General features: G+C 54.4%; 217 protein-coding genes, 4 tRNA genes and 1 pseudogene (1 of these 222 cut by a window edge). 127 read left to right on the top strand and 95 right to left on the bottom strand.

What is annotated here, in order from left to right; genetic code table 11:
* The 4 genes in view from O2N63_RS12835 to O2N63_RS12820 are tightly spaced (at most 16 nt apart) and all read right to left on the bottom strand, a layout consistent with a single transcriptional unit that may run on beyond the window.
* Nucleotides 1-468, bottom strand: the beginning of a protein-coding gene (locus O2N63_RS12835) for a DNA polymerase III subunit delta' (protein ID WP_271054673.1). The gene continues 660 nt to the left of window position 1, outside the view; only the first 468 of its 1,128 coding nucleotides appear in the window; its start codon is at nt 466-468; its stop codon lies beyond the left edge, outside the window.
* Complete coding sequence (gene tmk, locus O2N63_RS12830; protein WP_271054672.1) at nt 465-1,100, bottom strand: dTMP kinase; 636 nt, start codon at nt 1,098-1,100, stop codon at nt 465-467. Before tmk ends, O2N63_RS12835 begins: the two co-directional genes overlap by 4 nt.
* 12 nt (nt 1,101-1,112) lie before the next feature.
* Nucleotides 1,113-2,288, bottom strand: a complete 1,176-nt coding sequence (locus O2N63_RS12825; RefSeq protein WP_271054671.1) for a D-alanyl-D-alanine carboxypeptidase family protein — start codon at nt 2,286-2,288, stop codon at nt 1,113-1,115.
* 16 nt (nt 2,289-2,304) lie between these two features.
* Entirely contained in the window at nt 2,305-3,186 is an 882-nt protein-coding gene (locus O2N63_RS12820; protein ID WP_271054670.1) for an SPOR domain-containing protein, read from the bottom strand.
* Between the two features lie 184 nt (nt 3,187-3,370).
* Here O2N63_RS12820 and O2N63_RS12815 point away from each other — a divergent pair.
* A tRNA-Ser gene (locus tag O2N63_RS12815) sits at nt 3,371-3,460 on the top strand.
* 265 nt (nt 3,461-3,725) lie between these two features.
* Here the strand turns inward: O2N63_RS12815 and O2N63_RS12810 are convergent.
* The 6 genes from O2N63_RS12810 to O2N63_RS12785 form a co-directional block, all read right to left on the bottom strand.
* The gene (locus O2N63_RS12810; RefSeq protein ID WP_271054669.1) at nt 3,726-4,787 is read right to left on the bottom strand and encodes a quaternary amine ABC transporter ATP-binding protein; all 1,062 of its coding nucleotides are present in this window, start codon (nt 4,785-4,787) and stop codon (nt 3,726-3,728) included.
* Between the two features lie 14 nt (nt 4,788-4,801).
* A complete protein-coding gene (locus tag O2N63_RS12805; protein WP_271054668.1) occupies nt 4,802-5,833 on the bottom strand; it encodes an ABC transporter permease in 1,032 nt (343 codons plus the stop codon).
* Between the two features lie 136 nt (nt 5,834-5,969).
* A complete protein-coding gene (locus O2N63_RS12800) occupies nt 5,970-6,944 on the bottom strand; it encodes an ABC transporter substrate-binding protein (protein ID WP_271054667.1) in 975 nt (324 codons plus the stop codon).
* A gap of 385 nt (nt 6,945-7,329) precedes the next feature.
* Nucleotides 7,330-8,961, bottom strand: a complete 1,632-nt coding sequence (locus tag O2N63_RS12795; RefSeq protein ID WP_271054666.1) for an alpha-D-glucose phosphate-specific phosphoglucomutase — start codon at nt 8,959-8,961, stop codon at nt 7,330-7,332.
* A gap of 330 nt (nt 8,962-9,291) precedes the next feature.
* Nucleotides 9,292-9,366: transfer RNA gene (locus tag O2N63_RS12790), tRNA-Asn, on the bottom strand.
* 60 nt (nt 9,367-9,426) lie between these two features.
* On the bottom strand, nt 9,427-10,362 hold the full coding sequence (locus O2N63_RS12785; protein ID WP_271054665.1) for an MBL fold metallo-hydrolase: 936 nt from the start codon (nt 10,360-10,362) through the stop codon (nt 9,427-9,429).
* Between the two features lie 145 nt (nt 10,363-10,507).
* Here O2N63_RS12785 and O2N63_RS12780 point away from each other — a divergent pair, with 145 nt between their 5' ends.
* Nucleotides 10,508-11,821, top strand: a complete 1,314-nt coding sequence (locus O2N63_RS12780) for an ATP-binding protein (RefSeq protein ID WP_271054664.1) — start codon at nt 10,508-10,510, stop codon at nt 11,819-11,821.
* 107 nt (nt 11,822-11,928) lie between these two features.
* Nucleotides 11,929-12,690, top strand: coding sequence for a class II aldolase and adducin N-terminal domain-containing protein (locus O2N63_RS12775; RefSeq protein ID WP_271054663.1), 762 nt, complete (start codon nt 11,929-11,931; stop codon nt 12,688-12,690).
* Nucleotides 12,691-12,749: 59 nt separating this feature from the next.
* Here O2N63_RS12775 and O2N63_RS12770 read toward each other — a convergent pair.
* Nucleotides 12,750-12,825, bottom strand: a tRNA-Ile gene (locus tag O2N63_RS12770).
* 114 nt (nt 12,826-12,939) lie between these two features.
* On the opposite strand from O2N63_RS12770, the gene purM reads away from it, so the two are divergent.
* The 3 genes from purM to rnd all read left to right on the top strand — a co-directional run bounded on the left by purM (nt 12,940) and on the right by rnd (nt 15,855).
* Nucleotides 12,940-14,001 carry a phosphoribosylformylglycinamidine cyclo-ligase gene (purM, locus tag O2N63_RS12765; RefSeq protein ID WP_271054662.1) on the top strand — a complete coding sequence of 354 codons (1,062 nt, stop codon included), beginning with the start codon at nt 12,940-12,942 and terminating at the stop codon, nt 13,999-14,001.
* Complete coding sequence (gene purN / locus O2N63_RS12760) at nt 13,998-14,603, top strand: phosphoribosylglycinamide formyltransferase (RefSeq protein WP_271054661.1); 606 nt, start codon at nt 13,998-14,000, stop codon at nt 14,601-14,603. Before purM ends, purN begins: the two co-directional genes overlap by 4 nt.
* Nucleotides 14,604-14,694: 91 nt before the next feature.
* Nucleotides 14,695-15,855, top strand: coding sequence for a ribonuclease D (rnd, locus tag O2N63_RS12755; protein WP_271054660.1), 1,161 nt, complete (start codon nt 14,695-14,697; stop codon nt 15,853-15,855).
* Between the two features lie 39 nt (nt 15,856-15,894).
* On the opposite strand, the gene O2N63_RS12750 is transcribed toward rnd, so the two are convergent.
* The gene (locus O2N63_RS12750; RefSeq protein ID WP_271054659.1) at nt 15,895-16,371 is read right to left on the bottom strand and encodes a hypothetical protein; all 477 of its coding nucleotides are present in this window, start codon (nt 16,369-16,371) and stop codon (nt 15,895-15,897) included.
* A gap of 142 nt (nt 16,372-16,513) precedes the next feature.
* Between O2N63_RS12750 and O2N63_RS12745 the strand changes: the two genes are divergently transcribed.
* Nucleotides 16,514-16,924 carry a SufE family protein gene (locus O2N63_RS12745; protein ID WP_271054658.1) on the top strand — a complete coding sequence of 137 codons (411 nt, stop codon included), beginning with the start codon at nt 16,514-16,516 and terminating at the stop codon, nt 16,922-16,924.
* A 106-nt stretch (nt 16,925-17,030) separates the two neighbouring features.
* Here the strand turns inward: O2N63_RS12745 and O2N63_RS12740 are convergent, their stop codons facing one another.
* The 3 genes from O2N63_RS12740 to O2N63_RS12730 all read right to left on the bottom strand — a co-directional run bounded on the left by O2N63_RS12740 (nt 17,031) and on the right by O2N63_RS12730 (nt 18,791).
* A complete protein-coding gene (locus O2N63_RS12740) occupies nt 17,031-17,678 on the bottom strand; it encodes a DUF1638 domain-containing protein (protein ID WP_271054657.1) in 648 nt (215 codons plus the stop codon).
* 131 nt (nt 17,679-17,809) lie between these two features.
* Entirely contained in the window at nt 17,810-18,073 is a 264-nt protein-coding gene (locus O2N63_RS12735; protein ID WP_271054656.1) for a hypothetical protein, read from the bottom strand.
* A 16-nt stretch (nt 18,074-18,089) separates the two neighbouring features.
* Nucleotides 18,090-18,791 (bottom strand): corrinoid protein, encoded by a 702-nt coding sequence (locus O2N63_RS12730; protein WP_271054655.1) that lies wholly within the window; start codon nt 18,789-18,791, stop codon nt 18,090-18,092.
* Between the two features lie 189 nt (nt 18,792-18,980).
* On the opposite strand from O2N63_RS12730, the gene O2N63_RS12725 reads away from it, so the two are divergent.
* Nucleotides 18,981-20,066: a PA0069 family radical SAM protein gene (locus O2N63_RS12725; RefSeq protein ID WP_271054654.1), complete on the top strand. Its 1,086-nt coding sequence runs from the start codon at nt 18,981-18,983 to the stop codon at nt 20,064-20,066.
* A 56-nt stretch (nt 20,067-20,122) separates the two neighbouring features.
* Here the strand turns inward: O2N63_RS12725 and bmt are convergent, their stop codons facing one another.
* Nucleotides 20,123-21,136: a betaine--homocysteine S-methyltransferase gene (gene bmt / locus O2N63_RS12720; RefSeq protein ID WP_271054653.1), complete on the bottom strand. Its 1,014-nt coding sequence runs from the start codon at nt 21,134-21,136 to the stop codon at nt 20,123-20,125.
* A gap of 259 nt (nt 21,137-21,395) precedes the next feature.
* Entirely contained in the window at nt 21,396-21,707 is a 312-nt protein-coding gene (locus O2N63_RS12715; RefSeq protein ID WP_271054652.1) for a DUF1476 domain-containing protein, read from the bottom strand.
* Between the two features lie 251 nt (nt 21,708-21,958).
* Between O2N63_RS12715 and purC the strand changes: the two genes are divergently transcribed.
* The 5 genes from purC (at nt 21,959) to O2N63_RS12690 (ending at nt 26,869) form a co-directional block, all read left to right on the top strand.
* Nucleotides 21,959-22,723, top strand: coding sequence for a phosphoribosylaminoimidazolesuccinocarboxamide synthase (gene purC, locus O2N63_RS12710; RefSeq protein ID WP_271054651.1), 765 nt, complete (start codon nt 21,959-21,961; stop codon nt 22,721-22,723).
* Nucleotides 22,724-22,735: 12 nt separating this feature from the next.
* On the top strand, nt 22,736-22,966 hold the full coding sequence (purS, locus tag O2N63_RS12705) for a phosphoribosylformylglycinamidine synthase subunit PurS (RefSeq protein ID WP_271054650.1): 231 nt from the start codon (nt 22,736-22,738) through the stop codon (nt 22,964-22,966).
* Complete coding sequence (gene purQ, locus O2N63_RS12700) at nt 22,966-23,634, top strand: phosphoribosylformylglycinamidine synthase subunit PurQ (RefSeq protein ID WP_271054649.1); 669 nt, start codon at nt 22,966-22,968, stop codon at nt 23,632-23,634. The genes purS and purQ overlap by 1 nt, the downstream gene beginning before the upstream one ends.
* A 36-nt stretch (nt 23,635-23,670) precedes the next feature.
* A complete protein-coding gene (locus O2N63_RS12695) occupies nt 23,671-25,470 on the top strand; it encodes a sensor histidine kinase (protein ID WP_408629817.1) in 1,800 nt (599 codons plus the stop codon).
* 64 nt (nt 25,471-25,534) lie between these two features.
* A complete protein-coding gene (locus O2N63_RS12690; RefSeq protein WP_271054648.1) occupies nt 25,535-26,869 on the top strand; it encodes a sigma-54-dependent transcriptional regulator in 1,335 nt (444 codons plus the stop codon).
* Nucleotides 26,870-26,962: 93 nt separating this feature from the next.
* On the opposite strand, the gene O2N63_RS12685 is transcribed toward O2N63_RS12690, so the two are convergent.
* Entirely contained in the window at nt 26,963-29,116 is a 2,154-nt protein-coding gene (locus O2N63_RS12685) for a tetratricopeptide repeat-containing sulfotransferase family protein (protein ID WP_271054647.1), read from the bottom strand.
* Between the two features lie 294 nt (nt 29,117-29,410).
* Between O2N63_RS12685 and O2N63_RS12680 the strand changes: the two genes are divergently transcribed.
* The 8 genes from O2N63_RS12680 to O2N63_RS12645 all read left to right on the top strand — a co-directional run bounded on the left by O2N63_RS12680 (nt 29,411) and on the right by O2N63_RS12645 (nt 35,615).
* The gene (locus O2N63_RS12680; protein ID WP_271054695.1) at nt 29,411-30,004 is read left to right on the top strand and encodes a 50S ribosomal protein L21; all 594 of its coding nucleotides are present in this window, start codon (nt 29,411-29,413) and stop codon (nt 30,002-30,004) included.
* 21 nt (nt 30,005-30,025) lie between these two features.
* Nucleotides 30,026-30,295: a 50S ribosomal protein L27 gene (rpmA, locus tag O2N63_RS12675; protein WP_055191863.1), complete on the top strand. Its 270-nt coding sequence runs from the start codon at nt 30,026-30,028 to the stop codon at nt 30,293-30,295.
* Nucleotides 30,296-30,525: 230 nt separating this feature from the next.
* Nucleotides 30,526-31,065: a GNAT family N-acetyltransferase gene (locus O2N63_RS12670; RefSeq protein ID WP_271054646.1), complete on the top strand. Its 540-nt coding sequence runs from the start codon at nt 30,526-30,528 to the stop codon at nt 31,063-31,065.
* Between the two features lie 12 nt (nt 31,066-31,077).
* Entirely contained in the window at nt 31,078-31,584 is a 507-nt protein-coding gene (locus O2N63_RS12665) for a GNAT family N-acetyltransferase (protein ID WP_271054645.1), read from the top strand.
* Entirely contained in the window at nt 31,581-32,084 is a 504-nt protein-coding gene (locus O2N63_RS12660) for a GNAT family N-acetyltransferase (RefSeq protein ID WP_271054644.1), read from the top strand. Before O2N63_RS12665 ends, O2N63_RS12660 begins: the two co-directional genes overlap by 4 nt.
* Before the next feature lie 118 nt (nt 32,085-32,202).
* On the top strand, nt 32,203-33,234 hold the full coding sequence (gene obgE, locus O2N63_RS12655) for a GTPase ObgE (RefSeq protein ID WP_271054643.1): 1,032 nt from the start codon (nt 32,203-32,205) through the stop codon (nt 33,232-33,234).
* The gene (gene proB / locus O2N63_RS12650; RefSeq protein WP_271054642.1) at nt 33,222-34,328 is read left to right on the top strand and encodes a glutamate 5-kinase; all 1,107 of its coding nucleotides are present in this window, start codon (nt 33,222-33,224) and stop codon (nt 34,326-34,328) included. Before obgE ends, proB begins: the two co-directional genes overlap by 13 nt.
* Nucleotides 34,329-34,367: 39 nt before the next feature.
* A complete protein-coding gene (locus O2N63_RS12645; protein WP_271054641.1) occupies nt 34,368-35,615 on the top strand; it encodes a glutamate-5-semialdehyde dehydrogenase in 1,248 nt (415 codons plus the stop codon).
* 88 nt (nt 35,616-35,703) lie between these two features.
* Here O2N63_RS12645 and O2N63_RS12640 read toward each other — a convergent pair whose 3' ends face one another.
* Complete coding sequence (locus tag O2N63_RS12640; RefSeq protein ID WP_271054640.1) at nt 35,704-36,300, bottom strand: histidine phosphotransferase family protein; 597 nt, start codon at nt 36,298-36,300, stop codon at nt 35,704-35,706.
* 29 nt (nt 36,301-36,329) lie between these two features.
* Here O2N63_RS12640 and O2N63_RS12635 point away from each other — a divergent pair, with 29 nt between their 5' ends.
* From O2N63_RS12635 to O2N63_RS12620, 4 genes are all read left to right on the top strand, one after another.
* Nucleotides 36,330-36,518: a DUF3553 domain-containing protein gene (locus O2N63_RS12635; RefSeq protein ID WP_271054639.1), complete on the top strand. Its 189-nt coding sequence runs from the start codon at nt 36,330-36,332 to the stop codon at nt 36,516-36,518.
* A 101-nt stretch (nt 36,519-36,619) separates the two neighbouring features.
* Complete coding sequence (locus O2N63_RS12630) at nt 36,620-37,411, top strand: GNAT family N-acetyltransferase (protein WP_271054638.1); 792 nt, start codon at nt 36,620-36,622, stop codon at nt 37,409-37,411.
* On the top strand, nt 37,408-38,286 hold the full coding sequence (locus tag O2N63_RS12625; protein WP_271054637.1) for a lysophospholipid acyltransferase family protein: 879 nt from the start codon (nt 37,408-37,410) through the stop codon (nt 38,284-38,286). The genes O2N63_RS12630 and O2N63_RS12625 overlap by 4 nt, the downstream gene beginning before the upstream one ends.
* A 110-nt stretch (nt 38,287-38,396) precedes the next feature.
* Nucleotides 38,397-38,522: a hypothetical protein gene (locus tag O2N63_RS12620; RefSeq protein ID WP_271054636.1), complete on the top strand. Its 126-nt coding sequence runs from the start codon at nt 38,397-38,399 to the stop codon at nt 38,520-38,522.
* A gap of 110 nt (nt 38,523-38,632) precedes the next feature.
* On the opposite strand, the gene O2N63_RS12615 is transcribed toward O2N63_RS12620, so the two are convergent.
* Together O2N63_RS12615 and O2N63_RS12610 are read right to left on the bottom strand one after the other, a co-directional pair.
* Nucleotides 38,633-39,265: a thiamine phosphate synthase gene (locus O2N63_RS12615; protein WP_271054635.1), complete on the bottom strand. Its 633-nt coding sequence runs from the start codon at nt 39,263-39,265 to the stop codon at nt 38,633-38,635.
* A gap of 80 nt (nt 39,266-39,345) precedes the next feature.
* Nucleotides 39,346-39,675, bottom strand: coding sequence for a TfoX/Sxy family protein (locus O2N63_RS12610; protein ID WP_271054634.1), 330 nt, complete (start codon nt 39,673-39,675; stop codon nt 39,346-39,348).
* Nucleotides 39,676-39,753: 78 nt separating this feature from the next.
* Here O2N63_RS12610 and O2N63_RS12605 point away from each other — a divergent pair, with 78 nt between their 5' ends.
* Nucleotides 39,754-40,488 (top strand): RNA methyltransferase, encoded by a 735-nt coding sequence (locus tag O2N63_RS12605; RefSeq protein WP_408629818.1) that lies wholly within the window; start codon nt 39,754-39,756, stop codon nt 40,486-40,488.
* Nucleotides 40,489-40,551: 63 nt separating this feature from the next.
* Here the strand turns inward: O2N63_RS12605 and O2N63_RS12600 are convergent, their stop codons facing one another.
* A complete protein-coding gene (locus tag O2N63_RS12600) occupies nt 40,552-41,055 on the bottom strand; it encodes a disulfide bond formation protein B (protein WP_271054632.1) in 504 nt (167 codons plus the stop codon).
* Nucleotides 41,052-41,630, bottom strand: a complete 579-nt coding sequence (locus O2N63_RS12595; protein ID WP_271054631.1) for a YqaA family protein — start codon at nt 41,628-41,630, stop codon at nt 41,052-41,054. The genes O2N63_RS12600 and O2N63_RS12595 overlap by 4 nt, the downstream gene beginning before the upstream one ends.
* A gap of 126 nt (nt 41,631-41,756) precedes the next feature.
* On the opposite strand from O2N63_RS12595, the gene ypfJ reads away from it, so the two are divergent.
* The 8 genes from ypfJ to O2N63_RS12555 all read left to right on the top strand — a co-directional run bounded on the left by ypfJ (nt 41,757) and on the right by O2N63_RS12555 (nt 51,608).
* On the top strand, nt 41,757-42,605 hold the full coding sequence (gene ypfJ, locus O2N63_RS12590) for a KPN_02809 family neutral zinc metallopeptidase (RefSeq protein WP_271054630.1): 849 nt from the start codon (nt 41,757-41,759) through the stop codon (nt 42,603-42,605).
* A 296-nt stretch (nt 42,606-42,901) separates the two neighbouring features.
* Nucleotides 42,902-43,939 (top strand): TRAP transporter substrate-binding protein, encoded by a 1,038-nt coding sequence (locus tag O2N63_RS12585; protein WP_271054629.1) that lies wholly within the window; start codon nt 42,902-42,904, stop codon nt 43,937-43,939.
* A 143-nt stretch (nt 43,940-44,082) separates the two neighbouring features.
* The gene (locus tag O2N63_RS12580; protein WP_271054628.1) at nt 44,083-44,625 is read left to right on the top strand and encodes a TRAP transporter small permease; all 543 of its coding nucleotides are present in this window, start codon (nt 44,083-44,085) and stop codon (nt 44,623-44,625) included.
* Nucleotides 44,622-45,974 (top strand): TRAP transporter large permease, encoded by a 1,353-nt coding sequence (locus O2N63_RS12575; protein WP_271054627.1) that lies wholly within the window; start codon nt 44,622-44,624, stop codon nt 45,972-45,974. Before O2N63_RS12580 ends, O2N63_RS12575 begins: the two co-directional genes overlap by 4 nt.
* Before the next feature lie 122 nt (nt 45,975-46,096).
* Nucleotides 46,097-46,182 (top strand) — tRNA-Leu (locus tag O2N63_RS12570).
* Between the two features lie 63 nt (nt 46,183-46,245).
* On the top strand, nt 46,246-47,349 hold the full coding sequence (locus O2N63_RS12565; protein ID WP_271054626.1) for a cystathionine gamma-lyase: 1,104 nt from the start codon (nt 46,246-46,248) through the stop codon (nt 47,347-47,349).
* 1,159 nt (nt 47,350-48,508) lie between these two features.
* The gene (locus O2N63_RS12560; protein WP_271054625.1) at nt 48,509-50,608 is read left to right on the top strand and encodes a Hint domain-containing protein; all 2,100 of its coding nucleotides are present in this window, start codon (nt 48,509-48,511) and stop codon (nt 50,606-50,608) included.
* A gap of 316 nt (nt 50,609-50,924) precedes the next feature.
* Nucleotides 50,925-51,608 (top strand): Hint domain-containing protein, encoded by a 684-nt coding sequence (locus O2N63_RS12555; protein ID WP_271054624.1) that lies wholly within the window; start codon nt 50,925-50,927, stop codon nt 51,606-51,608.
* Here the strand turns inward: O2N63_RS12555 and O2N63_RS12550 are convergent.
* The 7 genes from O2N63_RS12550 to O2N63_RS12520 all read right to left on the bottom strand — a co-directional run bounded on the left by O2N63_RS12550 (nt 51,601) and on the right by O2N63_RS12520 (nt 58,552).
* Nucleotides 51,601-52,200: a nucleotidyltransferase family protein gene (locus tag O2N63_RS12550; RefSeq protein ID WP_271054623.1), complete on the bottom strand. Its 600-nt coding sequence runs from the start codon at nt 52,198-52,200 to the stop codon at nt 51,601-51,603. The two genes, O2N63_RS12555 and O2N63_RS12550, sit on opposite strands and share 8 nt — an antisense overlap.
* A complete protein-coding gene (locus tag O2N63_RS12545; RefSeq protein ID WP_271054622.1) occupies nt 52,201-53,556 on the bottom strand; it encodes a branched-chain amino acid ABC transporter permease in 1,356 nt (451 codons plus the stop codon).
* On the bottom strand, nt 53,553-54,563 hold the full coding sequence (locus O2N63_RS12540; protein WP_271054621.1) for a branched-chain amino acid ABC transporter permease: 1,011 nt from the start codon (nt 54,561-54,563) through the stop codon (nt 53,553-53,555). Before O2N63_RS12540 ends, O2N63_RS12545 begins: the two co-directional genes overlap by 4 nt.
* A gap of 2 nt (nt 54,564-54,565) precedes the next feature.
* Nucleotides 54,566-55,282, bottom strand: a complete 717-nt coding sequence (locus O2N63_RS12535; RefSeq protein ID WP_271054620.1) for an ABC transporter ATP-binding protein — start codon at nt 55,280-55,282, stop codon at nt 54,566-54,568.
* The gene (locus tag O2N63_RS12530; RefSeq protein WP_271054619.1) at nt 55,283-56,062 is read right to left on the bottom strand and encodes an ABC transporter ATP-binding protein; all 780 of its coding nucleotides are present in this window, start codon (nt 56,060-56,062) and stop codon (nt 55,283-55,285) included.
* Between the two features lie 93 nt (nt 56,063-56,155).
* A complete protein-coding gene (locus tag O2N63_RS12525) occupies nt 56,156-57,343 on the bottom strand; it encodes an ABC transporter substrate-binding protein (RefSeq protein WP_271054618.1) in 1,188 nt (395 codons plus the stop codon).
* 222 nt (nt 57,344-57,565) lie between these two features.
* Nucleotides 57,566-58,552 carry a GlxA family transcriptional regulator gene (locus O2N63_RS12520; protein WP_271054617.1) on the bottom strand — a complete coding sequence of 329 codons (987 nt, stop codon included), beginning with the start codon at nt 58,550-58,552 and terminating at the stop codon, nt 57,566-57,568.
* Nucleotides 58,553-58,869: 317 nt separating this feature from the next.
* Between O2N63_RS12520 and O2N63_RS12515 the strand changes: the two genes are divergently transcribed.
* Nucleotides 58,870-60,240 carry a class II 3-deoxy-7-phosphoheptulonate synthase gene (locus tag O2N63_RS12515; protein ID WP_271054616.1) on the top strand — a complete coding sequence of 457 codons (1,371 nt, stop codon included), beginning with the start codon at nt 58,870-58,872 and terminating at the stop codon, nt 60,238-60,240.
* A 122-nt stretch (nt 60,241-60,362) separates the two neighbouring features.
* Here the strand turns inward: O2N63_RS12515 and O2N63_RS12510 are convergent, their stop codons facing one another.
* Nucleotides 60,363-61,013: a PAS domain-containing protein gene (locus O2N63_RS12510; protein WP_271054615.1), complete on the bottom strand. Its 651-nt coding sequence runs from the start codon at nt 61,011-61,013 to the stop codon at nt 60,363-60,365.
* 240 nt (nt 61,014-61,253) lie between these two features.
* Here O2N63_RS12510 and O2N63_RS12505 point away from each other — a divergent pair, with 240 nt between their 5' ends.
* Genes O2N63_RS12505 through O2N63_RS12495 form a run of 3 tightly spaced genes read left to right on the top strand, consistent with a single transcriptional unit; the run spans nt 61,254 to nt 63,321 of the window.
* Nucleotides 61,254-62,147: a YicC/YloC family endoribonuclease gene (locus O2N63_RS12505; RefSeq protein ID WP_271054614.1), complete on the top strand. Its 894-nt coding sequence runs from the start codon at nt 61,254-61,256 to the stop codon at nt 62,145-62,147.
* Nucleotides 62,148-62,152: 5 nt separating this feature from the next.
* Nucleotides 62,153-62,806, top strand: coding sequence for a guanylate kinase (gene gmk, locus O2N63_RS12500; RefSeq protein ID WP_271054613.1), 654 nt, complete (start codon nt 62,153-62,155; stop codon nt 62,804-62,806).
* On the top strand, nt 62,803-63,321 hold the full coding sequence (locus O2N63_RS12495; protein ID WP_271054612.1) for a gamma carbonic anhydrase family protein: 519 nt from the start codon (nt 62,803-62,805) through the stop codon (nt 63,319-63,321). Before gmk ends, O2N63_RS12495 begins: the two co-directional genes overlap by 4 nt.
* A 149-nt stretch (nt 63,322-63,470) precedes the next feature.
* Here the strand turns inward: O2N63_RS12495 and O2N63_RS12490 are convergent, their stop codons facing one another.
* Both O2N63_RS12490 and O2N63_RS12485 read right to left on the bottom strand, forming a co-directional pair.
* Nucleotides 63,471-64,238: a methyltransferase domain-containing protein gene (locus O2N63_RS12490; protein WP_271054611.1), complete on the bottom strand. Its 768-nt coding sequence runs from the start codon at nt 64,236-64,238 to the stop codon at nt 63,471-63,473.
* 143 nt (nt 64,239-64,381) lie between these two features.
* Nucleotides 64,382-65,080, bottom strand: coding sequence for a winged helix-turn-helix transcriptional regulator (locus tag O2N63_RS12485; RefSeq protein ID WP_271054610.1), 699 nt, complete (start codon nt 65,078-65,080; stop codon nt 64,382-64,384).
* Between the two features lie 145 nt (nt 65,081-65,225).
* Here O2N63_RS12485 and O2N63_RS12480 point away from each other — a divergent pair, with 145 nt between their 5' ends.
* Complete coding sequence (locus O2N63_RS12480; RefSeq protein WP_271054609.1) at nt 65,226-65,468, top strand: hypothetical protein; 243 nt, start codon at nt 65,226-65,228, stop codon at nt 65,466-65,468.
* 348 nt (nt 65,469-65,816) lie between these two features.
* Here the strand turns inward: O2N63_RS12480 and O2N63_RS12475 are convergent, their stop codons facing one another.
* Nucleotides 65,817-66,362, bottom strand: coding sequence for a peroxiredoxin (locus O2N63_RS12475; protein WP_271054608.1), 546 nt, complete (start codon nt 66,360-66,362; stop codon nt 65,817-65,819).
* A gap of 261 nt (nt 66,363-66,623) precedes the next feature.
* Here O2N63_RS12475 and lipA point away from each other — a divergent pair, with 261 nt between their 5' ends.
* Complete coding sequence (lipA, locus tag O2N63_RS12470; RefSeq protein ID WP_271054607.1) at nt 66,624-67,577, top strand: lipoyl synthase; 954 nt, start codon at nt 66,624-66,626, stop codon at nt 67,575-67,577.
* Nucleotides 67,578-67,695: 118 nt separating this feature from the next.
* Here lipA and O2N63_RS12465 read toward each other — a convergent pair whose 3' ends face one another.
* Together O2N63_RS12465 and hpt are read right to left on the bottom strand one after the other, a co-directional pair.
* Complete coding sequence (locus tag O2N63_RS12465; protein WP_271054606.1) at nt 67,696-67,875, bottom strand: hypothetical protein; 180 nt, start codon at nt 67,873-67,875, stop codon at nt 67,696-67,698.
* A gap of 12 nt (nt 67,876-67,887) precedes the next feature.
* Entirely contained in the window at nt 67,888-68,433 is a 546-nt protein-coding gene (gene hpt, locus O2N63_RS12460; protein WP_271054605.1) for a hypoxanthine phosphoribosyltransferase, read from the bottom strand.
* Nucleotides 68,434-68,554: 121 nt separating this feature from the next.
* Here hpt and O2N63_RS12455 point away from each other — a divergent pair, with 121 nt between their 5' ends.
* Nucleotides 68,555-69,013, top strand: a complete 459-nt coding sequence (locus O2N63_RS12455) for a type II toxin-antitoxin system RatA family toxin (RefSeq protein WP_271054604.1) — start codon at nt 68,555-68,557, stop codon at nt 69,011-69,013.
* Nucleotides 69,014-69,086: 73 nt separating this feature from the next.
* On the opposite strand, the gene O2N63_RS12450 is transcribed toward O2N63_RS12455, so the two are convergent.
* Nucleotides 69,087-70,031 (bottom strand): site-specific tyrosine recombinase XerD, encoded by a 945-nt coding sequence (locus tag O2N63_RS12450; protein WP_271054603.1) that lies wholly within the window; start codon nt 70,029-70,031, stop codon nt 69,087-69,089.
* A gap of 3 nt (nt 70,032-70,034) precedes the next feature.
* Nucleotides 70,035-71,657, bottom strand: a complete 1,623-nt coding sequence (locus O2N63_RS12445; protein WP_271054602.1) for a hypothetical protein — start codon at nt 71,655-71,657, stop codon at nt 70,035-70,037.
* A gap of 264 nt (nt 71,658-71,921) precedes the next feature.
* Between O2N63_RS12445 and O2N63_RS12440 the strand changes: the two genes are divergently transcribed.
* Both O2N63_RS12440 and aroB read left to right on the top strand, forming a co-directional pair.
* Nucleotides 71,922-72,467, top strand: a complete 546-nt coding sequence (locus tag O2N63_RS12440; protein WP_271054601.1) for a shikimate kinase — start codon at nt 71,922-71,924, stop codon at nt 72,465-72,467.
* 1 nt (nt 72,468) lies between these two features.
* Complete coding sequence (aroB, locus tag O2N63_RS12435) at nt 72,469-73,581, top strand: 3-dehydroquinate synthase (RefSeq protein WP_271054600.1); 1,113 nt, start codon at nt 72,469-72,471, stop codon at nt 73,579-73,581.
* A gap of 86 nt (nt 73,582-73,667) precedes the next feature.
* Here aroB and O2N63_RS12430 read toward each other — a convergent pair whose 3' ends face one another.
* Nucleotides 73,668-74,750, bottom strand: a complete 1,083-nt coding sequence (locus tag O2N63_RS12430; protein ID WP_271054599.1) for a site-2 protease family protein — start codon at nt 74,748-74,750, stop codon at nt 73,668-73,670.
* 27 nt (nt 74,751-74,777) lie between these two features.
* Complete coding sequence (ssb, locus tag O2N63_RS12425; protein ID WP_271054598.1) at nt 74,778-75,266, bottom strand: single-stranded DNA-binding protein; 489 nt, start codon at nt 75,264-75,266, stop codon at nt 74,778-74,780.
* Nucleotides 75,267-75,561: 295 nt separating this feature from the next.
* Between ssb and O2N63_RS12420 the strand changes: the two genes are divergently transcribed.
* A complete protein-coding gene (locus tag O2N63_RS12420) occupies nt 75,562-76,107 on the top strand; it encodes a lytic transglycosylase domain-containing protein (protein WP_271054597.1) in 546 nt (181 codons plus the stop codon).
* 27 nt (nt 76,108-76,134) lie between these two features.
* Here the strand turns inward: O2N63_RS12420 and O2N63_RS12415 are convergent, their stop codons facing one another.
* The 3 genes from O2N63_RS12415 to miaA form a co-directional block, all read right to left on the bottom strand.
* A complete protein-coding gene (locus tag O2N63_RS12415; protein ID WP_271054596.1) occupies nt 76,135-76,479 on the bottom strand; it encodes an antibiotic biosynthesis monooxygenase family protein in 345 nt (114 codons plus the stop codon).
* 48 nt (nt 76,480-76,527) lie between these two features.
* The gene (locus tag O2N63_RS12410; protein ID WP_271054595.1) at nt 76,528-77,259 is read right to left on the bottom strand and encodes an AraC family transcriptional regulator; all 732 of its coding nucleotides are present in this window, start codon (nt 77,257-77,259) and stop codon (nt 76,528-76,530) included.
* Between the two features lie 312 nt (nt 77,260-77,571).
* Nucleotides 77,572-78,465, bottom strand: a complete 894-nt coding sequence (miaA, locus tag O2N63_RS12405; protein WP_271054594.1) for a tRNA (adenosine(37)-N6)-dimethylallyltransferase MiaA — start codon at nt 78,463-78,465, stop codon at nt 77,572-77,574.
* 116 nt (nt 78,466-78,581) lie between these two features.
* On the opposite strand from miaA, the gene pyrH reads away from it, so the two are divergent.
* The 13 genes from pyrH (at nt 78,582) to lpxB (ending at nt 91,120) form a co-directional block, all read left to right on the top strand.
* Nucleotides 78,582-79,322, top strand: a complete 741-nt coding sequence (gene pyrH, locus O2N63_RS12400) for a UMP kinase (protein ID WP_271054593.1) — start codon at nt 78,582-78,584, stop codon at nt 79,320-79,322.
* Between the two features lie 146 nt (nt 79,323-79,468).
* Nucleotides 79,469-80,032, top strand: coding sequence for a ribosome recycling factor (frr, locus tag O2N63_RS12395; RefSeq protein ID WP_271054592.1), 564 nt, complete (start codon nt 79,469-79,471; stop codon nt 80,030-80,032).
* A gap of 33 nt (nt 80,033-80,065) precedes the next feature.
* Nucleotides 80,066-80,791 carry an isoprenyl transferase gene (locus tag O2N63_RS12390; protein WP_271054591.1) on the top strand — a complete coding sequence of 242 codons (726 nt, stop codon included), beginning with the start codon at nt 80,066-80,068 and terminating at the stop codon, nt 80,789-80,791.
* Between the two features lie 55 nt (nt 80,792-80,846).
* The gene (locus O2N63_RS12385) at nt 80,847-81,668 is read left to right on the top strand and encodes a phosphatidate cytidylyltransferase (protein WP_271054590.1); all 822 of its coding nucleotides are present in this window, start codon (nt 80,847-80,849) and stop codon (nt 81,666-81,668) included.
* Nucleotides 81,669-81,671: 3 nt separating this feature from the next.
* Nucleotides 81,672-82,862, top strand: a complete 1,191-nt coding sequence (dxr, locus tag O2N63_RS12380) for a 1-deoxy-D-xylulose-5-phosphate reductoisomerase (protein ID WP_271054589.1) — start codon at nt 81,672-81,674, stop codon at nt 82,860-82,862.
* Between the two features lie 11 nt (nt 82,863-82,873).
* Nucleotides 82,874-84,211, top strand: a complete 1,338-nt coding sequence (rseP, locus tag O2N63_RS12375) for an RIP metalloprotease RseP (RefSeq protein ID WP_271054588.1) — start codon at nt 82,874-82,876, stop codon at nt 84,209-84,211.
* A gap of 152 nt (nt 84,212-84,363) precedes the next feature.
* Complete coding sequence (locus tag O2N63_RS12370) at nt 84,364-84,495, top strand: hypothetical protein (protein ID WP_271054587.1); 132 nt, start codon at nt 84,364-84,366, stop codon at nt 84,493-84,495.
* A gap of 242 nt (nt 84,496-84,737) precedes the next feature.
* Nucleotides 84,738-87,047 carry an outer membrane protein assembly factor BamA gene (bamA, locus tag O2N63_RS12365; protein ID WP_271054586.1) on the top strand — a complete coding sequence of 770 codons (2,310 nt, stop codon included), beginning with the start codon at nt 84,738-84,740 and terminating at the stop codon, nt 87,045-87,047.
* Nucleotide 87,048: 1 nt separating this feature from the next.
* A complete protein-coding gene (locus O2N63_RS12360) occupies nt 87,049-87,684 on the top strand; it encodes an OmpH family outer membrane protein (RefSeq protein ID WP_271054585.1) in 636 nt (211 codons plus the stop codon).
* 156 nt (nt 87,685-87,840) lie between these two features.
* A complete protein-coding gene (fabZ, locus tag O2N63_RS12355; protein WP_271054584.1) occupies nt 87,841-88,305 on the top strand; it encodes a 3-hydroxyacyl-ACP dehydratase FabZ in 465 nt (154 codons plus the stop codon).
* Between the two features lie 3 nt (nt 88,306-88,308).
* A complete protein-coding gene (lpxA, locus tag O2N63_RS12350; RefSeq protein ID WP_271054583.1) occupies nt 88,309-89,106 on the top strand; it encodes an acyl-ACP--UDP-N-acetylglucosamine O-acyltransferase in 798 nt (265 codons plus the stop codon).
* A complete protein-coding gene (locus O2N63_RS12345; protein ID WP_271054582.1) occupies nt 89,103-89,936 on the top strand; it encodes an LpxI family protein in 834 nt (277 codons plus the stop codon). The genes lpxA and O2N63_RS12345 overlap by 4 nt, the downstream gene beginning before the upstream one ends.
* A complete protein-coding gene (lpxB, locus tag O2N63_RS12340) occupies nt 89,933-91,120 on the top strand; it encodes a lipid-A-disaccharide synthase (RefSeq protein WP_271054581.1) in 1,188 nt (395 codons plus the stop codon). Before O2N63_RS12345 ends, lpxB begins: the two co-directional genes overlap by 4 nt.
* Nucleotides 91,121-91,140: 20 nt before the next feature.
* On the opposite strand, the gene O2N63_RS12335 is transcribed toward lpxB, so the two are convergent.
* On the bottom strand, nt 91,141-91,647 hold the full coding sequence (locus O2N63_RS12335) for a DUF2059 domain-containing protein (RefSeq protein WP_271054580.1): 507 nt from the start codon (nt 91,645-91,647) through the stop codon (nt 91,141-91,143).
* A 95-nt stretch (nt 91,648-91,742) separates the two neighbouring features.
* A complete protein-coding gene (gene mnmA, locus O2N63_RS12330; RefSeq protein ID WP_271054579.1) occupies nt 91,743-92,894 on the bottom strand; it encodes a tRNA 2-thiouridine(34) synthase MnmA in 1,152 nt (383 codons plus the stop codon).
* Between the two features lie 135 nt (nt 92,895-93,029).
* Here mnmA and sciP point away from each other — a divergent pair, with 135 nt between their 5' ends.
* From sciP to recG, 4 genes are all read left to right on the top strand, one after another.
* Complete coding sequence (gene sciP, locus O2N63_RS12325) at nt 93,030-93,308, top strand: CtrA inhibitor SciP (RefSeq protein ID WP_271054578.1); 279 nt, start codon at nt 93,030-93,032, stop codon at nt 93,306-93,308.
* 98 nt (nt 93,309-93,406) lie between these two features.
* Complete coding sequence (gene ctrA, locus O2N63_RS12320) at nt 93,407-94,120, top strand: response regulator transcription factor CtrA (protein ID WP_271054577.1); 714 nt, start codon at nt 93,407-93,409, stop codon at nt 94,118-94,120.
* 164 nt (nt 94,121-94,284) lie between these two features.
* Entirely contained in the window at nt 94,285-96,417 is a 2,133-nt protein-coding gene (ligA, locus tag O2N63_RS12315; protein ID WP_271054576.1) for an NAD-dependent DNA ligase LigA, read from the top strand.
* On the top strand, nt 96,418-98,508 hold the full coding sequence (gene recG / locus O2N63_RS12310) for an ATP-dependent DNA helicase RecG (RefSeq protein ID WP_271054575.1): 2,091 nt from the start codon (nt 96,418-96,420) through the stop codon (nt 98,506-98,508).
* A 452-nt stretch (nt 98,509-98,960) separates the two neighbouring features.
* Here recG and O2N63_RS12305 read toward each other — a convergent pair whose 3' ends face one another.
* On the bottom strand, nt 98,961-99,401 hold the full coding sequence (locus O2N63_RS12305; RefSeq protein WP_271054574.1) for an iron-sulfur cluster assembly scaffold protein: 441 nt from the start codon (nt 99,399-99,401) through the stop codon (nt 98,961-98,963).
* A 101-nt stretch (nt 99,402-99,502) separates the two neighbouring features.
* Between O2N63_RS12305 and hisI the strand changes: the two genes are divergently transcribed.
* Nucleotides 99,503-99,862 carry a phosphoribosyl-AMP cyclohydrolase gene (hisI, locus tag O2N63_RS12300; RefSeq protein ID WP_271054694.1) on the top strand — a complete coding sequence of 120 codons (360 nt, stop codon included), beginning with the start codon at nt 99,503-99,505 and terminating at the stop codon, nt 99,860-99,862.
* A 108-nt stretch (nt 99,863-99,970) separates the two neighbouring features.
* Here hisI and gluQRS read toward each other — a convergent pair whose 3' ends face one another.
* The 3 genes from gluQRS to gyrA all read right to left on the bottom strand — a co-directional run bounded on the left by gluQRS (nt 99,971) and on the right by gyrA (nt 105,042).
* A complete protein-coding gene (gene gluQRS, locus O2N63_RS12295) occupies nt 99,971-100,813 on the bottom strand; it encodes a tRNA glutamyl-Q(34) synthetase GluQRS (protein WP_271054573.1) in 843 nt (280 codons plus the stop codon).
* A gap of 14 nt (nt 100,814-100,827) precedes the next feature.
* Nucleotides 100,828-102,174, bottom strand: a complete 1,347-nt coding sequence (trmFO, locus tag O2N63_RS12290; RefSeq protein WP_271054572.1) for a methylenetetrahydrofolate--tRNA-(uracil(54)-C(5))-methyltransferase (FADH(2)-oxidizing) TrmFO — start codon at nt 102,172-102,174, stop codon at nt 100,828-100,830.
* A gap of 99 nt (nt 102,175-102,273) precedes the next feature.
* Entirely contained in the window at nt 102,274-105,042 is a 2,769-nt protein-coding gene (gyrA, locus tag O2N63_RS12285) for a DNA gyrase subunit A (RefSeq protein WP_271054571.1), read from the bottom strand.
* A 234-nt stretch (nt 105,043-105,276) separates the two neighbouring features.
* Here gyrA and ctaA point away from each other — a divergent pair, with 234 nt between their 5' ends.
* The 3 genes from ctaA to O2N63_RS12270 all read left to right on the top strand — a co-directional run bounded on the left by ctaA (nt 105,277) and on the right by O2N63_RS12270 (nt 108,734).
* Nucleotides 105,277-106,419, top strand: a complete 1,143-nt coding sequence (ctaA, locus tag O2N63_RS12280; protein WP_271054570.1) for a heme A synthase — start codon at nt 105,277-105,279, stop codon at nt 106,417-106,419.
* A 1-nt stretch (nt 106,420) separates the two neighbouring features.
* Nucleotides 106,421-107,899, top strand: a complete 1,479-nt coding sequence (locus O2N63_RS12275) for a carboxypeptidase M32 (protein ID WP_271054569.1) — start codon at nt 106,421-106,423, stop codon at nt 107,897-107,899.
* 223 nt (nt 107,900-108,122) lie between these two features.
* The gene (locus O2N63_RS12270; RefSeq protein WP_271054568.1) at nt 108,123-108,734 is read left to right on the top strand and encodes a transglutaminase-like cysteine peptidase; all 612 of its coding nucleotides are present in this window, start codon (nt 108,123-108,125) and stop codon (nt 108,732-108,734) included.
* Here the strand turns inward: O2N63_RS12270 and O2N63_RS12265 are convergent.
* The 3 genes from O2N63_RS12265 to O2N63_RS12255 all read right to left on the bottom strand — a co-directional run bounded on the left by O2N63_RS12265 (nt 108,723) and on the right by O2N63_RS12255 (nt 110,950).
* Nucleotides 108,723-109,259: a hypothetical protein gene (locus O2N63_RS12265; RefSeq protein ID WP_271054567.1), complete on the bottom strand. Its 537-nt coding sequence runs from the start codon at nt 109,257-109,259 to the stop codon at nt 108,723-108,725. The two genes, O2N63_RS12270 and O2N63_RS12265, sit on opposite strands and share 12 nt — an antisense overlap.
* Nucleotides 109,260-110,041: 782 nt before the next feature.
* On the bottom strand, nt 110,042-110,275 hold the full coding sequence (locus O2N63_RS12260) for a hypothetical protein (RefSeq protein ID WP_271054566.1): 234 nt from the start codon (nt 110,273-110,275) through the stop codon (nt 110,042-110,044).
* 21 nt (nt 110,276-110,296) lie between these two features.
* Nucleotides 110,297-110,950 (bottom strand): alpha/beta hydrolase, encoded by a 654-nt coding sequence (locus tag O2N63_RS12255; RefSeq protein WP_271054565.1) that lies wholly within the window; start codon nt 110,948-110,950, stop codon nt 110,297-110,299.
* Between the two features lie 175 nt (nt 110,951-111,125).
* Here O2N63_RS12255 and iscR point away from each other — a divergent pair, with 175 nt between their 5' ends.
* The 10 genes and pseudogenes from iscR to O2N63_RS12205 all read left to right on the top strand — a co-directional run bounded on the left by iscR (nt 111,126) and on the right by O2N63_RS12205 (nt 118,941).
* A complete protein-coding gene (gene iscR / locus O2N63_RS12250) occupies nt 111,126-111,587 on the top strand; it encodes a Fe-S cluster assembly transcriptional regulator IscR (RefSeq protein WP_271054564.1) in 462 nt (153 codons plus the stop codon).
* Nucleotides 111,588-111,647: 60 nt separating this feature from the next.
* Nucleotides 111,648-112,691 (top strand): cysteine desulfurase family protein, encoded by a 1,044-nt coding sequence (locus O2N63_RS12245; RefSeq protein WP_271054563.1) that lies wholly within the window; start codon nt 111,648-111,650, stop codon nt 112,689-112,691.
* An 18-nt stretch (nt 112,692-112,709) separates the two neighbouring features.
* Nucleotides 112,710-114,233 carry a Fe-S cluster assembly protein SufB gene (gene sufB / locus O2N63_RS12240; RefSeq protein ID WP_271054562.1) on the top strand — a complete coding sequence of 508 codons (1,524 nt, stop codon included), beginning with the start codon at nt 112,710-112,712 and terminating at the stop codon, nt 114,231-114,233.
* Nucleotides 114,234-114,257: 24 nt separating this feature from the next.
* Nucleotides 114,258-114,452 (top strand): hypothetical protein, encoded by a 195-nt coding sequence (locus O2N63_RS12235; RefSeq protein ID WP_271054561.1) that lies wholly within the window; start codon nt 114,258-114,260, stop codon nt 114,450-114,452.
* A gap of 14 nt (nt 114,453-114,466) precedes the next feature.
* Nucleotides 114,467-114,556 (top strand): annotated as a pseudogene (locus tag O2N63_RS12230) (heavy metal-binding domain-containing protein); the annotation flags it as partial.
* A 10-nt stretch (nt 114,557-114,566) separates the two neighbouring features.
* Nucleotides 114,567-115,325 (top strand): Fe-S cluster assembly ATPase SufC, encoded by a 759-nt coding sequence (gene sufC / locus O2N63_RS12225; RefSeq protein ID WP_271054560.1) that lies wholly within the window; start codon nt 114,567-114,569, stop codon nt 115,323-115,325.
* Complete coding sequence (locus O2N63_RS12220; protein ID WP_271054559.1) at nt 115,322-116,611, top strand: SufB/SufD family protein; 1,290 nt, start codon at nt 115,322-115,324, stop codon at nt 116,609-116,611. The genes sufC and O2N63_RS12220 overlap by 4 nt, the downstream gene beginning before the upstream one ends.
* Nucleotides 116,612-116,642: 31 nt before the next feature.
* Nucleotides 116,643-117,128 carry a YIP1 family protein gene (locus O2N63_RS12215; RefSeq protein WP_271054558.1) on the top strand — a complete coding sequence of 162 codons (486 nt, stop codon included), beginning with the start codon at nt 116,643-116,645 and terminating at the stop codon, nt 117,126-117,128.
* Nucleotides 117,125-117,718 carry a Yip1 family protein gene (locus O2N63_RS12210; RefSeq protein WP_271054557.1) on the top strand — a complete coding sequence of 198 codons (594 nt, stop codon included), beginning with the start codon at nt 117,125-117,127 and terminating at the stop codon, nt 117,716-117,718. The genes O2N63_RS12215 and O2N63_RS12210 overlap by 4 nt, the downstream gene beginning before the upstream one ends.
* A gap of 2 nt (nt 117,719-117,720) precedes the next feature.
* A complete protein-coding gene (locus tag O2N63_RS12205) occupies nt 117,721-118,941 on the top strand; it encodes a cysteine desulfurase (RefSeq protein WP_271054556.1) in 1,221 nt (406 codons plus the stop codon).
* Nucleotides 118,942-119,029: 88 nt separating this feature from the next.
* On the opposite strand, the gene O2N63_RS12200 is transcribed toward O2N63_RS12205, so the two are convergent.
* From O2N63_RS12200 to guaA, 8 genes are all read right to left on the bottom strand, one after another.
* A complete protein-coding gene (locus O2N63_RS12200; RefSeq protein ID WP_271054555.1) occupies nt 119,030-119,647 on the bottom strand; it encodes a TetR/AcrR family transcriptional regulator in 618 nt (205 codons plus the stop codon).
* The gene (gene ppk2 / locus O2N63_RS12195) at nt 119,640-120,536 is read right to left on the bottom strand and encodes a polyphosphate kinase 2 (protein WP_271054554.1); all 897 of its coding nucleotides are present in this window, start codon (nt 120,534-120,536) and stop codon (nt 119,640-119,642) included. The genes O2N63_RS12200 and ppk2 overlap by 8 nt, the downstream gene beginning before the upstream one ends.
* A gap of 70 nt (nt 120,537-120,606) precedes the next feature.
* Nucleotides 120,607-121,545: a homoserine O-acetyltransferase MetA gene (metA, locus tag O2N63_RS12190; RefSeq protein WP_271054553.1), complete on the bottom strand. Its 939-nt coding sequence runs from the start codon at nt 121,543-121,545 to the stop codon at nt 120,607-120,609.
* An 87-nt stretch (nt 121,546-121,632) separates the two neighbouring features.
* Nucleotides 121,633-122,493: an ATPase gene (locus tag O2N63_RS12185; protein WP_271054552.1), complete on the bottom strand. Its 861-nt coding sequence runs from the start codon at nt 122,491-122,493 to the stop codon at nt 121,633-121,635.
* A gap of 151 nt (nt 122,494-122,644) precedes the next feature.
* Nucleotides 122,645-123,724 carry an outer membrane protein transport protein gene (locus O2N63_RS12180; RefSeq protein ID WP_271054551.1) on the bottom strand — a complete coding sequence of 360 codons (1,080 nt, stop codon included), beginning with the start codon at nt 123,722-123,724 and terminating at the stop codon, nt 122,645-122,647.
* 205 nt (nt 123,725-123,929) lie between these two features.
* Entirely contained in the window at nt 123,930-124,748 is an 819-nt protein-coding gene (locus O2N63_RS12175; protein ID WP_408629816.1) for a DMT family transporter, read from the bottom strand.
* Between the two features lie 26 nt (nt 124,749-124,774).
* Nucleotides 124,775-125,068 carry a putative quinol monooxygenase gene (locus O2N63_RS12170; RefSeq protein ID WP_271054549.1) on the bottom strand — a complete coding sequence of 98 codons (294 nt, stop codon included), beginning with the start codon at nt 125,066-125,068 and terminating at the stop codon, nt 124,775-124,777.
* A 103-nt stretch (nt 125,069-125,171) separates the two neighbouring features.
* Complete coding sequence (gene guaA, locus O2N63_RS12165; protein ID WP_271054548.1) at nt 125,172-126,731, bottom strand: glutamine-hydrolyzing GMP synthase; 1,560 nt, start codon at nt 126,729-126,731, stop codon at nt 125,172-125,174.
* 87 nt (nt 126,732-126,818) lie between these two features.
* On the opposite strand from guaA, the gene O2N63_RS12160 reads away from it, so the two are divergent.
* Complete coding sequence (locus O2N63_RS12160) at nt 126,819-126,944, top strand: hypothetical protein (RefSeq protein ID WP_271054547.1); 126 nt, start codon at nt 126,819-126,821, stop codon at nt 126,942-126,944.
* On the top strand, nt 126,941-128,485 hold the full coding sequence (locus tag O2N63_RS12155; protein WP_271054546.1) for a trimethylamine methyltransferase family protein: 1,545 nt from the start codon (nt 126,941-126,943) through the stop codon (nt 128,483-128,485). The genes O2N63_RS12160 and O2N63_RS12155 overlap by 4 nt, the downstream gene beginning before the upstream one ends.
* Nucleotides 128,486-128,558: 73 nt before the next feature.
* Here the strand turns inward: O2N63_RS12155 and O2N63_RS12150 are convergent, their stop codons facing one another.
* Nucleotides 128,559-128,852 carry a DUF6477 family protein gene (locus O2N63_RS12150; RefSeq protein WP_271054545.1) on the bottom strand — a complete coding sequence of 98 codons (294 nt, stop codon included), beginning with the start codon at nt 128,850-128,852 and terminating at the stop codon, nt 128,559-128,561.
* 250 nt (nt 128,853-129,102) lie between these two features.
* On the opposite strand from O2N63_RS12150, the gene O2N63_RS12145 reads away from it, so the two are divergent.
* Complete coding sequence (locus tag O2N63_RS12145; RefSeq protein ID WP_271054544.1) at nt 129,103-130,206, top strand: DUF6456 domain-containing protein; 1,104 nt, start codon at nt 129,103-129,105, stop codon at nt 130,204-130,206.
* Nucleotides 130,207-130,290: 84 nt separating this feature from the next.
* Here the strand turns inward: O2N63_RS12145 and O2N63_RS12140 are convergent, their stop codons facing one another.
* A complete protein-coding gene (locus tag O2N63_RS12140) occupies nt 130,291-130,614 on the bottom strand; it encodes a hypothetical protein (protein WP_271054543.1) in 324 nt (107 codons plus the stop codon).
* A gap of 247 nt (nt 130,615-130,861) precedes the next feature.
* Here O2N63_RS12140 and O2N63_RS12135 point away from each other — a divergent pair, with 247 nt between their 5' ends.
* The 7 genes from O2N63_RS12135 (at nt 130,862) to phoB (ending at nt 138,362) form a co-directional block, all read left to right on the top strand.
* The gene (locus O2N63_RS12135; protein WP_271054542.1) at nt 130,862-131,890 is read left to right on the top strand and encodes an ATP-binding protein; all 1,029 of its coding nucleotides are present in this window, start codon (nt 130,862-130,864) and stop codon (nt 131,888-131,890) included.
* A 269-nt stretch (nt 131,891-132,159) separates the two neighbouring features.
* Nucleotides 132,160-133,197 (top strand): substrate-binding domain-containing protein, encoded by a 1,038-nt coding sequence (locus O2N63_RS12130; RefSeq protein ID WP_271054541.1) that lies wholly within the window; start codon nt 132,160-132,162, stop codon nt 133,195-133,197.
* 97 nt (nt 133,198-133,294) lie between these two features.
* Nucleotides 133,295-134,761, top strand: coding sequence for a phosphate ABC transporter permease subunit PstC (gene pstC, locus O2N63_RS12125; RefSeq protein ID WP_271054540.1), 1,467 nt, complete (start codon nt 133,295-133,297; stop codon nt 134,759-134,761).
* Nucleotides 134,758-136,119, top strand: a complete 1,362-nt coding sequence (gene pstA / locus O2N63_RS12120; RefSeq protein WP_271054539.1) for a phosphate ABC transporter permease PstA — start codon at nt 134,758-134,760, stop codon at nt 136,117-136,119. The genes pstC and pstA overlap by 4 nt, the downstream gene beginning before the upstream one ends.
* A gap of 17 nt (nt 136,120-136,136) precedes the next feature.
* Nucleotides 136,137-136,934, top strand: a complete 798-nt coding sequence (gene pstB, locus O2N63_RS12115) for a phosphate ABC transporter ATP-binding protein PstB (protein WP_271054538.1) — start codon at nt 136,137-136,139, stop codon at nt 136,932-136,934.
* 17 nt (nt 136,935-136,951) lie between these two features.
* Nucleotides 136,952-137,668, top strand: a complete 717-nt coding sequence (phoU, locus tag O2N63_RS12110) for a phosphate signaling complex protein PhoU (RefSeq protein ID WP_271054537.1) — start codon at nt 136,952-136,954, stop codon at nt 137,666-137,668.
* 4 nt (nt 137,669-137,672) lie between these two features.
* Complete coding sequence (phoB, locus tag O2N63_RS12105) at nt 137,673-138,362, top strand: phosphate regulon transcriptional regulator PhoB (RefSeq protein ID WP_271054536.1); 690 nt, start codon at nt 137,673-137,675, stop codon at nt 138,360-138,362.
* Between the two features lie 348 nt (nt 138,363-138,710).
* On the opposite strand, the gene O2N63_RS12100 is transcribed toward phoB, so the two are convergent.
* Complete coding sequence (locus O2N63_RS12100; RefSeq protein WP_271054535.1) at nt 138,711-139,154, bottom strand: PACE efflux transporter; 444 nt, start codon at nt 139,152-139,154, stop codon at nt 138,711-138,713.
* A 147-nt stretch (nt 139,155-139,301) separates the two neighbouring features.
* On the bottom strand, nt 139,302-142,481 hold the full coding sequence (locus tag O2N63_RS12095) for an adenylate/guanylate cyclase domain-containing protein (RefSeq protein ID WP_271054534.1): 3,180 nt from the start codon (nt 142,479-142,481) through the stop codon (nt 139,302-139,304).
* Between the two features lie 222 nt (nt 142,482-142,703).
* Between O2N63_RS12095 and O2N63_RS12090 the strand changes: the two genes are divergently transcribed.
* The 5 genes from O2N63_RS12090 to O2N63_RS12070 all read left to right on the top strand — a co-directional run bounded on the left by O2N63_RS12090 (nt 142,704) and on the right by O2N63_RS12070 (nt 151,948).
* A complete protein-coding gene (locus tag O2N63_RS12090) occupies nt 142,704-144,242 on the top strand; it encodes a hypothetical protein (protein WP_271054533.1) in 1,539 nt (512 codons plus the stop codon).
* Nucleotides 144,239-148,615: an alpha/beta fold hydrolase gene (locus O2N63_RS12085; protein ID WP_271054532.1), complete on the top strand. Its 4,377-nt coding sequence runs from the start codon at nt 144,239-144,241 to the stop codon at nt 148,613-148,615. The genes O2N63_RS12090 and O2N63_RS12085 overlap by 4 nt, the downstream gene beginning before the upstream one ends.
* A gap of 31 nt (nt 148,616-148,646) precedes the next feature.
* Complete coding sequence (locus O2N63_RS12080) at nt 148,647-149,342, top strand: Crp/Fnr family transcriptional regulator (RefSeq protein WP_271054531.1); 696 nt, start codon at nt 148,647-148,649, stop codon at nt 149,340-149,342.
* A gap of 49 nt (nt 149,343-149,391) precedes the next feature.
* On the top strand, nt 149,392-150,069 hold the full coding sequence (locus O2N63_RS12075) for a Crp/Fnr family transcriptional regulator (protein WP_271054530.1): 678 nt from the start codon (nt 149,392-149,394) through the stop codon (nt 150,067-150,069).
* Nucleotides 150,070-150,238: 169 nt separating this feature from the next.
* The gene (locus O2N63_RS12070; RefSeq protein WP_271054529.1) at nt 150,239-151,948 is read left to right on the top strand and encodes a BCCT family transporter; all 1,710 of its coding nucleotides are present in this window, start codon (nt 150,239-150,241) and stop codon (nt 151,946-151,948) included.
* A gap of 275 nt (nt 151,949-152,223) precedes the next feature.
* Here O2N63_RS12070 and O2N63_RS12065 read toward each other — a convergent pair whose 3' ends face one another.
* Entirely contained in the window at nt 152,224-152,493 is a 270-nt protein-coding gene (locus tag O2N63_RS12065) for a hypothetical protein (RefSeq protein ID WP_271054528.1), read from the bottom strand.
* A 452-nt stretch (nt 152,494-152,945) separates the two neighbouring features.
* On the opposite strand from O2N63_RS12065, the gene aroQ reads away from it, so the two are divergent.
* Together aroQ and O2N63_RS12055 are read left to right on the top strand one after the other, a co-directional pair.
* The gene (gene aroQ, locus O2N63_RS12060; protein ID WP_271054527.1) at nt 152,946-153,386 is read left to right on the top strand and encodes a type II 3-dehydroquinate dehydratase; all 441 of its coding nucleotides are present in this window, start codon (nt 152,946-152,948) and stop codon (nt 153,384-153,386) included.
* Between the two features lie 3 nt (nt 153,387-153,389).
* Entirely contained in the window at nt 153,390-154,157 is a 768-nt protein-coding gene (locus O2N63_RS12055) for a helix-turn-helix transcriptional regulator (protein WP_271054526.1), read from the top strand.
* Nucleotides 154,158-154,552: 395 nt separating this feature from the next.
* On the opposite strand, the gene tsf is transcribed toward O2N63_RS12055, so the two are convergent.
* Nucleotides 154,553-155,428, bottom strand: a complete 876-nt coding sequence (gene tsf, locus O2N63_RS12050; RefSeq protein WP_271054525.1) for a translation elongation factor Ts — start codon at nt 155,426-155,428, stop codon at nt 154,553-154,555.
* Between the two features lie 128 nt (nt 155,429-155,556).
* On the bottom strand, nt 155,557-156,339 hold the full coding sequence (gene rpsB / locus O2N63_RS12045; RefSeq protein WP_271054524.1) for a 30S ribosomal protein S2: 783 nt from the start codon (nt 156,337-156,339) through the stop codon (nt 155,557-155,559).
* A gap of 332 nt (nt 156,340-156,671) precedes the next feature.
* Here rpsB and O2N63_RS12040 point away from each other — a divergent pair, with 332 nt between their 5' ends.
* The 4 genes from O2N63_RS12040 to O2N63_RS12025 all read left to right on the top strand — a co-directional run bounded on the left by O2N63_RS12040 (nt 156,672) and on the right by O2N63_RS12025 (nt 159,904).
* On the top strand, nt 156,672-157,559 hold the full coding sequence (locus O2N63_RS12040) for a PfkB family carbohydrate kinase (protein ID WP_271054523.1): 888 nt from the start codon (nt 156,672-156,674) through the stop codon (nt 157,557-157,559).
* The gene (locus O2N63_RS12035; protein WP_271054522.1) at nt 157,559-158,473 is read left to right on the top strand and encodes a pseudouridine-5'-phosphate glycosidase; all 915 of its coding nucleotides are present in this window, start codon (nt 157,559-157,561) and stop codon (nt 158,471-158,473) included. The genes O2N63_RS12040 and O2N63_RS12035 overlap by 1 nt, the downstream gene beginning before the upstream one ends.
* A 69-nt stretch (nt 158,474-158,542) precedes the next feature.
* Complete coding sequence (locus O2N63_RS12030; RefSeq protein ID WP_271054521.1) at nt 158,543-159,280, top strand: DUF502 domain-containing protein; 738 nt, start codon at nt 158,543-158,545, stop codon at nt 159,278-159,280.
* The gene (locus O2N63_RS12025) at nt 159,281-159,904 is read left to right on the top strand and encodes a LysE/ArgO family amino acid transporter (RefSeq protein ID WP_271054520.1); all 624 of its coding nucleotides are present in this window, start codon (nt 159,281-159,283) and stop codon (nt 159,902-159,904) included.
* Between the two features lie 52 nt (nt 159,905-159,956).
* Here O2N63_RS12025 and O2N63_RS12020 read toward each other — a convergent pair whose 3' ends face one another.
* Nucleotides 159,957-160,742 (bottom strand): 3-hydroxybutyrate dehydrogenase, encoded by a 786-nt coding sequence (locus tag O2N63_RS12020; protein WP_271054519.1) that lies wholly within the window; start codon nt 160,740-160,742, stop codon nt 159,957-159,959.
* A 381-nt stretch (nt 160,743-161,123) separates the two neighbouring features.
* Between O2N63_RS12020 and O2N63_RS12015 the strand changes: the two genes are divergently transcribed.
* Both O2N63_RS12015 and O2N63_RS12010 read left to right on the top strand, forming a co-directional pair.
* Complete coding sequence (locus tag O2N63_RS12015) at nt 161,124-162,941, top strand: extracellular solute-binding protein (RefSeq protein ID WP_271054518.1); 1,818 nt, start codon at nt 161,124-161,126, stop codon at nt 162,939-162,941.
* Between the two features lie 88 nt (nt 162,942-163,029).
* The gene (locus O2N63_RS12010; RefSeq protein ID WP_271054517.1) at nt 163,030-163,653 is read left to right on the top strand and encodes a methyltransferase family protein; all 624 of its coding nucleotides are present in this window, start codon (nt 163,030-163,032) and stop codon (nt 163,651-163,653) included.
* 152 nt (nt 163,654-163,805) lie between these two features.
* Here the strand turns inward: O2N63_RS12010 and O2N63_RS12005 are convergent, their stop codons facing one another.
* Nucleotides 163,806-164,432: a helix-turn-helix domain-containing protein gene (locus O2N63_RS12005; protein ID WP_271054516.1), complete on the bottom strand. Its 627-nt coding sequence runs from the start codon at nt 164,430-164,432 to the stop codon at nt 163,806-163,808.
* A gap of 64 nt (nt 164,433-164,496) precedes the next feature.
* On the opposite strand from O2N63_RS12005, the gene O2N63_RS12000 reads away from it, so the two are divergent.
* From O2N63_RS12000 to O2N63_RS11990, 3 genes are all read left to right on the top strand, one after another.
* Nucleotides 164,497-166,026: a class I adenylate-forming enzyme family protein gene (locus O2N63_RS12000; protein ID WP_271054515.1), complete on the top strand. Its 1,530-nt coding sequence runs from the start codon at nt 164,497-164,499 to the stop codon at nt 166,024-166,026.
* 111 nt (nt 166,027-166,137) lie between these two features.
* A complete protein-coding gene (locus tag O2N63_RS11995) occupies nt 166,138-166,794 on the top strand; it encodes a DsbA family oxidoreductase (RefSeq protein ID WP_271054514.1) in 657 nt (218 codons plus the stop codon).
* Nucleotides 166,795-166,826: 32 nt separating this feature from the next.
* On the top strand, nt 166,827-168,008 hold the full coding sequence (locus O2N63_RS11990; RefSeq protein WP_271054513.1) for a multidrug effflux MFS transporter: 1,182 nt from the start codon (nt 166,827-166,829) through the stop codon (nt 168,006-168,008).
* A gap of 31 nt (nt 168,009-168,039) precedes the next feature.
* Here O2N63_RS11990 and mfd read toward each other — a convergent pair whose 3' ends face one another.
* Both mfd and O2N63_RS11980 read right to left on the bottom strand, forming a co-directional pair.
* On the bottom strand, nt 168,040-171,489 hold the full coding sequence (gene mfd / locus O2N63_RS11985; RefSeq protein WP_271054512.1) for a transcription-repair coupling factor: 3,450 nt from the start codon (nt 171,487-171,489) through the stop codon (nt 168,040-168,042).
* 65 nt (nt 171,490-171,554) lie between these two features.
* Nucleotides 171,555-172,079: a component of SufBCD complex gene (locus O2N63_RS11980; protein ID WP_271054511.1), complete on the bottom strand. Its 525-nt coding sequence runs from the start codon at nt 172,077-172,079 to the stop codon at nt 171,555-171,557.
* A 249-nt stretch (nt 172,080-172,328) separates the two neighbouring features.
* On the opposite strand from O2N63_RS11980, the gene hemB reads away from it, so the two are divergent.
* Together hemB and O2N63_RS11970 are read left to right on the top strand one after the other, a co-directional pair.
* The gene (gene hemB, locus O2N63_RS11975; protein WP_271054510.1) at nt 172,329-173,345 is read left to right on the top strand and encodes a porphobilinogen synthase; all 1,017 of its coding nucleotides are present in this window, start codon (nt 172,329-172,331) and stop codon (nt 173,343-173,345) included.
* Nucleotides 173,346-173,561: 216 nt separating this feature from the next.
* On the top strand, nt 173,562-174,140 hold the full coding sequence (locus O2N63_RS11970) for a lipid-binding SYLF domain-containing protein (RefSeq protein ID WP_271054509.1): 579 nt from the start codon (nt 173,562-173,564) through the stop codon (nt 174,138-174,140).
* 69 nt (nt 174,141-174,209) lie between these two features.
* Here the strand turns inward: O2N63_RS11970 and O2N63_RS11965 are convergent, their stop codons facing one another.
* Nucleotides 174,210-175,082, bottom strand: a complete 873-nt coding sequence (locus tag O2N63_RS11965) for an NAD(P)-dependent oxidoreductase (RefSeq protein WP_271054508.1) — start codon at nt 175,080-175,082, stop codon at nt 174,210-174,212.
* A gap of 78 nt (nt 175,083-175,160) precedes the next feature.
* Between O2N63_RS11965 and O2N63_RS11960 the strand changes: the two genes are divergently transcribed.
* Complete coding sequence (locus O2N63_RS11960) at nt 175,161-177,632, top strand: penicillin acylase family protein (RefSeq protein ID WP_271054507.1); 2,472 nt, start codon at nt 175,161-175,163, stop codon at nt 177,630-177,632.
* 98 nt (nt 177,633-177,730) lie between these two features.
* Here the strand turns inward: O2N63_RS11960 and hflX are convergent, their stop codons facing one another.
* From hflX to dusB, 9 genes are all read right to left on the bottom strand, one after another.
* Nucleotides 177,731-179,017, bottom strand: a complete 1,287-nt coding sequence (hflX, locus tag O2N63_RS11955) for a GTPase HflX (protein ID WP_271054693.1) — start codon at nt 179,015-179,017, stop codon at nt 177,731-177,733.
* Nucleotides 179,014-179,250, bottom strand: a complete 237-nt coding sequence (gene hfq / locus O2N63_RS11950; RefSeq protein ID WP_055192264.1) for an RNA chaperone Hfq — start codon at nt 179,248-179,250, stop codon at nt 179,014-179,016. The genes hflX and hfq overlap by 4 nt, the downstream gene beginning before the upstream one ends.
* Nucleotides 179,251-179,391: 141 nt before the next feature.
* Nucleotides 179,392-180,939 (bottom strand): TrkH family potassium uptake protein, encoded by a 1,548-nt coding sequence (locus tag O2N63_RS11945; RefSeq protein WP_271054506.1) that lies wholly within the window; start codon nt 180,937-180,939, stop codon nt 179,392-179,394.
* A complete protein-coding gene (gene trkA, locus O2N63_RS11940) occupies nt 180,939-182,315 on the bottom strand; it encodes a Trk system potassium transporter TrkA (RefSeq protein ID WP_271054505.1) in 1,377 nt (458 codons plus the stop codon). Before trkA ends, O2N63_RS11945 begins: the two co-directional genes overlap by 1 nt.
* A gap of 151 nt (nt 182,316-182,466) precedes the next feature.
* Nucleotides 182,467-183,906 (bottom strand): nitrogen assimilation response regulator NtrX, encoded by a 1,440-nt coding sequence (ntrX, locus tag O2N63_RS11935; RefSeq protein WP_271054504.1) that lies wholly within the window; start codon nt 183,904-183,906, stop codon nt 182,467-182,469.
* A 17-nt stretch (nt 183,907-183,923) separates the two neighbouring features.
* Nucleotides 183,924-186,149, bottom strand: coding sequence for a sensor histidine kinase NtrY-like (locus O2N63_RS11930; protein WP_271054503.1), 2,226 nt, complete (start codon nt 186,147-186,149; stop codon nt 183,924-183,926).
* Nucleotides 186,150-186,351: 202 nt separating this feature from the next.
* On the bottom strand, nt 186,352-187,719 hold the full coding sequence (locus O2N63_RS11925) for a response regulator (RefSeq protein ID WP_271054502.1): 1,368 nt from the start codon (nt 187,717-187,719) through the stop codon (nt 186,352-186,354).
* Between the two features lie 12 nt (nt 187,720-187,731).
* Nucleotides 187,732-188,784 (bottom strand): two-component system sensor histidine kinase NtrB, encoded by a 1,053-nt coding sequence (locus tag O2N63_RS11920; protein WP_271054501.1) that lies wholly within the window; start codon nt 188,782-188,784, stop codon nt 187,732-187,734.
* Nucleotides 188,781-189,758 (bottom strand): tRNA dihydrouridine synthase DusB, encoded by a 978-nt coding sequence (gene dusB, locus O2N63_RS11915; RefSeq protein WP_271054500.1) that lies wholly within the window; start codon nt 189,756-189,758, stop codon nt 188,781-188,783. Before dusB ends, O2N63_RS11920 begins: the two co-directional genes overlap by 4 nt.
* A 165-nt stretch (nt 189,759-189,923) precedes the next feature.
* Between dusB and ispD the strand changes: the two genes are divergently transcribed.
* The 5 genes from ispD (at nt 189,924) to O2N63_RS11890 (ending at nt 193,426) form a co-directional block, all read left to right on the top strand.
* The gene (gene ispD / locus O2N63_RS11910) at nt 189,924-190,601 is read left to right on the top strand and encodes a 2-C-methyl-D-erythritol 4-phosphate cytidylyltransferase (protein WP_271054499.1); all 678 of its coding nucleotides are present in this window, start codon (nt 189,924-189,926) and stop codon (nt 190,599-190,601) included.
* A gap of 3 nt (nt 190,602-190,604) precedes the next feature.
* On the top strand, nt 190,605-191,084 hold the full coding sequence (gene ispF / locus O2N63_RS11905) for a 2-C-methyl-D-erythritol 2,4-cyclodiphosphate synthase (RefSeq protein WP_271054498.1): 480 nt from the start codon (nt 190,605-190,607) through the stop codon (nt 191,082-191,084).
* Between the two features lie 3 nt (nt 191,085-191,087).
* The gene (locus O2N63_RS11900; RefSeq protein WP_271054497.1) at nt 191,088-191,591 is read left to right on the top strand and encodes a phosphatidylglycerophosphatase A family protein; all 504 of its coding nucleotides are present in this window, start codon (nt 191,088-191,090) and stop codon (nt 191,589-191,591) included.
* A gap of 3 nt (nt 191,592-191,594) precedes the next feature.
* The gene (locus O2N63_RS11895; RefSeq protein ID WP_271054496.1) at nt 191,595-192,080 is read left to right on the top strand and encodes a CinA family protein; all 486 of its coding nucleotides are present in this window, start codon (nt 191,595-191,597) and stop codon (nt 192,078-192,080) included.
* Between the two features lie 164 nt (nt 192,081-192,244).
* Complete coding sequence (locus O2N63_RS11890) at nt 192,245-193,426, top strand: ammonium transporter (RefSeq protein ID WP_271054495.1); 1,182 nt, start codon at nt 192,245-192,247, stop codon at nt 193,424-193,426.
* A gap of 132 nt (nt 193,427-193,558) precedes the next feature.
* Here O2N63_RS11890 and O2N63_RS11885 read toward each other — a convergent pair whose 3' ends face one another.
* Nucleotides 193,559-194,929: an MmgE/PrpD family protein gene (locus O2N63_RS11885; protein WP_271054494.1), complete on the bottom strand. Its 1,371-nt coding sequence runs from the start codon at nt 194,927-194,929 to the stop codon at nt 193,559-193,561.
* 115 nt (nt 194,930-195,044) lie between these two features.
* Between O2N63_RS11885 and O2N63_RS11880 the strand changes: the two genes are divergently transcribed.
* Nucleotides 195,045-196,322, top strand: coding sequence for an HlyC/CorC family transporter (locus tag O2N63_RS11880; protein WP_271054493.1), 1,278 nt, complete (start codon nt 195,045-195,047; stop codon nt 196,320-196,322).
* Nucleotides 196,323-196,423: 101 nt separating this feature from the next.
* Nucleotides 196,424-196,555 (top strand): lipoprotein, encoded by a 132-nt coding sequence (locus tag O2N63_RS11875; protein ID WP_271054492.1) that lies wholly within the window; start codon nt 196,424-196,426, stop codon nt 196,553-196,555.
* Nucleotides 196,556-196,700: 145 nt separating this feature from the next.
* On the opposite strand, the gene O2N63_RS11870 is transcribed toward O2N63_RS11875, so the two are convergent.
* Nucleotides 196,701-198,251 (bottom strand): helicase HerA-like domain-containing protein, encoded by a 1,551-nt coding sequence (locus O2N63_RS11870; RefSeq protein WP_271054491.1) that lies wholly within the window; start codon nt 198,249-198,251, stop codon nt 196,701-196,703.
* A gap of 451 nt (nt 198,252-198,702) precedes the next feature.
* Here O2N63_RS11870 and O2N63_RS11865 point away from each other — a divergent pair, with 451 nt between their 5' ends.
* A complete protein-coding gene (locus tag O2N63_RS11865) occupies nt 198,703-199,335 on the top strand; it encodes an invasion associated locus B family protein (protein ID WP_408629815.1) in 633 nt (210 codons plus the stop codon).
* Nucleotides 199,336-199,409: 74 nt separating this feature from the next.
* Here O2N63_RS11865 and O2N63_RS11860 read toward each other — a convergent pair whose 3' ends face one another.
* The 4 genes from O2N63_RS11860 to O2N63_RS11845 form a co-directional block, all read right to left on the bottom strand.
* Nucleotides 199,410-200,621, bottom strand: a complete 1,212-nt coding sequence (locus O2N63_RS11860; protein WP_271054490.1) for a beta-ketoacyl-[acyl-carrier-protein] synthase family protein — start codon at nt 200,619-200,621, stop codon at nt 199,410-199,412.
* Nucleotides 200,622-200,623: 2 nt separating this feature from the next.
* The gene (locus O2N63_RS11855; RefSeq protein WP_271054489.1) at nt 200,624-200,890 is read right to left on the bottom strand and encodes an acyl carrier protein; all 267 of its coding nucleotides are present in this window, start codon (nt 200,888-200,890) and stop codon (nt 200,624-200,626) included.
* Nucleotides 200,891-200,971: 81 nt separating this feature from the next.
* The gene (locus O2N63_RS11850) at nt 200,972-202,078 is read right to left on the bottom strand and encodes a UDP-3-O-(3-hydroxymyristoyl)glucosamine N-acyltransferase (protein ID WP_271054488.1); all 1,107 of its coding nucleotides are present in this window, start codon (nt 202,076-202,078) and stop codon (nt 200,972-200,974) included.
* A 101-nt stretch (nt 202,079-202,179) separates the two neighbouring features.
* A complete protein-coding gene (locus O2N63_RS11845) occupies nt 202,180-203,802 on the bottom strand; it encodes a L,D-transpeptidase family protein (protein WP_271054487.1) in 1,623 nt (540 codons plus the stop codon).
* 405 nt (nt 203,803-204,207) lie between these two features.
* Here O2N63_RS11845 and O2N63_RS11840 point away from each other — a divergent pair, with 405 nt between their 5' ends.
* From O2N63_RS11840 to O2N63_RS11830, 3 genes are all read left to right on the top strand, one after another.
* A complete protein-coding gene (locus tag O2N63_RS11840; protein WP_271054486.1) occupies nt 204,208-204,753 on the top strand; it encodes a YcbK family protein in 546 nt (181 codons plus the stop codon).
* A 170-nt stretch (nt 204,754-204,923) separates the two neighbouring features.
* Nucleotides 204,924-205,664, top strand: coding sequence for a glutamine amidotransferase (locus O2N63_RS11835; protein ID WP_271054485.1), 741 nt, complete (start codon nt 204,924-204,926; stop codon nt 205,662-205,664).
* A gap of 144 nt (nt 205,665-205,808) precedes the next feature.
* Nucleotides 205,809-206,642, top strand: coding sequence for a bifunctional allantoicase/(S)-ureidoglycine aminohydrolase (locus O2N63_RS11830; RefSeq protein ID WP_271054484.1), 834 nt, complete (start codon nt 205,809-205,811; stop codon nt 206,640-206,642).
* Nucleotides 206,643-206,645: 3 nt separating this feature from the next.
* On the opposite strand, the gene bhcR is transcribed toward O2N63_RS11830, so the two are convergent.
* A complete protein-coding gene (gene bhcR / locus O2N63_RS11825; protein WP_271054483.1) occupies nt 206,646-207,491 on the bottom strand; it encodes an HTH-type transcriptional regulator BhcR in 846 nt (281 codons plus the stop codon).
* Between the two features lie 167 nt (nt 207,492-207,658).
* On the opposite strand from bhcR, the gene bhcA reads away from it, so the two are divergent.
* The 4 genes from bhcA to bhcD all read left to right on the top strand — a co-directional run bounded on the left by bhcA (nt 207,659) and on the right by bhcD (nt 212,047).
* Nucleotides 207,659-208,849 (top strand): L-aspartate--glyoxylate aminotransferase BhcA, encoded by a 1,191-nt coding sequence (gene bhcA, locus O2N63_RS11820; RefSeq protein ID WP_271054482.1) that lies wholly within the window; start codon nt 207,659-207,661, stop codon nt 208,847-208,849.
* Nucleotides 208,849-209,814 (top strand): beta-hydroxyaspartate dehydratase BhcB, encoded by a 966-nt coding sequence (gene bhcB / locus O2N63_RS11815; protein ID WP_271054481.1) that lies wholly within the window; start codon nt 208,849-208,851, stop codon nt 209,812-209,814. Before bhcA ends, bhcB begins: the two co-directional genes overlap by 1 nt.
* A 12-nt stretch (nt 209,815-209,826) precedes the next feature.
* Nucleotides 209,827-210,990, top strand: a complete 1,164-nt coding sequence (gene bhcC, locus O2N63_RS11810) for a 3-hydroxy-D-aspartate aldolase BhcC (RefSeq protein ID WP_271054480.1) — start codon at nt 209,827-209,829, stop codon at nt 210,988-210,990.
* A gap of 91 nt (nt 210,991-211,081) precedes the next feature.
* The gene (bhcD, locus tag O2N63_RS11805; RefSeq protein ID WP_271054479.1) at nt 211,082-212,047 is read left to right on the top strand and encodes an iminosuccinate reductase BhcD; all 966 of its coding nucleotides are present in this window, start codon (nt 211,082-211,084) and stop codon (nt 212,045-212,047) included.
* A 49-nt stretch (nt 212,048-212,096) separates the two neighbouring features.
* On the opposite strand, the gene O2N63_RS11800 is transcribed toward bhcD, so the two are convergent.
* On the bottom strand, nt 212,097-213,017 hold the full coding sequence (locus tag O2N63_RS11800; RefSeq protein WP_271054478.1) for a LysR family transcriptional regulator: 921 nt from the start codon (nt 213,015-213,017) through the stop codon (nt 212,097-212,099).
* 168 nt (nt 213,018-213,185) lie between these two features.
* Between O2N63_RS11800 and xdhA the strand changes: the two genes are divergently transcribed.
* The 5 genes from xdhA to guaD all read left to right on the top strand — a co-directional run bounded on the left by xdhA (nt 213,186) and on the right by guaD (nt 220,949).
* Entirely contained in the window at nt 213,186-214,649 is a 1,464-nt protein-coding gene (gene xdhA, locus O2N63_RS11795) for a xanthine dehydrogenase small subunit (protein ID WP_271054477.1), read from the top strand.
* 12 nt (nt 214,650-214,661) lie between these two features.
* On the top strand, nt 214,662-216,986 hold the full coding sequence (xdhB, locus tag O2N63_RS11790; RefSeq protein ID WP_271054476.1) for a xanthine dehydrogenase molybdopterin binding subunit: 2,325 nt from the start codon (nt 214,662-214,664) through the stop codon (nt 216,984-216,986).
* 4 nt (nt 216,987-216,990) lie between these two features.
* The gene (gene xdhC / locus O2N63_RS11785; RefSeq protein WP_271054475.1) at nt 216,991-217,842 is read left to right on the top strand and encodes a xanthine dehydrogenase accessory protein XdhC; all 852 of its coding nucleotides are present in this window, start codon (nt 216,991-216,993) and stop codon (nt 217,840-217,842) included.
* A gap of 63 nt (nt 217,843-217,905) precedes the next feature.
* On the top strand, nt 217,906-219,489 hold the full coding sequence (locus O2N63_RS11780) for a xanthine/uracil/vitamin C permease (RefSeq protein ID WP_271054474.1): 1,584 nt from the start codon (nt 217,906-217,908) through the stop codon (nt 219,487-219,489).
* Between the two features lie 101 nt (nt 219,490-219,590).
* On the top strand, nt 219,591-220,949 hold the full coding sequence (gene guaD, locus O2N63_RS11775; RefSeq protein WP_271054473.1) for a guanine deaminase: 1,359 nt from the start codon (nt 219,591-219,593) through the stop codon (nt 220,947-220,949).
* A gap of 105 nt (nt 220,950-221,054) precedes the next feature.
* On the opposite strand, the gene O2N63_RS11770 is transcribed toward guaD, so the two are convergent.
* The 3 genes from O2N63_RS11770 to puuE are packed head-to-tail and all read right to left on the bottom strand — an operon-like array spanning nt 221,055 to nt 224,471.
* Nucleotides 221,055-222,527, bottom strand: coding sequence for a uracil-xanthine permease family protein (locus tag O2N63_RS11770; RefSeq protein WP_271054472.1), 1,473 nt, complete (start codon nt 222,525-222,527; stop codon nt 221,055-221,057).
* Nucleotides 222,528-222,573: 46 nt separating this feature from the next.
* On the bottom strand, nt 222,574-223,062 hold the full coding sequence (locus O2N63_RS11765; protein WP_271054471.1) for an ureidoglycolate lyase: 489 nt from the start codon (nt 223,060-223,062) through the stop codon (nt 222,574-222,576).
* A complete protein-coding gene (puuE, locus tag O2N63_RS11760) occupies nt 223,059-224,471 on the bottom strand; it encodes an allantoinase PuuE (protein WP_271054470.1) in 1,413 nt (470 codons plus the stop codon). Before puuE ends, O2N63_RS11765 begins: the two co-directional genes overlap by 4 nt.
* Nucleotides 224,472-224,634: 163 nt before the next feature.
* Between puuE and uraH the strand changes: the two genes are divergently transcribed.
* Nucleotides 224,635-224,988 (top strand): hydroxyisourate hydrolase, encoded by a 354-nt coding sequence (uraH, locus tag O2N63_RS11755; RefSeq protein WP_271054469.1) that lies wholly within the window; start codon nt 224,635-224,637, stop codon nt 224,986-224,988.
* A gap of 28 nt (nt 224,989-225,016) precedes the next feature.
* Here uraH and O2N63_RS11750 read toward each other — a convergent pair whose 3' ends face one another.
* Entirely contained in the window at nt 225,017-225,934 is a 918-nt protein-coding gene (locus O2N63_RS11750; protein ID WP_271054468.1) for a LysR family transcriptional regulator, read from the bottom strand.
* A 100-nt stretch (nt 225,935-226,034) separates the two neighbouring features.
* Here O2N63_RS11750 and O2N63_RS11745 point away from each other — a divergent pair, with 100 nt between their 5' ends.
* The gene (locus O2N63_RS11745; protein WP_271054467.1) at nt 226,035-227,267 is read left to right on the top strand and encodes a urate hydroxylase PuuD; all 1,233 of its coding nucleotides are present in this window, start codon (nt 226,035-226,037) and stop codon (nt 227,265-227,267) included.
* A 121-nt stretch (nt 227,268-227,388) separates the two neighbouring features.
* Here the strand turns inward: O2N63_RS11745 and O2N63_RS11740 are convergent, their stop codons facing one another.
* Together O2N63_RS11740 and O2N63_RS11735 are read right to left on the bottom strand one after the other, a co-directional pair.
* Nucleotides 227,389-228,153, bottom strand: a complete 765-nt coding sequence (locus O2N63_RS11740; RefSeq protein WP_271054466.1) for an RlmE family RNA methyltransferase — start codon at nt 228,151-228,153, stop codon at nt 227,389-227,391.
* Nucleotides 228,153-229,265, bottom strand: a complete 1,113-nt coding sequence (locus tag O2N63_RS11735; RefSeq protein WP_271054465.1) for a Ppx/GppA phosphatase family protein — start codon at nt 229,263-229,265, stop codon at nt 228,153-228,155. The genes O2N63_RS11740 and O2N63_RS11735 overlap by 1 nt, the downstream gene beginning before the upstream one ends.
* 281 nt (nt 229,266-229,546) lie before the next feature.
* Between O2N63_RS11735 and O2N63_RS11730 the strand changes: the two genes are divergently transcribed.
* The gene (locus O2N63_RS11730) at nt 229,547-229,843 is read left to right on the top strand and encodes a virulence factor (RefSeq protein WP_271054464.1); all 297 of its coding nucleotides are present in this window, start codon (nt 229,547-229,549) and stop codon (nt 229,841-229,843) included.
* The last annotated feature ends 84 nt before the right edge of the window (nt 229,844-229,927 follow it).

Raw genomic sequence — 229,927 nt, 5'->3', positions numbered from 1 at the left:
ATCCGCCGCATCCACGATCACGACACGACGCCCACCCCCGGCGGAGCTGAGTGCAAAGAAGCTCTTGAGCTTGCGCACCTCGTCGACTGTGATGTCTTGTTTAAGACGCTTGAGTTTTTCGTCCCACGGGCGGCGCAGCAGAAAGAGGCCGGGTTCCGACAGAGCATTTACCCGGCGCGCGATCGGATTGTCCGGGGAAATATCCATGTTTTCCGGGGCAGGGGCCGCGAACATGCCACCGTCATCGGGTGGCGTGGCCAACAGGAACCGCGCGATGCGCCAGGCCAGAGTGGCTTTTCCCACGCCGCGTGGTCCGGTGATCAACCAACCATGATGCAGACGATCCGAGTTGAACGCGTCGAGAAACCGGCTTTCGGCTTCGTTTTGCCCAATCAGTCGCGCTGCATCACGAGGGTGGGGCACGCCCTCAATGCGATCGGGTTCCGGGATCTCTTCGATGTTGCTCATGTCAGGGCGTCTTCTGCCAGTTTGGCCACTTCGGATGCAACCGTTACCATGTCCCGCCCGCCGTCGATCACGCGGAAACGATCCGGAGCGCGTTCTGCGAGTGCCAAAAACCCTTTACGCATCAGCTTTTGCAGATCTGCCCCAAAATCTTCGAACCGTTCCTCGTCTCCTCCGCGGCCTTTTGCGCGGGCCAGACCGGTTTCGGGATCCATGTCGATAAGGAAGGTCAGATCGGGTTCTTGCCCGATCATCAGTTCGTGCAGCTTGTCGACAGTGTCACGAAGATCACCTGATCGCGTACCCTGATAGATCCGAGAGCTGTCGGCAAACCGGTCGGTGATCACAATCTTGCCTTCGGCCAATGCCGGACGGATCAAACGCTCGAGATGGTCGCGACGTGCTGCTGTGAATAACAAGAGTTCAGTTTCCGCCGACCATCGGTCAGGATCACCCTGTAAAACCAGTGCCCGGATTTCCTCTGCACCTGGGCTTCCACCAGGTTCGCGCGTGAGAACAACGTCGTGCCCCATTGCACGGAGATGATCTGCCAACAACCGAGCCTGAGTGGACTTACCCGAACCGTCTATGCCTTCAAAACTGATGAACAGCCCAACCCCATTGGATTCAGTCATGATCCTGGTCCGTCAATTTAAAAAAGTTGCCAGAGCACTGTCTTGTCCCAAGACTTTGCCCAGCATCTTTTGAGCCGCCACTCCCATACGTTTGCCAATCCCACCTGAAGCCACGTCTTCGGCGGCAACAAGGGGGATGATCTGATCGGGAAGATCAGGGCGTTTGACAACCATTTCGGCAAGTTGTTGACCAGCTGTGATAGGGGCTTCAACGGGGCCGATCCATTTTACTTCGGCATTCAGCGCCCCGCGTCCGAGAGCAGATACCAAAAGTGCAACATCCTTTTCTACAGTCAATCCAACCGAGTCGTTCTCCCCAAGCCAGACCGGGATTTCCGTCACACGCTCTCCGGCTTTGACCGGCGTCTTCATGGAAAATTGGCGAAAGGCCCAGTTTACGATTGCTTCCGCTTCTTCCGCGCGTTCCTTTTCAGAGTTCATGCCAGAGACAACAAATATGACACGTCGATTTCCCTGTCGGGCCGAACCAACAAGACCATATCCAGCCTCTTGCGTATGGCCGGTTTTCAGTCCATCCGCTCCAATCCCGAGGTTCAGCAGGGGGTTGCGATTGAACCGATTGTCTGGCGCGCGTCCCTTATAGTGATATTCGGTCTGACTGAAATAAGGGTAATATTGCGGAAAATCAGTGATGATGTGGTTGGTGAGAATGGCCAAATCTTTCATCGACATGCGTTGACGAGGGTCGGGCCAACCTGACGAGTTTCCAAAGCTGGAATTTTCCATGCCGAGGTCTTTTGCACGTTCTGTCATCATGCGGGCAAACGCTTCTTCGGTGCCACCAAGCCCTTCGGCCACCACGACACAGGCATCGTTGCCTGATTGTACGATGATGCCTTGCAAAAGGTCTTCGACGGTCGGGCGGTCCTGCGTGTTGAGGAACATTGTCGAGCCTCCCATATTCTTGGCTCTTTCAGAGACCGCAAAAGGGGTCGACATTGTCACCCGCCCGTCGGCCAATGCTTCAAACAGCAAGTTCACTGTCATCAGTTTGGACATGGAGGCGGGGGGCAGGGCCACATCTGCATTTTTTTCCATCAACACAGTGCCGGTGGTTACGTCGAGCACGTAGGCAGAGGCTGCGCGCGTATCGAAAGCGCGTGCGGGAAGGGCGCCAAGCGCCAGCACGACAATCAGGATCAGCGGGGAGAGGAGGCGAAGAAACATCTTGCAATCCATCATATCAGTTGGTCACGAAATAGGCGTCGGTAAACCCAAGATCACGGATCTTTTTCAGGATCGCGGAACGTTCGGATTTGTTTGTGGTTGGCCCGACGATGACGCGCCAGAATTTCTTTTCGCTTGAGGTGCCGGGTTTAATGGTCGGCAACATGCCTGCACGTTTCAACGCTTCGGCGGTATTCCCGGCATTGGTTTCAACGTTGAATATTCCGATCTGGATATAGGGTTTGGCAAGTCCGCTGGCAACAGGTTTGGGCGCAGCTGCAACTGGCTTGGGAGCAGGCGGAGGGGGGGCTGCGGCCACTGTCGCGTCCGCGACGCCTTCAGCGCGATCCAGTGCTGCAGAGGCCGCAGCGATAGGATCATCCAGCTCGGTTTCGCTAATCTCGTCAGGGGCAGGTACTGGCGTCTCGACCTCTTCGACGATAGGTTCCGGTGTAACGATTTCCTTCCGCAAGGCAGTCACCGACAGATCAACGGGGCTGCCAGCTAGCATTCCAAGCGCTTCAGCTGCATCGGATGAAACCTGGAAGCGCGGACCAGGGACGTCTCGTTCACGTCGGAACAAGGCGCCAATGACAAACTTGCCATTGCTTTCATTGCGAATGATCACACGCTCAGGATCTTCTGCATCGGCATGAGCCACCCAGACGCCGCCAAGGCTTGGACGGCCATCCCACAGACCTGTTTCCGACATCTGAAAGACCTCAGGTGCCTCAACATCGCGTTCAACAGAGTGGGTGGTGGTCTCTCCTGCGACCGGTTCCGAAGGTGTTCCATCGTTTTTCTTAAGAAAACCCGGAAGGTCGGTGCCATTACATCCTGCAAGCGCAACCGCACCTGTCAGGATCAGCGCCACTTTCATAGTGGTCTTTTTCACCATGTCTTGCCCCTAAACTCTTTTGCCTGTCGGCAGTTTCTGCCCAATTGCGGTTATACTAGCGGCTTGTCGGGGATGTGAAAAGTCTTGTGGTGCCCCGCTGTGTTGCATGAGCAAGAACTGGCAAGCTTTTGGCAAGAAACAGGGGTTTCAGAATCAAATCGACATCGTTATGTCTCCTCTCGTCGGAGGAGTGGCAGAGTGGTTGAATGCACCGGTCTTGAAAACCGACGTAGGTGAAAGTCTACCGTGGGTTCGAATCCCACCTCCTCCGCCACCCATATGGGGTGTAACTCAATTTCCGAGCTCATGCTGCATCTTGTCGCTGGTGCGAAAGAAAGCACCTGACGCTCTAAATGAGACACGCCGTATTAGAAAACCCCTACATATTTTCTGTCACTTAGTGCCTCATTAACGCGAGGTTTTCTCGTCTATGATTGGGTTCCAAGGCTGTGAGCCTTGGAATTTGTTGCCTAATTTTTGATTTTGAGGATGGGCGCAGAAGCGACTTATCCGTCGAAGCAACCTATCCGTCTCAGTTGCTAGTACTGCCGGGCCCCGGCCTCTGACGCAACACGGGGAACCAGAGCTCTGACAAGACTTGTCATCTCCAACGTACCGACAGCATTTCCATCGCGCATGACGATATAGGAATGCGATGTATCCCCACCGGATTTCGCGATCATGCTTTCCAACGTATCATCATAGTCAACTTCGCCATGCGCATCGGCCGGCAAGTCTTGTCCGTTCAATGGGGTCATGATTGAGCGTACACGCAAGACGCGGGCCCGGTTGATGTCACTGACGAAATCTTCAATGTATGGATCGTTCGGATTCAGAAGGATGTGCTGTGGTTCTCCCTGTTGCACCACATATCCATCTTTCAGAATGACCAGGTGGTCGGCCAGTTTCAGTGCTTCATCAAGGTCATGGGTGATGAAAACGATGGTCTTGTGCAATTCGGTCTGCAATTCCAAAAGCAAATCCTGCATGTCGGTTCGGATCAGCGGATCAAGAGCCGAAAATGCTTCGTCCATCAACATGATTGGTGAATTGGACGTCAGTGCACGCGCGATCCCCACACGTTGCTGCATTCCGCCAGACAGCTGGTGGGGGTAATGATCACCGAAGCCATGCAATCCCACCCGATCTAGCCATTTCAGCGCTTCGGGAAGGTATTCCTTTTTCGGCACACCACGTACACTCAGTGTCGTACCCGCGTTTTCCGCCACAGTTCGATGGGGCAGGAGAGCGAAGTTCTGAAACACCATCGACATGGATTGCCGACGGAGACTGCGAAGCTCTTCTTCTCCATAGACCACAACGTCTTCGCCATCGACTTCAACCTTACCCGATGTGGGTTCGATCAAGCGATTTAGATGACGGATCAGGGTCGATTTGCCTGATCCGGAAAGCCCCATGATAACGGTGATTTCACCCTCTCGCATATCAATATTGATATCCTTCAGGCCAAGCACATGGCCGTGTTCCTTGAGAAGGTCGGCTTTGCTGGTGCCTGCAAGCACATGCTGCAAAGCCATTTCCGGCTTGGCGCCGAAAATCTTGTAGAGGTTGCGGATCGAGATTTTGATTTTATTGGACATCTATCTGCTCTCACTCAGTGTTTCTGCGCGGCGTTGACGCGGTGTAGGGCGGCCTTTGTTACGCGATCAAGGATGATCGCGAGAAGGACGATGCCCAGCCCCGAGACCAGGCCGACACCAAGTTCGAGATTACGAATGCCACGCAAGACAAGCACGCCCAGACCCGGTGCAGAGACGAGGGATGCAATCACCACCATTGCGAGGCTCATCATGATGGTCTGGTTCACGCCCGCCATGATGTTGGGAAGAGCAAGAGGGATCTGGACATTAAAGAGCTTCTGTTTGTCGGTCATCCCGAAACTGTCCGCAGCTTCGATCACATCCTTGTCCACCAGCCGGATCCCCAGATCGGTCAGACGGATCACCGGGACAATCGCATAGAGGATGATCGCGATGCCGTAGAGCTTGGGTTCGGTTACTGAGAACAGGAAGATCAGAGGGATCAAATATACAAACGGGGGCAGGGTTTGCAGCATGTCCAGAATTGGAATCATCAACCGCTGCAGCCTGTCACTGCGAGACATGGCAATGCCGATTGGCACCCCAAAGAGCACACATAGAACCGCACAGACAAAGATAATTCCCAGCGTTTGTACGGCATGCTGATAAAGATCGACAAAGGCCAGAAACGACAGGCATGCGGTGACAAAAGCCACCAGCCGCATTGACTTGGACGACAGGTAAACAACCAGCATCAGGATCGGGAACATAATCCACCAGGGTGTGGCTTCAAACAGCGACAATGTTCCATCCAACAACCAGCTTAGCGGTTGGGTCAGCGGATCCAGAACCACACGAAGCGCGTCTTTTACCGCCAAGAACAGGTTTTCGACTCCTTTGGTCAAATCACGCGATTGCGCGACCTGGGCACAGGAGTCGTTTAGCGCATCCAGTGAGGGGAATGGCAACGCCCATGCTGAAACCTCTTCTCCACCGCCGGCTTGGGCCAACAGGTCTGCCATTGAGAGCGGAGCCTCGCCGGCTTTTTCCGAGTCACACCATTCGCGAAGGCCTAGCCCGTCGAATAGAAAGTCATAAGTCGCCATATTTAGTTACCTCTCGTCAAAGCGCAGGGCAGGACTTTGCGTCTTGCCAGGCTTTGAAGTGATCCCACTGAAACGGGCCGCGCGTTATAGAACCGCGCGGCACCAGGGATTGTTTTGATTGAATCAACTGACCGGATTACTTGATGAATGCCGACAATTTGCCTTTGGCGTCATCGTTGATCCATGTCGACCAGACGTCGGAATGGTTGGTCAGGAAATACACGGCAGCTTCTTCAGCCGAGGCGCTGTTTTCGTCTTGCCATGCCAGAACACTGTTCAGGATGTTGATGTCAAAGCTGACATTGCGCATCAATGAGGCCGCATCTGCTTCACGCTCTGTCAAAGAGGTGGTGGCGATTGTCAGAACAGGAGCTGGCGGGAAATCGGATACGCGAGGATTCGAGATATCCTGGTTCGAGTTTTCGAGATGAATATCTGCGTCGATTTCACCAATTTTAACCTTTGTCATCGGGTACTTGCCCAAGACAGCCGTCGGTGCCCAGTAATAGCCGAACCAAGGTTCCTTGTTCTCATACGCCGAAGCAATCGAGGTGCCCAGCGTCTCACCCGAACCATGGTCAAAGACTTCCAAACTGTCGCGCAATCCCAGTGCTGTGATGATATTGTCATTCACAATCCGGCAGCCCCAACCGTCGGGACAGTTGTTGAACCGTCCACCGACCAATTCGGGGTTGGCCATGACGCCTTCGATGGTTGCCAGTTCAGGATGCGCTTCAATCAGATAATTGGGGATCCACCAGCCTTCTACACCGCCGGGATCCAGCACATCGGCCATCCGTTCGATTTTGCCATCTGCTTCGAGCTTCGCGAAAACATCACCAGATGAGTTAAGCCAAAGTTCGGTCACAATGTCGGGTTCGCCGTTCTCGGCTAGCGACGCTATTGAAGTGGTGGTTGCGGATGGTACTTTTTCAACTGTGCAGCCATACCCTTGTTCCAGTAGGAATTTGGAAACTTCGGTGATGATCTGTGACGATGCCCAGTTCATTTCGGTAATCGACACTTCACCACAATCTGCATAGGCAGTAGTAGCGGTAGACATTACGACGATCGCCGCCATGCCTTTCACACTTTTCATAAATTTGGTCATATTTTCTCCCGGGAGTGGAATTATTGGAGCATCCTCTTAGGTTTGGGACGCTTTTGAAGTGTCATCAAGGCTAGTTGGGGTGCCATAGCGAAGCAATTAAATTTCTTTGAAGTGAATTTCAGAGTGGTTTGGGTGAAGAGGGGCGCGCGCGTTCAACTTGGATTTTTCGGCGACAAGCCTATGCGTGATTTTCACACACCGAACGAATGGATTGTCGAATTTTGGGTAATGGGTGGCAAAGCTGGTGCTGATGTTTGTCGAGCCGGACAGTTGCGCATTCTCTGGTTGTGATAGAGCCTGGATTACAAGTGGATTGGACGCGCGACCTTGACGACGAAATGGGTCGCTATAGCCTTGCCTCTACATCTGACAAGTCATGTGGCGTTCAGGTCACCACATCAGGCTCGCTTCTTCCGACGAAACTTTCCAATTGGCTTATGTCCGCAATCGCTCTCTTTACGGCTCCCAAAGCATCTTGTGTGTTCATCGTTAAATCTGTGTCCGGAGGTGCGTATTGTTCCAGATAAATTCGCAACGTGGCACCTTCTGTCCCAGTTCCGGACAGACGAAGAACAGCGCGTGCACCCCCTTTAAATATGATGCGCAGACCTTGGTTTTTGCTGATCGACCCATCAATCGGATCGCTGTAAGAGAACTCGTCCGCATTGGATACGTTCATCCCCTGAAACGAGTGACCGGGAAGGTTAGGCAGTCGGTCGCGAAGCGCGCTGATCAGGTCAGCCGCGGCATCGGAGGGGACAGCTTCATAATCATGTCGTGAGTAATAGTCGCGCCCATAAGTTTGCCAGTGCTCAAGCATGATTTCTTCGACGGACTGACCGCGTTCGGCTAGAATGTTCAACCACAACAATACCGCCCATAAACCATCTTTTTCACGGACATGATTTGATCCGGTGCCCGCGCTTTCTTCGCCGCAGATTGTGGCTCTGTCGGCGTCCAGAAGATTGCCAAAGAATTTCCATCCGGTTGGTGTTTCAAAGCACTCGATACCCAGCTTGGCGGCGACCCGATCACTTGCGGTGCTGGTGGGCATTGATCGCGCCACTCCGGTCAGCCCGGCCTTATAACCTGGTGCCAAATGTGCGTTGGCGGCCAAGACTGCGAGGCTGTCAGACGGGGTAACATAGATACCTTTCCCGACCACCATATTCCGATCACCATCCCCGTCAGAGGCAGCGCCAAAATCTGGCGCTTTGTCTGACATCATCAGATCCATCAACGTCCTGGCCCAGGTTGGGTTCGGGTCCGGATGGCCACCGCCAAAATCTTCGAGCGGTATTGGGTTCAGAACGCTTCCTGCAGGCGCGCCCAGCGTTTCCTCAAGGACCGCTTTGGCGTAGGGTCCAGTCACTGCATGCATCGCGTCGAAACGTATGGTGAAACCTGATGCAAACAATGCGCGGATTTTGTCGAAATCAAATAATGTTTCCATCAGAGCGAGGTAATCGACCACCGGGTCTATAACCTCGATTTTCATGTCGCCCATGAGTTTTTGACCCGTTTGCGAAAGGTCAACATCGCCTGCGGGCAGGATAAAATAGCGGCTAAGTTCACGGGTCTGTTCATAGATCGCATCGGTAACCTGTTCGGCTGCGGGACCGCCATTGGAGGTGTTGAATTTCACCCCAAAATCTTCGTCGGGTCCGCCGGGATTGTGGCTTGCTGACAGGATCAACCCGCCATCGGTCTTGTTCAGGCGGATCAAATGGGATGCAGAAGGTGTTGAGAGCAGACCGTTTTGCCCAACAATGATCTTTGCTGCGCCATTGGCAGCTGCCATTTTTAGAATGGTCTGAATTGCCTGTGCATTGAAGAAACGGCCATCCCCCCCAACCACAAATGTCTTTCCTTCGGCACCACCAATGGCATTGAAAACCGACTGGACAAAATTCTCGAGATAGCCGGGCTGCATAAAAACACGGGTTTTCTTGCGAAGTCCGGAGGTGCCCGGTTTCTGATCATCAATTGGACAGCAGGAAATCATTACGGGTTTCATCGGATTTCTCCCTTGAGATAGCGAACAGCGTGACCGGTCTAATTTTGTTCGTCAGATATGTTTTGGCCAACTTGGGCCAGACTTACTACAGAGTAATTTCTAACAGTGAATTGGTTGCCAAACGGCAAGTGCCAAAACATCTCGGGCGATGCAATTTTGCACCCAAAAAAACGATTTGCATATTTCGCGTATGTGAAAAATGACAAATGCTTCGCTGTTAAGTGGCATAGTAATCTGCAATATCAATTGCGCGTGCAGTGATACTGCCAGAACGGTCATCAGTCTAGCAGACTTAATGCCCGATTCAAGTGACTGAAATCATTATGAATTTGGCTCCGGCGGTAGGGATCGAACCTACGACCAATTGATTAACAGTCAACTGCTCTACCGCTGAGCTACGCCGGAACTGAGGCGCTGTATAGCTTTGTCGAAATTGCGCTGCAAGAGGAGAATTCGGGAAAATTCTCAGATTAGTAAAAATTCTGCCTCTATCGAGATATACGGGCGCACCAAGACGCGATTGCGGTCGGTAAGATCGATGAGATGCGCAAAAACATTGCGTTCTGCGGCTGGTAGCAGGGCCTCAGGGGTATCGGTGTAGATCTGTCGAGTCAGCGAAGCCACGGATTTGGGATTATTGTCAGACAGCGCTTTGATGATATCTGCCTCGCGGGATTTACGGTGCGATATCAACCAATTGATTCTAGTGGCGGGATCCTCAATTGCCGCCCCGTGACCGGGATAGTAGATCCGATCATCGCGACGGCGAAGTGTTTCGCAAGATGACATGAAGGCCGTCAGATCACCATCGGGTGGAGAGACAAGAGAACTCGCCCAGCCCATCACGTGATCTCCGGTCAGGACTGCATCATTGGTTGCGAAACAGACATGATTGGCAAAATGACCCGGGGTCCAGATGGTTTTGATCTCCATACCGCCGATATGCAATTCTTCACCATCGTTCAAATTCTCGTCCGGCTGAAATCCGGCATCCACGCCTTCGCCACCACTGCTCATTCCAGCGGCGACCAAGTCTTTCATAACGTTGCTGCGCCCGGCAAGCGCGTCGCCAAAAGCCAGAACCGGTGCGCCTGTTTCATCCGACAACGGTCGAGCGAGAGGAGAATGATCAACATGAGCGTGGGTGACAAGGATGTGAGATATGCGTTCCCCAACCTCCAGCCCTTCAAGAATGGCCATCATATGGGTTCGATTCAGCGGTCCGGGATCAACGATGGCGACATCCCCTTCACCAAGAATGTAGGTATTGGTGCCCCAATAGGTCATTGGTGATGGGTTAGGGGCCAGGACACGACGAACACCCGGCTCCATGGTCATAGCAACCCCGACCTCGGGACGCACATCGAGAGGCTGAGAAGCCTTGGGGGGAGCATTTCGCATGGATATCCCTTTCCTTTGACCAGCATAAAATCGCTGGATATCGGGCTTTGCAAGTTGGACGCGGCGTCTTAGCCAACCAAATGTCTTTTGCGAACCGTGCAATCTTGGGTTTTCAGGTCAGTTGGAAACCCTATAGGGTCAGCCCATGTTTAAATGGCTCAAAAACTACATGCCACGAGGTCTTTACGGTCGTGCGGCGCTTATCCTGATCGTTCCCATCGTGACAATACAACTGGTGGTCTCAGTGGTGTTCATCCAACGCCACTTCAACAGAATCACGGTCCAGATGACCAGCGCGGTGGTGGTCGAGATGGCGTATCTTTTGCAACAGGTGAACGATGCGCCCAACCCGGTGGCCGCTCGGGCCGCAATTTCTCCTCTTGGTGTTCCGTTGGCGTTGCAGATTGCTCTGCCGTCAGATCCGGTAAAGAGCGACAGGGCCATTACCGATTTTACCGCACGTGTTGTTGAACGTGTGTTGCGCGAAGGGTTGGTAAACCTGAGTGCTGTGGATTTTGAAACTGTTCAGGCGAAAGTGGTGCTGGGGTTCGATACCCGGCACGGTCACATGCGGATCAGTTTTGATCGAGCGCGCGTGTCTGCCACAAATCCTCATCAACTGCTTGTGCTGATGGCCGCGACCGGGTTCTTGATGACCGTGATCGCCTATTTGTTTCTGCGCAATCAACTTCGTCCAATTCGCCGTCTGGCCCGGGCGGCCGAGGCTTTCGGGAAAGGGCAGGTGGTGCCGTATCGATTGTCGGGGGCCACAGAAGTCAGGGCCGCTGGCAAGGCGTTTCTGGATATGCGAGCGAGGATTGAGCGACAGATTGAACAGCGTACAATGATGCTGTCAGGGGTCAGTCACGATTTGCGCACACCTCTGACCCGCATGAAGCTCTCGCTGTCCATGCTGGAGGAAAAAGACCGGACAGAACTTGAACGTGATGTCGAAGATATGTCTCAGCTTGTGGATAGTTTCCTGTCATTTGCGCGTTCAGATGCTGAATCGGATCAGACGGAAACTGAAGATCCAAATGCGGTCGCTCGTCGGGTGATCGCCAAGTTCAACCGCACGGAAAGTCGAGTGAAGACCGGTGAACTGGAGGCGGAGGGAACGATGCGAATGCGCCCTGCTTCAATTGAGAGGGCTTTGGACAATCTGGTGGGCAATGCGCTGCGATATGGTGATCAGGTGCGTTTGTCTGTTTTGACAGGGCGTGGAGATTTGCGATTTGTCGTTGAGGATGATGGCCCCGGTATTCCGGCCAAAATGCGCGGCGAAGCCCTGAAGCCATTTGCCCGCCTGGATGCCGCTCGTAACCAGAATAAAGGGTCCGGTGTCGGGCTGGGGCTTGCCATCGCCAGTGATATTGCGCGCAGCCATGGTGGTCATATTCGGCTTGGGGAAAGCGAAGATTTTGGTGGGCTAAAAATTGAACTTGTGTTGCCAAGATAGGTCACGCCGGATCCCTGTTAATCCTGTCGCATTTGCATCCCCAATGGTGATTTTGAACAAGTTTACCCGGGAATTTTCCTTTTATCGTGAGAAAAACGGAGGATTGAATGAACCAACAGGCAGTTTCCACGCAAGCTAATATGGAGCACTGGCAGGAACGCGTCGACATGGCCGCAGCCTTTCGCTGGACTGAAAGGTTGAACCTACATGAAGCAGTCGCGAACCACTTCTCTCTAGCAGTGAACGAAGATGGCTCGCAATTTCTGATGAACCCAAATCAACGTCATTTCGCCCGGATCAAAGCATCTGACCTGCTTTTACTGGATGCGAATGACCCAGCCACGATGGCGCGCCCAGATGCGCCCGATCCCACCGCATGGGGGCTGCATGGGTCGATCCACCGGCTGTGCCCGCACGCGCGGTGCGTGATGCATGTGCATTCCATCCACGCGACGGTTCTTGCCTCGCTTGCAGACAGCACGCTTCCTCCGATCGATCAAAACACCGCGACCTTCTATAACCGATATGTGATCGATGATGGTTTTGGTGGATTGGCATTTGAAGAAGAGGGAACGCGCTTTGCCAGGATGCTCTCCGATCCGAAGATAAAGACAATGATCATGGGCAATCATGGGGTTCTGGTCATCGGCGATAGTGTGGCGGACACATTCAACCGGCTTTATTATTTCGAACGTGCGGTTGAAACCTACATCAAAGCGCTGCAAACTGGTCAACCCTTACGAGTTTTGTCGGAAGCCATTGCGGAAAAAACTGCGCAAGAGTTAGAGGACTACCCGGATCAAGCCACCCGGCATCTGGAGGAACTCAAGGCCATTCTGGATGACGAAGGCTCTAATTACGCCAGCTGAAAACTTTTCTTGCTCCAAACGTGCTGACTTCGCTTGGTACGATTTGGGGCAGGGGAAATTGGTAGGCCCGGAGGGATTTGAACCCCCAACCAAAGCGTTATGAGCGCTCTGCTCTAACCGTTGAGCTACAGGCCCACCTTGGCCCCTGAGTATCAAACTTTCAGCCCGCGTCAAGCTGGCCGTAGACTCTTTCTCTCATGTAAGATATCGCGTCCCTGAAAAACATGGCTTCTCACACTGGGGGACGAGATGAGCGATCAGACGACAGGCAACTCCAAAGGTATCACCTACGCGGATGCGGGTGTGGATATTGACGCAGGTAATGCACTGGTCGAACGGATCAAACCGGCAGCGAAACGAACCAACCGTCCCGGCGTGATGGCCGGTCTGGGTGGGTTCGGCGCGCTTTTTGATCTCAAGGGTGCCGGGTTTAAAGATCCGGTTCTGGTTTCGGCCACGGATGGTGTGGGTACCAAACTGCGGATCGCGATTGATACCGGAAATGTCGACACAATCGGTATCGACCTTGTGGCCATGTGTGTGAATGACCTTGTGTGTCAGGGTGCAGAACCTCTGTTTTTCCTGGATTATTTTGCGACCGGTCGTTTGGAAACCGACAAGGCGGCGCGGATCATCGAAGGGATCGCCAAAGGGTGTGAGCTGTCACGTTGCGCGCTGATTGGTGGTGAAACCGCTGAAATGCCAGGCATGTATGACGATGGTGATTTTGATCTGGCGGGCTTCTCGGTTGGTGCGCTGGAGCGTGGAGAAGTTCTTCCGCGTGGCGTGCGCGACGGTGACGTTCTTCTGGGGCTTGCATCGGATGGTGTGCATTCCAACGGTTACTCTCTGGTGCGTAAACTGGTCGAAGTCTCTGGCCTTGGCTGGGATGCAGACTGCCCATGGGATGCGGATATCACACTGGGAGAGGCTCTGTTGGCCCCGACCCGACTTTATGTCACGCAGGTTCTGGAAGCGATCAAATCTGGCGGCGTACACGCGCTGGCCCATATCACCGGTGGCGGCTTGACCGAAAACCTGCCGCGCGTTCTGCCAGAAGGGCTTGGCGCGCTGGTTGACCTGGATGCCTGGGATCTGCCGCCAGTGTTTAAATGGCTTGCCGAAACCGGCAACATGGACGAGGCGGAATTGCTCAAGACCTTCAACTCCGGTCAGGGCATGGTGTTGGTGGTCGATGGCAAAGAGGCCCAGAAGATCACGGACCTTCTGACCGCTGCGGGCGAAAATGTCAGCCAACTTGGCCGTATTCAGGCTGGTGACGGCGTTAAATACCTGGGTTCGCTTCTGTGAACGCAGGCGCGAAGAAACGGGTCGCCATCCTGATTTCAGGGGGCGGCTCAAACATGGTGACGCTGGTAAACTCCATGACCGGGGATCACCCGGCGCGCCCATGCCTTGTGCTGTCGAACGTGCCCGCTGCGGGTGGGCTGGCCAAAGCCGAAGCATTGGGCATATCCACTGCAATCGTGGACCATCGAAACTTCACAGGTGATCGGGCTGGGTTTGAAGCGGCCCTCAACGAAGTGCTTGAAGCGCATTCGCCCGACATCATATGCCTCGCCGGGTTCATGCGGATCCTGACCGAAGGATTTACTGGCCATTGGGCTGGGCGTTGCCTAAATATCCACCCGTCGCTTTTACCGAAATACAAAGGGCTCCACACCCACCAGCGCGCAATCGAAGCGGGGGATGCTGAAGCGGGCTGTTCGGTGCATGAGGTGACGGCGGAACTCGATGGTGGACCCGTTCTGGGGCAGGTACGGGTGCCCGTTTTGCCGGGAGACGATGCAGCTAGCCTTGCCGCGCGAGTTCTGGCGGAAGAACACAAGCTCTATCCCGCCGTTTTGAGACGATATGCGGAAGGGAATAGAACTCCGCTTTACCTTCCGTGAATAAAGGGGCCACCTGCGTTGGCCTTCCCTTTTGGGAAAATTCCCCGTAAACACGGCCAAACAGGCAAGATCCATTGATCAGGATATTCACATGAAGACCATCACCACCACCGAAGCGTTGGCTGAATTCTGCGCGCGTGCCGCCCAGCATCCCTACGTAACTGTGGACACCGAATTCCTGCGCGAACGCACCTATTACTCCAAGCTCTGCCTTGTACAGATGGCGGTGCCAGGTGATACGGATGAGGACGCGGTGCTGGTTGATCCATTGGTCGATGGTCTGTCGCTTGAGCCTATGTATGACCTTTTCCGCAACGAGAATGTGGTCAAGGTTTTTCACGCCGCTCGTCAGGATCTCGAAATATTCTTTGTCGAAGCGGGCGTGTTTCCCAAGCCGCTGTTTGACACTCAGGTTGCCGCGATGGTTTGCGGATTTGGGGATCAGGTTGGCTATGAAACGCTGGTGCGCAAGATCGCCCGTGCACAGCTTGATAAGTCCAGCCGCTTTACGGATTGGTCGCGCCGCCCACTGACACCAGCGCAGAAAAGCTATGCGATCGGGGACGTCACCCATCTGCGTGTTATCTATGAATGGTTGTCAACTGAACTCGACAAGTCGGGCCGGGCCCCGTGGGTGCAGGAAGAACTGTCAGTTCTGCTAGCCCCGGATACATATACAATCCTACCAGAAAACGCGTGGTTGCGCGTGAAAACCCGGACCAATTCGGGACGCTTTCTGGGAATCGTGCGAGAGCTTGCGCGGTTCCGTGAAACCTATGCTCAATCACGCAATGTGCCGCGCAATCGGGTGATGAAAGATGACGCCCTTCTGGAGCTGGCATCAACCAAACCCAAGGATATTCAAGAGCTTGGCCGCTCTCGCCTTTTGCTTCGCGAGGCCCGCAAAGGCGTTATCGCAGAGGGTATCCTGAACGCCATTGCCGAAGGTTTGGCCTGTCCTCAGGAAAGCCTTCCCAAAGTGACGAGCAAGAACAAAGAAAAACTCCAAGTAAACCCCGCATTGGCCGATTTGCTGCGCGTTCTTTTGAAAGCGCGTTGTGAACAAGAGAAAGTTGCTCAGAAACTGATTGCATCAGCGGCGGATCTGGATGCTTTGGCTGCAGGTAAGCGAAATGTCCAGGCCTTGCACGGGTGGCGCTCCGAAGTGTTCGGGGCGGATGCCGTCCGTCTTTGCGACGGCAAACTCGCGCTTGCAGCACGCGGTCAGCGCGTTGAAGTTTTCGAAGTCTGACAAGGTCCGGTTAACCGGTAATAAAACGCGTTCGGTCCCCTAACGGCGTGCGCTCATCGTGTTGCCAGCCCCTTTGACCTGAATGCTACGCACATCACGCAGGGCGTGGTCTGATATGAACTGCCCCACATAAACTTCTCGTTGTTGTGGTATGCCAGTATTGGTGTGTTGAGCCGGCTCAGAGATGCGAAAATCATAGATCAGAACGCCATTCACCGGTTTGCCATCATTTTGCGCGACCAAATCTGCATCCCAATAGCCAAGCCGCGGGGGCAAGCCCTTGGTGCTTAAAATTACCCCGCCGCTGGTTTCCAAAACCTTGAGCTCGGTGACCTGATTGACCAAAAAGCGCCCATCAAGATCCTGCGAAAAACCACCCTCAGGCACCACTGCTACCCCTTTGGGGCCAGGCGAAGAGAACCAAGTGGTTGGATTTAAGCTGGCACTGCCACCACCGCATCCCGACAGGGCAATGAACAGGGCCGGAAAGGCAAGAAAGCGGGCGGATAATCGCATTTGGTCCAGTCTCCTATAACACTGTCATAGGGTTATCCCAGAAGAAGGCTTTTGAAAAGAGAGCCCGTTTGAAAAGCACGCAATGCAGGGCTGGACCTTTTAGGCCATTGCGCTTACCTAATCCCAACAATCGGAGAGCATCATGGCCAGTGCAGCATTTGAAGAAATCGTCGAAGACTTTGAGTTTCTGGATGATTGGGAAGATCGTTACGCAACGGTCATCGATATGGGGAAATCCATGCCGCCAATGGAAGAGGCGTTGAAGGTGCCCGCCACCAAGGTGGAAGGCTGTGCCAGTCAGGTTTGGCTGCAACCGGTGATCGACGGGGGTGAATTCCGCTTCATCGGCGACAGTGACGCAATGATCGTGCGTGGTCTGATCGCGGTTCTGGCAGCGCTTTATAACGGTCTGCCGGTCGCTGAGGTCGCCACTGTGGATGCACATGCAGAACTGGCCCGTCTTGGCCTGAACGAGCACCTGTCGTCACAACGCTCCAACGGAGTGCGCGCCATGGTCGAACGCATCCGCCACCACGCGAGTGAAGCGGCGTAGAATATATCCGCAAGCGCTGAGATAGGGCGCGACGCGCGCGCCTTTTTTCTTGCCAGAAATATCTCGAGGTGAGGCGAAAGCCGAGGGGCAGAGCCCCTAGAGCAGCTTACTTCGCCCCAGTCATTGCCGTTTCCAGATCACCATACCCGGTGAATTGGCGACTATACTCCAACCCGATCTTTTCTGCGGCGGCTCGCGCCATGGCGTCCAGTTCCGGATTGTCGGTCTGTGCCATATAGATCAGCCGGTTGTAATGGCCAAAATACATATCGCGTAACTCTGGATGACGATCGAGGCCCAGCGGTTTGATCACAAAGTTCTCAAAGCCCCGTGCGAGGAAATCGGTCAGGTAAAACGTGTCAATCTCATCTTCTGCCCGAGCTTCGAACGCCGCATTTCCTTCGAAGAAGGAATAGCAATGTGGCCCCTGGATCATTTCAATCCCATATCTGGAGCAGATCTCGGCCAGCTTGCCCCCAGTGCCACAATCGGCATAAGCCAAAAAGACACTATCAAACTGGTCTTTATGCTTCTCCAACGCCTCTTCTACAGCGGCTGGTATCTTATCCGGTGTGTTGTGCAGGATTGCTGGCAAGCAGGTGAGGGTCAGGTGATCCAACTGGTTGGTTCGAATAATTGCAAGGATCTCATTGGCCAACGCACCACAAGCAAGGATCAACACCTTCCCCCTGTCAATGTCAGGTGCCATGCCGGCCCTGGTCAGACTGTCATCATTCAGCAATGAAAATGGCATTGGTCCCCTCCGTGCATTCAAAGGTAGGCCCTACCTTTGAAAACTACATTCGCATGTTAAGTTTACTATCTTCGCGCCAGGTGTTTCGTTCAAGATCAAATGTATCAAGTTACCTAAGTGCGGCAGTTATCTCAGTCTTTGTTATCTGGTCTGAGTGCGCGTAGTGCGATGCTTGCGAGCATAACCAAAGGCAATAAAACCATAGCTGTCCGCCCATTCAGTTTGCCATTTGCAGCGGCAAGCCCAGCGACCAGCACGGTCAGTCCGCCCGCTGAAATCACAAGCCCGAGAAGAAGAATGTAACGTATTTTGTCCATGACACCTATGTGGGGACGCGTGACGACAATGGAAAGGGGAAACGAAAAAGGCCCCACAAAATGCAGGGCCTTGTCCAAAACATAATGCGCGCGATTAGCTGGCAACACCTTGGTTGTGCTTGCGCGACATGAAGTCTTTTGCCATTTCCACAGCAACAGCCGCATCGCGGCAATAGCCGTCAGCACCAATGGCTTTACCAAACTCTTCGTTCAGAGGAGCGCCACCCACCAGTACGGTGTAGTCATCGCGGATGCCTTTTTCGACCATCGCGTCGATCACGACTTTCATGTAGGGCATGGTGGTGGTCAGAAGAGCCGACATGCCGAGGATGTCGGGCTGCTCGGATTCCAAGGCTTCCAGATAGTTTTCAACCGGGTTGTTGATGCCCATGTCATGCACTTCAAAACCAGCGCCTTCCATCATCATCGACACGAGGTTCTTGCCAATGTCGTGGATGTCGCCTTTCACGGTGCCGATCACCATCTTGCCCATGCGCGGAGCACCTGTGGCAGCCAGAAGCGGCTTCAGGATGGCCATGCCGGCTTTCATTGCGTTTGCTGCCAGAAGAACTTCTGGCACAAACAGGATGCCGTCACGGAAGTCAGCACCAACGATGGTCATACCGCCCACGAGGGCTTCGGTCAGAACCGTGTAAGGCTGCCAACCGCGTTCGAGCAGGATGTTAACGCCTTCTTCGATCTCTTCCTTGAGACCGTCGTAAAGGTCATCGTGCATCTGCTGAACAAGTTCTTCGTCGTTCAACTCGCTCAGGATGATATCTTCTTCGTCCGACATGGCTGCCTTTTCCCTTGGCTGAAACTCTGCGTTCTTTAACAAATGCGACGATTTGGCCGCTTAGGTCTGAAACGATTGCGACACTGAGTGCGCTTTGAACGACGCAAAAGCAAATGAATATTTTGCACTGTTTTGGTGAAAACGCTTCATATGTTCTTGTAATGTTCTATTATGGTCACCGGAGGGCACATGGAAAGATCAAAAATCCGACAGGTAGGGGCTGAACGCCGACCCGGACGGGGGGCAACCAGTAATTTTGCCGGTCGGTTCGAGGCTTATGTCACGGAAGACTGCGACGACGGTTGGGAAAAACAGGAAGAAAAACCTCTGCGTACGCATGTCAGTATCGAATCGCCGCGCAGTATCATCACCCGAAACACCTCGCCGGATCTGCCCTTTGACCGATCCATCAATCCCTATCGTGGTTGCGAACATGGCTGCATATATTGTTTTGCGCGTCCCACCCATGCCTACCTCGGGTATTCTCCGGGGCTGGATTTTGAAACCCGGTTGATCTCCCGTCCAAATGCCCCCGAAAGACTGGCATCGGAACTTGCCCGAAAAGCCTATTCCCCAGCACCAATTGCAATCGGCACCAACACAGATCCCTATCAACCGATTGAAAGGCAATATCGTGTGATGCGTGGGATCCTGACAGTATTGCTGGCCCATCGACACCCAGTGACCATCGTAACCAAAGGCACTTTGATCGAGCGGGATCTGGATCTGTTGTCAGAAATGGCGGCGCGGAACCTTGTGCATGTCGGCGTGTCGCTAACCACACTGGACGCAAAGATATCGCGCCGGATGGAACCACGCGTACCTGCTCCGGCGCGGCGTTTGAAATCAATTGAAGCGCTGGCCAGAGCAGGGATTCCAACGCGCGTGATGGTGGCTCCGATTGTTCCCGCGCTGACAGATCACGAGCTAGAATCAATCCTGAGCGAAAGCCAATCAGCAGGCGCGAAGGCGGCAAACTATATCTTGCTGCGATTGCCCGGAGAAGTTGGTCCGCTATTTCAGGATTGGTTGGAAGAAGCGTTTCCAGATCGGGCAAACAGGGTGATGTCGCGCATGCGTGAGATGCGAGGTGGTGAAAACTATCGCGCTGATTTTGGGCGGCGCATGATCGGACAAGGTGAATTTTCCCGGCTACTGGCACATAGGTTCAAGGTTGCCATTCGCCGTCTTGGCTTGCTTCAGGATCTTCCACCGTTGGAGTGCACGCAATTTCGGGTGCCGCCAAAGGCGGGGGATCAACTTTCATTGTTCTGAGTAAATAAAAAAAGGCCCGCATGAATCGCGGACCTTTTTAATTGCTGAGGATCAGATCAGCCGCGTCGGCGGCGCGTGCGACGGGCAGGGGCTTCGTCATCGCCGGTGCCATCAGAGGCAGAAGAAAATCCGCCAAGAGCGTCTGCAATCTCGTCCAGTGTCGGACGTGTGTCGCTTTTCGGTCGGGTTTCCAACGCCTCACGCATGGACCGCAAATGCTCTGCCGTGGTGCCACAGCAGCCACCAATGATCCGGGCACCGCAATCACGAGCAATAACAGCGTAGTCGCCCATAAGGTCGGGCGTGCCGTCATAATGGATGTGCCCATCAACATATTTCGGAATACCCGCGTTGCCCTTGGCAATAATCGGACGTTCCGTACCCTGGGCTGCGAAACCCAGAACGGTCCGCAGAAGGTCTGCCGCTCCGACACCGCAATTGGCACCAAAGGCAATTGGCGGATTGGGCAGGCCTTCAACCATCTGAGCCAAATCCGCAGAGGTCACGCCCATCATGGTGCGTCCGGCTGTGTCAAAGCTCATCGTGCCACACCAGGCCATTCCGGCCAGTTCGGCGGCCTTCGCGGCTGCTTTGTATTCATCAAAAGCCGAGATGGTTTCGACCCAAAGAACATCTGCGCCACCAGCCTTAAGTCCTTCGGCTTGTTCGTGGAACATTTCAACCGCACCGTCGAAGGTCAGGCTGCCCATCGGCTCCATGATCTCACCGGTAGGTCCAACTGAGCCAGCTACAATAACCTTACGACCCGAGGCGTCCGCGACCTCACGTCCCAACTCGGCGGCGGCCTTGTTGAGTTCAAATACGCGATCTTCCGCGCCATGCAACTTCAGACGCGAGGCATTGCCGCCGAAAGAGTTGGTGAGAAAGATATCAGAGCCCGCATCCACAGCACCGCTGTATAGTGCGCGAATCTTATCCTGTTCCTCTACGTTCCAAAGCTCGGGTGCGTCACCCGAAGTCAGGCCCATATTGAACAACGTGGTGCCAGTGGCGCCATCCGCCATCAGCCAGTCGCGTTCACCAAGCAGTTGTGTCAGAGCATCTGTCATGTCTGTCTCCGAAGAATTGCGGGGCATTTCCCGCAGAGGATTGTGATCTGGGCGCTAACTGCCATGGATTTCAAAGCAGCGCAAATTCATTCCGTTCATGGAGATGATGAGTGAGGTGAGTATAGCAATCAATGCGTGACCTATTCGCACGGACAAACAGTGCTGATTGTCCGTTGGTGATGTCGGAAACAAAATCCAAGAACGCAAGAAAAAAGACGCACCTATTGGGTGCGCCTTTACGTGTCATAGACCAAACTGATCAGGCTTCTCCAGCCAGTTCTTCTTTGGCTTCAATCATAAGAGCAGCACGTTTGGCGCGTACTTCTTCAGCAGTGACGGTGTTCAGATCGCCGACGACCTTGCGTACCACATCCTCGTGACCGGCTTCTTCGAAATCTGATGCAATAACTTCTTTGGCATAAGCATCAGCTTCGTCACCGGTTTTGCCCAGTTTTTCCGCCGCCCACAGGCCCAGTTTCTTGTTGGTGCGGGCTTCGGCCTTGAATTGCATTTCTTCGTCATGCGCAAATTTTGCTTCAAAAGCGGTTTCGCGATCGTCAAAAGTGGTCATACGGGTTTCCCTATCCTTAGGTGAACATTCCTTTGTTTCAGATATGCCAATCTGACGGGCCTGTCGCAACCCCGCTAACGCTCACAAGCAAAGGAAAATGCGTTGGTGATGATCACAATAGCAGGAAATTTGCGATAATGTGCGACATTCCCACCCCCATTCTTGCTCCACGCACCGGAAATGCGTATAGGGCGTGCAACAGGCGGGAGTCGCAGGACACCCGCGGGCTGCAACCAAATGGCGGGGATCCGATGGCACGGCGCAAAAAACTCTACGAAGGCAAGGCAAAAGTTCTCTATGAAGGGCCTGAGCCGGGGACAATTGTCCAGTATTTTAAAGATGATGCCACCGCCTTTAACGCCGAAAAAAAAGACGTGATCGATGGCAAGGGTGTCCTTAACAACCGCCTGAGCGAGTTTTTCATGACTGGTCTGGGTAATATCGGTATCCCCACCCATTTCATCAAACGCCTGAACATGCGTGAGCAGTTGATCAAAGCCGCAGAAATCGTTCCGCTGGAAGTGATCGTGCGCAATTATGCAGCTGGTTCCATGGCGAAACGTTTGGGTATGGAAGAGGGCACGCGTCTGCCGCGTCCGATTGTTGAATTCTCCTACAAAGATGACAGCCTGGGCGATCCTTTGGTGCCGGAAGAATATATTCTTGCGTTTGGTTGGGCCAACCAGCAGGAGCTCGGCGAAATCGTCGACATGGCCCTGCGCGTGAATGACTATATGTCCGGTGTGATGTTCGGCGTTGGCATTAAGCTGATCGATTTCAAAATTGAGTTTGGCCGTGTCTATGATGGCGAATTCCCACGCCTGATCCTGGCGGATGAAATCAGCCCGGACAGCTGCCGCCTCTGGGACATTGAAACCGGCGAGAAACTCGACAAGGATGTGTTCCGTCGTGATCTCGGAAACCTGACCGATGCCTATACCGAAGTGGCGCGTCGTCTGGGGGTACTGCCCTCGAACGTGACCCATCCCAATACCAATCCCACCCTGATCAACTGAGGAAGCACTCCTATGAAAGTTCGTGTAGACGTGATGCTTAAAACCGGCGTTCTTGACCCGCAGGGCGAGGCCGTACGCCATGCGCTTGGCAATCTGGGCTTTGATGGCGTGGAAAAAGTGCGTCAGGGCAAAGTGATTGAACTGGACGTGGCTGAAGGCACCACCGAAGACCAGATCAAGGATATGTGCGAAAAACTGCTCGCCAACACCGTGATCGAAAACTACGCTATTCAGGTGCTGTGATGAAGGCCGGAGTTATTGTATTTCCGGGTTCGAACTGCGACCGCGATCTTGCGGTGGCGTTTGAGCGGGCTGGCGCCGATGTGACCATGATCTGGCACAAGGAAACCGAACTGCCGGGCGATCTGGACATCGTGGGCGTTCCTGGCGGATTTTCGTTTGGAGATTACCTGCGCTGCGGGGCGATTGCCGCCCAGTCACCGATCACCAAATCGCTCATTCGCCACACCGAACGTGGCGGCTATGCAATCGGCATCTGCAACGGGTTTCAGGTGCTCACCGAAACCGGCATCCTGCCCGGCGCTCTGATGCGCAATTCAAACCTGAAGTTCATCTGCAAACCTATTGGTTTGAAGGTGGAAACCACTGAAAATGACTTCACGGCTGGCTATGAGCTTGGGCAAGAGATCACGGTTCCGGTTGCGCACCATGATGGCAATTACAATGTGACCAACGAAAAGCTCGCACAGTTGCGGGACGAGGGTCGCATTGCGTTCACCTACACAGATAATCCGAACGGTTCGACTGGTGACATCGCTGGTGTGATTTCCAAGAACCGTCGTGTTCTTGGCATGATGCCGCACCCGGAGCGCTGCGTGGATGAGCTGCATGGTGGAACCGATGGGGTGGCAATGTTCCGCTCGTTGGTGGACGCTGTGGTTGCTGCCTGACTTGTGGCCTTTCGCCATGGCGCGTAGAATTGCGCCATGGCCGACCGTGCGCATAATTCACATAGCTCCACAGCAAAAACCGTGAAGCCGGTGCCCACACCGCGCACGGGTGTGTCAATGCGCGCGCGACTAGCGTTGTTGCTGCTTGTTTCATTTGCCGCCGCGGTGATTTTCTTTTCAAACCGTTGGCTGACAGAACGCTACACAGAGACAACCCGAAACCGGGCGGAGCTTCGCGTCGCACTATATTCGGGTAATCTTATCAGCGAATTGCAGCGCAATTCAGTGGTGCCGTTGCTTCTGTCTCGCGACCCGGCGCTAATCAACGCGCTGAATTCCTCTGACTTTACACAAAGCTCCTCTCGTCTCATTTCCTATCGCGAAGAAATTGAGGCGAAATCTCTGGTGCTCCTCGATGGTGACGGGCGCATTGTCGCCGCGACCAACCGCGAAACTCTGGGAGAGGTGCACCGTTCCGATCCACATTTTGTCGATGCATTGCGGAGTTCGGAAACCGTGTTTTCAGCAGTCCAGACCGAAGCGGGCGCTTACGAATTTACCTATTCACGCAAGATTGAAGCCGGAAACAAGGTGATCGGTGTGATTGTCGTCGAAGTTGACCTGAACAAGTTCGAAGCAAGTTGGGCAGGTATTTCTGATGCGATTTTAGTTACCAATTCAGAAGGCCAGGTTATTCTTGCCACCGAGCCAAGATGGCGTGGCAAACACGCAGATGAAGCGCTTGAAACCGTGCCCGCAATGGCTGCAATTCGTCGCAGTTTTCGAAGCACAGCAGATTGGTCTGCGCTTCCCTCTGAAATGCTGTTTTTAGGTGAAGCGGTCATGCGGCACGAAGGGCGCGTTCCTTTTCAGGGTTGGCGCATCACCTCTTTCACCTCATATGCTTCGGTTCGGGAAAAGGTGAATGCGTTCCTGTCTCTTGAAATCATGGCCTTTGCCATGCTGTTGTCGCTCACCTTCTATCTGATCAGTCGCAGGGCACAGTTCAGATCCTTGGTTTTTGCCCAGGAGTCAGCTGAACTTCGACAGCTAAATGACCAGCTACAAAGGGAAATATCGGAACGTCAACGGGCGGAGAAGAACCTTCAGGTTGCCGAACAAACGTTGGCGCAAAGCTCAAAACTTGCCGCATTGGGTGAGATGTCTGCCGCCGTCAGTCACGAATTGAACCAACCGCTTGCTGCCATGAAAACCTATCTCGCAGGGGCCAAGCTTTTGCTTCAACGCAAGCGACCCGACGAAGCCTTGTCGAGTTTCCAGCGCATTGATGATCTGATCGAACGGATGGGGGCAATCACCAAGCAGCTGAAATCCTATGCTCGAAAAGGTGGTGACGCATTTGAGCCGATGGATATCCGCGATTGCGTATCTTCAGCGCTTTCCATGATGGAACCGCAGCTGAAACGTCGCGAAGTTCTTATTACGCGTAACATTCCCCGTGATCCAGTCATGGTGATGGGGGACCGGCTGCGTCTTGAGCAGGTTCTGATCAACCTGATGCGAAATGCCATTGATGCCACCAAAACAGTGGATGCCCCGCAGGTCGATATCATTGTCAGCCGAGGTGATTACGCTTTGATATCGGTGCGTGACAACGGGACAGGGGTAAGTGATCTGGATAACCTCTTTGAACCTTTCTATACTACCAAGGCCCCAGGAGATGGTGTTGGGTTGGGCCTCGCCATCTCATCAGGCATTGTCAATGACTTCGGTGGGCGGTTAATCGCTCGTAATGGCCAGGACGGAGGTGCTGTGTTTGAAGTCGAGCTTCCGATCCTGAAAGAAGATGACAGAGATATTGAAGCTGCCGAATAAGGTGGCCATCTAAGAATGGTGAGCGTGAGGGCCGCGATGGTCCAAGCGACAAAGAGGAGTAGCCATGGCTCAGGCAATGAAAATCGCGATCGTCGATGACGAACAGGATATGCGACAGTCCATTTCGCAATGGCTTGCGCTGTCCGGGTTTCAGACGGAAACCTTTCCTTCTGCAGCAGATGCTTTGAAAGGGATTGGTGCGGAATATCCTGGCGTTGTGATTTCCGACATCCGGATGCCGGGCATGGACGGTATGGATTTTCTCAAGAAACTCATGTCACTCGACAGCAGCTTACCGGTGATCATGATTACGGGACATGGCGACGTTCCGATGGCGGTTGAAGCGATGCGCGTCGGGGCGTTTGATTTTCTCGAAAAACCCTTCAATCCGGACAATATGACAAATCTGGTGAAAAAAGCCACGCATCGTCGGCGGCTCGCGCTGGATGCCCGTGCGCTGCGCAAAGAGCTTGGGGATGGGTCGACCATCATGAAGAAGCTGATTGGCGCTTCTCCGGTCATGTCCAGACTTCGCGAAGATATTCTGGATCTTGGTCAATCCGATGGTCATGTGTTGATCGAAGGTGAAACCGGCACTGGTAAAACGCTGGTGGCCCACGCGCTTCACGCAGTTGGCGCAAAAACCGGAAAGAAATTTGTTGTGGTCCCCTGCCTGGGTCAGGATGAAGAAGTGTTGGGCCGCCGCCTGTTTGGCCCGATGGAGGAGGGTGGTCAGCAACCCTATGTCGAAGAGGCGCGCGGTGGCACTCTGGTGCTCGAGGATATCGAAGCTCTGCCAATGACCCTTCAGGCGCGGTTGCTCACATGGATCAATGATCAGGGGTCACCAGCCGAAACCCGCGTGGTGGCGATCTGCAACCTGCAAGAACAGGGGAAGACCTGCGAAGACTGCTTACGCCCGGACCTTTTCTATCGCCTTGCCGCGATGAAGATTACCTTGCCGCCGCTGCGTCAGAGGGGCGAAGATATCCTGATGCTCTTCACCCGGTTTGCCGATCAATTCGCAGAAGAATACGGCTGCGCTGCCCCAACCGTCAGTGTCCAGGAAGCAGCCCAGCTGATGCAGGCCCCCTGGCCCGGCAACATTCGACAGCTGATCAATATCGCGGAACGCGCGGTGCTTCAGGCGCGTCGGGGAACCGGAACCATTTCTTCGTTGTTGATGACCGATCATGAAGAGGTGCAGCCGGTCATGACCACCGAGGGCAAACCGCTCAAGGAATATGTAGAGGCGTTTGAACGCATGTTGATTGACAACACGATGCGCCGCCACAAGGGCTCGATTGTGGGTGTGATGGAAGAGCTCTGCCTGCCGCGACGCACGCTGAATGAGAAGATGGCCAAATACGGACTTCAACGCGCCGATTACTTACAATAAATCAAGGGGGCAGAAACCGCCCCCTTTTTTCTTGCCAAAAATACCTTGGGGTGAGCCTCGAAGAGGCGAGGGGCAACACCCCTCTCTTTGGCGTCAATCTTCCGGAACCCCGTCCAGACCCTTCAACCCGTCCAGCATCACTCCCAGTTTGTCCTCATATTGGCGCCAACGACCAATAGATGAGTTGTAAAGCGGTTGTCGTGCCTGATGGATTGACAAGGTCTTCACTTTGCGCGTGTTTTTGTGGAAAGACATACAGGCATCTTCCCACTCAAGCTCACAGAATTCCAACAGCTTGCGTACTTGTGTTTCCGGATCAGCCACAAGGTCTTCATATTGGATCTCATAAATCCGATCCGCCGCGATCTTGCGCCATTCCGCCAGATATTCGGTAAACAGACGATAGACCTCCACCAGATCGGCCTGATCATAGGTATAGGTGTGGGCGCCCGCGACGAAGCGGTTTTTCAGCATCGAAAATAGGTTGTCGCGGGGGTCACGACGCAACGCGACGATCTTTGCCTTGGGTAGGGCCAACCATACCAAAGGCGCCACCTTGTAGGTCGAAATTGACTTGTCGGTCACGATATCCGCCTCCGGGAAGCGTTTCAGAACGGCCTCACGATATTCCTTGCCGATTTCATCAAGCATCTGGGCGTTTACATCATTGATTGATCCGCCTTCCGCCAAAACTTTATTGGCGTGGTCAAAGCCAATCGTGTGGAAAAGCGCCATCTCGTCGCCGCCCGTAACACGAGAGTGACTGGCGAGAATCTGCTCAACCAATGTCGTGCCCGATCTTGGCATGCCGGTGATGAAAATCGGGCTGTCATCCTGATATCCTACCGATCCGATCCGCGACATATCCATTCCACCAACAAATCGAACCATTTTGTCGAACTCGTTTTGGTCTCTTCCTTTGGTGTTTGGAAAATCCCTTAAAGCCGACGCATTTGCCGCTTCAAGATACGGCCAAACTTTATCAAATTGTTTGTTGTCTTCCATTAATTTGACCAGCGCGTAACCAAGATCAGCGCGACCTGGGAACTCGGGCTCGTTCTCCCACAGAGAGATCATGTCCAACGCCACAGGATCATCAAGTTGGATTTTTCGACCACTTGAAATCTGACGATAAACGGTTCCGGACTTCAAACCTTTCCCGATTGCGTTCCTCAGCAGAGTTTCGGCTTCCTCGAATTTTCCATGTTGCTGCAGCAGATTGGCCGTCATGGTCGCCACTCGGGTTACAGTTGGAGCTTTTTCAAACGCCTTGCGAGCCAATGCCAGACCTTCCTCTGACCGGCCGGCCTGATCCAAAGCTACTGAACGCATCGCCATTTGTTCAGATTGATTACGCAGTTCCTCAGGCATCGCTTCAAAGTCGTCCAATGCCTCTTCGTGGCGCTCCAGTGTGATCAGGCAGTCCACGCGCAGAAGGCGCGCCAGACGATTTGATGGGTCGACCTTTAGAACAGCGTCAAAGTGAGGAACTGCTTCGTGCGGGCGGCTGAGTTCCTTCAGCACATGTCCCAGATTTCCGCGTACATTGGAATTTGAAGGGATTTGGCGATAGGCCTCACGCAGCAGGTCATAAGCTTCGTTGAAGCGACGTTGCTTGATCAGAAGTTCGGCATAGTTGGTCATGACTTCCGCATAGTCAGGTGCGAGTGCCAGAGCTTCCTGATATGCCTGTTCGGCCCTGTCCACCTGACCCAGAGATGCCAAAGAGGCACCAAGTATCAAGCGGATGACTTCATTTTTAGGGTTATCTTTTGCAAGTGCATCAGATTCCTTGGAAACGGCCTCGGCTTCGCCGGAATTGAACCTTGCGAGCAGTTGGTTGATGGTCGAAGAGGGGATCCCGATGCTTTGCCGTGACGTCTGCGTATTGCTTCGGGTCATCTGTGCAAGAAGTTTCTTTTGCGTAGGTGCAGGAATGCCAAGCTTTTTCATCAGCTTCTGTGCTCGTTTGACTGCGGCTTTGTCCCCAAGCATCGACAGAGACTTGGCATAAACGGTCCAAATCTGAGGATCTCTTGGCATCAATCGCGCGGCTTCATGAAATGCGTTCGCCGCATCTTTGAAACGACCATGACCCATCGCAGCCTGACCGGTATTTACCGCCTTCTGGGCCTGTGCCAATCCGGGCTTGGAGGAACCCAGAGGAGCAGGGCGTGCGGTCTGGCTGGCAAGCGGAAACATCGGGGACGCTTTTGAGCTTGGAGGTCTGGAATTGTTTTTCGACATGCGTTAAGTCTCCGCTGCTCGCGTATCATTGCACACTTGGATGTCCCATTGGCTATCCCGGCTGTCATTGCTTCGCAAGCGCAAGCAGGAAGAATGGTGGAGTTTTGCCGTTATTATTCTTGACTTATACCCGAATACCCCCGATAAGCCGCCAGTCTGGTAAGGGGATCTCTTTACCGGATTGTTTAATCTCTGCCCAGATGGGCGCGCCGTTCGGGGCAAAGGCGGGCTGATCCCGCCGTTCGAACACCGGGTATCCGGGGCCGTAGGACGCGGAAAATGAAGGAAGAACATATGTTTGCGGTTCTGAAAACCGGCGGCAAGCAATACAAGGTTCAGGCTGGTGACATCCTGCGCGTTGAAAAACTGGCTGCTGAAGCTGGCGAAACCGTCCAGTTCAACGAGATTCTCATGGTTGGCGCAACTGTTGGCACCCCCGTCGTATCCGGCGCTGGTGTACAGGCAGAAGTGATCGACCAGATCAAAGGCGAAAAGGTCATTCACTTTGTGAAGCGTCGCCGTAAGCACAGCTCGAAGCGCACCAAGGGTCACCGTCAGCAACTGACGCTGGTGAAGATCACCGAAGTGCTGGAAAACGGTGCTGACAAATCGGGCGTGAAAGCTGCTATCGGTGCGGGTTCCGTATCAGGTGTTGCCGTGGCTGCTGCCAAACCGGCCGCCAAGAAAGCTGCTCCGAAAGCTGAAGCAAAAGCCGAAGCTGCTGCTGACGATCTGACCAAAATCAACGGTGTCGGCCCTGCCGCTGCCAAAAAGCTGGCTGATGCTGGCATCACCACCTTCGCCCAACTGGCGGCCGTGGACGTTGACAGCTTTGACGCTGTTAAAGTCAAAGCCGACTGGGTTGAGCAGGCCAAAGAACTGGCCTAATCTGAGCTAAGGAGAGATAGCATGGCACATAAAAAAGCAGGCGGCTCATCACGTAACGGCCGCGACTCAGCCGGTCGTCGCCTTGGTGTAAAGAAATATGGTGGCGAAGCCGTCATTCCGGGCAACATCATCGTGCGTCAGCGCGGTACAAAGATGTGGCCGGGCGCCAATGTGGGCATGGGCAAAGACCACACCATCTTCGCAACCAGCGAAGGCAAGGTGCAGTTCCACAAAGGCCTGAAAGGCCGCACCTTTATTTCGGTTCTCCCGGTGGCGGAGGCCGCTGAGTAAGCCGAAACCTGCAAGGTTTAAAATTCAGGGGTCGGCTGAGAAGCCGGCCCTTTTTGTTTGTTTGTGCCGACCCCATATAGGTCTTGAGGATTTATTAACCAGTTTGTCGAATGCTCTTCGCGGGAGGGGTGAAGGGCATTCAGATTATCGACAGGCAAGAGTAGATCGGGCGCTGATATAAGGCGACCCTGAACGCATTGAAAATCAGCGCTTTTCGAGGAGGGAAAGCCATGATGCATGATACAATAACAAACCAACCCGTGATTGAGGCGGACCGGTTCGTGCTACGCCCCGTGCGCAAATCAGATGCGGGAACAATGGAACTTTACGCAGGTGATGAGCGTGTCGCCAACGGCACACGTTCAATTCCACACCCTTTGCCACCTGGTGCAACTGATGGATTTATCAGCCGCGCCCTTGAAGCTGAACGCAAGCAGGATGTGTGGGTCATGGATGGCGCTCGCGAAGGGCAACGCGAAGTGCTCGGCGTTATCACGCTCTCCCGGCTCGATCGCAACCAATCCGAGCTTTCCTACTGGGTTGCGCCCGCGTTCTGGAATGGTGGGCTGGCATCAGAAGCTGTTCGCGCATTGATCCACGCTAACCCGTTGGGCAATGACACGATTTTCGCCTCTGTCTTTCAGGACAATCCGGCATCTGCCCGTGTGCTGACAAATGCGGGGTTCGAATATATTGGGGATGCGGAAAGCCATTCGATTTCACGCGGCGCCAATGTGCCAACCTGGACTTACCTGCGAAAACTGGGCTGAACGGGGCAAAAGATGCTGATCACGACCCCCCGGTTCACCCTGCGTCCCTTGGGCGTTCAGGACCGTGACCAGGTGGTTGCGGGCCTGAATGACTATGAGGTCACGCGCTGGCTCACCGTGGTTCCGTTTCCGTATGGGCCTGCGGATTTTGATGGATTTCTCAAATTTATTACAGGCAAACCCGCCTATGAGGCCTTGGCGATCTGCGAGGGTGATACAGTTCTTGGTGTGACCGGCATTGGTAACAGTCTTGGGTATTGGCTGGCCCGTGCCCATCACGGGCGGGGTGTGATGTCTGAGGCGGCTGGCGCACTGGTAAACTGGTTTTTCACAAATACCAACGCCGAAGCACTGTCTTCCGGTTACTTCGAGGGCAATGAGGCTTCACTTGGTGTATTGACCAAACTTGGTTTTACCCCGACCGGCCAGATCGAACCTGCATTCTGCGTGTCGCAGGATCGAGAAATCGGGTTGATCATTCTCAAGCTTTCGCGCAAGGCATGGGAGGTTCGGAAATGACACGGCTCATCACAGACCGTTTGACAATGCGTTGTGCCCAGCCATCGGATCTTGATGCGTTGCACATGCTTGTTTCCAATTTCGAAGTGGTCAAGATGACATCTAGCTGGCCTTGGCCTGCTGACCGCGCGTTCACGGCAACGCGCGCTGTTCCGTTTGACAAAACGCTGGGCGTTGTTGGGCTTGTTTTCCATCACGACGAACTGGTGGGGTCCATGGGGATGACATCCACAACAGGGGAAACTCCTGAAATGGGCTACATGTTTGGCTCTGCTCATTGGGGCAAGGGCTATGCCACGGAAATGGGCCGTGCCATGATTGTCTACTGCTGGGAAGCCTTTGACTGGGACGAAATCTCGGCTTGTGTTTTTGATGACAATGAAGCCTCGGATCGGGTGCTCGTGAAACTCGGTTTTGAATTTGTAGGCCCTTGCAGAGGGTATAGTCGTGCGCGGGGTAAAGAGCTCCCAACCCGGACCTACCGGCTGCCACGACCATAAGTTACCGTCGCTTTTCGCAGCAATTCCCGCTCAGTTTCTTGCAAAGGCTTGAGCCTGCGGCCATTTCCCTCTATCGCCATATACCACACGCAAACGCCCTATCCGAAAGGCAGAAGACATGAAATTTCTCGATCTCGCCAAGGTCTATATCCGCTCCGGTGGCGGGGGTGGCGGCTGCGTGTCGTTCCGCCGTGAGAAATATATCGAATATGGTGGCCCCGATGGCGGGGACGGTGGCAAGGGCGGATCGGTCATTGCTGAGGTGGTTGAAGGGCTGAACACTCTGATCGACTTCCGCTATCAGCAGCATTTCTTTGCAGACAATGGTCGCCCTGGCATGGGCAACCAGCGAACGGGTGCCGATGGCAAGGACATCGTCCTGCGTGTACCCGTGGGCACAGAGATCCTTGATGAAGATCAGGAAACCGTTCTTGCAGACCTGACCGAAGTCGGGCAGCGTGTGGTGCTGGCCAAAGGTGGCAATGGGGGATTTGGCAACCTTCATTTCAAATCTGCAACCAATCAGGCGCCGCGCCGAGCCAACCCTGGGCAACCCGGTGTTGACCGCACTATCTGGCTTCGTCTGAAACTGATTGCAGATGTGGGCCTTCTGGGGCTGCCCAACGCAGGTAAGTCGACGTTCCTTTCTGCCACCTCTAACGCACGGCCCAAAATTGCAGACTATCCCTTTACGACGCTACATCCGAACCTTGGTGTGGTCGGCGTGGACGGTGCCGAATTTGTCGTGGCCGACATTCCGGGACTTATCGAAGGCGCTTCAGAAGGGCGGGGTCTGGGCGATCTGTTTCTCGGTCACGTCGAGCGTTGCTCGGTGCTTTTGCATCTGGTTGACGGCACATCTGACGACGTGGCTGGAGATTGGCAGACCATCATTACCGAGGTCGAATCCTATGGTGAAGTCCTTGGTGACAAACCCCGGGTGACGGTGTTGAACAAAACCGATGCGTTAAGCGACGAAGAACTCGCTGAAAAGAAAGCGGAACTTGAGGCAGTGGCAGGACCTGTCATGCTCATGTCAGGGGTTGCCAAACAGGGCACAACCGAGGTTTTGCGGGCGCTTCGCAAGGAAATCTCAGACGACCGTATTCGCCAGAAACCCGCAGAGGATCCTGAGAAATGGCAGCCCTGAGCGCGGCAAAACGTATCGTCATCAAGATCGGATCGGCGCTATTGGTTGATGCAACGACCGGCGCGCTGAAATCCGATTGGCTGGCGTCGTTGGCAGAAGATGTCGCCGCCTTCAAGGCGCGCGGCGCAGACGTGGTGCTGGTTTCCTCCGGCTCCATCGCGCTTGGCCGCGGTGTGCTGGGTTTGACGCCCGGCACACTGTCGCTGGAACAGGCGCAGGCGGCGGCGGCTGTTGGACAGATTCGCTTGGCCCGTGCATATGAAGAGGCGCTGGCCCATCATGGTGCGACCACTGCCCAGGTACTTGTCACGCTTGAAGACAGTGCAAACCGAAGACGTTACCTCAATTCCCGCGCCACTCTGGAAACGCTGCTGTCTTTGGGGACTGTGCCGATCGTGAACGAAAATGACACGGTGGCGACGGATGAGATTCGGTTTGGAGACAACGACCGGCTGGCCGCGCAGGTGGCCGTGACAATCGGGGCAGACCATCTTGTGCTCTTGTCCGATGTCGATGGGCTGTACACCGGGAATCCGCGCGAAGATGCCACCGCGACAAGATTTGATGTGGTTGAGGAGATCACGCCCGAGATCGAAGCGATGGCCGGGGATGCTGGCACTGGCCTGTCAAAAGGGGGCATGAAAACCAAGGTAATGGCGGCAAAAACGGCCACCGGTGCGGGTTGCGCCATGACCATCACTGAAGGTTCGCGCCTCAATCCCTTAAAAACATTGGAAGATGGCGCCACAGCGACGCTATTTACCGCATCCCTCAGCCCAAAAGCGGCACGCAAACATTGGATCGCCTCGATGAAACCCCATGGCGACATCGTGGTGGACGCAGGCGCGGCGCGCGCGCTTACACAAGGAAAATCGCTTCTGCCCGCAGGAGTAACCGCCGTTTACGGTGCGTTCGGACGCGGTGATAGCGTGACGATCCATGGGCCAGACGGGGTGCATATCGGATCGGGCCTTGCTCGATATACAGCGGATGAAGCGCGTGCCATTGCCGGTAAACGCTCGGATCAGATTGAAGAGGTGCTTGGTTATCCTGGCCGGGCTGCGCTAATACACCGGGATGATATGTCCCTATAAATCAATTCTATAAACAGCAAACTTCACACGGAGAGTAAGATGAGCGAAGACATCAAACAGATGATGACCCAGATCGGAGAGCGTGCACGCGCTGCATCCAAAAAGCTGGGTTTCGCTCCATCAGATGCGAAAGAGAAGGCTTTGTTGGCGGCGGCTGATGCTTGCTGGGCGCGTAGGAACGAGATCATCGCAGCCAATGAAAAAGATATGGAATTTGGTCGTGACAAAGGTCTCAGCCCCGCGATGATGGATCGCCTGATGCTGGATGAAGACCGCGTCAAGGGGATGTGTGACGGATTGCGTGCGGTTGCGGTACAAGAAGATCCGGTGGGGCAAGTGACCGAAGAGTGGGACCGTCCTTCGGGCCTTCATATCAAACGCGTACGAACCCCGCTTGGCGTGATCGGAGTGATCTATGAAAGCCGCCCCAATGTGACCGCAGATGCGGGCGCTCTGTGCCTGAAAGCCGGTAACGCCGTTATTTTGCGTGGTGGCTCGGAAAGTTTCCACTCAACGGGGGTGATCCATTCCTGCCTGCAAGATGGTTTGCGTGCGGCGGGCCTACCCGAAGACGCCATTCAACGTATTCCTACACGGGACCGAGCGGCTGTCAGCGAAATGCTGACCATGACGGACCATGTTGATGTGATTGTTCCTCGTGGCGGCAAGGGGTTGGTTGGGTTGGTGCAGCGCGAAGCACGTGTGCCGGTTTTTGCCCATCTGGAAGGCATCGTACATATCTATATCGACAAGGACGCGGACGCTGAGAAAACCGCGCGGGTGGTGATGAATGCCAAAACCCGCCGGACCGGGATCTGTGGTGCCGCTGAATGTCTATTGATCCATGAAGGGGCAAAAGAGCTTGGTCAGAAGATTATCGATGACCTGATTGCGGCTGGGGTTGAGGTACGAGCAGGTGAGGGGCTAGAGGGTAGTGTTTCAGCCACGGATGACGACTGGGGCAAGGAATATCTGGACAGCATCATCGCCGCGAAACTGGTTGCAGATGTCGATGGTGCAATTGAGCATATCAATCGCTACTCATCATCACATACAGATGCCATCATGACCGAGAATGATGACACTGCCGCGAGGTTTTTCACCCGTCTCGATAGTGCCATCCTGATGCGCAACGCCTCGACGCAGTTTGCCGATGGAGCGGAATTTGGCATGGGCGCGGAGATTGGCATTGCCACCGGCAAGATGCATGCCCGCGGCCCGGTAGGTGCCATGCAGTTGACCAGTTTCAAGTATCTGGTGGAAGGGGATGGCACCACGCGGGCCTGAATCTCTGACGACACAAAATGAAAGAGGCGCTCTGAACAGCGCCTCTTTGTTTTTTGGCCCACATGAGTGCCTAGCCGGTAATGAATTTTCAATACATGACGTTAATTCTTTGATTTAACACTACAACTTCGGCTCTACACCCTTGAGCGGTAAGCTCTGGAGCCACTAAGGCGTAATGAACCTGCGCTGGCGAAACCTCCGTATCTGAATTTGGGGACGTCAGAAGGTCCCACAAAGCAGGATCCGCGTTCAATCGCTCTGCCTCCGCCCAGATGCTCCAATGGCCGTCCTGTTCATTTACGACGATCTGACCGCCCCATGGCATTGCGGTTTCCATACATTGAATGACGAGAAACGCCAGTTTGACCTGCGCACGGGGCTGGTCACCGGAAGGTTGCCATTTGATGTCGATTTTACGATCAGAGCTGTCAGTAAGGGCAGAATGCACGTCCCGTTCAGAAATGCTCTGATTAGATTTAGCTGTCCCAAATGCAATGCGGAAAAAGCGAATTCGAGCGTTAGCATTTTGAACGCTTTCAGAAATTAGCGCCATTTCGGGAATATCTCCCAAGCCGGACAATTCGAGAAGTTCAATCCCATTGCCGATCGCCCCTAAAGGGCTGATAAGGTCATGGCAGATGCGCGAACCGATCAAGGCGGTCAGGTCTCGGGTGTCAGTGGTCATTTGGACGCTCCTGCGTGGAAAGGAATATCATGATATCTCTTCTGGAACCGGGTATGTTTGTGCGCCATCCTTCACAGCCGGATTGGGGGCTGGGACAGGTGCAATCGAATATTGGTGGCAAGGTCACTGCCAATTTCGAGCACGCAGGTAAAAGAGTGATTGATACGCAAGTAATTGAGCTTATTCCGGTTTTCGATATTGATGATGCAGAAGCCTAGACAATCGGAAAGCGTAATGCAACCTTAGCGAGTGTAATGATGGCTTGCATCACCCTAAGGCAGCATCTAAATCCCAAACAAACCCAAAAGAGGTTTAAAACATGACCGCAGCAGTGCCCGATTTTGAACTGCGCCTGGCGCAAAACGACGATGACCTTCGTGCGGCACAGGCTTTGCGGTATGAGGTGTTTGTGCGCGAACTGGGCAGCGACGGGCCGCTGGTAGATCATGAAAAAGGTCTGGAGTGCGATGAGTATGACCCGTTTTATGATCACCTGATCCTTTTTGATCGAGCGCGTGGAAGAGAACAGGCGGTCGGTGTTTATCGCCTGATACGAGACGACCAGATGGCCTTGGAACATGGTGGTCCCGGGCGGTTCTATTCCGAAGATGAATACGACCTCGCCGCGTTAAAATCTTCTGGTCGTAAGTTGTTGGAATTAGGACGATCCTGCCTGCACCCGGATTATCGAGGGGGCGCGGCAATGTTGCATTTGTGGACCGGGCTTGCGCAATATGTCGTTGAACATGAAGTGGAAATTCTGTTTGGAGTGGCCTCATTCCACGGTACGGATATCGATGAACTAAAAGCACCGCTTTCTTTGTTGTACCATCGACATCTCGCGCCCTCTGCGTTGCGGGTGCGCGCTCAGCCTGAAGTCTATCAACCCATGGACCTGATTGACGAAAACAAGATTAACCGTCCTGAAGCGATGGCCGCGGTCCCTGCGTTGATCAAAGCCTATCTGCGACTTGGTGGTTATGTCGGTGACGGCGCATTTGTGGATCACGCCTTTAACACAACCGATATTTGTTTGATCATGGATACAAAGCAAATGAGCGCAAAACACAAAGCAATCTACACGTCTGAAAAAACGGGTCCAAAAGCATGACCGCATTATGGCATGGTGAAAAAGAACCTCACGTGTTTCGCCCCGGTATAAAAGGGACGTTGCGGGCGATTATGCGCGGCGTTCCGCTGGCGGTATTGGTTTTTGGCGGGCTCTTGATCCTGATCCTAGTCCGTCTGATCGAACGCCCCATTTGCGGTCATGACAGACCCGTTACGCCATATCTCACCCAATTTGTCTGCCGATCCGCGTTTGCGATCCTTGGCATTCCTTTTAAAGCCCGCGGGCAACAAATGCGTGAAAAAGGGGCGGTGGTGGCCAATCACGGAAGCTGGCTTGATATTTTTTCCCTGAATGCCAAAAAGCGGGTGTATTTCGTGTCTAAGGCAGAGGTTGCGAATTGGCCGGGAATTGGTTGGCTTGCAAAGGCGACGGGCACCGTTTTCATTAAGCGTGATCGAAAAGAAGCCGCCAGTCAGATCGAGATTTTTCGAGAGCGGCTGTCGCTTGGGCACAAGCTTTTGTTTTTCCCGGAAGGAACTTCGTCGGACGCACGCAGGGTTCTGCCATTTAAATCAACTCTTTTTGCGGCGTTCTTTGCGCCTGAATTGCGTGAATTCATGTGGGTCCAGCCAGTGACCGTGCGCTATTTCGCCCCAGAAGGGGAAGATCCGCGGTTTTATGGCTGGTGGGGGGATATGGAATTTGCCCCGCATCTTTTACAAACTCTGGCGGCCAGGCGACAGGGGCGGGTCGAAGTTGTGTACCATGACCCGGTCAAGGTCACCGATTTCGCCAGTCGAAAGGCGTTGGCCGCGCATTGCGAAACCGAGATACGCGCCGGCTTGGGAGAGCTTGATATCGAAAAGCAAACAGATGGAACCGATGAGGAATTGGGCACCGTCCACCAGTTTTAACCAAGAGTGTGTAGACGTGATGAGCTAAATTATTTTACGTCGGAGATAATTGCGCTAAAACCGGTGCAAACCGAAACACTCAATCTCACTCACAGACGGGGTTTGAATAGATGACACAAAGATTTGCACTGGTTTCCTGCATCCTCGCGATGGTTGCTCTGGCAGGATGCGAAACGGTAAAAGGCGCGTCACGCGATGTGCACACGGGCGCGGAAGCAGTTCAGAACATGTTCTGATGGTTTGGTAATCCACTCACCAAAGGCGGCAAAGCGCCCGGTGTGCGAATGATACAATTTCAAAGGGGCGTGTGGATCATCCGCGCGCCCCTCTTTCTTGATGTACAGTTTTAGACTTTCATCGCTTCTGTCAGATTAGACAGCGCTGAAACAGGGTCGTCACTGCGCCAGATTTCCTCACCGATCGCAAAGAAATCGGTGACAGGTGAGAGCTGACGAATTATTTCCTCATCCAGCGCGCCTTCCGCCACAACAGGAACTTCGATCATCTCGCTCCACCAGGCGAACAGATCGTGTTCAGCGCGCGATCCATCCCCCAGAACTGAATTTCCGACCGGACCAAAGCTGATGTAATCGGCACCGTTTTCACCCGCATTCATGCCCTCATGGCGGCTGTCTGAACAGAAAGCGCCAATGATGGCGTCCTGACCAAGTTCGGTGCGGGTTTTACGCATGCGGCGGGCGCCGTCGCCAAGATGTACCCCATCCAATCCCAGACGTTCCACCATCAGCGCATGTTCTGCGATTACAATCGGTACGTCACGGGCATGGGCCACTTCCCGGCAGGCGTCGGCGGCGCGCATGATCCGGTCTTCGTCCGTAGTGGCCAAGGTCAGCCGCAGGCAGGCGACCTCTGCGGAGTCCAGCACGCGCGCCAGCTCGGTCGGGAATGTCGACAGCTCAAATTCCGGAGGGGTAAGAAGGTAAAGCTGCGGATGTTCCATCTCTTGTGCATCAGCCATGTCGTTGGTCCTTTCCAGACTGCCCGTCCAATTTCTTCTCGCGCTTATTGAGCCAATTGACGGTTTTTGCAAGAGGGGCGTTATTTAGCGGGTAGGGTGGCAACATATGAAGTGGCAAGTTGCAACAGCTGGGCGCGAATTGCGTCATCATTCAGTGCCTCCCGGCTTGCATCGATAAAACCACCCATTCGCCGCCCGGTAAATGCCATTGGTTCCACCCCATCAAGCGCCAGTGCCTCAGCTTCGTTCTCCTTTCCGACGCGGTACATTGCTCCGTCCCTGTGAACACCGCACAACATATTGCCCGCCAACATAAATGCGATGCCGCCAAACATCTTCTTTTCCACAATATCCGGGGTCGCGATCAGGTCATGGGCGAGGATTTCATACACTTCCGGGTCAAACGCCATTCGTGCCTCCTTGCAAATGGGGGTAGGGCCAGCGTATCACGGCGCGGTGATTTGGAAAGGTCTGACAAGATGAGCGAATTGGGTCCTGATCCCGCAATTGTGCTGGTGCGTCCGCAAATGGGGCAGAATATCGGTTCCGCCGCGCGTGCGATGCTGAACTTCGGGCTCGAGCGGATGCGAATTGTGGCCCCGCGGGATGGATGGCCCAATCCGGATGCTGTCGCGATGGCCTCGGGTGCCGGGCGTGTTCTGGACGCCTCAACCATTCATGACAGCGTGGCAGATGCAGTTGGGGATTGTGATTTTGTCTTTGCCACCACGGCGCGGTCGAGAGAGATGACCAAACCGGTGGTCAGCCCTGAACGCGCCATGGCCATGAGCCGCGAGATGCAGCGAGACGGGCGAAAGGTTGCCATTCTTTTTGGGCCTGAACGCACGGGGCTTGAGAATGATGATGTGGCCGTCGCCAACGCCATCATCACAGTGCCGGTCAACCCCGAGTTTGCATCTTTAAATCTTGCTCAATGCGTTTTGCTGACCGCCTATGAGTTCCGCCGCCAGACCGCTGACGTGGAACATGAAGTGCTGTCGATGCCCACTACCGAAACCGCAAGCGTGATCGAGGTCGAAAAACTCGCGGAACATTATGAGGCACGCCTTGATGAGCAAGGGTTCTTCTTCCCCGAGACCAAAGCCGAGGTGATGAAGGTTAACCTGCGCAACATGTGGAGCCGGATGCCGCTGACACGTCAGGATGTGCAGATGTTCCACGGAATGTTGCGCCAGCTGTTGCGCAAGATCGACAATAAATAAGACGATACTTGATCAAAAACACCCGCCCGATTTGAGCGGGTGCTTCATGTCGGCGTGCCGAGATTAGTCCGCTTTGCGCACAGCCATGATCCAGAGGATTGCAAATACCGCAGATCCCAGTGCATTCAGATTGGCCATCGTGATGTCGAGGATCTCAAGAGGGATCATGTCCGACACCCTCCACGGGATTTCGTCGCACCGCACCAAAGGCGCGGTCATGATGCTGTTGAGAAGGTCATCGGCGCTCATGCTACCGATATTGCTGGACCCGGAGCAGGTTGTCGGACCTTCCCACAAAGCGCGTTCAACACCTGAATGGTATACGCCGGTCGCTGATGTGGTTGCGGCAGACGCTGCACCAAGCCACGCCAGAATACGTTTTTGTGAGGCAAGCGCTGCCCCTCCAAACACGATGGCCGCCGCATGGGGCCAGCGCTGCCACAGGCAGAGTTTGCAGGGGGCATAGCCAAGGGCCTGAAATATAAAGGCCCCGCCCAGTACAAAGATGGAACCGGCGGTCGCGAGGATCACAAGTTTAGTAAAGGTCAGGTTTCGGATCATGTTCATAGGTATTTCACCAGATAGAAGCCACCAAGAAGGATCACCACGAAGAGAGTGAATACAAGCCCCAATCGACGCTCAATGAAGTCTCGGATCGGAGCACCGAATTTCCACAAGAGTGCGGCCACAATAAAGAAACGCAGGCCGCGGGCGATGACGGATGCCACCATGAAGACGCCAAAATTCAATCCGGTGGACCCCGAGAGAATAGTGATGACCTTATATGGGAAGGGGGTAACACCAGCGATCAGCACCGCCCAGGCACCCCAGTCATTATAGGTTTGGGCAAAGGTGTCGAAATTGTCTGTCTTGCCATAGAACTCAAGCACAGGCCGCCCGACGCTTTCAAACACACCCCAGCCGATCAGATATCCAAACATGCCTCCCAGAACTGAAGACACCAGTGCAATGCCAGCAATCAGGAAGGCGCGGCTTGGGGCGGCTATAATCATCGGGATCATCAGGATGTCTGGCGGGATCGGAAAGACCGAGCTTTCCAAAAAGGCAACAAAGGCCAGCGCCCATAGGGCATGGGGATGTTCAGCCAAACCCATCGTCCAGTTGTAGAGGCGTCTGATCATGCTCGTCTCAGATTTCAATTTCTTTCCTCCACGAAACATGACCGTAAGGGAAGGTCAAGCAATCTTGTTTGAGGTAATCGAAAGCTGCAGTAGACTGGTGTTAATTTACGAGTAAGGGAGCGAGGCATGAAATGGAAAGGGCGACGCGGAAGTCGCAATATCGAAGATCGGCGAGGTCGCAGGGGCGGCGGTCGTGGCGGTATGCAGCTGGGGGGGCTTGGGATCCTTGCCATTGTGGCTATTGGCTATTTTACCGGTGTGGATGTTTCGCCATTGTTGGAAGATAGCCTTGCGCCACAATCCACCGGAGGCACAATTACTGATGCAGATCGTCAGGCGGGCGAGTTCGTTTCGGTGACTCTTGCCGACACAGAAGAAGTCTGGGCCGGAATTTTCCGCAAACAGTTGGGAGATCAGTATACTCCTGTCACGCTGGTGCTTTACAAAGGAATAACCCAAAGCCCGTGTGGCGGTGCTTCTGGAGCCACTGGCCCATTCTATTGTCCCGGCGATCGCAAGGTTTATTTGGACACAGGTTTTTTCACCACAATGTCTCAAAAGCTTGGGGCAGGCGGTGATTTTGCTGCCGCTTATGTCGTTGCCCACGAAGTCGCGCACCATGTGCAAAATGAATTAGGAATCCTGGGTAGAGCCAATCAACTGCGCCAGCAGGTCAGTCAGTCTGAAAGCAACGGAATTTCTGTGCGGATTGAATTGCAGGCGGATTGTTTTTCGGGCCTTTGGGCAAGGGAAGTTGAACAACAATTTGGAACACTAGAACAAGGCGATATTGGCGAAGCTGTAAATGCTGCTCGTCAGATTGGTGATGATACTTTGCAGCAAAACGCAGGTCGAACTCCGATGCCACACACCTTCACCCATGGGACATCGGAACAGCGAATGCGCTGGTTCAGCACCGGGTATAAAACTGGAGATATTCGGAAATGCGATACCTTTTCAGCCAATCGAATCTGACAGGTTGATACTCTCGAATCTGATTCTTACGCTCAAGAATCCGTAGGTATGAAGATTTGGTTTTCCCGTCATGGATCAATTTCTTTCAGAAATATAACAGGTTAAGTATACTGTTGCATATGCAATGAAATATGGCTACCAAAAGGAAGTTGCGTCGCAGTAAAGCTGACCGGTCGGTCGATTGTTCTTGCTTAACGCTCATAAGCCTGCTCTTATCGCCTCGACGGGCAATAATATGAGGCTCACGGGTCATTGCCTGCAAGAAATGTAACGTTCGCCTTTTGGGAGGAAGCGAAATGAAATTCACTCTGAAAACTGCCCTTGCCGGTGCTGTCGTTCTGGGCTTCACAGCCACAGCAAGTTTTGCGCAAGAGGTCACACTCCGGTGTCAGCACTTCCTGCCGCCGAAAGGATCGACCCCGCTCTATTTCATGACGCCTTGGGCTGAGAAAGTGGAAAAAGAAAGCGGTGGCCGTATCAAAGTTGAACTTTACCCGGCCATGCAATTGGGCGGTAAACCACAGGCCCTTTATGATCAGATCCGCGATGGTGTAATTGATTGTGGCTGGGCGCTGCCAGCTTACACACCCGGTCGTTTCCCTGAGGCAGAAGCATTTGAGCTGCCCTTCATGACGGGCCGCAACGCCGAAGCGTCTTCGAAAGCAGCGTGGGAGTTTTCAGAGAAATACCTGAAAGATCGCATGGGTGATGTGCATCTTCTCGCCACCCACGTGCATGGTCCGGGTGTGATCCACAAAAAAGGCGAGCCTGTCATGGCGCTTGCAGATTTTGACGGCCTGAAACTGCGCGGCCCATCGCGTCAGGCCAATACACTCTTTGAAACTCTCGGCGCGACCCCGGTAGGGATGCCGTTGCCGACCTTCCCGGAAAGCCTGTCGAAAGGTGTCGTTGAAGGGGGCGTGATCCCGTGGGAAATCGTTCCGCCCCTGAAAGTGCATGAACTGGCGGACGCGCATACCGAAATCCCGGGTGACCGTTCGCTCTATAACACTTTCTTCATCTGGGCGATGAACAAGGACACCTATGCCGGTCTGCCGGACGATCTGAAGGCCGTAATCGACGCCAACTCCGGTTTGGAAACCTCGGGTTGGGCTGGGGCCTCATTCGACAAAGGGGACGTAATCGGTCGTGAAATCGTGGCCGGTACCGATAATAAGATCCACGAACTGGATCCGGCGCTGGTGGCCGAAATCAAAACCATCGGTGATGCACAGGTCGAAGCCTGGGCCGCTGACATGACGTCGAAAGGGCTCGATGGCGAGGGCATGGTCGCTTTGGCTAAAGATCTTATAGCGAAATACGCCGACCAGTGATCTGGTGTTGAACAAATTTCCGGGCAACCTTCGTGGTGTGCCCGGATTTTTCTTAGATATACCCTGAACAAATCCGGGAACAGTCAGAGGGAGGGGGCAACGTGGCAATTGCGAAATCTGCGGAACAGCGCGTCGGGCGCCTCATGGAATTTCTCAGCCGCTGGATGGCCTATTCTGGTGGGGCAGTGTTGGTCGCCATCGCGTTGACAACTGTGGTCTCGATCATTGGTCGTGCGCTTTCCGGTTTCGGCCTGGCCCCGGTCAAAGGTGATTTTGAAATTGTTGAAATGGGCTGTGCTGTGGCCGTATTCGCCTTCATGCCCTGGTGCCAACTGAAGCGCGGCCACGTAACGGTCGATATCTTCATTTCGCGTTTATCTGATCGCAAACAGGCGATATTGGGATTTATCGGAGATGTTTTGCTGACCGGTGCGGCCTTTATCATTCTGTGGCGCTTGTGGCTGGGGTTTGGTGAAAAGTTTCCCTATGGCTCTGACGCTGTCCGGGCATTTTTCAATTTGGGATCGAAACCGTTCTTTGCCGAAAGCACATACGAGCTTGAGGTCCCGCTTTGGATCCCCTTCGGCCTCTGCACGATCGGGGCCGGATTTTTCCTGCTCGTTGCTGCCTATACCACATGGCGGTCATTTAATTGGGTTCTGGATGGCAAGGAGCGCCACGTATGACCGGTATCGAACTTGCAATACTCGCCTTTGCGCTGATGCTTTTGGCGATTTTCCTGCGCCTGCCCATTGGACTTGCTATGGGGCTGACCGGGTTTTTTGGGATCTGGTACATGATGGGTCACCCGAAGGTGACGCTGAGCCAGCTCAAGACGCTTTCATATGACACGTTCTCAAGCTACTCGCTGTCAATTGTACCGCTGTTCCTGCTGATGGGGCAGTTTGCCACCAAATCGGGTATGTCCGGGGCATTGTTTAATGCGGCATCTGACTGGCTGGGCCACCGCAAAGGCGGTGTGGCGATGGCTGCCGTGGGGGCCTGTGCCGGCTTTGGCGCGGTCTGTGGTTCTTCGCTGGCGACCGCCTCCACCATGGGGCAGGTGGCTTTGCCTGAGATGCGCAAACGCGGATATTCCGATGCGCTGTCCACCGGGGTGTTGGCAGCTGGTGGGACGTTGGGCATTCTCATCCCTCCATCCGTCATCCTCGTGATCTACGCGATCCTGACCGAGCAGAACATCGTGAAGATGTTCATTGCAGCTTTGGTTCCGGGGATCCTTGCCGCACTTGGTTACATGCTGACTGTCGCCGTTATGGTGCGCATCAATCCTGACAGCGCCACAACTGCGGAACGGGTTCCCTATGGGCATCGGTTCCGTACACTCCTGTCGATCTGGCCGGTGGTAGTGATTTTCGGATTGGTCATGGGCGGTATCGCAGGAGACTGGAATTGGACCAAGACCGGCGTTCAGGCACTGTTTACGCCCACCGAGGGTGCAGCCGTTGGCGCTGTTGCCACTGGGCTTTACGGCGTTATGACCGGTGGGCTGACTTGGAAAGGGTTCCTCGACAGCGTTCTGGCCACTGCACAATCCACCGCAATGATTTTCTTCATCGTGTTGGGCGCGCAGATCTTCAACTCGTTCTTGGCTTTCACGCAAGCACCGATGCAGCTTGCGGATTGGGTCGTCGGGCAAGGCTTCTCACCCCTTCTGATCTTGGCACTGATGCTGGTGGCTTACCTGATATTCGGATGCGTGATGGACAGCCTGTCCATGATCCTGCTGACCATCCCGATCTTCTATCCGATTGTTGAAGTTCTAGATTTTGGACTGACCCCAGAAGAGGCAGGGATCTGGTTTGGTATCCTTGCGCTGATTGTCGTTGAGGTCGGGTTGATCACGCCTCCCGTCGGCATGAACCTCTTCATTATCAACTCGATGGCACGCGACATTCCCATGGTGCAAACCTATCGTGGCGTGGCCCCGTTTGTGCTGTCAGACCTTATTCGTGTGGTGGTGTTGGTTGCTTTCCCAGGGATCACGCTCTGGCTTGTGGGCGTCTTGTTCTGACGAGATACGCCAGTTTTAGAAACGACCCCGCCATGAAAATCGTGGCGGGGCCTCACTTTGTCAAAAAACCGTGTTTTCACCCGTTGACCTCTCCGCGCGGCAATTGTATCCGATGTGAACGTGCCCAAGTGGCGGAATGGTAGACGCAGGGGATTCAAAATCCCCCGATGGTAACATCGTGTGAGTTCGAGTCTCACCTTGGGCACCAATCCCCTCGACAAACCCTGACAATCGGGGTGATCATTGTGATATTTCGATTGAGAGGGACGTGATGTTCAGCAATAAAAAACGTGCAAAAACGCTGCACCTGCGCGGGCAAGACCTGTCAAAAGGGGAGCCAATTGCTCCTCCTCTGGTCACTAGCTCGATGTTTCATCTGCCGGGAGATCCAGCAGGTCATGCGGGTTATGGGCGGGTGGACAATCCCACTTGGGAAGTGTTGGAACATCTGCTCAGCCATTTGGAGGACGCCCCATGTGTGGCGTTCCCCTCTGGAATGGCCGCAATATCAGCCGCTCTCTTTGCCACGGTGAAAGCCGGGGATCGGGTTCTGATACCGTCAGACGGTTATTATGTGACCCGGGTGTTGGCACAGGAATTTCTGTCCGGTCTTGGTGTGGAGATTATCGAAAAACGCACTCTGGACTACGATCTGGATGATATGAGCAGCTATCAGGTTGTCTTCATCGAAACCCCATCCAATCCGGGCCTCGATCTTTGTGACCTCGCCGGTGTCACGGCGCGGGTTCGTTCTGCGGGAGGGGTGAGTATCGTTGACAACACGACGATGACACCGCTTGGGCAACGACCACTGGATCTTGGTGCCGATATCGTTGTGGCATCCGATACCAAGGCGCCAGGTGGGCATTCAGACTTGTTGATGGGCCATGTGGCCACGCGGGACGAGACGCTGTTCGGGCGCGTTGTAAGCTGGCGAAAGATGTCAGGGGCCATTCCCGGTCCTCAGGCCGCGTGGTTGTTGCATCGAGGGCTTGAAACGCTGGATGTCCGGTTTGATCGTATGTGTCAGTCGGCGCTAGAAATCGCGACCGCTTTTGAGGGTCATAAAAACCTGATATCAATACGCTATCCGGGATTGCCGGATGACCCGGGTCACTTGATCGCGTCGCAGCAAATGTCAACGTTTGGTTTTCTTATTACGATGACGCTGAAAAATGAGTCCGCTGCGGAAAGGTTCATTTCCGGCTGCAAGTTCCTGCGACCGGCAACGTCTTTTGGTGGGGTTCATAGTTCTGCCGAACGTCGCGCCCGCTGGGGAGATGACGTCCCAGCTGGGTATGTAAGACTATCCGTAGGCTGCGAGCCGGTTTCGGCACTATTGGATGACATTCTGAACAGCCTTTCCAGTATCTAATTGAATTGTGAAGCTCGTTATCGTCAAACATGCCTTTGGCTTGCGTCACTTCAATATGGTTTGAACGCTGTTAGTCGCCCCTGTGAATTCTACACAGGTAGTTGCTAACGATTCTAAAGCTTCTCCAACGGTAATTTATCATCAGGAAACAATCTGTCGAATTTGAAAGAATTGACCCCAATAGAAGATCAAACATCCGTAAAATTTCATACAATATATAGATTATTTCAGTGAACTCTATTTCCGTATTCATACGGTGAAGACTGTGTAGGATCTGGAAACAAATGCACAAAGATTACCACTTATGCGGGATTTCACCCCTAATAAAAAAAGAATTTTTCCTGGTTAATTGCAAATTCAAAGTGAATGCTTTGCACGTTTTCTGTGAGAAAGAACAATTTATAGGAAACAATCGTTAAAATCCGACTGCCTTATTTTTTCCACATTTTGTCCAAAAATTAACCACTTCTTTTTTCCTGGGCAGTCTGTGTTCGCTTTTTCCCCTTTGGTTAGGGGGGGATTTTCGATAATTTGTAATGGCCCACTGGGGGGCGAAATCTATAGGCCACGGGGGCGGCCGCACAAGTTTCATGGTGTAACCCATGGAGGGAGTGTGTCCGTTGTTTGCCAGAAGGTAAATTGGCACATTTGAACGCGAAATGCTCGGGACGGTTCTTTGCCGGTCTACGGTTGGTTCTGGGCCAAATCGGTTTTTCTTCTCCAAAAACGGGTACAACAAACCTTGGTTCGTGCGGTCGCCAATGAGATGACCAACGCCCTGTGAAGGGTGTGCAAACTGAGGATCGAGAAATGGCGATGCGAACATTGTCACATGGATGCGGATCTGAGCGTACCAACAGATTTGGTGTACAGGGGAAGATACCAACTGCGAACCAACAAGTGGGCGCGTTGGCTGTGAAGAGTAGAGGATATATTTTTATGAGTGCTATTGTACCTGTCCCCGTCCAATTTTGCATGTTTGATCGGGAGGCATTTCTCAAGGCTTACGCACAACACAACAGATCATTCGGGATTGCGTCTTTCTTTCCCGGCAAAATCAATGTGCGAGATCTATACCAGAAAACCTGCGACATCCCGGCAATCAACTTTTTAATCAAAGCCTTGGGGCGGATAAATTTGAGCAAGGTTACAAAATAAAATGGCTGCCTATACTTATCCCACTCTGATTTATCTCGGTAATTATTCAACCACCGACAGTGTTGAAGGCGATTTCACCACAGAACTCGCTGATACCCTGATTGGGTTGGAACACGATTATTCTGAATTGAGCCTGGTAACCGTCACCGCAGTAGATCGCAATCATGATGGCGTGATCGATGTGGATGAGGGCAATCCGAATAGCGATTACGTCACATACGACACAGGTACTGGCGAAGCCAGCCAGACCACAGACAGCACCATGAGCGCGCTTGCTGAGATCACTTTGGCAGATGGTTCAGTACAGACCATCGAAGTTGTTTTGGTGCAGATGCAGAACGGAGATCTTTTCATTACCGATCTGTTGGATGGTGGCACATTGGATAATCTGGATATTTCCAATATCGAGATTTTGGAAATCACCGGGGAGATCGATAGCGGTTGGCACACGGACCAGAGCGTTAACGACACAACTTTCGCAGCACTTGACGCGCAGCCAGATGGCATCGTTGACGGTACCGACGGAAACGATGTGATCGACACCTCGTATACCGGAGATCCTCATGGCGATTTAATAGACGCAGGTGATGCAATCCTGTCGGGTGAAGAACCCAACGATGACATCGTGCAGGCGGGTAATGGCGATGATCTAGTCAAGGCTGGGCTCGGGGATGACGAGATTTATGCCGGCAGCGGTGATGACACGGTTTTCGGCGGTGTAGGTGACGATCTGATCCATGGCGGTACAGGAAATGACGTGCTGCACGGCGATAATTACGATGACACCGACTATTTTGATGAGTTTGAGCACGATATATCCAACATCGTTCTCTACTATGACACCGATGGTGATGGCGAATTTGACTATTCGGTGAAAGTAGATGAATTCCCAGATTCCAGTTCAGAGACCTTCATCAGCAATGATCTGGATGACTTCTACGCCCAACTACAGGCTTTTGTGATTTCCCAAGACCCAACACTTGAGGGGTTGGAACCTGTGATCGGGGTATCGATCAAGGGCAGCACAGATGAAATCTTCTATTCTGTCGAAGGTAACTCAAATGGGTCAGCCCCGGATGACGGCCCCATTCTGAATACTGGTCCCGAAAACGACTTTGTTGTTCAGTATTCGGACTTTTATGAAATCTATGATCCCGATCTCAACAATGGTTCCGGCACAGACGGCACCTTCGACGATACGATTTACGGTGGTGACGGGAACGACACGATCTACGGGAATTTGGGTGACGACCTGATTGATGGTGGGTCGGGTACGGATACCATGTCGGGTGGTGATGATCGTGACACCTTTATTAACGTCAACAGTGGCGATGTTGTTGATGGCAATGAAGGCGGAAACGATTGGGATACGCTGGACCTGACGGGTGCTGCACCAAGCAATGGATCACTTCATGTAACCTATGATCCGGAAAATTCTGAAAACGGTGTGGTCGAGTTCTTCGATGAAAACGGTGACAGCACCGGTACGATGGAATTCTTCAACATCGAAAACGTCACTCCCTGCTTTACACCAGGCACGCTGATTGCGACGCCAAAAGGCGAACGTAGGGTCGAAGAACTGCGGGTCGGCGACCGGGTAATTACACGGGACAATGGCATTCAGGAAATCCGTTGGGTCGGGGGCAAACCGGTCAGCTGGCAGGATATGAGAAAGTCGGGGCACCTAAAGCCGATCCTGATCACAGCCGGTTCTTTGGGCAATGGTCTGCCGGAACGAGATTTGATGGTAAGTCCGAACCATCGTGTCTTGGTAGCCAATGATCGCACCACGCTTTACTTTGATGAACGCGAGGTTCTCGCAGCTGCAAAGCATCTGGTGGACAACAAAGGGATCTTTCAGGCGGAAACACGCGGAATGACCTATATTCACTTCATGTTTGACCGGCATGAGGTTGTGTTGTCGGATGGGGCCTGGACTGAAAGCTTCCAACCAAGTGATTACTCACTCAAAGGTATTGGAAACTCACAACGAAATGAGATTTTCGAATTGTTCCCCGAACTGGCATCGCGCGAAGGGTTGGAGGACTACGAATCTGCGCGTCGAACGTTGAAAAAACACGAAGCGGCGTTGCTTACATAGATGAATGGTCCACTTGAACGGCGGATTAACTAAGTTTCAACGGGGGTTGAAACCATGGGTCTCGTGCAATTGGCGCGGGACCCAATATGATTTAGCCCGTTGAACGTCATGACGAGGTCGTTGCTCATAAAGAAATACGTGCGGCTAGAGAGACATAGGTGGAAATGGGGCAAAATTATGAGAGCGACACAGCTCCTGAAAGGGGTTCGCTTTACATTTTCGATAAATTTGCTTTTTTTTCCCCTGTCTGTTCACATTTCAGACGTGATTAATCTATACCCATCGATGTATGTAACAAGTGAAATGAGGTAAGCGCATGTTTGAATTGCGTGTAAAAGAAATAGAATACGATATTTCCCGTTATGACGTGCCAAAAGGGCCCCAAGGTTTTAGAGCGCGCCATGGAAGTCCTTCACGTCAAAAAATACGCAGTAATCTCAGCGATGCCGGAATATCGTTAAACGCTTTGGTTCGTACCGCACGCGGGCAAATTCCTGCGCGTGAATTACGCATCGGGGATCAGATGGTAACGCGCGACAATGGTTTGCAGACGTTACGCTGGATCGGACAATCTCGCCCTCGACCGGAGCAAGGACCGCTTGTTCGGGTTCTCGGTGCAGATAAAAGCCAAACACAGGTACTATTGGCTCCGGGAAATTTGGTTCTACTGACAAATGACCGAGCGAACCTTTTGTTTGGGTCCTCCGAAGTGCTTTGCCCGGTTCAAAGTTTGTTTGCTTCAAGCCAATTTGAACGGGAGGTTTCCGCGACACCAACTCTATGCCATCTGCTGTTCGATCATTGTGAGTTGATCGAAATCGGAGGTGTTTGGGTTGAATCACATTGCCCCGACATGCCGCGAATTAGGCATACGGATCCCGAATTGTTTGATGAGATCGTGAGGGTAATGCCACGACTTGCGCATGATACGGCTATCGCCAACTATATTCGGAACCATATCGTTCTGAATGATCACGAAGTTACATGCCTTTTCACTTGAAACGCTTCTTGTAGTTCGCCCAATCCGTTGGCGTATCCAAATCCGTCAAAGCGTGGTGCTCAGGCAGAGGAACCTTTATGATGTCTTCGCGCAACAACAAGTCCTTAGCGCCTTGATCTCCACGCAGCGCAGTCATTCCATTAAACAAACGTTTGGGGATAAGTACCGGATGCCCGGGTGATCCGTCTTGCGAAGCCCCTCGTACTACGGAACCATGTTGATAGTTACGGGCCACTTCCTGAATATCCAAAGTTGTCAAATCTGGCATATCGGCAAGCAGGACCAGCACCCCATCATAGCTGTTGCCAATAGATTTAAATCCGGTGGCAAGGGCTTCTCCCATTCCAAGATACGCCGTTAGACAGGGAAGGGCGTTTAAGTTCCCGTTGGGAATAAGCGCCCATCGGTGTGGGGCGTTTTTCTTCTGGGGAAGCACAACTGTCAGATCAAGTCCGGTCGCCAGTGCAGTTTCGATCCGATCCGCCAGAAGCGGTTGCCCACCGATCGATAACATCAGCTTGTCAGCTCCTCCCATCCGCTTCGACTGACCTGCGGCCAGCAACAGAATGCAGAGATGGGGAGAGCCTTTCATTTACTTTTCTGGGATCAGACCGCGTGGACTGAAGCGTAGCACCAGAAGCAGTACAATTCCCATTGAGAACAACCGCATATGTGCCGCAGAGTTCAGTAGATGTGCCTTCAACGAAGACCCGTCTTCCATCCCGAAGGTGACAACCTGCATCAGCCAATTGCCAATCGGCTCAACTTTGATCCAGAAGAACCAAATCAGCAAACCGCCCAGTACCGAGCCAAAATTATTGCCCGATCCGCCAACGATCACCATGACCCAAATCAGGAAGGTGAAACGCAGTGGTTGGTAGGACCCGGGAGTCAACTGCCCGTCCAGCGTGGTCATCATCGCACCGGCCAGACCACAAATGGCAGAGCCCAGAACAAAGATCTGTAGATGGCGTTTGGTTACGTTTTTGCCCATGGCCTGAGCCGCGACTTCATTGTCACGGATCGCACGCATCATCCGGCCCCAAGGCGACTTCAGCGACAGTTGGGCGAGAACCAGAAGCACAAGGAGTACAGCGGTGAACAGCAGACCGTAAGACAGCTTTACCGCAATGGTCGATGCCGTGGTCACATCGGCCCCCCAGCTTTCTGCCTTCGCCACAAACTCGGCGCTGTTCTGTAGGTCAACCTCGTAAGGCACGGGACGAGGCAGGCCGATGACGTTCTTTACACCTCGGGCCAGCCAATCTTCGTTTTTCACTACGGCCAGCACAATCTCGGCAATGCCCAGCGTGGCAATGGCAAGGTAATCTGAACGCAGACCAAGAGCGGTTTTTCCGACGATCCATGCAGCGCCAGCTGCCAACAGGCCACCTACAGGCCACGCGATCAGTGCCATATAGCCATGATCCTTGTAACCGTCCGGACCACCGGGGTTGAGACCGCCGATGTTACCGGTCGAGGCCGGGTTGATCGCTTCGACACCTTCCACACCGCCGTCAAAGACATAGCGGAACAGGAAGAACCCGATGGCCAGCAAAGCAAACAGGGCTATTCCGCGATTGCGGCCCGGTGCCATGCGTTTGAAAAGTGAAATCGCCGCAGCCACCGTTCCAGCCCCAAGCAGCAGGCTAAATACAATTTGGAACCCGCCACCGGTCCAGGCGCCCGGCGTGGCAGGCATCGAGATCAGCACAGTCGCCAGACCGCCAAGAGCGACAAAGCCCATGATACCGACATTGAAAAGCCCCGCATAACCCCATTGAAGGTTCACCCCCAACGCCATGATCGCCGAGATCAACGCCATATTGAGGATCGCAAGCGAAGTGTTCCAGCTGCCGGAGAAGACCCAGAACGAGGTGGTGCCTTCGAGGATGAACAGAAGTGCCATGACGGCAAACAGGATCGGAGTGCGCATATCCTTGGTCATACCGATTGCCCCTTGAATAGCCCGGTGGGCTTGATCAGCAGAACCACGATCAGGATCACGAAACTGACCGCGAATTTATAGTCGGTGGAAAGTAGTTGGGCGAGACCCGATGGCTCCAACGCTTCAGGCAGCAGATAGACCGCCACCTTCTTCCAGGCATAGGTGATCGTGACCTCGGAAAAGGCAATCACGAAACCACCGGCAATCGCGCCAAGCGGGTTGCCGAGCCCGCCAACAATGGCGGAGGCAAAGATTGGCAGCAGAAGCTGGAAATATGTGAAGGGTTTGAAGCTCTTGTCCAGACCGTAAAGCACACCTGCGATGGTTATTAGCGAGGCAACGATGATCCAAGTGACCATCACCACGCGCTCCGGGTTGATGCCCGACAGCAGAGCCAGATCTTCGTTGTCACTAAAGGCACGCATCGATTTGCCGGTGCGGGTCTTGTTTAGGAACCAGAACAGGAACGCCACAATCAAAATTGCTGTGATCACAGTGATGCCCTGACTGGTTTTGAAGGCCAGACCTTCGCGAAGCCCGGTCATCTCTTTGAAATCACGCGCCTTTATGATGAAACGTGCACCATCGGCAAACCGCTGTTCTCCCGGCCCAATTAGAAAGCGTACCACACCGTTCATGATAAACATGACGCCAAGCGATGCCATCACAAACACAATCGGTTTGGCTTTCACCTGACGATAGAAGCGATAGACCATGCGGTCTGTCGCCAACACCATCAGCGCGGTTCCAAGGATGCCGAAGGGCAGGGCGAGTAGGGCGGTTGGCAGGGGCGAGATCGACACGCCCATCGACTGGAACCACCAAGTGACAAAGATCGTGATCATCGCACCAAAGGCCATGCTGTCGCCATGGGCGAAGTTGGAAAAGCGTAGGATGCCATAGATCATTGTGACCCCCAGCGCGCCAATGGCGAGCTGCGAGCCGTAAGCGATGGCGGGGATCAGAACAAAGTTACTGAGCGCCACAATTGCATTGAGAAAGTCCATAATCAGCCTCCCAGGAACGATTGGCGGACCTCAGGGTCGGCCAGAAGGGATTTGCCAGTTCCGGTGTGGGCATTGCGCCCCTGAACAAGAACATAACCTTTGTCAGCGATTTCGAGGGCTTGGCGAGCGTTTTGCTCCACCATCAGGATCGAGATCCCGGTTTTTGCCACTTCGATGATCCGGTCAAAAAGTTCGTCCATCACGATGGGGGATACCCCAGCGGTGGGTTCGTCCAGCATCAGAACGCTCGGTTTGGTCATTAACGCGCGGCCCACGGCCACCTGTTGACGTTGACCGCCAGACAGCTCACCCGCGGCCTGATTGCGTTTTTCGCGCAGGATCGGGAAAAGCTCGTAAACCTGTTCGATGGTCTCAGAGATATCGTCGGTGCGGATAAATCCGCCCATCTCGAGGTTCTCTTCCACACTCATCGAGCCAAAGATATTGTGGGTCTGGGGAACAAAACCCATGCCCTTGTATACGCGGGCTTGCGGAGACAGATTGGTGATGTCTTCGCCATCCAGACGCACTGCGCCCTGTCGCAGGTTCAGCATCCCAAACACGGCTTTCATGCCAGTTGATTTGCCTGCGCCATTGGGGCCGACAATCACGGCAATTTCGCCTTTTTCGACGGAGATGGTGCAATCATGCAGGATGTCCGGACCATGTCTGCCATAGCCGCCGGTCATGTTGTCACCAATCAGGAAAGGGTCAGCCATTTACGCGTCCTCTTTCTTGTTCTTGAGCCCGGTGCCGAGATAAGCCTCGATCACCTGTTCATTGGCCTTAATCTCGGCCAATGTGCCCTGTGCGAGTACTTTGCCCTCAGCCATACAGATGACCGGGTCGCAAAGTTTTTCGATGAAATCCATGTCGTGTTCGATCACAACAAAGGTGTATCCACGCTCTTCATTCAGGCGCTTGATCGCGTCGGCGATGGTGTAGAGCAGGGTGCGGTTCACGCCGGCGCCCACCTCATCGAGGAACACGATCTTGGCGTCGACCATCATGGTGCGGCCCAATTCCAGGAGCTTTTTCTGGCCCCCCGAAATCTCACCCGCCCGCAGATCTGCAATGTGGGAAATGGTCAGAAATTCAAGAACTTCGTCCGCTTTGGCCCGCAGGGCGCGTTCTTCATCCGCGATGCGTTTGCGACCGAACCAGGTGTTCCAGAGTTGTTCACCTGACTGACCACCCGGAACCATCATCAGGTTCTCGCGACAGGTCATCGAGCCAAACTCATGGGCAATCTGGAACGTACGCAACAAGCCCTTATGAAACAATTCATGCGGAGGCAGGCCGGTGATGTCTTCACCAGCCATGGTGATCCGACCAGAGGTCGGTTTCAGCACACCGGCAATCACGTTAAAGAGCGTGGTCTTGCCCGCCCCGTTGGGGCCAATCAGCCCGGTGATCGAGCGATCTTCGATCCGCATCGTTGCACCATCCACAGCCCGAAAGCCGCCAAAGTGCTTGTGAACGTCTTCTATGACGATCATGTTTTCCCCTCTCACAACCTTAAGATGGCCGCGTATCTTACGGAAACAGCCCGGAAAAATCCGGGCTGCATCGTTTCTGTTATGGCGTCAGATTCAGCGGAATTTAACCGTTTCGATTTTGCCGCCATCGATCTTGATCTCGCGGTATCCGCCGGAGGCTTCGCCACCATTGATCAGTTCAACCGCGGTGGCGCCGACATAGTCGATTTCGCCACCATCAGCCAGGATCTGCAGGCCTTTTGCGAGTTCACCCGGATAGATTTTCTCACCCGGAGCGTTGGCAACCATTTCCACCTTCGAAGCGTAGTCAGCAGATTCAGCCGAACCAGCAGCCTGCATCGCCAGAAGGATCAAAGCTGCAGCGTCGTAGCTTTCACCAGTGTAGGGGCTGTCGACGGTGAACTTGTCACCCACAAGATCAGCAAAGGTCGAAGCACCCGGGCTGTCTGTACCCGCGATCTGCCCGGTTGAGCCCTCGATTTCTGACCCGAAGTTGTTCTCGAGGTTCTCACCGATCATGCCGTCTGGGAAGTGGAACATGTCAAATGCACCGGTGTCGAGCGCGCCGCGTACGATGCCTGCACCACCTTGATCCACGTAACCGGCAACAACCAGAAGGTCACCGCCTGCCGAGGCCAGAGCACCAACTTCTGCGGTGTAGTCAGCTTTACCGTCTTCGTGAGCAGCGACGATGGTCACTTCACCGCCAGCGGCTTCAAACGCGGCTTTGAAAGCGTCAGCCATGCCTTTGCCGTAGTCGTTGTTGGTGTAGGTCACAGCAACAGAACCAACGCCATTTTCTTTCAGAATGTCTGACATGACGCTCGACTGACGTGCATCTGACGGAGCGGTGCGGAAGAACAGTCCGTTGTCTTCAGCATCGGTCAGGCCCGGCGAAGTTGCCGAAGGTGAGATCATTACGATGCCATTCGGAACAGCAACGTTTGCCAGAACCGCACCGGTAACACCCGAGCAATCCGGGCCCATCAGACCTTTGACGCCATCCGAGGTGATCAGTTTTTCAGCAGCAGCGGTTGCTGCGGCACTGTCTACACAAGTCGAATCTGCACGAACGGATTCAACGGTCTTTCCGCCGAGCAAAAGACCCGAGGCAGAAACTTCTGCCATGGCAAGCTCTGCACCACCCGCCATATGCGGGGTCAGGCTTTCGATGGGCCCGGTATAGCCGAGAATAGTACCCAGTTTGATGACATCTCCATCAGCAAATGCGGCGCCAGTCATCAGTGCAGTGGCAGCGGTCGCCATCAGCATCTTTTTCATATTTTTCTCTCCCAATTGGAAAATTCTCCCAAAGGTCACACTAGGGCCGAATAAGGAAAATGAAAAGACCCGCATGCGAAGAAATGACTCGCAAATCCGTCGCGACATCAATTCGGTCTTCTCAACCGGACCGGTCATTGCCCAACAGTTAAAACCCCAGACAACCACTTGGAATTCATAAGTAAAACCTAGGATGTTCGTTCTGGCAAAGGAATGTTCGGGCTACCCTGACTGGCTGCCGCGTTCCCGATAAGGTGTAGTTTCATAATGCGACCGGTAGCATTTCGAGAAATGCGACGGGCTGGAAAAACCACAGGCAAGCGCAACGTTGATCACGCTCATATTCGTCTGCATCAACAGGTTCCGCGCTTTTTGCAGGCGCAGTTCCATATAGTAGCGTTTGGGTGAACGGTTGAGATAACGGCGGAAGAGGCGTTCCAATTGTCGGGTGGACATCCCAACCTCAGTGGCCAGTACAGAAGGAGAGATTGGCTCTTCGATATTGGCTTCCATACGCTGAATAACTTCGGACAGTTTCGGATGACGTACACCGATCCGCGTCGGAACGGACAGGCGTTGACTGTCGCGATCAGTACGGATCGAAGTATAGATCTGCTGATCTGCCACCACGTTGGCGATCTCTTCTCCACGCTGCTGGGCAATCAGCTTCAGCATCAGGTCCATTGACGCGGTGCCACCCGCAGCGGTCATACGCGAACCGTCAATGACAAATACCCGTTTTGTCAGTTCTACATCGTCGAATTCTTCTGCAAAACTGTCGTGGTTTTCCCAATGAATCGTGGCGCGTTTGTCCGTCAGAAGACCTGCTTTTGCCATGATGTGCGACGCGGTACAGAGTCCCGCAATCTTGACACCTCGGCGCGCTTCGCGACGCAGCCAGTTAAGCAGTTTCTGAGAACAGTTTGACTGCACGTTTACCCCTGAGCAGATGACCATGATGTCATCTCGTTTCAACTCACCCAGATCGCCATCAACCTGAAATACTGCCCCGGCAGAACAAGTGACGGGCTGCCCGCCTTCGCTGAGCAACACCCAGTCGTAAATCTCACGCCCAGATGCGCGATTGGCAATCCGCAGCGCATCGACAGCGCCCGCAAAACTCAAAAGAGTAAACTCATTCACCAGCACAAACACATAGCGGCATTGGCCGTCCGTTTGGGCATTGTTTGGTGTTGTGTTTTGAACCATGTGCGACTCACTTGCTTGAGAGGGCTGGTGTTAAGGTGAAATTGACCACATCAGTTTTAGAGCGACCCTTCAAGTGAATTTAATCCGAAGACCGAATATTCCCGATGTGAACTAGATATTTAACGCCAACAAGACAGCGTATTTTTACCAGGGTATCAGCAGCATATCGCAACGGTTAAATCGCGGCAAATGCTCCTGTTTTGCTATCAAAACTTCTAAACATTTCGTCACTGTTTGCACCTGCCGATCTTAGACGCTATCAAGAGGGCCTTGATGCCCCAGAGGAGGGGGCAATACTGAAAAATGGAGCAAAGATTATGACGGATTGGGAAAAGTCGGCCTGGCGTGCAAAGCCAAGAGTGCAGATGCCTGACTATACCGACCCGGCTGCGTTGGCCGAGGTCGAAGCGCAGCTTGGGAAGTATCCCCCATTGGTCTTTGCGGGTGAAGCTATCCGGCTGAAAGAAGAGCTGGGCAAGGCTTCTCGTGGCGAAGCCTTCTTGCTGCAAGGCGGGGATTGTGCGGAGAGTTTCGCGGATTTCTCGGCAGATGGCATTCGTGACACGTTCAAAGTGATGCTGCAAATGGCCATGGTACTGACCTTTGGAGCAAAGGTTCCGGTGGTCAAAGTTGGTCGCATGGCCGGGCAATTTGCCAAACCGCGTTCCGCGCCGACGGAAACAGTGGATGGCGTGGAGCTGCCGAGCTACCGTGGCGATATCATCAACGAACTCGACTTCACGTCTCAGGCACGCATTCCTGATCCACGCAAGATGCTGGCTGCCTACACCCAATCGGCTGCCACACTGAACCTTTTACGCGCGTTTTCGACGGGCGGTCTGGCGGATGTGCATCAGGTGCACCAATGGACGCTTGATTTTACCGAGAGCGACGAGGCCGAAAAATACCGTGCAATGGCCGAACGGATTCAGGATAGCCTTGATTTCATGAAATCCGCAGGCGTGACCGCTGATCGGATGCACACGCTGCAAACCGTAGATTTCTACACCTCTCACGAAAGCCTGCTTCTGGAATATGAAGAAGCGCTGACCCGATTGGACGCCACCACGGGCAAAACCGTGGCCGGTTCGGGGCATATGCTCTGGATTGGTGATCGCACCCGTCAACCAGACGGGGCGCATGTCGAGTTCCTGCGCGGTGTGATCAACCCGATTGGTTTGAAATGCGGCCCAACCACCACGGCTGAGGATCTGAAAGTTCTGATGAACAAGCTGAACCCTGAAAACGAAGCAGGTCGGTTGACGCTGATTGCACGTTTCGGGGCTGGCAAAGTGGGAGATCACCTGCCGCGCCTCATCGAAACCGTCAAATCCGAAGGTGCGAATGTGGTCTGGTCCTGTGATCCGATGCATGGCAACACCATCAAATCGGCTTCAGGCTATAAGACACGGCCCTTCGACAGCGTACTGAAGGAAGTGCAAGATTTCTTTGGCGTGCATCAATCAGAAGGCACCATCCCGGGTGGTGTTCATTTCGAAATGACCGGCACCGATGTGACCGAATGCACTGGCGGTGTTCGTGCCGTGACAGACGAGGACCTCTCGGATCGGTATCACACAGCCTGCGATCCGCGCCTCAACGCATCGCAATCCCTGGAGCTCGCCTTTCTGGTGGCAGAAGAATTGTCTTCGTTGCGTCAACCAAGCGAGGCCCGCAAGGCGGGGTAAGACCCCGGGTTTCGGACTTACCAAAAACACAAGAAAAACCCTGGTTTTCGCCAGGGTTTTTCATTTTACAAAAGCATCATCAGAGCGAACAGGTTCGTGGTTTTCGCAGACCTAAATGAAATTCAGTCAGTTTGAACCAGACGAAGATGTGAAACATCTGATCGTGATTTGATGGGTTTAGATCGTGGTGTTGCATCAGCCTCAAAAGAAAAATCGGTTCTTTGTTCAGCTAAACCCTGAACATCGCGGCAAAGATCCGATGTCGCCTGTTTCAATCGGCTTGCCTCTAAAGCGGCTGCATTGCTTTCGATCCTGGTGATCACCAGATCACGAAAATCAAAACGGCGTGGTGCGCGATTTACCTTATCGTTGATCTGAAATGTCCCCAGAGCGCGGGTAACTCGCCCCTGTTCATCACGCAACGGTGCTATAAACAGTTGAGCTTCGAGATCCTTCTGTGTGAACCCACCTTTGCTAATCAGCGAAGCCTGGATGGTCGAGGGTCCTTCAAACATCTTTTGCAGAGCTTTTTGAAACTGATAGCGCGCCTCAGGCAGGAAGAGAGACGAGATTGGAATTCCGCGCATCTCCATCCCAAGAGCTTCATTCAAACTCTGGCCGCACAGTCTGATCTTGGCGATGCCCGGCGCGATTTGTTCGAGAATAAAAGCATATTCCAGAATGCCTGATATCCCGCGAGGATCGACATCAGATCGAGAGGGGATTGAACCTCCGTTTCGCAGGCCATGCCAATATCCCTCGGCCTGTGCCACCGCCGGGAATTTCTGATCGGTGCGTGCGGCCGCAATGGAAATCACATTGTCGTCTTTTACATAATCGATCTTCATGGCCAATCCCCTTCGACACCAAGTCAATCTTGTTCCTTTGGTGACCGTCTGTTAACTGAATTTGTGGTATTCCTTACCGCAATCTTAATATGCCACATTCCATTAAAGTGTGGTGATAAACCTTATCAAATGGTTAACCGAGAAAACGGGGCAGCAAGACAGATCATGGCGCAATCAATGACAGGCTTTGCAAGTGCAACCGGCGAAAATGGGATCTATGGCTGGAGCTGGGACATGCGTTCGGTCAATGCCCGGGGTCTTGATATGCGCCTGCGCCTACCAGACTGGATCGCGGGGTTGGACGAGGTCCTGCGTCGCGAACTCAAAAAGCATGTGACACGGGGCAATGTCTCTGTCGGGTTACGTGTGACGCGAAATGATGAAACTGGACAGGTGGCGATCAGCCCATCAGGTCTGGCCAATGCGCTGACCCTTCTGGACACGATCAGCGCTGAAGCAAAAGCAAACGGGGTAGACGTGGCCCCCGTCGCCGTTTCGGACATCGCGCAGATGCGGGGGGTGCTTGAGATCAGTTCTGGTTCGAATGAAGACACCAAGGCTCTTTTGGACGCTTTTAAAAAGCAAATTCCTGATCTGGTGGCTCAGTTTGTATCCGAAAGGACCCGCGAGGGGACGGAGTTAATCAAGATCCTGTCCTCACAAGTGGAAGAAGTCGGTCAACTCATCGACAAGGCCGTCACGATGCTGGACGACCGACAGGATGCTCAGAAACAAACGCTAGTCACCGCGTTATCACGTGTGTTGGACAACACTGACGGCGTCGATGCGGATCGGCTGTCGCAGGAACTGGCACTAATCGCTGTGAAAACTGATGTACGTGAAGAAATCGACCGTTTGCGAGCCCATGTTGCTGCTGCTCAGGAACATCTCGAAAGTGACGGTCCGATTGGGCGCAAGCTCGATTTCCTGATGCAGGAGTTCAATCGCGAAGCCAATACGCTTTGTTCCAAGGCGCAGTTCAAGGAACTGACGGCAGTCGGATTGGACCTCAAACACGTGATCGATCAGATGCGTGAACAAGTGCAAAACCTGGAGTGAGTACCATGACTAAATTTGATACACGCAGAGGTCTGCTCATCATTCTCTCATCTCCCTCAGGGGCGGGAAAATCAACGCTCGCCAAGCGACTGATGGAGTGGGATGACAGTTTGCGCTTTTCGGTTTCTGCCACCACACGTGCGCCTCGAAAGGGCGAAGAGGATGGCGTTCATTACCATTTTGTGAATGAGCCGACATTCAAAGGCATGGTGGCCGAAGGCGAGATGTTGGAACATGCCCATGTGTTCGGCAATTTCTACGGATCCCCTGCCGGACCGGTTCGCGATGCAATCGAAGATGGTCGCGACGTTCTTTTTGATGTGGATTGGCAGGGCGCGCAGCAGATTTCGAACTCTGCTTTGCGGGATCACGTATTGTCGATCTTTGTGCTGCCACCTTCGATCACCGAACTTAGACGCCGACTGGTCAGCCGTGGGCAGGACAGTGCCGATGTCATCCAGAAGCGGATGCAGAGAAGCTGGGATGAGATCAGCCATTGGGATGGGTATGATTACGTTCTGGTAAACGATGATTTGGATGCCACGTTCGACAGGTTGAAAACCATTGTTTCAGCCGAACGTCTGCGACGTGCCCAACAACCAGGGCTATTGGAATTTGTCCGCAGCCTGCATTCGGAATTTGAGGAGGGTGAAACATGATCTATGCACTAGACGGAGTTGCTCCTGAAATCAGTCCCGACGCCTGGGTGGCCGCAGATGCCAATCTTATTGGCAAGGTAAGAGTGGCCGCGAAGGCTTCGATTTGGTTTGGTTGCACCCTTCGTGGGGATAATGAGCTTATTGACATTGGTGAAGGCACCAACGTGCAGGAAAATTGCGTTTTTCACACCGACATGGGTTTTCCGCTTTCCATCGGCGCCAATGTCACCGTGGGCCACAAGGTGCTTTTGCATGGTTGCATGATCGGGGATGGCAGTCTGATCGGAATGAATGCGACGATCATGAATGGGGCCAAGATCGGCAAAGGTTGCCTGATCGGGGCAGGGGCCTTGGTGACCGAAGGCAAGGAAATTCCGGACGGGTCCATGGTACTTGGCAGCCCCGGCAAGATCGTGCGGGAAATCGATGACGCCACCAAACAGTCGCTAATCGCCTCAGCCCTGCATTATCAGGAAAACGCCGCGCGTTTCGCGAAAGGACTTAGGCCGGTTTGAGCCCACAAGTGAACTTGGATTTTTCGCTGCGCGCATTCACAGCGTTGAAATCGCTGCCATGTCACGGCTAGACTGATCGTTCATACGGCCTGTGAAAGGACTGACATTCAAACTCACGGGGGTAGGATAGGGGTCCCTTTTGAAGGCACTCATTTTCTTCCGGAGAGAATGTAGCGGTTGAGCGAAAAGAACACGTCACCGTTCCGCTCTAGCTGTTCCTGATCTTCAAGCCAACACGTTTGCTCTTCTTTGCTGAACTCGGGCGAGCCCTCCATTATGGATGTCGCGAAGCCTATGGACTGGCGCGCATATGTTTCTTCTCCCAGACCTCTGTTCAGAACCACGAAACTTTTGACTTTGATATTCGAAAACCCTGCCTGCGATAAACGGTGCGGTAGAGTTCTCGGCAAATACGCATTCGCATAGACCGCCTTGTAGGCATCCATGACCCTTGCCATCAGCTCGGGTTGCCTGGTGCGCCACACCAGCGTATCCCAATCCGTGTCGAGGATGACGACGCGGCCCTGAGGTTTGAGAACGCGATAGGTTTCGGCAAGTGCTTGATCAACATCCTTTAGGAAACAAAACACCTGTGCTGCCGCAACGGCATCGAAGCTCCGGTCTTCGAACGGTAAATCCTGAGCGTCGCCTTGAATGAATTCCCCCTGCGGGTAGATATGACGAGCCATTTCAAGGATGGCTTCCGAAGGATCCAATCCAATCACCTCGCCGCCAGGCCTTACGCGCTCAGCAAGTTCGCGCGCGAAAATCCCGTTGCCGGAGCCGAGTTCCAGGATTTTTTCACCTGATTTTGGAGAAAGAACCCGCATGTGTTTCGAGCGCTGGCGCATCATGTCCTCGGTTCGCGCCATTCGTTCCTGCTGGGCGGCCATCTTTGGGTTGAAAAAATCATTCATCGAACACTCCTGCTTAATCCCTATATCGCGACTTTTGTTTTGTCAGAGATCGGAACCGGTGCCGGTGGCGATTCTCTAAAAATGCCGCCACAGCATCGGGCACCGCACTATCATCAGATCCAAATGTTTTCTAAAAAACACCGTTACACCTTCGCGATACCTGCGGTATCTGCATAGACATTGTGTGGCAGCCACTTTGTGAAGTTCCTAATCAAGCGTGTGTCACCGCTCAGGAATATGTTGCCGTCATCAATTTCACGTGCCAGACTGCGGCGCCCTAGGTAGATACCAGTCAGAACACCGACACGACATTCCACGAATAAGTCCGGTTCCAACTTGGGATCGTGAACACAGAGGTCGGCATCGGCACCGCGTTTGGCAACGATCCAATACGTGTTGTGCTTGCTAGTGGCGTCCGGGAAGTGGAACCGTATAGTGTTTCGACCCTCAATCATTTCCTCAGCTTTAATCCGTCGACGCAGCTTCCACATCAGCATTCCCGCATCTTGATCTGAAAGCGCTATTTCCGCATCCACATGACGCTGAGCCCAGCGGGCCAGTTCGTCAAAAATTGGTTCAAGCTCAACAGCTTTTTGAGTGCGAAAATAGTCAACCGTACCTTGCGCACGGTTTTCTACACGTTCGATCATTCCATTGGCTTCGAGTTCCTTAAGGCGCTTTGACAATAGCCCGGGTGACAGAGCTGGAAGCGCGCGCCGGATTTCGTTGAACCGCGTGTTGCTGTCCCAAAGCTCGCAGAGAATCGGAATGGTCCAACGAGGTTCCAGCACTTCGCAGGCCTTCGAAGTTGGGCAGTAGATCCCATATGTTTTGGTTGCCATAATCAATTCCTCCTGCTTCCAAAAATAGTTTTTTCCACCGGACCTTTCTAGTTCAAAAAAAGTACCGGGACCGCTTCAGTTCCTGCACTATCAGCCGGGTGAGACCGCCTGCCAGAATGAGGATGCATTGAAGAGGAGGCACACAATGACCCGCAAAAATCATACACCCCAGCTCACCGAGTTCGACTTGATGGTGATCCGTGCAGGCGGCCGAACGCAGGTAGAATTCGAAGCAATGGCCGAACGTGGTTTTGGATATGAGGCTCGCTGCATGGTTTGCGCATTCCTTGCAGATACGCTTTACCGAGTTGTCGTAAAATTCGAATCTGGTGCTAACCGTGCCAAGGAAGAATCCCACTACCGGCTAGGCGCATACCCGCCAACTTGACCGAAGATTAGAACTCGAAGCAAACGAAGGGGGGCATGGAACCGCCCCTCCGATGTTTGGAGAGCCAACAAATCGCGCATTTCTCGCCGGTTTGGTCGCGTTCGGGCTCGTTGCTTTTGGTGTCTCCTAGAAGGGTTCAATGACCCACTTCGGCGAATTGGGCTGCGTCACAGCGAGAAACGAGTTGCAATCGCAAGGGGTTTCTGCACGAGCACTCACCGCATCTGCACGTGTCCGGAAAGTCCGCAAAGCGGACTGGACACCTATCTCCAAGTTCGAGAGTAGATCGGTGTAAAAAAGGCCACCAAAAAACTGGTGGCCCTTCTCAAAACATATGTAGCGGGTGGCTTATGCCACGGCCTTGGCGTTGTCATTCAGCCATGCCATCACGTTTTCCGGCGAGCTCTCTCCGTAAGGATCTGCGCCGTGGTTATCTTCGCGGCCGGGTTCTTCGAACCATTTTTCAACTACACCATCCTTGATGATGGCTGCATAGCGCCACGAACGGTCACCAAATCCCACGTTGTCCTTGGCCACCAGCATCCCGATCTGACGAGTGAATTCACCGGACCCATCCGGGATGACATTTACGTTTTCCAGTTCCTGGTTGCGCGCCCAGGCGTTCATGACAAAGCTGTCATTCACGGACATGCAGTAGATCTCGTCGATGCCCATTTTAGCAAACTCTTCCGCACCCTTTTCAAAACCGGGCAGCTGGAAAGTCGAACAGGTGGGTGTGAATGCGCCGGGCAGCGAGAACAGGATCACGCGTTTGCCTGCGAAATAGTCGTCTGACGTCATGTCCTGCCAGCGGAACGGGTTGTCACCACCGATGCTTTCGTCACGCACACGGGTTTTGAAGGTGATATTGGGGACGCGAACGCCTTCTTTCATCTGTCTCGATCCTTATAAAAATTCAATATGTTGGCTGGCGGGGAATCAATTCCTCCGTCCGGACACGCGTCGTATTAGAAACATTCCAAATTGCTCACAATACGTTTCTTTGACGCAGTATGAAAAAGGGCTAAATGTCGGATTTGATCGCGTATATTTCGCCCAGCTATGCGATTATCACAATCCCGCATCCCAAGGGATGCAGAAGGGTGACACCGGGTCAGGCGCACCGTATATAGTGGGGCAATTGGAGGACAAGCCATGCGTGATCTGAAACTGCCCGAAGAGCGCCACCCGGAAAAGGCGCATCGCAAGGACAATGCACAGCCGAAAAAGCCAAGCTGGATTCGCGTGCGCGCTCCCGGTGGCAAGGGCTATGCGGAAACCCACAAGATTATGCGGGAAAACAAGCTCTCGACCGTTTGCGAAGAGGCTGCTTGTCCCAACGCGGGCGAATGCTGGTCACAGGGCCACGCCACCATGATGATCATGGGCGAAATCTGTACTCGTGGCTGCACGTTTTGTAACGTGGCGACCGGTCGTCCCGACGATCTGGACGTGTTTGAGCCGGGCCGCGTGGCAGATGCGGTGAAAAAGCTTGGATTGAACCATGTGGTGATCACCTCTGTGGACCGGGATGACCTTGAAGATGGCGGGGCGGAGCATTTTGCCCAGACCATTCGAGCGATCCGTCACAAGTCGCCCGATACCACCATTGAGATCCTGACACCGGATTTTCTGAAATGTGACACGTCGGTGTTGGAAACCGTGGTCGAGGCCAAGCCTGATGTGTTCAATCACAACCTTGAAACGGTGCCGGGTCTCTATCCCACCGTGCGTCCAGGCGCACGCTATTTTCACTCGCTTCGACTGCTGCAGCGCGTGAAAGAGCTTGATCCCTCGATGTTCACCAAGTCGGGTATCATGGTTGGTCTTGGCGAGGACGCACAAGGTGTGCGCCAGGTGATGGATGACATGCGCGCTGCTAACGTGGATTTCATCACCATCGGCCAGTATCTGCAACCAACGCCGAAACACCACGCGGTGGAGCGGTTTGTGCATCCAGACGAGTTCAAGGATTATGAAAAAGCCGCCTATGGCAAAGGGTTTACCATGGTGTCGGCCACACCGCTGACCCGGTCATCCTATTTTGCTGGCAATGACTTTGAACGACTACGGGCAAATCGCGAAGCCCAATTGTCAGGCAAAAGTTAACGGGGTTGGACGGAAAAAGGGGCTTTGCCCATCGGACTTCGTTCTCACCCCAAGGTATTGCAAGCAAGAAAAAAGGCGTGCGGATGCCCGTGCGCCTTTTGTGTATGCAGTGGTTGTGTCAGGGGCGGAATTTTGGTCTGCCGGACCAGCCTGAAAGCCAGTCTGGCGTTCCGAATACGTATTCATAGCCGACCAATAGAAGGCAGAGGGCTACCACACCCAGCACCAGTTTCACCCGTTTCTCTGACGGTGGATTGCGCGCCCATTTGGACATGCGCAGGAACTGACGCAGATTCATGCGGCTGTCCCCTCAGGTTTCATCCAGGAAGCGCACCGAACCAATATAGGGCAAGTTGCGATTGCGTTGGGCGAAGTCGATGCCATAGCCCACAACAAACTCATCCGGGATTTCAAAACCGGTCCAATCTGCCTTGATGTCGACCTCGCGGCGAGACGGTTTATCCAGCAATGCAATTGTGCGAAGTTTCTTGGGGTCTTTGGCCTGCAATAGTTTGACGACTTGTGTCAGCGTATGGCCGGTATCGACGATATCTTCGACCACAAGAACATCGCGCCCGGCAATTTCCCCGCGCAGGTCTTTCAGGATTCGAACCTCGCGCGAACTTTCCATCGCGTTGCCATAGGAAGAAGCTTCAAGAAAATCGACTTCTACGGGTAGATCCAGTTCTCGAACCACATCTGCAATGAATACAAACGATCCACGCAGAAGGCCAACTACCACCAATTTGTCGGTCCCTTCAAACTCGTCATGGATCTCTTCTGCGAGCTGTTCCACGCGTGCTGCGATGCGCTTGGCAGAGATGAGGGTGTCAATGGTGTAGGGGCGCTGGGTCATGATCAGTCCTTGGCGTCTAGGTTTTTGACTTGGAAAGTGGGGGAAAACTGATATCTGACCCCTTGATTTTCGATCGCATACCTAAGACATGTGCGGGCGCGAGAGAAGGAAAAAAACGCTCATGCCGACCCATGGTGAAAAACGTGTGCTGCCTTATACGCCGATGCAGATGTATGCGTTGGTGGCCGATGTTGGGAAATACCCACAGTTTCTTCCTTGGAATACAGCTGCGCGGGTGCGCAAGAGGACGCCACAACCTGACGGGACCGAGATGATCGAGGCGGATCTGGTCATTAGTTTCAAAGTGTTCCGAGAACGGTTTGGCAGTCGCGCGGTTCTGGATCCGGTTACACCACGGCTTGATATGGAGTATCTGGACGGACCTTTCAAATACCTCAGATCACATTGGCAGTTTCACCCCCATGAGAGCGGCTGTGAAATCGAGTTTTATGTGGACTTTGAATTCAAGAGCCCGGTTCTGCAGAAAGTAATCGGACTTGTTTTCAACGAAGCCATGCATCGGATCGTACGGGCCTTTGAAGAGCGTGCCAAAGCGCTTTATGGACCCTCTGATATCTAAGCATGTCGATGTTGGGATATCCCATTCACCGTGGTGATAAACATTTCAGTTTTAGGAGCTGATGAATGCCAGCCTAGTCTTGCGGTGTCGCGAGCGGATGATGCTCAAGCACAAGCTCTTTCAGACGTTCTTCAAGGACATGGGTATAGATTTCAGTGGTCGCAACATCGGCGTGCCCCAACAAGGTCTGAATGGTACGCAAGTCCGCACCTCGTGCGAGCAAATGGGTGGCAAAAGCATGGCGCAATCTGTGCGGGGTAACTGCGGCGGGAGATACCCCTGCTTCTATCGCGAATTCTTTGATCAGACCAAAGAACCGGTGGCGGGTCAGATGCCCCAGTTTTCCTCGGGATGGGAATAGGAATGGAGAGGCAGGGCGTTTTTTTTCAACCCGTGCCACCTCTTCGGTCTCGTCGCGAATGGCCAGCCAGCTTGCCAATGCTTCACGGGCCGGAGGAGAGAGAGGCACGAGGCGTTCTTTTCCACCTTTGCCTTTGACGAGAAGCATACGGGGATCGCCTCGGGCACTTGAAACCGGAAGGCTGACCAGTTCGGTTACGCGCATGCCGGTCGCATATAAAAGCTCCATCAGACATATGTTGCGCGTTCGGTCAGTTTTTGTACGTCCATGCGTGCGAGCCGCCATGAGCAACGCATCCACCTCGGATTCGCTGAGGGTTTTAGGCAAAGACTTTGATCGCCCTGGCCCTTTGATTTTCAGCGCCGGGTTGTCATCTCGCCAACCTTCCTCATATGAAAAGCGAAAAAGACCTTTGATCGAGGATAAGCGGCGCGCACGCGTGGATTTCGACAGACCCAATGCATCACAAGCAACCAGATAGTTTTCGATATCCTCCCGACCAACGCCATCAAATGAAGCTGGCGCGATATGCTGGGCAAAATCCGTCAGATCCCGACCATAAGCCAATAGGGTATTCTGAGACGCGTCCAATTCGGCAGCCTGCGCTTCAAGAAATGCCGAGATCCAACGACTGTGATCCTGCGATATATCGTTCATGTGCTACCCCCGACGATCCAGAATGAGGAATTCGATGGCAGCCTGCCTTGCGACTTGTTCAAGTCCAATTTGACGAAAAAAGGCCAATGCGTCTGTCAATTCGTCAAGATCACCCAGGGCGCCCCCGGAGAACAGCGCAATTGCCCGCAGAATGGCTTCCCCTAGACGGTCCTGTTCTACCAACATCTGCAATCGAATAGGGGTTCCAGTTACGGCAAACCCTTCCAGCACGGCTTCGGTTTCTGCATCTACCGGTGTGACCATGCTGGTGTCACCCTTGGCAAGAGCAAGCAAAATGGCGCGGCGGGGATGAGCACGTGCATCTGAAGCGCCAGCCCGAAGGGCGATCTCTTCTGAATGATCTGACAATAGCCCCATGTGAAGAGCGACCAAAGCTGCCTCTCCACTCAGATTATATGAGGCGAGTTCAGGTCCGAAAATTCGCGAGAAGGGAAGTTCTACACCAGCTTCCTCAAGGCGAGACCAAACCTCGGGAAGCAGAACCGATAACGTATCTGCATCACGGTTCTTCAATGCATTATCAAGCGCCCGTACAGCTGCCATCCGGTCCCAGATCCCGCCGGAAGCCGCTGGTTTTCGTTCGGTATAAAGTCCAAATATTTGATTATCACTAATTGCCCCAACACCTGACAGCCGTTCTCCAGCCTCTGCACGAGCTTTCCAACCAATATTGGCGCGCAGGTCGGCCTGGGCGAAAGCAAGTGGCAGGCTGCTGGTGGAAATATGCTCTCCGATTGCTTCATAAAGACGGAATGTCAAAGGGGATGGTTGCTGGGGGGCTGGTGGGGCAGGCTCACCTTCAAAAAGATCCGGATCCAGAAAGCGGGACAAAATCGCATCTTCGTCTTCGCTGACATATCCCAAGGCTCGCCCTGTCCCCAAGGCCAAAACCGCGGCGTCCCAATCGCCCTTGCGAGCGAGGCAAAAAATGCGGGCTTGGAATGTCGGGCTCAGTTCTGGGGCGTCACTGAGGCGCTGGCAAGTGATGTCCTCTTCGCCAAGCAGCAAGGAGGTGTCAAATGCGCGTCGAAAACTTGCGGCTGTCTGCATTTCGGAACGCGCAAGCAGGGCATCTGCCTGATCCAATGCGCCGATACCCAAAAGTCGATCTACGCGCGCCAGAAACAGACGGTCAGACCCGTTGGCCGTGCCTTTGGGTGGGTTCAGCTCTGCCAGCATCAGACGGATGAGCAGTTTCTGCATGGCCGGCATCAGCTCGACCGGAAGAGACAGTATGCGCCGAGCCAGATCATCCGGGCGCGAATTCCCCCACAGGTCGATCGGAAGCCCCGTAACACTGGCTGGCAGCAGGCCAACCGCATCTGCCTTTGCAGTTCCAATCGGGCTAACAGTCACATCTTCGACCGCAGCGGTATCGGTCACACCCGTTTCCAGTGGGGTCGCAGGGGCAGGAGCGGGCAGGGCCACACTGTTCGACAGCCAGTCAATGGCTGACATCGGCTTGAGTGTCTGACTGGATTCGGACGCTGCTGTATCTTTGTCACCGGTTTCCGCAAGCGCACCATTTACCATCCCGGTGCAGGTCAAAGCAAAGCCCAGCACCAGACGTTTCACAAAGACAGATGTCTTCTTATCATCCTCCATTCAGTGTCACGGATTTGTTCTGAGGCGCGGCGTTCGGGGACATGTCCCCAAAAAACGAATACCCCAATAAACTAATTCCGGTCACAATCGCCAAAAATAGCAATAACTTGATTACGCGAAGAGCCATGCTAGTCCCTTTTTTCTCGCCTCTTTTCTGCCTCACCTCAATTTATATATGGCTTTTGTCACAAGATCACGCCATTGAAGTAAAAACTTCGTAATTCGGCAAATGGGCGCCCCGAATAGGGCAAGGGGAAGATCAGCATGGCCTATCAACTGAACAAATCCATTGTCATGGTTGGCATGATGGGAGCAGGAAAAACTGCGGTTGGTCAAGCGCTTGCGGATCGGTTGAGCGTCCCATTCCTAGACAGCGATGAAGAGATCGTAAAAGCCGCCAACATGTCGATTGCCGAGATCTTTGAACGCGATGGCGAGGCGTTTTTTCGAGATCGTGAAAGCGAAGTGATTGGTCGCCTGCTTGACACCGAACGCGCAGTGCTGTCGACCGGTGGCGGTGCATTTCTGGCCGAACGCAATCGCCAAATGATTTCCGAACGAGGGGTGGCTGTTTGGTTGAAGGCCGATCTCGAACTGCTCTGGAATCGGGTCAAGCACAAGGATACACGCCCACTCTTGCGCACTGCGGATCCTAAAAAAACCCTGACCGAGATCTATGATAAACGGGTTCCGGTATATGCTCTTTCAGATCTTGCGGTCGAGGCGCGCTCGGAATACGCCATTGCCGATATGGCCGATGCTGTGATTGCTGCGTTGCTTACACGTCCAGATGTTTTGACAGAGGTTTGACATGACCACCGTTCACGTACCCCTTGGAGATCGCGCCTATGATGTGCGCATTGGAGCGGGATTGATTGACTGCGCCGGGCGAGAAATCGCGCCGCTGCTTCCCCGTCCTAAGGTCTGGATTGTGACCGAAGAAACCGTTGCTGGGCTTCATCTTGACGCCTTGAAAGCGGGACTTGGAAAAGAAGGAATTGCGTCTGAAGCGCTGATCCTGCCACCGGGCGAAGGCACCAAAAGCTGGCCCTATCTGACACAAGTGGTTGAGTGGCTTTTGTCGGAGAAGGTGGAACGCAAGGATTTGGTGATTGCCTTTGGCGGAGGTGTAATCGGTGATTTGGTCGGGTTTGCGGCCGCGATCCTGCGCCGTGGAGTCCGTTTTGTTCAGATCCCGACCAGCCTGCTCGCGCAGGTCGATAGTTCGGTTGGTGGCAAGACCGGGATCAACACCTCACATGGCAAAAACCTGGTTGGCGCCTTCCATCAGCCTTCGCTGGTTCTGGCGGATATTGCGGCTCTTGGCACGCTGAAAAAACGCGATTTCCTCGCGGGTTACGGTGAGGTGGTTAAGTATGGAGGGCTCGGGGATGCCGAGTTTTTCAGCTGGTTGGAGGAAAACGGTCCGAAGCTGGCTGAGGGTGATCTCGATCTCCGAGAAGAAGCGGTTCGCCATTCGGTGCAGATGAAAGCCGATATTGTCGTTCGGGATGAAACCGAACAGGGCGACCGTGCGCTTTTGAACCTTGGACACACATTCGGTCACGCGCTTGAGGCGGCCACCGGCTATTCCGACCGGCTGTTGCATGGTGAAGGGGTTGCCATCGGATGTGCGCTTGCGTTTGAGACCTCTGCGCGAATGGGATTGATTTCTCAGGAAAGCCCCTCGCGCTGGCGTGCGCATTTGGCAGCCATGGGCATGAAAAAGGACTTGGCAGATATTCCGGGTGATTTGCCGGATGCCGACGGGTTGATCACCCTTATGTCTCAGGACAAAAAAGTGCAGGCGGGCAAACTGCGCTTTATCATGGCGCGGGCAATTGGAGAGGCCTTTGTTACGGATGAAGTGGACATGAAGATCGTGCATGACATTCTGACAGAAGCGCTTGCCGGGCGCGGGTAGGGTCTCCGCCCCGGCGAACTTCGGGAGGTCCGGTCACATGGATTTACTGATATCCCTGTGTTGCGGATTGGCTGAATGGTGAAGACCTATCGACCGCGGTTTGCCACCACCATCAATTCACCGATGTTTTCGCGCGTAATATAGCCAAGGAAATGCCCCTCGCGGTCCGTAACCGCAACTGCGGGGGCCTGGCCCATACGGGTTAGAACTTTTTCCAATCCATCTGTCAGGCGTACAATCGGAACCTGCTGCATCAACTCGCCCACGGGGGCAGCGGGCACGCCCTGCGCTCGGGTTTCCGCGAGGTTTCTGAGCAGGGTGTCTCTTGTAAGAAACCCTTGGAAATAACCCTCATTATCCAAAATCGGGAACTCGTGCTGGGTGGTGCGTATCAGCGTTAAGGCCGCCAGATCGAGACTGTCCATTGGGCCAAGTGATTGATATTCCGTAATCATTGCGTCACGAGCGACCATGCGCCGGGCGACATGCCGCATCGCCACATCTGAACTTTCAGCACCTGCCGCGATAAAGATAAACCCGGCAATCAGGACCAGCAGGATATTCCCCGATAAAAGCCCACTCAAGGCCATCAAGAAAGCCAACATTTGTCCCGCAGCAGCTGCAATCCGCGTCGCGGTCACCCGATCTGTGACCAAAGACACAACCGCGCGTAAGACGCGACCGCCATCCATTGGAAAAGCTGGCAACATATTGAAGACCGCCAGAACGAGGTTCAGCGTCGCAAGCTGTGCCGGAAGGGTGGAAGGCTGAACGGATAAACCGGTGATCTGTTCCGGTTCCGTTGGTGCTCCGAAGAGGAGTGTCAGGACCGCCCAGATCACCACATTCACCGCAGGACCAGCCAGAGCCACCAAAATTTCCTGAGACGGTTTTTCGGGCATTTTTTCCAGCCGAGCCAGACCGCCAATCGGCAAGAGGGTGACATCGGGCGTGTGAATGCCGAAACGGCGCGCCATCAGGGCATGACCGAATTCATGCGCCACCACGCAGGCAAATAGGAGGAGGATAAAAATGGTGGTCCATAGCGCGGCTTCGGGACCTTGGGTGCTCCAGGCCTGGGCACCTATAAAGGCAATGAGCAGAAGAAAGGTCACATGGACACGGATCTGCGAGCCGAAGAGATGCCCGATGGGGAAAGACCAACTCATCGCGCACCTCCTTGTTATTACATTCGTTTAGAACGGGATCTCGTCGTCAAAACCGCCGCCGGCCGGACCGGATTGCTGACCACCTGAACCACCTTGGTTCCCGCCGCCATAGCCTCCGCCCTGATCATATCCTCCGCCACTCTGGCCACCGCCTTGGTTGTCACCGCGACCATCCAACATGGTCAGGGTCGAGCCAAAGCCCTGAAGGACAACTTCGGTGGAATAACGGTCATTGCCGGACTGATCTTGCCATTTGCGGGTCTGCAACTGGCCCTCGACATAGACCTTGGACCCTTTGCGCAAATACTGCTCTGCCACACGCACCAGCCCTTCGTTGAAGATGGCCACAGAGTGCCATTCCGTGCGTTCACGGCGTTCACCAGTGTTGCGGTCTTTCCAGGTTTCCGAGGTTGCGATGCGCAGGTTGCACACCTTGCCGCCGTTCTGGAAGGAACGGACCTCGGGATCACGGCCCAAATTGCCGATCAGCATTACCTTATTGAGCGAGCCTGCCATAGACGGCTTCCTTTCGATTCTTCACATTTCGCACAAGGTTACACAGATGATGAGGGCTGGGGAAGGTGAGCAAAGCGGGAAAGCTGTGGATGAATTGGCTCTTTGTTAAGCGAGTGACACTCATTTGGTGGTCCGGTTCACCCTTGAGACTGGCAAGAAACTGCCAAGACCATTGAGATGTTACGAAAAGTGCCTATATTGTCCGGATCAATTTTGGGGAAGAAAGATGTCTCTCAGCAGCTTTTTTCGGGGGCTTGTCCCGCTTATTGCTTTGTATTTTTTCGTCGGAACCATCATGGCGATGCCGGTGATGGCAGAAAGTTTGTTCTCAAGTTCCACTGGACGCGCGGTATTCAACTCCCAACTTCAGGTTCTTGATTCACGAGCCGCCCAGCAATATGCCAATTCTGTCCGGCTACAACCCAATGCGCCAAAAGTGCCCGTTTCCGTCGGCATCCCCAATTACCGTGGAAAATATCGTGGGCAATACCTTGAAATGGCAAAAGCGGCAGCACGCCGCCATGGCATTCCGGAAAATCTCTTTTTGCGACTGGTGCAACAGGAAAGCGGTTGGAATCCACGTGCCAAAAGCCATGCGGGAGCAATCGGTCTTGCGCAGCTGATGCCCTTCACTGCGCGAAAACTTGGCGTAAACCCCCACGATCCTTATCAAAATCTAGACGGGGGCGCGCGGTATCTGCGTCAGCAATATAACACGTTCCGCACCTGGCGGCTTGCATTGGCAGCCTATAACGCAGGGCCTGCTGCGGTACAAAAATACTCCGGTGTGCCACCGTACAAAGAAACCAAAGGGTATGTAAAAGCGATCCTTGGTAGCTGATCGGGGCATCAATCACGCAGCATCTCTTCAGGCAGTCCGCCCTTCGGGACCTGAATAGGCGCGTTCAACCTTTGCAACACGCAGGTGATAGTGGTCATACCAATCGCTGATCCCAAATCTCTGAGCGGCCATATGCGCGCCATCGGCTTTCCAGTCCGCTATTGAGGTCTCATCTCTCCAGTAGGATACAGTTATTCCAAATCCGGTTTCGTCCCTCGTGCTTTCCGCACCCAGAAAGCCGGAGCGCCCTTGCGCCATTTCCAGCATTTTGTCAGCCATCTGGTCATAGCCGTTGGGATTTTCAGATAACTGATTGGAAAAGATCACAGCGTAATAAGGTGGCTTTGGCGTCGGGGCGAACCGGTCGTTCATCGGCTGTTCCTGTTTCTCAATTGATCGCCCACTTAAGGTGCAGACGGCCTAATGCGCGGATCTGAAGCTTGAGGGCGTCTGGCCGGTATGTTTCTGAAAAGCCCGTGTGAAATATGCCGCAGAGGCGAACCCAAGACTATGAGCAATGTCCTTGATTGGCATATGTGTCTCGCTCAACAAGCGTCGCGCTTCATAATGTACCCGGTCTGCCAAAATTGAAGATGCAGGACGCCCGCAGGCTTTGTTGCAGACCCGGCTGAGATGCGTGGGCGTGACACCCAACTCTCCGGCATAATCGCGAACTGATTTTGAACTGTGAAATTCCTGTTCAACCAATGCAGCAAATGCATTTGCAAGACGTGCCGAAGCGTCTTTTTCGGTCTCCCGCACAGAATGATCAGACAACTGGCGATCCAGCCAAACAGAGATCAGCCCGGCATGGCACATCATTGCGCGATGCGTGCGGTCGGCGCCACTTGACTGAAACCGATCCATTTCGCGTTGGAGATCATCGATCATTCGACCGAGTTCCATTTGTTTTTCTGCTTCGCGTAGGCGCAAATGCCGTGGTTCTTCAGGGAGCTTTAGGGCTTCTTCGCTGTCTTGAGGCAGTACGATCAGTGTTCCAGCTACATGCGGCGAAAGCTCAAACCCATGCATGATCCCGGCGGGGACATACACACAATTATTAGGGCCATAACCTGCGGTAACTCCGTTGACCGTGATGCGACCCTGACCCCGTGTGAACCAGATCAGAACAGGCGCCCCATAAGAACGCATTGCCTCGGTGCGCCATCGGCCACCCTTGTTCATTCTTCCAAGAGGAACAACACGAAATGGCGCAGATTTGGGTTGCATTTGAGACATGGCGACCAGAGAGAGATGAGAGATTTCGGAATTTAACGGACATCCTCATAGCGCAATTTGTTGAATTTGTCGCGGATGAAATTCACAATAAGTAGTTATCCCCAGATTGATCCACAGAAAACAGGGGGGGATTGCGGCTAACATGACGGGGGTGCGATGCTTCGATTGGGCCCGTCTAAATGGCTGTTTAGAAGACATGAAGCCATCTCTTGAAAGATAGGAATTTCAAGCAGGAAGGGTAATCGCTTGCCAGGATTTCATGCGTTTTCGAAACCAGGTGCGCTGACGTTTGGCATATTGCTGACTGGCAATGATGGCGAGGTCGCGCGCTTCGGAAAGTGTGATCTCGCCTTTCAGGTGAGCGATCAATTCAGGTGCGCCAATCGCCTTGGCATGAGGTGCTTTGGGATCCCATTCTGCTAGATTGGCTGAAGCTTCCTCCAATGCCCCCCCATCCAGCATCAAATCAAACCGCCGTTCAATCCGTTCCCGCAGCCAATCCCTGTCGGCATCCATCACAAAGGGTGCTGCAGCATTAAGGGGAAGCAGAGGGGGAGGTGTGGCATCCTGCCAAGAGGCCAGCCCGCGCCCGGTCGAACGCTGAACTTCCCAGGCGCGCGCAACACGAGCCGGGTTTTTCTGGTCTATCCGCGCCAGTGTATCGGGATCAATATCCGACAATAAGGCCGACAGCCCCCCCTCGGATAAAAGTGCTTCTCCTTCGGCCCTGATCTTCTGCGGGGTCAAAGGAATATCGGCCAACCCCTCGGTCAGTGCGGTCAGGTTCAACCCGGTCCCACCCACAATGATTGGACGTTGCCCGCAGTTCAGCAGAGGCCTGACATCCCTGAGCCAATGACCGACGGAATACTTCTGATCTCCGGGAATGTGACCGTAGAGGCGATGCGGTGCGCGCGCTTCCTCTTCAGGCGACGGGCGGGCGGTAACAATACACCAATTAGAAAAGACCTGTAGCGCATCTGCATTTACGATCACGCCGCCAGATGTTTCGGCAATCTCAAGCGCCAGGGCGGATTTTCCAGATGCAGTCGGTCCAGCGATCAGCACAGGTAGATCAGAGGGAATGTTTTTCACCAATGATGAAAACGAGGCAGACACGTCAGGATTTCCCGGCTTGTTGTTTTTTCGAGAGGCTTCATGCTTATCGCATTGAATGTTGCGTCTGTTTGGGCCATTTTGCCCGGCAACACAATCACCCAGTTCAGGATGCTGCAATGAACGAGATTACCCCCGAGACCCCGCAAACGGCCTATAAACGCGTCATGCTGAAAATCTCGGGAGAGGCCCTGATGGGAGATCAGGGATATGGGCTGCATCCGCCGACGGTTGAACGCATCGCCCGCGAAGTGAAGACCGTTCATGATCTGGGTGTCGAGATCTGCATGGTCATCGGTGGTGGTAACATTTTCCGCGGGCTGTCTGGCTCCGCACAGGGAATGGAGCGCACGACCGCCGACTATATGGGGATGCTTGCAACCGTCATGAATGCGTTGGCGGTACAGTCGGCCTTGGAAGGATTGGGTGTCTTCACCCGAGTGATCTCTGCGATCCGCATGGATGAGATCGCCGAGCCCTATATCCGCCGTCGCGCGGTGCGTCACCTTGAAAAGAAACGGGTCTGCATCTTTGCAGCTGGCACCGGCAACCCTTATTTCACCACCGATACCGCAGCAACTCTACGTGCCAACGAAATGAATTGCGAAGCAATTTTGATGGGTAAAAACGGGGTGGATGGTGTTTACGACAAGGACCCGAAGGAACATTCCGACGCGGTGCGTTACGACCATGTCAGCTATGATGATGTTTTGGCGAAGCGCCTGCGGGTTATGGACGCTTCTGCCATTGCATTGGCACGAGACAACAACTTGCCATTGATCGTGTTTGGACTAGACGAACCCGGCGGTTTCAAAGGGATTCTGTCAGGGCAGGGCACCTATACAAAAGTTGGCGGCTGACTTTGTTTGATGCGGGCAGTTTTTTGCCCAATCCACTAGGTTTTTCCCGTAACGCGGGTGCAACCCTATACAAGCCACGCGCTTGAGGGCTATAGGTATGAAAAGACGCTCGAAAACAAGAGCACATGAAAAAGGGGACGTCTGCAATGGCTGACGAACAGTTTGAACTGGATTTGGATGATCTGGAGCGCCGTATGGATGGTGCGATCGGGGCGCTGAGAAGTGAGTTCGCGTCACTCCGCACTGGACGCGCGTCTGCGTCGATGCTGGATCCAATTACGGTTGAGGCTTATGGCGCGCGTACGCCGCTGAACCAGATCGGCACCGTAAACGTGCCTGAACCACGTATGGTGACTGTAAACATCTGGGACAAATCGTTGGTTGGCCCTGCCGAAAAAGCCATCCGGGAAAGCGGTCTGGGAATTAACCCGCAGCTTAATGGCACCATCATCATGCTGCCGATTCCCGAACTTAATGAAGAACGTCGTCGTGAACTGACCCGCGTTGCCGCCCAATATGCCGAAAGTGCCCGCGTTTCTGTACGCAACGTGCGTCAGGACGGGATGCAGCAGCTTAAGAAAGCCAAGGACACGATGAGCGAAGACGACAACAAGCTGTGGCATGATGAAGTTCAGGAACTGACGGACAAATATGTCAAAATGGTCGACACAGCGCTCGAGACCAAACAAGAAGAGATCATGCAGGTCTAAGCTTATTGTGGCAGACCTGTCAGGAGAATGCGTGTGAGCACAGAGCGGACATCACCAAAACATGTGGCCATTATCATGGATGGCAATGGCCGCTGGGCTCAAAAACGCGGGCAACCACGTCTGTTTGGACACCATGCCGGTGCCAAACGGGTGCGCCAGATTGTTGAGGCCTGCCCGGATCACGGCGTAAAATACCTGACCATTTTTGCCTTTTCGACAGAAAACTGGAAACGAACCCAGACCGAAGTGTCAGGCCTAATGAGCCTGTTTCGGCGTTACATCAAGAAAGAAGCGCGCGCGCTTCGAGATGAAGGTGTTCGTGTGCGGTTCATCGGGGACCGTGTCCGTCTGGATAAAAAACTGCAAAAGCTCATGGATGAGTTGGAAGAGCTGACCAGCAACAACGACCGGGTTCACTTGACTATCGCTTTGAATTACGGCGGACGGGATGAGGTTGCGCGCGCAGTCAAGCGATTGGCACAGGATGCAGCTTCGGGCCGTATCAACGCCGACGAAGTCGACGAACAAACACTTACAAAATATTTGGATACTTGTGTTCTACCAGATCCGGATCTTGTAATTCGCACATCCGGCGAAGCGCGTATTTCGAACTTTCTTCTCTGGCAATCAGCCTATGCCGAGTATGAGTTCATCGACACACTTTGGCCCGATTTTGATGCTGAGATTTTCGGAAAGATCGTGGGACGGTTCGGAGGACGTGATCGTCGGTTCGGTGCTGTGAACGAAGCGGCTGAATGACTGGAAGTCTTTGCTGCGCGATCGTGGCAGCACACATTCGCGGAAAAGGATCATCATGGGAAAAGTGACTACCGGATCGAACTGGACAGATCTGGGACCTCGCCTTGGCGCAGGGCTCGTGATGGCCGTTGTTGCTGCGGGTGCCATCTGGGCTGGCGGCATGGTCTTTGTGACATTGATTGCCTTGGTTATCGGTCTATGTTTTTGGGAACTTGCTCGACTGCTGAACCATCCCAAAATCAATCCAGATGGTCCGCTGGTTCCCATTGGGTTGGGTGTTTTGGCCACTGTGGCCGTGGTACTTGCAGGCTATCGGCTTGAAACATACGGTAATTTCGGTCTTGTATGGGTATCCCTTCTTGCGGCGCCTATTGTCGGATCCCTCATTTTGCAACAGCACCGGTTGCTGTTTGGCTCCTACGGGCTTTTGATCATGCTCTCCGCACTTGGCTTTTTGCACCTGTCGCATTCCAAACTTGTGATTTGGCTGATCATGGTTGTGATCGTCTCCGATGTTGCGGGCTACTTTGCCGGGCGCGTGTTGGGCGGACCAAAATTCTGGCCCAAAATCAGCCCCAAGAAAACCTGGTCCGGCACGGTTGCGGGCTGGATAGGTGCGGCGCTGGTTGGACTTTACTTCTCGTCAGAAGGGGCCGCTCTGTTCTGGATGATCGGATCGGTTTTGGCCAGTTTTGCCGGGCAGATGGGGGACATCGCTGAAAGCGCAATCAAACGCTTTGTAGGCGTAAAGGACAGTTCAAACCTGATCCCGGGTCACGGTGGTGTTCTCGACCGCTTCGATGCGATGATTGGCGCCGCTGCGCTGGTCTATCTGCTGTCAGTTATCATGGCGCTTCCTCTATTCGTGACGGGATAAGTGATGCGCAAGATCTCGATCTTTGGGGCGACAGGTTCAATTGGACAATCAACAATTGATCTGATTGCACGAGACCCGGAAGCTTACGACGTTGTGGCGCTGAGTGGTGGACACAATGTCAGCAGGTTGGCTGAGGATGCGATCCGTCTGAATGCAGATGTGGCTGTGACGGCTCATAATGAAAACCTTCCTGCATTGAGGGACGCCCTTTCAGGGAGTGGGGTCGAAGCTGCCGCCGGTGAGAACGCCATTGAAGAGGCCGCCTGCCGTCCTGCCGACTGGGTCATGTCCGCCATTGTGGGGGCCGCAGGTCTATTGCCTGGACTTCGCGCATTGGAAAACCGCGCCACTCTGGCTTTGGCCAACAAGGAAAGTCTGGTAACAGCAGGCCCCCTGATCATGGCAACCGCGCAGGCCCATCACGCCCGGATCCTGCCGGTGGACAGCGAACACTCTGCCGTATTCCAGGGGTTGGTGGGGGAAGAGATGGACGCGGTTGAGCGGATCATCATCACTGCTTCCGGTGGGGCGTTTCGAGATTGGCCAATGGAAAAATTGGCTAAGGCAACTCTCGCTCAGGCGTCGTCCCATCCCAATTGGGATATGGGGCAGCGGATCACAATCGACAGTGCTTCCATGTTTAATAAGGCTCTGGAAGTAATTGAAACAAAAGAATACTTCCAAATCGATCCTAAGAAAATCGAAGTATTGGTTCACCCTCAATCTCTGGTGCACGCACTTGTTGGTTTCAACGACGGCGCCCTGATGGCGCATCTTGGTGCCCCGGATATGCGGCATGCTATCGGGTATGCCTTGCATTGGCCCGCACGTCGTGACCTGCCAGTGGAACGGCTGGACTTGGCAAGTGTCGCCAAGCTTGAGTTTCAAGCTCCTGATGACGCGCGATATCCTGCCTTGCGGCTTGCCCGTGAAGTGATGGCGGCGGGTGGTCTGACGGGAGCGGTTTTCAATGCTGCCAAAGAAATTGCCCTCGATGGGTTCATCGCCGGAGAGATCGGTTTTATGGATATGGCGGGTATTGTCGAAGAAACACTGACCGTGTTGGGAGGGGATCAAAGCCTGATCCAAGCTGCAATGACACTTGATAATGTTCGCGCAGCAGACCACATGGCAAGAGTAAGGGCGCGCGAAATCATGCGTGCTGCACCCAATTTGATCGCACAGCAAGGATAACGGAGACGGTTATGGATCTCTTTTCGCTTCTGCCAGATTTCGGCAATCTGGTCTTCACCTTGCTCGCGTTTGTGGTCGCTTTGACGATCATTGTGGCGGTGCATGAATATGGGCACTACATTATTGGCCGTTGGTCCGGGATCAAGGCTGATGTGTTTTCAATTGGAATGGGACCCGTACTGTATTCGCGCGTAGATAAGCACGGTACGAAATGGCAAATCGCCGCGTATCCTATTGGTGGATATGTAAAATTTGCAGGGGACGCCAATGCGGCGTCTGGTGGGGCCGATGAAGATGCTCTGGCCGAATTGAGCGAAGAAGAAAAGCGGCACACAATGCCGGGAGCCCCACTTTGGGCGCGCACTGCCACTGTGGCAGCGGGACCAATTTTCAACTTTATTCTTTCAACAATGATCTTTGCCGGTTTCATGTTCTACTCCGGCATTGCCGCAGACCCGCTGACCGTCGGCAAAGTCAAAACGATGCCGGGGATCGAAGGCGGTCTTGAACCTGGTGATAAGATTTTGGCCATTGCTGGTCGCGAAGCGCCGGAGCTTGAAGAATTTGGCAAGTTTATTGCCGACTTGCCCAGCTCAAAAAACGTTGAGTACCGGGTAAGCCGCAACGGTCAAGAACTGGAACTCACCGGAACACATCCGTTCCCCCCGCTGGTGGGATCGGTTGCCCCTAAATCTGCCGCGATTGATGCGGGACTTAAGGTGGATGATCTGATTGAATCCGTTGATGGTACCGCTATAGAAACATTCGATTCCCTGCGCGAGATTGTGGTCGGTGGTAACGGAGAAACGATCACATTGGGTGTTCTTCGGGACGATACCCGGTTTGATCTGACACTCACCCCACGCCGTCAGGATATACCCCTTGCCGAAGGTGGCTTTGAAACCCGTTGGTTAATCGGTATCGGGGCAGGTATGGTCTTCGAACCCGCCACACGCCAGCCCGGTATTCTCGAAGCACTCGAAGGTGGTTGGAATAGGGTAACTTATATCATCTCGTCGAGCCTTTCTGGCCTCTGGCATATGATCAGCGGCGCAATTTCCAGCTGCAACCTGTCTGGTCCAATTGGAATTGCCCAAGTGTCCGGACAAGCGGCGTCACAAGGGGCAGGGAGCTTTATTGCATTTGTTGCGACATTGTCGACTGCCGTGGGCCTGATAAACCTCTTTCCCATACCAGTTCTGGATGGCGGGCATCTGGTGTTCTTTGCCTATGAGGCGGTTGCCAGGAAAAAACCTTCCGAAAAAGTGATGAATGTTCTCCTGATCATCGGATTGGCGCTTGTCTTGTCACTGATGGTCTTCGGCGTAACGAATGACCTATTCTGCTAGAAACCAACCGAGTTCATGTCTCGATAAACTTAGTGCTCGGTATTGAAGCCAGAATTGCCTCAATATCGACACATTTCCCCTCATCTTGTGCCACATTCGCAGATTACTCATATCCAGAGGCTCGCTTGAGCAGTGAGAAATGGAGGGTAAAAATGGACCATATTCAAAGCGGATATCGCGGACTCTCGCTTTTGATCGATCTTAATCTGGATCGGTTCCTATTTGCCGGAGCAATCGGACTTGCGCTGACCAGTGCGGTCGTGATTGTAAATATGTTCGTTTGAACCTCCGATCCCCTGTCTAAGGATGATGTATTAGCCCCATCGCCTCTGACAGACCTGCAGTCAGGCACTGCAGAAACCCTTTGCAAAACGATTTTTAAAGCGCTCCCATGCCGGGGGCGCTTTGTTGCTTTGACATGCCCCTATTGACCTATTATTCACGATGGAAATGGGATGTTTGAGCGGAAGTTAGATAAATGCATATTACAGGTGAAACGAGCAGCGCCTTTGAGCTGAAAAAGAACATGCTGGCCAGCTTCGCAAAGCGAAGCTCTGTGGCGATGTTTCTGGGCCTTACAGCGCTGTCGCCAGCGGCTGTTGCACCTTCTTATGCTCAGTCTTACGCATTCAATAATGTCGAAATCCAGGGCGCGCAGAGAATTGAGGCCGCGACAATCCTCAGCTACCTTGGCGTCAATCGTGGGGAAACCATTGCAGCGGGCGCGTTGAATGACGGCTATCAGCGCCTTATTGGCTCGGGCCTGTTTGAATCTGTTGAACTTCTGCCCCAAGGCAACAAGCTGGTGATCAAGGTTCAAGAGCACCCAACGGTCAACGTCGTGTCGGTCGAGGGAAACCGCCGGGTGAAGGACGAGGCATTTGAGCCGTTCCTGAAAACCACTCCGCGTCGTGTTTATAGTCCAACGGTGGCAGAGCAGGACGCGCAGACCATTGTTGAGATCTATCAGGCTCAGGGGCGACTTGCCGCACAGGTTCAACCCAAGATCATTCGCCGCTCGAACAACCGTGTGGATGTAGTGTTTGAAGTGACTGAAGGCAAAACTGTTGAGGTTGAGCGCCTGTCTTTCGTCAACAACCGTGCCTTTTCTGATCGCCGTCTGCGTCGTGTTCTGGAAACCAAGCAGGCTGGCCTGCTTCGGGCATTCATTCGGGCAGACAGTTATGTCCCGGAACGAATTGAACTCGATAAACGCGTTCTGACAGATTTTTATCTATCGCGTGGCTATGTGGACTTTAAGGTTCTCAGCGCAACATCAGAGTTTTCACGCGAGCGTGACGCGTTTTTCGTGACCTTCTCAGTGCAGGAAGGGCAACAGTTCAAACTGGGGAACATCACGACCACGACGGATCAGCCAGAAGTGAACGCTGATGAGTTTGCTGCTGCATCGCAGCTGCGCACAGGACAGATCTATAGTCCCAACATCATCGAAAACACCATCGCCCGGATGGAACGTCTGGCCTTGCAAAAGGGCTTGAATTTCATTCGCGTTGAACCGGTTGTCACCCGCAATGCACGCACCCGCACGTTGGACATCGAACTGGTGGTTACCCGCGGTCCTCGAATAATCGTGGAACGGATTGATATTGAAGGCAATGCGACCACGTTGGACAAGGTTGTACGCAGCCAGTTCCGTATTGCGGAAGGTGACCCGTTCAATCCACGTGAAATCCGCGAAGCTGCTGAGCGGGTTCGCGCACTTGGCTTCTTTACAACAGCTGATGTGCAAACCCGTCAGGGTTCAGCCCCGGATCGGGTTGTCGTGGATGTTGATTTGGAGGAGGCCCCGACAGGTAGCCTGTCCTTTGGTGGGGCTTATAGCCTTGAAAATGGCTTTGGTGTCAATATCAGCTACACGCAACGAAATTTCCTTGGTCGCGGGCAGTTCCTTAAGCTGGCATTTGGCAACACCTCTGACACCAGCACTTTCGCACTAAATTTTGCAGAACCGCGGTTCCTTGGCCGGGATGTCCGCTTCGGCTTGGATGCAAGTTATTCCGAAAGCGAAGAAGCCTCATCTGCGTTGTTCGACACAAAGACCTTTATTTTCCGCCCGTCGATTGAATTCCCCATCAGTGAAAATGGCCGGATCGGCTTGCGGGCCTTCGTCGAATCCAATGAAATGCTGAATGCCGAAAGTGACAGTTCGCAGATCATCAAGAATGAGGTCGCGCGTGGTCAGCAGACCGGAGTTGGGGCTGGTTTGACCTATAGCTTCGACAGCCGACGTACCGGTCTCAACCCGAATGCAGGTATTTTGTTCCGTGCCAGCGCCGACCTGGGTGGTTTTGGAACCGACTACGAATATTTCAAAGCTGAGGCGCTTGCACGAGCGCAAACCAAGGTGTTGAACGATCAGGTTACTCTGTCAGCAACCTTCGAAGGTGGTATGGTTCAAGGGCTAGATACAGGCGGTGTGTCGCGCTTTACCGACCGGTTCCATCTGGGACCATCCAAACTCCGTGGATTTGCCACAAATGGCCTTGGACCACGTGATCTGATCTCAACAAATCAGGATGCGCTTGGAGGCAACTACTACGCGGTTGCACGGCTGGAGGCGGAATTCCCACTGGGGATTCCCGAGGAATATGGGATCACCGGCGGCCTGTTCCTTGATGCTGGTGCCTTGTGGGGATTGGACGATACCCTAGGTGGATCTATTGACGACGATTCTCATTTCCGGTCCTCAATCGGGGCCTCAATCTTCTGGAGAACCCCAATTGGTCCCCTGCGCCTGAACTACTCGCGTGTGCTTGAAAAACAGACATATGACATTGAGAATGAGTTTGAACTCACGATTTCATCGCAGTTCTGATATGTCTACGTGCTCAGGAAATCTCGGCGCAGGGAGCTTCCTGCGCCGTTTGACCCTGGCCGTCACGCTTGGAGTCGCATCCTACGGGTCTGGCTTTGCTCAAGAAGCGACCAACCCCACCCGTGGACAGCAAGACAACGGAACGTCCCAAGTCGGCCCGACCAACAATAGCCGCTCTCCGGTTCTTACTGTGGATCGTGATCGGCTGTTTACCGGTTCGCTTTTCGGAAAAAGGGTTCTCGCAGAAGTCGAAGAAGAACGTGCGCGTCTTGCGACAGAAGCACGAAAGGTCGACGCTGCATTGGCCGCGGAAGAAAAGGACCTCACTGAGCAACGCAAACAGCTAAGTTCTGAGGAATTTCGAGCCTTGGCTGATGCCTTTGATGCTAAGGTTCAGGCATTGCGAAACGAACGCCCCGCACAGGAATTGGCGTTCACTCAGATGTTCGAACGTGAACAGCAGAGCTATTTTGAAAAGATTGGTCCCATACTGGGGGACGTTGTGCGCGAACGTGGCGGAGTTGTGATCGTTGATCGGCGCGTGATCCTTCTTACCACCCAGAATATCGATGTGACGGATGAGGCCATTGCCCGAATTGACGCCGTTCTCGGGGATGGAACCACACAGCCTGACTGATCGTAAATATCGGCGACCGGTGAGACCAGGATATACACACTCGCGAGATCTTTCATGTTGTTAGACATTGTTTCGTGTTCAGTGAATTGATAGTCACAATCAAGAGAAAAGAACAAACGGGTCCCGGTTCGGGAACCCTTGCGAAAGGACAAGAGCATGGTTGATGTGCCCTCCACCGCCGATATCCAACTGATCCAAGAATGTATCCCTCATCGTTATCCTTTCTTGCTGGTGGATCGGGTGGAAGATATTCGCAAAGGGGAATTCGCCCGCGGGATCAAGATGGTTACGATGAATGAACCCCATTTTCAGGGCCACTTTCCGGGGCTTCCGATCATGCCGGGGGTGACAATCATTGAAGCCATGGCACAGACCTCTGCTGTGATGGTGTCTCTGTCCCTTGATCTGGTAGGAACCGGGGCTGTGGTCTATTTCATGGGCATCGACAGTGCCAAATTCCGCCGCAAGGTTGTTCCGGGCGACGTGTTGACACTGGACGTGACAACCGTTCGCGGCGGAGCGAAGGTCTGGAAGTTTGATGGGGTTGCCAAAGTCGGTGATGAAGTTGCCTGTCAGGCCACTTTCATGGCGATGATCGATGTCACCGGCGGAAAGGGCTGATAGATGGGCATTGATCCGTCTGCCAATATTCACACGAGTGCAATTGTGGAAGAGGGGGCCAGTATTGGTCCCGACTGCAAGATTGGACCGTTTTGCCATATCGGTCCAGACGTCAAGCTCGACCGGTCGGTTGAACTGAAATCCCATGTGGTGGTGACCGGGGATACCGAGATTGGTGAAGAGACAATGGTCTTTCCGTTTTCGGTGATCGGTGAAATTCCGCAAGACCTGAAGTTCTCGGGCGAGGACACAAAGCTTGTCATCGGAAAGCGCAATCGGATCCGTGAACATGTCACCATGAACTCCGGCACCGCCGGAGGCGGCTATGTCACTCGTGTTGGGGATGACGGGCTCTTCATGGCAGGCTGTCACGTGGCCCATGACGCACAGATCGGAAACAATGTGATCCTTGTGAACAATGTCGCCGTGGCCGGCCATGTTGTGATTGAGGACGATGTGATTATTGGCGGTTTGTCCGGTCTTCATCAGTGGATCCGAATTGGTCGCGGAGCGATTATAGGCGCACTTTCAATGGTGACAGCTGATGTTTTGCCTCATGCTCTGGTCCAGGGCCCACGCGGCGAGCTGGATGGTCTCAATCTTGTTGGCCTGAAACGGCGCGGCGTTGCTCGCAGCGATATCTCTGCCCTCCGGGCTGCCTTTAAGACCCTGAAGCAAGGGGACGGGAGCTTTCAAGAACGCGCCAAGCGTTTGGGCGAAGACGCTGACAGCGAATATGTACGCGAGATGGTGGCGTTTATCATGGGGGAAAGCGATCGCGGCTTTCTAACACCCAAGTGACGGAAACTTCCGGATCTGTGGCGACTTCCGGGCGTTTGGCCATCATCGCTGGGTCCGGGCATTTGCCCGGCGCCATCGCAACAGCCAATCCCGAAGCGCTTTTTGTAGCGCTCAAAGGGATTGAGGTCATCCGCCCAAAGACACATGAATACATAGAGGCGAGTTACGAAAAGCTCGGTGCCCTGTTCAAAACCCTGCACAAATCCGGGGTGACGAGGGTAACCTTTGTTGGCAACGTAACGCGTCCGAAACTCAATCCGCTCAAGATGGATATGACCACCATGTCGCTCTTTCCGCGCATCAAATCGGTGCTGGGAAAAGGGGATGACGCCGTGCTTCGGTTGGTCGCTGAAGTCTTCGAGGAACAGGGATTTGAGGTAGTGTCAGCAAAGGATGTGTCCGCTGGTTTGACCATCGAGGCCAAAACCATCGGGTGCGCCATGAGCGCACAAGACCACGCGGATGCGGAACGTGGATTTGCGATCCTTGCGGCTCTGGACGATCTGGACATTGCGCAAGGGGCAGTCGTTGCAGGTGGCCAATGCCTCGGCATTGAAACCATCCGAGGTACGGATGCGTTGCTTGCATATGTCACGGAGACGCCGAAAGATTTGAAGCAAGGTGCTCCGGGGGTTTTCGTGAAATGCCCCAAAAGAAATCAGGATGCGCGGATGGATATTCCCACCATCGGCCCAGAAACCGTGCGCAATGTGGCAAAGGCGGGACTTGGGGGGATCGTCATTCCCGCAGGTCAGGTGATCGTGCTGGATCAGCCTGAGGTCGAACGACTGGTTTCCAAACTTGGCCTCTTTCTGGAGATGCGGAAATGAGTGCAAAGCTGAAGGTGTTTTTGATTGCGGGAGAGCCGTCTGGAGATCGGCTGGGGGCGGCGTTGATGTCCGGGCTGAAATCACTGAACCCGGATATCGAATTTCAGGGCATAGGTGGCGATGGCATGCAAGGCGAGGGATTAACCTCGCTCTTTCCCATGACTGAGCTGTCGATCATGGGTATTGCGGAAGTGGCCCCAAAGTATTTCCACCTGAAACGCCGGATCCGGGAAACGGCAGAAGCTGTGCTTCGTCTCCGCCCAGACGTACTGATTACAATCGACAGCCCCGATTTCTGCCTGCGCGTTGCAAAGATCGTAAAGGATGAAGAAATCGAAGGGGTGACCTATGGCCGCGATATTCCAATCGTTCACTATGTAGCGCCATCTGTCTGGGCTTGGCGCCCAAACCGAGCGGAAAAAATGGCGCAATGGGTGGACCATGTGCTTGCCCTGTTACCGTTTGAACCGGAATACATGCAGGATGCGGGCATGGGTTGTGATTTTGTCGGTCATCCGGTTGTCTCAGAACCTCAAGCGACCGAAGCGCAGGCGCGGGACTTTCGTGATGTGTATGGGATAGGTGACGGGCCGCTTCTGCTTGCGCTGCCCGGTTCTCGAAAGGGCGAAATCTCGCGTTTGGCTGAGAGGTTTGGCCAGATCATCGGTCATGTCGCACGGGAATATCCCGGCACACAGGTTGTGTTGCCAATGGCACAAGGCGTGGTGGATCTGGTGCGCGAGCAAACTGCGAACTGGCCTGTAAAACCGATCCTGATTGCCCCGGAAGACATTGACGCGAAACGTGCTGCTTTCAGGGCCTCGGACGTGGCGCTGGCCGCCTCGGGAACCGTATCCCTTGAGCTAGCCGCCGCGGGCACGCCGATGGTGATCGCATATGACATGAATTGGATCAGCCGGATTCTGATCGGTCGTATGCTCAAGATCGACACCGTGACACTGGTCAATCTGGTGTCAGAAACCCGCGCTGTACCCGAGTTTCTTGGGGCTGAGTGTGAGGTCGAGCGAATTGCGCCGGCCCTGTTGGAACTTCTGGAGCACCGCAGCTCGCAAGATTACGCGATGGACCTGACCATGGATCGCCTTGGGCGAGGCGGAGAAGCGCCAGGACTTCGCGCCGCTCGATCAGTGTTGGATGTGGTGCAAAACTGGGGCAGGGGATAGAGCCAACCCAGGCTTTTAGATTACTGCTGTGTCTCAACGCCTTCTGTGAGGATATCCTGCACCTGAGGGATGATGATCGGCATTTTTTCCTGCACCATCTGTAAGACCATCGGAGTTTGGCGCTCAGCCAGTTGCGGCAGCTTGATCATTGCAGCGCGCCCAAGGTCCGTCTCATAGAAATCGCGCAACGCCTTGATCTCGTCGAAGGTGAATACATCAGCCATCACATAGGCCTGATCACGCATGATCTTATACATCGGCTCGGTCATTTCATCCTGATAGATCTTGTTGATCTTGGCGATCTGCGTGTCATCCAGTGGGATACCTTTTGACCTAATATCCGCAACCAGCGGCTCCCACATGGTTGTGATCATGGCTTGCATGTCGAGGTCCTGAAGCGTGGCTTCAATATACCCTGCGGACAGGGCCAGTCTCTGGGTATGAGTTTCCTCGGCAATTGCAGTGGAGACGTGAACGGGTGAGATGAGTGCGAGGCTGACGGCAATAGCAGATGCGATTCGACGCATGAAAGATCCTTTCCGGGCTGTTTGCCCGGATCATCACGGTACGTCAGGGATTTCTCAACGACATTGGTCAAGTCATTGGAAAAAAGCGCGCGCTATCAGCCGCGCCAAATCCAACCGCCACCAAAGATACGCGGGCTTTCCATGTCGTAGAAGACGCAGGCCTGACCCGGGCTGACCCCCTCTTCGGGAGTGAGCAACTCAACCTCTGCTTCGGTCTCGGAAATCGGTCGGATGACAGCCTCTCGTGGAGGGCGAGTAGAGCGGATTTTCACGCCCATGTGCCATTCCTTGCGGGAGGTGAACGGCTCGTCTCCAAGCCAGTTGATTTCACGAACGGGGACTGTGCGGGTGGCCAACAATTCCTTCGGGCCAACCACCACCTGTTTGGTGTCTACATCCAGCTTGACCACATAAAGCGGATCCGAAAGCCCACCGATGCCTAGTCCGCGACGTTGACCAATTGTGTAGTGGATGACGCCGTGATGCTGCCCCAGGACACGACCATCCGTATGAACAATTTCTCCCGGCTCTGCAGCCCCTGGTCGCAGTTTTTCGATTACGCCAGCGTAATTTCCTTCGGGCACAAAACAGATGTCCTGACTGTCCGGCTTATCTGCCACTTCCAGCCCGTATTTACGAGCCAAAGCACGGGTTTCGTCCTTGGTTTTCAAATGGCCAAGCGGGAAACGCAGATATTCCAGTTGTTCGGGGGTGGTCGAGAACAGGAAATAGCTCTGATCCCGGTTTGGATCCGCAGCAGAATGGAGTTCCGGTCCATCCGGGCCCATTTTGCGTTGAATATAATGCCCCGTGGCCATGCAATCTGCACCAAGGTCACGGGCAGTTTCGAGAAGGTCCTTGAACTTAACCCGCTCATTGCACCGGATACAGGGAACCGGTGTCGCCCCTGCCAGATAGCTGTCTGCAAATTCTTCGATCACAGCATCCTGAAAGATGTTTTCATAATCCAGCACGTAATGAGGAAAGCCCATGCTTTCAGCAACATGGCGCGCGTCATGGATATCGATCCCAGCGCAGCAGGCACCTTTTTTGGCCAGCGCCGCACCATGGTCATAAAGTTGTAGCGTCACACCAACCACGTCATAACCTTCATCGGCAAGCATTGCCGCGACAACTGAACTGTCCACGCCGCCCGACATCGCAACAACCACACGCGTTTCAGACGGTGGTTTTGCAAATCCCAGCGAATTAAGCGTCTCAGTCTTAACCATAGACTCAGGTGTCATAACGGATCCTTTCCACAAGACCGCCAAAATATAGGAAAATTCGAAGGAACAACAAGGGGGCACTTCACTTCTCTTTAAACCTGTCGAGGCAATGTGGCCTCGCAGCACATTATCGGGAGTAAAAGGGGAGCCTGAATGTATCTAAAGAAAATCGAAGGTCCACGCGCCGTGACATTGCCAGATGGAAGCATCATGACACGAGCTGACCTTCCTCCTGCGGAAACACGTAGGTGGGTGGCCAGTCGCAAGTCTGCTGTGGTTAAGGGTATCACCTATGGGTTGATTGGTGAGGATGAAGCTATGGAAATATACAGTCTATCCAAGGAAGAGCTATTTGAGTGGGAAAATGCGATGAAATCGCACGGAGAGGCAGCTTTAAGGGCTACGGCATTGCAAAAGTATAGACAATCATAGGATGTATTCACTAAAAGTTCTAATAGGGTAACGGGTGATTAACCATTTCAAGGGAAGCTGCTTGCAATCGGAAGTAACACTAAGCGGAGAATCCCGATATGCGTATTTTGCTTGTGGAAGATGACCCAACCACATCTCGCAGCATTGAGCTCATGCTCACTCATGCGAATCTCAACGTCTATTCGACCGATATGGGAGAAGAAGGCATCGATCTCGCCAAACTCTATGACTACGATTTGATTCTTCTTGATCTGGGTTTACCAGACATGAATGGTCACGAAGTGCTTCGCCAATTGCGAATATCGCGGATCGAAACACCTATTCTCATCCTGTCTGGCGCAGACGATACCGAAAATAAGATCAAAGGGTTCGGGTTCGGTGCAGACGACTACATGACAAAGCCGTTTCACCGTGAAGAACTGGTTGCGCGAATCCATGCCATTATTCGCCGATCCAAGGGGCATTCCCAATCGGTAATCAAAACCGGTAAACTGTCTGTAAATCTCGACGCTAAAACCGTCGAAGTAGATGGTCGTACGGTACACCTGACTGGAAAAGAGTATCAGATGCTGGAACTTCTATCGCTCCGCAAAGGCACTACTCTGACAAAGGAAATGTTCCTAAATCACCTCTATGGTGGAATGGATGAACCTGAACTGAAAATCATCGATGTGTTCATCTGCAAACTTCGAAAGAAGCTTTCAAATGCCACAGATGGCGATAACTACATCGAAACCGTCTGGGGCCGAGGATACGTTCTGCGGGATCCGCAGCCTGCTGAATTTGATGCACATATCGCTGTAGGGGCGTGACCGCCTCTTAAATTCCTGAATACGCAATCACAGGGTTCTGCTGGCCCGGTGGCAATTGCCACCGGGTTTTTTTTAAGTTCCTGTGGCAATGTCTTGCAAAGGTATGGACCTTTGGAGGCGGACAGCCATAAGTGTTAGAACTGATTGAAAATGCGGAGATGGTAATGGTGCGCGATACATCCAAACTTGATGTAAACAAGCTGGATCTGGATGGAGCAGAAAAAGAACTTGCTCGTCTGGCAAAATTGTTGCTTCGCGCAAATCAGAAATACCATGCCGAAGATGCCCCGGAAATTTCAGACGCGGAATATGACGCGGCAAAGCACCGAAATCAGGAAATCGAAAGACGGTTTCCGGAACTAAAACGTAGTGACAGCCCTTCCGAACAGATTGGTGCCGCGCCTTCTGGCGGGTTTTCCAAAATCCGTCACGAACAACGCATGATGTCCTTGGGAAACGCTTTTACGGATGACGACGTCGAAGAATTCGAAACCCGAATTCGAAAATTTCTTGGCCTGTCAAATGCAGATCCTCTGGCATTTACCGCCGAGCCCAAGATCGACGGGCTCTCTTTGTCGCTTCGATATGAAAACGGTCGTTTGGTCTATGCCGCAACCCGAGGAGATGGCGCGATAGGAGAGAACGTCACGGATAATGCCCGCACGATCCGCGATATTCCCGTAATCCTTGAAAATGCGCCTGAGATTTTGGAAGTGCGAGGTGAGGTCTATATGTCTCACCAGGATTTTCAGGAGCTTAATTTTCGGCAAACCGAGGCGGGCGACAAGATTTTCGCAAATCCGCGCAACGCTGCCGCCGGTTCCCTTAGACAACTTGATGCTTCAATTACCAAATCCCGCCCATTGCGGTTCTTTGCCTATGCTTGGGGGGCGATGTCCGAGCCTTTGGCAGATACACAGCACGCGTCCATCCAGAGATTGGCGATTTTGGGATTCCAGACCAATCCATTAACCAAAACTCTCAGTTCACGAGAGAGCCTGCTGGAGCATTATCGAAGCATTGAAACCCAGCGTTCAAGTTTGGGGTATGACATTGATGGCGTGGTCTACAAAGTCGACAATCTTGAGTATCAGCAACGCCTAGGCTTTCGCTCCACAACCCCGCGTTGGGCCATTGCGCATAAGTTTCCAGCCGAAAAGGCTTGGACCCGTCTTGAGGGGATCGATATTCAAGTGGGTCGAACCGGCGCTCTCAGTCCGGTTGCGCGCCTGGCCCCGGTTACGGTCGGTGGGGTTGTGGTCTCCAATGCCACGCTTCACAACGAAGACTATATTCAGGGACGCGACAATTCGGGTGAAGAAATCCGGGATGGGAAGGATATTCGCGTTGGCGATTGGGTCGAGGTCTATCGGGCTGGTGATGTGATCCCCAAAATTTCGAATGTTGACCTGTCAAAGCGCCCAGAAAATTCCGTCCCATATCAATTTCCAACGCAATGCCCGGAATGCCAATCGGACGCCATCAAAGAAGAAGGTGATGCGGTGCGCCGGTGCACCGGTGGCATAATTTGCCCCGCACAAGCTGTCGAAAAGTTAAGGCATTTTGTATCACGCGCAGCGTTTGATATTGAAGGACTTGGGGCTAAACAGGTCGAATTGTTTTATTCCGATGTGGATCTCCCAATTCGTGAACCTGCTGACATCTTCGACCTTTCATCGCGGGATCAGAAAAACTTGAATAAGCTGAAAAACCGCGATGGGTGGGGGAATAGATCGGCCGAGAACCTGTTCAGAGCAATTGAAGAACGCCGGACAATCCCTCTGAACCGATTGATATTTGCGTTGGGCATTCGGCATGTCGGAGAAAGTGCGGCCAATCTTTTGGCGCGCCATTATGGCACTTGGGTGGCGTTGGAAGAGGCCGTTGTCTCTGCGGAAACCAGCGATGCAGCAATGGATGAGCTTTTGTCGATTGACGGAGTTGGAAGCGTCATGGCGCAATCTCTTGTTGCGGCATTTTCGCAAGAACAGGAACGCGCGTCCATTGATCGCCTAGTTTCGAAACTGACGATTGAGGCGGTCGAACAGCCAGACACCTCAGAAAGCCCGGTCGCAGGAAAAACAGTTGTATTTACCGGGACACTGGAAAAAATGACCCGTGCAGAGGCGAAAGCCCGGGCGGAAAGCCTTGGGGCCAAAGTATCGGGATCGGTTTCCAAAAAGACCGACATCCTAGTGGCGGGACCGGGCGCTGGGTCAAAGGCCAAAAAAGCAGCTGAATTGGGGATTGAAACCCTGGATGAGGATGGCTGGCTGGCGTTGATCGGGGACAACTAAATGTCGGTACGGCCAGAAATCCTTTTTCCACTTTTTTCTGATCTGGAAAGTTTAGGCGGCGTCGGTGCCAAAACGGCCAAGGCTTTTTCTACGCTGCAAATCGAAGCGCCACGCGACCTGTTAATGTCGCTGCCATATGGAGGCGTTGATCGGAAATTTAGGGCCTCCGTTACAGAGGTAACTCCCGGAAATGTCGCAACGGTCGAAGTAGAAATATTGGCGCATCGTCCCGGGCGAACGCGTCAGGCACCGTACCGTGTGGATGTAAAGGATACGCTCACCGTATTTTCGCTGGTGTTTTTTCATGCCAATCGAGATTGGCTTTCTAAACAATTGCCGGTCGGTGAAACGCGTGTCGTATCCGGTAAGGTGGAAGCATTTGACGGTCATCTACAGATCGCCCATCCGGATTTCATTGTCAAACCCAGTGAAGTGGGGCAAATACCTGATTTTGAACCAGTTTATCATCTGACATCCGGTGTTACCTCAAAACTGATGTTACGGGTGATTGGCGAAGTTTTGACCCGTGTTCCGGCATTGAAGGAGTGGATTGATCCACCCCTCAAGTCGAAGGAGCATTGGCCTGATTGGGGTGAGGCATTGCGCATGGCACATGCACCAGATGGCCCAGATGATGTGTCACCTATGTCGTCTGCGCGGCGTAGGCTGGCGTATGACGAGCTCTTTGCGCATCAGTTAACGCTGGCCTTGGCAAGATCCCAAATGCGGAGGGGCAAAGGCCAGGTTAGCTTGGCGACAGGCGAGTTGCAGGAGAAGGTTCTGGAGGCTTTGCCCTACACGCCAACAAACGCGCAACGCCAAGCCGTTGAAGAGATTACGGAAGACATGGCGTCAGGCAAGCGCATGAACCGTTTGCTACAAGGGGATGTAGGGGCTGGTAAGACGCTTGTCGCGCTAATGGCGCTTTTGGTTGCAGTTGAGGCTGGCGGGCAGGGGGTCATGATGGCCCCAACCGAAATTCTTGCGCGTCAGCATCTGGAGGGGCTCCGCCCGATGGCAGAGGCGGCTGGTGTCGTCATCGAAATCCTGACTGGCCGTGATAAAGGCGCGGAGCGCAAAGCAAAACTGGCAGCTTTGGCCAATTGCGATATCCATATTTTGGTTGGAACACATGCGGTGTTTCAAGAGGACGTCGAGTTTTATGACCTGCGACTTGCCATTGTCGATGAACAGCATCGCTTTGGAGTCGCGCAGCGGATGAAGCTTGGTGATAAGGGGCAGGCGGCGGATGTCCTGGTGATGACCGCAACGCCGATCCCGCGCAGCCTCGCTCTGGCTCAATATGGCGATATGGATGTCTCGATCCTGAATGAAAAGCCCCCAGGTCGTCAGCCAATCAAAACAGTTTTGATCCCGTCACCGCGACTGGATGAAGTGGTGGAACGTCTCAGGTCTGCCATTTCTTCGGGGGCTCAGGCTTATTGGGTCTGTCCATTGGTTGATGAAAGTGAAGTGATGAACCTGACCGCGGCGGAAGAGCGGTTCAAACATCTACGTGCAGCTCTGGGAGAAGGGGCAGTTGGTTTGGTGCATGGCCAAATGCAACCGGCAGATAAAGACACCGCCATGCGCGCGTTTCAACAGAATGAAACCAAGGTTCTGGTCGCGACAACGGTGATCGAAGTAGGTGTGGATGTTCCCAATGCCTCAATCATGGTCATTGAAGGAGCAGAGCATTTCGGCCTAGCACAATTGCATCAGTTGCGAGGACGTGTCGGTCGCGGGCAAGCAGCGTCGACCTGTTTGATGTTGTACAATGCCCCGCTGACTTCAGGCGGTGAAAAAAGGCTGGCAACGATGCGTGACACCGAAGACGGTTTTGCAATCGCAGAAGCAGATCTCGAGATTCGCGGAGCAGGAGACATGATTGGAACCGCACAATCTGGTCTTCCACAATTCATGGTGGCGGATCTGGAACATCAATCAGGATTGATGGCGGTTGCACAAAAAGATGCCCGATTGTTGTTATCTCAAGACCCTCGATTGGAATCTGAACGCGGACGTGCTGCGCGTGTTCTTCTTTGGCTGATGCGACAAGATCAAGCTATTCGTTTAATTTCAGTGGGTTAGCATTTCTTAAGTCAGAAAGTTCACAAATGTTCTTAATAAGTTCTTTACTTGATCTCTTCAATATGAGAACAAAATAGCAACAAAGGTTAACAGCCGACAAACGTGAGCAGGAGGAAATACAATGATGAAGCAGGTTATAGAAGTACTCTCCCGTTCATCTGATACCATTCTGCAAGACACGCTCGGAGCAATGTCATTGCTTGTCGTACTCGTCGCTGCACTTCACTTGCCGATGTTCACGTAAATTAAATTCTGATTACTGCCCAGCGGTCGGTCTGGTTCAGCATCCTGTCCCAAATTGATGCATAGACGGTTCACTGCCCGTCACCTGTCCCAACCCGGAGTGTTTGCCTCTATCCCACTCCGATACCGGATCACCGCACCCTCCGCCGCCTCCCTGCCAGGAGCGCGGCGGCTTTTTTTCAAATTATCAAGTTAGTGAGAAGTGTTGCTTACGTATCTTTTTGTGCTTCGATTGCACGTAACGTGGCATCAAAAGCCAGCAGGATCGACGCATGACGGTTACGAAATTCTCGGGCTGGAACCAGAACCTCGAAGCCTTCGAAAGGTGCTGAGGGGACAGGACCATTCTCGCGCAACATCGTTGCCAATTCATCTCGGCCACGTTGAATCGTCTTTTCATCTAATCCAATGACAATTTTCCCAAGCAAGGCCGCCGAGCTTTGCCCAAGGGCACATGCTTTTACATTCTGCGCAAACTCAGCAACTTTTCCCTCACCCATCACCACCTGAGCGGTGACAGTTGACCCGCAGAGCGGCGACCGTACTTTGGCCTCACCTTCAGGCGCGTCGAGCTTACCCAGATGTGGGATCTGCGCCGCAAGGGCCAGGATCTGTTTTGAATAGAGTTTGATCAGGTCGCTGTCGCTCATCTTTTCCTGCCTTTTGATCGATTTGCACCAAACAGTGAGGTGGCGCTTGGGCTGGTTGCTCCTTACATAGGGGGGGGATGAAGAAATGGAAAGGACAGGCGATGCAATTCGATGCGAGTGGTTTGAAATTCGACGACCGCGGGCTGATCCCAGCAATTGCGCAGGACGCTGAAAGCGGTGAGGTCCTGATGATGGCCTGGATGAACGAAGAGGCCATACAGCGGACATTGGAGAGTGGGAAGGTGACCTATTGGTCGCGCTCGCGGCAATCCTTTTGGGTAAAGGGCGAAAGCTCAGGCCATGTGCAGGAACTGGTCGATTTCCGTTTCGACTGTGACAAGGATTGCATTCTTGTGACGGTGCGCCAGACCGGCCCGGCTTGTCACACAAATCGCCGGTCCTGCTTTTATACCGCGGTTCGAGATGGGAATGAGGTCGAGTTGATGGCACCGATGGTGTGAGTTGGCTTTGTAAACCGGGGGCTCCGCCCCGTTGCCATTGTCGCTCGGACCAATGACGCACAACAACACCCACCGGGATATTTTCGGCAAGAGGGAAAAGGCGCAGTATCAGAGGCCAACCATTTTGCGAATATCAGCCGGGGTGGCGCCTTCAGCACGGTATTTGGCGATGGCACGGGCATCATCACGTTTAGCGAGCCGTTTGCCACTTTCGTCGCGGACTAGACGGTGATGATGGTAATTTGGAATGGGCAGGTTCAACAAAGTTAGCAAAGTCACCTGGATGGGCGTAAAATCAAAAAGATCTTCCCCCCGCACGACATCCGTGATCGATTGCGCAGCATCATCGATAGCGGAGGCAAGGAAATAGGCGACGATATCCTCTCCTTTGCGAGAGATCACAACATCTCCGATTTCGGCTTGGATGCGGTTTGGGTCGATCTGATGATGACCGAAGAACTTTTCGCCAGTTTCCTGAAATCTAGGCAGTTGATTTTTCAATAAGCCAAGAGCGCGGTCGAGATGCAGGCGCAGGGCGTCTCCTGGCTCACGTGTTGTCATCGGACGATGCTTGCATGTGCCTGGATAGACCTCATGCTCCTGACCTTCCTGAGGTGCGGCGAGCGCCGCGCGTATATCTGCGCGACTGCAAGAGCATGGGTAGAGCAGATCAAGCTTTGCGAGTTGTTCCAGATATGGATCATATGAGAAGAGCTGCTGAGACTGGCGCAGAATTGGACCATCCCAGGTCAGACCGAGCCAGGAGAGATCTTCGATGATCTGCGCGTCCCATTCCGGTTTGCTTCGTTGAAGGTCAGTGTCTTCCATTCGCAGCAGGAATTTTCCCCCGTCAGCGCGCGCCATGTCATGGGCCAAAATCGCAGAAAAGGCGTGCCCCAGATGGAGGGGACCGGTGGGGCTGGGCGCAAATCGTGTTATAAAATCAGCCAATTGCGCCCACCACTTTATTCAAAATTTTCAAGCCAATCGGACCATTCCACTTTCGCGCGGTCGGTATAGGCCTTATAGCGGTCCTTGCGCCCCCGTCGACCACCCTTGAGTCCATCCACGGGGCGGAACAACCCGAAATTCACATTCATTGGCTGGAAAGTTTTAGCCTCCGCTCCCCCAGTGATGTGGTGGATGAGCGCGCCCATCGCCGTGTCTTGCGGCACCACGGGCAGATCCTTGCCAAGGATCTCGGCGGCAGCAAGACGCCCCGCAAGCAAACCCATGGCGGAGCTTTCCACGTAACCCTCGACACCGGTCACCTGACCAGCGAAACGCAGGTTTGGACGAGACTTCAGCCGCATCTGATTGTCCAGAAGCGTGGGGGAATTCATGAACGTATTGCGGTGGATGCCTCCAAGCCGGGCAAAACTTGCGTCTTCCAGACCGGGGATCATCTTGAACACCTCGGTCTGCGCGCCGTATTTCATCTTGGTCTGAAAACCAACAATATTATAAAGCGTTCCCAACGCGTTATCCCGACGAAGTTGAACCACGGCATAGGCTTTTTCATCAGGTTTGTGAGCGTTCGTCAGACCAATTGGTTTCATCGGACCAAAGCGCAGCGTCTCTCGCCCGCGTTCTGCCATGACTTCGATCGGGAGGCAGCCGTCGAAATAGGTCGCCGTTTCACCCTCATGGAACTCGGTCTTGTCTGCCGCCAGAAGCGCATCGATGAAGGCTTCGTACTGGTCCTTGGTCATCGGGCAATTGAGGTAAGCCTTCTGCTCTTCCTCTGTTTCCCCCTTGTCATAGCGCGACTGTAACCAGGCCACGTCCATATCAATGCTTTCGGCATATACAATCGGCGCAATCGCGTCGAAGAACGCCAACCGGTCCGTGCCGGTCTCGCGCGCAATTGCCTCACCAAGGGCAGGGGATGTGAGAGGACCTGTGGCGAAAATCCAGTTGCCATCAATGGGCAGCTCGGTGATTTCGCCGTATTCCACCGAAACATTCGGCAGCGCCATCAGCTGTGCAGTTACGTCAGCCGCAAACGGATCGCGGTCCACGGCCAGTGCACCACCGGCGGGCAGTTTGTGGCGGTCGGCTGTGGTCATGATCAACCCGTTCGCTGCGCGCATTTCCCAATGCAACAACCCGACGGCGTTCTGTTCATCATCATCCGAGCGGAAGGAATTGGAGCAGACCATCTCGGCAAAATCACCGGTGCGATGCGCAAAGGTTTCCACCTTGGGACGCATCTCGTGGATCACCACGTCTACGCCCATCTGTGCGGCCTGCCATGCGGCCTCTGAGCCAGCCATTCCGCCGCCCACGATATGAAGTGTTTTATCAGTCATGGGGGGGGATATAGAGGGGGTGTTCAGATCGGGCAAGCGTTCAAACGAAAACACCCGCCAGAGGATCGGGCGGGTGCTCTCAAACTTATCGGATCTCAATCAGCTTTCGCTATTCGGATCTACCGTATCAGGCGTTTCAGCGGGGCTGTCCACCTGCACTTCTTCTTCATCGCTTTCCACCACACGGGCGACCGACACGACGCTTTCACCTTTGCCGGTGTTGAAGACTTTCACGCCTCCTGCGGAACGCGAGCGGAAGGAAATTCCGTTTACTGGGCAGCGGATAGACTGACCTTTTGATGTTGCCAACATGATTTGGTCGACCAGATCCACAGGGAAGCACGCAATGATATTGCCGCCTTTCATGGCGCTTACGCCTTGTCCACCACGCCCACTTACGCGGTAGTCATGGCTAGAGGTCAGGTTACCCGCACCGCCTACATTGATCGTGACCAGAAGTTCATTGGCCTCGAGCATTTCCTGATAGCGTTCTTCGCTAAGGACGCCTTCGGTTCCTTCGACCGCGTCCTCTTCGGTTGCTTCGCTGCCAAGGTCACCGCGGAAGCGTTTGATGAAAGCATTTCGCTCATCTGGAGTTGCTTCAAAATGGCGGATCACGGACATGGAAACAACTTCATCCCCGTCATTCACCAACTTAATTCCACGCACGCCGGTTGAGCTGCGCGAGTTGAAGACACGGGCGGCGGTGACCGGGAATCGAATGGCTCGACCAGATGAAGTGACGAGCATAACATCATCATCTTCATCACAAATTCGCGCATTGATCAGACGGGTACCCTCGTCGTCACCTTCAAATTTCATCGCAATTTTGCCGTTGGCTTTCACATTGGTGAAGTCTGACAGCCGGTTGCGACGAACCGAGCCTTTGGAGGTGGCAAACACCACCTGAAGATCATCCCAATCCTTTTCATCCCGATCGACCGGCATAATTGCAGCAATGGAAACACCAGTCGGGATCGGCAGGATGTTCACAAGCGGCTTGCCTTTGGCGGTGCGACCACCTTGTGGCAAACGCCAGGTCTTGAGTTTGTAGGCCATCCCATCTTCAGTGAAGAACAAGAGCTGGGTGTGGGTATTGGCAACGAAGAGGTTGGTGATCACATCCTCGTCTTTGGTCTGCATCCCGCTCAGACCTTTACCACCTCGTTTTTGCGCCCGGAAATCGGCAAGGGGGGTACGTTTAGCCCAACCCGAGGCCGTAATGGTCACGACCATATCCTCACGCTCGATCAGGTCTTCGTCGTCCATATCGCCGGACCAGTCGACAATCTCGGTGCGGCGCGGAACCGCAAACTGATCTTTCACCTCAACGAGTTCACCGGAAATGATCGACATAATCCGTTCGCGTGAACGAAGAATATCCAAGTAATCCCGGATCTTAGAGGCCAGCTCTTGAAGTTCGTCAGTAACTTCTTTTACGCCCATTGCGGTCAGGCGTTGCAGGCGCAGTTCCAGGATCGCGCGGGCTTGGGTTTCGCTGAGATTATAGGTCCCGTCCTCGTTCATCTTATGGGTCGGGTCGTCGATCAGCTGGATATATTCTGCAATATCGTGGGCGGGCCAGCGACGTTGCATCAGCTTGGCGCGGGCATCAGCCGGGTCTTGCGAAGACCGAATTGTTGCGACGACTTCATCAACGTTAGAAACGGCCACTGCCAATCCGCAGAGAATATGACTGCGTTCACGCGCCTTTCGCAGTTCAAATGCGGTGCGACGAGTGACAACTTCTTCCCGGAAGGTGATGAAATGGCTGAGGAAATCTCGCAGGGTCAGCTGCTCTGGGCGACCACCATTCAGCGCAAGCATGTTACAGCCAAAGCTGGTTTGCATCTGGGTGTAGCGGAACAGTTGGTTCAGCACCACTTCGGGGGTGGCGTCGCGTTTCAGCTCGACCACAACCCGCACACCAATGCGGTCCGATTCATCCTGAACCGACGAGATGCCTTCCAGCTTCTTGTCACGCACACCTTCGGCGATCCGCTCAATCAGGGTTGCCTTGTTCACCTGATAGGGAATCTCATCCAGAACAATGGCGTAGCGATCTTTCCTGATCTCTTCGATGCGAGACTTCGCCCGCACAATCACCGATCCGCGTCCTTCAAGATAGGCTTTGCGCGCCCCTGCGCGGCCCAGCATGATTCCCCCGGTTGGGAAATCTGGACCCGGGATGTATTCCATCAATCCTTCAGAGCTCAGATCTGGGTCCTCAATCAGCGCGAGCGTACCGTCAATCACCTCACCCAAATTGTGGGGCGGGATATTGGTGGCCATACCAACCGCAATACCGCCTGCGCCATTGACCAGCATATTTGGGAAACGTGCCGGAAGAACAGTGGGTTCCAGGTCTTTGCCATCATAGTTGTCGGTAAAATCAACCGTGTCTTTTTCGATATCGGCCAGCAGAGAAGCAGACGGTTTGTCCATCCGAACTTCGGTGTAACGCATCGCCGCCGGGTTATCACCATCCATCGAGCCGAAGTTGCCTTGACCATCCAGCAAAGGCAGTGACATCGAGAATGGCTGCGCCATACGCACAAGCGCGTCATAGATCGCGCTGTCGCCGTGCGGGTGGTACTTACCCATCGTATCACCTACCGGGCGGGCAGACTTGCGATAGGGCTTATCATGGCCGTTATTTGTCTCGTGCATTGCATAGAGAATGCGCCGATGTACCGGTTTCAGACCATCGCGCAGATCAGGGATCGCGCGGCTGACAATGACCGACATCGCATAATCGAGATAGGAGTTCTTCATCTCCTCTTCGATTGAGATCTGCGGCCCGTCATATACCGGACGCTCGGGGGGTGTTTCGCCTGTGTTTTCAGGGGTATCGGGAGTATCGCTCACGTTGTCCGCCGTTCTGGTGCGTTTCACACAATATCTTGATTGACCTTCTATATCATTGGGGGGTTAGCAGGGGCAACCAAAAGGGGCCATTTCACGCGTGAATTAGGCTGTTTTTCATCTGAGTTCGTCTTGTGGATCAAGAGCGCTCGAAACGCGCGCTTTCGCTCTTGGCTTTCGCGCCTACATAAAGGAAACTCGCGCAAATTTTGCGGCCAGCCAGAGGAGTAGCCCAGCATGTCCAAGCCCCGCAGCATCTTTGAAGAAGTAAGTGAAGAGGGTGCAAAGCCGGTCGCAAAAACCGGCGGCATTAATCGCGGTGGGGCCGGGGGTGGCAATCGGCGATGGGTGCGGATCTGGTTGGCGATACTGTTTGTTTTGGTTGCTGCGATGGTCGTTGTTGGCGGGCTGACACGTCTTACCGACTCCGGCCTTTCCATTACCGAATGGGCTCCGATCACCGGCGCACTTCCCCCGCTGAATGAGGCCGCATGGCTGGTGGAATTCGAGAAATATCAACAGATTCCAGAATTTAAGCTGCAAAACAGTCATATGGATCTGGCCGCATTCAAAGAAATCTATTGGTGGGAGTGGGGGCATCGCCAACTGGGTCGCTTCATTGGTCTAGTATGGGCGGTCGGGTTCTTGGTGTTGTTACTGACAAAATCCATCCCCACGGGCTGGACCGGCCGTCTGATTGGTCTTGGTGCGCTTGGAGGGTTGCAGGGGTTCATTGGCTGGTGGATGGTTTCTTCTGGCCTGTCCGGTGACATGGTAGACGTTGCCTCCTATCGACTGGCCACACACTTGGGATTGGCCTTTGTCATTCTCGGCCTGATCACCTGGTATATATTGTCACTTGGTCGCGATGCGGCCGCGATGATGACTGCCCGTCGCGCACGGGAAACCAAATTGTGGGGTATGTCCACCGGGCTCTTGCATTTGGCATTCCTGCAAATCCTTCTTGGAGCTCTTGTCGCTGGGATTGATGCCGGGCGCAGCTTTGTTGACTGGCCTTGGATGGGGGATCAGTTTTTCCCGCCAGACGCATTTGACATATCGCCCATGTGGCGGAATTTCTTTGAAAACGCTGGGCTTGTTCAATTCATGCACCGGATGGTGGGCTATGTATTGGTGATTTTCGCAATTGTGATATGGCGCGCGTCCCGTCGCTCACCTAATGCAAATACCCGCATGGCATTTTCACTGGTTACGGTCATGGTATTGGCCCAGGCCGTCTTGGGTATTGCCACCGTGCTTCAGGCCGCCCCGCTGCATGTCGCGATCACCCACCAGATCGGAGCAATTCTGGTTTTTGTCCTCGCTCTGAACGCCCGTTTTCTTTCGGGGTATCCTACAGAACAATCTGTAAGAGGTTGATATGACATCTTTTAATGAATTGATGGCCTTCCAGCGCGATACGAGGGCCTTAGGAGAGGTTGCTGGCCGTCAAGGCTGGGATCAGGAAACCGTAATGCCGGATGGCGCAGGAGACCAGCGTGCTGAAGAGATGGCAACGTTGGAAAAGATCCTGCATCAACGCAAGACAGATCCGCGCATTGGCGAGTGGCTTTCTGCGATCAGTGAGGGCGAATTGAACGACGTTGAGCGAGCCAATCTGCGCCACATCCGTCGCGATTTCACCCGGCTCTCTCGCGTGCCAGAGGCGCTGGCCGCCGAAATAGCCCGCGTTACATCAAAAGCCCAGTCTCACTGGGCAGAAGCACGTTCAAACAATGATTTCAAAAGCTTTCAGCCCGTTCTTGAAGAGGTCGTAAGGCTTGAACGAGAACGCGCAGCAGCGCTTGCTGATGGTGGTGATCTCTATGATGCCCTGCTCGAAGAATATGAGCCGGGCACCTCTGGTGATGACATCCAGCACCTTTTTGATGCAATGCGACCGCGTCTTGTGGCACTGCGCGACGCAGCTTTGGGATCCGCATATCAGCCCGAACCAATGAGCGGGACGTACTCAGCCAAAAAGCAAATGAAACTGGCCCGAAAGCTGGCGAAGAAATTCGGTTATGACTTTCATCACGGTCGGTTGGACAAAGCGGTTCATCCTTTCTCATCAGGGTCCGGGCAAGATGTACGCATAACAACCCGCACTGCCGCAAACGATCCTTTCAATTGCATCTATTCCACGATTCACGAAGTTGGTCATGCCTGTTATGAGCTGAACATCGACGATGCACATCTTTTTACGCCCTTGGGATCCGGCGTTTCGATGGGGGTGCATGAAAGCCAGTCTCGGATTTACGAAAATCAATTGGGACGGTCACGGGCATTTAGTGGCTACCTTTATGAACAAATGGAAAAAACATTTGGCAAAGCCCCAGCCAGCACATCTGATGAATTTTATCGAACTGTAAACCGGATCAACAAAGGGTTTATTCGGACTGAAGCAGATGAGGCACAATACAACCTGCATGTCATGCTGAGATTTGATCTTGAACGCCGTTTGATCGGTGGGCAACTTGAGGTGGTGGATCTGGAAGATGCTTGGAATGCACGTTTCCTTGCAGATTTCGGGTACGAAGTGGATAGGGCCTCAAATGGCGTATTGCAGGATGTGCACTGGTCAGTCGGATTGTTTGGATATTTCCCAACCTACTCATTGGGCAATATCTATGCCGGTTGCCTTTACGAGGCGATGAGGACGGATTTACCTAAACTGGATGAGAAGCTCGCTGCGGGGAAGGCGACCCATGCGACCGGATGGCTGCGCGACAAATTGCAGTCATTCGGAGGGTTACGAGAACCTGAAGAGACAATCGAACATGCCACTGGAATGCCAATTACTGTGGAACCGCTTTTAGATTACCTCGAGGACAAATTCTCAGCGATCTACAAACTGTGAATTGCAAATCTCCAGTAAAATAAGGAGATCGGCGGTTTTCCGCGCTCAAAAAACACGACAGTAGCTTGAGTCAAGAAAATGCGGCAATGAAACCGCATACAGGCCCATCTTTGGTCAAATTTATACTCCATCTTAACTCTTGGCGAAGTGTATTCGACAAGACGAAATCTCTTTGTCAGCGAAGTCATTTGAATATGAGGTGCAAGGCTAGGAGCAGGATGTGATGAAACAGAATGAGATGCCGAAGGGCAAAAAGGGCGCAATCAGTGCGCTTAGAGCTGCGACCATCGTCATTGCAGGAGCCTCTACTTTACTGAGCTCAGGCACAGCATACGCGGCAGGGAGCTATTTCGTTCCAAATAAAGGACAGGTCTCGGCGCCACCCGGTGCGCGTGCGCTTTGCAAGACCTATCAATGGGCGTGTTCATCGTCGCGGAAACAGGCTGCAATTCCCGGAGAAATGCAGCTTGTGTCGAAAATCAATTCATATGTTAACAGGACGACAAAACCCATCGAAGACAGTCGGCAGTATGGTGTAAAAGAACGATGGGCCATGCCGACAAGGCGAGGTGGAGATTGTGAAGATTACGTTCTGGCTAAAAAACACGCTCTGATCGGCCGGGGGATTTCCCCACAACGATTGTTGATTGCAACTGTTCTCGATCGGAAGCGAAACTCGCATGCGGTTTTGGTGTATCGCTCTGCGCAGGGTGATCTAATTTTGGATAATGTGACCAATAGGATCAAAACATGGAAGGATACACGCTATTTGTTCCTTCGGATGCAGGACCCAAATAATCCAGCTCACTGGGTAAATGTATTCTCAGGCGGATAACAGACCACCAATTCGACAAAAGAGAACGGGCGCACTCATCAAGTGCGCCCGTTTTTCATTACTTACAGCAAAATGGCCAATATCCGTCCGGATACTATTAGCGGTTCTTCTTGCCTTGGTTGCCATCTTGACCGCTACTACCCTGGCCATTTGAGCTGCCAGAGCCACCGGCTGTACAGGTCGAGTTTCCGTTACCTGTGCAGTCAGGCTTGCCACCGCCATTGCTGCCACCACCAGTGCTGCCGCCGCCGGTGCTACCACCGCTGGAACCGCCAGTGCTGCTGCCACCGGTGCTACCGCCGCTGGAACCGCCAGTGCTGCTGCCACCAGTGCTACCGCCGCTGGAACCGCCAGTGCTGCTGCCACCGGTGCTGCCACCGCTGGAACCGCCAGTGCTGCTGCCGCCGGTGCTGCCACCGCTGGAACCGCCAGTGCTGCTGCCGCCGGTGCTGCCACCGCTGGACCCGCCAGTGCTGCCGCCTCCGGTGCTACCACCACCAATATCGACAGTACCACTACCGACATCGCTCGAACCACTAGTTGTATCATCGGCAGGGTCATCATCGCTGGAGCCGCTGTCGGTGGAGCCAGAATTGCGACCTCCACGACCGCGATCTTGTCGATCTTCGCGGAGACGATCTACATCAGCTTGACCAGGAATGGTCGCCGTAGGTAGCGAACTTAGTGCTTCGGCAAAGGCCGGACACTGAGCGCTGGTTCGTTCAAGAACATTCAGAAATTCATCGTGGCGCTGGATATAACGCAGCATCTGCGTTGTAACCACATCGCATGCGCAAAGCACATCTGGATCCAGAGTTTCTTGTGCAGTTCGATAGTTACATTCGGCTGCTGAACTGGCCTGGGCAGAGCCCAATACCACTGCGCCAGCTGTAATCAAGCTGGCTAATGTTGTCTTACCTCTAAGCATGTTCTCCCCCTTAAAAGTTGTTTCACTAAAATTTCAGCGATCTAAGTGGAGAAGTTCCTGAAACCAAAATTCAAGAAACCGAGCTATCAATCGCTGCCTTTATTTTGCCATAAAATTGCCCAGAAAACGCCTATCATTAGATTAATTTCAGCCACTATTGATGCTAATCAATAAATCTTTTGATTTATTTTTTCTATTAATTGAAAGGCAAAAGACCTCGCCCGATTTGAGTAACGTTAAAATCAGCCTCATTTGCCGTTGGAATTGCACCTCGAAGGCTCAAAATGAGAATCAGTGCAATATAGAAACAGTAAAAAAATCCCCGCAAGATTGTTGCTTGCGGGGAGATAATTATAAATTTTCCAGTGTGTTGTCAGATCTACGTGATCGGCGCGTTTGTGGCTGCCGATTTTGCGATCTCTTTTAACAGTGCCCGCCCGCGTTTTTCAGCTCGGCGGACACGGATGGCCGTCATGAAAGCCTCTTCCAAGGTTGTGGAGGAGGTACCGACCTCTTTCTTGATCCGCGTGATCACATCTTCATCGCCTGTGGCGTCGACAACCTTTAGAACTTCTTGTGCCAGTCCGTCTGCAACCTGTTCGAGAAAATCCATGTGATTGACCCTTTGCGTATGTTACCGAGTGTTCTCGGTCAGGCGACGGCGCACATATTCATCGACGCAATTAATCATTGTGTCCATATGCGGCTCTTCGAAGAAGTGGCCGGACCCCTCGATTTCAGTATGCGTGATTGTGATCCCTTTTTGCTCGTGCAGCTTGTCTACCAGCGTATGTGTATCCGCAGGAGGGGCGACACGGTCATTGGTTCCGTTAATGATCAAGCCAGAACTGGGGCAGGGCGCCAGAAAGCTGAAGTCATACATGTTTGCCGGTGGCGAGACCGAGATAAAACCAGTGATTTCCGGGCGGCGCATCAAAAGTTGCATTCCGATCCAGGCACCGAACGAGAATCCTGCGACCCAACAATGTTTTGCATTAGGGTTCATCGATTGCAGGTAATCCAGCGCCGACGCCGCATCCGACAACTCGCCCACACCCTGATCATATTCACCTTGTGACCGCCCAACTCCACGGAAGTTAAAGCGCAGCACGTTGAAGCCCATTTTGTGGAAGGCATAATGCAGGTTATAGACCACTTTGTTATTCATCGTTCCGCCGAATTGCGGGTGCGGATGCAGCACGATGGCAATTGGGGCGTCTTTTTCTTTTTGTGGGTGATAGCGGCCTTCTAGCCGGCCTTCGGGGCCGGGAAAAATCACTTCGGGCATTCTTTTGCTCTCTCCTGTCCGCTCACCCCCGGCTATTCTTGACGGGTCTTGGTAAGCGCCATAATACGGTGTGGGCATACTTTGGGCGCAATTCCCTGAGCATGCACGTCTTTAGTGACCTAGTGGTCCATGCGGGCAAGGTCAATGTTTTTGGCACCAATTGACGGGGGCAGGGATGAAACTCTCGACCAAAGGGCGATACGCAATGGTGGCATTGGCTGATCTGGCTATGATGCCAGAAGGAGAGCTCTTGTCGCTGACCGATCTGTCAAAGCGGCAAGATATCTCACTCCCGTATCTGGAACAGCTCTTTGTAAAACTGCGTCGGGCCGAGCTTGTTGAAAGTGTCCGTGGACCCGGCGGCGGCTACCGGCTTGCTCGATCTGCCAGCGAAATTCGTGTCTCCGAAATTCTGTCTGCCGTCGATGAAACCGTGTCGGCGATGCATAAGGGGGCAGGTGCCTCCGGCGCTCAATCAGGATCCCGCGCCCAATCGATGACCAACAGGCTGTGGGAAGGGTTGTCAGCACATGTTTACGTGTTCCTGCACCAAACCCGCCTGTCGGATGTTGTGAAAAACGAGCTGACCCCATGTCCGGCCGTCCCAACTTTGTTCTCAGTTGTGGATGAAGATTAAGCCCCGATTATCTGAAACCGGGACAGACGGACATTAAAGACCTCTATGAAAGAGAACGTCATGAAACGTGCATACTTGGATTGGAACGCGACGACTCCTCTGCGCCCTGAAGCACGTGAGGCAATGATCCGTGCGATGGGTCTTGTGGGAAATCCGTCTTCCGTTCACGCTGAAGGGCGCGCTACAAAAGGGTTAATGGAACGCGCCCGCAAGGATCTGGCGTCCTGTTTGGGGGCGGAAGGGGCCGACATTATTTTCACCTCGTCTGCTACCGAGGCTGCGGCTCTGGCTTTGAACGGGCGGGGGATACACTGTTCGGGCGTGGAACATGATGCCGTAAGATCATGGTGCGCTGAGGATCTGGTGGTTGATGCAAATGGCAAGGTGACCGTTCCTGACCCGTCGCATTCTGCACTGCAACTGGCAAATTCAGAAACCGGGATTATCCAGACCCTGCCGGACGGTCTGCGGCTAACCGATGCGACACAGGCCTTCGGAAAAATTCCATTTGCGTTCAACTGGTGCGGGGCAGATATGGCAATCGTTTCTGCTCATAAACTGGGTGGCCCCAAAGGAATTGGCGCATTGATCGTCAAGCGTGGCACTGATGTGGCGGCTCAGATCAAAGGGGGTGGTCAAGAGATGGGCCGCCGTTCCGGAACCGAGAACATTATCGGCATTGCGGGATTTGCTGCGGCCGCTAGAGCTGCGCAGAAAGATATTGAATCCGGCGTTTGCGAGCGTGTCGCAGAACTTAGAAAGATTCTAGAAAATACCATTGCGGAATCGGCAAAAGATACTATTTTTGTCGGGAAAGACGCGAACAGGCTTCCTAACACCTCCTGTTTCATCACTCCGGGCTGGAAAGGTGAGACGCAGGTGATGGTGATGGATCTGGCAGGCTTTGCCATTTCGGCAGGCTCTGCCTGTTCCTCGGGGAAGGTTAAATCCAGCGCTGTGTTGAAGGCGATGGGCTATGAAGAGGGGCTTGCGGGGTGCGCAATACGCGTGTCGCTTGGCCCCGAAACGAGTGAGGAAGAGATCCTGGCGTTTGCCAATGCCTGGGGTCGGGAATATGGAAAATTTCGCGCCCGCAACGGGTGAGCGGATTGAAAGGGTGAGATGGCCGGTTTGGATGAACTGAACGTCAAGGATGGCGTAGAGGAAGAAACCGTTGAGGCGGTGAAATCGCTTGCCGGAAAATACAAATACGGTTGGGAAACCGAGATTGAGATGGAATACGCTCCGAAGGGCGTAAACCCCGATATCGTGCGCCTGATTTCTGACAAGAACGACGAACCGGAATGGATGACCGAATGGCGCCTTGCCGCGTTTCAGCGTTGGGAAAAAATGGATGAACCCAGCTGGGCTCTGTTGAACTACCCGGAAATCGATTTTCAGGATCAGTATTACTATGCCCGTCCGAAATCGATGGAAGAAAAACCCAAATCGCTGGAGGACGTTGATCCCAAGCTGCTGGAAACCTATCAAAAACTTGGCATTCCTCTGAAAGAACAGATGATCCTGGCTGGTGTTGAGGGGGCCGAGGATATGCCCGCCGAGGGCCGCAAAGTGGCTGTGGATGCGGTGTTTGACTCCGTCTCGGTTGGCACGACCTTCCAAGCTGAACTGAAGAAAGCCGGCGTGATTTTCTGCTCGATCTCAGAAGCGATCCGCGAACATCCCGAACTGGTTAAGAAGTACCTCGGAACCGTGGTGCCCGTCACCGACAACTACTATGCAACGCTGAACTCGGCGGTGTTCTCGGACGGGTCCTTTGTCTACATCCCACCGAACACCCGCTGCCCGATGGAATTGTCGACCTATTTCCGCATCAACGCGGAAAACACCGGCCAATTTGAACGCACGCTGATCATCGCCGACAAAGGCTCGTACGTAAGCTACCTCGAAGGCTGCACCGCGCCGCAACGCGACACCGCACAGCTGCACGCCGCAGTGGTGGAAATCATTATCGAAGAAGACGCCGAAGTAAAATACTCGACCGTTCAGAACTGGTTCCCCGGTGATGAAGAGGGCAAGGGCGGTATCTATAACTTCGTGACCAAACGCGCCGATTGCCGTGGTGATCGGTCAAAAGTGATGTGGACCCAGGTGGAAACCGGTTCCGCCGTGACCTGGAAATATCCGTCCTGCATCCTGCGTGGGGCCGAAAGCCAGGGCGAGTTCTATTCGATTGCGATCACCAACAACTATCAGCAGGCCGATACCGGTACGAAGATGGTTCACCTTGGCCGTGACAGCAAATCGCGCATCGTGTCCAAGGGCATCTCGGCGGGCAAGGCACAGAACACCTATCGTGGTCTGGTGTCGATGCACCCGAAAGCGAAGAACTCGCGCAACTACACACAATGTGACAGCCTTCTGATCGGGGATCAGTGCGGGGCACATACGGTGCCTTACATTGAGGTCAAGAACAACTCGTCACGTGTCGAGCATGAGGCAACCACTTCTAAGGTAGATGAGGAACAAATGTTCTATTGCCGTCAACGCGGTATGGACGAGGAAGAGGCCGTGGCGCTGATTGTGAACGGGTTCGCCAAGGAAGTTCTTCAAGCCCTGCCGATGGAATTTGCCATGGAAGCGCAACAGCTTGTAGCGATTTCTCTGGAAGGCTCGGTGGGCTGATCCTGCCATATATGAGGTGTGACAATGAGCAATCTGCGTGACGGAATTGAAAGTGCTATCCCCTTTGCTTTCCCGGCAATCGGCGGGCTGATTGCGGTTGTCGTCATAAACCTCAATCCCAAGGCGCTGATGAATCCGATGATATGGATCCCGTTGGGGATCTTCCTTGGCTGGGCTGCCGGGCGCGGTGCGCTCAAACTGATGAGCCGGTGGCACTGATGCCCTGGTGTAAAAACACGGTCAGAGGCGTGGACCTCGACTATGAAGTGATCAACAACATGCTGATGGTGTCGGCCTCGGGCACGGCTGTCACTGTTTCGTAAGGACGTAAAGATGCTGAAAATCAAAAACTTGCAAGTTAAACTTGAAGAAGAGGACAAGCAGATCCTCAAAGGTGTGGACCTGGAAGTACCCGCCGGGAAAGTGCATGCGATCATGGGCCCGAACGGGTCGGGTAAATCGACCTTGTCATATGTACTGTCGGGGCGCGATGGTTACGAAGTGACCGGCGGCGAGGCGATGCTTGAGGATGAAGATCTCTTGGAGCTCGAACCTGAAGAACGCGCGGCCGCGGGGCTTTTCCTGGCGTTCCAATACCCGGTAGAGATCCCGGGAGTTGGCAATATGACCTTCCTGCGCACCGCAGTAAACGCACAGCGTAAGGCACGCGGAGAAGAGGAAATGTCGGCTGCGGAATTTCTGAAGTTCATCCGAGCCAAAGCCAAGGATCTGAAAATCGACGCCGATATGCTGAAACGTCCTGTGAACGTGGGCTTCTCGGGCGGCGAAAAAAAGCGTAACGAAATCCTTCAGATGGCGATGCTCGAGCCAAAAATGTGCATTCTCGACGAGACCGACTCGGGGCTCGATGTGGACGCGATGAAATTGGTGTCCGAAGGCGTAAACGCACTGCGTGACGAAGGACGTGCATTCCTTGTGATCACCCACTATCAGCGTCTGCTCGATCACATCAAACCGGATGTGGTGCATATCATGGCGCGTGGTCGCATCGTGAAATCAGGTGGACCAGAACTGGCGCTTGAAGTCGAAAACAACGGCTATGCCGATATCCTTGCGGAGCTGGACGCATGAGCGTGGCTGTAAAACAGGAAAGCGGCTTGATCTCGGTCGAAAATCGACCGGCATCCGGGGCGTGGGCCGCAAAAGCCCGTGAAGAGGCTGCCGCACGTCTTACGAAAATGGGTCTTCCCAAGCGTCGTGATGAATATTGGAAATGGACCCGTCCAGAGGCGTTGCTTGCAGATACAGCGGCCCATGCGGCTGTGTTCGACTATGAGGGCGAAGCTCCGGTTTTTGACGCAATTGACCGGTTGAAGATCGTATTCGTAGACGGTGTCTTTGACGCTGCCGCATCCGATGATCTTGCAGGCGAGAAGTTTGAGATCGAACGCCTGTCGGAGGCAGCTGCAAAAGACATTCACTGGGCCAGTCAGGTCTACGGCGTGCTTGAAGCAAGCGGTCATAACCCTGTTCCCCGTCCGCTCGCGGCCCACAATTCAGCAATGGCCAATGATGGTGTTGTGATCAGGGTAACCGGTCGCGTAGAGCGTCCCGTCAGCCTGATTTATCAACACAAATCAGATAGTTCGGATGCGGTTCTACACAATGTCATCAAGCTTGAAGAAGGGTCAAAACTGACGCTTCTGGAAAACGGCACCGCCGCATCGCGTTTGTCGATGGTGACTGAAGTGGACGTGGCCAGCAAAGCCGAATTCCATCATGTGCGCGCGCAAGGGCGTGACCATGAGCGCCAATTGGCGACCCATATGTATGCGCGTCTTCAGACCGAAAGCATGTTCAAAAGCTTTACCATGTCGGTCAACGGAAAGCTCACCCGCAACGAATGCGTGATCGAAATTCTCGGCGACGACGCAATCGCCCATATTGCAGGTGCCGCGCTCGGCGATGGCAATGACGGTGTTTTCCATCACGACGACACGGTGTTCATCACCCATGACGCTGTGAATTGCGAAAGCCGTCAGGTGTTCAAGAAGGTGCTGAAAAACGGTGCCACCGGGGTATTCCAAGGCAAGATCCTGGTGAAACCCGATGCCCAAAAGACCGATGGCTATCAAAAATCGCAATCGCTTCTTCTGGATGATGACAGTCAGTTCCTTGCCAAACCCGAGCTTGAGATCTATGCCGATGATGTGGCCTGTTCCCACGGATCGACCTCAGGGGCGATCGATGAAGAGGCGATGTTTTATCTGCGTTCACGCGGAGTGCCCGAGAAGATCGCAACAGACCTGCTTGTCTTGGCTTTCCTTGCGGACGCGATTGATGAAATCGAAAATGAAGCGATTGTCGAAGATATCGTTTCAAAGCTGGAAGCTTGGCTGGAACGGCACCGTAGCTGATCTGGTGATCTGAGCAGGAAAGGGCCGGACGATGTCGGTCATGCAGGATGTGCTGAGAAGCTATCGCGCCCCGCGTGAGGTGTTCAAGCGCCGTTTGGGCACCGAAGTGCGGGAAGATCGGGCCATCGCGGTGCTGATGTCTGCCTGCGTTCTGGTGTTCATTTCGCAGATGCCCGTGCAGGCTCGGATCGCACATGAAACTGGTCAAGAGCTCAACATGCTCCTTGGATCAGTTCTTTTGGCTTGGGTATTTATCATGCCTTTGGTGCTTTACGCACTTGGGTCGGTCAGCCATTTCATAGCGCGTCTGCTTGGCGGGAGCGGTTCTTCCTTTTCCGCGAGGTTTGCCCTTTTCTGGTCATTGCTCTGCGCCACGCCTCTCTGGCTTCTTTGGGGTTTGGTGGCAGGTTTCATTGGCCAGGGGGTCCAGATGCAAATCACCGGAATGCTGGCACTGCTCGCGTTTGTGACCTTCTGGACCATTAATTTTCGCCAAGCTGAGTGGCCACGCGCATGAAGTTAGAACCCGGTTATCTCTTTGGCATGATTGTGCAAACAATCCCCGAACCGCGCAAGGTCGCTCGGGAATTGTTTGACCTTCCTGTAAGCCGAAATGCCCGTTGGCTGACCCTGTGGCTGTTGCTTGTTGCGGCGACAATTCTCGGTGTGATCACCCATGTAATCTATCCGGTCCGCGCCGAACAGTTTGGCCCGGTACTGGCCAGCCCGATCGCACTTGGCGTATTCGAAGCCCTGTTTGTGATAATCGGAATATTTCTGATCTATCTGTTGGGGCGGCTGGCAGGCGGGCAGGGCAGTATCGATGATGCCATTACCGTGGCAATCTGGCTTGAATTTGTCCTTCTGACACTTCAGGTGGCCTCCTTGGTCCTGTCGCTGTTTGCCCCGACTCTGGCCGGCATTCTCATGGTAATGAGCTCTGTGCTCTTCTTCTGGATTCTCAGCCATTTTATTGCTGAATGCCATGGGTTCAAATCTGCCGGTCTGGTCTTTGCCGCGATCACCACAACTTTGGTATTGGCAATACTGGCCTTGTCGTTCCTATTGGCCCTCATGGGCGTGCAGCCACCGCAGATCGGAGTATGATCATGTATGATATCAACAAGATCCGAAATGACTTTCCGATCCTCTCCCGCGAGGTGAATGGAAAACCTCTGACCTATCTGGACAATGGGGCATCGGCGCAAAAGCCTCAGGTCGTGATCGATGCCATCACGCGCGGCTATGCCGAGGAATATTCCAACGTTCACCGCGGCTTGCACTATTTGTCAAACCTGTCCACCGAACGTTACGAAGCCGTGCGTGCGATTGTGCAGAAGTTTTTGAATGCCAAACATGAAGATGAAATCATCTTCAATTCTGGAACTACCGAGGGGATCAACATGGTCTCTTATTCATGGGCTGCACCACGTATGCAGGCCGGCGATGAGATCATCCTTTCGACCATGGAGCATCACGCCAATATCGTGCCCTGGCATTTCCTGCGCGAGCGTCTTGGGGTGGTGTTGAAATGGGTGGATCCCGAACTCGACGGTTCCCTGGATCCGCAGAAAGTACTCGATACGATCACAGACAAAACCCGACTGATTGCCATCACCCAGTGTTCCAACGTTCTTGGCACCGTGGTGGATGTAAAGGCGATCTGCGAAGGCGCCCGCAATAAGGGCGTTCCTGTCCTTGTCGATGGATCGCAAGGCGCGGTGCATATGCCGGTGGACGTTCAGGACATTGGTTGTGATTTCTATGTGATCACCGGACACAAGCTCTATGGGCCATCAGCCTCAGGCGCGATCTACGTCCACCGCGAACGTGCTGCCGAAATGCAGCCTTTCATGGGCGGTGGCGATATGATCGACGAGGTGAGCAAGGAAACTGTGACATACGCCGGGATGCCTCTGAAGTTTGAGGCTGGCACGCCGGGGATTGTGCAGACCATCGGCCTGGGGGCAGCACTGGAATACCTGATGGAGCTGGGCATGGAGAATGTCGCCGCCCATGAGGCAGATCTGGCGGCGTACGCGCAGGAACGCCTGTCTGGGCTGAACTGGGTAAATGTGCAGGGCAGCGCGCCTGGCAAGGCTGCAATCTTCTCGCTGACCATGGACGGGGCTGCCCATGCCCATGACATGTCGACCATCCTCGACAAAAAAGGAATTGCCATCCGCGCAGGCCACCATTGCGCCAAGCCACTGATGGAACATCTGGGTGTGGCTGCCACAGCACGTGCGTCCTTTGGGCTTTATAATACGCGCGACGAGGTGGACACACTGATCGACGGGCTGGAGCTGTGCCACAAGCTGTTGGCGTAAGACGGCAAGCTGGGGGCGCCGCCCCCAGACCCCCGGGATACTTCTGGCCAGAAGAAGAAAAACGCTGTCAGCGAGAAAAGATACGCGGTCAGCTGTCTGGCTTGATCAGACCAAGGCCGCGAAGGTAGACGCCAATTCCGGATTCAAGCAGATCTTCCGGAGGAAAGGGGCTTTTCTGGCCCGGGCTGCCACGTCCGAACAATTCGACCACACCGTGGCTCATTGCCCAGATATGCGCGCTGACCATTTTCGCGGGAGGGCGCTTTTCCGGTGGGATATTTTCCGCCAAAGTACTAGCGGCCTGCTCCAACACCCCCATGGCGCGATTGGCCACCATTGCAAGTTCGGGTGAACGGTTCACAGAAACACCGCTTTCAAACATCGAGATATAGTGGCCGGGGTATTTTCGGGCGAAGGCCAGATAAGCCCGGCCTGTGGCCTCAAAACTGGCCAAGGCGGACGGCTGCCCTTTGGCGTAGGCAAATTCCATCAGATCCGCAAAGATTTCATAGCCCTGACGGGCGGCCTCGGCGATCAGATCCTCACGCCCTTTGAAATGTCGATAGACGGCGGCCGGGGTGACACCTGCCTGCTTCGCCGCCTCGGACAGTGTAAAGCCGGTTGGACCTTTCTCTTCGATCAGAGACAGCGCAGCTTCGACCAAAGCTTGACGTAAATTGCCGTGATGATAGCCGCGTTTAGGCATTGTTGCTCCCGGTCCAGATCTCGGGACCTCCGCAGATCTTGGCATCGGGTGCGCAAGCGACATTTTTATCTTTTCCGGCATATTCAATGCCTTGCAACACCGATCTCAAGGCAGACAATCGTGCACGCCGTTTGTCGTCAGACCGGATAACGGTCCAGGGTGTCAAATCACGATGGGTTTTTTTGAAGGTTTCGTCGATCGCTGAGGTATAGGCGTCCCAACGATTAAGACCTTCTACGTCAATCCAACTCAGCTTCCATTGCTTCAACGGATCTTTTTCACGGGCCAGGAAACGGCGCAGCTGCTCGGCGCGCCCAACATTGAGCCAGAGTTTCACAAAGTGAATACCTTCGTCGGCAATCATGTCTTCAAATTCAGGCAGTTGACGGAAAAACGCATCGCGTTGGGGATCGGTGCAAAAGTCGAATACTTTTTCGACGACTCCACGGTTATACCAACTGCGGTCAAACAAAGTGATTTCACCTGCTGTTGGTAAATGTTTGATATAGCGCTGGAAATACCATTCACCCTGTTCCCGTTCACTGGGTTTGGACAACGCCACGGTTTTGGCCACACGGGGGTTCAGGTTTTCGCGAAACCGTTTGATTGTACCGCCTTTGCCCGCTGCGTCGCGACCTTCGAAGACCACCACAACGCGTTTCCCGGTTTCTTTGACATCTGCCTGAAGCTTGACGAGCTCCATTTGCAGCGCCTCAAGTTCCGCTTCGTATTCCTTGCGGTCCATCCGCGCTTCGTATGGATAATCGGTTTCAAGAATGTCTTTCTTCCCGTTCCCATTGATTGCCGTCCGTACATCCTCAGGAGTGGCCTCGGCAAAAAACTTGGAAATGGCACCATCAAAGGGCAAAGCGCTTGGCGATGGGGACATAAGGCAACCTCCTGATTTCACGCCATTATGGGGGCAGGGCGCCCCCATGTAAATGCGATTAACAGTTGGTTTATGCGCGGCGGTCCTTCACGGCTTGCCCAATCTCGGACATGTCGAACGGGGTAGTCAGATACATTTCCGAGATCCAGTTTGCGTAGAGAAGGTGGGCGTGACTGCGCCACCTGTTTTCAGGCATCCGCGTGGGATCATCATCTGGATAGTAATTCATCGGAACATTGATCGGTGCGCCTTTGGCGATATCTCGGTCGTATTCTCCCTTGAGGGTCAGATCATCATATTCGAAGTGGTTAAAGATATAGAGCGCCCGGTGCTCCTTATCCTCGATCAGACAGGGACCGGTCTCATCTGAACCAAGCAGGGTTTTCAATCCGCTGGCCGAATCTACCTCATCCTGTTTCATCTCTGTCCAACGGCTAACAGGAACTACGCAACTGTCTGAAAAGCCGCGCAGATACGGTGACGCCGGCGCCAAATTCTTTTGCGGGAAACAGCCAAAAGCCTTGGCGTCGAGAATGTGTTTCTTAACGCCATGGAAATGATAAATCATCGCCATGCCCCCCCAGCACACACCAAAGGTCGAATGCACATTGGTTTGGGTCCAATCGAAGATCTGACTGATCTCGTTCCAATAGGTCACATCCTCAAAGGGCAGGTGTTCAATCGGTGCCCCGGTGATGATCAACCCGTCAAATTTCTGGTCCCGAACTTCTTCCCAAGGCTGATAAAACGCGCCGATGTGGGCCTCGGATGTGTTTTTCGAAATATGTTCGGACGGGCGCAGCAGCGTGAGTTCGATCTGCAGGGGATGCGCGCCAATCAATCGGGCGAACTGAGTTTCCGTCTCGATTTTCTTCGGCATCAAATTGAGCAGTGCAATCCGCATCGGCCTGATATCCTGTTTGGCCGCCTGATCGTCGGACATGACCATCACACCCTCATCGTTCAGCACGTCGAAGGCCGGAAGGGTGGCAGGGATCTTGATGGGCATGTCTTGCTCCTGGTTTCTATATCAAGGCATTAAGATGGGAAAGTTCGCGTTAGGGTCAAGAGGCAACCCTGGCGCCAGCTTTGTTGTTTATGCCGCGTCGATCGCGGCGCCGATCATTCGATCAAAATCCTCGGGGGATTTGATCTGTGATACCTCATCAGCACAAAGTGTAACGCCAAATCGCGCCATCTTTTCATATAGCGGCTGACGGTGGGCCAACGCTTGGGCATAGGTCCAACGGATGAAGTCATCTGGATCAACATCACCCTCTTTCTTATTGAATTCAGACAAATAATCTGCCCATGCCTGCGCCAGAAATTCCGGTTGGTAAGCCATCGGTTTCGGAGCGCGATCAAACCGGCGGACCAGCTTTTGTGTATGACGTTCATCCCCACGCAGCCAAACCAGCAGGGAATCGTGGTGCAGAGCACCCAAAATAGGATCTTCCAGACCAAGCGCGGGGTTAATCCATTCGCAAATCGACCCTCCGGTGTCACATATGAAATGCGGATAGCCATAGATCCGTTTGGCTCGGTCGATGAAACGTTCGGTATCCAGAAGGGCTGATATCTCGGACTGCTTAAATTGTTCCTGGCGACGACAATACTCACCGTAGGGAAGGCCGCCCATCGCGTGGTTTCCCGGTTTTCCAAGATAGGTTGCTACCGGGCTGAGATTATCGAATGTGATCTTTGATGAGATCCGAATGCTGTCAGACAACAGGAGCTCTCGCAGGAAAGGCACTTTCATGGCCTCTGCCTTGAAGTTGTCCGTGATGAACTCGCCCATATAACGCGTGCCGATCCGGTAATCGATCGAATAGTGAAACCAATCACCTTGATCACGCAACATATTGGACAGATAGGTTTTTCCAAGCCCGGACATGCCAAAAAACAGCACCCGTTTATTCGGGGCGGAATGCCAATCCTGTGCCGTCTTGTAGAGCATGCCTGTCATCCTTACCTTTTTGACTTTCGTAAGGGGGATATCTGCTTGGGTCAAATCATCTGTTGATGTTCTGCTTCAATAGCGTCGTATCTAAACCACAAAAAAAAGCCCCGCAAAAGAGCGGGGCTTTCCAGACATTGGTCAGACGAGATCAGAACATAAAGTCAATTGACATCCCGCCAGCAAGTGCGTCGCCTTCAAACGGAACACCATTCACAGTTTTCTGGTCGAAATTGATGTATTTCAGCCCAGCAGAAATTTTGTAGGCATCCTGAGTATAGCTTGCACCAAGTCCGAACGACGTGCTGGTGCCTGTAGGAGCAAGGAAAGTCGTACCGGTATCAGAACCTTTTTCATACCCGATGGTCGCAGCGACCGACCAGTTGTCGTTCAACTTACGTCCAAGACCCAGTTCGAACGTGGTGGAATCTTCTGTGAACTCCACCCAATCAGTGTCGGCACCACCTTTGGTCGAGGTCAAAGTGGTACCTTCCCACTTCACGTGGCGAATTTTACCGAACAAAAGCGTATTTGCTGCAATGCCGGTTTGGAAGTCCAGATTGATGCTTTCGGGAATGCGAACGCTGCCCGTAGCCGGATCTGCGGCGGTCAGCCCATAAGGTTGATTGGAGTGGGTGCCGGTAAGATCATGCGTGATCGCCGAATTGTAGGTCAGAGCAACGCGAAGAGCGATATCTGGAATTTCATAGGCAGCACCACCGGTGTAACCGACATCCCACTTGCTGCTCGCATCGAGAAGACCGGCTCCAGCCAGAATTTGGCCGTCAACCTTCTGCATACGGGCGCCACCGTGCAGGCTGAACCCATTTCCAAACTCATAACGGCCGAGTGCGGTAACAGCTTTGCTGCCAACCAGCGCGCGCCCATTGATATCCAGTCCCGGAAGAGGTGCTCCCAAAGCGGCAAGCGGCCCATCAACATACCGAATGTCTGCACCATATGGTTCGTCCACGATCAAGGCAAAGCCCAGCTTTTCAGTGAACTGCTTCTTAACCGCAAATGAAAGCGAATTGAAGCTAATGGCAGATTGGGTAGCAAACGCCCCACCTGCACCTGGCACATCAGGATTTACCGAAGCAAATCCCATTTTCACGTGATTCCCGTCTTCAAACAGGATCGAGATGTCCTGACCCGAGCGATCGATACCACCGGCCATCGCAGTTGTTGCAGTCAATGCAACTGTTGCGGCCGTAAGCGAAATTCCCTTCATATTTCCTCCCTGAGAACTGCTACTACTTTCTCACGGCTGGAATTACCCATAAGCGAGAAAAAGCCCATCTTTGATTTTGTCATTGCAAAACCCTAGGAGGGTGACAAGTACAAGGTCAATTATTACCTCGGGTAAGTTGCAACACTGCACCCATTTTAGCTGTTTTACTTGCAAAATCGCCCCGATTTACGAAGCGTAAAGCAGTCTAATTTCCCCTCAAATTGAGGATATTTCCAGCGAAAATTAACGCTGCACCAAAGATCAATCCTGCAGTAATTGGTTCATTGTAAAACACAGCTCCAATGAGTGCGATCAGCGGCAATCTGGTGAAATCGATAGGGATCACCTTGCTTGCGGGCGCAAGTGACAAGGCATTGGTCAGGCAAAGATGGGCGAGCAAACCTGTACAACCGATCAACACAAACCAAGGAATATTGGCGATCTCGGGCAGCGAAATATCAAAATCCCATCCTGCGCTGATCAACCCAAATAAAAGTTGCATGCCGGTCAGCCAAAACAGGATAGTAAGCGTCGTAGTGTCCTGCGTCAGTTTACGTGTCATGATCGCGGTCAGTGCAAATGCGATTGCTGCCGTCGCACCAGCAATCATCCCTGCCGACACTCCCCCTGTTTCCGGTCGCGCTATCAACAGTATTCCAAGAAACCCAATTGAGGCCGCAATCAATCTTTGCCGCGATATTTTTTCTCCGAGCAGAAACGGCGCGAGAACGATCACCCAGAGAGGTGAGGTGAATTCTAGCGCGAACACTTGGGCCATCGGGATCACCGCCAGCGCGTAGAACCATAGGTTTTGCCCCGTGAAATGGGCAAGGTTTCGCAGGGCGTGATATCCGAGGCGGTGCAGGCCAATATCACGCAAGTGCCCCGTAGACAGGGCATAGAAAAATACAATGCCGAAACCGACAATCGATCGAAACAGCATGGTTTCGAACGTATCATGTTCTGAACTAACGGCGCGTCCCGCTATCGCCATTGCTGTGAAAGACAGGATCGAACCGCTCATCCAGATTGCGGCCCGGGTGGTTGACGTCATTTTGCGATCTCGGACACCTGATAGTGCCGCTGAATGCCCTTGGTGACGTCTGCCCAAGGTGATGATTTCATGCGCGATTGATGGGCATCAAAATCTGCGCGATTGGCAAATCGTTCTGAAACATTGAACCGGCCAGGAACATCTGGATCAGGGAGCACCTCAAAAGACAGGCAGCCGGGTTCGGCGAGGGTCAGGGAAATATGGGCAGGGAGCGCTGCTGAAACGGCGGTCAACCGGTCCTCAGGCACATCAATATAGCCCGTCAGTACGATTTCTAAATATTGTGTCATGACACAGGGCTAACAATTGCCAGATCAAAAATCGAGCGACAATTTTAAACGCCGCCCGTTACGTAGGGCGGCGCAATCTGGTGTGAATGAGGGTGAATTCAGATCATTCCCACTCAATGGTTCCCGGAGGTTTCGAGGTAATGTCGTAAGTGCAGCGGTTGATGCCCTTTACCTCGTTGATGATCCGCGTGGCCGTTTCGCCAAGGAACTCATGAGTGAACGGGTAGTAATCTGCGGTCATACCATCCACAGACGTTACCGCGCGCATGGCACAGGCATAATCGTAGGTACGACCATCGCCCATTACGCCCACAGTGCGAACTGGAAGGATTGCCACAAAGGCCTGCCAGATTTCGTCATAAAGGCCGTGTTTGCGGATCTGGTCGATATAGACCGCATCAGCTTCACGAAGGATCTCAAGCTTCTCGCGGGTGATCTCACCCGGACAGCGAATGGCAAGACCCGGCCCCGGGAAGGGATGACGCCCAATGAAGCTTTGCGGCAGACCAAGTTCGCGACCCAAGGCGCGGACTTCGTCTTTGAACAGCTCACGCAGCGGTTCAACCAGTTTCAGCCCCATCTTTTCTGGCAAACCGCCCACATTATGGTGAGATTTGATGGTTACCGAAGGGCCACCCGAGAAAGAGACCGATTCGATCACATCCGGGTAAAGCGTTCCTTGCGCGAGGAATTCGGCACCGTCAATTGTGTCGGCATGTTTCTGGAACACGTCGATGAACAGCTTTCCGATAATCTTACGCTTGGTTTCCGGATCCGACTGCCCATCCAACTCGCCCAGGAACAAATCCGATTCATCGGCGTGGATCAGCTGAATGTTGTAATTGTCGCGGAACATGCCGATGACTTCTTCGGCCTCGTTCTTGCGCAGAAGACCGTGGTCGACAAACACGCAGGTCAGCTGATCCCCAATTGCTTCGTGGATCAGAATTGCCGCAACGGATGAATCAACACCACCAGACAGGCCACAAATGACATTCTTGTCGCCCACCTGTTCGCGGATCTTGCGGATCATTTCCTCGCGATAGGCGCCCATGGTCCAGTCGCCTTTGAAACCTGCGAGCTTTACAAATTGCTCATAAAGCTTTGCACCGTTCGGCGTGTGGTGCACTTCGGGGTGGAACTGCACCGCATAGAAATGGTGGTCCTTGTCAGCGGTGATCGCGAAAGGCGCGTTGGGGGATGTACCAAAGACTTCAAAACCAGGAGCGATTTCCGATACGTGGTCGCCGTGGCTCATCCAAACTTGTTCATCCCCATCCTGATACCAGCCCTCAAGCAGGTCCAGTTTCTGAGTTTCTGTCACATAAGCACGGCCAAATTCTGCGGTGCCATGACCGCTCTCCACCTTACCGCCAAGCTGGTGCATCATTACCTGCTGACCATAGCAGATGCCCAGGATTGGAACGCCATAATCAAATATCTCTTGCGGCGCACGCGGCGACCCTTCTCGGGTCACACTATCGGGCCCGCCCGAGAAGATCACGGCCTTGGGCGCCATCTCGCGCACAAACTCCATCGTGACTTTCTGATAGGGGTGAATTTCGCAATAGACATTCAGCTCGCGCAGGCGGCGCGCAATAAGCTGCGTAACCTGGCTGCCGAAGTCGATAATAAGAAGGCGGTCGTGGCTCTGATCTGTCATGCAATGCCATTAGGACAGAGGGCGGTTTTTCGCAAGTCCCTCGCGTGAACCTGTGCAAAATTCATTCATATTCAGACCAGAATTTTCATGACTCCAATCCGACAGCATGTCGTTTTTGCCCCCTACGCGCCGTTTCGGTCGGGATTTGACCAGTTTGCCGGTGTAAACCCGATTAAAACAGGATTGACCGACATATCGGAGGAAATGACATGACCGAGGCTCGCGCACGCAGACGGGGTCGTGGTGGCGGGGGTGCTGCCCGCCGCGCAGAACGCAACGCAGTGTCGTTTGAAACGGCGAAGTACATCGAACGCAACATTCCGAATCTCGAGATTTTGAATGATGAAGCGATCGAAATCATTGAATATAACGCTGAGACCGTTCTGGAAGAAATCGGCGTAAACTTTGTTGAGAACCCAGCGGCACTGGCGCGCTGGAAAGAAGCTGGTGCTGATGTCGACGGAGAGCGCGTGCGCATTCCGCGAGGTCTGGCCCGCGAGTTGTGCAAAACCGCGCCAAGCCAGTTCACTCAACACGCCCGCAACCCGGAACGCAGCGTTGTCATCGGTGGCAACAATCTGGTTCTGGCCCCGGTCTATGGTCCTCCTTTTGTGCGCGACATTGATGGTGGTCGCCGTTACGCCACCATGGCAGATTTCGAGAAGTTCGTGAAACTCGGCTATATGTCGAAATGGCTACACCATTCAGGTGGTACCGTCTGTGAGCCGACCGATGTGCCGGTGAACAAGCGTCACCTCGACATGCTGATGGCGCATATGGAATTGTCCGACAAACCGTTCATGGGATCCGTGACCGCACCAGAACGGGCGCAGGACACCGTGGATATGTGTGGCATTCTGTTCGGAAAAGACTTCGTTCAGCAAAACACCGTGACCACCTCTCTGATCAACATCAACTCGCCCATGCAGTTTGATGATGTGATGATGGGCGCGCTGGAAGTCTTTGCAGAGAACAACCAGGCTGCGATCATTTCGCCCTTCATCGTCGGCGGCGCCATGGCGCCTGTTTCGGTGACCGGTACGCTGACGCAGGTTCTGGCCGAAGTGATGGCCGGTGTGGCCTATTCACAGCTGATCCGGAAAGGGGCTCCGGTGATTGCCGGGACTTTTGTGTCGTCGATCGACATGAATTCGGGTGCACCAACATTCGGAACGCCGGAAGCCGCTAAAATTACTTATGGCTGTGGTCAGCTGTTCCGCCGCCTGGGTCTGCCCTATCGTTCGGCAGGCTCGTTCAACGGATCGAAACTGCCTGACGCACAGGCTGCTTATGAAACCGCTAACTCTTTGAATGCAGGCCTTCTTGCGGGTGTGAACTTCATGCTGCATTCCTGTGGCTGGCTGGAAGGCGGTCTGGTGTCGAGCTTTGAGAAGTTCGTAATGGACGCAGATCAGCTTGGTGTGCTGCACGGGATCGCCTCTGGTGTCGCGCATGATAAAAATGCACAGGCCATGGATGCAATCCGTGAAGTTGGCCCTGGCGGTCACTATCTGGGCTGCGCACACACTCAGGCGAATTTCCAATCGGCATTCTGGCGTTCAGACGTACTGGACTACAAGCCGTTTGAAACCTGGGAAGAGGAAGGTGGCAAAGACACCTATCAACTGGCTGCCGAAAAAGTGCAGAAAATGCTGTCGGACTATCAAAAACCATCCATGGATGCCGGCATTCACGAAGCTCTGACTTCGTATGTTGCTGAGAAAAAAGCATCCATGCCGGATGCGTTTTCGTAAGGTTCAAACCTGTTCCAAGTGATGAATAACTAGGTAAGGGGGCTTAACGGCCCCCTTTTTCTATTGTCTAGCTTCAGACCCGATTAATTGTTCGAGGTAAAAGCCGGGCTTCTGCCATAAGTGCGATAAGAACATCCACATGGCGCGCAACCGAATAGCCTGCATCCCCAGCCTGTCGATGTTCTTCTAGCCGAGCCTCTTGTTCAACCAAGCGATCAACGGCGCGTGCGGGGGCAGGAGTTGAAGACGATTTCATGAGCCTTTTCAGATCTCTGTCTCGATTATAGTCCACCAAACCAAAACGCGCAGCACGAATAAGAAGCCGCGGGCGATGTAGGTTTTTAAGCAGGTCAAGCGCATCGGTCATGTGATTTCCTTTCCTCGATTGGCGTCAAGAAAACACAACCTATAGGAGTGTTGCGCAACAAATTGCAGCGCGCGCTTGTTTTAACAATTGTTTCATATTTGGCAACAAAACTGGGTGACACACTGAACAATTAATATTTCAGTAACCAATCGCATGCTAGCTGGTGAAAAACAGGATGTGCAACCACTGGTAGAGCGTCAACCATAGTAGACTGCGTTAAGAATACGTTCTGCTTCGAAGGGGGACATGGATGGGGTTTTCGAACTCGAAACAACTAGAGATTTGTACCGGTGATATAATTCCTTGGTTGCCAGCTGCGGTGAAACTGTATCTGGAGCACACCGAGCGGGGGGAAACCATTCGCGCTTTAGCACGTCAAAAGGGGGTGCATGCATCAACGGTACTCCGTCAGGTTCAAAAAACTGAGGGACGGCGTGACGATCCGTTGGTGGATAATCTACTCACCCAGGTCGCCCGGTCATGGTGTGATCAAAAAGAAGATTCGCTGAGCTGGAAAGGAGATGCTTCCGATCCAATAGATCTGGGATCTGAAAACGATGTCATCTCAAAACACGCCACTCGGGTATTGCGCAATCTGATGAAGGACAGCACGCTTTTGGCGATCACCAAAGGCGTCGACACCGCAGTCGTTTTGGACATGCGCGACGGTGACACCCCGGCTCAACTGTGCAAAGCGCCTCGTGAAGTCGCGGAGATCCTGGCGCTGCGCGAGTGGATATCAGGCACGTCATCTGGGGCAGTGTCCCGCTATCGGATTACGCCGTCAGGTCGCGTTGCGTTGAACCGAATGATGGCGAAAGCTGAAGGAAGGGCCGTTGGTTTTTCGGAGACCTCTCAGAGTTTTCTTGGCAAATCATCTTCATCTGCACACAAAAAAGCAAATAATACAGGAAGGCGAAGCTCAGGTTCAGAAACCCCAATCCGCGTTCTGGCCAGAAGCCGTTCTGCCGGACAGCCTTATCTCAATAATCGGCTTATCGAAGCCGCAGATCGTTTTCAGCGTGATTTCGCTCTGTCACAATTAGAAACCTCTCAGAATTCGGGATGGTCAGGTGTCATGTCCGGCCTTCGCAACACGCCAAAAAGATCTGGATCGCGGGCAGACCGCATGATCGACGCAAGGCAAAGAATCGTGGATGCCCTGAATGCGCTTGGCCCTGAGTTGGCTGAGATGGCATACGGCGTCTGCTGCCTTGAAAAGGGGATGGAGCGTATGGAGGCCGAGCTGAAAATGCCTGCAAGATCAGGGAAATTCATGCTGCGGGTCGCTCTGAAGTATCTTGAACGTCATTATGCGGCACAAGGTGGAGACGACCATGATCTGATTTATTGAGAACAAACAGAGGTCGGAAAACATCAGGAATGGGACATCATCAATCGATCGGCAAAATCAGTGAGTAAGAATGCTTTCATCCAGTTACGAACTCATGATTTCAATATCTATGGATGGCGCTTGTGACGCGATTTCCTTAAGGATCATGTTGGGATTTGCAACGTTCGGCGCCAGCACTCTGAACTTGCCTGTATATCCAAGCTCCTGCAATTTCACCGCCAGTTCAAGACTGTCGAAACTGTTGCACATGAGCGGCGAGATAATCATGAGCGGGCGGCGCCACCTCAAAACTTCGGCGTTAATGTCAGAAATTTTCAAATACTGAATTTTCTCACTTTCGGGGAATTTAGTCGTTCGATCCGTATCCGGTACAACATCCCCAACGGCCAGTATGACCGTGGCACTCATAAGTTTATTCATCGATATCACATGTCCATCTTGGATTTGGCATTTAAGCCCGCCTAATTATTGCATTAATCGCGGAACCAATTTTGCCAATCCCCAACGCTTCGTCAATTATAGATGGCGTGATTTCGCAAGCAATTCAACATCAACGAGTAAACTTGTCGTGTGTCTTCGCCTGGTTCACCCTTTACAGATTGAAGTAACACGCGCAGAAACTTGAACCTGATACAAAGCTTGTGAAGGATCCCAAATGGACCCGAGTGACACATATGACCCGGTTCCGGTACCTGTAATGGTAATTTCACCCTCCGGACAGATCACAGGAATGAACGGATCAGCGTTGGATCTGTTTGGGGAACGAACCGTGGGCAGGCTTTATGCGGCCGTACTGAGACAGCCAGATCTGCTTGCCCGGATTGGTCATGCTTTGGAAGGTGAAACCTTGTCTCCGGTTCGATATTTGACCACCGAGGCAAGTCGCGATGTGATCTATGAAGCCCATGTGATTCCAAGATCTGACGGCTGTGCCGTGATCAGTTTCATCGATAAGACCCACAAAGAAGAAGCCGGGCAGATGCGGTCGGATTTCGTGGCCAATGTAAGCCACGAGTTGCGTACACCACTTACTGCACTATCTGGATTCATCGAAACTCTTCGTGGCCCGGCCCGCGATGACGCAGAAGCACGGGACCGCTTTCTCGACATCATGGAACAAGAAGCGGGCAGAATGAACCGGCTTGTTTCCGACCTGCTGTCACTGAGCAGGGTGGAGGATATGGAGCGTATGCGCCCCACGGACCCACTCGAGATCGCCGAGATTCTGAACACTGTCGAGAATGGATTGTCGGGGGTTATTCGCGCTCAGGATGTCGATTTTGAAATTCACTATTCGGACGACCTGCCATTTAAGGTCCCGGGGGACCGGGACCAACTTATTCAGGTTTTCACCAATCTTCTCGAAAATGCGATCAAATACGGGAAAATCTCGGGCAAGGTGTCGGTCTTGGTTAATCGGCACAAAAGCCGCCGTGGCATTCGAGGACCTGCGATATGCGTCACCATTGAAGACCAAGGGGATGGAATTGCCGCCCATCATATCGGGCGATTGACCGAACGGTTTTACCGTGTCGACGGACACCGATCTCGTGAAGTTGGCGGTACGGGCCTGGGGCTGGCGATTGTAAAACATGTGGTCAATCGCCATCGCGGACGTCTGCGGATTGAAAGTGAACAGGGGAGGGGAAGTCGGTTTACGGTCTGCCTTCCTGTAAAAACATAGATCTGCGGTTCAAGTTACGCGTGACGACCCAATATGACGAAAATATCAATTACTCTGAGTGATTCCTTAATCTCACTGTCATAATTCATCATTCACACCCACAAACTCCGATTTCAGACAGCGCCCTCTTGATCTTAAGCGTCAGAATTCGTGCAATATTTTCGACTGTCATACTCCTGTTACACAAGCGTCACAAAAGCTTTGTCCAAGCACCTTAGCACGGCGCCAAGTCACCTGATCGGGTGGCATGATGTAAACAGGAGAAGACAATGTCTTTCGTTAAGCTGACCGCTTCCGCCTTGGCCATGACGGCCGCAACTGCAACCGTCGCAACAGCTCGTGATCAAGTACAGATTGCGGGTTCGTCTACGGTACTGCCCTACGCTTCGATTGTAGCCGAAGCCTTCGGTGAAAACTTCGATTTCCCGACTCCGGTCGTTGAATCAGGCGGTTCCTCGGCGGGCCTGAAACGGTTCTGTGAAGGTGTGGGTGAAAACACCATCGACATCGCCAACGCCTCGCGCAAGATCAAAGACAAAGAGATCGCCAAATGCGCCGAAGCTGGTGTGAACGACATCATCGAAGTGCGGATCGGTTATGACGGCATCGTGTTTGCCTCGCAGCTCACCGGTCCGGATTTCTCGACTTTTGAACCCGCAGACATCTACAACGCACTGAGTGCTCAGGTGATGGTTGACGGCAAGCTGGTCGACAACAGCTACAACAGCTGGAACGAATTCAACGCCGAATTGCCAGCCGTTGACATCGCCGCCTTTATTCCGGGTACCAAACACGGCACCCGCGAAGTGTTTGAAGTGAAGGTGATGGAAGCTGGCTGTAAAGCCACCGGAGCCTTTGATGCCTTCATGGCAGCCAATGGCGGTGACAAGAAAGCCGCCGCAAAGGAATGCTACAAGGTGCGTACCGATGGCAAATCGGTGGATATCGATGGCGACTACACCGAAACTCTCGCCTCGATCGACGCCAACAAAGACGGCATCGGCATCTTTGGTCTGGCGTTTTACGAAAACAACACCGACACGCTGCAAGTCGCGACCATGTCGGGTGTGACCCCGTCCACCGACACGATTGCAACCGGCGAATACCCTGTATCGCGCCCGCTCTACTTCTACATCAAGAAGGCCCATATCGGAGTGATCCCGGGTCTGAAAGAATTCGCTGAGTTCTTTGTGGCAGAAGAGATTGCCGGCCCCGACGGTCCGCTGTCGGAATATGGCCTGGTCGCTGATCCTGAACTTGCCGCAACTCAAGAAGCTGTGGCGAACGAAACAGCCCTGACCAACTGATTGGTCCTGAAAAGATCCGGCTGCGCGGAACTCTCCGCGCCGCCACTCCCCATACGGATCGGGGAAAGATCCGCCTCTGCTGAATAAGATATCCAACATGTCCGCTTCCTTTCTCCTCCTGACAATCTTGACGCTGGCCGCCCTTGGGTTTGTCATAGGTCGGGGCAGGGCGCTCAGGTCGGTCCAGGGTGACCGGCGGCGCCTGCACTCGCTGCCCAATTATTACGGGTTCAACGTCTCAATGCTGGCCTTCGTGCCGGCAGTGCTGGTTCTGGTCTTGTGGGTTGTTATCCAACCGCTGATGGTCAATGGAGCGGTTTCCGCAATGATCCCGGCCGGTTCCTACGATGACGCAGGTGGTTTGAACCTGATCATGAGCGATGTGGGTCGCGTTGCGAACGGTTTGGATGCTGCGATTGCGCAAGGAGCGCTGGAACACGCGGCTTTGAAAACGCTCTCTACCAGCAACACCGACATTCGCGCTCTGCTGGGTACTGTTGGCGTTGCCCTTGGATCGGATGTAAGCGAAGACGTGCTTTCAGCGGCGCTTAAGTTCCGTGAAAAAACCCTCACCGGCAATTGGATTATGACGGTGGTTGTTCTGGTTATTGCTGGTGCTGGTTTTCTGGCCGCGTTTTTCAAAACCCATGCCGACCTGCGGGCACGTAATCTCGTGGAACGGGGTGTTCAGATGGTATTGATCGGGGCAGCCTCGATTGCAATCCTGACTACACTGGGCATTGTCTTGTCGCTAATTTTCAACACGGTCAGTTTCTTTGGGATGTTCCCAATGGGGGACTTTCTGTTTGGTCTGACATGGTCGCCTGAAGGGCGAGGTGGCTCCGAGCATCTGGGCATCCTGCCGCTTCTCTGGGGCACAATATATATCTCGATTGTTGCGCTGGCTGTGGCCGTCCCAGTCGGTCTTTTTGCGGCGGTGTACCTGTCGGAATATGCCGGGGCCAAGACCCGGGCGGTGGCCAAGCCTCTGCTTGAAGTGCTCGCCGGGATCCCGACCATTGTGTACGGTCTGTTTGCCCTGACTATCGTTGGTCCGATGCTGGTAGACGTGTTCGGTGCGGAGGGGCTGAATTGGATGCAGGGTGCACGCTCGGTGATGACGGCGGGCCTTGTGATGGGCATCATGCTCATTCCGTTCGTATCCTCTCTGTCCGATGACATCATAAACGCGGTGCCGCAGGCGATGCGGGACGGATCATATGGTTTGGGCGCAACCCAATCGGAAACCGTACGCCAAGTGGTGCTGCCCGCGGCGCTTCCGGGCATCGTCGGCGCCATCCTTCTAGCTGCCAGTCGCGCCATTGGCGAAACCATGATTGTGGTGATGGGGGCAGGGGCCGCAGCACGGCTGTCGATGAACCCGTTTGAAGCCATGACCACCGTGACCGCCAAGATCGTGTCGCAGCTGACCGGCGACGCCGATTTTGCGTCCCCCGAGGCGCTGGTCGCTTTCGCTCTTGGCATGACGCTCTTTATTCTCACCCTCGGCCTCAATGTGCTGGCACTCTTGATTGTGCGCAAATATCGGGAGCAATACGAATGACCGACATGACCGCAAACGGCGTGCCCGAAGCCACTCCGCACGCTAAAAGCTCGCTTCTGACGCAAGATGCGCACACCAAACAGCGCAACGCGGCTGAGAAACGGTTCCGTATTTACGGGATCACAGCAATTGCGATTGGCCTGGTGTTTCTGGTGCTTTTGATCAGCTCAATCCTGTTCAAAGGGGTCGGTGCGTTCCAGCAGACCAAACTGACGCTGCAAGTTGAGTTGCTTGAGGCAAAACTGGACAAATCTGGCACCCGAGACATTGAGAAGATCAAGAAGGTCACAACATTTGGGTATAACCCGCTGATCGACACCGCAATCAAACGTGCGCTCGAAGAAGGCGGGATAGAAAACCCGTTCTCAAAAGGTAAGGACCTGCGCAAGCTGCTGTCCTCGGGTGCCGCCGCGCAGATCCGTGAATTTGTGGTCGCCAACCCGGATCGCATTGGCGACACTGTTGAATTCAAACTCCTGGCCTCATCCCGCGTGGATGGATACCTCAAGGGCCGTGTGAGCCGTGAAAGCCTGGCGCGCGACAAGAACCTCACACCTGTGCATCTGGATATGGTTGACCAGATGCGCGAAACCGGTGTGGTAAACAAAGGTTTCAACCTCAGCTTCATCACCGGCGCGGACGCCTCAGAAAGCCGCCCGGAACAGGCGGGCATCGGAGTGTCGATGCTGGGCAGCTTCTACATGATGCTGGTGGTGCTGACCGCTGCGCTGCCAATCGGTGTGGCCGCGTCGATCTATCTGGAAGAGTTCGCCAAGCAGAACTGGTTCACCGATCTCATTGAGGTGAACATCTCGAACCTCGCCGCGGTGCCTTCGATTGTCTTTGGTATCCTCGGTCTGGCTGTCTTCATTCAGTTCGCCCATCTGCCGCAATCCGCTCCTCTGGTGGGTGGTCTGGTACTCACATTGATGACCCTGCCAACCATCATCATCTCGACCCGCGCGTCACTCAAGGCTGTCCCGCCATCGATCCGCGAAGCCGCCTTGGGCGTTGGCGCATCCAAGATGCAAACCGTCTTCCATCACGTGCTGCCGCTGGCCATGCCCGGCATCCTGACCGGTACGATCATTGGTCTTGCGCAGGCACTTGGTGAAACCGCGCCGCTGCTTCTGATCGGTATGGTGGGATATATCGCCTCAAACCCGCCAGAAGGGTTGATTGACGGCTTCCTCAGCCCAAATTCGGCCATGCCTGCACAGATCTATGAATGGGCAAAACGCGCCGACCCCGCCTATTACGAACGCGCCTGGGGCGGGATCATCATCTTGCTTCTTTTCCTGATGACCATGAATATCATCGCAATCCTCCTGCGCCGCCGGTTCGAGCGCCGCTGGTAAGCCTGAGGACCACACATATGAACGACATGACGAAAATCGAAAGAACCGTGGACATGCAAACCAATAAGATCTCTGCCAAGAACGTGCAGGTCCATTATGGCGACACCCATGCGATCAAAGACGTGAATGTCGAGATCCAGGACAAGACCGTGACCTCCTTTATCGGGCCGTCGGGTTGCGGGAAATCGACCTTTCTGCGCTGCCTGAACCGGATGAATGACACGATCGACATTTGTCGGGTCCAAGGAGATATTTTGCTGGATGGCGAAGACATCTATGATAAGCGGGTCGACCCGGTGCAGCTTCGTGCGAAAGTGGGCATGGTGTTTCAGAAACCAAACCCGTTCCCGAAATCGATCTATGACAATATCGCCTATGGTCCTCGCATCCACGGCCTTGCTCGCAATAAGGCGGAACTCGATGAGATCGTTGAAAAATCTCTGCGTCGTGGGGCGATCTGGGACGAGGTAAAAGACCGTCTGCACGCCCCGGGCACCGGATTGTCTGGTGGTCAGCAACAGCGCCTGTGCATTGCCCGCGCGGTCGCAACCGAACCGGAAGTTCTCTTGATGGATGAACCTTGCTCGGCGCTTGACCCGATTGCCACCGCGCAAGTCGAAGAGCTGATCGACGAGTTGCGCGAGAAATTTGCCGTGGTGATCGTGACCCACTCGATGCAACAGGCCGCTCGCGTCAGCCAGAAAACTGCGTTCTTCCACATGGGCAACCTGGTAGAATATGATGACACAACTAAGATTTTCACCAATCCCGAAGACAGCCGCACAGAAGCTTACATCACGGGCCGGATCGGTTAAGGGCAGGGGACAAGAACATGAATGACCAACATATTGCATCCGCTTTTGACCGCGATCTGGAAGAAATCCAGGCTCATGTGATGAAAATGGGCGGGCTGGTAGAAGAAGCCATTCGCCAGGGTGCCAAATCGCTGAAACAGCGCGATGAAGAGCTGGCAGAACAGGTCCGGCGCGGCGACAAGCAGATCGATGCGATGGACACGCTCATTCAAGAAGAATGTGCGCGGTTGCTGGCCCTGCGCCAACCGATTGCATCTGATCTTCGAACCGTGCTGACCGTCATGCGGATTGCGGCAAACCTTGAACGGGTTGGGGACTATGCCAAAAACATGGCCAAACGCACCTCGGTTTTGGTTCATATGCAACCAATTGATGGCGCATCGGGTGCCATCAGCCGCATGTCCAAAGAAGTGCAACTTATGCTGTCTGACGTGCTGGATGCCTATATTCGCCGTGATGAAGAACTGGCGCAAGATGTACGTCATCGCGACATTGAAGTTGACCAGATGTACAACGCGTTGTTCCGTGAGTTCCTGACCTTCATGATGGAAGATCCACGGAATATCTCTTCATGCATGCATCTGCATTTCATCGCCAAAAATATCGAACGCATGGGGGATCATGTGACCACGATCGCGGATCAGGTGATCTATCTTGTGACCGGAGAGTTGCCAGATGAAGCCCGACCAAAGGGCAACGCCGTTAACTACGAACTCCCGACAAGCGGAGTCTGAGATCATGGGTGCCCATAAACCCTGTGTGCTACTGGTAGAAGATGAACCGGCGCAGCGGGAGGTGTTGCGCTATAATCTCGCGTCAGAAGGGTATGAGGTGGCGATTGCCGAAAATGGCGATGACGCATTGATCATGGTCGATGAAATCATGCCTGACCTAATTTTGCTTGATTGGATGTTGCCTGGTGTCTCGGGCATTGAAATCTGTCGACAGATCAAGACACGTAAGGAAACCCGCTCAATTCCTGTCATCATGTTGTCGGCGCGCTCTGAGGAACTTGATCGCGTGCGTGGACTGGAAACGGGAGCGGATGATTATGTGGTCAAACCGTTCTCCGTGTCAGAGCTGATGGCTCGCATCCGCACACAATTACGACGCACACGCCCGGCGTCGGTCGGAGCATTGCTTGAATTTGAAGACATTGTGCTGGACGGGGAAAGCCATCGCGTAACCCGAGCTGGTGTTCCGATCAAACTTGGCCCAACCGAATTCCGCCTTCTTTCGACCTTTATGGAAAAACCGGGTCGTGTCTGGAGCCGCGAACAACTGCTGGATCGTGTGTGGGGAAGAGAAATCTATGTCGATACACGAACAGTCGATGTGCATGTTGGCCGATTGCGCAAGGCGTTGTGCAAACTTGGTGGAGATGATCCTCTGAGAACCGTCAGAGGGACGGGATACGCATTGGGATAAAAGTTGAACATGAGTTGGATGCTTCTCATCCTGTGGAAATCAGCAAAATTTGAGATTCAGAATTCAATAAATTCAGCGGGCCAAGCACTTGTTTAATGAAACTGAAGAACAGATTTGGGGCGACTAATAGGGAACGTTTACAGCAAAGCAGCCGAGAGAGCGCTGAACAGTTTTTCTGGACCTTCATTTAAACCGGCGTGGCGCGCGTGAATGGCCCAGAGCTGCCTTTAGCTGTCTTAATTTGGTGGCTGGTCCCCGATTTCCGTTTTAGATCGCAGATCACTCATGAGACGCGATCACCAATCATCTTCAGATAAGCGAATGTCGCAACCGACTACAGCGCAGTGGTTACTCGGAAAGCAACGTGCCCGATTGCACCGGGCGCACCTTGTCGAACATAAGGTGAAACAGATAACCATACGCAGTGTAGAAAAGCGTAAGCCCGACATTGACAGCCAAGGCGCCCCAGGCACCATGCCCGCTGATCAGCATGACGACGGGAAAGGTCAAGGTGATTGACGACAGTTCCAGAGAAATCGCGTGGAGCACCCGCCACCTGTGCGGGCGGTCGCTGGCCAATCGGTGAAAGACGTAGAGATCAAATTTGTCGAAAAACGTGTTGTGCAGGGGCGCCCAGGCGAGCACCACCGCAGAAATACACAACAAAAGAGAGAGTGAATGGCCTGAGGAGGTATTAAATATTGACGCATACAGTGGTGCTGCAATCATCAGCCCACCCAGCTCGAAACTAATTGTCTGGACGATGCGTTCTTTTCGTGATCTCAAAGCCATCTGGTCATCCTCCCCAGGCAAGCACTACGGGCTGGGTTTAAGGCCCAGGCGTCGTGCCGTACCCAAGTCTTGAATTGAAATCACTTGATGTTCTGTGAAGCGGTTCACATAGCTGGCTGATTTTAAATGAAGGGGGGGGCGTAATGCTTACGTGTCGATGCCTTGCAGCAAGTCCAAAGATTGTTCCGCGCGACGGGTTAGCCCTTCTTCTGAAAACAGGTCATGACTCGCTCGGAAATGTTCTTTTGCCAGTTTCTGCTGGCGTTGGGACTTGGCGATCAGGCCAAAACCGAATTGGATATGTGCGGCGATCAGACCGGTTTTGAAGGGATATCTATCCGACAGGTCATGCAACACCAGATTTGCCTTGTTGACAGCGCCGATCTTTAGGGTGATCGCCCTGATGATATCTGCCAGAGCCATTTTGGGGCGCTCAGCGGTGCTTTTTTCCAGGCCCGCAAGTGCGATCAACAACCGCGCTTTAAGCAGGCTGATCTGGGTCTTTTGCTCTGATGTTCCAACCCGCACTGCTGCCTCTTCCAGACTTTGCAATTCGTTCCACGCAATGCGCACCCGGCCACGTCGCATTGAATGCACGCAATACTGAAAGCCACAGGCCAGATATAGGCTCATGTCTTCGCTATGCAGCGCATTTTCCTTGTAAATAAGGAATTCATCCACGCGTTCCGAACCGCTGTTCTGCATGAGATCCACCGCAAGTTCGCTAATTGCGCCTACCCTCCAGTCGCCGGTGTCCGGAAGGCTGTATTGCATTGCCTGATCGGCGGCGGCGGCCATGGCTTCTATGTCTTCAGCCAACCACTTGTTAATGGCTCGCGCCCAACCCGCCATGCCCAGGGCGCGGGTATCCCCGTGTTTGCGGCCGTAGTTCTCGATCTCATCGATAAGGCGCTCTGACTGCCTGAGCTGGCCGCTTTCCCGATAGGCAGCCGACATTGAATAGATCGCCATCTGGGTCAGGGATGGGTCTTTGAATTCCGCAAAAGAAGCACGGATATCGTCGTACAGCGCCTTTGTTTCGTCGAGCGTTGCAACGCCCGCTTCGACATAAACGCGCAGCATCGCGGCTTTTGCCCAGGCCAATGAGTGCGGATCACCGATTTCCTCTGAGATTTTCACGGCTTGCTCGATCAGGTTTATGGCATATGTCCGTTCGCCAGCGTGAGTGCGCGAAATGGCTTGCAGCGTCAGGCAGATTGCCCGCTGCTTGCTCGCGCTTGTCGCGGACAGGCGCGGCAGATACTTCTCGACGATAATGTTCAGTTTCTTGAAATCGCCAAAGATATTCAGCGTGCGCGCCCAAAGTTCAAGCATTTCCGCGAATTGGGTGTTACCTACGACATTCGGGTTTTCCCCGATGAGGTCAAAGGCGCGCTCCAGCGCTTCGTCGGCCTGAACGATGGAATAGATCGCAAGCGCCTTTTCCGCTGATTTCGATAGGTAATAGACCGCCTTGGCCGCATTTCCTGCCTGATCATGGTGATAGGATAACTCTTCGGTAAAGGTCGCGGCTGACGCCTCGTCGATTTCCAGCCCGCTTGCCACGGTCGCATGCAACTGCGCACGGTGTCGGGCAAGAACGCTTTGGCTGATCGCATTGGCAATGAGGGCATGAGCAAATCGCCAATGTCCAGATACATCGTCTCCATCCGGCTCGATCAGACCCGCGGTCGCTGCGCGCGCTATCGCCTTTTCCGTCGCCGAAGGGTCTTTCACGCATTGCGAGATAAAGTCCTCGGAAAATCTGCGACCCTTGGTTGCGGCAATCAGCAGGACATCTTTTGTCGAGGCATCCAAAGCATCGAACCGGCTCAGGATAAGGTGCTGCAGGTTGCCCGAAGTGGATTGCAATTTGGCGTCGGGCTTGAATGAGACGGTGCCGTTCTCGACGACGACCTGATTGGAGCTGATCAGATAGCGGATGGTTTCTTCGACAAAAAGAGAATTGCCCTCGGTTGTCGAGGTAACAAAATCAAGCAGGGGGTAGGGGATTGCAACGACCCCCAGGAGGTCGATGATGATCTCGCTGATATTGGCAGGCAGCAATGGCTTCAGCGCGATGTCGTGAATGCCAACATCTTTAATCCGGCCAATGGTGTGATCACTGCGGCGGCTGAACAAAAACTTTACGTTTCCGTTTCGGGTCTCTGCCAGTTTGCGCAAGATGTCCGCGCTGACCGGATCGATCCAGTGAGCATCTTCTATGATCACCAGGTTTCCTGGGTCCGAGCAGATATTGGACAATGCCTTAACAATCGCCGCGCGGACATGGACCGCTGTATCGTGATCGGCGTTTTTACTCCAATCGTCAGAATTCAGAAGCAGCTCGCTCAGTGGCTCGGCACCTTGGTCACCGGGTCCCAGCAGGCGGCTTAGGCCGGTTTCAAGTTTGTCGCGCGTATCATCCGGTTTCCAGCCGATTGCGCTATGCAGCAGGGGGATGAAGGCAGCAAGCGACTTTGTCGAAATGTCGCGGTTGCAGTGCGCCGTCAGGATCCGTCGTTTTGTGTGGGGACCCTGGTTCAGCGCTTCGAATAAAAGTCGGGACTTGCCGATACCTGCGGGGCCGTGGAGCTGGATAATGCCGGCGGTGTCAGGAGACGCGTTAATCCAGCGGGACAAGGTTTCCAACTCGTCCTCGCGGCCGACAAACATTTTACTGCCACGCTCTAGCCGGCCTTCAAATTCCGAGATGTTGGATTTTGGACCATTGAGCCTGAAGATCTCATTCTCTCCTGACAAACCCTTAAGCTTTATCGGCCCAAGGTGGGTCATGGAAACATGACCTTTGACCTGGTCACAGATCGACTGGGAACAGAGGATTTCGCCCGCTTTCGCAGAATTCTGTATCCGCGAGGCTCGATTAACGGTTTCCCCGACAAGGCTGAGATCCATCTTGGCCTCCAGACCAAATGTACCAATGACAATAACGCCACCGGCAATCCCGATCCGAAACTTCGGCTTGGCACCAAATTGCCGTTGAAATTCCTCTGCACGCCCAGCCATTTCCGCCTGCAGCGCCAGCGCAGCGAGACAAGCGTTCAGAGATGCATTTTCGACGGCGATCGGCGCCCCAAAGGCTGCAAGAATGCTGTCTCCGGCATATTCGATCGGGCTGCCCTGATATTTTTCGACCAGCCGCCAGGAGGACTGAACGATGCTTGTGATCAACTCATAGGTTTTCTCGGGTCCGGCCTGTTCAGAAATGGCGGTGAAGTTCTCCAGATCAGCAAACAGAACCGCGGCCCATCGCTTTTGCCCGGGATTTGCATCTGCGTCGATGGTGTTCAAATTCGGTGAGCGCAAATTGTTTCCCTTGTTATTTATTCCGAATGCTTGTCTGCTTGTGGTTGTGAGCAGCAAAAAAATTCATCGTGTGATCTGGATTACTGATTGTAATTCAAAATCATGAAAATTGTGAGGAAATTCTTTACCAATTAGTAAGGAAACGAGGGGCACTGGATACGTATTTCCCTCCGATCCGGTTAGGTGAGTAAAAAAAACGAACTATTATCCGGGGGAGAGCAAATGACTGATACTAAGCCGATTATCACACATGTATGCATATCGGATCTGCATGCCGGCGCGCTGACCAGTCTGGTGACAACGGATGAAACACCACCCCTCCATAACGGGAAACCGACCGCATCGATAGAAGAGACCTTTGCCGCAGCAATGTGTGAGCTTCTCGGCCACATCAACCAAACCACGATCCGCAAGCCGGATCTGGTTCTGCTCGGGGACGGGCTGGATCTGTCGCTGTCGCCGCCGGATCGCACCTTCAATGCGTTGAAGGGCTTTCTGACACCGCTGTACGAAACCGGCAGCTTTTCGACATCCATGCCTTTCATCCCCGGCAACCACGACCACTCTTTGTGGACGGAAGCCAGATTTGACAGTCCGCAGTTTTCGCAAAAGGGGTTTTCGCATGTGACGCCCGCCTTTGCATCGGCGTCCGATGTCCCCCGGTCTCGCAAGCTTGAAGAACTTCTGTCCGGGCTCGATACGCCCGTGCGCGTGCCACTTTATTATCCGAATTTCGGAATTCAGTCGCAGGATGAAAATCGTGCCATTGTCTTCCACCATGGTCATTTCATCGAGTCGATGTACCGGATGATGAGCGATCTTTTGGGTGTGCTAAGCGGGCTAAAAGAAGATGATCTGTCTTGCGAAGAACTGGAAAAGTATAACGGGACGTGGATTGATTTTGGTTGGTCCACGATCGGAGATTCCGGGCTTCTGGGCAAGGATGTCTCAATCGCATATCAGCTGTTGCTGACTGGCGGGGCCTCTGACGAGTTCACCCTGAGGTTGGCTCAGGTTCTCAAGAAATGGCTGATCAAGAACCTGAACCTGCCCAATACACCAGCGGTGTCCGGCGGTCTTGATATGATCACAGCCGGTTTCATGGATGCGATTGTGGGCAAGTTTTCGCAGCTGGAACGCTATGATTATACCCAGCATTTATCCGCTTCATCGATCGAAGGTCTGAGAAACTATATTTCCAGTGCTGTTCTAAAGCAGATGCGGGAAGAGTTGCATTCGCGTCTGCCTGTTTCAAACCCTGGTGGCGGATCGGGCGATGGACATGGCGGGATGCCAATCAGCACAACAGTTGTCTTTGGTCACACCCATAAACCCTTTGAAGATCAGTTGGTTGTCGAAGGATTTGATGACCCGGTGTCGATCTATAACACCGGCGGTTGGATCCTTGATACAAGCTTGATGAGCACGGTCGAGGGAGCCTCTGTTGTCTTTGTTGACGATCAATTGAACACCGCCTCGTTGCGATTGTTCGAGCCGCCGGTGAATGTCGATCTGAACAATGCGCACGATATCAAATATCTTGGCAAAGGTGCCGTTTCATCCACGGATCCGACGCCGGAAAAAGACAACAATCTGCTCCAGACTCTGCGCGAATTCTTCGAAGCCCCGGCAGAAAACAGACCCTGCTGGAACAAGTTTTCGGTTGCGGCGGCGCGGGCCTACGGCGCGCGGCAGGATCTCATCCTTGAAATGGCCCGGAAAGCCGATGCAGACGCAAAGAAAACGGGGGGCTTGGTATGACTTTGACGTTCCAGAGAATTTCGATCGCTTTGAGTGATCTTGAAAAAACACGCGAAGAACGCGTGCATGACAAGCAATGGGACTCGACCGAAATCGACGTGATTGTCGTCGGCTCTGGCTATGGCGGCGCGATCGCCGCTGCACGTCTGGCAGAAGCCGGGCAGAAGGTCTGCTTGCTGGAGCGCGGGCGAGAAATATTGCCCGGCCACTATCCGACCGACCTGAAATCGGCGATCCGCGAGACGCAGGTGACAACAGCTGAAAGCGGCAAGCTGAAATCTGCCATTGGCGGTGATAACGCGCCCAACCCCAACGGCATGCTCGATATCCGGATCAACAAAGACATGAACGTGATCGTCGGCTGCGGTCTGGGCGGCACGTCGCTGATCAATGCAAATGTGTCACTGGAAACCGACCCCAAGACCTTTTGGCAAACCACGGCAGATGGCGAATATTACTGGCCCAAGGAATTCCGGCAGAAATGCGAGGAGGGTGACAGGAACAAGGATAAGGACCAAGATAAGTATCCAAATATTCTGGCTAAATATTATGCCAGCGCCCGTAAGATGTTGGGCGCCACGCCTTTGCCGGAAGACTTCAATCCAAACAAGTTGCAGGCGCTGAAAGTATCGGCAGACGCGTTGCAGCAACCTTTTCACCGGCCGGATATCAATGTCACCTTCAAGGACGGGCCGAATGCAGCAGGTGTCGAACAGGTTGCCTGCACGATGTGCGGGGATTGCTGTGCCGGTTGCAACTATGGCGCAAAGAACACCACGTTGATGAACTATCTGCCTTACGCACGTTCATTCCACGCGATCCTGGTGACTGAGGCTCAGGTAACTCATTTGTCACCGCCGGTCGAAAAGGGCGGTTCTTGGAATGTGCATATCGAGGACCTTTCCACTGCGGGCGGATCAACGACCCTGACCGCGAAAACGGTGGTACTGGGCGCAGGAACACTTGGGTCGACGGAAATCCTTCTGCGAAGCCGCAATAAGCTGCGCGAAAACAACCCGGACGTAACTTTCCTGTCGGACAAACTGGGTACACGTTTTTCCGGGAATGGAGACGTTCTTGGCTTTGCGTTTGATGCCAACTGGAGCCCCGAAGCCCGCGCGGCGGGCAACGAAAGAGAGCCGATCTGGGGGGTCGGTGCCGGGGCAAACTATCCGCTGTCCCCGGCAGAAAAAGGTGAAAACTCGATCCTGCGACCCGGCCCCTGCATTACCGGCGTCATCAAGGTTGGAATGGGTGAGGATGAACCCGTCGAACGCGCTGCTGTAATCGAGGAAGGCGTCGCGCCCGGAGCCCTGTCTCTGGTCTATCCGGCGATCTTCTTAATGCAAGAGGCGCTGCACGGTCAGATGACACGTTTCCCCGACGCGCAGTTGCGCCTCGAAGACGCGCAGGATCTGGGAACGGCAATCCTATCGGGCAGCGGCCTGTCAACGCTGGCCTATACCGGTGCCATGAGCCGCACGCAGTCGTTTCTACTGATGTCGCATGACAGCTCTGGCGGGACCATTGATTGGAACACCGATCACCAAACGGTCGAGGTCAACTGGCCCGGTGTCGGGACCGAGTTTCCCTATAACCGTGACAACAAATTGCTGCATAACGCTTCTGATGCGATCTGGGGTAATTACCTGGCCAATCCGCTTTGGCACGAAAATTTCGGGCACCAGCTGATTACCGTGCATCCTGTTGGCGGCTGTATCATGGGGGACGATGCGACGCGGGGGGTGGTCGACCACGAATGCCGTGTCTTCACTGGCAACCCGGATGACAGCAGCGAGGTCTACCAGGGGTTCTATGTTTGTGACGGCTCGGTGATGCCCACGTCGCTAGGCCTGAACCCTCTATTGACCATTTCGGCGGTGACCGAACGGGCGATGGAAAACCTCATTAAACGGCTGGGTCAAAAACACGTCGCGCACAGTGCGGTGAACCAGCCGGTGAAAAAACCGGTTCCCGGTCAGACATCTTTTGACGGCTGGAATCTGGCGGTCAAAGGACTTGCCGAGGCCAAGATCTGGCTGACTGATCTACAGCAGAAGATAAAGGATGAAAAAACGTCTGACGCTGCCGAACAGATCTATAATTTTGCCAAGGAAGTGAATGACAAGTTTGATCTTGGCTATGGAGACTACCTGGGACCGTTTGAACACTACCTGAAGCATTCATATGAACTTTCCAAGGACATTGCGCCTGCAATTGTAGAGATACTGGGTGTTCTGGACCCGGTGCTGGAAGCCGCAGGCGACAATCCGGGAGATTACGCCGAGCTGGTCGTGGTGTTGCAGCGTCAACTTGGCAATTTCGCACCAGACCTGAAATTCGACGAAACCATGACGGGCCATGTAAGCGCGGCTACCAACGATGGCACGGGTATCCTTTCCGATCCCTACAAGATTGCTGCAAAACGAGGCCAAGCACAGAATGAAAAGTTGGTCGCTCATTTCAAGGTAGCAACGAAGGATATCGAGGTGCTGACGGCCTGCCCGAAACATCTGGCCCAACTTGGCGGTACAATCGAATGGAAAGGAGTCACTTACACGATCAGCAACGGCACGTTCAAACTGTTGAAACTTGACAAGGCCGATGTGGAAACATGGCAGATGATCTATACCTGCGACATGCTGCCTGACGGCGCCACCACAGGATTTGGTTTCAAAGGGGTCAAGACGCTTCACAGGCGTGATGGCTCGAACTGGTGGACGGATCTGACGACCTTGGCGGTTGATATCAGCGATGCGAATGGCCCGGTCGCGCGTGGCGTGATTACGCTTGGGATGCAGGATTTTCTGGCGCAACTGGCGACGTTGACTTCGGAGTTCGATCCAAAGCTGGATAAATATGACGGCAAAAATGTATTTACCAAGCTCATGCTCGATTGTGTACCAGAGCCACTGGGTTACGGCGGCATCCGGTATGGCATTCTGAACGAAGATCTGAAGAAGCCGGACATTCGGCGCCAGATCATTCTCAGCGTCGTTGATATGGCGCTCAATCCTGTAGAGCCGATCACAGATAACAAGGAAAGGTTAAAGGCTGCCGCGGAGTACACGCAGTATTACTATCAGCTGAAGTTCGCTGCGTTCTTCGGTGAACTGATTTTCCGTACCTATGGCGGGATGCTGGCTTATCTCTACAATTTCCCGTCCCGCGACAAGATTACTCCGCTTCCGGCGGTTTCAGGGGCGTCATTGCGCAACCTGCCAGAGGTCATTTCAGAATGGCACCCGTTCAAAGCGGCACCGGGGTTTGACCTGCAGATGGTGCGTTATAACGGATCGGCGCAGAACAAGGGCCCGGCCAAGTGCCCGGTGATCCTGGCGCCCGGATTTGGCGTTGTCGCGCAATCCTACGTTATGGAAACCATGGAGGAAAACATCGTCGAATCCCTGTGTAAAGAGGGGTATGACGTCTGGCTATTCGATTATCGCGCCAGCCCTGCGCTGGGTAAAACCAACCAGCAGCCGTTCAACGTCGATGACATCGCGCAAGAGGATTGGCCCGCCGCGGTCGACTATGTGCTCAAGGCCACCGGCGCCAAGCAGGTCCAGACGGTGGTACACTGCGTCGGATCAATGAGCATGCTGATGGCGCTTCTGTCAGGCAAGCTTGATGCCAGCAAGATCCGGTCGATTGTGTCTTCGCAACTGACAGTTCACCCGGTTACCAATTGGTTCAACAAGCTGAAGGCCGACACCAAGATGGCGTCCTGGATCGTAAACGGTGTGCCGAAGTCTCTCTACCCCGTTCTGGACAGCGTGATCGGGCCAGATACCGCGAAGCTGTTCGAGGGCATGAAAACGATCAACGCGACATCGGTCGTTGACCCCAACTGCGGTACTTCCAATGAAGACCAGGCGTTGAATGTCATGCTCTGGGGGGCGCCGTTCCCTAATGGTACACCCTGTTACAGCCCGACCTGTCACCGGATTTTCGGCATCTACGGGCCATCCTACCTGCACCAAAACCTGAATGAGGCAACCCATGATGCGATCCAGACTGTATTCGGGGAAATCGGGACCACACCCTTTGAGCAAATCGCTCTGATAACCCGGAAGGGATATGCGGTCAGCGCAAGTGGCGAGGATATCTATATAAAGTATCCTGAAAGGTTGCGTGTGCCGATCCACTTTATTGCCGGGGCGCTCAATCTGGAATTTACGCCCGATACATCACTGCACACCTATGAATGGCTTCGTACGGAAAATCCGGACTATGAGAACTATTCTCGTCAGGTGTTTGCCGATTACGGACATATGGATACTTTCATCGGAAAGAGGGCCTATAAAGATATCTTCCCTGCCATCATTCATGAGCTAAACAAATACCCTGCAACTCAGGCCGACAAAGGTTAACATTCTTCCGAAAATCACGGAGCGAACCGATATGGAAGGGCTGTTTTCGCAGCAAGTCTACGAGATTGCGGGTTTTCTGGGGGTTGCCTTCTATCTCGGCTCCTACGCCGCGCTGCAGTTGGGGTATATTCAGGGGGCCGGGTATACCTATGCCTGTCTCAACCTCATGGCCGCTGCGCTGGTGCTGCTGTCGCTGGTGATGAATTTCAACCTGTGGTCCGCGATCATCCAGATCAGCTGGATCACGATCAGCATTTTTGGCATCACGCGGTTTTTCATCTTGTCCCGGCGCGTCCGATTTTCCCCGGAAGAGCGTGCGCTGGTCGAGCTCGGTCTGAGCGAATTTCCCGTTCTGGAGGCACGTCAGTTGCTGAATGCCGGGATCTGGTTCGACAAGCCTGCGGGCGAAGCGATCACCACACAGGGGCAGGAAATCGGATTTTTATACTATCTGGCCGATGGAAAAGTGCAGGTCAGCGCAGGCGGCTCCCAGATCAGGGAAATGGCCGCGCCGAATTTCATCGGAGAACTGACCTGTTTTTCTGGCGGTCCCGCAAGTGCAACCTTGCAGGCGATCAGCCCGATCCGCCTGTTTGCGATTGAGACCGGCACCCTCAAGGAGTTGTGCCGCAGAAACCCCGACATCAGGACAAATCTCGAGGCAAGCCTTGCGCGCGATACCCATAAAAAACTCATTGAAGTGACGAAACAGCTAAGTGCTGGTTAAAGAAGCGTTTCTTCGAACAACGATTTGCCCTATTCGTTAACCTATGGCGATGAACAGCAAGAGTGGAAATTTTCAGGTCGAGAGCGAGGCAGGGCAAACGGATGCGCTGGCGGATGCGCTGCACGCCTTGTCGACCGTGTCTGTGGTGTCTCGCGGACAGGACCTCTTTCAGCAGGGCGACGAAGGCGATTCCATCTACCTGCTGAAAAGCGGGTCGCTGGAAATCAGCAGCCTCTCGGATGACGGTCGCAAACTGACGCTGAACGTCCTGAAAAGCGGCGATATATTTGGTGAAATCGCCCTTTTTGATGGCGGCCGACGCAGTGCCACGGTCACCGCGCTGGAGGATAGCAACCTGTTGCAGGTTGGCCGCCAGAGGCTACTTGCCGAGTTTTCGGACAATCCGGATCTTGCACTGGAATTGCTAGGGCTTTTGATCAGGCGCGTCCGCTGGATCAGCATGCAGCTTGAAAATCACGCATTTCATCCACTTGAGGTCCGCCTCGCCCGGCGTCTGCTTTTTCTTGCCGGGCAGGTCTCAGACCGTAACGGGCGTATCTCCGTATCCCAAAGTGCTCTTGCCGATCATGTCGGGGCAACGCGCGAAGCCGTTTCGAAAAAGCTTGCTGAATGGAAGAACCTTGGAATTGTCGAAGTTGGGCGTGGAAATCTGACTATCCTCGACCATAAAGCGCTTTCGGACATAGCGTCTTTTGATCAGCTCTGAGCTTTGATCGCGCGCGAATGTGACGCAGTTCACATACGCACCCCCCATAAATTTCCGACCTTAGGACAAAACCGGTGAACCGGTCAGCGTGACATGGATGTGTGATGCACAGACGGGCTTGCTCCGAGGCACGTTGGGACCGGTTCGCAGCCTACGAGAGGGGCCTGACATGCGGCAGATCGATCAAACGGAAGATTTACAGCTTTCAGAATCCGCTACTGTCATTACAGGCCGTAAACCGCTTTGGAACATCTCCAATCCGCTTAGAATTCATACTGTGAAGCGGGGGGTCTACGAAGGCTTTAATCCCATTGTGGCGGTTTTCGCCAAACTGCTCGTCGTCTGCATGGTCATCTTTCTTATCATGCTGCCCGAGGCATCGGCCCGAATTCTGGATGCTCTGAAATCCGTTACACTGACGATGTTTGCCGATTGGTATGTCTACTCTATGGCGCTGATCCTGCTGTCGTGTATCGTGATCGCCTGCCTGCCTGTTTCAAAACGGCTAAGGCTTGGCCCGGACGGTGTTTTGCCCGAGCACAGCACGCAGTCCTGGCTGACGATGATGTTTTGTGCGGGTATCGGTATCGGCACGCTAGCCTTCGCGGTCAGCGAACCGGTGTCCCATTTCCAGACCAATCCCGATTTACTCGCAGGAACGATGGAACCCGGCGGTGCCGGGGCGGTTTCCTCGGCCATGCGGTTTGTCTACCTGCACTACGGTTTTTCAGCTTGGGCCACCTACACGATCGTCGGTCTGGCGCTTGGGCTCGCGTGCCACAGATACGGCCAGCCGATGACAATGCGATCCGGGCTGGCGGTCATTCTGGGCAAGCGCCTTGAAGGGCCGGTCGGTCATATCATTGATGTTATTTCAATTCTGGCCGTGATCGCGGGCATCACCACGACAATCGTTCTTGGGCTTGAACAGATATGTTCCGGGCTATCGATCCTGACGGGCAGTCGGTTCTTTGCCGACAACGCTGGCAATCCGCCCCTGATCGCGCTCTTTACCGCACTGGTCGTGTCGACCGCAGTGGCCATCGCATCGATCGTCTCGGGGGTTGAACGCGGCGTGAAATGGGTATCGCAGCTGGGCCTGATCCTGTTCTTCGTGGTGCTCGCTATGTTTGTCTTCTTCGGCGGAGAAATGCGCGTGCTGGGCGTTCTCGCAGACGGCACCATCGCCTACCTCAAATCTTTCGCTTCCCAAGCCATAACAGTTTATGACCCCAAGATTTCCGCGGCATCAAGTGCGCAACGGAACTGGCAAAGCGACTGGACGATCTTTTACTGGGCGTGGTGGATTGCCTTTGCCCCCTTCGTCGGAATGTTTGTGGCCCGGATTTCGCGCGGGCGCACGCTGCGCGAGTTCATACTGGGCGCAATGGTCGCACCCGCCTTTTTGTGCTTCATCTGGTTCGCCGGCACCGGCGGAACCGCTCTGACCCTGGAACTGGACGGAACCGCCGGCGGAGCCATACTCTCTGCCGAGCATGCCTATCGCATCTACGAAACAGTTGACATTATGCTCTCTCCCAGCGTCGCCACTGTTTTCAAAGCGGTTCTCGTCCTTCTTTTTCTCACCCTGATCGTGGCCTCCGCTTCGGCAGCAATCATCGCCATCAAATCGATCGGGGCGGGCGGTAACAAACTTGGAGAAACGCCCTTCCATTCAATCATTTGGGCCTTTGTCATTGCCGCCAATGCAGGGGCAATCATGGCGGTCGGCGGGGTCGGCTCGATCCGCGACGTCATGATCGTGAGTGCGGTGCCGTTATCCATGATCCTTGCGTTGATGCTGGTATCTGTCTTTGTCATTATCTTCAAAGCATCACGCGTGCGCCTGAAACTGGGGTTCCCGAATGTCCTGAGCTAAGGATGTCGGCATCTACGGCCTGAGACTGCACGCGAAACGAGACTTTCAGATCACAGCGACGGTGTCTGTTACAATGGCCAACATACCTTTGCGAGGACAAGCATCTTCTAAAACAGTGAAACCATCCCAATCAGGCGGCGACATTTTACTTGGTGTCCGCTCTATCTCATGGAGGGCAGGGGGGATCGCCATCCCCGTCATGATCGGTCCATATCAGTTGCTACCATGCGCCAGAAACATTCCCGGCGATTGATTGAACACTGCCAATCCTGCTTTCAATTTGTGGAGGCGCCGGATCTTACCCGATAAGGCAAACAGCTTGTTTTGGTCAGACCGAAGTACTTCTCACCTTTGGACGCCATCGCGCGTTGAAAAACCATGGCGGTGGTTTTGTCGTTGCTGTTGGGAGAAGAAGACGGATTTGGCTTTTCAAGCAACACGATCTCAGGGTGTAGGTTCAGCGAAGCCCTGACATCGAATGCACAAGAGCGGTTTGAGAGGCACATATTAAATATTGCCCGTTTGGCCTTTGCATTCTGATACATGCAAAACCTCACTGCGTCGGAGGTGCCAGTCAGGAATAAGTGAAAAGCAGACAGGCGCAGATCTATTTTGCTTGGTCGGCGCATACTGCTTCAACCAATGGCGCGCATTTCCTGATTTTAAAGCTGCCACTCAAGAGGGCGGTGGACCATCTTCCTATTGTTATAAAAAACACTGACAATTGAGGTTCAAAATTGGAGTTTCATTTTTTACGGATTTGTACACATGAGCCCACAACATATCATTATACGTATAATTGGTATTATGTTATAATAACGGATCCAGAATGAACTGCAACATCCTGATAATTTGCGTACTTTTTTCAATACGAGAATTTTGAAATTTAAAATTTTCTAACAGCCTGTCCTTAAGACTAAGACAAACTCTGCTCTGTTTCTCTCGACATTCCTGATCCTTCTTGATTAAGTTGATGCAGGGAAAAAGGGATATATGAATGTCATCAATTTTGGTGCTGAACGGGCCGAACCTGAATCTTTTGGGGACACGGCAACCAGAGATCTACGGGACGACCACGCTCGAAGAGCTTGAAGATATGTGTCAGCGTCACGCTCAGGCACGTGGTGTAGAATGTGTCTGCGTGCAGTCCAATCATGAAGGAGCACTGATCGACGCAATTCATAACGCGCGCGGTGTGCATGATGGCATTGTCCTGAACGCAGGAGCATACACCCATACGTCGATTGCTATTATGGACGCGATCATTTCAGCCGAGGCTAAGGTGGTTGAACTTCATCTCACAAATATCCATGCTCGCGAGGAATTTCGCCATCGATCATATCTCGCCAAAGCCGCGATCGGTCAGATTTGCGGATTTGGGGTGGCCGGATATCCATTGGCCATTGATGCAGTTCTGTCGCATTTGAACAAGGATTGATCCATGAAATTAATGGATCGATTACTGGAAATCTGTAAAAGCAATTCGATTCAGACCGTTTGGCAAATACAACGGGATACCGTTGCCGAGTTTGGGTTTGACCGGATAATTTACGGGTATTCGCGGTTCTTTACCCCAAATAACTATGGGCCACCGGAAGATATTCTGATCCTGTCGAATCACACCGCCGAGTACCTGAAAGAATACGCCGAAGGCCAGATGTATTTTCATGCGCCCATGGCGCTTTGGGCCTCTCAAAATACGGGGTCCTGCTCTTGGCGCTGGGTACATGAGAATTCTCATCTTATGGGTGAACGCCAGCAGGAAGTTATGAAAATCAATCGGAAGCTGAAGATCAATGCAGGCTATACGATTTCATTTCCGTCAACCACGTCTCGTACACGAGGTGTCATTGGCCTCACAGCTGAAGCACATATCAGTCAGGACGAAGTGGATGAACTTTGGAAAGAGCATGGCGCGGCGATCGAAACGCTTGCGCATGTGTCTCACCTTAAGATTATCTCATTACCCATTGAAACTCAACGACAACCTCTAACTGCACGCCAGCGGGAAGCGCTTGAATGGGTCTCAGATGGCAAGACAACTCAGGACATTGCAGTGATCATGGGAGTATCTCCGGCAACGGTAGAAAAGCACCTACGTATTGCACGGGAAAAACTCGCGGTGGACACGACTGCCCAGGCAGTTGCCAAGGCATCATTCTTTAACCAGATTTACGTTGTTGCCCCCTCTGAGCAAGAGCGAAAATGAAAGTAAATTCAACCTTTTTGACTATAGGTATGGAAAACCCGACTTTCGAAAAGTTGTATTGAGGGTGATACTTCTAGTGTTCCGTGAGTGGTGGCTTTTGCCGTTGGAACGTTTAGGGTTGAGACTTCCGTGATTTCGGATCAGGTTCATCCTTTCGGGTAACCGAAGCTGGTGCTGATGGATTATTGTTCCCTTAGGTACCAGCGTTACCTTTTCCCTAATGAGATGGTTCGCTGTCCCGCGGCCCTCTTGGCGGCGTCGACTTTCCCCGTCGGCGCCGCATTCTATTTTGGAACATCAAAAACCTGAGTTGATCAAACAACAAAGAAAAAGGGGCCGATACATCGACCCCTTTTCCAAATGTAAGGGCAGCACCCTGCCCCCATCAGAAAGCGTTAGCCTTTGACGGCAGCAGCAACCTCTGCTGCAAAGTCGCTTTCTTCTTTCTCAATACCGTCGCCAACTTCCATGCGGACATAGCCAACGATCTCGGCACCAGCTTCTTTGGCGGCCTGCTCAACAGTCAGGTCCGGGTTCAGAACAAAGTTCTGACCAACCAGAGTTACCTCGGCGAGGAATTTCTTCATGCGGCCCTTGATCATGTTTTCGATGATGTTCTCGGGCTTGCCGCTTTCACGGGCCTGATCAGTCAGGATGGTGCGCTCTTTTTCAACAACGGCCGGGTCCAGATCAGCTTCGTTCAGAGCAGCTGGGTTTGCAGCAGCAATGTGCATTGCAACCTGCTTGCCGAAGGCTTCGTCGCCGCCCTTGAGGGCCACCAGAACACCAATTTTACCCATGCCGCCAGCAGCGGCATTGTGGATGTAGGACGCAACCACGTCACCTTCCACACCAGCCATACGGCGCAGCGACATATTTTCGCCAATGGTGGCGATTTTGTCGGTGATGGTGTCGGCAACGGATTTTCCACCCAGATCCGCAGCGTTCAAGCCGTCCAGATCAGCAACATTCAGAGCGGCGCCTGCGATACCCGAAACCATGCCTTGGAACTCCGCGTTCTTGGCAACAAAGTCAGTTTCCGAGTTCACTTCAACAGCGACACCTTTGCCACCTTCAACAGCGACAGCAACCAGGCCTTCAGCCGCGGTACGGTCAGCTTTTTTGGCGGCTTTGGCCAGACCTTTGGTGCGCAGCCAGTCCTGAGCGGCTTCCATGTCGCCGTCATTTTCGACCAACGCTTTTTTCGCGTCCATCATGCCAACGCCAGTGGATTCGCGCAGTTCTTTTACGAGTGCAGCAGTGATTGCCATCTTAAACTCTCCTTGAGGATCTTCGGCCGGGCCTAGCCCAAGCCGGTATCAATTCTGTGACATCGGGGAACGATGCCGAACGATGAGACAGGCAGGAGTAAATGCCCTGCCCGTCTTCTAATCGTGTCTTAGGCGTCAGCGCCTTCAGCAGCAGCTTCTTCAGCCACGGCTTCTTCGGTCATGCCATCTTCCAGCTCGCCCAGATCAACGCCAGCAGCGCCCATCATGGCCGACATGCCGTCCAGAGCAGCGCGGGCTGCCAGGTCGGTGTAGAGAGCGATCGCACGAGCGGCGTCGTCATTGCCCGGGATGATGTAGTCCACACCTTCCGGCGGGCAGTTGGTGTCAACCACGGCCACAACCGGGATGCCCAGCTTGTTGGCTTCGGCAATGGCCAGAGCTTCTTTTTTCACGTCGATGACGAAGAGAAGATCCGGAACACCACCCATTTCGCGGATGCCGCCCAGAGACGCCTGCAGTTTCGCCTGCTCGCGTTCCATGCCGAGACGTTCTTTCTTAGTCAGGCCTTCTGCGCCAGCAGCCAGCTTCTCGTCGAACTCTTTCAGACGTTGGATCGATTTAGACACGGTCTGCCAGTTGGTCAGCGTGCCACCGAGCCAGCGGTGGTTCATGTAGTACTGAGCCGAACGCTCAGCGGCGTCTGCAACGGCTTTCGAAGCCTGACGCTTGGTACCAACGAACAGAACGCGGCCGCCTTTAGCAACGGTTTCACGGACTGCGTTCAGAGCAGCGTCCAGCAGCGGAACGGTCTGGGTCAGATCGAAGATGTGGATCCCGTTGCGCTCACCATAGATGAACGGGCCCATACGAGGGTTCCAGCGTTGTGTCTGGTGGCCAAAGTGTACGCCAGCTTCGAGCAGCTGACGGAGAGTGAAGTCAGGCAATGCCATGTTCTTTTCCTTTTCCGGTTTCTACCTCGGCGAAGCGTTTCGAAGGGGACCCCTTCAACCGGTGGACGTTATGGGGATGTCTCCCCCATAGGCCCGCACTCCGCCTGTGGATTAACTGGCGCGCGTATATATGGGGAAATGGAACATGGCAACCCCTGACTTTCAGTCTGGATTGCTTTCGCGTTAGATTTCCTGAAAACTAGTTTTCTAGTTTTCTAGTTTTCTAGTTTTCTACGAAATGCCTCTGCGCCGACCTTTAAGCAATCTTAAAAAATACGCCAGAAAGCGCGCCGCATCTTGTCCTTTAATGTAAACATGGGCAAAGAAACACTATGACACATGATATCCTTTGCGTCGGATCTGTTCTCTGGGACGTAATCGGGCGCACCACAATCGGAATGCGTTTGAGCTCAGACGAGCCGGGTCGGATCACGCGCCTGCCGGGCGGTGTGGCAATGAATATTGCCATGACTTTTTCCCGCTTTGGCCTGAAACCTGCTTTGATAACAGCCATTGGTCAGGACCATGAGGGCGATGAACTCATGATGCGGGCGGGACAAATGGGAATTGTGATGGATTATGTCCACCGTCCCAAGGACTTGCCAACTGATCGCTACATGGCAATTGAAGGGCCGGCAGGGCTGGTGGCAGCTCTGGCAGATGCCCATTCGCTCGAAGCGGCTGGGGATGCCATATTGGTACCGTTGGAAAACGGTGCGTTGGGGTCGGCTGAAACGCCTTATGACGGAATCATTGCGCTGGACGGAAATTTGACGGTTGATCTTCTGGCAGAAATTGCCGCTCGACCCAGTTTCGCTTTTGCAGATCTGCGCGTGGCCCCCGCCAGCCCCGGCAAGGCCAGACGGCTGCGTCCGCTCATGTCCCACCCAGGCGCCACCCTATATGTAAACCGGGAAGAAGCCGGGATATTGACCGATTCCACGCCTGATACGGCCGTGCAGGGGGCACATGCCCTTCTGGATGCTGGCGCAACCCGCGTTATTGTCACCGATGGAGGCAATCTTGCTGCGGAAGGTCACAAAACCCGGGGTGTGATCACCGCCCCCTGCCCCTCGATCCGAGTCCGCCGCATCACTGGCGCAGGTGACACGTTTATGGCTGCTCATATTGCCGCCGAACGCGAGGGGAAACCGCCTGCGGATGCCCTCGACACCGCTCAAAAAATCGCTGCTAAATATGTCTCAGGAGAAGATGTCTGATGTTTGACCTCACCTACTCGTCCGAAGTGTCACACGCTTTGACACATGGTGCCCCCGTTGTGGCCCTTGAGAGCACCATCATCACCCATGGCATGCCGTTCCCTCAGAATGTGGAAACAGCCCGTGAGGTCGAAGATGTCATTCGCGCCGGTGGAGCTGTACCCGCAACGATCGCCATCATGAATGGCAATCTGCACATCGGGTTAAATGACGAACAGTTGACGGAACTGGCTCAGGCGGAAAATGTCGCCAAGGTCAGCCGCGCCGACATGCCGGTCTGTCTGGCGACCGGGGGTTACGGGGCAACTACCGTCGCGGCAACAATGATCGCCGCCAACCTCGCTGGCATTCGAGTATTTGCCACGGGCGGCATTGGCGGGGTGCATCGCGGCGCTGAAGAAACTTTCGATATTTCGGCCGACCTTCGAGAGTTTTCTGCCACCCCCGTTACGGTTGTTGCCGCAGGTGCCAAAGCCATCCTCGACATTCCAAAAACACTTGAAGTGCTTGAGACCCGTGGCGTGCCGGTCATCACCTATGGGCAGGACGAATTCCCCGCATTCTGGTCGCGCAGCTCTGGCCTGCCCTCGCCTTTGCGTCTGGACAGCGCCGAGGATATTGCCCGCGCAGGGCAGATGCGACGGGATCTCAATTTGCCGGGCGGACAGCTTGTTGCCAATCCGATCCCACATGAGGCTGAAATCCCGAGCGAAGAGATCCAGCCGGTGATCGAAGATGCGCTTGTGCAGTCCGAAGTTGAACGGATCACGGCAAAAGAGGTCACCCCCTTCCTCTTGAACGCGATGTACAAGGCAACCGAAGGCCGTTCTTTGACTGCCAATATTGCTCTGGTCAAAAACAACGCAGCTCTCGCTGCCAAGATCGCGATCGCTTTTACAAAACTCGACCCCTAAGCGACGGTTGCCATTGACCTAAAGCGGAAAGTGCATAAGTTCCGCTGAGGAAAGTACAAAGAAGACATCATGGACGACCACCATCATCGCAGCAAATGGCGCCTCTTCACGGGGCTGCGCAACAATTTCCTCGCGGGGTTGGTGGTTGTCGTGCCCATCGCTGTGACCATGTGGATGATCTGGACGTTCGTTGGCTGGATTGACAGCTGGGTGCTTCCTTTTGTCCCCGCGCGGTATCACCCGGATGCACTGATTGACTGGCTGTTTGGCGACAGTGAATGGTTCAAATGGGTGTTTGGCGAAGACATTCGTGTGAATGTACGCGGTCTGGGCGTTGTGGTGTTCCTGATCTTCACCGTAGTTGTCGGGTGGATCACCAAGGGGTTGATAGGCCGTTCTTTCCTTGCATGGGGCGAAAGGCTTGTTGATCGTATGCCGGTTGTACGGTCGCTCTATAATGGCCTCAAGCAAATTGCTGAAACCGTCTTCAGCCAATCCGCAGATACCAAATTCGACAAAGCCTGCCTTGTTGAATACCCACGAAAAGGCATCTGGGCGATTGCGTTCATATCGACCAAAGCAAAGGGCGAGGTCGACGCGCGTATTCCGGTTGATGAAGACATCATCTCTGTCTTTCTGCCGACCACACCAAATCCCACCTCGGGCTTTTTGCTGTTTGTCCCGCGTCATTCAGTGATCGAGCTGGACATGTCGGTCGAAGATTGCGCCAAGTTGGTCATATCTGCAGGTCTGGTGTACCCCAACTCCAAAGATCCTTCGCAACCCGTTGAGATTTTGGCAAAATAAATGGGTGCGGCACTCACCGGATTTGCCACAGGCTTTTCACTGATCCTCGCGATCGGTGCGCAAAATGCCTTTGTCCTGCGTCAGGGGTTACTGCGAAAACATGTGTTTCCTTTATCCCTGTTTTGTGCCCTTTCCGATGCCCTGCTGATCTCGGCTGGCGTGCTTGGGTTTGGGGCCTTGGTGACAGCACTTCCAATGCTGCCTGTCGTCATGGCACTTTCCGGGGCTGGGTTTTTGATTGTCTACGGTTCGATGCGTTTTCTGGCTGCTTGGCGCGGCGGTTATGAGATGGAGCTGACGGGCAATTCCCGCTCTCTCACCGCAACGCTCGCAATTGCAGCCGCTTTCACATGGCTCAATCCACATGTTTATCTCGATACATTGGGTTTGATCGGAGCAATTTCGACCAGTTACGCAAGCTGGGATGCAAGGATAAGCTTTGGCTTCGGTGCGGTTTTATCGAGCTTTGTCTTTTTCTTTTCGCTGGGCTATGGCGCCCGCCTTCTGGCCCCAATTATGACACGACCTGCATCCTGGCGGGTGCTGGATGTGATCATCGGCGTGGTGATGTGGGGCATCGCCGCAGGCTTGATCCAGGGCGTGTCAGCAGGCGCAATCCAGTAAAGAACCGAGGGGCACGAAAGCCCCTCGCCAAAGTGTTCATGATGCGGTCAGCTCAGAGCGCGGTCCAACCGCCATCAACAGAAATGCTGGTGCCTGTTATTTGTGCCGCGGCGTCCGAACACAGGAATACAGCTGTTCCCCCCAATTGCTCTACCGTCGCAAAATCTTTCGAAGGTTGGCGCGCCAACATGACATCACGCACTACCTGATCACGTTCCATCCCATGGGCTTTCATTTGATCGGGGATCTGGGCCTCGACCAGCGGCGTCAAAACGTAGCCTGGGCAAATGGCATTGCAGGTGATGGCCTCTTCGGCTGTTTCAAGAGCAACGGTCTTGCTCAGGCCAACCACACCATGTTTGGCGGCGATGTAGGCTGACTTATAGGGCGAAGCCGTCAATCCGTGCGCAGATGCGATATTCACGATCCGCCCCCAGCCAGCCTTACGCATCATCGGCAGGGCGGCCGCCGAAGTATGAAATGCAGAACTAAGATTGATCGCAATGATCGCATCCCATTTCTCGGTTGGAAACTCATCTACCGGAGCAACATGCTGGATCCCGGCGTTGTTGATGAGGATGTCACACGCCCCGGCGCGTTCGATCAGTGCGCGGCATTCCTCGCCCTTGGACATATCCGCTTTTATATAACGGGCGGTTACACCAAACTCTTCTGCAATGCCGCTTGCCAATCCATGGTCCTCGGCATTGTCCGTGAATGAGTTGAGCACCACATCCGCCCCTGCCCGCGCCATTTCACGCGCAATCCCCAACCCAATCCCCGAGTTCGATCCGGTGACAATTGCGGTTTTCCCTGCAAGCGATGTGGTGACGGCCATTCTGTAATCCTTCCCGAAATATTCTGCAGTTGCAGCATAAACAGAAGAATGAACAGAACCAGCCCTTTTCATCCAAACACCAAAGTCGGAGCAGAGATTGCGGGAATCGCGAGTTGAACTCCAAGGGCTCAACCCCACCGATTCTCTCGTTGCATCTCTAAATCAAAACGCTTCACACTTGCAGAATGCCCATAAAAAAAACGCCCGCACAAGGCGGGCGTAAGTTATTGAGGCAGGTTTCATACAGGCAAGAAACCTATCGAGCAGTGATTACTTTATACCGCCTAACAGCGTGGGTTCCAAGCTAAAAGTTTGAAAAGACTATTTGACACATGTAGAAATTTCCTCAGTCAATCAGGGTCGCGAAGGAATGTCGCTCAAATGAAAACGATAAATTTCCATTTTTTTCGAAACACCATACTTGCCGCCGCAGCAATCGGAGCAAGCGTTAGCTTGACCCATGCGGAACCCAGTCATGGCATAGCTATGTATGGTGAGCCAGCACTTCCACCGGATTTTGTGTCTCTTCCTCATGTTAATCCAGACGCTCCAAAGGGCGGCGAAATCGTGTTCGCAGAGGCGGGAAGCTACGACTCGATCCACCCCTTGATTCGAAAAGGGTCCGCCCCCTGGCAACTTCGCTTCATGCTGTTTGAAAGCCTGATGGGCCGCAGTTGGGATGAACCCTTCACTCTTTACGGCGTCCTGGCCGAATCGATTGATACCGATGACAGCCGGAGCTGGGTGGAATTCACATTGCGGGAAGAGGCAAAATTCTCTGACGGCAGCCCGGTCACGGTCGAAGACGTGATGTGGTCCTACGAAACAGTGGGCACCCTGGGCCACCCCCGCTATCAGGGCGCGTGGAAGAAGGTCGCCGGTATGGAACAGACCGGTCCGCGCTCGGTAAAGTTTACCTTCAACACAGAAGATCGTGAATTGGCCCTGTTGCTTGGCATGCGCCCGATCCTAAAAAAAGCGCAATGGGAGGGACGCGATTTTGACACATCTGGCATCGACCTCATTCCAATCGGTTCTTCCCCTTATATGATCGGAGAGTTTGAACCCGGTCGCTACCTGACGCTGAAACGAAATCCCGACTATTGGGGCAAGGATGTGCCCTTCATGCGTGGGCAGGCCAATCTGGATGAGATCCGTTTTGATTATTATGGCGACGGCGATGTGACGTTCGAGGCCTTCAAGGCAGGCGAAGCCAACACATTCCGCGAAACCAATGCCCGTAAATGGGCAACACAGTTTGACTTTCCCGCCGTTCAATCCGGCGACATTGTTCTGTCCGATATCCCGCACCAACGCCCCACCGGCATCAAGGGTTATGTGATGAACACGCGCCGCCCGGTGTTTCAGGATATTCGTGTGCGCGACGCGCTGATCCAAGCCTTCAACTATGAATTCCTGAACCAGTCGCTTTACGGCGGTGCGCAAAAGCGGATCCAGTCCTATTTCCACAACTCAGTCCTTGGCATGGCCCCCGACACCCCGGCTGAAGGTCGCGTGCGCGATTTTCTCATGCAGTATGACGATCTGCCGGATGGCGCGCTGGAGGGATACGCCCTGCCCGTCTCTGATGGCACCGAGCGCAACCGGAAAGGTTTGCGCCGCGCCATGGCGCTGATGGAAGAGGCTGGCTGGACCGTTCAGGATGGGGTGATGAAAAACACCAATGGCGACGCGTTCACCTTCGACATCCTGCTTAAAAACGGCGCCACCGAAACCCGTCAGACCATCGATATCTATATCGAAGCCCTGAAACGCATGGGGATCACACCAAGCGTCACTTCGGTAGATAGTGCGCAATACAAAGAGCGCACCAATGCGTTTGATTTCGATATGGTCTACTACTGGCGCGGCCTGTCGCTTTCCCCCGGCAATGAACAGAGGCTCTACTGGGGATCCGGCAGCGCTGATCAGGAAGGGTCGCGCAACTGGATGGGCGTGCAAAGTGCTGCCATCGACGGGCTGATCGACACGATGTTGAACGCCACCAGCCAGGACGATTTCCGCGCCGCCACCAAGGCACTGGACCGCGTCCTGACCGCCAGCCGCTTTGTCATCCCGCTGGGCTACAGCGACTTGTCCCATATCGCCCATTCAAAACAGCTGAAATACCCCGAAAAAATCCAGATGTACGGGGATTACCTCGGCTTCCAGCCAGAAACCTGGTGGTACGAAGAATAAGAAACAAAAGGGGGCCTCACCGGGCCAGCCCCTGTTGATAAATGTTGAAATCCTGACCACCTGAAATTTCGGCTCAAGGAAAACACTCGTGTCTGTTATTCAATTCGCAACCTTGTTGGTTCTTACTCTGTATCTTATTGCATTCTTTGCAGGTTCGGCCTTGGCGGCCAAATCAGCTGGCCGGTCCATCTGGTTATTTGGAAGCGCACGTGGTGTGGATCGCTTGGCAGCCATCGGATTTCGCGCCAGCTTTGCGTTGGCGCTTGCTGGACCGCTACTTTACGCGATTGCGCCGACTCTGCCCGAATTCGACCCTTTATGGAGGCCAAATCCTGAATGGTTGGCCTTACCCGGGCACTTGATAGCCGTATCAGGGGCTATGTTAGCCTTTGCTGCTCAGATGGCGATGGGCGCATCATGGCGAGTGGGAGTGCGCGCCGAAGCCACAGGCGACTTGGTGAGTGAAGGTATTTACACACTCTCGCGCAATCCAACTTTCCTGGGCCAGACAGCGCTTCTTATTGGTGTTGCCTTTGCCGTTCCAACGATCCCGGGGATCATCGCGGCATTGCTTTTCTTCAGTTCCGCACAGATACAAATCCGCTCGGAAGAAGCCGCTCTGCTACAAACGCATGGCCAAGCTTTCAAAGTTTTCTGTGCCCGCACTCCGCGCTGGATAGGAAGCCCTCGAAGAAATCTTCGAAAAGAATGAAGGTAAAAGAAAAAGCCGCGCTGACACATCAGCGCGGCTTTCAACATTTTCCGTCAGGGGCTGGCTCTCCGGGCCCCTTTTTTCTTGCCTTAAATACCTCGGGGTGAAGTCACGCTCAAAAAGCGGGACCGAGGGGCAGAGCCCCTTTCCACTCAGGTCAGTGATGTCACCCAAAGGATCGTTGCATCCTCTTCACTGACCGAGATCACATTGTGCCCCATCGACGCATCGTAATAGGCGCTGTCTCCGCGCTTCATGTCGACGGGCTCGTAAAATTCCGTGATCAGGCGAATGGCTCCAGTCAGTACGTAGAGGAATTCTTCACCGTCATGGCGTACCCATCCATCAAACTCGTCAAAGCTGCGCGCGCGCACCCGGGCGCGATATGGCAGCATTGTTTTCTTGGTCAGCGCACCGCCCAACAACTCATGCTCATAAGTCGTGGTGGGATGGGCTGCCCCTTCTCCCGATTTCGTTACGGTCATTCGGCCAGACACATGTGCGGCTTTTGGCGCTGTAAACAGCTGCGGTACCGAGATTTCCAACCCGACAGCCAGTTTCTTCAGCGCCTCATAGGTGGGCGACATCTGACCGTTTTCGATTTTTGAAAGGGTCGAGCGGGCCAATCCGGCCTGTCCTGCGGCCTGTTCCAACGTCCACCCTCTGGACTTCCGAAGTTCACGAACCCTCTCACCAAGGTTCAACGGGCTGGGATCGGGGACATCTTCACCGCTTTCGCGGGCGAGCTGGATCAGGCTGGGTGTCTTGTTTTCCGTCATATTCTCCTATTGGCACCCCTTTTGTCCTATTGCAACCACGCGGAACGATTGGCACATGTAGACCATGCTGTCAGAAGTTATCCCCACCCCGCCTTTTCCCTCGGCCCCCACCCCGTTCAACATGGCGGATTATGTTCTGCAACATGCAGCGGACAAGCCAGAGAAAATCGCGCTTGCCGTGGTCTCAATGCACGGGGATGACGCGGTCTGGACCTATGCACAGCTTGCGCGTTCTGTTGAAGGGGTGGCCGCCGGGCTGCTAGAAAAGGGACTGACCCCAGGAGATCGGGTGCTCCTTCGCTTGGGCAACACCGTGGATTTCCCCCTCGCATTTCTTGCGGCAATCCATGCCGGGCTTGTACCTGTTCCCACCTCTTCGCAACTGACTGAAGCAGAGATCACCAAAATGTCTGCGATGGTCGATCCGCGTTGCATCATTGCCGCCGATGGAATTGCGCTGCCAAGCGACACAGGCCAAGTTGGCGTTATATCGGCAGATGAACTTCACGACATGGCCACCCTGCCCCCGGCATCATGTCATATGGGTGATCCCGAGCGCCCAGCCTATATCATCTTTACCTCTGGCACCTCCGGGCAAGCGCGCGCAGTTGTTCATGCCCATCGGGCGATCTGGGCACGCCAGATGATGTGGCAGGGGTGGTATGACCTTCATGAAACTGATCGGCTGATGCATGCAGGTGCCTTCAACTGGACATACACTCTGGGTACCGGCCTGATGGACCCCTGGACAGTTGGGGCAACGGCGCTGATCCCGGCTGTAGGCACAAAGCCCGAAGAGTTTGCCCCTTTGATCGCCCGCCACGGCGCCACGATATTTGCGGCCGCCCCCGGCGTATATCGCCAGATGATGAAACATGACCTTCCTGCCATGCCACAGCTGCGCCACGGCCTTTCTGCAGGAGAAAAGCTCCCAGCGACAACGCGTGAAACATGGAACAATCAAACCGGGAAAATGATCTTCGAAGCCTACGGCATGTCAGAATGCTCGACCTTTGTGTCAGGGTGCCCTGCCCACCCTGCACCCAGTGGCACATTGGGTTACCCGCAACCCGGTCGGCGTATCGCTGTGCTGGATGACGCGGGCAATATCGTGCCACGAGGATCCAGCGGGATCATGGCAGTGCATCGCTCAGACCCGGGTCTCATGCTGGGATATCTGGGTGCAAATGAGGCCACGAACAACCGTTTTTCAGGTGACTGGTTTTTGACCGGGGATACGGTGCGCATGGAAGAGGACGGTGCGATCTCATTTGAGGGACGGTCAGATGACATCATGAATGCCGGAGGTTTTCGCGTGTCTCCGATCGAGGTTGAAGCAGCAATCACATTGCACCCGGATGTTCACGAAGCCGCCTGCACCGAAGTGGCAATCAAGGCGGATGCGTCGGTAATCGCTTGCTTTTATGTTCCCGAGACCGATCCCGTATCAGTTGAGACGCTGTCGCAACACGCTCATGCCCATCTGGCGCATTACAAATGCCCGCGCTTGTTTTTGCCAGTCGCATCATTGCCCAGAGGTGCAAATAATAAACTTCTCAGGGCGAAGCTTCGAGAAGAATTCGAAACCAAATGAGCCCCCATTTCGAGCAGTCAGAAAAAACAACCATTAATTGATCTTTTCCACAGTTTCCCTTTTCCTCACTTCAAAACCACGTTAAGGCGATGTGGTGCACAGGAGAGCGCTATGATCCGACTGGACATCTTTTCCGACCCCATTTGCCCGTGGTGCTATATCGGCAAGGCCCGGTTGCAACGTGCCCTTGAAGCACGGCCCAATCATCCGTTTCAAATCCAATGGCATCCGTTTCAACTGAACCCGGATATGCCGAAAGAGGGGATGGATCGCCGTGCCTATCTTGAGGCAAAGTTCGGTGGCAAAGAAGGTGCCGTCACTGCCTATCTTCCTGTTGCAAAAGAGGCTGAGGCAACCGGATTGACCATCAACCTGGAAGGGATAAAGCGTACACCCAACTCGTTGGACGCCCACCGCTTGATCCATTGGGCTGCGCTTGAAGAAAAACAGAACGCGATGGTGGATCGTTTGTTCAAGGCCTATTTCATCGACGGTCAGGATATTGGCGATCACGGTGTTCTGGCCGAACTCGGTGCCGATATCGGAATGGACAGGGATGTGATTGCCCGATTGTTGGCTTCCGGTGCAGATGCTGATGATATCTCAGCGCGTGACGCTGACGCTCGCCATAAGGGCATCAATTCCGTCCCGACATTTGTGATTTCCAACCAGCATGTGGTCCCCGGGGCCCAGCCAGCCGAGCTTTGGATGAAAGTAATCGATGAAATCCTCGAGCAGCTGGACAAGCCTGCGGATGGTACCGCGTGAGAGGGATATTCTCCCCCACCAAACCCCTGCCGATGGCCGAATTTATCCTGCTGTTGGCCGCCCTCTTTTCGATGGTCGCATTTTCCATCGACTCGATCCTTCCAGCCCTGCCCGAAATCGCATCGCACATGGTGCCCGACAACGTAAACCGGGCACAATTGGTCATTACAGCCTTTGTAGTAGGTGCGGGTCTCGGACAGTTATTTTTTGGGCCACTTGCTGATGCATTTGGGCGCCGTCTCTCGATGGCATCAGGTTTTGCACTTTACATGTTTGCAGCTGCAGCTGCTTTTGGGTCGCAATCTCTCGAAGCGCTCCTGTTCTGGCGATTTGTGCAGGGATTGGGTGCAGCTGGCCCGCGGACCAACGCCATGGCGCTTACGCGAGACCTTTATGAAGGGCGGACCATGGCCAAGGTCAATTCAATGGCCTTTACCTTTTTTGTCCTTGTCCCGGCGGTTGCACCGCTGATCGGTCAATCGGTGATCCTGAGCTTTGGCTGGCGCCATATGTTCACCACCTATGTCCTGGTGGCTTTCGTGATCCTCTTGTGGTTCCTGATACGACAACCCGAAACCCATCTACCCGAAAATCGGCGATCGATGCGTCTGAAACCGATGATTGAGACATTTGGGATTGTGTTATCAAACCGCACCACCGTGCTTTACATGATGATCATCACTTTGGCGTTTGGGCAATTGATGTCCTATCTCAGCTCTGCACAGCAGATCTTTGTTGATGTGTTGGGTACGGGCACATCCTTTCCACTTTATTTCGCCCTCGTGACCCTACTGTCGGCCATTTCAGGTTTTTTAAACTCGATCCTTGTCATCCGTTTTGGAATGCGTCGTCTGGCATTGATCGGTTTTGTCAGCCAAACCATTCTCGCCTCTGCCACACTGCTTTACTGGTCTGTTTTTGCGCCCGAGGGCAACGTGGCACTTTGGGTATTTGTTATCTGGTCAACGTCACTTTTTGCCTTGAACGGATTGAGCTTTGGAAATCTGAATGCTTTGGCAATGCAACCCTTGGGCCATGTTGCCGGAACCGCTGCCGCATTGATCGGTGCTCTTCCAACCATGCTCGCCGTTTTGATCGCCGCACCGGTTGGACTGGCCTTCAACGGCACACCTGAGCCACTTTTAATCGGAGTGACCCTGTGCTCTGCCCTGAGTGTTCTTTTGATCCAGACGGATCGGAAAAACCCGAATTGATTGCAGGGATCACCCCTTCAATTGGCAATCCCTACTCTTTCGCTTTCTGCGCTTCCTTCACCTTGATGGCCAGATCCTGCGCAATGGCAAAAGCCCCTTTGATCTTGTCAGAAGTTTTGCGCCAGTCGCGCCGCACGACAATCTTATTGTCACGAACCTTGGCCAGCCCATTCTGTGCCTGAATGAACTCGACCAGCCCTTTCGGGTTGGCAAATTTGTCATTGTGGAACTGGATCGTCGCCCCTTTGGGACCGCCATCAAGCTTAGCGATACCAGCGCGTTTGCACATGGCTTTGATACGCACCACCAGCAACAGCGTGTTGACTTCTTTCGGCAGCTTTCCGAACCGGTCGATAAGCTCGGCAGCAAAGCCCTCAAGCTCCACCTTCGTTGAAAGCGAAGACAGACGGCGATAAAGCCCGAGGCGCACATCAAGATCGGGCACATAGCTGTCAGGGATCAGAACTGGAACACCCAGGTTGATCTGCGGCGCCCAGGTGCCGTCGCTCTCTGCCAGCCCCTCCATCTCGCCTGATTTGATCTTGGCAATCGCCTCTTCCAGCATCTGCTGATAAAGCTCATAGCCCACTTCACGCATCTGGCCGGATTGTTCTTCACCCACCAGATTACCTGCGCCGCGAATGTCCAGATCCTGAGAGGCAAGCGTGAAACCAGCCCCAAGCGTGTCGAGAGACCCAAGAACCCTGAGACGCTTTTCCGCATTGGGTGTGAGCGGCGCGCGCGGTTTGGTGGTGAGATAGGCATAAGCGCGGGTTTTTGACCGCCCTACTCGTCCCCGGATCTGGTAAAGCTGCGCAAGACCGAACATGTCGGCCCGGTGAATAACCATCGTATTCGCGGTCGGAATATCGATCCCGCTTTCAACAATGGTCGTCGCCAGTAGCACGTCAAACTTGCCATCGTAAAAGGCGTTCATCCGATTATCGAGTTCACCCGCCGCCATTTGACCATGCGCAACCACATAACTGACCTCAGGCACGTGATCTTGCAGGAAAGCTTCGATATCCGGCAAATCCTTGATGCGCGGCACGACAAAGAAGCTTTGCCCGCCGCGATAATGCTCGCGCAACAGCGCTTCGCGCAGGGTCACGCTGTCGAACTCCGAAACATAGGTACGAATTGACAGACGGTCCACAGGCGGCGTTCCGATGATCGACAGATCTCGCACACCTGAAAGCGACATTTGCAGCGTGCGTGGAATCGGCGTGGCAGAAAGAGTCAGGACGTGAACATCCGAGCGCATCTCTTTCAGGCGCTCTTTGTGACTGACCCCAAACCGTTGTTCTTCATCGACGATTAGCAAACCAAGATTTTCAAACCGGACGTCTTTTGCCAACAGCGCGTGCGTACCGACGACGATATCCATCGTGCCGCGTGTCATACCTTCGCGGGTACGTTTGGTCTCAGCCTGACCAACAAAACGGCTGAGCTGCCCCACATTGATTGGAAAACCACGGAACCGTTCGGCAAAGCTCTTGTAGTGCTGGCGGGCCAAAAGAGTGGTCGGGGCAATCACCGCAACCTGTTGGCCGGACATCGCGGCCACAAAAGCTGCCCGCATCGCCACTTCGGTTTTACCAAAACCAACATCCCCACAGACCAGCCGATCCATCGGGCGGCCCCGCCCCATGTCTTCAATCACGTCTTCGATGGCAGAAAGCTGATCATCGGTTTCCTGATATGGGAAGCGCGCCGAGAACTCCTCCCATGCGTGATGCGGCGCTTCCAAAACCGGGGCTTTGCGCAGCTCACGTTCGGCTGCAAGGCGAATGAGCTTATCGGCAATCTCGCGAATGCGTTCCTTGAGCTTGGCCTTTTTCGCTTGCCATGCCCCACCGCCCAGCTTGTCGAGAAGCCCGGTATCATGACCAAATTTCGACAGGAGTTCGATGTTTTCGACAGGAAGGAACAGCCGATCACCACCCGCATATTCCAGCAAGAGGCATTCATGCGGTGCCCCCATCGCGGTGACGGTCTCAAGCCCTTTGTAAAGGCCAACCCCGTGGTCCACATGCACCACCATGTCGCCCGATGACAGCGCATTGGCTTCGGTCAGGAAGTTCTCTGCACGGCGCTTTCGCTTGGGCGCGCGGATCAGCCGATCCCCCAGAACATCCTGTTCTGAAACAACGCGCAGATCCGGGGTTTCAAACCCATGTTCCAGAGGCCAGACCACCAGATAGGTGCCATGCCCTCCATCCGGCACATCGCGGAACGTATCGATCAGTTGGGTCCCTGCGAGCCCCTCATCAGCCAAGAGCCCTTGTAGACGTTCCCGCGCGCCTTCGGAATAGCTGGCCACAACGGTTGGAACCGCAGTAATTGCGCGAATATGTGACGCCAAAGCCTCAAAAAGATTGACGTTTTCTTGTTGCCGCTCTGGTGAGAAATTGCGTCCGATCCGACCTCCGCCGTCGACCACACCCGCTCCGATAGCTTGTGGGAGGGCCGAAAACTGTACCACGCGACGGTCCATGATGGTGTTGGACCAGCTCGCGTCATCGAGATAAAGCAGCTCAGGTGGGCAAGGTTTGTACACCGTGTCCATCCGGTTCTTGGCGGACATGGCGATCTTACGGGTTTCATATTGATCAGCGATGCCTTCCCAACGCGACAAACGTGTCGGCGTCAGTTGATCGTCCAACAGAATTGAAGCCTCCGGGAGGTAGTCAAACAGGGTTTCCAGCTTTTCATGAAAAAACGGAAGCCAATGCTCGACCCCTTGATGCTTCCGCCCGGCGCTGACGGCCTCGTATAGGGGATCATCTGACCCTGCGGCACCAAACTCGATCCGGTAGTTCTGGCGGAACCGGGTGATCGAGGCCTCGTCCATCAAAACCTCGGAAACAGGCGCCAGATCAATACCCGTTAGCTTTTCGGTGGTCCTTTGGCTGGCTGGATCGAAACGCCTTACCCCGTCCAGTACATCACCAAACAGATCAAGTCGCACGGGGCCGCTTTCCCCCGGCGGAAAGATGTCGATAATTCCGCCACGCACGGCAAAATCCCCCGGCTCCATCACCGTCGGGCTTTGCGAAAAGCCCATGCGCACCAAAAAGCCGCGCAGCTTTTCCACATCAAGCTGGTAGTCCACACGCGCCGTAAAACTGGCGCCGGCCAGAGTGTCGCGCGCCGGTACGCGCTGCATGGCTGCGTTGAGTGTGGTGAGGAGAACAAAACGCCCGGAAAGCGCGCCGGTTGCCAACCCCGCCAAAGCGGACATCCGTGCAGCCGAAACATCTGCGTTAGGAGATACCCGATCAAATGGCAGGCAATCCCAACCCGGAAAGCTGACAACCGTCAGACCGGGATCAAAAAACGCAAGCGCAGCTTTCATTGCCGCCATACGCTTGTCGTCTCGCGCCACATGCACAACCGGACCACCTGCGCGCTCCAGCTCTTTCAAGAGCAGCTGTGCGTCAAAGCCCTCGGGGGCACCGGAAAGCAGCACATGGGTCATGGAAAATCGCTCGTGAGTTGGTGGACAGAAGGGCGGATCTGGTGTCGCTTAACCAAAGATCCGCGTCAACCCCAGGCGCTGAGGTTAAGGTTTTGATACATGCCCCAGAGGGACGTTACAAAGATCGAAATCATACCCAGAATCTGGACCTGAAATCGATGCCGGAATAGGCGCGACCTGAGGTCGGCGCCTTCCAGATCTCGATCCTGAATAATCCGGGCGGTATTCAGCGACATCAACCCCACAATGCACATTGGAAAGCCCATCAGGAATACGGCCTGAGCAAACTCGACACCATAGACAAACCCGAGAAGCAGAAGTGACGTCATCACGGCGCAGCCGAACCCCAAAATCCAAAGACCGGAAACGCCCGCAATGTACAAAATGCGATTGCAATAAATACGCACCAGATCCTCAAGATCCTGCTGGGTCTGCCCACCATTGCGCGCGGCGCGGTGCACCATGTCATAAGGCACCCCGATCACCCAGTGGCTTGCCGTGGACCACAACACAGCAAGGGCAATCCAGAACCAAAGGTTGGAAAAAGAGCGCAGATCAATGACTTCTAGGAGTGTCGAAAACCAATCCACGATTTCTGCCTTGCCTCATTGGGAATATCTGAACGAACGTCCTGTATTTAGCTGACAATACGCGCGACGCATTGACTTGACCAGAGTGGTTTTCACAGGGACTTGATTGTGTCATAGGAGCTATAGTGTGGAACTCCTATCGGTTTCCCCTATGCCGTGGATTGCTCGTAACACATAAGCACATCGACGCATTTGGAGCAGATAGGTTAAAGTCCCATTTAAGACCCAGTGGAAAGCCAGGAGAGCAAGATGAGCCACCCCATTCCTTCGCGCACGGTGTCGCCATTTCCAATCACGCGGCTGAGACGTACTCGCTCTTCCGAGGCGTTACGTGATCTGGTGCGGGAAAACAGCCTGTCTGTTGGCGATCTGATCTGGCCGGTATTTGTGGTGGATGGTGAAGGTGTTGAACAAGATATCCCATCAATGCCCGGCGTAACCCGAAAATCCATAGACGCCCTGGTTGAGGCCGCACACCAGGCCGCAGATCTTGGGATCCCGGCCATGTGCCTTTTCCCATACACGGATCCCGCACTCAAAACTGAAGAATGTGAAGAGGCCTGGAACCCGGACAACCTGTCAAATCGGGCCATTCGTGCGATTAAGGAAGCGGTGCCCGACATCGCCGTCATGACCGATATCGCACTGGACCCATATAATGCCAATGGTCATGACGGGATCGTCAAAGGGGGTGAGATCCTGAATGACGAAACAGTTGAAGCTCTGGTTAAGATGGCGCTGGCCCAGGCCGACGCAGGGGCAGATATCCTTGGGCCGTCCGACATGATGGATGGTCGAATTGGTGCCATTCGTGCAGCGATCGAGGCCGACGGCCATCGCAACCTCACGATCATGAGCTACACCGCCAAATATGCCTCTGCCTATTATGGTCCGTTCCGCGATGCGGTAGGTGCGTCTGGGGCACTTAAAGGTGACAAGAAAACCTATCAGATGGATCCGGCCAACTCGGATGAAGCCATGCGGCTTGTCGAGCGTGATCTGATGGAAGGGGCAGACATGATCATGGTCAAACCCGGCATGCCTTATCTGGACATCTGCCGCCGCGTGAAAACCGAATTTGGCGTGCCCACTTTTGCTTATCAGGTGTCTGGAGAATACGCGATGCAAGAGGCAGCCGCCGCACAGGGTTGGCTTGATGGCGACAAGGTCATGGCGGAAAGCCTGATGGCGTTCAAACGCGCTGGATGTGATGGCATCCTGACTTACTACGCCCCGCGCATGGCGCATATGCTTGAGGGCAAATGACCCTCCATACCCTTTGCAAACAAGGCAAAAAACTGCCGCGTGCCCGCCATTGGGGCGCTCTTTGCGTGACAGCAATCTTCATTCGCGCTATGATGCGTTCAGCGGTGGGCTCCGGGCGATAACAGACCGGACAAAGACCCGCCGATATGAGCAAACAGGCACCAGTTCACCGATCAATAACAAGACCGGGGCTGGTATGGCGATACGAGGCTAATAATGAGCAACTCAGATTTCTCTTCCAAATTCTCCCGTCGAGGTTTCATGGTGGCCCTTGGTGGCGCAGGCCTTACTGCGGCGGGCTGTGCAAACGGGGTTGGATCGAGTGGAGGCACCCAGATCGACGCCCGCGCCGATCAGACCCTTCGCTATCTTTACAACCGCTACCCCGACATTCGACAGGTGGCTGACAAGTCAACCGGCATGCTGGTGATGCCGCTGGTGACCGAAGCCGGGTTTGTGGTGGGGGGCGCCTATGGACGTGGCGCTTTGCGCATCAATGACGTCACGGTCGACTATTATTCGCAGGCACAAGCCAGTTTCGGGCTGCAAATCGGCGCGCAGCAATATGCCCATGTTCTGTTTTTCATGTCTGATCAGGCGTTGCAGGATTTCCGCGCCGCATCGGGTTGGGTGGCGTCCGCTGACATCAAATACGCGTTCCAGACCGATGGCGACCGTCTGTCAGCCGATACCATTACATCCTCTGATCCAGTGGTGGCCGTGGTCTTTGGACAGGCGGGTCTGATTGCCGGCGCTGCACTTGAAGGTGCAAAATACACGCGGATCATTCCCTGATCCCACACTGCCGATAAGACAAATCAGAGGGAGGCACATGGCCTCCCTTTTCTCGTTTCAGCCGTGGAGTTAGTCGAGGTTTCGCAACCTTTTGAACAAGCTGGACGTATCCCAACGTCCACCGCCCATTTTCTGAACATCTTTGTAAAACTGATCCACCAGCGCAGTTACCGGAAGGCTGGCCCCATTTTCATCCGCTGTGGACAAGCATATTCCAAGATCCTTGCGCATCCAATCTACCGCAAAACCATGTTCAAAGTGATCATCCGCCATGGTTTCATGCCGATTGACCATCTGCCAGCTTCCAGCCGCGCCACCTTGAATGACGTCAATCACTTCACGAATATCCAGCCCGGCTTTTTCAGCAAAATGAAGCCCCTCGGACAGGCCCTGAACAAGACCCGCAATACAGATCTGATTGACCATCTTGGTCAACTGTCCCGCCCCTGTTTCTCCAAGGCGTTTCACCGTGCGACCATAGGCCTGCATAATCGGTTCAGCCGCGTCATAAGCCACCTCATCCCCACCACACATGATCGAAAGGATCCCGTTTTCTGCACCGGCCTGCCCGCCGGACACCGGGGCATCCACAAAGGACACGCCGGCGTTTTTGGCTTCAGCGTAAAGTTCACGCGTCACCTTGGCAGAAACTGTGGTGTGATCGACGAAAATCGCCCCATCCGACATGCCTGCCAAAGCGCCGTTTGCTCCTGTCACAACTGCCCGCAGATCATCATCATTTCCGACACAGGCCATGACGAACTCAGCCCCCAGCGCCGCTTCACGCGGTGTCGACGCCCATTTGCCATCATGTTCTTTCGCCCAGGCTTCTGCCTTTGCAGTGGTGCGGTTAAACACGGTAACTTCATGACCAGCCGCCACCAAATGGCCAGCCATCGGATATCCCATGACTCCCAAGCCCAAAAATGCGCATTTTGCCATGAACGTTCCCTTTCGTTGTATTCCTTTGTCAGGCACAGTAGTTACCGCTCATGCCGGTCAGGTCAATAAGAGGTAGTCATGGCGCTTGTGTTTCGGTGGTTGATTCGCATTGTCTCGGGACTTCTGGTTCTGGGGGTGATCGGCGTTGCGATGGTCTACTATCTCGCATCGCAATCCCTGCCCGACTATGATGCAACCCATGAAACACGGGGCATCACAGAACCCGTCGAGATCGTTCGCAATAACGCCAACATACCCCATATTTTTGGCCGAAATGACAGCGACGTGTTTTTTGGACTGGGTTATGCACACGCACAGGATCGTCTTTGGCAGATGATCATGATGCGACGCACCGTTCAGGGGCGGCTGTCCGAAGTCTTTGGGTCGCGCACCCTGAAAGTGGATGAGCTGATGCGTCGGTTGGATCTGTATCGACTTGCTCAAAAAGCGGTGCCCGAGCAGGACAAGGATACGTTGGCCGCTCTGGAAGCCTATGCCTCCGGTGTAAACGCCTATCTTTCACGCATAAATGCCGACGCTCTTGGACGTGGAGCACCTGAGTTCTTTGTATTTTCGAACGAAATCTCTCCTTGGCGACCGGCTGACAGCATCGCGGTTCTGAAGCTGATGGGTGTACAACTCTCGGGACAGATCGAAGATGAGGTTTTACGGGCGCGCGTTTCACTTTCGCTCCCGGAAGGGCGTGTCGAGGATCTGTTGCCCAACATGCCGGGTTCCGGAGTGGCTGCCCTACCCGATTACGCGGCCCTCATGCAAAACACGCCCTCTCGGTTTGCCTCCTTGCGCAACCGATCGATCCGCCCGGATTTCTGGCCCAGCCCACGCCGTGGGTTATCCGGAGCATCCAACGCCTGGGCCGCCGCGCCAGACCGCTCGGCAGCGGGAGCATCCTTGCTAGCAAATGACCCGCATCTTGGGCTGACGGCCCCGACGCTCTGGTATCTTGCCCGGCTTGAGCTTTCGACTGGCGGTGTCATTGGCGGCACAATTCCGGGCATGCCCATCATGATGGTTGGCCGTTCGGATGAATTTGCCTGGGGGGTCACGTCATCCTATCTGGACGATCAGGATCTCTTTATCGAAGAGCTGAATCCAGACGCACCCGGAGAAGTGCGCACGGCTGATGGGTTTGCGCCGCTAAAAAGCCGGTCCACCATCATCAATGTGAAAGATCAGGCTCCGGTAACCATTGGTTTGCAATGGTCCGAAAATGGCCCGATCCTGCCCGGAGACATGTATGATCTTGCCACGGTGACCCCACCTGGGCACGTCGCAGCGCTCTCTTGGACATTACTCACCGATCGGGATCGGTCCATGAGTGCAGGCATTCGGATCATGCGCGCAACCGCTATCACCGAAGGACTTGCTGCCGGGGTGGACTTCACCGCGCCAAGCCTGAACCTGATCATGGTTGACCGCAATCAGATTGCGATGAAAGTGGTTGGGGCCATGCCCAAGCGCCACCGTCTCAACCAGACCAAAGGGCGGATGCCCAGTCTTGGCTGGGTGGCTGAAAACCGGTGGGACGGGCTTGTGCCATACAGCACCAATCCAGAGTTCCTGCAGCCAAAGGGCGGTATCGTCGGAAACACCAACAACAAGGTGATTGAACGCGCCTTCCCCCGTCACATGAGCTACGATTGGGGTGACAGCCAGCGCGTGCAGCGCTGGACCCGCCTGATGCAGGCCCGCGCCGTGCACACCCGTGACAGTTTCATCGAGGCCCAGCTCGACACCGTATCAGTGACCGCCCGCACCCTGTTGCCGCTTGTGGGCGCAGATCTCTGGTTCACCGGAGAAGCCGCCATGGAGGGCACACAGGAACGCGCGCGCCAGCGCGCGCTAACCCTGCTCGCCAACTGGAATGGCGAAATGAACGAACATATGCCTGAACCGCTGATCTATTCAGCCTGGATGCGTGCTTTGCAAAATCGCCTGATTCGGGACGAGCTCGGCCCGCTGGCACAGGAGTTCCCCCATGTGGAACCGCTGTTCATTGAACGGGTATTCCGCGACATCAAAGGGGCCGGTATCTGGTGTGACGTCATCCAATCTGCGCCCAAGGAAACCTGTACCGACGTCGCGCGCGCAGCCCTTGACGATGCTCTCTTATGGCTCAATGAAAATGCCCGCGGAGAACAGGAAAGCCTGCGTTGGGGCGATTACCATATCGCAACACAGGATCATCCGGTGCTCGGGAAGATCCCGTTTCTCAAATACTTCGTGAATATCCGACAATCCACCTCGGGAGGGGATAACACGCTCTTGCGTGGGCGCACATCCGGTACGGGTCAAAACCCCTTCCTGAATGTTCATGGCGCAGGTTATCGCGGCGTCTATGATCTTTCAGATCCCGACAGCTCTCTTTTCGTGATCTCGACCGGGCAATCCGGCCATCCACTTTCGCGCCACTATGATGATCTTGGAGAACTGTGGCGCCGGGGGGAATACACGCCCATGTCACTTGACCCCGAACTGGCCCGCGCCGCCGCCGTCGGGATTACGAGACTGACCCCGAAACCAAACTGATCAATTCAATCTGACGTGGGCCAACCTGCTCATTTTTCTTGCCGAAAATACCTCGGGGTGAGCGCGCAGCGCGAGGGGCAGAGCCCCTGCACGCCTATTCAAATCGCGGCGTATTCCGCTTTCTGCCGCTCCGTCCAGGTCACGGTCAGGTTCCAGCCCTCGTCGCCCTGCTCTTCGTGATCTACCACGCCTTGCGCAAACAGCCAGGCGCGCTGTTTTCCCTGTGCAAAGCCAAGTTTGATTTCGATGGTTTCGCGGGGCGTATCCAAAGCGGCCTCGACCGCTTCAAGTAGATCGTCAAACCCTTCGCCCGTGATTGCGGAAAGCGTAAAGACGTGATCGTTGCGCGCCGCCTCCCGACGACGCGCATCCGCGTCATCGTCGCTTAGAAGATCGGTTTTGTTCCAGACTTCAAGCTGAGGCGTGTTTTCATCCACACCCAACTCTTCCATGATCTTCTCGACATCCGAGGCCTGCTCATCGGTGTTTTCCGATGAAATGTCGCGCACATGCAAGATCAGGTCCGCCGCGAGCACTTCTTCGAGGGTTGCCCGGAAAGCGGCGACCAACTGTGTCGGCAGGTCCGAAATGAACCCCACCGTGTCCGAGAGGATGATTTTGCGGCCTGATCCTGGCAACTCGATGTTGCGCATGGTTGGATCCAGAGTCGCAAAAAGCATGTCCTTGGCCAGCACATCGGCACCGGTCAACCGGTTGAACAAGGTCGACTTGCCTGCGTTGGTATAGCCAACGAGGGCAACAATTGGAAACGGCACCTTAGCGCGCGCAGCACGGTGCAACTCGCGCGTTTTCACCACTTTCTCAAGTTGGCGGCGCAGTCGGTTCAATTGATCGTCAATCGCCCGACGGTCGGCCTCGATCTGTGTCTCACCGGGTCCGCCGACAAAGCCAAGCCCACCACGTTGCCGTTCAAGGTGGGTCCAGGCCCGCACCAGACGCGTTCGCTGATAGGACAGTGCCGCCATCTCAACTTGAAGCACCCCTTCTCGGGTGCGCGCCCGATCCGAGAAGATCTCTAAGATCAGCCCAGTCCGGTCGAGGATTTTCACCTTCCAGAGTTTTTCCAGATTGCGTTGTTGCACCGGGCTGACCGGACCATCAATCAGTACCAGTTCCACCTCAGCGGCGTGCATACGCGCTTTCAGCTCTTCAATTTTTCCAGAGCCAAAGAGTTGGCCGGGATGGGGTTTGGATACCCGCACCACTTCAGCGCCCTCCACCACAAGGTGAGGAAGCGCTGCAGCAAGCGACACAGCCTCTTCAAGCGCAGGCCCGGAGGCACGACGCTCACGATTGGAAGTCAGTTCGGGATGGAGGACCCAGGCCCGTGTTGGGCGTTCCTCCTGTTCAACAAGGTCAGTCAGCTGTCTTCGCCATCATACAGGTTGATCGGTGCGCCCGGCATAATGGTCGAAATCGCATGTTTGTAAACAAGTTGCGATTGACCATCACGACGCAGAAGCACACAGAAATTGTCGAACCAGGAAATCACGCCCTGAAGCTTTACCCCGTTGATCAGAAAGATCGTCACGGGCACTTTCGATTTGCGCACATGGTTCAGAAAGGCATCTTGCAAGTTTTGCTTATCCGCAGCCATCGTTTTTTGTCCTTTTTATCTCGAGCTGCCGAAATCCGGCAGGAAGGTCCTATTGCACCAATATGACCTGTGTATTTGAATGATTCCAGCCCCAAACATGTTGCAAAATGCGCCTATTGCGACAAAAACACAAATCAGGTGCTATCGGCGCCAGCTTTCCGGATTGAATAGCGCAATGATTGCGAGTGTTTCCAATCGCCCCAGAACCATGGCTGCAGTCAGGATCAGCTTTGCGGATTCAGGCAAATCAACCAATGAGATCGGATCAGCCGTTGCAATTTGCGCGAGTGGCCCCGTTGTGGTCAGCGCTGAAATTGTCAGGACCATAGAGGTTTCAAAATTGAGACCCGTCAACGAAAACCCAAGTGAAACAAGCGCCAGCGACATGGCCATAAGCATAAAAAACACCCAAGCCATATAGGCACCGCGCCCACGAATATGCCGTGCATCGGTACCGCTTCCACCAACAGAGGATGGGTGTACGAGCTTTTCCAATTCCCGCAGACCATGCAGGTACAACGCATAGACCCGCATCAATTTGGCTCCACCTGCCGTGGTCGCCACGCCCCCGCCAACAAGAGCAAGCCCCATCAGGATCAAGCCCGGCGTTTGCAAACCAGACCATTCCTGGCTTGCAGCCCAGGACGCGCTTTCAAAACCAGTGGTCGTCAAAAACGATAAAACCGTAAATACCGAGCCCCAAAGCGACGCCAGCCCGGCAATCATGTTGGCTTCTTCATCCACCTCATATGCGCCGATCCAGTGACGTAGAAACAGGAAACCGGGAACCAGGATGACAATTGCAAAGGCCATACGCATTTCCGCATCCGTTACGAGACCGCGCAAATCATCTGCCTGCATATCGGTGGCAAAGGTCAGTCGGGAAATGGCAAAGACCAAAAACACCGCAACAACAACTTCTCCCGCCATACCGGCACCGCCGCCTGCAGGCCCCCCAACAGGCGATATTCCACTTGTCGCCAGCGTCGACATCGCATGGCACAAAGCCACAAATGCCGTTTCACCGGAAAGAACCAAGCCGACCCAGATGGCGGCGGTCAATCCGAAATAAACCGGAAAAAGCTTTACGCCGTAGGCACGAATGCGGTCAGAGAGATCTGCAACTTTGCTGATTTGGCTAAAACCGGCGCCAAACCGACCGGCATCATCCTTGCGGGCTCCAAACCGTGACCTTACTTCGAAACCACCAAGCGCCATAGGCGCCAGGATTGCAATGGCACTCACCCAGATGAACAGCCCCCCCAGCCACCCGACCAGCGCACGCCACAAATGCAGCGTGCTCGCCAGCCGGCCCGGATCTTCAAACAGGGTCGCCCCGGTTGTGGTCAGGGCCGAGACCATTTCCACATAGGCATTCAGGAAACTGGTATTTTGCACCGCTTGATGAAATGGAATGGCCAACATGAGCGGCAGCAAGACAAACAGCCCCAACAAGGCCATCAAGTGACGACGGGGACGGCTTGATCGTGGTTTATCGCCCATTGCCAGAGCTAAAAACAACGTCAGGAACCCAAAAAGAATTGCACCGTAAAAGAAGACCCGCGCCTCAAAGAATTCTCCAACAAACCAGCCATAGATCGCCGGTGCAAACATTGCGACCACCCCGATCCCCATCAAGATCACGAGGAGTGGCAGTTTCAGGATCTGTGTGGTGACAGAGCTTGGCATCAGAAATAGTCGATCTGAACCTGCAAGAGACGCTCAACTTCAGGCACGTCTTCGGCCATGGCAAAGATTGTGACAACATCACCTTCGTCAAGCCGCATCTTGCCCGTGGGTTTGTGGACCTCATCCCCCTTGAGGACCGACCCGACCAACACGCCTTCGGGGAAATCCACATCACGGATCGGCTTGCCTGCCACCGGAGAGGTCGCCAGGACCTGTGCCTCGATCACTTCTGCCTCTGCATCTCCGAGCGAATAGACTTCGCGTACTTTCCCGTGCCGGATATGCCGCAGGATCGAGCTTACGGTCTGCGTGCGCGGGTTGATGTAGGCATCGATGTCCAGAGGTTCCATCAGCCCAGCCAGTGAGGGATCGTTGATCAGGCAGATGGACATCTGACAACCAACCGATTTGGCGCGTACAGAGGTCAGCAGGTTCACCTTGTCATCATCTGTCACTGCCAAAATTGCGTCTGCCTTGGGAACTCCTGCCTCTTTCATCAGCTCCATATTCATGCCGTCCCCGTTCAGCACTATGGTTCGTTCCAGCGCGTCGGCAGCCTTTTCGGCTACAGATCGGTTAAGCTCGACCACTTTTGCGCGGATCCGGTCGGTGCGCGCTTCAAGAGCTTGCGCAACCGCAAGGCCAACATTCCCACCACCCAGGATCACAACCCGGTTCTGGCGTTTCGAGGTTTTTCCAAAGACCTCCATCGTGCGGTCCAAATCTTCGGATTTGGTGAAGACATACACCTGATCCCCACCAAACAGCTGATCGCCGGGTTCCGGGGCAAAAAGCGTTCCCTCGCGCCGAACCCCAACCACAATCACCGATAAGGTGGAAAATAGGTCAGTCAGCTGCCGCAAGGGTGTGTTCAGGACCGGGCAGTCTTCGCCCAGCTGAATCCCCAACAGCTGCACCTTTCCATCCAGAAAACTCTCGATGTCAAACGCGGATGGCGCCGTCAGCCGCTTCAGCACCGCCTCTGCCACTTCGCGTTCTGGGCTGATCACAACGTCAATCGGCAGGTGGTCGCGCCGATACAGGTCGGCATAAATCGCATCCAGATAAGACTTTGACCTCAGCCGCGCAATTTTACGTGGGATCGCAAAGACCGAATGCGCCACCTGACAGGTGACCATATTCACCTCGTCGGAATGGGTCGCAGCAATGATCATATCGGCATCTTCTGCCCCTGCCCGCTCGAGCACATCCGGGTAGGAGGCAAAACCGGAAATCCCCTGAACATCAAGGGTTTCCGTTGCGCGATTGACCAAAGCAGGATTGTTATCCACGACGGTCACATCATTATTTTCGGAAGAAAGATGGCGAGCGATTTGCCAGCCTACCTGACCCGCGCCGCAAATGATCACTTTCATGGCAGATCGGTTCCTTTGCTCGTTCCTGTCACGTTGTCCGTGTTTCAGGCACCACTATCGCCTGAAGACTGGCCACAAAGGACCAACCTTCAGACGTAAAATACCTGCCACTCCTGATCATTGAGGTCAAGCGCACCCGTATGTTCCCTGATCAGGCGTCAGCCCCTTCTTCTTCACTGGCCACATAAGCCACGCGAGCACCGGCTTTGTTTCCTGTCACAACACCAAGCGATTTCAGTTTGCGATGAAGCGCGCTGCGCTCCATTCCCACGAAACTTGCAGTCCGCGAAATATTTCCTCCAAACCGATTAATCTGCGTCAGCAGATATTCGCGTTCAAACGCTTCCCGAGCTTCTCTCAGGGGCAAAGTGGCCAAAGCGGAAGGAAGCGCCAGAGAATGATCTCCTAAATCTTCTGCGGATCCGGAAATGTCGCTGCCGGGAAGCTCACCCGCCTGAATTGGACCGCTGCCATCACCGAGGATCAGCACCCTTTCAATCACATTCTTCAACTGACGCACATTGCCAGGCCAACCCATGGCCTGCAAAACGGCCTCTGCTTCTTCGCTGAGGGTTCTCAGAGAAAGTCCCTGCTCTCGATTGAACATCTCGAGGAAATGCGCTGCGAGTTCAGGAATATCTTCCCGCCGCTCTGCCAGAGCGGGAACCGTGACCGGAACAACATTGAGGCGATGATATAGCTCTTCACGGAAATTACCGGCTTCAATTTCGGCCTGTAGATCCTTGTTAGAGCTAGATATTACACGAATATCCACACTTACCTTCTCGGTTCCGCCAACACGCTGGAACCGCTGATCGACCAACACGCGCAGGATCTTGGACTGGGTGCCAAGAGGCATGTCTGCAACCTCGTCAAAGTAAATGACACCCCCATTTGCTTCATCAAGCAGACCCGGCTCGACGCCACGCTCAGCACTTTCGCGTCCGAACAGAACCTCTTCCATACGATCAGATTCAATCGAGGCTGAATTCACCACGACAAACGGTGCCTGACTACGATCTGAATGCGTGTGGATAAAGCGGGCAGCCAACTCCTTGCCACTGCCAGCAGCCCCAGACAGCAGCACACGGCCATTGGACTTTGTGACTTTTTCCAAGTTATTTTTCAAAGTCTTGAACGAGGAGCTTGATCCAATCATCTCTCGGGAACCACCATCCTGGCGCTTAAGAGCTGTGTTCTCACGGCGTAGGCGGCTGGTTTCCATCGCCCTTGTGATGACCACCATCAACTGATCAATATTGAACGGCTTCTCGATGAAATCATAAGCCCCCTGCTTGATCGCGGCGACCGCGATCTCGATATTGCCGTGGCCGGAAATAATGACCACCGGAACCTCGGGATGTTCACTTTTGACCATCTTCAGGATGTCAATTCCGTCCATCGCGCTGTCTTTGAGCCAGATGTCCAATATCATCAAGGCGGGTTGTTCAGCCTTGACCTGAGCCACGGCCTCGTCAGAGGTTCCCGCCAGCCTCGTGGTAAAACCCTCATCTTCCAGAATGTCAGAAATCAACTCGCGAATGTCACGCTCGTCGTCAACAATCAGAATATCGCCTTTCGTATCACTCATGATGCCCTCTTTCTTATTCACTGTGGCGCCGGGTCCGGATCTGTCGGCAACCAGATATTTGCCATGGCTCCGAAATGTTCTCCTTCATCAAATGAAGGAGCGTCCTCAAGGACCAGTGTCCCGCCATGCTCTTCGATGATCTTCTTAACGATTGGCAACCCAAGACCCGTGCCTTTGTCACGCGTGGTCACATAGGGCTCAAACAGGCGTGAACGATCTTCTGGCAGACCAATACCGTTGTCCGCAATGGTGATTGTCACCCCGTTTTCCTGTTCGTACATATTGATCTTGATTTGCGGAGTGTGCCCCTCAGGTGCGCCACGTTCCTGCAAAGTTTCAATAGCTTCTCCAGCGTTCTTGATTAGGTTCGTCAATGCCTGACCGATCATTGTGGCGTCGATATCCGCTGCAATTTCACCGTCTGGCAAAGCCGCCTTGATTGATACCCCAGCTTGCCCGGCTTGCTGTAATAAAACGGCGTCTCGGGCGATGGCGACCAGATCAACACGACGTCTCTCTGGTTCCGGCATACGAGCAAATTTTGAGAATTCGTCCACGATCCTGCGAAGATCATTGGTCTGGCGTACAATGACGTCGGTGTATTGTTCCAGTGATGGAACATCCACGCCATCCACCTTTGAGAATTTGCGTTTGATCCGCTCTGCCGACAGCTGAATTGGCGTGAGCGGGTTCTTGATTTCATGGGCAATGCGGCGGGCCACATCCCCCCACGCCGCCATCCTCTGAGCAGAAACAAGGTCGGTGACATCGTCAAAGGCGATCACATATCCCTCGAGATCCCCATCTTCATTGCGCCGCTGCGCCATACGCACAAGCAGGCTTTCCTGCTTGCCACCCCGCGCCAGTCGCACCTCATGTTGTACGCTTTCGCGGCTGCCCGATCTCAGTTCATCCAGCATCGGTTGGAATTCAGGAACCACCAACGACAATTCGTGTTCCTCCCCGGCCGGATCGTTAACCTCCAGCAATTGTTCAGCGGCACGGTTCAAAAAGGTGACACGCCCACTTGCATTCACACCGATAACACCGCCGGTAATGGAGCCGAGCACGCTGTCAAACAATCGGCGACGCGCGTCAATTTGGCGGGTGTTGTCGAGAAGACGTTCGCGCTGTCCTTTCAACTGTTTGGTCATCAGGTTGAAATAGCGTCCCAACATGGCAATTTCGTCATCGCCACGCTCTTCCAGAACCTGCACATCCAGATCCCCCGCCCCGACACGACGTGCGGCCCCTGCAAGGCGCCCAACCGGGCGGGCAAGGCGTTCGGCAAACCACATCCCCATCCAGACCGCTGCAAGGATCAGGATCAGTGCAAACCCAAGGTAAATCAGGCCAAACTGGAACAGTTGCTGACCACGCTGGCTTTCCAGTTGCGTGTAAAGAAGAGCGGCCTCCTGGGTTTCATCCGCGAGGTCCAGAATTTCTCCGTTCACTTTACGGGTCAGATAGAGAAAATGATCGGAAAAGGCCGAAAGATGTAGCAGAACCCGAAACTCGTTCTGGGCCCAATCTTCGATGACAACAGGTTCCCCTTCCAAAGCCTGAGCAATCTCTTCCACGTTCGGCGCATCATAGTTGAACAAATAAGAGCGATTACCCCGCACCCGAATGTCGCCATCTGAATTCAGGATAAACGCTTCGCTCAACCCACGTTGGATCCGACCTTGAGTTTCGATCAGGAGTTGCCGCAACTCTCCCTCGGTCACTAGGAACTGGCGTTGGCGTTCCAATGTCAGCAGTGTGGAAATGGCCTGTGCATCCTCCACGAGGCCATCACGGCTTTCTCCCTTATAGGCTTCGGCTGCGGCGCGGGAATTGCCTACAACAAGCCGCACGCGCTCGGAAAACCAGCCTTCAAGACCAAGGTTAAGCGTCAGCATCGCAAATATGGCCACCAGCACCGTCGGGCCAAGCGCGATAGACGCAAACACCCCAGTCAGGCGCAAGTGCAGGCGGGAACCTGCGCTTTCCAGCCTTCGGGCAGCGATCATCCTCATGATCCCCGCCAGAACCATGCCAGCCACCACAATGACATATAGAATATCAGCCAGAAGGATCAGTCGAAGCGCCGAGCTGTCTCCGCGCTGGGCAAAAGGTCCAAGCACCATGAATGTGGCCACGGCCAGAACCGGTCCCATCAGGATCAATCCCAGTGCAGACACCGTGCGTAACCGGCGCCAATTTCTTAGCGCGATGTACCGCTCCAGGCTGGTTTTGCGCATCCTGCGCTCTGCCAACGTCTCGCCCCCCAATTACGTTTGGGCCCCCAAAAGATCGGGTATTGAACTCATGTCCAGATAACCACCAGACTCTATCAATCGCCAACAACCCGAAGGCCCTACCTCACTGCCGTTTGACCGGCAGCGCTGCAACACGTCCTGAGATTCTGCGATCCAGTGCCGATTTGCAACGCTTGTTGCCCTTTTACATCAACTTGCGGCGCCGTGTCACCTCGATTCCGAGATCCGTAATTTTTTTACGCAACGTATTGCGGTTGATGCCAAGAAGATCGGCACATTTAGCCTGGTTACCACCGGTTGCATCCAGAGAGATTTCCAGGAGCGGCAGCTCAATTTCTCGTAATATCCGTTGATAAAGCCCATCTGGGGGCAATCCACCCCCATGCAGATCGAAGTAATGCTTGAGATGTCTGGCGACAGAAGCGGAAAGCCGCTCATCCGGTGCGCCGCTGCTGGGTTGGCTGGTTATATCACCGGAAAGCGCGGCGCTAATTTCCGCTTCGGTGATCATTTCTTCGCCCCCCGTCACCAGAAGCCGCGTCATGAGATTCTCAAGCTGTCGCAGGTTTCCGGGCCACGGGTGCGCCCGAAGAACCGCAAGTGCCTCTGGATCCAGATGGCGTTCGGAAAGCCCATCATGGGCTGTGCGGGCGACAAAATGCTCTGCCAGCGCGGGGATATCTTCCAGACGTTCTCGCAACGCTGGCACCGAGATAACAACGCCTGCCAGACGGTAATAGAGGTCTTCGCGGAAGCTCCCATTGCGGATCATGACCGATAATTCACCCTGCGAAATCGCAATCACGCGCGGCCCTTCTGCGGTCAGTCCATCAAGAAAGCGTGTCAGGCGCGCCTGTGCTTCCGGATCCAGATCCCCGACCCCGTCAAATAGAATTGTCCCGTGACCGGCCCGGCGCAATAGGTTGTCCAGCGCGTCCGATGGCCCAAGGTCATCAGCGGTTGCAACGACAAAAGGGGCATCCCGCCGAGAGGAAAAATCATGGATCGCCTGTGCGATCAGCGATTTTCCAGTTCCGCTTTCCCCTGTGATCAGAACCGGCAGATCAACATTCAAAACTCTGGCCACAAGCCGATACAGATCCTGCATGGCTGGGCTGCGCCCCACCAGCGGCAGGTCGGAAGCGGTTCCAGGCTCGCTGGTGCTTTGCGCGGGCGCTGGGCGCAAGCGTTTGCGTTCCAATGCCTGCGCCACGCGCTTCATCAGGTCTGGAAGGTCAAAGGGTTTGGGCAAGTAATCAAACGCCTCGGCCTCAGCAGCCTGAATGGCGGTCATGATGGTATTCTGCGCGGAAATAACAATGACCGGAAGGTCGGGGCGCATTTCCGAAATCTTAGGCAGGCTTTCCAACCCGTTCCCATCCGGCATGATCACATCGGAAATCACCACATCCCCGCGCCCTTCTTCAACCCATCTGAGCAGCGTGACCATGGAGCCAGTGGCATGAACCCGGCACCCTGCGCGGGTCAGCGCCTGCGTCAAAACCGTACGGATTGTTCGGTCATCGTCAGCGATTAATATTGTTCCATCCATGAGGCTGGCTCCTTACGTGAAACGTATCTGTTTGCGCGGGGCAACCGGAAGCGAGACCCTAAATGTGGTCTTTCCCGGCTGGCTTTTGACGGTGATCAAACCGCCATGATCGGTTAGAATCTTTGACACCAAGGCAAGACCAAGTCCGGTTCCATTTTCGCGGCCTGAAACAAACGGATCGAAGATGTGATCCTCAATGTCAGGCGGAAGGCCGGGGCCATTATCGGTGATCTCTACCTGCAGCGGAAGCGCCAGACGCTGACCATCTTTGCTGCGCCGATGCAGCCCCGCGTCATAGAACGTCCGGACAATGATTTTCCCTTTAGGTCCAGCAGCTTCCGAGGCGTTTTTCAAAAGATTTAAAAACACCTGCATCATTTGATCAGCATCCACAAGTGTGAGCGGCAAAGAAGGATCATAGACCTCTGAAATCTCACACCCGCCAGCAAAGCCAACGCGCGCTGTCGCTCGGGCGCGTTCCAGCAGATCGTGGATGTTCACCTCATCTGTCGCGGGGGGCCGCAGATCGCCAAATTGCTCGACTTGATCCAGTAGGGCGACGATCCTGCGGCTTTCCGCAACGATCAGATCCGTCAATTCGCGGTCCTCTGATCCCAACCCCATCGACAGAAGCTGCGCAGACCCAGTGATCCCTGCAAGGGGGTTCTTGATTTCATGCGCCAGCATTTCCGCCATTCCGATCGCCTGACGTGCGGCCCGGATCCCTTCAACCTGCCCCAACTGTTCTGCCTGTCTTGGATGCAGCAGCATCAACAACCCGTCTCCCATGGTTGCAATCTGGACATTCACATCACAGGGGGGCGATGCGGTTGGTGTCAGACCAACCGAGTCCACATATAAAACCCCCTGCGCCGCCAGTACCCGCCCGAAGGCTTCGTTGAGATCAAGAGCAAGCGGCACGCTGTCTGCACATGGCTTCCCTTTCAGCACACGCTCCGACTGGTTCAGGAACGATTCTGCGGCACTGTTCACCTTCAGGATCACCCCTTCGGCTGATAGCTCCAGCGCGGGGATCGGAAGCGATGACCACAACAGATCACTCATGCGATCTCCTCCTGCAGCAGGGCCGAGGGGATCAGGTCAAGCACCTCGTTCGGATCGCGAGAGGACAGGATCCGTTTCCGCATATCCGACGGTGTTTCTGCCTCATCCATATACCAACCCAGATGTTTACGGATCACACGGCCACCCAGTTCCGGTCCATAAAACTCTAGGCTGTCGCGGTAGTGTTTCTGAACCATCTGCACCAAATCCTCGCCACGCGGAATGTTTGGCGCGTCAGCCCCAAAGAGATCATGAGCGACCTGTTGCAACAGCCATGGGCGTCCCCCGGCTCCACGTCCAATCATCACCCCGTCCGCACCGGATTGGGCAAGAGCGGCACGAGCGGAGGCGGTATTAACAATGTCCCCATTTGCAATGACAGGAATGGTGACAGCGTCTTTCACCGGGCGAATGGCCGCCCAATTGGCGTGACCTTTGTAAAACTGGCAACGGGTGCGTCCGTGGATGGTAATGAGCCGGATGCCGGCACCCTCCGCCCGACGCGCCAGTTCTGGCGCATTCAGACTGCTGTCATCCCACCCGAGCCGGGTTTTCAAGGTCACCGGCACAGACACCGCGCCGACAATGGCTTCGATCAGCCGCAGCGCATGATCCAGATCGCGCATCAAGGCAGATCCCGACATACCACCCACAACTTTGCGCGCGGGGCAGCCCATATTGATGTCGATTAAACGGGCCCCATTCGCCTCGACCATCTTCGCGGCTTCGCCCGCCCAATACACATCGCGCGCTGCCAATTGCACCGCCGTATTGGCCAGACCAAATCCAAGTTCAGCGCGTTCGCGCACTCCGGGCTTGGCTTGCACCATTTCCTGACTGGCCACCATTTCAGAGACAACCAGCCCTGCCCCAAAGCTTCCCACCAATTGACGGAACGGAAGATCGCTGATCCCGGCCATTGGCGCGAGAACCACGGGCGCTTTGAGAGTGACGTTTCCGATCGAAAGTGACATGCCTATTCCTTGTGCATTGATGCAACTTTGAGCGCGCCCTTGCAATTCAACAAGAATTTGCCCGTCGACTCCGCTACGAATTTCCTTTTTGCACATTTTTTAAGCAATTTCCACGGAGAGAAACCGGCCATTGTTTCCTTTCTCAGCACGTCCTAAACATTGGGCATGACCAAAAGCGAAGAACATATTGCAGCGGTGATCGTTGCTGCCGGGCGCGGATCTCGTGCTGGGGGCGGCCTTCCGAAACAGTGGCGCCCATTGGGGGGCGGCATGGTGGCTGAGGCCACTGTGGCCCGGTTTCTAGCGCATCCCCGCATATCCGAAATCGTATTGGTCATTCATCCTGACGACCAAGAGATCGCAAGTGGGATCAATGGAGTGATCCTGACCCATGGCGGGGCAAGCCGGGATGCATCAGTCATGGCCGGGCTTGAGACACTACAATCATCCGCGCAATCTGCCGCGCCGGATTATGTGCTGATCCACGATATCGCCCGTCCACTGCTCTCGGATCGCATCATTGATGATGTGATCGACGCCTTGAGAACCTCTCCCGGAGCCGCCCCGGCGATCCCCGTGACCGACGCCCTGTGGCGTGGGCACGAGGGGGTGGTGACCGGCACCGAGAGCCGCGAGGGGCTTTATCGCGCACAAACCCCACAAGGGTTTCACTACGACAAGATTGTTGCCGCCCACCATGCCCATCCCGGTGGTGCTGCAGATGATGTGGAAGTTGCGCGCAGCTCGGGGCTTGACGTGGCCATCGTACCGGGCGAGGAGCGGAACATGAAAATCACCACGCCCGAGGATTTCGCGCGGGCCGAAAAGCTTCTGAAAGGCTGATTGATGGATATTCGGGTGGGTCAAGGCTATGACGTGCACGCTTTTGAGGCGGGAGATCATGTCATTCTTTGCGGGGTGAGCGTGCCGCATGACAAAAAACTCAAAGGGCATAGCGATGCCGACGTGGGGATGCACGCCCTGACCGATGCGATCTACGGCGCGCTTGCCGATGGCGATATTGGTCAACATTTCCCTCCGTCGGACCCGCAATGGAAAGGGGCCGAGAGCGATATTTTCCTGCGACATGCGGTCAAGCGCGCGTCGGAACGTGGCTACCGGATCTCGAATGTCGATGTAACGCTGATCTGTGAACGTCCGAAAGTTGGCCCGCATGCTGTGGCAATGCGAGAGGCATTGGCGAAGATCATGGGGCTGGAGGTTGCACAGGTCTCGGTCAAGGCCACCACCTCTGAGAAACTCGGCTTTACCGGGCGCGAAGAAGGCATCGCCTCAATGGCTGTTGCCACGCTGATCAAGGACTGACAGATGCAGAAATCCACCGCCAAACTGATTGCCACGTTCTTTTACTCCGGGCTGCTAAAACCTGCCTCTGGCACCTGGGGCACTTTGGCCGCCCTGCCCGTTGGCTGGCTTTTGCATGTGATCGGTGGGCCGATCCTGCTGACCGGTGCAACCATTGTGGCCTACCTGATAGGGTTGAAGGCAACCGAAGCCTACACGGCGGGATCCGACAACCATGACCCATCCGAAGTGGTGATCGACGAAGTGGTTGGCATGTGGATTGCCCTTTTCCCGGTGTCCTTTGGCGCACAGATGATGGGGGCAGATATCTTGCAGCTATATCCCGGCTGGATTGTCGCCTTTCTGGCCTTCCGCTTTTTCGACATCACCAAGTTCGGCCCTATCGGCAAGGCGGATCGGCGCGGAGATGCCACTGGTGTCATGATGGATGATGTCTATGCCGGGATCGCGGCGGCCATAACGGTTGTGATCGCCGCCTATGTCGCCCACGCGTTCTTAATGGGGTAAACCATGTTATCAACCGATCAGACCATCGCTGAACTTCTTGATCTTTGCCGTGCCAAAGGCCTGAAACTTGCGACGGCTGAAAGCTGCACCGGCGGCATGGTTGGCGCATGGATCACCGATATCCCCGGCAGCTCTAACGTGTTTGAACGGGGATTCATCACCTATTCCAATTCCGCCAAACGCGAGTTGATTGGTGTGAGTGCGGCAACGCTCGATCATTACGGCGCCGTCAGTGAAGAGGTTGCGCGTGAAATGGCAGCAGGGGCGCTGGCCCATTCCGAGGCTGATATCGCGGTTTCGGTCACCGGGATCGCCGGGCCAGGTGGGTCTGAGCACAAACCAGAGGGGCGGGTCTGCTTTGGGCTTGCCAGCCCCGTAGGGATTGTTACCGAAACTGTGGAATTTGGCGCGCTGGGCCGCGAAAACGTTCGCAATGCGGCAGCGCGCCATGCCATCTCTCTGTTGATCTCTTCCGCAAAGGCGTTTTAGAGACGCCCGCTTTTGCACCAAGCCTGCGGGCATCGCGCACAAAAAACAGGCAGCGCGCAAATTCTGTATAGGCACGGCGTATATATCTGCGCCTTTTATCCCCATTTTTTCGGATTTCCGCCATTTCCGTAGGCAAATGCGAAATCGGATCGAAGGGGAAAACGATGAACGCCGCCGATACAGCCTGGATTTTAACCGCGACGGCCCTTGTGCTGTTCATGTCCCTTCCGGGGCTTGCACTCTTTTACGGTGGGCTTGTCCGAGCGCGCAACGTGCTGTCGGTCTTTATGCATGTTTATGCGATTGCCTGTTTGATGTCAGTCCTGTGGTTCGTCGCGGGCTACTCGATTGCCTTTGGTGGATCGGATCACGGCGTCTGGGGCGGCTTGGGCAAACTCTTCCTCAACGGCGTGACCATCGACAGCCTGTCCGGCACCCTACCTGAAATCCTTTTCTTTGCGTTCCAGATGACATTTGCCGTGATCACCCCTGCGCTGATCGTTGGGGCCTATGTGGAACGGGTTGGGTTCGGTTTTGTCCTGACCTTCTCAGCACTTTGGATGCTTCTGGTCTATGCGCCCGTTGTGCATTGGATCTGGGGCGGTGGCATGATGTCGGATGGCGGCATTTTTGGCGAAGTTGGCACCAAGGATTTCGCCGGTGGCATCACCGTGCACGAAACCGCAGGGATTGCCGCGCTGATCATCGCTTACGTGCTGGGACCTCGCAAACACCGCACCACGCCACCGCATGCACCGGGTCTGGTGTTCATGGGTGCTGGCATGCTCTGGGTTGGCTGGTTCGGCTTTAACGGCGGGTCGCAACTGGCCGCTGACGGTGGCGCTGCAATGGCAATCACGGTCACCCATATTTCAGCCGCCACGGCCTCACTCACCTGGGCGATCTGGGAGCGGATCAAATACGGCAAGGCCTCGCTTGTGGGTCTTGTAACCGGCACAATTGCGGGTCTCGCCTCGATCACCCCGGCCTCTGGATTTGTTGGCCCTGTGGAAGCCCTGATCATCGGCGCCGTTGCAGGCGTGCTGTGTCAGGAAGGGGTGAACTTCGTGCGCAACAAGATGAAGATCGACGACACGCTGGACGTATTTGCGGTGCATGGTATCGGTGGGATCTTCGGCACGCTGATGATTGCCGCTTTTGGCCACGGGACCTGGATTGCACAGGCTGGTGCGCTGGTGATTGTAGGCGTCTTCACCTTTGTGGTTACACTGGCGCTGGTGAAACTGGTTGCTCTGATCACCCCGCTGCGCGTTGATCTGGAAACCGAAACCAACGGGCTTGACCTCGAGGTTCACGGTGAACGCGCTTACGACTTCACGTCTTAATCGCTTGGAACACTTCGGCCCTTCTATCCTGATTGCGAAGGGTCACCACTGCGCGCATCCGCCACGGTCGACGCGCAGAACTCTGGCGGGGGTCTTGTGACCTCCGCCTTTTTCTTTTTATGCCAGTTCAATTCAGGCCAGTCGCAACAGGCGCGTAAATGCTGAGAGATCAGGGCCGTCCTCCGCCTGAATAGCCGACCAGAGACGGTCCCCCTGCCCGCCCACAAGTGCCTTGGCTTTGGCACGTAATTTGCGGGTCCGCGTGTCAATTGTGATCGGCGTATCCAGATCGTACGCGACCTCTCTGCGACCCTCGATTGTATCCACCATAAGCCGCGCTTCGGTCTCGGACAGTTCTTCGCTGCCAACGACCCGGACCTTACTTGCCAGTTCCACCAACTCTGCATCCTGAGCCACAGCATCGGTGAAACTGTTCAACGCAGCAGTATCGCGGCCTGCGATCACCATTGCCGCCACATGGGCATAAGAGAACTTTACTTCCAGTCCAGATGACGGTGCGGGGATATTACACACCGAGAGCCAGCGCGGATGAGTATAAATTTCAACGCGCACCACCCGGTCAGGCGTGAGCATCAATGGCAAGAGCGCTTCGATCATCGCATGGGTGCCATGACAACAGGCATGAAATTTGTGGCTGATGGTCTCGAATTGCCAAAGAGCCCCAAGCGCTTTAAACGCATCGGCATGGCCTTCACCTGCATGGGTGGGGCCAAACCCCTGCGCACCGGCAAACCCTTCCGGTGCAGACACAAATCCGGCTTTTGCAGCCATTGCCGTTTCGACCCCGGTCTGGGCAGCAAGCCCGGCGTGATAGGGTTTCCCCATGGTTCCAAATTGGCTTTTCAAACCAGCAGCACGGGTTGCGCACAGGCCAAGCGCATATGCGGTTTGTGTTGCATTCAACCGAAGCAACCGCGCTGCTGCGACAGTCGCCCCAAAAGCCCCCGCAGTTGCGGTTTGGTGAAACCCGGTCTGATAGTGAGATCGCCCGAGCCACATGCCCACGCGGATTGAGGCTTCTACCCCGACAAGAGCAGCCTCAAGCAATTCCTGACCTGAACATCCTTCAGCCTCGGCCAATGCGAGCGCGGCCGGGACCACTGCAACGGAAGGATGGCCGATATGGGCGAAATGCGTGTCATCATAGTCAAGCGCGTGGCTGGTTGCCCCGTTGATCAAAGCCGCCTGCCGGGCGGGCAGTCGTGTGGCACTGCCGACCACGCTTGACTGAGCACGCCCCCCATCCGAAAGCCCCATCTCACGGGTTATTCGGGAAACCGGTTCCGCCACCCCGGCTATCGAAACCGCAGCCCAGTCGAGAAGCGACAACCGCATCATTTCAAGCGCGTTTGCGGCATCATCAAGAGGGACATGGGAAAACGCGGTGAGAACCGGCACGGGATCATAGACTGAACCAACATCCTCGTTCGGATCTCTACGTGTTACATCGACGCCAGAAGCATTTTCCATCTCGTTCTCCATCGGGCACTCCCTTGAAAACAACAGGTCTTATGCCCATAAGATCTATAGGCATTCCGGCGCAAGAAAAAGCACGAAGAACGCAGCCGCCCCAATCGATACGAAAAGGTCAACCGACATGATTGATGCAAGTTTCTGGATCACCTCAGCCGCCATTCTGGCGCTGCTGGTCTTGTCTGGCTTTTTCTCCGGGTCGGAAACGGCACTGACTGCGGCGTCACGCGGTAAATTGCGGGCACGTGCGGATAGAGGTGAACGAGGCGCCGAGCGGGCACTGAAGATAACCGAAGACAATGAGCGGCTGATCGGATCGGTTCTCTTGGGTAACAATCTGGTCAATATCCTTGCCACATCGCTGGCAACTGCGTTGTTTACCCGGATGTACGGCGACAGCGGGGTGGCCTTGGCCACTTTGGTCATGACCCTTCTTGTCCTGATTTTCGCGGAAGTGCTTCCCAAAACCTACGCCATCACCCGACCAGAAGCCGCCGCCGGGGCAGCGTCAGCCCCCATTGCTGGCGTGATCTTGATATTTGCCCCGATCGTTGCGGCTGTGCGCGCCATCACCCGCGGCGTGTTGCTGCTGTTTGGCGTTCAGACCGACCCGGACAGCCAGATCCTTGCTGTGCGCGAAGAGATTGCCGGCGCCATCTCATTGGGCCACTCCGAAGGGGCCGTTCAGAAAGAGGACCGTGACCGACTGTTGGGCGCATTGGATCTTGGGGATCGTGCGGTGGAAGAGATCATGCTGCACCGCTCCAAGATCGAAATGATCGACGCTGACGCTCCTGCCATCGAGGTGCTGGAACAGATCCTCGCCTCGCCCCATACCCGCCTGCCTGTCTTTCGGGATGAACAGGAAAACATTATTGGCGTGATCCATGCAAAGGACCTGAGCCGCGCGATGTATCGGTTCCAATCCGATGGGAAATCTCTGGATGACTTCGACGTGATGCAGGTGGCGATGGAACCCTACTTCATCCCCGAAACCACCACGCTGGACGACCAGATGCGGCAATTCCTGCGTCGCCACACGCATTTTGCATTGGTGGTGGATGAGTACGGCTCGCTTGAAGGGTTGATCACGCTGGAAGATATCCTTGAAGAGATCGTGGGCGAGATCACCGACGAATTTGACACCACGGATGAAGACGAAATCACCAGCACGCCGGATGGTCACTATATGATCGACGGTGCGATGACGATCCGCGACCTGAACCGGGCGCGCGACTGGCAATTGCCGGATGAAGAAGCGAACACCATTGCTGGCCTGGTCATTCACGAGGCGCAGATGATCCCAAATGAGGGTCAGGTTTTCAGCTTCCACGGCTTCCGGTTTGAGGTTCTGAAACGAGATGGAAACCGAATTGCCGAGTTGAAAATACGCCCGCTCTGACCCGTTGCCGACCCACTCCTGCACACGTTAAACATATTGGCCAGCTTGATCCCCTCAAGCGCGTTTGGGCATAATGATCTTTTTAAAGCAAGGAGATTTTCATGAAACGTTTAGTACTCATTGCTCTTGGTCTGGCCGCGCTACTTTCTGCATGCTCAGAAGCGAATATGGTGCAAAGGGCTGATACCAGTATGATTAGTTCCGCCTATGTGGTGATCCCACCTAAAATGTAATGTGAACCGTGGTGCATATCATTTGTGACAGGTTCAAATGCCGACTTGGATAGATGAAATTAAGCTGGGCACCCAATCATGGGTGCCCAAAACGGTTTGCACATCTAAACCTAGCAGCAAGAGCTAGTCACTTAGACTTGCACGGCTACCGCCCTTTAAACAGTGATCCAAAAATCCCGCGTACAATGCGACGCCCGGTGGTGCCTTTAAGTTCCTTGATCACCACATTTGCGACCGCTTCCCCAAAGCTTTTCTCAGACGTGCGACGGGGCTTGCGCGAAGTTGAACGGCCCACGCGGGAACCGGAATAACGTCGCCCGGCACGGTATTCGCGTTCGGCGGCGCTTTCGGCTTCTTCCTCGGCGCGTTCCGCCTCTTCTGCCTCTTTCGCGGCCATGTCCGCACGAGCTTTCAACATCTCAAAAGCGCTCTCGCGATCCTTGGCATTTTCATATTTACCAGCGATGGGAGAGGCATTGATCAAGGATTGCCGCGTGGCGTCATCTACCGGTCCCAATTGCGAGCTTGGAGGACGGATCAGCGTGCGTTCGACCACTCCGGGCGCGCCTTTGCGTTCAAGAAAAGACGTGACCGCCTCACCCACTCCCACTTCGCGGATCGCATCCTCCGTCGAAAAGCGGGGATTGTCGCGATAGGTCTCAGAAGCCTGCCGCAGCTCTTTTCGATCCTTTGCGGTAAAGGCGCGTAATGCATGTTGTACGCGGTTGCCCAGCTGGCCCAGGATATCCTCGGGCACATCCGCTGGGTTTTGAGTGCAGAAATAAACCCCCACCCCTTTGGACCGGATCAGCCGTGCCACCTGTTCCACCTTGTCGACCAAAGCCTTGGGCGCGTCGTCAAACAAGAGATGCGCTTCGTCAAAAAAGAACACCAGTTTGGGTTTGTCCGGGTCCCCAACCTCTGGCAGCTCTTCAAAAAGTTCGGAAAGCAGCCACAAAAGGAAAGTGGCATAAAGCCGAGGGGATCCCATCAGCTTGTCGGCCGCCAGGATGGAAATGCGGCCCCGACCGTCGGTATCTGTGCGCAGAATGTCAGACAGTTCCAGGGCGGGTTCCCCAAAGAGCTTGTGACCGCCCTGGTTCTCCAGCACCAGAAGGGAACGCTGGATTGCCCCAACCGATGAGGTGGATACATTACCGTAACGCAGGCTGAGATCCTTGTTGTTTTCGCCGACCCAAACCAGAAGCGCCTGCAGATCCTTGAGATCCAAAAGCGGCAAGCCCTGCTCATCCGCCACCCGGAAGGCGATATTGAGAACCCCTTCCTGCGCATCCGTCAGTTCCAGAAGCCGAGCCAGAAGAAGCGGCCCCATTTCGGTAACCGTGGTGCGAACCGGATGGCCCTGATCTCCGTAAAGATCCCAGAAGGTGACTGGGAAAGCCTCGTATTGATAGTCATCAAAACCGATCTTTTCAGCGCGCGACGTAAAGGCCTCATGCAGCTTGAACTGCTCAGATCCCGACATGGCCAGACCCGAGAGATCCCCTTTCACATCCGACAGAAACACCGGTACACCCTGAGCGGCAAAGCTTTCCGCCATGATCTGTAAAGTGACGGTTTTGCCGGTGCCTGTTGCGCCGGCCACCAAACCATGCCGGTTGGCATATTTCAGCAAAAGCCCTTGTTTTTCGCTGTAACTGTCGCCACCACCGCCGATAAAAATACTGTCGCTCATAATACTGACCCGCCCCATGTTGCAGCTGGATGTTCGAATTCCGTTCTCACCGACAATACAAAATTAACCAATCCATGCCAGAGTGAAATCATTCCCGCGGGCATCTCGCCCGGGAATGACTTCCTCCCTGTCAGACTGCCGCGCCCACGGGCGCGGCTTTTTTCTGATCCAGATCAATTCCGCCCTTGACCCCTGCGACCTTCTGACATACCGTCCTCCTCAATAAGCCGGTCAGTCCGGCAGGGAGAGAATTGGAAAGGGATCCGCGAAAGCCGGGTCCTTTTCTTTTTTGTGTTCAGATAGTTAACACTTTCATCCTTTTGCGGATCAGGCATCGGAAATTCAAGAAAACAAGCGGAATTCCCCTTTGTTTTCCTTTTCCACCTGACAGTCGATACCCCTCGTGATAAGCCGAAGGTTGAATATAAACTCATAGGTTGGAACTCAAAAAATGATGAAGGCTGAGCTGATTAAATCTCTCTCAATTGCAGCGATTCTTTCCCTTGGCGCTCCGGCATTTGCCCAGGACAGCACCGAACCCGCAGACACCCAGACAGAAGCGGCAGAAGCTGCGCCGACTGGCCCAGATATGGGCACTGAAGTGTCTGAAGAGACCTTGCAGCCAGGGCAGACCTATGTCGCGGAAAAAATTGGTGACTGGGATCTGAAATGCATCAGCAATCCAAATGGGGACGACCCCTGCCAGATTTATCAATTGCTGAAAGACACAGACGGCAATTCCGTCGCTGAGGTTTCTTTGGGCAAGCTGCCCGCCGGAAATCAGGCGGTTTCAGGCGCCACCGTCGTTGTTCCACTGGAAACCCTGCTGACCCAACAGCTGACAATCGGCGTCGATGGTGGCCAGACCCGCCGCTACCCGTTCCGCTTTTGCTCACAACCTGGTTGCGTGGCGAATATCGGTTTCACCGCAGAGGAAATCGCCTCGTTCAAAAAAGGTGCCAAAGCAACCGTGACCATTGTTCCAGCTGCGGCGCCGACCCAGAAGGTCAATCTGGACATGTCCCTGACCGGGTTCACCGCGGCTTATGACAAGTTGGTTGAGCCGAAGCTCCCGCAGCAATAAGCTAAGGCAGACCTGAACACATAAAAAACGCCGCTCAATCGAGCGGCGTTTTTTCGTAAATAATCCCAGGTGGGCTATGGGGCTGCTCGAAGTGCAAGAACAGCATTCAATCCGCCAAAGGCAAACGCATTGGACAAGACCGCATCCACCCGAGCCTCGCGCGCCTCGTTTGGCACCACATCAAGCGCGCATTCCGGATCGGGTTCTTGATAGCCGATGGTCGGCGCAATCACGCCGTCTCGCAGCGCCATGATACAGGCCAGAAGCTCAACCGCCCCGGTGCCACCGATAAGGTGCCCGTGCATGGATTTGGTGGACGAGATCATCAGGTCATCTGCATGATGGCCAAACGCATCCGCCACGGCTGCACATTCCGTCTTGTCATTCGCGGCAGTCCCCGTTCCATGAGCATTGATGTAGCACACGTCTTCAGGGTTCAACTTGGCATCCAGCAACGCCCCCTTTATGGCCCGAGCGGCCCCTTGCTTGGAAGGCATCACGATATCCGCCGCGTCGGATGACATGGCGAACCCCGCAACCTCGGCTATGATTTCAGCCCCACGCGCCTTGGCGTGTTCATATTCCTCGAACACAAAAACCGCAGCGCCCTCGCCCTGCACCATTCCATTGCGGTTGGCAGAAAACGGGCGGCAGGCGTCTTTTGACATGACGCGCAGCCCTTCCCAGGCTTTGATCCCGCCAAAGCACAACATCGCTTCAGATCCGCCCGTGACCATGACATCCGCCATGCCGGATCGGATCATCTGCATCGCCTGCCCCATCGCGTGATTGGAACTGGCACAAGCTGTCGCCACGGTGAAACTCGGCCCCTTGAGGTTCCATTCCATTGACACATGGCTGGCGGCAGCATTGTTCATCAGCTTGGGCACCACAAATGGATGCACCCGGTTTTTGCCATCCTCGTAGACGGACCGGTAATTTTCATCGAGCGTGTTCATACCCCCGCCAGAAGTGCCCAGAACCACGCCAGATCGCGTGGCCATCTCCCCCGAAAAGGAGAGGCCGGATTGGGTCAGTGCTTCTTCAGCGGCCAGCATGGTGAACTGGGTGAACCGGTCATACAGCGAAATTTTCTGCCGGTTGAAATGCGCCTCGGGGTCATACCCTTTGATCTGACCGCCAATACGAATGGACAGGCGTTCCACATCCTGAAACTCGAGGTTGGAGATCCCGCAGCGCCCTTCGCGCATGGCCTCAAGTGTTTCTGCGACATTGCGGCCAAGAGCGTTGATTGAGCCCTGACCAGTGATCACCACGCGACGCATGATCAGGCAGCCTGTGTCGCGATCAGACCTTCAACCGCTTTAATGATGGCCGCAACTGAGGAAATATCGAACTCACTGTCGCTGGGATCGTTCGCATTGAACGGCACCGAGATATCAAAGGCTTCTTCAATGGCGAAAATGCTTTCGACCAGCCCGAGGCTGTCAATTCCCAGATCTTCAAGCGTCTGGTCGGGGGTCACATCCCCGGGTTCGAGCACGGCTTGCTCGGCGATAATGGCGATCACGCGGTCCTTGATCGTGTCAGACATGTCACTTCCTGTCCTTGTCACCGTTTCCGGTTTAGATGTAGGCGATGGCGGCCCGTCCCTCAAGAGCAGGCCACCCGTTCGTCACCCCTTATCCGTGAGCTTTGAAACAGTTTTTTGAAGGTCACGCAGGGTTTGCGCAAGGCGCGGAAGGCGGCGCAGTTCACGCCGGATCGCCATTTCCGTTTCGATCTTGACGGCAGGGCTGCCCAATACCGCGCGCCCTGCAGGCACATTGGTATAGATATTGGTGCCGCCCCCGGCGATCACGTCATCGCCAATGAAAATGTTGTCGCTGACTCCGACTTTGCCACCCAGAACCACGCGGTTGCCAACCTTGGCCGATCCAGACACCCCTACATTACCGCACATCATCACGTGTTCGCCGACAATGGCGTTGTGCCCCACCTGAACCTGACAATCGATCTTGGTTCCCGATCCGATTTTCGTCGCGCGGATGGTGCCCCGGTCGATGGTCGACGTGGCCCCCACTTCGACATCATCACCAATTTCAACGCCGCCCAGAGAATGAACGCGCGCCCAATGGGCACTGCCTTCCACGGCACCCGCGTCATCCCCGTCCGCCATGTCACCGCGCATCTTTTCAACAGCGCTTTCTTTGTCGAGTGTGACAAAAGAAAAACCGTCCCCGCCAATCACCGCATTGGATTGCAGGGTAAACCGATCCCCGATGGTGCACCCATGGGCGATGCGCGCGCCCGGATGCAGGGTTACATCGTCGCCGATCTGGGTCCCGTAACCAATGGACACATGCGCACCGATCGTCGCATTTGCGCCGATTTTTACACCAGCTCCGATCACAACCAGCGGGGCGATTTTTGCGCCTTCACCGATTTCTGCACTGGGATCAATCACCGCGGAGGGGTGAACGCCCGGGGCGACCCCCATGCCAGGATCCAATGCCTTGGTGATCAATGGCATCGCGGTCTTACCTCGTTTCAGACAGACCGCACCTTCAAGACCAAGGCTTTCCCAATCCGCCCCATCCCACAACAAGGCAACCCGCGCCTGTCCGTCTTTAATCCCTTCGGCGTATTTTGGATCCATCGCCAATGCGATCTGATCCGGGCCTGCATCAGTAGGTTCAGCCGCACCGGACAAAACAATATCCCCGCGCCCGAGAACTTCGGTCCCAAGAGCTGAGGCTATATCGGCAAGAGTGAATTGCATCTGTGTCTCCTTGTCGAATGCACGGCCCGGATGTCGGGCAGCCTACGGGGCAAAGAGGTGTTGTGGACACTCTCCTGCCCCGGCATCGCTTTTACAAGGATTTAGCTGCCTACGGCGCGAAGCGCCACCCCGGCTTTGCTTAATGCGGCCCATATCTTCGCGTCACGTCCATAAACGTCACGGCGATAATTGGCGCGCCCTTTGGCCGGAACAAAGGCGGTGCGATAGACGAGGTGAACCGGAACATGGGTTTTCAGATTAATCTGAGTCTCGCGCCTGGTTTTCAGGGCAGCGTGGAAGGTGCCCTTTGGGTCTGACGTCTGTTTTGCCAGCAGAGCATAGGCGAAGTCGAATGGGTCACTCAGACGAATGCAGCCATGGCTGAATGCCCGCACCTCGCGTGCAAACAAGGACTTGGAGGGTGTGTCATGAAGATAAATGTTGTGCCGGTTCGGAAACATGAACTTCACCAACCCAAGCGCATTCTTGTTCGACGGAGGCTGTTTGATGGCGAAAGGAAATGTCTTTGCCGTGAACTGCGTGAAATCAACGGCCCCGCGATTGACGGTCTGACCGCGGCGGTCGATCAGTTTCAGGTGGCTGACCGCGTTTGGATTTTTCTTCAGCATCGGCAGATATTCTTTGGTGGCAATCGAACGGGGCACGTTCCAGGTCGGATTCACCACCATGAATTCCATCACATCGGAAAACTCCGGGCTGCGTCGATCATGGGTGTTCTTGCCAACGACCGAACGGGTCTGGAATGTGACTTTGCCACCATCGATGATCTGAGCGGTGAAATCGGTCAGGTTGACCCAAATATGTCGCTTGCCACGGTCGATGTTCATCCAACGCTCGCGCTCCATCGCCACCAGGATCGAGGACAGACGTTTCTGCATCGAGGTGTTGATCTCGTTCATCGTGCCTTTTCCGACCACCCCATCGGGGGAAAGACCATGGGAAAGCTGGAACTGTTGAACCGCTTTCTGGATCGTCGCGTCATAAGTCTGTGTAGATGACCGCTTTAGATAGCCCATAGCTTTCAGACGATTGCGCAGCGCAACGACGGCCGGCCCGGACTGGCCAGGTTTCAGTGACTTTGCAGGAACCGCAGCGCCCCAGCCGCCTTTGGCGAGCTGCTTTTCAAGCCGCAGTTTTTCTTTCATCAAACGCTGATATTCCGGCGTTTTCGGCGGCAGCGCCTTCAGGAAACGCGATGGGCTCGACTTTGCGAACGCAGCCAGCAATTTGGCCCGGTCCCGCAATGGCACCTGACGCACAATCCCGCTGTCGACACGTGAAGGCGCCAGCACTCCGGTCTGAACGTCGCGCGCATATTCGAGAAAGAGCTTGGACATCTGCACTTCGAGCTTGCCCAGATCGCGAACGCTTTTCACCGAGCGCAAGTTGGTCTTCAGCACGTCTGCATTATAGCTCGTTACAGGAAGACCATGATCCCCGGCCTTTGAAAGTGCTGAAAGCAACGCTTTGCGTCGCGACCTGTCCTTTGACGCTTTACCGGTCCAGATCGCTTTATATCCATTTGCCTTGTAGAACGACGCAATGGATTTGTCGCGCGCTGCAGCTTCGGCGATCGCCTGTGCAAAGGCTGATGGAGCTGTCTGAGCGGTCGCTGAATGAGAGCCCGCAAAAATGGACAACGCAAGGCCCAGGGCCCAAACAAAAGACAGGCGCATCAATATCGCACCTTGTGGTCGAAGCATACTCGTCTTCATCTTAATCCCATGTATTACAATGTTCAGTAGACCAATAAATACTCGTTGATCGTGACGGGCCTGTCCATTCACAAAAGCGAAAACTGAATTGCATTTGATCCATCCCAAATGGAATTGCCCAGTTTTGGCGCGTTTGTGTCACGGTTAACCAGTTTTTTATCGTTTTCAGCAAAATTCTGCCTATTTGCCTTGAAATGGTCAAACGGCAAAAAACAGCGCTTGGTTTGCGATTCGAGTTGTGCCATAAAACAGGCGCACCAGGGGGAAAATGGTAGCAACATGGTTCGCGCGGCGTTTCGGCAGAAAAGCGTAAGCGCGGAGGACAGGCAAGCGACGGGACACGCTAGGACTATGACGGACGAGCTTTCGAGCAATCAAAGCAATTCTACCCTTATGACACGCCGCGGGCTTCTCGGAGCATTCGCGGCGACAGCTGTTTCATCCGCTCCGATGTATGCCAATGCTGCTGGATTTCTACGTGGCGGAGGTGATGTACGTCGCATCGCAATGTACTCTGGTCGCACCGGTGAATCGATCAACATGATTTACTGGATCGAGGGCAAATACATCAAAGAAGCCCTGAAAGAAATCAACTACTTCATGCGCGACTGGCGTGTGGATCAGGCGATCAAGATCGACACCCGCACCATCGACATCATGGCCGCCGCCCATGGCCTGATGGATGTACGTGAACCTTACATGATGCTGTCGGGCTATCGCTCGCCACAAACCAACTCCATGCTCCGCCGCAAGTCGCGTGGTGTTGCCAAGAACTCGCTTCACATGAAAGGCCAGGCCGCTGACCTGCGCCTGAAATCGCGTAGCGTGCATCAGATATTCAAGGCTGCCGCCGCCTGTCGCGGGGGGGGCGTTGGCAAGTATTCCGGGTCAAACTTCGTGCATATGGATTGCGGCACCGTTCGGACCTGGGGTCGGTAAGCCGCCCTCTGCTCAGACCCTGACAATCGGAAAGGCTCCCAATCTGGCGAGCCTTTTTTGTTGCCATACCACCAAATTCACCACATCCAAATCCCTGCCATTGCTCTTGTCCAGAGGATCAGGCAATGTCGCGCAAATTCAAGCTCTTCGCTTCACTAAAAGAGATACAGATGAAACCATTCCTGATTTTGCAGCTTCGCCCGGAAACCGATGCATCAGACGATGAGTTTCAGGCGATCCTTACCAAAGGTGGGTTAACTCGAGACGAGGTGCACCGGATCAGGCTGGATCAGGATAATTTGCCAGAAAATCTGGATCTGGGCGCCTATTCCGGAGTGATTGTCGGTGGTGGACCGGGGTGTGTATCTGACGCACCGGAAGCAAAAAAACCAATCGAAACCAAGATTGAAACAGAGTGTCTGTCGCTCATGCCGGAAATCACCGCGAGAGACATGCCATTTCTGGGCTGCTGCTACGGGATTGGGATCCTGGGCCACCATCTGAAACCGGGTTCGATCTCTAAGGAGAAGTTTGGGGAACCGGTGCAAGCGACTCCTTGCACGCTCACCCCAGAAGGTAAATCAGATCCTCTTCTCATGGGTTTACCAGGCGAATTTGAAGCATTTGTCGGCCATAAGGAAGCGATGCAGCACTTGCCGGAAGGGTGCGTCCATCTTGTATCGTCAGAGACCTGCCCTTTTCAGATGATCCGTTATGGGCAGAACGTTTATGCTACCCAGTTTCATCCGGAAGCGGACGCCCACGGATTTGAAACCCGGATCGGTATTTATAAACACCACGGCTATTTCCCACCAGAAGAAGCCCAATCCTTAATCGACATGTGCCACGCGGCCAATGTTGTTGTTCCGGAAAAGATCCTGTCGGCATTTGTGCAGCGATATCGGCAATAACCTCGCATCCGAATTTCATGTTGATCGGAAAGAGTTCGATCTACTTTCAAAAAGTTTCGAAAAGTGCTGTCGTCGCTTTGCGGGTGGTCGGCCCCATCACTACAGCGCATAGTCTTGAAATCACATTCGGTTTCAGGAGCTTTCATGAGCAATACATATTATGCCCCGCAAGGTGGTCATCCAGACCAGACCCAGCTTCTGACGGATCGCGCAGTCTTCACCGAGGCCTATGCCGTTCTTCCAAAAGGGACAATGCGCGACATCGTAACCTCGTTCCTCCCGTTTTGGGATCACGCGCGCTTTTGGGTGATCGCCCGTCCGATGACAGGCTTTGCCGAAACGTTCTCGCATTATATCGCCGAGGTATCCTCGGGCGGCGGAAGCACCCGCCCTGAACTGGACCCCGAAGCCGAGGCGGTGATTTTTGTGGTTGAAGGTGGCATCCAGCTGACCATTGAGGGCATAACTCATGACATGGAAGAAGGCGGATATGCCTATTTGCCCGCTGGCTGTGACTGGAGCCTGAAGAACACCGGTGAGGTTGCCGCGCGGTTCCACTGGATCCGCAAAGCTTATGATGCGGTCGACGGCCTCCCTGCCCCTGAGGCGTTTGTGATCAATGAACGTGACATCGAACCCACCTGGATGCCCGGAACCAATGAACATTGGGGCACCACACGTTTTGTGGAGCAGGATGACCTGCGCCACGACATGCATGTCACCATCGTGACGTTCAAACCCGGTGGCGTAATCCCGTTTCTGGAAACCCATGTGATGGAACACGGGCTTTACGTTCTAGAAGGCAAAGCCGCCTATCGCCTCAATCAGGATTGGGTTGAGGTCGAGGCCGGGGATTATATGTGGCTGCGCGCCTTCTGCCCGCAGGCCTGTTACGCCGGGGGGCCTGGTCCCTTCAGGTACTTGCTTTACAAGGATGTGAACCGCCACATGCCTTTGCGGGTTGGCGGCAACCGCTGATCCTTACGCGGGGGCGGGCACTGTCCCGCCAATCGCTTCTGTCAAATGCTGTGCAGCCTTGATCACATCAAGGCTGACCCTGTCGGTTTCCTCAAGGCTTACACGACTGGTCGGACCGGAGACTGAAATCCCGGCAACGGCCTCTCCGTTCAGATCGAAAACCGGTGCCGCGATGCACCGCATCCCGGTATTTTTCTCTTCATTGTCAATTGAATAACCGCGTGCCTTGATCTCTTCCAGATCCCGTTGCAACGCCTCTGCTGTGGTGATCGTCTGATCCGTGAACGCCTCGAACGACGCCTCGTTCAGAACCCGGTCCAACCGGTCGCCATCCATGTAGGCCAACAGCGCCTTGCCGATCCCCGAAGAATGCATTGGTGACAGGCTGCCGGGTGGGAAAAAGGCGCGGATATTCGCGTGGGTTTCGACCTGGCTCAGGAACAGGACCGATCCCTCTTTTTCGATGCCGAGATTGGCAGTTTCACCGGTCGCTTCCATCAGTCTGCGCATGATCGGTCTTGCGCGATCAACAAGGCTGGTGCGGCGGAGAAATCGTGCACCAATCACAAAGGCCCGGGCACCGATGAACCAAACTTGCTCAGTGCGATCAAATTCCACCAGTCCGCGCGTCTCAAGCGTGACGAGGATGCGATAAACCGTGGCAGGAGACTGCCCCATTTCGTCCGCAATCACCGACAAGGGCTTGCCCTGCTCTTCACTCAGATACTCAAACACCTCCATCGCACGATCCAGCGATTTGATCGTGTTCTGTGCGGTTTTGTCGTGCCAATCGCGTGGCCGTCCGCGGGCTTTTCGGGGGCTTTCAGCACCACTTTCTTGATTATCCATAAAAACTCTCCGTTTTTATATGAAAAGTAAATTCACAATATGAAAAATATAACTAGCTGACAAGGTTCACATTTTTCCTCAACAGTAAAAATGAAAAACAATTTCAAAAAAATATCCCGCCCTCCATTCGATCCCTAAAGTGAAGAGAACGACCGAAGGAGACCCCCATGAGTTTTCAAAACCCCGTTTTCATTCCGGGCCCGACCAATATCCCCGAAAGCCTACGTAAGGCTTCGGACATGCCGACCATCGACCACCGTTCACCGCTGTTTGGTCAGATCCTACATCCTGCGCGCGAGGGCGTGAAGAAGGTCCTGAAAAGCGACACGGCCGAGGTTTTCATCTTTCCGTCAAGCGGAACCGGCGGCTGGGAAACCGCGCTGACCAACATGCTGTCGGCTGGTGACAAGATCCTGGCAGCCCGCAACGGCATGTTCTCACATCGCTGGATCGACATGTGCCAGCGTCACGGGTTGGATGTTCAAATCGTTGAAACCCCTTGGGGGGATGGCCTGCCAGCGGATCGCTACGAAGAGATCCTGATCGCTGACAAGGGCCATGAGATCAAAGCAGTTCTGGCCACCCACAATGAAACCGCTACCGGTGTAAAATCGGATATCGCCGCCGTGCGTCGCGCACTGGATGCGGCTGGCCACCCGGCCCTTCTGTTTGTCGATGGTGTGAGCTCAATCGCCTCGATGGATTTCCGCATGGATGAATGGGGAGTGGATGTTGCCGTGACCGGCTCGCAGAAAGGTTTCATGCTGACCGCGGGTCTGGCCATCGTCGGCTTCAGCCCGAAGGCGATGGACGCCACTAAAACCGGCACCCTGCCACGCACCTTCTTTGACGTGCATGACATGGCGAAAGGCTATGCCAACAACGCCTATCCCTACACCCCTGCCGTGGGTTTGATGAACGGCCTCAATGAAGCCTGCAAGATGCTCTTGGATGAAGGTCTGGAGAACGTCTTTGCCCGCCACACCCGCATTGCAGAAGGCGTGCGCTCTGCTGTTGGTGCCTGGGGTCTGGAGCTTTGCGCCACCTCGCCGGACGTCTATTCCGATACGGTCAGCGCCATTCGCACCCCGGAAGGCTTCAACGCCACGGACATCGTAACCCATGCGGCTGACAAATATGGGGTGGCCTTTGGTGTGGGTCTTGGTGAGGTCGCTGGCAAGGTGTTCCGCATCGGCCATCTGGGCAGCCTGACCGACGTGATGGCCCTGTCGGGCATCGCAACCGCCGAGATGTGCATGGTCGATCTGGGCCTTGATATCAAGCTGGGCTCAGGTGTCGCCGCCGCACAGGAATACTATCGCGGGCATACCGTTGCCGCCCAAAAAGCGGCTGCATAATGAAGGATTTGCCAATGTATATCCCCACCTTTGAGGACATGCTGGCGGCCCATGAGCGCATCCAGCCTTATATTCGCCGCACCCCGGTTCGGACCTCGGATTACCTCAATGAGCTGACCGGCGCAGAGCTGTTCTTCAAATGCGAAAACTTTCAGGAGCCGGGGGCCTTCAAGGTCCGCGGCGCCTCCAATGCGGTGTTTGGTCTGGATGACGATCAGGCGTCCAAGGGTGTGGCAACGCACTCATCCGGCAACCACGCGTCCTGCCTGAGTTACGCGGCCATGAAACGCGGTATTCCTTGCAACGTGGTCATGCCGCGCACCGCGCCGCAAGCCAAGAAAGACACGGTGCGCCGCTATGGTGGGAAGATCACCGAATGTGAGCCTTCGACCACCTCGCGCGAGGAAACTTTTGCCAAGGTGCAGGCGGAAACCGGTGGCGATTTCGTGCACCCCTATAATGACCATCGCGTGATTGCCGGTCAGGGTACTTGCGCACGCGAGTTCATCGAACAGACCGATGGTCTGGACGCGGTTGTCGCGCCAATCGGTGGCGGCGGGATGATCTCCGGCACCTGCCTGACCCTGTCGAACCTCGCACCGGAAACGCAAGTGATTGCGGCGGAACCGGAGCAAGCCGACGACGCCTATCGCAGTTTCAAGGCCGGTTACATCATTGCCGATGATGCGCCGAAAACCATCGCTGACGGGCTGCTGGTGCCGCTGAAGGATCTGACCTGGCATTTCGTCTCGAACCATGTGAGCGAGATCTACACCGCGTCCGATCCGGAAATCATCGACGCGATGAAACTGATCTGGAAGCACCTGCGCGTTGTCATGGAACCGTCAAGCGCCGTGCCTCTCGCCACCATCCTGAAAAACCCTGACGCGTTCAAAGGCAAACGCGTGGGCATCATCATCACCGGCGGCAATGTCGATCTCGACCGCCTGCCCTGGACCCTGTGAAGGATTAGATACATGAACGCTGTGACAAATATTAATGACCTCGTGGTTGGCTTCGACGTCCCTGCCCTGCCCGGCATGGATGAGGCGGATATCCAGACCCCTGCACTGGTGCTGGATCTGGATGCGCTGGAACGCAATATCAAAAAGATGGGCGACTACGCCAAGGCGCATGGGATGCGTCACCGGGTACATGGCAAGATGCACAAATCGGTGGATGTGGCCAAGTTGCAGGAAGAGCTGGGCGGCGCGGTTGGTGTCTGCTGTCAGAAAGTCTCGGAAGCCGAAGTCTTTGTGCGTGGCGGCATCAAGGATGTACTGGTGTCAAACCAGGTGCGCGACCCGCTGAAAGTTGACCGTCTGGCGCAGCTGCCGAAATTGGGCAGCCGCATCATCGTGTGTGTCGATGATCTGGACAATGTGGCTGACCTGTCGGCCGCCGCCCAGAAACACGGCACCGAGCTGGAAACCTTCATCGAAATCGACTGCGGCGCAGGCCGTTGCGGTGTGAATTCGACTGAAGCCGTGATCGAGATTGCTAAGGCTATCGAAGCTGCTGACAACCTGAAATTCTCCGGCATTCAGGCCTATCAGGGTGCGATGCAGCACCTCGACACCTATGAGGCGCGTAAAGAAAAACTCGATATCGCGATTGCCATGGTGAAAGACGCCGTTGACGGGCTTAAGGCCGAGGGCATCGAGTGCGAGCTCGTGTCGGGCGGCGGCACCGGGTCCTACTACTTCGAGTCAAACTCGGGTGTGTATAACGAGCTGCAATGCGGATCCTACGCCTTCATGGATGCCGATTACGGCCGGATCCTCGACAAGGACGGCAAGCGGATCGATCAGGGCGAATGGGAAAACGCGTTCTTCATTCTGACCTCGGTGATGAGTCACACAAAAGCTGACAAGGCCATCTGTGATGCGGGCCTGAAAGCCCAGTCGATCGATAGCGGCCTGCCCTTCGTCTATGGCCGCGATGACGTGGAATATATCAAATGCTCCGATGAGCATGGTGTGATTTCCGATCCGAACGGCGCACTGAAAGTGAATGACAAGCTGCGTCTCGTACCGGGACACTGTGACCCGACCGCAAATGTGCATGACTGGTATGTCGGCGTGCGCGACGGCAAAGTTGAAACCCTCTGGCCCGTCTCAGCCCGCGGCAAAGCCTTTTAAACCTCGATGTTTGGTCCAGTGGTGGGCCAGGCGTCCCTGAACTGGGTGGGGCTACAGCAGGGCTCCACCCGCTTTTTCAAAGGACACTGACATGTATATCGTTCCGGAACGAGAGATTGCCGGTCTCATGACCCGCGACGCCGCCTTTGACGCGGTGGAAAAAGTGTTTGCCGCCATGGCGTCGGGAGATGCTTACAATTTCCCAGTGGTGCGCGAGGCCATCGGCCACGAAGACGCGCTGTATGGCTTTAAGGGCGGGTTTGATCGCGCGGGGCTGACGCTGGGCCTCAAGGCTGGGGGGTATTGGCCGAACAACCTTGAGAAGCGCGGGATCATCAATCACCAATCCACCGTATTCCTGTTTGACCCGGATACCGGCAAAGCCAAGGCGATGGTTGGCGGCAACCTGCTGACCGCGCTGCGCACTGCTGCGGCCTCTTCCGTGTCAATCAAGCACCTCGCCCGCGAAGATGCCAAAGTGATCGGCATGATCGGCGCTGGCCATCAGGCCACGTTCCAACTGCGCGCCGCATTGGAGCAGCGCCAGTTCGAAAAGGTTCTCGGCTGGAACCTACACCCCGAAATGCTGCCCAATCTGGAAAAAGTCGCCGCTGAGGCCGGTCTGCCGTTTGAAGCGGTGGAACTGGATGGCATGGTTGAAGCGGATGTAATCATCTCTATCACCTCATCTTTCGACGCCATTCTGGGGGCGGGTCAGGTCAGCCCCGGCACGCATATCGCCTGCATGGGCACCGACACCAAAGGCAAACAGGAGGTCGATCCGCAGCTTCTCGTAAAGGCCGATGTCTTTACCGACGAGGTGGCGCAATCCATTTCCATCGGCGAAGCCCAACACGCGGTGGGTCAGGGGCTGATCCAGGAGGATGACGTGGCGCAGTTGGGCGCGGTGATCAATGGCACCAATCCGGGCCGGACATCGGACAATCAGATCACGCTTTTCGACGGCACCGGAGTGGGGCTACAGGATCTTGCAGTGGCTGCTTCGGTGGTTGATCTGGCAATTCAGCAAGGTATCGCCATTGAGGTCGATTTCTGACAACACATGCAAAGCGATAAGATGACGCCCGCCCCAAAAGGCGGGCGTTTCACGTTGTAAGGGCGAGTGTTTCATTCAGCATCGAAAGCCCCCGGCGCGCAATGAAATCCACCAACAACCGGATCTTTGGATCCTGCAATTTCTTGTGTGGATAGAGGCAGCCGAACATAGACGGCATCGGGCGGGCATCGGGCAGGATCTCGATCAACCGCCCAGACCGCAAATGCTCTGACACTTCAAACAGAGGTTTGTTGACCACACCACGCCCATCCAGTGCCCAGTTTAAGAGCACATCACTGTCATCGGCATCATACTTCCCGGACACTTCGAACTTTCGAAACCCGGCTTCGGTGTTGAGCGTCCAGTAGTATTCCGGCGACCTGGGGTAACGAAGCAGCAGGCAATTGTGCCCGCGCAAAAGCTCATCGGGATGGCGGGGCGTCCCCGCCCGCTCCAGATAGTCAGGTGCAGCACACAGCACACGTTCGCAATCGGCGATCTTGCGCAGTTTCAGGCTGCTGTCATGCGGAGTTCCGACAAAAAACGCCACATCCAAACCATCTGCCAGAAGGTCCACTTTGCGGTCCGACATACGCATCCGTACGTCAATATCCGGGTGCTGTTCGACAAAGTCCGGCACCAAAGGGGCGATGATCCGCCGCCCTGCCGCCATCGGAGCTGTGACGCGAATGGTGCCGCGCGGTGCGTCTGAATAATGCGCCACCACGGTCTCTGCCACGTCAACCGCATCCAGAATGCGCAGGGCTTCTACATAGAACTCTTTGCCCACTTCGGTGGGTGTGAGCGAACGTGTGGTGCGATTGAAGAGCCGCACACCGAGATGTTTTTCCAGCTCCTTGATCCGTTTGCTCGCCACCGCAGGCGTCAGACGCAGGTCGCGCCCACCGGATGTGATGCTGCCCAGCTCCACCACCCGGCAAAAGACGCGCAGACTTTCCATATAGGCCATTGAGCTTCCTCATCTTCTTCGCAGTACCCGGTTTAGCACGCACATCATTATAGGCATTATCAACGAACTGTTGAAAGTATTTCCCAAAACCCGCCATTTTTACATGCAGTCGATCACCGTACACTCCTTGTTATCCCCGCACGCGCGGGATGGATTACGGGAGGCCACATGACAAATCAGACCGACATTCGCTTTCTTCTGAACGGTGAGGAAAAGACCGCAAGCGAGGTGAACGCCACGTTGACCCTGCTCGACTATCTACGGATCGAAGAGCGGTTGACCGGGACCAAGGAAGGCTGTGCCGAAGGCGATTGCGGCGCGTGTACTGTTCTGGTTGGTCGGCTGCAAAACGGTGTGTTGAAATATGAGACCGTAAACGCCTGCATCCGTTTTTTGGCCTCGCTGAATGGCTGCCACATTGTCACCATCGAACATCTCTCTGGTCCCAAGGGGCGTTTGCATCCAGTGCAACAGGCGATGGTGGATTTCCACGGAAGCCAATGCGGCTTCTGCACCCCCGGATTTGTCATGTCGCTTTATGCGCTGTGGATGGAAAACCCGCAGCCGACCACTCATGAGGTTGAAACCGCTGTGCAGGGCAATCTCTGCCGGTGCACCGGGTATGAACCGATTGTGAAAGCGGCCTTGGCTGTGAACCAATATGGCACCCCGGCCAATGACCACCTGACCCAGATCCGCAAAGAGGTGACCAGCCGCCTGCAGGCTCTGCAGCCAACTACCCGCATCGAAACCGGCCCGGAGGATGATCGCGCCATTCTACCGCTGGACGTGGCAGATCTTGCTCAGGTACTGGCTGAACACCCCAAAGCCACCATCGTCGCAGGTTCTACCGATGTGGGGCTTTGGGTGACCAAATTCATGCGGCCCATCTCTCCTGTCGTATTCATCAGCCATCTGGAAGAGCTGAAGTCCATCACACTCACGGACGACGCCCTGACCATTGGTGCAGGCGTCACCTACAGCGAAAGCCAAGCCGCCATGCGAGAATCCTTCCCGCATCTTGGCGAATACTGGGACCGCATTGCCGGTTGGCAGGTGCGCAACATGGGCACCATTGGCGGCAACATCGCCAACGGGTCACCGATTGGGGATACCCCGCCCGTCCTTATTTCGCTTGGCGCCGAAGTCACGCTGCAAAGCGCATCTGGCACCCGCACCCTGTCACTTGAAGATTTCTTCATCGACTATGGCAAGCAGGATCGTGAAGCCGGAGATTTTGTGGCCAGCATCCGTATTCCGCGCGCCAAATCGGGCCAGATCGACGCTGCTTACAAGATCTCGAAACGCCGGGACGAGGATATATCCTCGGTCGCCGCCGGGATCAGCGTGACCGTGGACAATGACATCATTACCTCCGCACGTCTCGCATTTGGTGGCATGGCCGCCACACCGAAACGTGCTTCCAATGCCGAGGCTGCGCTGGTTGGCCAATCCTGGGGTTCAGCAGCCTTTGACGCGGCAGCAAAGGCGCTCGCTCAAGATTTCTCACCGCTTACCGACTGGCGTGCCTCTGCGGATTACCGTCAGCTTGTGGCAAGCAACCTCTTGCGCCGTTTCCACCTTGAACATGACACCGCAAATGACGCACCCGTGCGTCTGGCCATCGCATAAGGGGCGCCTGAGATGAAAGATCTTCAACCCATTCAGGGCGCCGCCCATCAGGATCTCAAGCATGACAGCGCCATTAAGCAGGTGCAGGGCCGTGCGGATTACACCGACGATATTGCCGAACCAATTGGCACGCTGCACGCCTATCTGGGTGTATCCACCGTTACCCACGCCAATATTCGCGGCATGGATTTGTCGAGGGTTCGCGCGGCCCCCGGTGTTGTCACCGTTCTGACCGCCGAAGACGTGCCTGGCGTGAATGACGTGAGCCCCACCGGACGCCATGACGAACCTGTGTTTCCGACCGGGAAGGTCGAGTTTCATGGTCAGCCGATGTTTGCCGTGATTGCCGAGAGCCGCGATGCAGCGCGCCGCGCCGCGGATCTGGCCGATGTGGACTACGAGGTGCTTCCCCATGCGCTGGATCCAGTATCCGCGCAAGACGCAGGAATGCCACTCGTCACCGACCCTCTGAAACTAGAACGCGGTGATGTGTCCCAAGGGTTTGAGGACGCGACACATCGCATCTCGGGTCAGATGGTCGTTGGCGGTCAGGATCACATGTATCTGGAAGGTCATATCGCCTTTGCCATTCCCGGCGAAGATGACGATGTGATTGTACATTGCTCAACGCAACACCCGAGCGAAGCGCAGCATATGGTGGCCCATGTGCTTGGCGTTCCGAACAATGCGGTTGTGGTCAATGTGCGCCGTATGGGCGGTGGGTTTGGTGGCAAGGAAAGCCAGATGAACCTCTTTTGCGCTGTGGCCGCGATGGGTGCAAAGAAGCTTAACCGCCCGGTCAAGATCCGCCCGGATCGTGATCAGGACATGAGTGCCACCGGCAAGCGCCATGACTTCGTGATCGACTATGATCTCGGCTTTGACGACGAAGGCCGCATTCAGGCGGTGGAAAGCCAGTTTGCCGCCCGCTGCGGGTACTCGTCCGACCTGTCCGGTCCGGTGACCGACCGAGCGCTGTTTCACGCGGACAATGCCTATTATTACCCAAATGTGCGCCTGACTTCGCGCCCGCAAAAGACCAACACGGTCTCAAACACCGCGTTCCGTGGCTTTGGTGGTCCGCAGGGTGCCGTAGCAGCCGAGCGTATGATTGAAGAGATTGCCTACAAGCTGGGCAAGGATCCCCTCGAGGTGCGCAAGACGAACTTCTATGGCGATGAGACAGATGGGCGCAATGTGACGCCCTACCACCAGACGGTCGAAGACAATGTCATCGGTCGCCTCGTGGAGGAGCTGGAAGAAAGCGCTGACTATCAGGCGCGTCGCAAGGCAATCGTTGAAGAGAACGCCAAAGGCGGGATCATTCGTCGCGGCATCGCACTGACGCCGGTCAAGTTCGGCATTTCCTTCACCGCCACCTGGTACAATCAGGCAGGATCTCTGATTCATGTCTACAATGACGGGTCGATCCACCTGAACCATGGCGGCACCGAGATGGGTCAAGGTCTGAACACCAAGGTAGCGCAGGTCGTGGCTGAAGCCTTCCAGGTTGATTTTAACCGGATCAAGATCACCAAGACCACCACGGAAAAAGTCCCAAACACCTCGGCCACTGCGGCGTCAAGCGGCACAGACCTCAATGGTATGGCTGCTCTGGATGCGGCAGAGCAAATCAAAGCGCGTCTGGTTAAGTTCGCGGCTGAAAGTCGTGGCATGTCAGAAGATGCGGTCAGCTTTCATCCCAACCACCTGCGGATCGGCGAAGAGGTCATCGCCTTTGATGCCTTCATCAAAGAAGCCTATATGGCACGGGTTCAGCTCTCAGCCGCCGGGTTTTACAAGACACCCAAGATCCACTGGGACCGCGCCAATGGCACCGGTCGCCCCTTCTATTACTTCTCTTACGGCGCCTCATGTTCGGAAGTGGCCATTGACACGTTGACCGGGGAATACCGGGTCGAGCGTACGGATATCCTGCATGATGTGGGCCGGTCGCTGAACCCGGTCCTCGACAAGGGTCAGGTGGAAGGCGCGTTCATTCAGGGCATGGGCTGGCTCACCACGGAAGAGCTGTGGTGGGACGACGCCGGTCGTTTGCGCACCCATGCGCCATCCACCTACAAAATCCCGCTGGCCAGCGACCGTCCGCGCCAATTCAACGTTGAACTGGCTGACTGGTCGGAAAACCGCGAGATGACGATCAAGCGCTCAAAAGCCGTGGGCGAGCCGCCGTTTGTGCTGGGCATCTCGGTGCTAGAGGCGCTGTCGATGGCAGTGGCCTCGGTCGATGATTATCGTACATGCCCACGTCTTGAAGCGCCCGCAACGCCCGAACGTGTGTTGATGGCTGTTGAACGCCTGAAGGCAAAAGGTTGATCCAATGACGTCGGCGCAATCTCTCATTCAGTTCCTGAACGGTCCCGGTCCGGTCGCGTCCCTGCGACTGACCAAGGTGCGCGGTTCCTCCCCTCGCGCGACCGGGACCGAAATGTTTGTGCGTGCTGATGCCCTGTGGGGCACGATTGGCGGTGGTCAGCTGGAGCATCTGGCGATTGACGCAGCCCGCGATCTGTTGGCCAAGGGTAATCTGTCACAACATCTGGATGTGCCATTGGGGCCGGAAATTGGCCAATGCTGTGGCGGTCGGGTCGAGATGGTGATCTCGCGCATGAGCGAAGCCGACAAAGACATTGCCATCGATATGGCCGTGCAGGAGGAGGCGGAGCAGCCTGCGGTTTATGTTCTTGGCGCTGGCCATGTCGGCCGCGCCTTGGCAGATCTGTTCCAGCATCTTCCCGTTCGTTGCGTGCTGGTGGATCAGCGCGAGGATGAACTGGCGCTCTCATCGGCTAATGTCGAAAAACGCCTGAGCGTCATCCCGGAATTTGATGTACAAAACGCCCCGGCGGGCAGCGCCTTTATCGTGCTGACCCATGACCACGGGCTCGATTTCCTTCTGGCCTCCGCCGCGCTGACGCGTGGTGACGCGGCCTATGTTGGGCTGATTGGATCTGCCACCAAGCGGGCCAAATTTGCCAGCTGGACCAGAAAACACTGCGACAGAACATCTGTTGCACCATTGATCTGCCCCATCGGGGCAGGCGGTAGCCGCGATAAGCGGCCAGCCGTGATCGCCGCCCTTGTGGTGAGTGAAGTGATCACGGCGCTGACCTCTGAACCTGCCGCACACCCCCAAAACTGGGGCGCTGTTTCGCATATCGCGGCGCAGTGAAGAAACCGGGGTTGGGAGGATCTCAGGAGGAGATACCTACCCCGTTGAGAAGAGGAGGTCCCTATGAGGGATGGGAGTTACACATACAAGCTGTTTCACCGCAGCGATTTCAGCGCGTTTTGGGCGCTGTTTACCGATAACCTGATCAACCTGATGGTCTTGGCAGGGATCTGTCAGTTCGTCTTCCAGATGCCAGCCGATATCGTTTATGGCCGGATCGTACCCGGTGCGGCCATTGCCATTCTGGCTGGTATCGCGGTTTACGTGGTGCTTGCCAAACGAGCAGCGGCGCAACATGGGCGGGATGTGACCGCCCTGCCCTATGGCATTTCAACCCCGGTGATGTTCGTCTATCTCTTTGGTGTGATCGGTCCGATCTACTGGTCGACCAATGATCCCATGCTGGCCTGGCAGGTCGGTATTGGTGCGGGTTTCATGGGCGGCATCGTAGCCGCCATGGGGGCCATCATCGGCCCATGGCTGAAGCGCGTCACCCCGCGGGCCGGTATGCTCGGCACACTTTGCGGCATCGCTCTGGTGTTCATCGGCACCGTGCCGCTGGCCACTGTGTTTGAGAACCCGTTTATCGGTTTTGCCTCGATGATCATCATTCTCTGGGGGCTGGTGGGCCGTTTCCGCCTGCCGTTCAACATTCCGGCCGGTCTGCTTGCGCTGATCGTCGGTACCGTTGTGGCCTTTGCCATTGGCGAAGCCAAGATCAGCGTGGATGGCGTCGGTTTCTACCCGCCCATGCCTTATTTCGGTGACCTGATTGCCGGTATCCAGCATCTGTTTGCGAACCCTGAACTCTTCCTGGTTCTGGTGCCGGTGCAGATCTACAACTTCATCGAAACCATGAACAACGTCGAAAGTGCGGAAGCTGCTGGCGACCACTATCCGGTCGCAACCTGCCAGATCACAGATGGTGTCGGAACCATGGTTGGCGCCGTGTTTGGTTCGCCTTTCCCAACCACCGCTTATATCGGCCACCCGGCTTACAAGCGTATGGGGGCACATGCCGGTTACATCATTGGTGTGGGTGTCGTGATCCCGCTGGCCGCCTTCCTTGGCCTCTTGGCCTTCCTCAACAACCTGATCCCTGTGGCAGCTGCCGCTCCGGTTCTGGTGTTTGTGGCCCTGAGCCTGATCACCAACACTGCCCATTCGGTCAAGACCGACCATATGGCCGCCGTAACCATCGCCATGATGCCACACGTATCATCGTTCCTCATGGTCAAATGGGGATCTTTGATGGGTGCGCTTGGTGCCGTGGGTGTCGCTGCCCTTCCGCAACTGGGGGATGACGCCCTGACCGCAGCCCTTCTGCAACAAGGGGCGCATTTCGAGGGGCACCTTGCCCTCAGCCAGGGTGCAATCCTGACCGGTCTGATCTGGGGTGCGATTGTGGCCAGCGTGATTGACGGGAACTTCCGCAATGCCGGTGGCTTTGCCCTTGCTGCTGCGATCATGTCCAGCCTGGGTGTGATCCATGGCGCCAGCCTGCACTGGCCGGAACTGAGTGGCGTGTCCGCAGGCTACCTGATTGCCGCCGCGTTCCTTTACATCTATCCGCTCTTCCACAAGGAAGACGAGTTGGTGAATGAGAACGTTGTGGTCGAGGAAGTCCCGAACACCCCGGCTGAATAAGAAAGCCATACATCCCCGAACAACCCGTGCGGGCCAAATATCTCTCCCCTTGGCCCGCACATTTTCTCTGTCAAACGACAGTTTCAATATCGGATCTACACATGACCAAAACGGTACAGCGGACGCTCCTGCGTGGGCGGATCCTCGATTTCAACGCGGCTCCTCGGGACGAAAACGATACCGAAGCCTATAACTATCTCGAAGACGGCGCGATCCTGATCTCAAACGGACAGATCGAAGCAACGGGTGAGTTCGCCCCCCTTTCGGCCTATGCACAAGATGCCGAAGTGATTGATCACCGGCCCAACCTGCTGATGCCCGGTTTTATTGATACCCATATCCACTTTCCACAGGTCCAGGTGATTGCCTCTTGGGGAGATCAGCTTCTGGACTGGTTGAACAATTACACCTTCCCGGAAGAAACACGGTTTGCCGAGCAAGCTCATGCCGAGAACATGGCGAGCCATTTCTATGACTTCCTGACCAATCACGGCACCACAACGGCAGTTGCCTATTGCTCAGTGCACTCCACCTCGGTTGAGGCCTATTTCGAAGAAGCCGCCCGACGCAACATGTGCATGATCGGCGGTAAGGTGATGATGGACCGGAACGCCCCCGATGGGCTCTTGGACACACCGCAATCAAGCTATGATGACAGCAAGGCGCTGATCAAGAAATGGCATGGTCAGGGACGCGCGCATTACGCCATCACGCCACGCTTTGCGATCACCTCGACCCCTGAACAGCTCGAAATGGCAGGCGCGCTTGTATCGGAACACCCGGAGTGTTTTGTCCAGACCCACCTGAGCGAAAACCACGATGAGATCGCCTTCACCGCCGAGCTTTACCCGGACGCGCCGGATTATCTTGGCGTTTACGAGCATTACGGCCTGTTGACCCCAAAAATGCTGCTCGGGCATTCGATCCACCTGACCGAGCGCGAAATCGACGTACTGGCCAGTACGCAGGCCAAGCCTGTGTTCTGCCCAACCTCGAACCTGTTCCTTGGCAGCGGTCTGTTTGACGATGCCGGTCTGAGCGCGCGTGGGATTACCAATGCCATCGCCACCGATGTCGGGGCGGGTACAAGCTATTCGATGCTGCAAACCCTGAATGAAGGCTACAAGATCCTTCAGTTGCAGAACCAGAAGCTGCACCCGCTACGCGCCTTCCACTGGATCACCCGCGGAAACGCCGCAGCCCTTGGATTGGAAGACAAGATCGGCACACTGGCCCCCGGGACAGATGCCGATATCGTTGTTTTGAACGCCAATGCCACACCCGAAATGGCGTTGCGCATGGAACGCGCGGAGAGCCTGTCGGAGGAGCTGTTCATCCTGCAAATTCTGGGGGATGACCGCTCGGTCGACGCGGTCTATGTGGCGGGTCGTGAAATGAAGCAGACAGCAAATGGGGCCGCTGCACCATCTTTGCAAAAACGGGTTTCAGAACTCGCCTGACGCGCCCTCACCCGGCGCGCCGACATGAAGCAGACATGAAATGGAAAACGCGGCGTGGTAATCCACGCCGCGTTTTGTTCTTTATCTCGTGCTCGGACGAGCAGATCAGACGTGATCATCCTGTGCTAGCGAGCCCTGACCGTGACCGGAGTGACCACCAGACACTTCGTCAGTGGATTCGTCCGACAGTTCCTCAGGCAGCAGCAGGTTCAGCACAATCGCAATCAGTGCCGCCGGCAGGATGCCCGACGCGGCCAGAATGCGCAGGGTGTCCGGCAGGTATTGCAGCGCGTTCGGCGCCCCCGGCTTTAGGTTCATCACCTCGAGCTGCAGGCCAAAACCGATCGACAGAGCGATGGCGAAGATCACCATGTTGCGGCGGTTCCAAACCACATCCGACAGCATCGAGACGCCAGCCGAGACCACCATGCCGAACATCACGATCACGCCGCCGCCCAGCACTTCGATCGGGATCGTGCGGATCAATGCACCAACTTTGGGCATCAGGCCACAGATGATCAGGAAGATGGCACCAATGGTCACCACATGGCGGCTCATCACGCCGGTCATGGCAATCAGTCCCACATTCTGGCTGAACGAGGTGTTGGGCAGACCGCCGAACAAGCCGGCGACCGCGGTGCCAACACCGTCGGCATAGGTTGCGCCCTGGATTTCCTTGTCGGTGGCCTCGCGCCCGGCACCGCCTTTGGTGATGCCGCTGACGTCGCCTACGGTTTCGACCGCGCTGACAAAGGACATCAGGCAGAAGCCAATGACCGCAGCCGTTGTGATCTCAAAGCCGTATTTGAAGGGGTTCGGCAGGCCGAAGGCCGCCGCGCGGTCCCAGCTCTGGCCAATGCTTTCGAACGTCACCAGACCAAAGAACATCGAATAGATATAGCCGATGACGATGCCGATCAGCACCGCTGACACCGATAGCATGCCACGGGCAAAGAATTTGAGCCCGAGGGTCGAGAAAATCACCACCAGTGCAACCGACCAGTTCAGCAGGCTGCCGTATTCCTCTTGGCCAAACGCCTTGGCCGGCACGCCGCCCGCTGCGTATTCAATGCCGACTCGCACCAGATAAAGACCGATCATCAGCACCACCAGGCCCGTCACCAACGGCGGCAGAGCGAACCGGATACGCCCGATAACGGTCCCCAGCGCGGCGTGGAACAGGCCACCAACCAAAACGCCGCCGAAAATCACCGGCAGCGCCTCGGGGCCCTTGCCCGCAACCAACGGAATCATGATCGGGATAAAGGCAAAACTGGTGCCCTGCACAATCGGAAGCCCGGCGCCGATGGGGCCCAAGGTCAGGGTCTGCAACAGCGTCGCGATGCCGGCGAACAGCATCGACATCTGGATCAGATAGCTCATGTCTGGAAAGCCAAGCGCGCCCGCGTCAGAGCCAAAGCCAAAGCCAGCGGCCCCAGATATGATAATGGCGGGCGTGATGTTTGAAACAAACATCGCCAGAACGTGCTGGATGCCTAGTGGAACCGCCTTAGCTATAGGCGGTGTATAGTTGGGATCGCGGAGCTGCTCCGGCGTCCCTATAGATGTATCAGCCATATGTCTTCCTCCCTAAGTAGGCCGGATGCGTTTTCGCATTCTCGGCTCATGGCCTTTCGATTATGATGTCCTCCTTGAACCAGTGTTCCTGCAGGTTCGGCCCTGCGCCGATCCTATCGATCACCGCAAAACGTCCCTGATCCGACAGGGGGGCACAGACCCCGTGCCAGATATTGCGGTGGTAATTTACGCCCTGTCCCGGCTGGGTAATGAAGGCAACGGGCGTTCCCGGACGCCCCTCTTCATCCGGTGCAACGACCACTAGAAACGGCTCGCTGCTCATCGGGACAAATGCCTGACTGCCGTCCGGATGGCGTTCGACCATGTCAAGCACCATCGGCAGCGTACGCGCCTCGGCATCAAAGATACTGATCCCGGCGCAACCATCTGAAAAGTCGAGATTTGCGCGGTCGTGAAACCGCCCGCAAAGCCCCTGATTGATCATCTTGTCTGGCGCTCCCGCCGCTTCAAGCACATCGCCAAACGGGGCGAATGCCTCAGCCGTCAAAGGCTGGGGAGTGATGGAAAGCGTCATGCGTCGAACTTTTCTTCAAGGCGCAATTCGGCAATACGCTCAACCTGTTTGCAGGCTTCAGCAAACTCTGTGTCGCGGTCATTGTCGATCCGGCGGTGAAAGGCATCGAGGATGCTCGCCTTGGTGTTGTCTTTCACGGCAATGATGAAGGGAAAGCCATGTTTGCCCGTGTAGGTGTCGTTCAGCTTGGTAAAGGTCGCGCGTTCCTCATCGGTCAGCATATCAAGTCCCGCGCCCGCCTGTTCGGCCGTGCTTTCAGCGGTCAGCCGCCCGGCAGCGGCCAATTTGCCTGCAAGATCCGGGTGCGCCACGAGAACTCCTAGGCGCGCCTCTTCGCTCGATGTGCGAAAAATGCGGGCCAATGCGTTGTGGACGCCTGCAGCCGTGTCATGGGTCGGCCCCAGTTCCAGATCAAACGCCCCCTCGGCAATCCAGGGGCTGTGTTCAAACACACCACCAAACTCGGTCACAAATGTGTCCTTGTCCATATAGGACGGGGTAAAACCTTGCATCGGCGGATGTTCCTTTGCCCAGTGATCCGCGATCTGTTCGCGGGTGGCGAACCAGACGCCCTCATGTGATTTGAAATGCTCGATGACGCGTTTCAGCGCAGCGGCCCGTCCCGGGCGTCCGATCAGACGGCAATGCAAGCCGATTGACAGGATCTTCGGCGCGCCGTCTTGCCCTTCGGCATAGAGCATATCGAAACTGTCTTTCAGGTAGCTCTCGAACTGATCGCCATTGGTATAACCTGCCTGAATCGCGAACCGCATGTCGTTGCAATCCATCGTGTAAGGCACGATCAGTTGATCCTTGCCACCGGCCTTGACCCAATACGGCAAATCATCCGCGTAACTATCGGCGATATAGGCGAAATCACCCTCTTCCGACGCGAGATCCACCGTGTTCATCGAACAGCGTCCGGTGTACCAGCCGCGCGGCGGAGTGCCGACCACTTCGGTATGCAGACGGATTGCCTCACGGATCTGTTCCCGCTCTTCGTCTGGCGACATGTCTTTGTGTTCGATCCACTTCAACCCGTGGCTGGCGATTTCCCAACCCGCGTCTTTCATCGCCTTCAACTGTTCGGGTGCCCGTGCGAGAGCGGTTGCCACGCCATAAACTGTGATCGGCAGGTCATCCAAAAGACGATGCACGCGCCAGAACCCGGCGCGCGATCCATATTCGTAAATCGATTCCATATTCCAGTGGCGCTGCCCCGGCCAAGCCTGTGCTCCGGTGATTTCAGACAAGAACGCCTCGGATGCGGGATCGCCATGTAAGATGTTGTTTTCACCACCTTCTTCATAGTTCAGGACGATCTGCACCGCGATTTTGGCACCGTTCGGCCAGTTGGCCACCGGTGGTGTCGCGCCATGGCCTGTCATGTCTCTTGGGTATCGTGTCACGTGGGTTTCCTAGCTTTGTTAACAAAATAATAACCTGAAAATCAGGAACCATTATCAAAAAATACAAAAAGGAGTCTTCGGTTGCTCTGCCTTTGTCTCGCACAACACATCCGTTTTATGAAAGGATAGACCCAATAAGGGCCAACAGACCGGAGATGTCGAAATGACAGGATACCTAACCACCCATGTTCTTGATACGGCCCGTGGCTGCCCGGCCGAAGGATTGAAAATCGAGCTTTATCGCATCACCGGTGACAGCCGCAGCCTGCTCAAAACCCTGACAACCAATGATGATGGGCGCACGGATGAGCAGATCCTGCCCGCCGAAAAATTCGAGATCGGAGAATACGAGCTGGTGTTTCACGCTGGCGCCTATCTGGATGCCACCGGCACCCCACCGGAAGAGCCGCGCTTTCTTGACGTGATCCCGCTCCGCTTTGGCATGTCAGAGCCGTCGCACTATCACGTGCCGCTGCTGCTCTCACCTTTTGGATATTCGACCTACCGGGGCAGCTGAGGACATAACCCGGCGCCCTCCCTGCGCATTAACCCTCGCCCGAGTTGCGAATTTTCGCGGCAATCCGGTCGATCACAAACTCCATGAACAGCCGCGTTTTGGGATCCTGCCCGCGGCGATGGGTGAAAAGACACGCCATCTGAATCGGTTCAGGTGGCGTTTTTGTAGCCACTGGAACCAGCCTGCCCGCTTTGAGATGCTCTGAGATCTCAAACACGGGTTTCATCGCGATCCCGTGTCCATCAAGCGCCCAATCGGTCAAAACATCCCCATCGTCGGATTCATACCGCCCCTCAACACGGAAACGCTTTGGCCCCTCTTCGGTTGACAACAACCACTGAAACTCAGTTGCGCCCGGAAAGCGCAGGCTGAGACACTCGTGACCATTTGAGACAAGATCATCCCCACTGACCGGCGCACCCCGTTCCCTGATGTAGGAGGGTGCTGCGCAGAGGACTCGCTCCACATCAGCGATCTTGCGAATCCTCAAGTTGCTGTCTTCTGGCTGACCCAGGAAAAACGCCAGATCCAGACCTTCGGTGGTCAGATCCACTTTGCGGTCGGTCAGGCGCAGACGAAGGTTAACTTCGGGGTATTCCTTCAGGAAATCCGGCACCAATGGCGCAATCAGCCTGCGCCCCACGCCCAATGGCGCGGCCACGTATAAGGATCCTCGCGGGTTCTCGGTGATATCAACGATCTGCGCCTCAGCACTTTCCACAGCCTCAAGAATTTCTGTTGCCCCGCGGTAAAAGCTCTCGCCCTGTTCGGTTGGGGTCAGGCTGCGCGTGGTGCGCTGAAACAGCCGCACGCCAAGATGTTCCTCTAGCTGGGAAATGCGCGACGAGGTCACGGCCGGGGAAATCCTTAGATCCCGCCCTGCGGCAGACATGCTGCCAAGTTCGTAGACACGTACGAAAGTTCGGATATTGTCGAGATAGGACATTCTTCTGTTTTTTTTGATGCTGCTTGGTCGTTAACAGCAATACCAGAATAAACAAGCCTCGCCTAGAGTGGCTGCAACACGGAATATTGGGAGGTATGCCATGTATGATCTGGCAATCATCTGGGATTGGATCGCGTTTTCGGTCCGCTGGCTTCATGTCATCACAGCAATGGCGTGGATTGGTGCGTCGTTCTATTTCATCGCGCTCGATCTGATGCTGAAGCCAAATGATGCTTTGCCCAAAGGCGCTTATGGCGAGGAATGGGAAGTGCATGGCGGGGGATTTTACCACACCGTCAAATATCTTGTGGCCCCGTCCGAGATGCCCGAACACCTGACCTGGCACAAATGGCAAAGCTACGTGACCTGGCTGTCGGGTGCGGCCCTTCTGATGATCATCTATTGGGTGGGCGGCGAACTGTTCCTGCTCGACCCGACCAAAGCTGACCTCGCCCTGTGGCAGGGGATCGTGATTTCCGGCGCCTCGCTGACCATTGGCTGGCTGGCTTATGACCAGATGTGCAAATCCAAGCTGAGCGAAAATCCTACACTTCTGATGCTGCTCTTGTTTGCCATTCTTGTTGCTATGTCATGGGGTTACAATCAGATCTTCACTGGTCGGGCAGCACTTTTGCATCTGGGTGCCTTCACCGCCTCGATCATGACCGGGAACGTGTTTTTCCAGATCATGCCGAACCAACGTATTGTGGTGGCAGACCTCAAGGCCGGGCGCACACCTGACGCGAAATACGGCAAGATCGCCAAGGTGCGGTCGACCCATAACAACTATCTGACCCTGCCGGTCGTATTCCTGATGTTGTCGAACCACTATCCGTTGGCCTTCGGCACCGAGTATTCCTGGATTATCGCCAGCCTGATCTTCCTGACCGGCGTCACCATCCGCCACTACTTCAACACCATGCACAAAACCGGCAAGGGACCGAACTGGACCTGGCTTGTGACCGCCCTTCTGATGGTCGCCATTGCGTGGTTGTCGACAGTGCGGAGCGGCGACACCTATGAAGAAGCCGAAGCGCGCGAGATGACCGCATATGAGCAGAAATTCGCGTCATCAGAAAAGTTCGAGGATGCGTATTATGCGGTGGTTGGAAATTGTTCCATGTGCCATGCCCGCGAACCCTCATGGGAGGGGATGCACTGGGCTCCGAAAGGCGTGGTTCTGGAAACCGAGGTTGACGTCGCCCGCCATGCCGAACAGATCTACCTTCAGGCTGGTCTCAGCCACGCCATGCCGCCCCCCAACGCGATTGAGATGGACAGCGACAGCCGAAACATGATCGTCGCCTGGATCAAAGACGTGCGCGGGTCCTGATTTCAGGCCAACATATCGGAACGGAATATATGAATGGCGAGCCTATATCAGGTTCGCCATTTTCATTTTCTAGAAATCCAGAAGGGGACAATCGCCTCCAGCACTTCTGACAAGATGCCAGTTAGCCCCGGAATCCGGTGGCCACCACAAATTTCTCAGAGGAATCCGAGCGGCTGGACGGGGGTTTCATATAGCGTACCTTGTCGAACTTGATCTTCAGGATCTTTTGAAGCTCCGCTTCGGCCCCACCGGCCAGAACTTTGGCGACAAAGGTGCCGCCCACATCCAGCACATCAAACGCCAGATAGGCCGCCGCCTCACAAAGCGCCATAATGCGCAGGTGGTCGGTCTGTTTGTGACCGGAACTGGACGCAGCCATATCCGACATCACCACATCCGCCTTGCCGCCAAGCCAGTCCTTGATCTGTTCATCCGCACCCTCTTCCATGAAGTCGAGCTGATGGAACTCGGCGCCAGCAAGGGGTTCAATTTCCTGCAGATCAATGCCAAGGAAGGTGCCAACGCGCTTACCGGGTTTTTCACCAAGCGCATTGATGCGGGGCACGGCAACCTGCGCCCATCCCCCCGGCGCACAACCCAGATCCACCACGCGGGCTCCGTTCACCAGAAACCGGAATTTGTCGTCCAGTTCCATGATCTTGAAGGCCGCACGTCCACGAAATCCTTCGGCCTTTGCACGGGCCACATAAGGATCATTCAATTGCCGCTGCAACCAGCGCGTGGAGGAATTGCGCCGACCACGGGCGGTTTTCACCTTCACCGTCAGGTCACGCTGGCCCCGCCCGGACGATTTGCGCGTCCGCTTTGAATACTTCTTGCCGCCACCAGATCCGGTGCCGTCATTATTTCCCGAGCTTTCAGACATCAGAATGGTCCGTCTTCCAAAACACCGTCCGAGGACATTTGCGAATAGAGAATGCCCTCTCTAAGGCCCCGATCCGCCACTGACAAGCGATCCGTGGGCCAAACCCGCAAAAGCGCCTGCAGAATGGCCGCCCCTGACATGATCAGAGATTGCCGATCGCGCCCGATATGCGAATTCATCCGTCGGCCATTTGGACCAAGCGCAAGATAGCCCTGAATGACTTTTTCGATCTGCTCAGATGACATACGCAGCCCATCAACCTTGTTCCGATCATAACGGCGCAGCCCAAGATGGGTTGCGGCCACGGTTGTCACCGTGCCTGAGGTGCCAATGATCTGGAACCCTTCACGGGAGGGTTCATGATAAAACGGACTGAAATCCGCCAGCTGCTCTTCGAAATGCACCGACATGAGCGCATAACGACCGGCGTCATCATCCACATCGTCATACATTTCGCGCAGGGTCGCGACCCCAAGCGGCACCGAGATCCAGTCAACCACAGAGGCCTGCGGGAACGGACCGCTGTCCCCCACGAACCCACGTCCCATGCGCATGATGGATTTTGGACGTTCCAGAGGTGGCACTTTTGACAGGTCCAGCCACACAAGTTCAGTGGATCCACCACCGATATCCACCACCAAAAGCTGTTCTGTGCGGGTCGAAACCAAAGGCGCGCAGGACACAACCGCCAGACGGGCCTCTTCTTCAGGCTTGATGATCTCCATCTTCAGACCCGTTTCGCGGCGAATGTAGTTCATGAAACTGCGCGCGTTCTTGGCGCGGCGGCAGGCCTCGGTCGCCACCAGACGCATACGTTTCACATCATGTTTGATCAGTTTTTTTCGGCAGATCCGCAGCGCCTGAACCGTACGCGCCATCGAAGATCGCGACAGTTTTCCAGAGGCTTCAAGCCCCTTTCCCAGCTGTACCGATTTCGAGAAACTGTCCACAACGTGAAACTGACTGCCCTTTGGCTGGGCAATCAGCATACGACAACTGTTTGTGCCAAGATCCAGAGCTGCATAGAGCCCACTTGGATCCGGCGATTTCGGCGCGGGGGTTACAACCGCTTTCGGGAACGCGCCCGCACCATCGGGACGCTTGGGCGCCATTGGTTACGCCCTCCATTTCGAGTTGTCCCCACGATAGGCATCGGCAGAGAATTGCGCAATCCCTGACAAGCACAGATTGATAATGATAATGAGAAAGTTTCACGACAAATGGACCACATTTGCGGTGGGGGCCCGTGGCCACGGAGACGCAATTAACGTATTCCTCGGCATGCATTTCAGACACCGAAGTCGTTTGTGGATCACCCGGTGTCGAAATTCGTCAGCTTGAACGGGCGCGTCGGCCCTAGAACAGAGCAACAAGGAATAGGGAGAATCACAGGATGCCTGACGTCACGATCGTATATTGGAGGGACATGCCCGCCCAGGTCATCGTTGGCAAAGGGCGCCGGGGGGCCAAGGCCGCCCTGCCCGAACGGTTCGAACAGGCCATTGACCGGGCCGCCATGAAGGTGGGTGCGCGCGACAGCGACGCCTATCTGGCGGAATGGCACAAGGCTGCCCCCTATCCGGTTGAAGGAGACCCGCAAGAGATCGCCCAGGCAGAAGCCGCCCGGATCGATGCGGAATATGATCAGGAGCGCCTGAAAGCGCTGATTGCCAACGATGGTCGTGCGTAACCCGCTCTGACCCAAGCTGAGGGAGGCAGCCATGGCGCTGTTGAATTTCCGCAAAAAGACCACTGAAGAGGTCAAGCCTGCGAA

Source organism: Aliiroseovarius salicola (assembly GCF_027891095.1).
GTDB lineage: Bacteria > Pseudomonadota > Alphaproteobacteria > Rhodobacterales > Rhodobacteraceae > Aliiroseovarius > Aliiroseovarius salicola.
This window is presented reverse-complemented; position numbering and strand designations above follow the sequence as displayed.

Bases quoted from the DNA above. Each gene is read 5' to 3' on its own strand.
- tmk (WP_271054672.1), bottom strand. From the start codon at position 1,100: ATGACTGAATCCAATGGGGTTGGGCTGTTCATCAGTTTTGAAGGCATA.
- O2N63_RS12825 (WP_271054671.1), bottom strand. From the start codon at position 2,288: ATGTTTCTTCGCCTCCTCTCCCCGCTGATCCTGATTGTCGTGCTGGCG.
- O2N63_RS12820 (WP_271054670.1), bottom strand. From the start codon at position 3,186: ATGGTGAAAAAGACCACTATGAAAGTGGCGCTGATCCTGACAGGTGCG.
- O2N63_RS12810 (WP_271054669.1), bottom strand. From the start codon at position 4,787: ATGTCCAATAAAATCAAAATCTCGATCCGCAACCTCTACAAGATTTTC.
- O2N63_RS12805 (WP_271054668.1), bottom strand. From the start codon at position 5,833: ATGGCGACTTATGACTTTCTATTCGACGGGCTAGGCCTTCGCGAATGG.
- O2N63_RS12800 (WP_271054667.1), bottom strand. From the start codon at position 6,944: ATGACCAAATTTATGAAAAGTGTGAAAGGCATGGCGGCGATCGTCGTA.
- O2N63_RS12795 (WP_271054666.1), bottom strand. From the start codon at position 8,961: ATGAAACCCGTAATGATTTCCTGCTGTCCAATTGATGATCAGAAACCG.
- O2N63_RS12785 (WP_271054665.1), bottom strand. From the start codon at position 10,362: ATGCGAAATGCTCCCCCCAAGGCTTCTCAGCCTCTCGATGTGCGTCCC.
- O2N63_RS12780 (WP_271054664.1), top strand. From the start codon at position 10,508: ATGTTTAAATGGCTCAAAAACTACATGCCACGAGGTCTTTACGGTCGT.
- O2N63_RS12775 (WP_271054663.1), top strand. From the start codon at position 11,929: ATGAACCAACAGGCAGTTTCCACGCAAGCTAATATGGAGCACTGGCAG.
- purM (WP_271054662.1), top strand. From the start codon at position 12,940: ATGAGCGATCAGACGACAGGCAACTCCAAAGGTATCACCTACGCGGAT.
- rnd (WP_271054660.1), top strand. From the start codon at position 14,695: ATGAAGACCATCACCACCACCGAAGCGTTGGCTGAATTCTGCGCGCGT.
- O2N63_RS12750 (WP_271054659.1), bottom strand. From the start codon at position 16,371: ATGCGATTATCCGCCCGCTTTCTTGCCTTTCCGGCCCTGTTCATTGCC.
- O2N63_RS12745 (WP_271054658.1), top strand. From the start codon at position 16,514: ATGGCCAGTGCAGCATTTGAAGAAATCGTCGAAGACTTTGAGTTTCTG.
- O2N63_RS12740 (WP_271054657.1), bottom strand. From the start codon at position 17,678: ATGCCATTTTCATTGCTGAATGATGACAGTCTGACCAGGGCCGGCATG.
- O2N63_RS12730 (WP_271054655.1), bottom strand. From the start codon at position 18,791: ATGTCGGACGAAGAAGATATCATCCTGAGCGAGTTGAACGACGAAGAA.
- O2N63_RS12725 (WP_271054654.1), top strand. From the start codon at position 18,981: ATGGAAAGATCAAAAATCCGACAGGTAGGGGCTGAACGCCGACCCGGA.
- bmt (WP_271054653.1), bottom strand. From the start codon at position 21,136: ATGACAGATGCTCTGACACAACTGCTTGGTGAACGCGACTGGCTGATG.
- O2N63_RS12715 (WP_271054652.1), bottom strand. From the start codon at position 21,707: ATGACCACTTTTGACGATCGCGAAACCGCTTTTGAAGCAAAATTTGCG.
- purC (WP_271054651.1), top strand. From the start codon at position 21,959: ATGGCACGGCGCAAAAAACTCTACGAAGGCAAGGCAAAAGTTCTCTAT.
- purS (WP_271054650.1), top strand. From the start codon at position 22,736: ATGAAAGTTCGTGTAGACGTGATGCTTAAAACCGGCGTTCTTGACCCG.
- purQ (WP_271054649.1), top strand. From the start codon at position 22,966: ATGAAGGCCGGAGTTATTGTATTTCCGGGTTCGAACTGCGACCGCGAT.
- O2N63_RS12695 (WP_408629817.1), top strand. From the start codon at position 23,671: ATGGCCGACCGTGCGCATAATTCACATAGCTCCACAGCAAAAACCGTG.
- O2N63_RS12690 (WP_271054648.1), top strand. From the start codon at position 25,535: ATGGCTCAGGCAATGAAAATCGCGATCGTCGATGACGAACAGGATATG.
- O2N63_RS12685 (WP_271054647.1), bottom strand. From the start codon at position 29,116: ATGTCGAAAAACAATTCCAGACCTCCAAGCTCAAAAGCGTCCCCGATG.
- O2N63_RS12680 (WP_271054695.1), top strand. From the start codon at position 29,411: ATGTTTGCGGTTCTGAAAACCGGCGGCAAGCAATACAAGGTTCAGGCT.
- rpmA (WP_055191863.1), top strand. From the start codon at position 30,026: ATGGCACATAAAAAAGCAGGCGGCTCATCACGTAACGGCCGCGACTCA.
- O2N63_RS12670 (WP_271054646.1), top strand. From the start codon at position 30,526: ATGATGCATGATACAATAACAAACCAACCCGTGATTGAGGCGGACCGG.
- O2N63_RS12665 (WP_271054645.1), top strand. From the start codon at position 31,078: ATGCTGATCACGACCCCCCGGTTCACCCTGCGTCCCTTGGGCGTTCAG.
- O2N63_RS12660 (WP_271054644.1), top strand. From the start codon at position 31,581: ATGACACGGCTCATCACAGACCGTTTGACAATGCGTTGTGCCCAGCCA.
- obgE (WP_271054643.1), top strand. From the start codon at position 32,203: ATGAAATTTCTCGATCTCGCCAAGGTCTATATCCGCTCCGGTGGCGGG.
- proB (WP_271054642.1), top strand. From the start codon at position 33,222: ATGGCAGCCCTGAGCGCGGCAAAACGTATCGTCATCAAGATCGGATCG.
- O2N63_RS12645 (WP_271054641.1), top strand. From the start codon at position 34,368: ATGAGCGAAGACATCAAACAGATGATGACCCAGATCGGAGAGCGTGCA.
- O2N63_RS12640 (WP_271054640.1), bottom strand. From the start codon at position 36,300: ATGACCACTGACACCCGAGACCTGACCGCCTTGATCGGTTCGCGCATC.
- O2N63_RS12635 (WP_271054639.1), top strand. From the start codon at position 36,330: ATGATATCTCTTCTGGAACCGGGTATGTTTGTGCGCCATCCTTCACAG.
- O2N63_RS12630 (WP_271054638.1), top strand. From the start codon at position 36,620: ATGACCGCAGCAGTGCCCGATTTTGAACTGCGCCTGGCGCAAAACGAC.
- O2N63_RS12625 (WP_271054637.1), top strand. From the start codon at position 37,408: ATGACCGCATTATGGCATGGTGAAAAAGAACCTCACGTGTTTCGCCCC.
- O2N63_RS12620 (WP_271054636.1), top strand. From the start codon at position 38,397: ATGACACAAAGATTTGCACTGGTTTCCTGCATCCTCGCGATGGTTGCT.
- O2N63_RS12615 (WP_271054635.1), bottom strand. From the start codon at position 39,265: ATGGCTGATGCACAAGAGATGGAACATCCGCAGCTTTACCTTCTTACC.
- O2N63_RS12610 (WP_271054634.1), bottom strand. From the start codon at position 39,675: ATGGCGTTTGACCCGGAAGTGTATGAAATCCTCGCCCATGACCTGATC.
- O2N63_RS12600 (WP_271054632.1), bottom strand. From the start codon at position 41,055: ATGAACATGATCCGAAACCTGACCTTTACTAAACTTGTGATCCTCGCG.
- O2N63_RS12595 (WP_271054631.1), bottom strand. From the start codon at position 41,630: ATGATCAGACGCCTCTACAACTGGACGATGGGTTTGGCTGAACATCCC.
- ypfJ (WP_271054630.1), top strand. From the start codon at position 41,757: ATGAAATGGAAAGGGCGACGCGGAAGTCGCAATATCGAAGATCGGCGA.
- O2N63_RS12585 (WP_271054629.1), top strand. From the start codon at position 42,902: ATGAAATTCACTCTGAAAACTGCCCTTGCCGGTGCTGTCGTTCTGGGC.
- O2N63_RS12580 (WP_271054628.1), top strand. From the start codon at position 44,083: ATGGAATTTCTCAGCCGCTGGATGGCCTATTCTGGTGGGGCAGTGTTG.
- O2N63_RS12575 (WP_271054627.1), top strand. From the start codon at position 44,622: ATGACCGGTATCGAACTTGCAATACTCGCCTTTGCGCTGATGCTTTTG.
- O2N63_RS12565 (WP_271054626.1), top strand. From the start codon at position 46,246: ATGTTCAGCAATAAAAAACGTGCAAAAACGCTGCACCTGCGCGGGCAA.
- O2N63_RS12560 (WP_271054625.1), top strand. From the start codon at position 48,509: ATGGCTGCCTATACTTATCCCACTCTGATTTATCTCGGTAATTATTCA.
- O2N63_RS12555 (WP_271054624.1), top strand. From the start codon at position 50,925: ATGTTTGAATTGCGTGTAAAAGAAATAGAATACGATATTTCCCGTTAT.
- O2N63_RS12550 (WP_271054623.1), bottom strand. From the start codon at position 52,200: ATGAAAGGCTCTCCCCATCTCTGCATTCTGTTGCTGGCCGCAGGTCAG.
- O2N63_RS12545 (WP_271054622.1), bottom strand. From the start codon at position 53,556: ATGACCAAGGATATGCGCACTCCGATCCTGTTTGCCGTCATGGCACTT.
- O2N63_RS12540 (WP_271054621.1), bottom strand. From the start codon at position 54,563: ATGGACTTTCTCAATGCAATTGTGGCGCTCAGTAACTTTGTTCTGATC.
- O2N63_RS12535 (WP_271054620.1), bottom strand. From the start codon at position 55,282: ATGGCTGACCCTTTCCTGATTGGTGACAACATGACCGGCGGCTATGGC.
- O2N63_RS12530 (WP_271054619.1), bottom strand. From the start codon at position 56,062: ATGATCGTCATAGAAGACGTTCACAAGCACTTTGGCGGCTTTCGGGCT.
- O2N63_RS12525 (WP_271054618.1), bottom strand. From the start codon at position 57,343: ATGAAAAAGATGCTGATGGCGACCGCTGCCACTGCACTGATGACTGGC.
- O2N63_RS12520 (WP_271054617.1), bottom strand. From the start codon at position 58,552: ATGGTTCAAAACACAACACCAAACAATGCCCAAACGGACGGCCAATGC.
- O2N63_RS12515 (WP_271054616.1), top strand. From the start codon at position 58,870: ATGACGGATTGGGAAAAGTCGGCCTGGCGTGCAAAGCCAAGAGTGCAG.
- O2N63_RS12505 (WP_271054614.1), top strand. From the start codon at position 61,254: ATGGCGCAATCAATGACAGGCTTTGCAAGTGCAACCGGCGAAAATGGG.
- gmk (WP_271054613.1), top strand. From the start codon at position 62,153: ATGACTAAATTTGATACACGCAGAGGTCTGCTCATCATTCTCTCATCT.
- O2N63_RS12495 (WP_271054612.1), top strand. From the start codon at position 62,803: ATGATCTATGCACTAGACGGAGTTGCTCCTGAAATCAGTCCCGACGCC.
- O2N63_RS12490 (WP_271054611.1), bottom strand. From the start codon at position 64,238: ATGAATGATTTTTTCAACCCAAAGATGGCCGCCCAGCAGGAACGAATG.
- O2N63_RS12485 (WP_271054610.1), bottom strand. From the start codon at position 65,080: ATGGCAACCAAAACATATGGGATCTACTGCCCAACTTCGAAGGCCTGC.
- O2N63_RS12480 (WP_271054609.1), top strand. From the start codon at position 65,226: ATGACCCGCAAAAATCATACACCCCAGCTCACCGAGTTCGACTTGATG.
- O2N63_RS12475 (WP_271054608.1), bottom strand. From the start codon at position 66,362: ATGAAAGAAGGCGTTCGCGTCCCCAATATCACCTTCAAAACCCGTGTG.
- lipA (WP_271054607.1), top strand. From the start codon at position 66,624: ATGCGTGATCTGAAACTGCCCGAAGAGCGCCACCCGGAAAAGGCGCAT.
- O2N63_RS12465 (WP_271054606.1), bottom strand. From the start codon at position 67,875: ATGAATCTGCGTCAGTTCCTGCGCATGTCCAAATGGGCGCGCAATCCA.
- hpt (WP_271054605.1), bottom strand. From the start codon at position 68,433: ATGACCCAGCGCCCCTACACCATTGACACCCTCATCTCTGCCAAGCGC.
- O2N63_RS12455 (WP_271054604.1), top strand. From the start codon at position 68,555: ATGCCGACCCATGGTGAAAAACGTGTGCTGCCTTATACGCCGATGCAG.
- O2N63_RS12450 (WP_271054603.1), bottom strand. From the start codon at position 70,031: ATGAACGATATATCGCAGGATCACAGTCGTTGGATCTCGGCATTTCTT.
- O2N63_RS12445 (WP_271054602.1), bottom strand. From the start codon at position 71,657: ATGGAGGATGATAAGAAGACATCTGTCTTTGTGAAACGTCTGGTGCTG.
- O2N63_RS12440 (WP_271054601.1), top strand. From the start codon at position 71,922: ATGGCCTATCAACTGAACAAATCCATTGTCATGGTTGGCATGATGGGA.
- aroB (WP_271054600.1), top strand. From the start codon at position 72,469: ATGACCACCGTTCACGTACCCCTTGGAGATCGCGCCTATGATGTGCGC.
- O2N63_RS12430 (WP_271054599.1), bottom strand. From the start codon at position 74,750: ATGAGTTGGTCTTTCCCCATCGGGCATCTCTTCGGCTCGCAGATCCGT.
- ssb (WP_271054598.1), bottom strand. From the start codon at position 75,266: ATGGCAGGCTCGCTCAATAAGGTAATGCTGATCGGCAATTTGGGCCGT.
- O2N63_RS12420 (WP_271054597.1), top strand. From the start codon at position 75,562: ATGGCGATGCCGGTGATGGCAGAAAGTTTGTTCTCAAGTTCCACTGGA.
- O2N63_RS12415 (WP_271054596.1), bottom strand. From the start codon at position 76,479: ATGAACGACCGGTTCGCCCCGACGCCAAAGCCACCTTATTACGCTGTG.
- O2N63_RS12410 (WP_271054595.1), bottom strand. From the start codon at position 77,259: ATGCGTTCTTATGGGGCGCCTGTTCTGATCTGGTTCACACGGGGTCAG.
- pyrH (WP_271054593.1), top strand. From the start codon at position 78,582: ATGAACGAGATTACCCCCGAGACCCCGCAAACGGCCTATAAACGCGTC.
- frr (WP_271054592.1), top strand. From the start codon at position 79,469: ATGGCTGACGAACAGTTTGAACTGGATTTGGATGATCTGGAGCGCCGT.
- O2N63_RS12385 (WP_271054590.1), top strand. From the start codon at position 80,847: ATGGGAAAAGTGACTACCGGATCGAACTGGACAGATCTGGGACCTCGC.
- dxr (WP_271054589.1), top strand. From the start codon at position 81,672: ATGCGCAAGATCTCGATCTTTGGGGCGACAGGTTCAATTGGACAATCA.
- rseP (WP_271054588.1), top strand. From the start codon at position 82,874: ATGGATCTCTTTTCGCTTCTGCCAGATTTCGGCAATCTGGTCTTCACC.
- O2N63_RS12370 (WP_271054587.1), top strand. From the start codon at position 84,364: ATGGACCATATTCAAAGCGGATATCGCGGACTCTCGCTTTTGATCGAT.
- bamA (WP_271054586.1), top strand. From the start codon at position 84,738: ATGCTGGCCAGCTTCGCAAAGCGAAGCTCTGTGGCGATGTTTCTGGGC.
- O2N63_RS12360 (WP_271054585.1), top strand. From the start codon at position 87,049: ATGTCTACGTGCTCAGGAAATCTCGGCGCAGGGAGCTTCCTGCGCCGT.
- fabZ (WP_271054584.1), top strand. From the start codon at position 87,841: ATGGTTGATGTGCCCTCCACCGCCGATATCCAACTGATCCAAGAATGT.
- lpxA (WP_271054583.1), top strand. From the start codon at position 88,309: ATGGGCATTGATCCGTCTGCCAATATTCACACGAGTGCAATTGTGGAA.
- lpxB (WP_271054581.1), top strand. From the start codon at position 89,933: ATGAGTGCAAAGCTGAAGGTGTTTTTGATTGCGGGAGAGCCGTCTGGA.
- O2N63_RS12335 (WP_271054580.1), bottom strand. From the start codon at position 91,647: ATGCGTCGAATCGCATCTGCTATTGCCGTCAGCCTCGCACTCATCTCA.
- mnmA (WP_271054579.1), bottom strand. From the start codon at position 92,894: ATGACACCTGAGTCTATGGTTAAGACTGAGACGCTTAATTCGCTGGGA.
- sciP (WP_271054578.1), top strand. From the start codon at position 93,030: ATGTATCTAAAGAAAATCGAAGGTCCACGCGCCGTGACATTGCCAGAT.
- ctrA (WP_271054577.1), top strand. From the start codon at position 93,407: ATGCGTATTTTGCTTGTGGAAGATGACCCAACCACATCTCGCAGCATT.
- ligA (WP_271054576.1), top strand. From the start codon at position 94,285: ATGGTGCGCGATACATCCAAACTTGATGTAAACAAGCTGGATCTGGAT.
- recG (WP_271054575.1), top strand. From the start codon at position 96,418: ATGTCGGTACGGCCAGAAATCCTTTTTCCACTTTTTTCTGATCTGGAA.
- O2N63_RS12305 (WP_271054574.1), bottom strand. From the start codon at position 99,401: ATGAGCGACAGCGACCTGATCAAACTCTATTCAAAACAGATCCTGGCC.
- hisI (WP_271054694.1), top strand. From the start codon at position 99,503: ATGCAATTCGATGCGAGTGGTTTGAAATTCGACGACCGCGGGCTGATC.
- trmFO (WP_271054572.1), bottom strand. From the start codon at position 102,174: ATGACTGATAAAACACTTCATATCGTGGGCGGCGGAATGGCTGGCTCA.
- ctaA (WP_271054570.1), top strand. From the start codon at position 105,277: ATGTCCAAGCCCCGCAGCATCTTTGAAGAAGTAAGTGAAGAGGGTGCA.
- O2N63_RS12275 (WP_271054569.1), top strand. From the start codon at position 106,421: ATGACATCTTTTAATGAATTGATGGCCTTCCAGCGCGATACGAGGGCC.
- O2N63_RS12270 (WP_271054568.1), top strand. From the start codon at position 108,123: ATGAAACAGAATGAGATGCCGAAGGGCAAAAAGGGCGCAATCAGTGCG.
- O2N63_RS12265 (WP_271054567.1), bottom strand. From the start codon at position 109,259: ATGTCGGTAGTGGTACTGTCGATATTGGTGGTGGTAGCACCGGAGGCG.
- O2N63_RS12260 (WP_271054566.1), bottom strand. From the start codon at position 110,275: ATGGATTTTCTCGAACAGGTTGCAGACGGACTGGCACAAGAAGTTCTA.
- O2N63_RS12255 (WP_271054565.1), bottom strand. From the start codon at position 110,950: ATGCCCGAAGTGATTTTTCCCGGCCCCGAAGGCCGGCTAGAAGGCCGC.
- iscR (WP_271054564.1), top strand. From the start codon at position 111,126: ATGAAACTCTCGACCAAAGGGCGATACGCAATGGTGGCATTGGCTGAT.
- O2N63_RS12245 (WP_271054563.1), top strand. From the start codon at position 111,648: ATGAAACGTGCATACTTGGATTGGAACGCGACGACTCCTCTGCGCCCT.
- sufB (WP_271054562.1), top strand. From the start codon at position 112,710: ATGGCCGGTTTGGATGAACTGAACGTCAAGGATGGCGTAGAGGAAGAA.
- O2N63_RS12235 (WP_271054561.1), top strand. From the start codon at position 114,258: ATGAGCAATCTGCGTGACGGAATTGAAAGTGCTATCCCCTTTGCTTTC.
- sufC (WP_271054560.1), top strand. From the start codon at position 114,567: ATGCTGAAAATCAAAAACTTGCAAGTTAAACTTGAAGAAGAGGACAAG.
- O2N63_RS12220 (WP_271054559.1), top strand. From the start codon at position 115,322: ATGAGCGTGGCTGTAAAACAGGAAAGCGGCTTGATCTCGGTCGAAAAT.
- O2N63_RS12215 (WP_271054558.1), top strand. From the start codon at position 116,643: ATGTCGGTCATGCAGGATGTGCTGAGAAGCTATCGCGCCCCGCGTGAG.
- O2N63_RS12210 (WP_271054557.1), top strand. From the start codon at position 117,125: ATGAAGTTAGAACCCGGTTATCTCTTTGGCATGATTGTGCAAACAATC.
- O2N63_RS12205 (WP_271054556.1), top strand. From the start codon at position 117,721: ATGTATGATATCAACAAGATCCGAAATGACTTTCCGATCCTCTCCCGC.
- O2N63_RS12200 (WP_271054555.1), bottom strand. From the start codon at position 119,647: ATGCCTAAACGCGGCTATCATCACGGCAATTTACGTCAAGCTTTGGTC.
- ppk2 (WP_271054554.1), bottom strand. From the start codon at position 120,536: ATGTCCCCATCGCCAAGCGCTTTGCCCTTTGATGGTGCCATTTCCAAG.
- metA (WP_271054553.1), bottom strand. From the start codon at position 121,545: ATGCCCATCAAGATCCCTGCCACCCTTCCGGCCTTCGACGTGCTGAAC.
- O2N63_RS12185 (WP_271054552.1), bottom strand. From the start codon at position 122,493: ATGCTCTACAAGACGGCACAGGATTGGCATTCCGCCCCGAATAAACGG.
- O2N63_RS12180 (WP_271054551.1), bottom strand. From the start codon at position 123,724: ATGAAGGGAATTTCGCTTACGGCCGCAACAGTTGCATTGACTGCAACA.
- O2N63_RS12175 (WP_408629816.1), bottom strand. From the start codon at position 124,748: ATGAGCGGTTCGATCCTGTCTTTCACAGCAATGGCGATAGCGGGACGC.
- O2N63_RS12170 (WP_271054549.1), bottom strand. From the start codon at position 125,068: ATGACACAATATTTAGAAATCGTACTGACGGGCTATATTGATGTGCCT.
- guaA (WP_271054548.1), bottom strand. From the start codon at position 126,731: ATGACAGATCAGAGCCACGACCGCCTTCTTATTATCGACTTCGGCAGC.
- O2N63_RS12160 (WP_271054547.1), top strand. From the start codon at position 126,819: ATGACTCCAATCCGACAGCATGTCGTTTTTGCCCCCTACGCGCCGTTT.
- O2N63_RS12155 (WP_271054546.1), top strand. From the start codon at position 126,941: ATGACCGAGGCTCGCGCACGCAGACGGGGTCGTGGTGGCGGGGGTGCT.
- O2N63_RS12150 (WP_271054545.1), bottom strand. From the start codon at position 128,852: ATGACCGATGCGCTTGACCTGCTTAAAAACCTACATCGCCCGCGGCTT.
- O2N63_RS12145 (WP_271054544.1), top strand. From the start codon at position 129,103: ATGGGGTTTTCGAACTCGAAACAACTAGAGATTTGTACCGGTGATATA.
- O2N63_RS12140 (WP_271054543.1), bottom strand. From the start codon at position 130,614: ATGAGTGCCACGGTCATACTGGCCGTTGGGGATGTTGTACCGGATACG.
- O2N63_RS12135 (WP_271054542.1), top strand. From the start codon at position 130,862: ATGGACCCGAGTGACACATATGACCCGGTTCCGGTACCTGTAATGGTA.
- O2N63_RS12130 (WP_271054541.1), top strand. From the start codon at position 132,160: ATGTCTTTCGTTAAGCTGACCGCTTCCGCCTTGGCCATGACGGCCGCA.
- pstC (WP_271054540.1), top strand. From the start codon at position 133,295: ATGTCCGCTTCCTTTCTCCTCCTGACAATCTTGACGCTGGCCGCCCTT.
- pstA (WP_271054539.1), top strand. From the start codon at position 134,758: ATGACCGACATGACCGCAAACGGCGTGCCCGAAGCCACTCCGCACGCT.
- pstB (WP_271054538.1), top strand. From the start codon at position 136,137: ATGAACGACATGACGAAAATCGAAAGAACCGTGGACATGCAAACCAAT.
- phoU (WP_271054537.1), top strand. From the start codon at position 136,952: ATGAATGACCAACATATTGCATCCGCTTTTGACCGCGATCTGGAAGAA.
- phoB (WP_271054536.1), top strand. From the start codon at position 137,673: ATGGGTGCCCATAAACCCTGTGTGCTACTGGTAGAAGATGAACCGGCG.
- O2N63_RS12100 (WP_271054535.1), bottom strand. From the start codon at position 139,154: ATGGCTTTGAGATCACGAAAAGAACGCATCGTCCAGACAATTAGTTTC.
- O2N63_RS12090 (WP_271054533.1), top strand. From the start codon at position 142,704: ATGACTGATACTAAGCCGATTATCACACATGTATGCATATCGGATCTG.
- O2N63_RS12085 (WP_271054532.1), top strand. From the start codon at position 144,239: ATGACTTTGACGTTCCAGAGAATTTCGATCGCTTTGAGTGATCTTGAA.
- O2N63_RS12080 (WP_271054531.1), top strand. From the start codon at position 148,647: ATGGAAGGGCTGTTTTCGCAGCAAGTCTACGAGATTGCGGGTTTTCTG.
- O2N63_RS12075 (WP_271054530.1), top strand. From the start codon at position 149,392: ATGAACAGCAAGAGTGGAAATTTTCAGGTCGAGAGCGAGGCAGGGCAA.
- O2N63_RS12070 (WP_271054529.1), top strand. From the start codon at position 150,239: ATGCGGCAGATCGATCAAACGGAAGATTTACAGCTTTCAGAATCCGCT.
- O2N63_RS12065 (WP_271054528.1), bottom strand. From the start codon at position 152,493: ATGTATCAGAATGCAAAGGCCAAACGGGCAATATTTAATATGTGCCTC.
- aroQ (WP_271054527.1), top strand. From the start codon at position 152,946: ATGTCATCAATTTTGGTGCTGAACGGGCCGAACCTGAATCTTTTGGGG.
- O2N63_RS12055 (WP_271054526.1), top strand. From the start codon at position 153,390: ATGAAATTAATGGATCGATTACTGGAAATCTGTAAAAGCAATTCGATT.
- tsf (WP_271054525.1), bottom strand. From the start codon at position 155,428: ATGGCAATCACTGCTGCACTCGTAAAAGAACTGCGCGAATCCACTGGC.
- rpsB (WP_271054524.1), bottom strand. From the start codon at position 156,339: ATGGCATTGCCTGACTTCACTCTCCGTCAGCTGCTCGAAGCTGGCGTA.
- O2N63_RS12040 (WP_271054523.1), top strand. From the start codon at position 156,672: ATGACACATGATATCCTTTGCGTCGGATCTGTTCTCTGGGACGTAATC.
- O2N63_RS12035 (WP_271054522.1), top strand. From the start codon at position 157,559: ATGTTTGACCTCACCTACTCGTCCGAAGTGTCACACGCTTTGACACAT.
- O2N63_RS12030 (WP_271054521.1), top strand. From the start codon at position 158,543: ATGGACGACCACCATCATCGCAGCAAATGGCGCCTCTTCACGGGGCTG.
- O2N63_RS12025 (WP_271054520.1), top strand. From the start codon at position 159,281: ATGGGTGCGGCACTCACCGGATTTGCCACAGGCTTTTCACTGATCCTC.
- O2N63_RS12020 (WP_271054519.1), bottom strand. From the start codon at position 160,742: ATGGCCGTCACCACATCGCTTGCAGGGAAAACCGCAATTGTCACCGGA.
- O2N63_RS12015 (WP_271054518.1), top strand. From the start codon at position 161,124: ATGAAAACGATAAATTTCCATTTTTTTCGAAACACCATACTTGCCGCC.
- O2N63_RS12005 (WP_271054516.1), bottom strand. From the start codon at position 164,432: ATGACGGAAAACAAGACACCCAGCCTGATCCAGCTCGCCCGCGAAAGC.
- O2N63_RS12000 (WP_271054515.1), top strand. From the start codon at position 164,497: ATGCTGTCAGAAGTTATCCCCACCCCGCCTTTTCCCTCGGCCCCCACC.
- O2N63_RS11995 (WP_271054514.1), top strand. From the start codon at position 166,138: ATGATCCGACTGGACATCTTTTCCGACCCCATTTGCCCGTGGTGCTAT.
- O2N63_RS11990 (WP_271054513.1), top strand. From the start codon at position 166,827: ATGGCCGAATTTATCCTGCTGTTGGCCGCCCTCTTTTCGATGGTCGCA.
- mfd (WP_271054512.1), bottom strand. From the start codon at position 171,489: ATGACCCATGTGCTGCTTTCCGGTGCCCCCGAGGGCTTTGACGCACAG.
- hemB (WP_271054510.1), top strand. From the start codon at position 172,329: ATGAGCCACCCCATTCCTTCGCGCACGGTGTCGCCATTTCCAATCACG.
- O2N63_RS11970 (WP_271054509.1), top strand. From the start codon at position 173,562: ATGAGCAACTCAGATTTCTCTTCCAAATTCTCCCGTCGAGGTTTCATG.
- O2N63_RS11965 (WP_271054508.1), bottom strand. From the start codon at position 175,082: ATGGCAAAATGCGCATTTTTGGGCTTGGGAGTCATGGGATATCCGATG.
- O2N63_RS11960 (WP_271054507.1), top strand. From the start codon at position 175,161: ATGGCGCTTGTGTTTCGGTGGTTGATTCGCATTGTCTCGGGACTTCTG.
- hfq (WP_055192264.1), bottom strand. From the start codon at position 179,250: ATGGCTGCGGATAAGCAAAACTTGCAAGATGCCTTTCTGAACCATGTG.
- O2N63_RS11945 (WP_271054506.1), bottom strand. From the start codon at position 180,939: ATGCCAAGCTCTGTCACCACACAGATCCTGAAACTGCCACTCCTCGTG.
- trkA (WP_271054505.1), bottom strand. From the start codon at position 182,315: ATGAAAGTGATCATTTGCGGCGCGGGTCAGGTAGGCTGGCAAATCGCT.
- ntrX (WP_271054504.1), bottom strand. From the start codon at position 183,906: ATGAGTGATACGAAAGGCGATATTCTGATTGTTGACGACGAGCGTGAC.
- O2N63_RS11930 (WP_271054503.1), bottom strand. From the start codon at position 186,149: ATGCGCAAAACCAGCCTGGAGCGGTACATCGCGCTAAGAAATTGGCGC.
- O2N63_RS11925 (WP_271054502.1), bottom strand. From the start codon at position 187,719: ATGGATGGAACAATATTAATCGCTGACGATGACCGAACAATCCGTACG.
- O2N63_RS11920 (WP_271054501.1), bottom strand. From the start codon at position 188,784: ATGAGTGATCTGTTGTGGTCATCGCTTCCGATCCCCGCGCTGGAGCTA.
- dusB (WP_271054500.1), bottom strand. From the start codon at position 189,758: ATGTCACTTTCGATCGGAAACGTCACTCTCAAAGCGCCCGTGGTTCTC.
- ispD (WP_271054499.1), top strand. From the start codon at position 189,924: ATGACCAAAAGCGAAGAACATATTGCAGCGGTGATCGTTGCTGCCGGG.
- ispF (WP_271054498.1), top strand. From the start codon at position 190,605: ATGGATATTCGGGTGGGTCAAGGCTATGACGTGCACGCTTTTGAGGCG.
- O2N63_RS11900 (WP_271054497.1), top strand. From the start codon at position 191,088: ATGCAGAAATCCACCGCCAAACTGATTGCCACGTTCTTTTACTCCGGG.
- O2N63_RS11895 (WP_271054496.1), top strand. From the start codon at position 191,595: ATGTTATCAACCGATCAGACCATCGCTGAACTTCTTGATCTTTGCCGT.
- O2N63_RS11890 (WP_271054495.1), top strand. From the start codon at position 192,245: ATGAACGCCGCCGATACAGCCTGGATTTTAACCGCGACGGCCCTTGTG.
- O2N63_RS11885 (WP_271054494.1), bottom strand. From the start codon at position 194,929: ATGGAGAACGAGATGGAAAATGCTTCTGGCGTCGATGTAACACGTAGA.
- O2N63_RS11880 (WP_271054493.1), top strand. From the start codon at position 195,045: ATGATTGATGCAAGTTTCTGGATCACCTCAGCCGCCATTCTGGCGCTG.
- O2N63_RS11875 (WP_271054492.1), top strand. From the start codon at position 196,424: ATGAAACGTTTAGTACTCATTGCTCTTGGTCTGGCCGCGCTACTTTCT.
- O2N63_RS11870 (WP_271054491.1), bottom strand. From the start codon at position 198,251: ATGAGCGACAGTATTTTTATCGGCGGTGGTGGCGACAGTTACAGCGAA.
- O2N63_RS11865 (WP_408629815.1), top strand. From the start codon at position 198,703: ATGATGAAGGCTGAGCTGATTAAATCTCTCTCAATTGCAGCGATTCTT.
- O2N63_RS11860 (WP_271054490.1), bottom strand. From the start codon at position 200,621: ATGCGTCGCGTGGTGATCACTGGTCAGGGCTCAATCAACGCTCTTGGC.
- O2N63_RS11855 (WP_271054489.1), bottom strand. From the start codon at position 200,890: ATGTCTGACACGATCAAGGACCGCGTGATCGCCATTATCGCCGAGCAA.
- O2N63_RS11850 (WP_271054488.1), bottom strand. From the start codon at position 202,078: ATGCAATTCACTCTTGCCGATATAGCCTCAGCTCTTGGGACCGAAGTT.
- O2N63_RS11845 (WP_271054487.1), bottom strand. From the start codon at position 203,802: ATGCTTCGACCACAAGGTGCGATATTGATGCGCCTGTCTTTTGTTTGG.
- O2N63_RS11840 (WP_271054486.1), top strand. From the start codon at position 204,208: ATGACACGCCGCGGGCTTCTCGGAGCATTCGCGGCGACAGCTGTTTCA.
- O2N63_RS11835 (WP_271054485.1), top strand. From the start codon at position 204,924: ATGAAACCATTCCTGATTTTGCAGCTTCGCCCGGAAACCGATGCATCA.
- O2N63_RS11830 (WP_271054484.1), top strand. From the start codon at position 205,809: ATGAGCAATACATATTATGCCCCGCAAGGTGGTCATCCAGACCAGACC.
- bhcR (WP_271054483.1), bottom strand. From the start codon at position 207,491: ATGGATAATCAAGAAAGTGGTGCTGAAAGCCCCCGAAAAGCCCGCGGA.
- bhcA (WP_271054482.1), top strand. From the start codon at position 207,659: ATGAGTTTTCAAAACCCCGTTTTCATTCCGGGCCCGACCAATATCCCC.
- bhcB (WP_271054481.1), top strand. From the start codon at position 208,849: ATGAAGGATTTGCCAATGTATATCCCCACCTTTGAGGACATGCTGGCG.
- bhcC (WP_271054480.1), top strand. From the start codon at position 209,827: ATGAACGCTGTGACAAATATTAATGACCTCGTGGTTGGCTTCGACGTC.
- bhcD (WP_271054479.1), top strand. From the start codon at position 211,082: ATGTATATCGTTCCGGAACGAGAGATTGCCGGTCTCATGACCCGCGAC.
- O2N63_RS11800 (WP_271054478.1), bottom strand. From the start codon at position 213,017: ATGGCCTATATGGAAAGTCTGCGCGTCTTTTGCCGGGTGGTGGAGCTG.
- xdhA (WP_271054477.1), top strand. From the start codon at position 213,186: ATGACAAATCAGACCGACATTCGCTTTCTTCTGAACGGTGAGGAAAAG.
- xdhB (WP_271054476.1), top strand. From the start codon at position 214,662: ATGAAAGATCTTCAACCCATTCAGGGCGCCGCCCATCAGGATCTCAAG.
- xdhC (WP_271054475.1), top strand. From the start codon at position 216,991: ATGACGTCGGCGCAATCTCTCATTCAGTTCCTGAACGGTCCCGGTCCG.
- O2N63_RS11780 (WP_271054474.1), top strand. From the start codon at position 217,906: ATGAGGGATGGGAGTTACACATACAAGCTGTTTCACCGCAGCGATTTC.
- guaD (WP_271054473.1), top strand. From the start codon at position 219,591: ATGACCAAAACGGTACAGCGGACGCTCCTGCGTGGGCGGATCCTCGAT.
- O2N63_RS11770 (WP_271054472.1), bottom strand. From the start codon at position 222,527: ATGGCTGATACATCTATAGGGACGCCGGAGCAGCTCCGCGATCCCAAC.
- O2N63_RS11765 (WP_271054471.1), bottom strand. From the start codon at position 223,062: ATGACGCTTTCCATCACTCCCCAGCCTTTGACGGCTGAGGCATTCGCC.
- uraH (WP_271054469.1), top strand. From the start codon at position 224,635: ATGACAGGATACCTAACCACCCATGTTCTTGATACGGCCCGTGGCTGC.
- O2N63_RS11750 (WP_271054468.1), bottom strand. From the start codon at position 225,934: ATGTCCTATCTCGACAATATCCGAACTTTCGTACGTGTCTACGAACTT.
- O2N63_RS11745 (WP_271054467.1), top strand. From the start codon at position 226,035: ATGTATGATCTGGCAATCATCTGGGATTGGATCGCGTTTTCGGTCCGC.
- O2N63_RS11740 (WP_271054466.1), bottom strand. From the start codon at position 228,153: ATGTCTGAAAGCTCGGGAAATAATGACGGCACCGGATCTGGTGGCGGC.
- O2N63_RS11735 (WP_271054465.1), bottom strand. From the start codon at position 229,265: ATGGCGCCCAAGCGTCCCGATGGTGCGGGCGCGTTCCCGAAAGCGGTT.
- O2N63_RS11730 (WP_271054464.1), top strand. From the start codon at position 229,547: ATGCCTGACGTCACGATCGTATATTGGAGGGACATGCCCGCCCAGGTC.